The sequence below is a fragment of the Amycolatopsis roodepoortensis genome (assembly GCF_014873915.1).
Classification (GTDB): Bacteria; Actinomycetota; Actinomycetes; order Mycobacteriales; family Pseudonocardiaceae; genus Amycolatopsis; species Amycolatopsis roodepoortensis.
Map to the genome: position 1 here is coordinate 852,776 of NZ_JADBEJ010000005.1, position 230,686 is coordinate 1,083,461.

General features: G+C 68.2%; 208 protein-coding genes, 2 pseudogenes and 1 CRISPR repeat array (2 of these 211 cut by a window edge). Of the genes and pseudogenes, 72 read left to right on the plus strand and 138 right to left on the minus strand.

The window, feature by feature from the left end:
• Positions 1-373: the final stretch of a DUF2637 domain-containing protein gene (locus tag H4W30_RS23355; protein WP_192744814.1), read on the plus strand. Its footprint begins 374 nt before the window's first position; only the last 373 of its 747 coding nucleotides appear in the window; its start codon lies beyond the left edge, outside the window; it ends in the stop codon at positions 371-373.
• 1,300 nt (positions 374-1,673) lie between these two features.
• Here the strand turns inward: H4W30_RS23355 and cas6e are convergent.
• The 13 genes and pseudogenes from cas6e to H4W30_RS23420 form a co-directional block, all read right to left on the minus strand.
• Complete coding sequence (cas6e, locus tag H4W30_RS23360) at positions 1,674-2,324, minus strand: type I-E CRISPR-associated protein Cas6/Cse3/CasE (protein ID WP_192744815.1); 651 nt, start codon at positions 2,322-2,324, stop codon at positions 1,674-1,676.
• Entirely contained in the window at positions 2,315-3,013 is a 699-nt protein-coding gene (cas5e, locus tag H4W30_RS23365) for a type I-E CRISPR-associated protein Cas5/CasD (RefSeq protein WP_192744816.1), read from the minus strand. The genes cas6e and cas5e overlap by 10 nt, the downstream gene beginning before the upstream one ends.
• Positions 3,010-4,140 carry a type I-E CRISPR-associated protein Cas7/Cse4/CasC gene (gene cas7e, locus H4W30_RS23370; RefSeq protein WP_192744817.1) on the minus strand — a complete coding sequence of 377 codons (1,131 nt, stop codon included), beginning with the start codon at positions 4,138-4,140 and terminating at the stop codon, positions 3,010-3,012. Before cas7e ends, cas5e begins: the two co-directional genes overlap by 4 nt.
• Before the next feature lie 17 nt (positions 4,141-4,157).
• A complete protein-coding gene (casB, locus tag H4W30_RS23375) occupies positions 4,158-4,748 on the minus strand; it encodes a type I-E CRISPR-associated protein Cse2/CasB (protein WP_192744818.1) in 591 nt (196 codons plus the stop codon).
• A complete protein-coding gene (casA, locus tag H4W30_RS23380; RefSeq protein WP_192744819.1) occupies positions 4,745-6,331 on the minus strand; it encodes a type I-E CRISPR-associated protein Cse1/CasA in 1,587 nt (528 codons plus the stop codon). Before casA ends, casB begins: the two co-directional genes overlap by 4 nt.
• Entirely contained in the window at positions 6,328-6,648 is a 321-nt protein-coding gene (locus H4W30_RS23385; RefSeq protein ID WP_192744820.1) for a hypothetical protein, read from the minus strand. The genes casA and H4W30_RS23385 overlap by 4 nt, the downstream gene beginning before the upstream one ends.
• A complete protein-coding gene (gene cas3 / locus H4W30_RS23390; RefSeq protein WP_318780653.1) occupies positions 6,645-9,008 on the minus strand; it encodes a CRISPR-associated helicase Cas3' in 2,364 nt (787 codons plus the stop codon). Before cas3 ends, H4W30_RS23385 begins: the two co-directional genes overlap by 4 nt.
• Positions 9,009-11,509: 2,501 nt before the next feature.
• Positions 11,510-11,698: a hypothetical protein gene (locus H4W30_RS23395; protein ID WP_192744821.1), complete on the minus strand. Its 189-nt coding sequence runs from the start codon at positions 11,696-11,698 to the stop codon at positions 11,510-11,512.
• Positions 11,699-12,006: 308 nt separating this feature from the next.
• Positions 12,007-12,624, minus strand: a complete 618-nt coding sequence (locus tag H4W30_RS23400; protein WP_192744822.1) for a GNAT family N-acetyltransferase — start codon at positions 12,622-12,624, stop codon at positions 12,007-12,009.
• Positions 12,621-15,943, minus strand: a pseudogene (locus H4W30_RS23405) (error-prone DNA polymerase). The gene H4W30_RS23400 and the pseudogene H4W30_RS23405 overlap by 4 nt, the downstream one beginning before the upstream one ends.
• A gap of 336 nt (positions 15,944-16,279) precedes the next feature.
• Positions 16,280-17,398: an alpha/beta hydrolase gene (locus tag H4W30_RS23410; protein WP_192744823.1), complete on the minus strand. Its 1,119-nt coding sequence runs from the start codon at positions 17,396-17,398 to the stop codon at positions 16,280-16,282.
• 436 nt (positions 17,399-17,834) lie between these two features.
• Positions 17,835-18,878 (minus strand): zinc-binding dehydrogenase, encoded by a 1,044-nt coding sequence (locus H4W30_RS23415; protein ID WP_192744824.1) that lies wholly within the window; start codon positions 18,876-18,878, stop codon positions 17,835-17,837.
• A 45-nt stretch (positions 18,879-18,923) separates the two neighbouring features.
• Positions 18,924-20,075, minus strand: a complete 1,152-nt coding sequence (locus tag H4W30_RS23420; RefSeq protein WP_318780654.1) for an MFS transporter — start codon at positions 20,073-20,075, stop codon at positions 18,924-18,926.
• 221 nt (positions 20,076-20,296) lie between these two features.
• Here H4W30_RS23420 and H4W30_RS23425 point away from each other — a divergent pair, with 221 nt between their 5' ends.
• The 3 genes from H4W30_RS23425 to H4W30_RS23435 all read left to right on the plus strand — a co-directional run bounded on the left by H4W30_RS23425 (position 20,297) and on the right by H4W30_RS23435 (position 22,614).
• A complete protein-coding gene (locus H4W30_RS23425) occupies positions 20,297-21,205 on the plus strand; it encodes a helix-turn-helix transcriptional regulator (protein ID WP_192744825.1) in 909 nt (302 codons plus the stop codon).
• A 234-nt stretch (positions 21,206-21,439) separates the two neighbouring features.
• Positions 21,440-21,652: a hypothetical protein gene (locus H4W30_RS23430; protein WP_192744826.1), complete on the plus strand. Its 213-nt coding sequence runs from the start codon at positions 21,440-21,442 to the stop codon at positions 21,650-21,652.
• A gap of 491 nt (positions 21,653-22,143) precedes the next feature.
• Positions 22,144-22,614 carry a hypothetical protein gene (locus H4W30_RS23435; RefSeq protein WP_192744827.1) on the plus strand — a complete coding sequence of 157 codons (471 nt, stop codon included), beginning with the start codon at positions 22,144-22,146 and terminating at the stop codon, positions 22,612-22,614.
• A gap of 102 nt (positions 22,615-22,716) precedes the next feature.
• Here H4W30_RS23435 and H4W30_RS23440 read toward each other — a convergent pair whose 3' ends face one another.
• From H4W30_RS23440 to H4W30_RS23460, 6 genes are all read right to left on the minus strand, one after another.
• The gene (locus H4W30_RS23440; protein ID WP_192744828.1) at positions 22,717-23,016 is read right to left on the minus strand and encodes a contact-dependent growth inhibition system immunity protein; all 300 of its coding nucleotides are present in this window, start codon (positions 23,014-23,016) and stop codon (positions 22,717-22,719) included.
• Positions 23,017-23,022: 6 nt separating this feature from the next.
• Positions 23,023-23,946 carry an RNase A-like domain-containing protein gene (locus H4W30_RS44565; RefSeq protein ID WP_192744829.1) on the minus strand — a complete coding sequence of 308 codons (924 nt, stop codon included), beginning with the start codon at positions 23,944-23,946 and terminating at the stop codon, positions 23,023-23,025.
• Positions 23,943-26,387, minus strand: a complete 2,445-nt coding sequence (locus H4W30_RS23450; protein ID WP_378233556.1) for an RHS repeat domain-containing protein — start codon at positions 26,385-26,387, stop codon at positions 23,943-23,945. The genes H4W30_RS44565 and H4W30_RS23450 overlap by 4 nt, the downstream gene beginning before the upstream one ends.
• 671 nt (positions 26,388-27,058) lie before the next feature.
• Positions 27,059-30,391 carry an RHS repeat domain-containing protein gene (locus H4W30_RS43800; RefSeq protein ID WP_225949839.1) on the minus strand — a complete coding sequence of 1,111 codons (3,333 nt, stop codon included), beginning with the start codon at positions 30,389-30,391 and terminating at the stop codon, positions 27,059-27,061.
• A 415-nt stretch (positions 30,392-30,806) separates the two neighbouring features.
• A complete protein-coding gene (locus H4W30_RS23455) occupies positions 30,807-31,304 on the minus strand; it encodes a hypothetical protein (RefSeq protein ID WP_192744831.1) in 498 nt (165 codons plus the stop codon).
• Positions 31,305-31,370: 66 nt separating this feature from the next.
• Positions 31,371-31,652 (minus strand): hypothetical protein, encoded by a 282-nt coding sequence (locus tag H4W30_RS23460; protein ID WP_192744832.1) that lies wholly within the window; start codon positions 31,650-31,652, stop codon positions 31,371-31,373.
• Between the two features lie 529 nt (positions 31,653-32,181).
• Here H4W30_RS23460 and H4W30_RS23465 point away from each other — a divergent pair.
• From H4W30_RS23465 to H4W30_RS23485, 5 genes are all read left to right on the plus strand, one after another.
• Positions 32,182-32,598: a hypothetical protein gene (locus H4W30_RS23465; RefSeq protein ID WP_192744833.1), complete on the plus strand. Its 417-nt coding sequence runs from the start codon at positions 32,182-32,184 to the stop codon at positions 32,596-32,598.
• 25 nt (positions 32,599-32,623) lie between these two features.
• Positions 32,624-33,250 (plus strand): superoxide dismutase, encoded by a 627-nt coding sequence (locus H4W30_RS23470; RefSeq protein ID WP_192744834.1) that lies wholly within the window; start codon positions 32,624-32,626, stop codon positions 33,248-33,250.
• A 498-nt stretch (positions 33,251-33,748) separates the two neighbouring features.
• Complete coding sequence (locus H4W30_RS23475; protein ID WP_192744835.1) at positions 33,749-37,228, plus strand: SdrD B-like domain-containing protein; 3,480 nt, start codon at positions 33,749-33,751, stop codon at positions 37,226-37,228.
• A 180-nt stretch (positions 37,229-37,408) separates the two neighbouring features.
• On the plus strand, positions 37,409-37,780 hold the full coding sequence (locus tag H4W30_RS23480; RefSeq protein WP_192744836.1) for a histone-like nucleoid-structuring protein Lsr2: 372 nt from the start codon (positions 37,409-37,411) through the stop codon (positions 37,778-37,780).
• Positions 37,781-37,818: 38 nt separating this feature from the next.
• On the plus strand, positions 37,819-41,967 hold the full coding sequence (locus tag H4W30_RS23485; protein WP_192744837.1) for a DUF7507 domain-containing protein: 4,149 nt from the start codon (positions 37,819-37,821) through the stop codon (positions 41,965-41,967).
• 125 nt (positions 41,968-42,092) lie between these two features.
• Positions 42,093-42,486: direct repeats of the CRISPR family, unit length 29 nt; unit sequence GTTCTCCCCGCACGAGCGGGGCTGGTCCC.
• Between the two features lie 595 nt (positions 42,487-43,081).
• On the opposite strand, the gene H4W30_RS23490 is transcribed toward H4W30_RS23485, so the two are convergent.
• Genes H4W30_RS23490 through dnaK form a run of 14 tightly spaced genes read right to left on the minus strand, consistent with a single transcriptional unit; the run spans position 43,082 to position 56,050 of the window.
• Positions 43,082-43,483: a hypothetical protein gene (locus tag H4W30_RS23490; RefSeq protein ID WP_192744838.1), complete on the minus strand. Its 402-nt coding sequence runs from the start codon at positions 43,481-43,483 to the stop codon at positions 43,082-43,084.
• Positions 43,480-44,415: an alpha/beta fold hydrolase gene (locus H4W30_RS23495; RefSeq protein WP_192744839.1), complete on the minus strand. Its 936-nt coding sequence runs from the start codon at positions 44,413-44,415 to the stop codon at positions 43,480-43,482. Before H4W30_RS23495 ends, H4W30_RS23490 begins: the two co-directional genes overlap by 4 nt.
• 20 nt (positions 44,416-44,435) lie before the next feature.
• A complete protein-coding gene (locus H4W30_RS23500) occupies positions 44,436-45,242 on the minus strand; it encodes an MDR/zinc-dependent alcohol dehydrogenase-like family protein (protein ID WP_192744840.1) in 807 nt (268 codons plus the stop codon).
• Entirely contained in the window at positions 45,199-45,648 is a 450-nt protein-coding gene (locus tag H4W30_RS23505; protein ID WP_192744841.1) for a hypothetical protein, read from the minus strand. Before H4W30_RS23505 ends, H4W30_RS23500 begins: the two co-directional genes overlap by 44 nt.
• A complete protein-coding gene (locus H4W30_RS23510) occupies positions 45,645-45,857 on the minus strand; it encodes a hypothetical protein (protein ID WP_192744842.1) in 213 nt (70 codons plus the stop codon). The genes H4W30_RS23505 and H4W30_RS23510 overlap by 4 nt, the downstream gene beginning before the upstream one ends.
• Positions 45,858-45,875: 18 nt before the next feature.
• Complete coding sequence (locus tag H4W30_RS23515) at positions 45,876-47,264, minus strand: glucose-6-phosphate dehydrogenase (protein ID WP_192744843.1); 1,389 nt, start codon at positions 47,262-47,264, stop codon at positions 45,876-45,878.
• Positions 47,265-47,268: 4 nt separating this feature from the next.
• Complete coding sequence (locus tag H4W30_RS23520; RefSeq protein ID WP_192744844.1) at positions 47,269-48,213, minus strand: Dyp-type peroxidase; 945 nt, start codon at positions 48,211-48,213, stop codon at positions 47,269-47,271.
• Positions 48,210-48,557 (minus strand): hypothetical protein, encoded by a 348-nt coding sequence (locus tag H4W30_RS23525; RefSeq protein WP_192744845.1) that lies wholly within the window; start codon positions 48,555-48,557, stop codon positions 48,210-48,212. The genes H4W30_RS23520 and H4W30_RS23525 overlap by 4 nt, the downstream gene beginning before the upstream one ends.
• Before the next feature lie 37 nt (positions 48,558-48,594).
• The gene (locus tag H4W30_RS23530; protein WP_192744846.1) at positions 48,595-49,845 is read right to left on the minus strand and encodes a PucR family transcriptional regulator; all 1,251 of its coding nucleotides are present in this window, start codon (positions 49,843-49,845) and stop codon (positions 48,595-48,597) included.
• Positions 49,842-52,472: an ATP-dependent chaperone ClpB gene (gene clpB, locus H4W30_RS23535; RefSeq protein ID WP_192744847.1), complete on the minus strand. Its 2,631-nt coding sequence runs from the start codon at positions 52,470-52,472 to the stop codon at positions 49,842-49,844. The genes H4W30_RS23530 and clpB overlap by 4 nt, the downstream gene beginning before the upstream one ends.
• A 2-nt stretch (positions 52,473-52,474) precedes the next feature.
• Positions 52,475-52,786, minus strand: coding sequence for a chaperone modulator CbpM (locus H4W30_RS23540; protein ID WP_192744848.1), 312 nt, complete (start codon positions 52,784-52,786; stop codon positions 52,475-52,477).
• A complete protein-coding gene (locus H4W30_RS23545) occupies positions 52,783-53,697 on the minus strand; it encodes a DnaJ C-terminal domain-containing protein (RefSeq protein ID WP_192744849.1) in 915 nt (304 codons plus the stop codon). The genes H4W30_RS23540 and H4W30_RS23545 overlap by 4 nt, the downstream gene beginning before the upstream one ends.
• On the minus strand, positions 53,697-54,179 hold the full coding sequence (locus tag H4W30_RS23550) for a nucleotide exchange factor GrpE (protein ID WP_192744850.1): 483 nt from the start codon (positions 54,177-54,179) through the stop codon (positions 53,697-53,699). Before H4W30_RS23550 ends, H4W30_RS23545 begins: the two co-directional genes overlap by 1 nt.
• 5 nt (positions 54,180-54,184) lie before the next feature.
• Complete coding sequence (gene dnaK / locus H4W30_RS23555) at positions 54,185-56,050, minus strand: molecular chaperone DnaK (protein ID WP_192744851.1); 1,866 nt, start codon at positions 56,048-56,050, stop codon at positions 54,185-54,187.
• Positions 56,051-56,322: 272 nt separating this feature from the next.
• Between dnaK and H4W30_RS23560 the strand changes: the two genes are divergently transcribed.
• From H4W30_RS23560 to H4W30_RS23575, 4 genes are all read left to right on the plus strand, one after another.
• Positions 56,323-58,608 (plus strand): FdhF/YdeP family oxidoreductase, encoded by a 2,286-nt coding sequence (locus H4W30_RS23560; RefSeq protein ID WP_318780655.1) that lies wholly within the window; start codon positions 56,323-56,325, stop codon positions 58,606-58,608.
• The gene (locus H4W30_RS23565) at positions 58,605-59,033 is read left to right on the plus strand and encodes a hypothetical protein (RefSeq protein WP_192744853.1); all 429 of its coding nucleotides are present in this window, start codon (positions 58,605-58,607) and stop codon (positions 59,031-59,033) included. The genes H4W30_RS23560 and H4W30_RS23565 overlap by 4 nt, the downstream gene beginning before the upstream one ends.
• A gap of 25 nt (positions 59,034-59,058) precedes the next feature.
• Complete coding sequence (locus H4W30_RS23570; RefSeq protein WP_192744854.1) at positions 59,059-59,646, plus strand: hypothetical protein; 588 nt, start codon at positions 59,059-59,061, stop codon at positions 59,644-59,646.
• Positions 59,647-59,880: 234 nt separating this feature from the next.
• Positions 59,881-60,945, plus strand: coding sequence for an FUSC family protein (locus H4W30_RS23575; RefSeq protein WP_192744855.1), 1,065 nt, complete (start codon positions 59,881-59,883; stop codon positions 60,943-60,945).
• On the opposite strand, the gene H4W30_RS23580 is transcribed toward H4W30_RS23575, so the two are convergent.
• The 5 genes from H4W30_RS23580 to H4W30_RS23600 form a co-directional block, all read right to left on the minus strand.
• Complete coding sequence (locus H4W30_RS23580; RefSeq protein ID WP_192744856.1) at positions 60,907-62,133, minus strand: PucR family transcriptional regulator; 1,227 nt, start codon at positions 62,131-62,133, stop codon at positions 60,907-60,909. The genes H4W30_RS23575 and H4W30_RS23580 overlap by 39 nt on opposite strands.
• Before the next feature lie 107 nt (positions 62,134-62,240).
• The gene (locus tag H4W30_RS23585) at positions 62,241-62,480 is read right to left on the minus strand and encodes a hypothetical protein (RefSeq protein ID WP_192744857.1); all 240 of its coding nucleotides are present in this window, start codon (positions 62,478-62,480) and stop codon (positions 62,241-62,243) included.
• A 607-nt stretch (positions 62,481-63,087) separates the two neighbouring features.
• The gene (locus H4W30_RS23590; protein WP_192744858.1) at positions 63,088-63,441 is read right to left on the minus strand and encodes a hypothetical protein; all 354 of its coding nucleotides are present in this window, start codon (positions 63,439-63,441) and stop codon (positions 63,088-63,090) included.
• A gap of 823 nt (positions 63,442-64,264) precedes the next feature.
• Positions 64,265-65,797 carry a hypothetical protein gene (locus tag H4W30_RS23595; protein WP_192744859.1) on the minus strand — a complete coding sequence of 511 codons (1,533 nt, stop codon included), beginning with the start codon at positions 65,795-65,797 and terminating at the stop codon, positions 64,265-64,267.
• 2 nt (positions 65,798-65,799) lie between these two features.
• On the minus strand, positions 65,800-66,387 hold the full coding sequence (locus tag H4W30_RS23600; protein ID WP_192744860.1) for a hypothetical protein: 588 nt from the start codon (positions 66,385-66,387) through the stop codon (positions 65,800-65,802).
• Positions 66,388-67,185: 798 nt separating this feature from the next.
• On the opposite strand from H4W30_RS23600, the gene H4W30_RS23605 reads away from it, so the two are divergent.
• The 4 genes from H4W30_RS23605 (at position 67,186) to H4W30_RS23620 (ending at position 69,551) form a co-directional block, all read left to right on the plus strand.
• Positions 67,186-67,494, plus strand: coding sequence for a hypothetical protein (locus H4W30_RS23605; RefSeq protein WP_192744861.1), 309 nt, complete (start codon positions 67,186-67,188; stop codon positions 67,492-67,494).
• 75 nt (positions 67,495-67,569) lie between these two features.
• A complete protein-coding gene (locus H4W30_RS23610) occupies positions 67,570-68,220 on the plus strand; it encodes a hypothetical protein (RefSeq protein ID WP_192744862.1) in 651 nt (216 codons plus the stop codon).
• 26 nt (positions 68,221-68,246) lie between these two features.
• A complete protein-coding gene (locus H4W30_RS44280; protein ID WP_192744863.1) occupies positions 68,247-68,564 on the plus strand; it encodes a hypothetical protein in 318 nt (105 codons plus the stop codon).
• 183 nt (positions 68,565-68,747) lie between these two features.
• Complete coding sequence (locus H4W30_RS23620) at positions 68,748-69,551, plus strand: hypothetical protein (protein ID WP_192744864.1); 804 nt, start codon at positions 68,748-68,750, stop codon at positions 69,549-69,551.
• 25 nt (positions 69,552-69,576) lie between these two features.
• Here the strand turns inward: H4W30_RS23620 and H4W30_RS23625 are convergent, their stop codons facing one another.
• The gene (locus H4W30_RS23625; RefSeq protein WP_192744865.1) at positions 69,577-70,713 is read right to left on the minus strand and encodes a pentapeptide repeat-containing protein; all 1,137 of its coding nucleotides are present in this window, start codon (positions 70,711-70,713) and stop codon (positions 69,577-69,579) included.
• Positions 70,714-72,086: 1,373 nt separating this feature from the next.
• Between H4W30_RS23625 and H4W30_RS23630 the strand changes: the two genes are divergently transcribed.
• Positions 72,087-72,512 (plus strand): DUF6210 family protein, encoded by a 426-nt coding sequence (locus H4W30_RS23630; RefSeq protein ID WP_192744866.1) that lies wholly within the window; start codon positions 72,087-72,089, stop codon positions 72,510-72,512.
• A 146-nt stretch (positions 72,513-72,658) separates the two neighbouring features.
• Here H4W30_RS23630 and H4W30_RS23635 read toward each other — a convergent pair whose 3' ends face one another.
• The 3 genes from H4W30_RS23635 to H4W30_RS23645 all read right to left on the minus strand — a co-directional run bounded on the left by H4W30_RS23635 (position 72,659) and on the right by H4W30_RS23645 (position 80,724).
• The gene (locus H4W30_RS23635; protein ID WP_318780656.1) at positions 72,659-73,258 is read right to left on the minus strand and encodes a DUF3558 domain-containing protein; all 600 of its coding nucleotides are present in this window, start codon (positions 73,256-73,258) and stop codon (positions 72,659-72,661) included.
• A gap of 627 nt (positions 73,259-73,885) precedes the next feature.
• Entirely contained in the window at positions 73,886-74,353 is a 468-nt protein-coding gene (locus H4W30_RS23640; RefSeq protein WP_192744867.1) for a hypothetical protein, read from the minus strand.
• Entirely contained in the window at positions 74,350-80,724 is a 6,375-nt protein-coding gene (locus H4W30_RS23645; protein WP_225949840.1) for a PA14 domain-containing protein, read from the minus strand. The genes H4W30_RS23640 and H4W30_RS23645 overlap by 4 nt, the downstream gene beginning before the upstream one ends.
• Before the next feature lie 220 nt (positions 80,725-80,944).
• Between H4W30_RS23645 and H4W30_RS23650 the strand changes: the two genes are divergently transcribed.
• Positions 80,945-82,546 carry a DUF2079 domain-containing protein gene (locus H4W30_RS23650; protein ID WP_225949841.1) on the plus strand — a complete coding sequence of 534 codons (1,602 nt, stop codon included), beginning with the start codon at positions 80,945-80,947 and terminating at the stop codon, positions 82,544-82,546.
• Positions 82,547-83,034: 488 nt separating this feature from the next.
• Here H4W30_RS23650 and H4W30_RS44745 read toward each other — a convergent pair whose 3' ends face one another.
• Entirely contained in the window at positions 83,035-83,391 is a 357-nt protein-coding gene (locus tag H4W30_RS44745) for a hypothetical protein (protein WP_378233558.1), read from the minus strand.
• Between the two features lie 148 nt (positions 83,392-83,539).
• On the opposite strand from H4W30_RS44745, the gene H4W30_RS23660 reads away from it, so the two are divergent.
• Positions 83,540-84,016 (plus strand): hypothetical protein, encoded by a 477-nt coding sequence (locus H4W30_RS23660; RefSeq protein WP_192744870.1) that lies wholly within the window; start codon positions 83,540-83,542, stop codon positions 84,014-84,016.
• A gap of 112 nt (positions 84,017-84,128) precedes the next feature.
• Here the strand turns inward: H4W30_RS23660 and H4W30_RS23665 are convergent, their stop codons facing one another.
• The 4 genes from H4W30_RS23665 to H4W30_RS23680 form a co-directional block, all read right to left on the minus strand.
• Positions 84,129-84,494 carry a VOC family protein gene (locus H4W30_RS23665; protein WP_192744871.1) on the minus strand — a complete coding sequence of 122 codons (366 nt, stop codon included), beginning with the start codon at positions 84,492-84,494 and terminating at the stop codon, positions 84,129-84,131.
• Positions 84,495-84,521: 27 nt separating this feature from the next.
• A complete protein-coding gene (locus H4W30_RS23670; RefSeq protein ID WP_192744872.1) occupies positions 84,522-85,175 on the minus strand; it encodes a response regulator in 654 nt (217 codons plus the stop codon).
• On the minus strand, positions 85,172-86,365 hold the full coding sequence (locus tag H4W30_RS23675) for a sensor histidine kinase (RefSeq protein WP_192744873.1): 1,194 nt from the start codon (positions 86,363-86,365) through the stop codon (positions 85,172-85,174). The genes H4W30_RS23670 and H4W30_RS23675 overlap by 4 nt, the downstream gene beginning before the upstream one ends.
• A gap of 87 nt (positions 86,366-86,452) precedes the next feature.
• On the minus strand, positions 86,453-87,904 hold the full coding sequence (locus H4W30_RS23680) for an alpha/beta hydrolase (RefSeq protein ID WP_192744874.1): 1,452 nt from the start codon (positions 87,902-87,904) through the stop codon (positions 86,453-86,455).
• Positions 87,905-88,109: 205 nt separating this feature from the next.
• Here H4W30_RS23680 and H4W30_RS44750 point away from each other — a divergent pair.
• From H4W30_RS44750 to H4W30_RS44755, 3 genes and pseudogenes are all read left to right on the plus strand, one after another.
• A pseudogene (locus tag H4W30_RS44750) lies at positions 88,110-88,172 on the plus strand (hypothetical protein); the annotation flags it as partial.
• 9 nt (positions 88,173-88,181) lie between these two features.
• Positions 88,182-88,310, plus strand: a complete 129-nt coding sequence (locus H4W30_RS44285; RefSeq protein WP_264082868.1) for a hypothetical protein — start codon at positions 88,182-88,184, stop codon at positions 88,308-88,310.
• Positions 88,311-88,347: 37 nt separating this feature from the next.
• Positions 88,348-88,815 carry a peptidase inhibitor family I36 protein gene (locus H4W30_RS44755; RefSeq protein WP_192744875.1) on the plus strand — a complete coding sequence of 156 codons (468 nt, stop codon included), beginning with the start codon at positions 88,348-88,350 and terminating at the stop codon, positions 88,813-88,815.
• 254 nt (positions 88,816-89,069) lie between these two features.
• Here H4W30_RS44755 and H4W30_RS23695 read toward each other — a convergent pair whose 3' ends face one another.
• Positions 89,070-89,483, minus strand: coding sequence for a hypothetical protein (locus H4W30_RS23695; RefSeq protein ID WP_192744876.1), 414 nt, complete (start codon positions 89,481-89,483; stop codon positions 89,070-89,072).
• A 152-nt stretch (positions 89,484-89,635) separates the two neighbouring features.
• Complete coding sequence (locus tag H4W30_RS23700) at positions 89,636-90,148, minus strand: hypothetical protein (protein WP_192744877.1); 513 nt, start codon at positions 90,146-90,148, stop codon at positions 89,636-89,638.
• A gap of 617 nt (positions 90,149-90,765) precedes the next feature.
• Between H4W30_RS23700 and H4W30_RS23705 the strand changes: the two genes are divergently transcribed.
• Positions 90,766-91,065 carry a hypothetical protein gene (locus H4W30_RS23705; RefSeq protein WP_192744878.1) on the plus strand — a complete coding sequence of 100 codons (300 nt, stop codon included), beginning with the start codon at positions 90,766-90,768 and terminating at the stop codon, positions 91,063-91,065.
• 81 nt (positions 91,066-91,146) lie between these two features.
• Here the strand turns inward: H4W30_RS23705 and H4W30_RS23710 are convergent, their stop codons facing one another.
• The 8 genes from H4W30_RS23710 to H4W30_RS23745 all read right to left on the minus strand — a co-directional run bounded on the left by H4W30_RS23710 (position 91,147) and on the right by H4W30_RS23745 (position 98,081).
• A complete protein-coding gene (locus tag H4W30_RS23710) occupies positions 91,147-91,542 on the minus strand; it encodes an NAD(P)/FAD-dependent oxidoreductase (protein ID WP_192744879.1) in 396 nt (131 codons plus the stop codon).
• A gap of 222 nt (positions 91,543-91,764) precedes the next feature.
• Entirely contained in the window at positions 91,765-92,142 is a 378-nt protein-coding gene (locus tag H4W30_RS23715) for a hypothetical protein (RefSeq protein ID WP_192744880.1), read from the minus strand.
• Positions 92,143-92,296: 154 nt separating this feature from the next.
• On the minus strand, positions 92,297-93,100 hold the full coding sequence (locus tag H4W30_RS23720; RefSeq protein WP_192744881.1) for a poly(ethylene terephthalate) hydrolase family protein: 804 nt from the start codon (positions 93,098-93,100) through the stop codon (positions 92,297-92,299).
• A gap of 250 nt (positions 93,101-93,350) precedes the next feature.
• On the minus strand, positions 93,351-94,238 hold the full coding sequence (locus H4W30_RS23725) for an XRE family transcriptional regulator (RefSeq protein ID WP_192744882.1): 888 nt from the start codon (positions 94,236-94,238) through the stop codon (positions 93,351-93,353).
• 95 nt (positions 94,239-94,333) lie between these two features.
• Positions 94,334-94,471 (minus strand): hypothetical protein, encoded by a 138-nt coding sequence (locus H4W30_RS23730; protein WP_192746945.1) that lies wholly within the window; start codon positions 94,469-94,471, stop codon positions 94,334-94,336.
• 67 nt (positions 94,472-94,538) lie between these two features.
• Positions 94,539-95,132: an HD domain-containing protein gene (locus tag H4W30_RS23735; RefSeq protein ID WP_318780657.1), complete on the minus strand. Its 594-nt coding sequence runs from the start codon at positions 95,130-95,132 to the stop codon at positions 94,539-94,541.
• Between the two features lie 910 nt (positions 95,133-96,042).
• On the minus strand, positions 96,043-97,377 hold the full coding sequence (locus tag H4W30_RS23740) for an NAD(P)/FAD-dependent oxidoreductase (protein ID WP_192744883.1): 1,335 nt from the start codon (positions 97,375-97,377) through the stop codon (positions 96,043-96,045).
• Positions 97,374-98,081, minus strand: a complete 708-nt coding sequence (locus H4W30_RS23745) for a transporter (RefSeq protein WP_192744884.1) — start codon at positions 98,079-98,081, stop codon at positions 97,374-97,376. The genes H4W30_RS23740 and H4W30_RS23745 overlap by 4 nt, the downstream gene beginning before the upstream one ends.
• 213 nt (positions 98,082-98,294) lie before the next feature.
• Between H4W30_RS23745 and H4W30_RS23750 the strand changes: the two genes are divergently transcribed.
• Complete coding sequence (locus H4W30_RS23750) at positions 98,295-98,903, plus strand: TetR/AcrR family transcriptional regulator (protein WP_192744885.1); 609 nt, start codon at positions 98,295-98,297, stop codon at positions 98,901-98,903.
• Positions 98,904-98,905: 2 nt separating this feature from the next.
• On the opposite strand, the gene H4W30_RS23755 is transcribed toward H4W30_RS23750, so the two are convergent.
• From H4W30_RS23755 to H4W30_RS23780, 6 genes are read right to left on the minus strand one after another with little or no spacing between them, the layout of a single operon-like run.
• On the minus strand, positions 98,906-100,360 hold the full coding sequence (locus H4W30_RS23755; RefSeq protein ID WP_192744886.1) for an aldehyde dehydrogenase family protein: 1,455 nt from the start codon (positions 100,358-100,360) through the stop codon (positions 98,906-98,908).
• An 18-nt stretch (positions 100,361-100,378) separates the two neighbouring features.
• A complete protein-coding gene (locus tag H4W30_RS23760; protein ID WP_192744887.1) occupies positions 100,379-101,476 on the minus strand; it encodes a Zn-dependent alcohol dehydrogenase in 1,098 nt (365 codons plus the stop codon).
• Positions 101,473-103,800: an AMP-binding protein gene (locus H4W30_RS23765; protein ID WP_192744888.1), complete on the minus strand. Its 2,328-nt coding sequence runs from the start codon at positions 103,798-103,800 to the stop codon at positions 101,473-101,475. Before H4W30_RS23765 ends, H4W30_RS23760 begins: the two co-directional genes overlap by 4 nt.
• Positions 103,797-104,558 (minus strand): gamma-glutamyl-gamma-aminobutyrate hydrolase family protein, encoded by a 762-nt coding sequence (locus tag H4W30_RS23770; protein ID WP_192744889.1) that lies wholly within the window; start codon positions 104,556-104,558, stop codon positions 103,797-103,799. Before H4W30_RS23770 ends, H4W30_RS23765 begins: the two co-directional genes overlap by 4 nt.
• Positions 104,555-105,892, minus strand: a complete 1,338-nt coding sequence (locus H4W30_RS23775) for a glutamine synthetase family protein (protein WP_192744890.1) — start codon at positions 105,890-105,892, stop codon at positions 104,555-104,557. The genes H4W30_RS23770 and H4W30_RS23775 overlap by 4 nt, the downstream gene beginning before the upstream one ends.
• Positions 105,885-106,544: a hypothetical protein gene (locus tag H4W30_RS23780; protein ID WP_192744891.1), complete on the minus strand. Its 660-nt coding sequence runs from the start codon at positions 106,542-106,544 to the stop codon at positions 105,885-105,887. Before H4W30_RS23780 ends, H4W30_RS23775 begins: the two co-directional genes overlap by 8 nt.
• Positions 106,545-106,744: 200 nt before the next feature.
• On the opposite strand from H4W30_RS23780, the gene H4W30_RS23785 reads away from it, so the two are divergent.
• Genes H4W30_RS23785 through H4W30_RS23800 form a run of 4 tightly spaced genes read left to right on the plus strand, consistent with a single transcriptional unit; the run spans position 106,745 to position 111,040 of the window.
• Positions 106,745-107,125: a hotdog domain-containing protein gene (locus H4W30_RS23785; protein ID WP_192744892.1), complete on the plus strand. Its 381-nt coding sequence runs from the start codon at positions 106,745-106,747 to the stop codon at positions 107,123-107,125.
• Positions 107,122-108,642: a flavin-containing monooxygenase gene (locus H4W30_RS23790; protein WP_192744893.1), complete on the plus strand. Its 1,521-nt coding sequence runs from the start codon at positions 107,122-107,124 to the stop codon at positions 108,640-108,642. The genes H4W30_RS23785 and H4W30_RS23790 overlap by 4 nt, the downstream gene beginning before the upstream one ends.
• Positions 108,639-109,682: an alpha/beta hydrolase gene (locus H4W30_RS23795; RefSeq protein WP_192744894.1), complete on the plus strand. Its 1,044-nt coding sequence runs from the start codon at positions 108,639-108,641 to the stop codon at positions 109,680-109,682. The genes H4W30_RS23790 and H4W30_RS23795 overlap by 4 nt, the downstream gene beginning before the upstream one ends.
• Positions 109,679-111,040: a flavin monoamine oxidase family protein gene (locus H4W30_RS23800; RefSeq protein ID WP_192744895.1), complete on the plus strand. Its 1,362-nt coding sequence runs from the start codon at positions 109,679-109,681 to the stop codon at positions 111,038-111,040. The genes H4W30_RS23795 and H4W30_RS23800 overlap by 4 nt, the downstream gene beginning before the upstream one ends.
• 152 nt (positions 111,041-111,192) lie before the next feature.
• Here the strand turns inward: H4W30_RS23800 and H4W30_RS23805 are convergent, their stop codons facing one another.
• The 6 genes from H4W30_RS23805 to H4W30_RS23830 all read right to left on the minus strand — a co-directional run bounded on the left by H4W30_RS23805 (position 111,193) and on the right by H4W30_RS23830 (position 118,850).
• A complete protein-coding gene (locus H4W30_RS23805) occupies positions 111,193-113,955 on the minus strand; it encodes an AfsR/SARP family transcriptional regulator (protein WP_318780658.1) in 2,763 nt (920 codons plus the stop codon).
• A gap of 114 nt (positions 113,956-114,069) precedes the next feature.
• Positions 114,070-114,438 (minus strand): YciI family protein, encoded by a 369-nt coding sequence (locus H4W30_RS23810; RefSeq protein ID WP_192744896.1) that lies wholly within the window; start codon positions 114,436-114,438, stop codon positions 114,070-114,072.
• A gap of 154 nt (positions 114,439-114,592) precedes the next feature.
• Positions 114,593-114,748, minus strand: a complete 156-nt coding sequence (locus H4W30_RS23815) for a hypothetical protein (RefSeq protein WP_192744897.1) — start codon at positions 114,746-114,748, stop codon at positions 114,593-114,595.
• A 275-nt stretch (positions 114,749-115,023) separates the two neighbouring features.
• A complete protein-coding gene (locus H4W30_RS23820) occupies positions 115,024-117,069 on the minus strand; it encodes an MDR family MFS transporter (protein ID WP_192744898.1) in 2,046 nt (681 codons plus the stop codon).
• Between the two features lie 117 nt (positions 117,070-117,186).
• Positions 117,187-117,942: a 5'/3'-nucleotidase SurE gene (gene surE, locus H4W30_RS23825; protein WP_318780659.1), complete on the minus strand. Its 756-nt coding sequence runs from the start codon at positions 117,940-117,942 to the stop codon at positions 117,187-117,189.
• Positions 117,927-118,850 carry a 1-phosphofructokinase family hexose kinase gene (locus H4W30_RS23830; RefSeq protein WP_225949844.1) on the minus strand — a complete coding sequence of 308 codons (924 nt, stop codon included), beginning with the start codon at positions 118,848-118,850 and terminating at the stop codon, positions 117,927-117,929. Before H4W30_RS23830 ends, surE begins: the two co-directional genes overlap by 16 nt.
• Before the next feature lie 326 nt (positions 118,851-119,176).
• Here H4W30_RS23830 and H4W30_RS23835 point away from each other — a divergent pair, with 326 nt between their 5' ends.
• Positions 119,177-119,413, plus strand: coding sequence for a hypothetical protein (locus H4W30_RS23835; RefSeq protein ID WP_192744899.1), 237 nt, complete (start codon positions 119,177-119,179; stop codon positions 119,411-119,413).
• A 73-nt stretch (positions 119,414-119,486) separates the two neighbouring features.
• On the opposite strand, the gene H4W30_RS23840 is transcribed toward H4W30_RS23835, so the two are convergent.
• The 3 genes from H4W30_RS23840 to H4W30_RS23850 all read right to left on the minus strand — a co-directional run bounded on the left by H4W30_RS23840 (position 119,487) and on the right by H4W30_RS23850 (position 121,947).
• The gene (locus H4W30_RS23840; protein ID WP_192744900.1) at positions 119,487-120,311 is read right to left on the minus strand and encodes an alpha/beta fold hydrolase; all 825 of its coding nucleotides are present in this window, start codon (positions 120,309-120,311) and stop codon (positions 119,487-119,489) included.
• 170 nt (positions 120,312-120,481) lie between these two features.
• On the minus strand, positions 120,482-120,778 hold the full coding sequence (locus H4W30_RS23845; RefSeq protein ID WP_192744901.1) for a DUF1330 domain-containing protein: 297 nt from the start codon (positions 120,776-120,778) through the stop codon (positions 120,482-120,484).
• A 173-nt stretch (positions 120,779-120,951) separates the two neighbouring features.
• Positions 120,952-121,947, minus strand: a complete 996-nt coding sequence (locus tag H4W30_RS23850; protein WP_192744902.1) for a hypothetical protein — start codon at positions 121,945-121,947, stop codon at positions 120,952-120,954.
• Positions 121,948-122,103: 156 nt separating this feature from the next.
• Here H4W30_RS23850 and H4W30_RS23855 point away from each other — a divergent pair, with 156 nt between their 5' ends.
• Positions 122,104-122,655, plus strand: coding sequence for a YciI family protein (locus tag H4W30_RS23855; protein WP_192744903.1), 552 nt, complete (start codon positions 122,104-122,106; stop codon positions 122,653-122,655).
• A 34-nt stretch (positions 122,656-122,689) separates the two neighbouring features.
• On the opposite strand, the gene H4W30_RS23860 is transcribed toward H4W30_RS23855, so the two are convergent.
• The 3 genes from H4W30_RS23860 to H4W30_RS23870 are packed head-to-tail and all read right to left on the minus strand — an operon-like array spanning position 122,690 to position 124,736.
• A complete protein-coding gene (locus H4W30_RS23860) occupies positions 122,690-123,727 on the minus strand; it encodes a sigma-70 family RNA polymerase sigma factor (protein WP_192744904.1) in 1,038 nt (345 codons plus the stop codon).
• A 25-nt stretch (positions 123,728-123,752) separates the two neighbouring features.
• Positions 123,753-124,307: a dihydrofolate reductase family protein gene (locus H4W30_RS23865; RefSeq protein ID WP_192744905.1), complete on the minus strand. Its 555-nt coding sequence runs from the start codon at positions 124,305-124,307 to the stop codon at positions 123,753-123,755.
• A gap of 18 nt (positions 124,308-124,325) precedes the next feature.
• A complete protein-coding gene (locus tag H4W30_RS23870; RefSeq protein ID WP_318780660.1) occupies positions 124,326-124,736 on the minus strand; it encodes a PPOX class F420-dependent oxidoreductase in 411 nt (136 codons plus the stop codon).
• Between the two features lie 173 nt (positions 124,737-124,909).
• Here H4W30_RS23870 and H4W30_RS23875 point away from each other — a divergent pair, with 173 nt between their 5' ends.
• On the plus strand, positions 124,910-125,266 hold the full coding sequence (locus H4W30_RS23875) for a hypothetical protein (RefSeq protein WP_192744906.1): 357 nt from the start codon (positions 124,910-124,912) through the stop codon (positions 125,264-125,266).
• 50 nt (positions 125,267-125,316) lie between these two features.
• On the opposite strand, the gene H4W30_RS23880 is transcribed toward H4W30_RS23875, so the two are convergent.
• Entirely contained in the window at positions 125,317-125,895 is a 579-nt protein-coding gene (locus H4W30_RS23880; RefSeq protein ID WP_192744907.1) for a TetR/AcrR family transcriptional regulator, read from the minus strand.
• A gap of 83 nt (positions 125,896-125,978) precedes the next feature.
• On the opposite strand from H4W30_RS23880, the gene H4W30_RS23885 reads away from it, so the two are divergent.
• Entirely contained in the window at positions 125,979-126,980 is a 1,002-nt protein-coding gene (locus H4W30_RS23885) for a saccharopine dehydrogenase family protein (RefSeq protein ID WP_192744908.1), read from the plus strand.
• A 51-nt stretch (positions 126,981-127,031) separates the two neighbouring features.
• Here H4W30_RS23885 and H4W30_RS23890 read toward each other — a convergent pair whose 3' ends face one another.
• From H4W30_RS23890 to H4W30_RS23900, 3 genes are all read right to left on the minus strand, one after another.
• The gene (locus H4W30_RS23890) at positions 127,032-127,601 is read right to left on the minus strand and encodes an SMI1/KNR4 family protein (RefSeq protein ID WP_192744909.1); all 570 of its coding nucleotides are present in this window, start codon (positions 127,599-127,601) and stop codon (positions 127,032-127,034) included.
• Between the two features lie 24 nt (positions 127,602-127,625).
• A complete protein-coding gene (locus tag H4W30_RS23895; RefSeq protein ID WP_225949845.1) occupies positions 127,626-131,996 on the minus strand; it encodes a DNA/RNA non-specific endonuclease in 4,371 nt (1,456 codons plus the stop codon).
• A 228-nt stretch (positions 131,997-132,224) separates the two neighbouring features.
• On the minus strand, positions 132,225-133,292 hold the full coding sequence (locus H4W30_RS23900) for a hypothetical protein (RefSeq protein ID WP_225949846.1): 1,068 nt from the start codon (positions 133,290-133,292) through the stop codon (positions 132,225-132,227).
• Between the two features lie 259 nt (positions 133,293-133,551).
• Between H4W30_RS23900 and H4W30_RS23905 the strand changes: the two genes are divergently transcribed.
• Positions 133,552-136,548 (plus strand): RICIN domain-containing protein, encoded by a 2,997-nt coding sequence (locus tag H4W30_RS23905; protein ID WP_192744910.1) that lies wholly within the window; start codon positions 133,552-133,554, stop codon positions 136,546-136,548.
• An 83-nt stretch (positions 136,549-136,631) separates the two neighbouring features.
• On the opposite strand, the gene H4W30_RS23910 is transcribed toward H4W30_RS23905, so the two are convergent.
• From H4W30_RS23910 to H4W30_RS23925, 4 genes are read right to left on the minus strand one after another with little or no spacing between them, the layout of a single operon-like run.
• Positions 136,632-137,285 (minus strand): SRPBCC family protein, encoded by a 654-nt coding sequence (locus H4W30_RS23910; protein WP_225949847.1) that lies wholly within the window; start codon positions 137,283-137,285, stop codon positions 136,632-136,634.
• 30 nt (positions 137,286-137,315) lie between these two features.
• Entirely contained in the window at positions 137,316-138,185 is an 870-nt protein-coding gene (locus H4W30_RS23915) for a sucrase ferredoxin (RefSeq protein WP_192744911.1), read from the minus strand.
• Positions 138,182-139,465, minus strand: a complete 1,284-nt coding sequence (locus H4W30_RS23920) for a cupin domain-containing protein (protein ID WP_318780661.1) — start codon at positions 139,463-139,465, stop codon at positions 138,182-138,184. Before H4W30_RS23920 ends, H4W30_RS23915 begins: the two co-directional genes overlap by 4 nt.
• Complete coding sequence (locus H4W30_RS23925; protein WP_126731016.1) at positions 139,452-139,661, minus strand: hypothetical protein; 210 nt, start codon at positions 139,659-139,661, stop codon at positions 139,452-139,454. The genes H4W30_RS23920 and H4W30_RS23925 overlap by 14 nt, the downstream gene beginning before the upstream one ends.
• Before the next feature lie 335 nt (positions 139,662-139,996).
• Between H4W30_RS23925 and H4W30_RS23930 the strand changes: the two genes are divergently transcribed.
• Positions 139,997-140,365 carry an STAS domain-containing protein gene (locus H4W30_RS23930; RefSeq protein ID WP_192744912.1) on the plus strand — a complete coding sequence of 123 codons (369 nt, stop codon included), beginning with the start codon at positions 139,997-139,999 and terminating at the stop codon, positions 140,363-140,365.
• Here the strand turns inward: H4W30_RS23930 and H4W30_RS23935 are convergent.
• The 3 genes from H4W30_RS23935 to H4W30_RS23945 form a co-directional block, all read right to left on the minus strand.
• Positions 140,351-141,574, minus strand: a complete 1,224-nt coding sequence (locus tag H4W30_RS23935) for an NAD(P)/FAD-dependent oxidoreductase (protein WP_192744913.1) — start codon at positions 141,572-141,574, stop codon at positions 140,351-140,353. The two genes, H4W30_RS23930 and H4W30_RS23935, sit on opposite strands and share 15 nt — an antisense overlap.
• A gap of 35 nt (positions 141,575-141,609) precedes the next feature.
• Complete coding sequence (locus H4W30_RS23940; RefSeq protein ID WP_192746789.1) at positions 141,610-142,623, minus strand: DUF5914 domain-containing protein; 1,014 nt, start codon at positions 142,621-142,623, stop codon at positions 141,610-141,612.
• Between the two features lie 69 nt (positions 142,624-142,692).
• Entirely contained in the window at positions 142,693-143,574 is an 882-nt protein-coding gene (locus H4W30_RS23945) for a MerR family transcriptional regulator (RefSeq protein WP_192744914.1), read from the minus strand.
• A gap of 416 nt (positions 143,575-143,990) precedes the next feature.
• Here H4W30_RS23945 and H4W30_RS23950 point away from each other — a divergent pair, with 416 nt between their 5' ends.
• The 7 genes from H4W30_RS23950 to H4W30_RS23980 are packed head-to-tail and all read left to right on the plus strand — an operon-like array spanning position 143,991 to position 150,462.
• Positions 143,991-145,073 (plus strand): polyprenyl synthetase family protein, encoded by a 1,083-nt coding sequence (locus tag H4W30_RS23950; protein WP_192744915.1) that lies wholly within the window; start codon positions 143,991-143,993, stop codon positions 145,071-145,073.
• Entirely contained in the window at positions 145,070-146,566 is a 1,497-nt protein-coding gene (crtI, locus tag H4W30_RS23955) for a phytoene desaturase family protein (RefSeq protein ID WP_192744916.1), read from the plus strand. Before H4W30_RS23950 ends, crtI begins: the two co-directional genes overlap by 4 nt.
• Entirely contained in the window at positions 146,563-147,525 is a 963-nt protein-coding gene (locus H4W30_RS23960; protein ID WP_192744917.1) for a phytoene/squalene synthase family protein, read from the plus strand. The genes crtI and H4W30_RS23960 overlap by 4 nt, the downstream gene beginning before the upstream one ends.
• On the plus strand, positions 147,526-147,867 hold the full coding sequence (locus H4W30_RS23965) for a lycopene cyclase domain-containing protein (RefSeq protein ID WP_192744918.1): 342 nt from the start codon (positions 147,526-147,528) through the stop codon (positions 147,865-147,867).
• A complete protein-coding gene (locus tag H4W30_RS23970; RefSeq protein ID WP_192744919.1) occupies positions 147,864-148,184 on the plus strand; it encodes a lycopene cyclase domain-containing protein in 321 nt (106 codons plus the stop codon). Before H4W30_RS23965 ends, H4W30_RS23970 begins: the two co-directional genes overlap by 4 nt.
• Positions 148,181-148,912: a class I SAM-dependent methyltransferase gene (locus H4W30_RS23975; RefSeq protein WP_192744920.1), complete on the plus strand. Its 732-nt coding sequence runs from the start codon at positions 148,181-148,183 to the stop codon at positions 148,910-148,912. The genes H4W30_RS23970 and H4W30_RS23975 overlap by 4 nt, the downstream gene beginning before the upstream one ends.
• On the plus strand, positions 148,909-150,462 hold the full coding sequence (locus tag H4W30_RS23980; RefSeq protein WP_192744921.1) for an FAD-dependent oxidoreductase: 1,554 nt from the start codon (positions 148,909-148,911) through the stop codon (positions 150,460-150,462). Before H4W30_RS23975 ends, H4W30_RS23980 begins: the two co-directional genes overlap by 4 nt.
• A 64-nt stretch (positions 150,463-150,526) precedes the next feature.
• On the opposite strand, the gene H4W30_RS23985 is transcribed toward H4W30_RS23980, so the two are convergent.
• From H4W30_RS23985 to H4W30_RS24035, 11 genes are all read right to left on the minus strand, one after another.
• On the minus strand, positions 150,527-151,000 hold the full coding sequence (locus tag H4W30_RS23985) for an SRPBCC family protein (RefSeq protein WP_192744922.1): 474 nt from the start codon (positions 150,998-151,000) through the stop codon (positions 150,527-150,529).
• Between the two features lie 127 nt (positions 151,001-151,127).
• Positions 151,128-151,427, minus strand: coding sequence for a hypothetical protein (locus H4W30_RS23990; protein WP_192744923.1), 300 nt, complete (start codon positions 151,425-151,427; stop codon positions 151,128-151,130).
• The gene (locus H4W30_RS23995) at positions 151,420-151,773 is read right to left on the minus strand and encodes a DUF3253 domain-containing protein (RefSeq protein ID WP_225949848.1); all 354 of its coding nucleotides are present in this window, start codon (positions 151,771-151,773) and stop codon (positions 151,420-151,422) included. The genes H4W30_RS23990 and H4W30_RS23995 overlap by 8 nt, the downstream gene beginning before the upstream one ends.
• Before the next feature lie 37 nt (positions 151,774-151,810).
• The gene (locus H4W30_RS24000) at positions 151,811-152,038 is read right to left on the minus strand and encodes a hypothetical protein (protein ID WP_192744924.1); all 228 of its coding nucleotides are present in this window, start codon (positions 152,036-152,038) and stop codon (positions 151,811-151,813) included.
• Positions 152,039-152,198: 160 nt separating this feature from the next.
• Entirely contained in the window at positions 152,199-152,945 is a 747-nt protein-coding gene (locus H4W30_RS24005) for an SDR family NAD(P)-dependent oxidoreductase (RefSeq protein WP_192744925.1), read from the minus strand.
• Between the two features lie 47 nt (positions 152,946-152,992).
• The gene (locus H4W30_RS24010; protein WP_192744926.1) at positions 152,993-153,976 is read right to left on the minus strand and encodes a sigma-70 family RNA polymerase sigma factor; all 984 of its coding nucleotides are present in this window, start codon (positions 153,974-153,976) and stop codon (positions 152,993-152,995) included.
• Between the two features lie 212 nt (positions 153,977-154,188).
• On the minus strand, positions 154,189-154,761 hold the full coding sequence (locus H4W30_RS24015) for a hypothetical protein (RefSeq protein WP_192744927.1): 573 nt from the start codon (positions 154,759-154,761) through the stop codon (positions 154,189-154,191).
• Positions 154,762-154,812: 51 nt separating this feature from the next.
• Complete coding sequence (locus H4W30_RS24020) at positions 154,813-155,742, minus strand: ribokinase (protein WP_225949849.1); 930 nt, start codon at positions 155,740-155,742, stop codon at positions 154,813-154,815.
• A complete protein-coding gene (locus H4W30_RS24025; RefSeq protein ID WP_192744929.1) occupies positions 155,739-156,773 on the minus strand; it encodes a phosphotriesterase family protein in 1,035 nt (344 codons plus the stop codon). The genes H4W30_RS24020 and H4W30_RS24025 overlap by 4 nt, the downstream gene beginning before the upstream one ends.
• Positions 156,766-157,761, minus strand: coding sequence for a DMT family transporter (locus H4W30_RS24030; protein ID WP_192744930.1), 996 nt, complete (start codon positions 157,759-157,761; stop codon positions 156,766-156,768). Before H4W30_RS24030 ends, H4W30_RS24025 begins: the two co-directional genes overlap by 8 nt.
• A gap of 31 nt (positions 157,762-157,792) precedes the next feature.
• On the minus strand, positions 157,793-158,545 hold the full coding sequence (locus tag H4W30_RS24035) for a glutamine amidotransferase (protein ID WP_192744931.1): 753 nt from the start codon (positions 158,543-158,545) through the stop codon (positions 157,793-157,795).
• Between the two features lie 109 nt (positions 158,546-158,654).
• On the opposite strand from H4W30_RS24035, the gene H4W30_RS24040 reads away from it, so the two are divergent.
• Positions 158,655-159,644, plus strand: a complete 990-nt coding sequence (locus H4W30_RS24040) for a LacI family DNA-binding transcriptional regulator (RefSeq protein WP_192744932.1) — start codon at positions 158,655-158,657, stop codon at positions 159,642-159,644.
• Entirely contained in the window at positions 159,641-160,699 is a 1,059-nt protein-coding gene (locus H4W30_RS24045; protein WP_192744933.1) for a M20 family metallopeptidase, read from the plus strand. The genes H4W30_RS24040 and H4W30_RS24045 overlap by 4 nt, the downstream gene beginning before the upstream one ends.
• Before the next feature lie 13 nt (positions 160,700-160,712).
• Here H4W30_RS24045 and H4W30_RS24050 read toward each other — a convergent pair whose 3' ends face one another.
• The gene (locus H4W30_RS24050) at positions 160,713-161,288 is read right to left on the minus strand and encodes a TetR/AcrR family transcriptional regulator (RefSeq protein WP_225949850.1); all 576 of its coding nucleotides are present in this window, start codon (positions 161,286-161,288) and stop codon (positions 160,713-160,715) included.
• A 41-nt stretch (positions 161,289-161,329) separates the two neighbouring features.
• On the opposite strand from H4W30_RS24050, the gene H4W30_RS24055 reads away from it, so the two are divergent.
• From H4W30_RS24055 to H4W30_RS24080, 6 genes are all read left to right on the plus strand, one after another.
• Positions 161,330-162,265 (plus strand): SDR family NAD(P)-dependent oxidoreductase, encoded by a 936-nt coding sequence (locus H4W30_RS24055; RefSeq protein WP_192744935.1) that lies wholly within the window; start codon positions 161,330-161,332, stop codon positions 162,263-162,265.
• 546 nt (positions 162,266-162,811) lie between these two features.
• Positions 162,812-163,927 carry a FecCD family ABC transporter permease gene (locus H4W30_RS24060; RefSeq protein WP_192744936.1) on the plus strand — a complete coding sequence of 372 codons (1,116 nt, stop codon included), beginning with the start codon at positions 162,812-162,814 and terminating at the stop codon, positions 163,925-163,927.
• Positions 163,924-164,724 (plus strand): ABC transporter ATP-binding protein, encoded by an 801-nt coding sequence (locus tag H4W30_RS24065; RefSeq protein ID WP_192744937.1) that lies wholly within the window; start codon positions 163,924-163,926, stop codon positions 164,722-164,724. The genes H4W30_RS24060 and H4W30_RS24065 overlap by 4 nt, the downstream gene beginning before the upstream one ends.
• Positions 164,717-165,715, plus strand: a complete 999-nt coding sequence (locus tag H4W30_RS24070) for an ABC transporter substrate-binding protein (RefSeq protein WP_192744938.1) — start codon at positions 164,717-164,719, stop codon at positions 165,713-165,715. The genes H4W30_RS24065 and H4W30_RS24070 overlap by 8 nt, the downstream gene beginning before the upstream one ends.
• Positions 165,712-167,370 carry an ABC transporter ATP-binding protein/permease gene (locus tag H4W30_RS24075; protein ID WP_192744939.1) on the plus strand — a complete coding sequence of 553 codons (1,659 nt, stop codon included), beginning with the start codon at positions 165,712-165,714 and terminating at the stop codon, positions 167,368-167,370. Before H4W30_RS24070 ends, H4W30_RS24075 begins: the two co-directional genes overlap by 4 nt.
• Positions 167,367-169,031 carry an ABC transporter ATP-binding protein gene (locus H4W30_RS24080; RefSeq protein ID WP_192744940.1) on the plus strand — a complete coding sequence of 555 codons (1,665 nt, stop codon included), beginning with the start codon at positions 167,367-167,369 and terminating at the stop codon, positions 169,029-169,031. The genes H4W30_RS24075 and H4W30_RS24080 overlap by 4 nt, the downstream gene beginning before the upstream one ends.
• 342 nt (positions 169,032-169,373) lie before the next feature.
• On the opposite strand, the gene H4W30_RS24085 is transcribed toward H4W30_RS24080, so the two are convergent.
• Both H4W30_RS24085 and H4W30_RS24090 read right to left on the minus strand, forming a co-directional pair.
• Positions 169,374-169,589, minus strand: coding sequence for a hypothetical protein (locus H4W30_RS24085; protein ID WP_126730977.1), 216 nt, complete (start codon positions 169,587-169,589; stop codon positions 169,374-169,376).
• Positions 169,590-169,669: 80 nt separating this feature from the next.
• Positions 169,670-170,791 (minus strand): NAD(P)/FAD-dependent oxidoreductase, encoded by a 1,122-nt coding sequence (locus H4W30_RS24090; RefSeq protein WP_225949851.1) that lies wholly within the window; start codon positions 170,789-170,791, stop codon positions 169,670-169,672.
• A 162-nt stretch (positions 170,792-170,953) separates the two neighbouring features.
• Here H4W30_RS24090 and H4W30_RS24095 point away from each other — a divergent pair, with 162 nt between their 5' ends.
• The 3 genes from H4W30_RS24095 (at position 170,954) to H4W30_RS24105 (ending at position 173,009) form a co-directional block, all read left to right on the plus strand.
• Positions 170,954-171,631, plus strand: a complete 678-nt coding sequence (locus H4W30_RS24095; protein WP_192744941.1) for a sensor histidine kinase — start codon at positions 170,954-170,956, stop codon at positions 171,629-171,631.
• A gap of 3 nt (positions 171,632-171,634) precedes the next feature.
• Positions 171,635-172,285 carry a response regulator gene (locus H4W30_RS24100; RefSeq protein ID WP_192744942.1) on the plus strand — a complete coding sequence of 217 codons (651 nt, stop codon included), beginning with the start codon at positions 171,635-171,637 and terminating at the stop codon, positions 172,283-172,285.
• A 100-nt stretch (positions 172,286-172,385) separates the two neighbouring features.
• The gene (locus H4W30_RS24105; RefSeq protein ID WP_192744943.1) at positions 172,386-173,009 is read left to right on the plus strand and encodes a response regulator transcription factor; all 624 of its coding nucleotides are present in this window, start codon (positions 172,386-172,388) and stop codon (positions 173,007-173,009) included.
• 6 nt (positions 173,010-173,015) lie between these two features.
• On the opposite strand, the gene H4W30_RS24110 is transcribed toward H4W30_RS24105, so the two are convergent.
• The 15 genes from H4W30_RS24110 to H4W30_RS24180 all read right to left on the minus strand — a co-directional run bounded on the left by H4W30_RS24110 (position 173,016) and on the right by H4W30_RS24180 (position 191,365).
• A complete protein-coding gene (locus tag H4W30_RS24110; RefSeq protein WP_192744944.1) occupies positions 173,016-174,335 on the minus strand; it encodes a COG1470 family protein in 1,320 nt (439 codons plus the stop codon).
• A gap of 251 nt (positions 174,336-174,586) precedes the next feature.
• Positions 174,587-178,597, minus strand: coding sequence for a VWA domain-containing protein (locus H4W30_RS24115; protein ID WP_225949852.1), 4,011 nt, complete (start codon positions 178,595-178,597; stop codon positions 174,587-174,589).
• A gap of 326 nt (positions 178,598-178,923) precedes the next feature.
• Complete coding sequence (locus H4W30_RS24120; RefSeq protein WP_192744945.1) at positions 178,924-179,898, minus strand: zinc ribbon domain-containing protein; 975 nt, start codon at positions 179,896-179,898, stop codon at positions 178,924-178,926.
• Between the two features lie 2 nt (positions 179,899-179,900).
• Positions 179,901-180,440, minus strand: a complete 540-nt coding sequence (locus tag H4W30_RS24125; protein ID WP_192744946.1) for a phage tail protein — start codon at positions 180,438-180,440, stop codon at positions 179,901-179,903.
• Complete coding sequence (locus H4W30_RS24130) at positions 180,437-182,398, minus strand: putative baseplate assembly protein (RefSeq protein ID WP_192744947.1); 1,962 nt, start codon at positions 182,396-182,398, stop codon at positions 180,437-180,439. Before H4W30_RS24130 ends, H4W30_RS24125 begins: the two co-directional genes overlap by 4 nt.
• Positions 182,398-182,808 (minus strand): GPW/gp25 family protein, encoded by a 411-nt coding sequence (locus tag H4W30_RS24135; protein ID WP_192744948.1) that lies wholly within the window; start codon positions 182,806-182,808, stop codon positions 182,398-182,400. Before H4W30_RS24135 ends, H4W30_RS24130 begins: the two co-directional genes overlap by 1 nt.
• 1 nt (position 182,809) lies before the next feature.
• Positions 182,810-183,091, minus strand: coding sequence for a PAAR domain-containing protein (locus tag H4W30_RS24140; protein WP_126730963.1), 282 nt, complete (start codon positions 183,089-183,091; stop codon positions 182,810-182,812).
• A 171-nt stretch (positions 183,092-183,262) separates the two neighbouring features.
• Entirely contained in the window at positions 183,263-185,083 is a 1,821-nt protein-coding gene (locus H4W30_RS24145) for a VgrG-related protein (RefSeq protein ID WP_192744949.1), read from the minus strand.
• Positions 185,076-185,840, minus strand: coding sequence for a CIS tube protein (locus H4W30_RS24150; RefSeq protein WP_126730959.1), 765 nt, complete (start codon positions 185,838-185,840; stop codon positions 185,076-185,078). Before H4W30_RS24150 ends, H4W30_RS24145 begins: the two co-directional genes overlap by 8 nt.
• A gap of 2 nt (positions 185,841-185,842) precedes the next feature.
• Positions 185,843-186,289, minus strand: coding sequence for a phage tail protein (locus H4W30_RS24155; RefSeq protein ID WP_126730957.1), 447 nt, complete (start codon positions 186,287-186,289; stop codon positions 185,843-185,845).
• 11 nt (positions 186,290-186,300) lie between these two features.
• Positions 186,301-188,763, minus strand: coding sequence for a hypothetical protein (locus H4W30_RS24160; RefSeq protein ID WP_192744950.1), 2,463 nt, complete (start codon positions 188,761-188,763; stop codon positions 186,301-186,303).
• 1 nt (position 188,764) lies between these two features.
• Positions 188,765-188,923, minus strand: coding sequence for a DUF6760 family protein (locus H4W30_RS24165; RefSeq protein WP_016333592.1), 159 nt, complete (start codon positions 188,921-188,923; stop codon positions 188,765-188,767).
• Positions 188,920-189,360 (minus strand): hypothetical protein, encoded by a 441-nt coding sequence (locus H4W30_RS24170; RefSeq protein WP_192744951.1) that lies wholly within the window; start codon positions 189,358-189,360, stop codon positions 188,920-188,922. Before H4W30_RS24170 ends, H4W30_RS24165 begins: the two co-directional genes overlap by 4 nt.
• Positions 189,361-189,364: 4 nt before the next feature.
• Positions 189,365-189,808 carry a phage tail protein gene (locus tag H4W30_RS24175; RefSeq protein WP_191250584.1) on the minus strand — a complete coding sequence of 148 codons (444 nt, stop codon included), beginning with the start codon at positions 189,806-189,808 and terminating at the stop codon, positions 189,365-189,367.
• A gap of 15 nt (positions 189,809-189,823) precedes the next feature.
• On the minus strand, positions 189,824-191,365 hold the full coding sequence (locus tag H4W30_RS24180) for a phage tail sheath family protein (RefSeq protein WP_192744952.1): 1,542 nt from the start codon (positions 191,363-191,365) through the stop codon (positions 189,824-189,826).
• 188 nt (positions 191,366-191,553) lie between these two features.
• Between H4W30_RS24180 and H4W30_RS24185 the strand changes: the two genes are divergently transcribed.
• Entirely contained in the window at positions 191,554-194,913 is a 3,360-nt protein-coding gene (locus H4W30_RS24185) for a hypothetical protein (RefSeq protein WP_225949853.1), read from the plus strand.
• Between the two features lie 349 nt (positions 194,914-195,262).
• On the opposite strand, the gene H4W30_RS24190 is transcribed toward H4W30_RS24185, so the two are convergent.
• The 4 genes from H4W30_RS24190 to H4W30_RS24205 form a co-directional block, all read right to left on the minus strand.
• Positions 195,263-195,991, minus strand: coding sequence for an eCIS core domain-containing protein (locus H4W30_RS24190; protein WP_192744953.1), 729 nt, complete (start codon positions 195,989-195,991; stop codon positions 195,263-195,265).
• A gap of 113 nt (positions 195,992-196,104) precedes the next feature.
• The gene (locus tag H4W30_RS24195) at positions 196,105-198,078 is read right to left on the minus strand and encodes an ATP-binding protein (RefSeq protein WP_192744954.1); all 1,974 of its coding nucleotides are present in this window, start codon (positions 198,076-198,078) and stop codon (positions 196,105-196,107) included.
• The gene (locus H4W30_RS24200; protein ID WP_192744955.1) at positions 198,075-198,734 is read right to left on the minus strand and encodes a DUF4255 domain-containing protein; all 660 of its coding nucleotides are present in this window, start codon (positions 198,732-198,734) and stop codon (positions 198,075-198,077) included. Before H4W30_RS24200 ends, H4W30_RS24195 begins: the two co-directional genes overlap by 4 nt.
• Positions 198,735-198,911: 177 nt before the next feature.
• The gene (locus H4W30_RS24205) at positions 198,912-199,697 is read right to left on the minus strand and encodes a S1 family peptidase (protein ID WP_192744956.1); all 786 of its coding nucleotides are present in this window, start codon (positions 199,695-199,697) and stop codon (positions 198,912-198,914) included.
• Positions 199,698-200,156: 459 nt separating this feature from the next.
• On the opposite strand from H4W30_RS24205, the gene H4W30_RS24210 reads away from it, so the two are divergent.
• Positions 200,157-200,927: a hypothetical protein gene (locus tag H4W30_RS24210; RefSeq protein WP_192744957.1), complete on the plus strand. Its 771-nt coding sequence runs from the start codon at positions 200,157-200,159 to the stop codon at positions 200,925-200,927.
• On the opposite strand, the gene H4W30_RS24215 is transcribed toward H4W30_RS24210, so the two are convergent.
• Positions 200,924-201,454 (minus strand): CGNR zinc finger domain-containing protein, encoded by a 531-nt coding sequence (locus tag H4W30_RS24215; protein WP_192744958.1) that lies wholly within the window; start codon positions 201,452-201,454, stop codon positions 200,924-200,926. The genes H4W30_RS24210 and H4W30_RS24215 overlap by 4 nt on opposite strands.
• Positions 201,455-201,558: 104 nt before the next feature.
• On the opposite strand from H4W30_RS24215, the gene H4W30_RS24220 reads away from it, so the two are divergent.
• Positions 201,559-202,437, plus strand: coding sequence for an alpha/beta fold hydrolase (locus H4W30_RS24220; protein ID WP_192744959.1), 879 nt, complete (start codon positions 201,559-201,561; stop codon positions 202,435-202,437).
• A 37-nt stretch (positions 202,438-202,474) separates the two neighbouring features.
• Positions 202,475-202,705 (plus strand): hypothetical protein, encoded by a 231-nt coding sequence (locus H4W30_RS24225; RefSeq protein ID WP_192744960.1) that lies wholly within the window; start codon positions 202,475-202,477, stop codon positions 202,703-202,705.
• A gap of 9 nt (positions 202,706-202,714) precedes the next feature.
• Here H4W30_RS24225 and H4W30_RS24230 read toward each other — a convergent pair whose 3' ends face one another.
• Positions 202,715-203,476: an ABC transporter permease gene (locus H4W30_RS24230; protein ID WP_192744961.1), complete on the minus strand. Its 762-nt coding sequence runs from the start codon at positions 203,474-203,476 to the stop codon at positions 202,715-202,717.
• Positions 203,473-204,252 carry an ABC transporter ATP-binding protein gene (locus H4W30_RS24235; protein WP_192746794.1) on the minus strand — a complete coding sequence of 260 codons (780 nt, stop codon included), beginning with the start codon at positions 204,250-204,252 and terminating at the stop codon, positions 203,473-203,475. The genes H4W30_RS24230 and H4W30_RS24235 overlap by 4 nt, the downstream gene beginning before the upstream one ends.
• Before the next feature lie 193 nt (positions 204,253-204,445).
• Here H4W30_RS24235 and H4W30_RS24240 point away from each other — a divergent pair, with 193 nt between their 5' ends.
• Positions 204,446-206,263, plus strand: a complete 1,818-nt coding sequence (locus tag H4W30_RS24240) for an APC family permease (RefSeq protein WP_192744962.1) — start codon at positions 204,446-204,448, stop codon at positions 206,261-206,263.
• Here the strand turns inward: H4W30_RS24240 and H4W30_RS24245 are convergent.
• The 4 genes from H4W30_RS24245 to H4W30_RS24260 are packed head-to-tail and all read right to left on the minus strand — an operon-like array spanning position 206,242 to position 208,239.
• Positions 206,242-206,547 (minus strand): DUF1048 domain-containing protein, encoded by a 306-nt coding sequence (locus H4W30_RS24245; protein WP_192744963.1) that lies wholly within the window; start codon positions 206,545-206,547, stop codon positions 206,242-206,244. The two genes, H4W30_RS24240 and H4W30_RS24245, sit on opposite strands and share 22 nt — an antisense overlap.
• A 1-nt stretch (position 206,548) precedes the next feature.
• Complete coding sequence (locus H4W30_RS24250) at positions 206,549-206,905, minus strand: DUF1048 domain-containing protein (RefSeq protein WP_192744964.1); 357 nt, start codon at positions 206,903-206,905, stop codon at positions 206,549-206,551.
• Positions 206,902-207,228 (minus strand): PadR family transcriptional regulator, encoded by a 327-nt coding sequence (locus tag H4W30_RS24255; protein ID WP_192744965.1) that lies wholly within the window; start codon positions 207,226-207,228, stop codon positions 206,902-206,904. The genes H4W30_RS24250 and H4W30_RS24255 overlap by 4 nt, the downstream gene beginning before the upstream one ends.
• 51 nt (positions 207,229-207,279) lie before the next feature.
• On the minus strand, positions 207,280-208,239 hold the full coding sequence (locus H4W30_RS24260) for a GlxA family transcriptional regulator (RefSeq protein ID WP_192744966.1): 960 nt from the start codon (positions 208,237-208,239) through the stop codon (positions 207,280-207,282).
• A gap of 72 nt (positions 208,240-208,311) precedes the next feature.
• On the opposite strand from H4W30_RS24260, the gene H4W30_RS24265 reads away from it, so the two are divergent.
• Both H4W30_RS24265 and H4W30_RS24270 read left to right on the plus strand, forming a co-directional pair.
• Entirely contained in the window at positions 208,312-209,124 is an 813-nt protein-coding gene (locus H4W30_RS24265; protein ID WP_192744967.1) for a dienelactone hydrolase family protein, read from the plus strand.
• Between the two features lie 38 nt (positions 209,125-209,162).
• Entirely contained in the window at positions 209,163-209,657 is a 495-nt protein-coding gene (locus H4W30_RS24270; RefSeq protein WP_192744968.1) for a GNAT family N-acetyltransferase, read from the plus strand.
• Here the strand turns inward: H4W30_RS24270 and H4W30_RS24275 are convergent.
• Positions 209,654-210,430: an endonuclease I family protein gene (locus H4W30_RS24275; protein WP_192744969.1), complete on the minus strand. Its 777-nt coding sequence runs from the start codon at positions 210,428-210,430 to the stop codon at positions 209,654-209,656. The genes H4W30_RS24270 and H4W30_RS24275 overlap by 4 nt on opposite strands.
• Before the next feature lie 160 nt (positions 210,431-210,590).
• On the opposite strand from H4W30_RS24275, the gene H4W30_RS24280 reads away from it, so the two are divergent.
• Both H4W30_RS24280 and H4W30_RS24285 read left to right on the plus strand, forming a co-directional pair.
• Entirely contained in the window at positions 210,591-211,022 is a 432-nt protein-coding gene (locus tag H4W30_RS24280) for a PPOX class F420-dependent oxidoreductase (protein ID WP_192744970.1), read from the plus strand.
• 150 nt (positions 211,023-211,172) lie between these two features.
• On the plus strand, positions 211,173-211,604 hold the full coding sequence (locus tag H4W30_RS24285; protein WP_225949854.1) for a hypothetical protein: 432 nt from the start codon (positions 211,173-211,175) through the stop codon (positions 211,602-211,604).
• Here the strand turns inward: H4W30_RS24285 and H4W30_RS24290 are convergent.
• Both H4W30_RS24290 and H4W30_RS24295 read right to left on the minus strand, forming a co-directional pair.
• The gene (locus tag H4W30_RS24290; protein WP_318780662.1) at positions 211,601-212,782 is read right to left on the minus strand and encodes an FAD-dependent monooxygenase; all 1,182 of its coding nucleotides are present in this window, start codon (positions 212,780-212,782) and stop codon (positions 211,601-211,603) included. The genes H4W30_RS24285 and H4W30_RS24290 overlap by 4 nt on opposite strands.
• 27 nt (positions 212,783-212,809) lie before the next feature.
• The gene (locus H4W30_RS24295) at positions 212,810-214,252 is read right to left on the minus strand and encodes an MFS transporter (RefSeq protein ID WP_192744971.1); all 1,443 of its coding nucleotides are present in this window, start codon (positions 214,250-214,252) and stop codon (positions 212,810-212,812) included.
• Between the two features lie 99 nt (positions 214,253-214,351).
• Between H4W30_RS24295 and H4W30_RS24300 the strand changes: the two genes are divergently transcribed.
• Both H4W30_RS24300 and H4W30_RS24305 read left to right on the plus strand, forming a co-directional pair.
• Positions 214,352-214,981, plus strand: a complete 630-nt coding sequence (locus H4W30_RS24300; protein ID WP_192744972.1) for a TetR/AcrR family transcriptional regulator — start codon at positions 214,352-214,354, stop codon at positions 214,979-214,981.
• Between the two features lie 112 nt (positions 214,982-215,093).
• Positions 215,094-215,996, plus strand: a complete 903-nt coding sequence (locus tag H4W30_RS24305) for an alpha/beta fold hydrolase (RefSeq protein ID WP_192744973.1) — start codon at positions 215,094-215,096, stop codon at positions 215,994-215,996.
• Positions 215,997-216,002: 6 nt separating this feature from the next.
• Here the strand turns inward: H4W30_RS24305 and H4W30_RS24310 are convergent, their stop codons facing one another.
• On the minus strand, positions 216,003-216,665 hold the full coding sequence (locus H4W30_RS24310) for a response regulator (protein WP_192744974.1): 663 nt from the start codon (positions 216,663-216,665) through the stop codon (positions 216,003-216,005).
• Entirely contained in the window at positions 216,662-217,780 is a 1,119-nt protein-coding gene (locus H4W30_RS24315; protein ID WP_192744975.1) for a sensor histidine kinase, read from the minus strand. Before H4W30_RS24315 ends, H4W30_RS24310 begins: the two co-directional genes overlap by 4 nt.
• 71 nt (positions 217,781-217,851) lie before the next feature.
• Between H4W30_RS24315 and H4W30_RS24320 the strand changes: the two genes are divergently transcribed.
• The 4 genes from H4W30_RS24320 to H4W30_RS24335 all read left to right on the plus strand — a co-directional run bounded on the left by H4W30_RS24320 (position 217,852) and on the right by H4W30_RS24335 (position 222,173).
• The gene (locus H4W30_RS24320) at positions 217,852-218,409 is read left to right on the plus strand and encodes a Chromate resistance protein ChrB (protein WP_192744976.1); all 558 of its coding nucleotides are present in this window, start codon (positions 217,852-217,854) and stop codon (positions 218,407-218,409) included.
• A complete protein-coding gene (locus tag H4W30_RS24325) occupies positions 218,406-218,828 on the plus strand; it encodes a YkvA family protein (protein ID WP_192744977.1) in 423 nt (140 codons plus the stop codon). Before H4W30_RS24320 ends, H4W30_RS24325 begins: the two co-directional genes overlap by 4 nt.
• A gap of 350 nt (positions 218,829-219,178) precedes the next feature.
• On the plus strand, positions 219,179-221,428 hold the full coding sequence (locus H4W30_RS24330; protein ID WP_192746797.1) for a PQQ-dependent sugar dehydrogenase: 2,250 nt from the start codon (positions 219,179-219,181) through the stop codon (positions 221,426-221,428).
• A gap of 166 nt (positions 221,429-221,594) precedes the next feature.
• Positions 221,595-222,173: a hypothetical protein gene (locus H4W30_RS24335; protein ID WP_192744978.1), complete on the plus strand. Its 579-nt coding sequence runs from the start codon at positions 221,595-221,597 to the stop codon at positions 222,171-222,173.
• Between the two features lie 2 nt (positions 222,174-222,175).
• Here the strand turns inward: H4W30_RS24335 and H4W30_RS24340 are convergent, their stop codons facing one another.
• From H4W30_RS24340 to H4W30_RS24350, 3 genes are all read right to left on the minus strand, one after another.
• Positions 222,176-222,610: a VOC family protein gene (locus tag H4W30_RS24340; RefSeq protein ID WP_192744979.1), complete on the minus strand. Its 435-nt coding sequence runs from the start codon at positions 222,608-222,610 to the stop codon at positions 222,176-222,178.
• Positions 222,610-223,596, minus strand: coding sequence for an aldo/keto reductase (locus tag H4W30_RS24345; RefSeq protein WP_192744980.1), 987 nt, complete (start codon positions 223,594-223,596; stop codon positions 222,610-222,612). Before H4W30_RS24345 ends, H4W30_RS24340 begins: the two co-directional genes overlap by 1 nt.
• A 62-nt stretch (positions 223,597-223,658) precedes the next feature.
• Complete coding sequence (locus H4W30_RS24350) at positions 223,659-224,213, minus strand: cysteine hydrolase family protein (protein WP_192744981.1); 555 nt, start codon at positions 224,211-224,213, stop codon at positions 223,659-223,661.
• 94 nt (positions 224,214-224,307) lie between these two features.
• Here H4W30_RS24350 and H4W30_RS24355 point away from each other — a divergent pair, with 94 nt between their 5' ends.
• Complete coding sequence (locus H4W30_RS24355) at positions 224,308-226,116, plus strand: glycoside hydrolase family 5 protein (RefSeq protein ID WP_192746798.1); 1,809 nt, start codon at positions 224,308-224,310, stop codon at positions 226,114-226,116.
• Positions 226,117-226,123: 7 nt separating this feature from the next.
• On the opposite strand, the gene H4W30_RS24360 is transcribed toward H4W30_RS24355, so the two are convergent.
• A complete protein-coding gene (locus H4W30_RS24360; protein WP_192744982.1) occupies positions 226,124-226,546 on the minus strand; it encodes a VOC family protein in 423 nt (140 codons plus the stop codon).
• A 5-nt stretch (positions 226,547-226,551) separates the two neighbouring features.
• Positions 226,552-227,109, minus strand: coding sequence for a PadR family transcriptional regulator (locus H4W30_RS24365; protein WP_192744983.1), 558 nt, complete (start codon positions 227,107-227,109; stop codon positions 226,552-226,554).
• A gap of 124 nt (positions 227,110-227,233) precedes the next feature.
• Here H4W30_RS24365 and H4W30_RS24370 point away from each other — a divergent pair, with 124 nt between their 5' ends.
• Positions 227,234-227,617: a nuclear transport factor 2 family protein gene (locus H4W30_RS24370; RefSeq protein WP_192744984.1), complete on the plus strand. Its 384-nt coding sequence runs from the start codon at positions 227,234-227,236 to the stop codon at positions 227,615-227,617.
• A gap of 292 nt (positions 227,618-227,909) precedes the next feature.
• On the opposite strand, the gene H4W30_RS24375 is transcribed toward H4W30_RS24370, so the two are convergent.
• The gene (locus H4W30_RS24375) at positions 227,910-228,566 is read right to left on the minus strand and encodes a DNA alkylation repair protein (protein WP_192744985.1); all 657 of its coding nucleotides are present in this window, start codon (positions 228,564-228,566) and stop codon (positions 227,910-227,912) included.
• A 193-nt stretch (positions 228,567-228,759) separates the two neighbouring features.
• Here H4W30_RS24375 and H4W30_RS24380 point away from each other — a divergent pair, with 193 nt between their 5' ends.
• Positions 228,760-229,161 carry an STAS domain-containing protein gene (locus H4W30_RS24380; protein WP_192744986.1) on the plus strand — a complete coding sequence of 134 codons (402 nt, stop codon included), beginning with the start codon at positions 228,760-228,762 and terminating at the stop codon, positions 229,159-229,161.
• 22 nt (positions 229,162-229,183) lie between these two features.
• A complete protein-coding gene (locus H4W30_RS24385) occupies positions 229,184-230,422 on the plus strand; it encodes a PucR family transcriptional regulator (RefSeq protein ID WP_192744987.1) in 1,239 nt (412 codons plus the stop codon).
• Between the two features lie 26 nt (positions 230,423-230,448).
• On the opposite strand, the gene H4W30_RS24390 is transcribed toward H4W30_RS24385, so the two are convergent.
• A protein-coding gene (locus H4W30_RS24390; RefSeq protein WP_225949855.1) for an STAS domain-containing protein crosses the window boundary here: on the minus strand, positions 230,449-230,686 show its 3' portion. It continues 143 nt past the right edge of the window; 238 of the gene's 381 nt are visible here — the last part of the coding sequence; its start codon lies off the right edge, out of view; the stop codon is at positions 230,449-230,451.

Consider the following 230,686-nt stretch of genomic DNA (forward strand, 5'->3'; position numbering starts at 1 on the left):
CACCGAACCCGCCGACCCCATTCACACGAAACCCGGTCTCCTCACGCCAACCCTGGTCATCCCTCCGCTGACACCAGATCAGTCGGACCAGTCATCCAGGCCCACCGCCGAACAACTGATGTGGAACCACTACCAGCACGAACACGCCCAAGGCCGAACACCATCCGGTGCCGAACTCGACCGCGTCGCTGGAACCCACAACTCCGGCCGCCGCAACCTCCGAAAATGGCGCAGCGAAGGCTGCCTTTCGCACACAGCCCTCGAGCCTCATCGAACACGCGAAACACCGTCGAGGCCTCAGACGACGGCACCGCCGAACCCACGTCCGCACACCGACACGACAGAACGAGAACTCGCCGAATCAACATCCTAAGGTTCGATCCGACTCCATGATCAGCGTGAGGACTACCAAACTGAACAAAAACCAGCAGTATGATCTTCAAAGGACCAGGTCAGTTAGTGTCGTCCCCGCGCGAGCGGGGTTGGTCCCGGATTGGGCAACTCACGATGCACCCGCACCTGCGTCGTCCCCGCGCGAGCGGGATTGGTCCGGCGCCCGGCTCGCGGGACTCCGATTCCCGGCGGTCGTCCCCGCGCGAGCGGGGTTGGTCCCAGCTTGAACAACACGAGAGGAACCCAGACGGAGTCGTCCCCGCGCAGGCGGTTGGTCCCGACGCCAAGAGCGACGTGAAGCTGCTCGAATAGTCGTCCCCGCGCAGGCGGGATTGGTCCCATGTACCGCCACAAGAACCGCGCCGTACTTCGGTCCTCCCCGCGCAGGCGGGGTTGGTCCCGCGCCGGACAGATTCGCGTTATCCAGGCGGGCGTCGTCACCCGCACAGGCGGGGTTGGACCGCGGGTCTCCGAACTAGCGGAGCATCTGCGAGCGTCGTCCCCGCACAAGCGGGGCTGGTCCCGGGGTCAAAGCCCTCGCGACCGGAAACCCGCTGTCGTCCCCGCGCAGGCGGGCTGGTCCGTACGTCGAGTGCTGTTCGACACCTGAACGTCGTCGTCCCCGCGCGAGCGGGGCTGCTCTCCTGGACAAGATGTACGCCCGTATGCTTCCAGCATCGTCCCCGCACATACGGGACTGGTCCGGCTTACCGCTAGCTCGAGCACGAACTCGCCATGTCGTCCCCGTGCGGGCGGGGTTTGTCCGCGGTCGTTGCCGATCCGCAGTATCAGCTCGCCGTCATACCCACGCAAGCATGGTTGGTCCGAAGCGGCTGTCGCATACCCGGATACCGTGCGGGTCGTCACCTGCGCAGGCGGGATTGGTCCGTCTCACACATCGATGACCGCGACAGCGGGCGCGACGTCCCCACGCGAGTGGGGTTGGCCCAGACGCGTGGACGATCATGACCACCGCGCACTGCCGGTTACGCCGAAAGAGCTAGTTCACGGCTCCTTCAGACCACGACGCGAAGGGGTGTCCTGCGCATGCAGGGTTGATCCGCTGAGGTGGTCATGGGAATCTCTCACGAGTTCCCCGCGCCGAAGCATTCGGTCGAACGGGAGTGCAAACCGTCGGCGACCGTTCAACTTTCACGCAAGCGGGGTTGGCCCTGCCCAACCGGTGTCCTTGATCGTCCATTTGTAGCTGTCCCCGCATAGGCAGGGTTGACCGCCTTACCAGGAAGCGGTCGAGGACTCCTCGTTGAAGCGCTTCTGCTCTAGCTCCGGGCGGGTGCGAGGCTGAGGAGTCCGCATCCGTAGGCCTTGGCGCGCCCGATTCCGGTGACAAGTGCGTCGCTGAAGGCGGCTGGGTCGGTGATGACGAGGTGGCCGTCGTACCGGACAGGTTCGACGGTGATCTTCCCGGTCTCTGCCTTCCGTCCGGCGATAGTCGCCATCGGTGTTGTCGCGAGGTCGGGGTGGCCGTCGGCCGCGGAGGGGATGACGAAGCCGTGCTGCGCGCCTTTTCGGATGAGCCAGTTGAGCTGGTCGGCGGGTTGGCGCAGTGGGAAGCGTTTGCGGGTTTTGCCGTCGCATTTGGTGGGGTTGGCGACGAGCCGGAAGGCGAGTGTGCGGCCTGGTGTGAGGGCGTCGAGGACGGGCTTGAGCGGACGGACCTCGGGTTGGGCGGTGAGGTGTCCGGCGGGGAGTTTGGTCCAGTCGGGTTCGGTGTGGCTTTGGACGTATTGGGTGAATCCGCCGTGGTTGCTGTCGAGTCGCCAGAGGACGCCGTGGCCTTGGCGTTTGTCGTTGGTGGAGGGGATGTCGGGGTAGACGGACATGAGGGTGCGGTGCATGTCGTGGACGTTGGCGTAGTCGCGGCGGAAGGTGCGTGAGCGGATGTCGACGGTCAGTTTGCTCAGGAACACGAGGGCACTCCTGTGGTGATCATGTCGGGGGTGAGTGGTGTGTCTCCGGTGACGACGGTGCGTGTGGCGAAGCGGCGGTCGTCGTGGGCGAAGGAGATCGGGATGTCGTGCCGAAGTTCGGCGCCGGCGGCGTCTGCCGGGCCGTCGAGGATGGTCCGCAGGCCTACGTCGAAGTCCGGCTCGTGCACGCGTTCGGGGTGCTCGAGCCAGGGGTGAGTCCGGATGACGTGGTCGAGGGGCTCGCTGCGGAGGCAGCAGACGAGTGGCCGAGCCGGGACGAAGGCACGCCGGCCGAAGCACAACGGCCACCTCGGTGTGTTGATGGCGTCCCGCAGCGGCGCGAGCCGAGACTCGGGCCCCTCCAGAAGCACAAGGAAGAGCGCGTCGGCGAGGTAGTAGCGCTCGCTGACGACGGTGCGGTGCCCGGATCCGTGGGTGGTGGGGACGTTCTGCGCGGTCTGGTAGTCCCGTTCGAGGAGTCCTTCGCGGTCGACGCGGACACCGAGGCGCAGGGCGGTCAGTTCCGCGATCTCTTCCTTCTTGTCGCGCTCCACTCCGCTGGCGGCGGCCAGGAGCCCGACGACCCCTGACTTCGTGGGTTCGCGTGCGGTGTCGCGAATGATGCCCCGGGAGCGGGTGCCCCAGGACTGCATGGGGGCGTCGAAGCACAACGCCAGGGTGGCGGTCATGCGGTCGCCGCACCGGCCGCGGTCAGGACGCCGCTGGTGAACTGGTCGATGCTGGCGGCGGTGTCGATGTCGTCGGTCTGGAGGATGTCGCCGGTCACGGAGGCGGCGATCGCGGCGCGGATGCCGCTGTCGCCGTAGAAACCGCGCAGCTGCTGGAAGTGTGTGGTGAGCCTGGTGGTGGACCCGGCCATGAGGTCGGCATCGGTGACGGGCTTGAGGAAGGCGTTGGCGAGGTTCCAGGCGCCGGTGTCGCGGACGACGCCGAGGAGGGTGCTGGGCATGGTGCGCGCGGCCATCGAGTTCTGTTTGCCGCTGGGGACGGCGTGGATGAACGCGCCCAGCCACGCGGCTGCAGCACGGTTGGCCAGCTGGTCGTCGCCGGCGAGGTTGGTGCGGAGCCGGTCGAGGTCGAGGTTGGCGTAGCGGTAGTAGCAGGCGGAGTTGAAGTCAACGGTGCCGATCATGTCGGCACCGGATTCCGCCTCCGGCTTGAGGTCGTCGACCGCGGTGTAGAAGTCGAACTCCGTGGCCACCGAGTGAGTGGACAGGGCGTGTGCGACCTGGGAGGCAGCGTCGACGTTGAAGTCCTTGTTGTCGGCGATCATCCGTCCGAACAACGCCACATCGGCGACCCGGGTGGCGTCGAGCATGCGCTTGGCCTCGGCCGCGGCTTCCTTGCTGGGCTTGGCCTTCGCCGGCTTCTTCCCGTTCTTCCCAGCGGATGCGGCCAGGAGCGTGTCCCAGTTCGCGTCGCAGTAGTCGGCGAGGTGGGTGATCGCGGTCCGGCCGACGAACAGCAGGTACTCGGTCAGTCCCTTGGCCTGGTCCACGCCGAAGCCGAGTTGCTCGAGCCCAGCGGTGGCGACGCCGGGCGCGGTCTCCGCGTCCCGGCCACGTTTGACAAGGAGATCGGCCGCGTCGTTGCGGAGACGTTTGGTGCGGACACCGGTCTCTGCTTCGTCGAGACCGTGCTCGGTGAACAGTTGACGCGCGGACCGCTTCAAGCACTGGCTGGAAATACGGCCACGGGTGCTTCCGCCGAAGGTCGCGGTCTTGGGCTGGCCGACGTCGTCGCGGTTGAGGTTGCTCACCGGGAAGGACTGCAGCAGGTGAAGCTCGATGATCACGAAGGTCTCCGAAAGGGTCAGGCCGATGCAGGCGAAGAGGTTGTTGTGTCGTCGGTCGAAGCCGTGGTGGCTGTGTAGTCAGGGCTGTGGAAGTCGCGGGCCCAGCGCAGCCGGATCCGGTGGGCCGAGTTGTCGCGGTAGCCGTCTCCCATCAGGACGACGAGGTCGTCGAGGAGCGAGGAGTAGTTGACGGGGATGTCGTCACTGGCCAGCAGACGGACGATCTGGCGCAGATGATGCGGCAGGACGTCGCGTTCCCGGCCGAGTAGCTGCTCGAAGCGGCGGGCCGCGGCGTCACCGCGCTTCTCCCGCAGTGCCCGCATCGAGGCACCCAGCGAGCGATGACCGCGCCTCGCAGGCTGCGGATGGGTAGCGAACAGGCCTGCGACCAGGAGCCAGACTTCCTGCTCGGACTCGGGTGGATCATGTCGGAACACGATCTCGTAGGCGGCGGTCTGCTGCCGCGGGCCTGTCAAGCTGCGGCGCAGCCGGGCGAGCGCCTGGCGGCACTCGGATTGCCGTTTCGGGATGCCGGAACTGGCTCCGGCATGCAGCGAGTAGAGGGCTTTGACGAAGGTGTCTCGTCGTTCAGCGACGGATGTGGTCACTCGGTCTCATCTTTCGTAAGGTACTTGGCGGCTCGGGCGTCGAAGACGCGGGCGATCTTGGACAGCCGGTTACGGAACACCGCGTGCTGTTTGCCGAGCATGCTGAGGTTTCGATCAGACGCCGCGACACCGGCTGTCCACGTCCCCGCGGCGTCCTCGGCGATCCGCAGAACCGCTCGACGCCAGGCCGCGACCGCGTTCCGTTCTGACGTACCTCGTACCCGGGCGGTGTTGACCGCACGCAGGAACACCTCGAACGGCCGGGCCAGTACCGGCCAGTAGGCAAGGTCGAGGGTGACGTCCGGCTCGGCCCGCATGGCCTTGTGGTACTCGCGTTGCATCCCGCGCAGCGCGGCTCCGGCTTCGTCGGCGAGTTCGATCGTGGTACCGATCAGCCCGGCCAGTTCCTTGTCGGTCGCTCGGATCAACGCGACCGGCGCGGGAACCTCTTCCTCGAGATATCCCTCCACAACGGACGCGTTCTTATCGAGCTTCTGCCCGAACACGCGTAACGTGTAAACGGTGTCGTCCGGGATGTATCCGGCTTCGGTGAGAGCGGCGATCTGCTTCAGGGCACGGGGCCGCTGGCGTGTCCGCTCCTCCTCCCACGGATCGTGCAGCAGCAGCTCGACACTGTGCCTCCAGACCCCGCGAACCGGATGTAGCCGGATCGGGAGCATCGGAGTGCCCAGATTGATCTTCCCATTCGCCGCCCTAGGCGTGCGGAATGCGCTCATGAACTCCAGGTCGGGCAGGCTTCCCTTCAGGCGCATGCCAGGGGTGAGGACCACCTTGGTGACGACCTGCTCGCCACCAACGATTTCTGGAATCAACCTGATGCGCCGGGACGGCCACGTCAGCAAATCGGTCCACCCCAGCGGATCACGACTGCCCGGTGTGGGGAGAGGAGCTCCACGCTCCCAGGCAGGAGCATCTTCCACGGTGGTCATCGGCGGCTTCTCAACCTGAGGATCGTAGGAGATCGCGTTCAGCAAAAGGGTTTCCTTCAGCGTCCGCCCCTCGACGAGAACGACTCCAAGGCTGCTGCACGGTGCGCGTTCCGACGACTTGTCCTTCTCGTATGGGGTTTTCATCCCGCCTGGGTCGAACGCCTGGGCGGTCACCAGCCACCGCGCGGCCGTGGCCGGTGGCACCTCCACGCGATCTGACACGACGGTGTGGTCGAACAACGTCGCGTTGTTCCCAACGGACTTGTGTGGGATCAGCTTCGCGACGGTACTGCCCTTCTCCTCCGGAAGTGCCGAGCATTGCAGGAACGGCGCCTCAGGATGGAACAGATCGAACTCATACATCTGGAGATAGCGATCAAGCGGGACCTCGTCGAACGCCTTGGCCGACCACAACTCACCCCAATCGTCGCGGCGAGCCGGCCCGTAAACCCTGTGCAACAGCGCCAAGACCAGCCTGTACAGCGCGGCGGTCATCGGCGGTGTCTCTCCCACGATCCTGCGAATCTCGTGTGCCTGCAGCAGCACATCGCGCAAGCCCACGTCCTCGCGCGCGCCATCGAGGCAAACCACGGAGATCCAAGGTTCGACGCTCAGGTCGAATGGGGTCGTCATGTCTCCTCGATCGCGTAGACGCCGAACTGGTCGTGGTAAGCCAGCGTGTAGCCGCCGACCTCGCATCTGTTGTCGTCGAAGACCAGTGCGCGGTGCTTGTTGAGCCACGGATCAGCCGCGAACTCAGATGGCACCTCACACTCCAGTAGGGCGTGCACCACCTGTCGAGGCACGTTCTCCGGTGCGACCAGGACAGCAGCGGAATCCAACAGCTCCTCCGATCCATCACCCCACATCGGACTTATCGCACCTGCTGAGTCGCGGCGGAACAGCACAACTCGGACCGACCGTTCGACGTCACCTTCGTCGTCTGTCATCGCCGTTTCCCCGACTGCTTTCGAGTCTGCTTGGTACTTTTCGGCCGTTCAGTGAGCTCGGCGAGATCCTCGACCTCGTGCGGCATGGCCAGATACAGCGTTCTGGCGGCCGCGTTGTCTCGGCTGCGCAGGGCACGAAGATGCTCGTCTTCCTTTCGCCACGCGTCGGCCCACCCTCGCGGGCATTCGACCTCGCCTCCGTAGACCTGATCGACAAGGTGTGACACCTCGAAGGGTGAGTCGATGTGCGGCCGGCCACGAAGCAGGGCCCACGTGCGCATCAACACGATCGGCGCGTACACGTTCCGCAGATAGGGCGGAAACCGCGGCCCCTCCTGCCTGTCAATGACCCCAGCGATGACCAGGCGGACCTGTCCGCGTGACTGGTCACGTCGATGCCGGTGGATCCGGCCGGCCCGCTGAATCAGCGAATCGATCGGAGCAAGATCCGTGAGCATGGTGTCGAAGTCGAGGTCGAGACTCTGCTCCAGCACCTGCGTACCGACCACGATCGCCCGCCGAGGCCGGACACCGCCCTCGCCGAAACACTCCCTTAGTTGCTGCTCGACATCGCGGCGCTGCCCCGCGGCGAGCGTGCCATTGATCGCGATAAGCAGCGGCCTCTCGACTTCCGGAAGTTCATCGATCCGCTTCTTCAAGGAGTCGTAGGTTTCGAGCGCCCGCCGCACGAGATTGTGGATCACCGCGACACAACGGTCTTGGCTCGCCTCCGCGAGAAGCCAGCCCACGATCTCCTCGTCGTCGATACGGCTCAAGTGAATCCGGCGGTCCTTGTTCAGGTCTGAGACCTCCGCAGGATGCTCGGTAGCACGGGTTGCCGTGGCGACTGTGACGCGCGGGTAGGACACCGTCGAGGGCACCGCGGGGATCTGCTGCGGTGGGCATCCGCGGCGGCCAGCCTGCCAAGCCGCGATCAGTGCCTGCCTTCGCCCGGCCGGGAGCGTCGCCGACAGCAGGATGACAGGCGTGCCGAGCGCGCCCAGCCACATCAGCAGCCGCTCCAGCAACGTCGACATGTAGACGTCATAAGCGTGCACCTCATCGCAGACGACCACCTTGTTCGACAACGCGGCAAGACGAACGAACACGTGACCGGACCGGATCGCGGCCTTCAGCGCTTGATCGATCGTCCCGCAACCAACCGGTGCCAACAGACTCCTCTTCCGCGTAAACCACGATTGCGCCGCAACGTCATCGTCGCCCTCATCCCTGCCGACGTCCGTCGGCTTCGCGCCGGCATGCACCAGATTCACCGCCGTCTCGTCGCCCAGCTCGTGCAGCATGGACTGGATCTCCAGCAGCATCTGATTGCTGGTCGCCTGAGTTGGCATCGCGTCGTAGAAGCCCGCCATCCCAAGTTGGCGCACCATCGACGTCGCAGCCTGTAGGGCCGCCTTCGACTTCCCCTCGCCCGTCGGCGCCTCGACCACCAGCAGAACCGGCTCCGTCAAATCCGAAGTCACCAGCTCGACAACCTGTTGAACAGGCCGAGGGGCACGCCGGAACAACGTCTCGAAGTTCGCCTGCACCGGCGGAGACCATGGCGACACCCCCAACCGTGCGATCGCCTCGTCAGCCTTCGCGTCGCACGTCTCCGCATATGCGTCCAAGTCGACGCCCGGCTCCAGCGCCGGGAAGTTGCTGGTATCCGAGGCCACCCAGTCGCTCACGGTCGTCAGTGCCGCCAACCCGATCGCCGCAGGCAGCGACAGCCGCAGATCCCGCCATTCAACAAGACCGGGCTCCGGCACGCCTCGGAGCCTGACCACGTCAAGAACCAGCGCCGTACGCCAAGCCGCCCATCTCTCTCCGCCATGAGCGTTGCGCTCACTGCGCGCCTGGCGAATTGCTTCACCGGCAGGGAAATGACCGTGATGTCCGCCCATGGCCTCCGAGACACGCAGCGCCGTGCCCTTGGCCGCGCCCCAAGACTCCAGCATGTCCCTGACGTGCAGTGCAGTCAGGATCCCGTGCGGCGCGTTTACCCTTCGCCCCATCTCAGCCGGTTTACGGACCATGTCGAGATCTTCGATCGCCAGTTCCCCGAAAAGCTTCACCGCAAGCTCGTAGACCAACGCCTGGAAGTCGGGCGCGTACTTCCCGATGTCATGCAGTCCGCAGAAAAGCGGCACCCAGGAACGCGACAGAGCAGGGTCGGGAAAAATCTCGGCGAGATGTGCTCGCACGACCCCGCCCAGCATGACGTCCACCAACCGCTGGGCAACCGCGGCAGTATCCAACGAATGACAAATCAGCGGATGGCAACCAGCACGCCCCGAAGACTTCCCCCATGGCACAACCGAATCAGGAAAGATCGCACCCAAATCCCCACCTCGCACACCACTCTCTGCGTTACTGCCCCCGACAGGCTGGCCACCTTATCCACACACAAAGAACCCGCGCGAATCCGCCCCAACCTGCGTGAAATACGTGAAAAACCCGATCGCGAACTACGCTTTCAGCTCTTTCGGCCACACCTTACTGAAGATCAAGTGGAGGATCGCGAACGAATCAATACCACCCGATGGCTCGACAGACATACCACAAACCTGAAACAAATTCACATCGCTCCCGGTTTGAGATTGCACCCGCGGCGCCACTGGTGAACAGCGGCCCGGACTTGGAGGCGTCGCTCCTGCACGTTTAGGGTTGGTCTGTTCTCTCGGGTGAACGGCACACGATGTCCGACGTCGCCCTGCACGAGCGGGGCTGGCCCCCCCGACACGATCGGCCGCTCCGGGTTATCGGCTATGTCGCCCCACGCAAGCGGGATCGGTCCAGTCACGACGACCGACGCGGTGTCGCCACCGCTGTCGCTCCCGCGCGACCGGAGTTGATCCCAGCGGGCTGCAGCTCAGCGGCGCCAGCGCGATACGTCGTCCTCACACAGGCGGGATTGGTCCCATAGTCGCCTACGCTGAACTGATCGGCCGGGGCATCCCTATACGAGCAGGGCTGGTCCACTGCCAGCTGTTCACTCATCGTGTCGTACGAGCGGTACTAAGGCAAGGACCGGCTAATCTAAGTCGCCAGTATGATCTTCTAACGACCAGATCAATTGATACCGCCCCCGCGCAGGCGGGATTGACCCCGTCGCAGACCAGCCGATCAGCAGGTCGTAGCCGCCGTCCCCGCGTAAGCGGGGTTATTCCCCCCGTCGCTGAGTGCTGCTTCGACGCCGTCGAGCCCTTCCCCGCGCGAGCGAGGTTGGCCATACGGTCACCCGCTCTCCGACCCCGAGAGCCAGTTGTCCATGCGAGAGCGGGGTTGGTCCCAGCACCCGTGTGTCCTGGTTGGCGGGAATGGCGTCGTCCCCGCGCGAGGGGGGCTGGTCCAGGCGGTGGCGCGTCGCAAGCCGGTTCAGCTCGCTTCTCCCCGCGCGAGCGGGGCTGGCCCGGTCCTCGCGATGGTGAGGCGTTGACATGGCGTTTTCTCCCGCGCGAGCGGAGATGGCCCCATCCCGATCCCGCGCGACGGCCGCGACGCGCCTGTTCTCCTCGCGCGAGCGGGGCTGTCCCTGCGGGAGCAAGTGTGTCGTCCCCGCGCAGGCGGGGTTGGTCCGTTCAGCCGGCCATCACGCAGCGCCACGATTTCGTCGTCCCCGCGCAGGCGGGGTTGGTCCCCGGGTCCGGTATTGGGTCGAGCTGATTAACGATGTCGTCCCCGCGCAGGCGGGGTTGGTCCCGGGCCGTTCGGGAAGGTCCCCATCGAGTACAGGTCGTCCCCGCGCGAGCGGGGCTGGCCCCGAGACCGCCGCACTGGATGACCTTGTCGAGTAGTTCTCCCCCGCGAGCGGGGCTGGTCCGCTGACGGCAAGCCGTGGCCTGCCGGGATCTGGGTCGTCCCCGCGCAAGCGGGGCTGGTCCGTCGCCGGCGGCCGCGCTCGGCGAACTCGTCGTCGTCCCCGCGCAGGCGAGGTTGGTCCCTCGGTGAAGATGCGCCTGACGGCGCGCAACTGGGCGTCCCCGCGCCGGGTTGGTCCGTCGGCGGGTTTGTGAACGATCACGATCTGGATGTCCTCCCTATGCGAGCGGGGTTGGCACCACCTGGTTGATCGCGCCGTCCAGCGGCAGCAGTTCGTCCCGGCGAGAGCAAGGCTTGTTCGCTCTGGCGCATCGACCACGACATCCACGTCCAGCCGTCCCCATGCGAGCGGGCTGGCCCTCAGCACAACTGGATCCGGGTACCCTCGTTAAGTCCTCCCTATGCGAGCGAGGTTGGTCTCGAGACTGCGGCCGCAGGAGATCTCGTCGTGTAGCCAACCCGCACAAGCGGGGCTGGTCCGTATTCCGGAGCACCACGGGGATCCCAACCCCGGTCGTCCCCGCGCGAACGGGGCAGGTCCGTGGTTGATCGCCTTCCAGCCGATCCCGTAGAGAGTCGTCTCCGCGTGAGCGGGGTTGGTCCGACGTCGGCTACCCGGTCGACGGCAGGGTCGAGGTCGTCTCCGCACAAGCGGGGTTGGTCCGTTCAGCTTGACCCCGAGTGATCGGGCACAGCTGTCGACCCCGCGCATGCGGAGTTGATCCGCAGACGATGCAGCAGGGACCTTGTCCGACAAGGAGCCGCTCCCCGGCCCAAAACCCCAGTTGTATCCTCTCCCGTCCGAGTGCGGCGGCGATGATGGAACCGTGGTCGGCGAGCCGGACGACAGAATCGTCCTTTCGCGCGCTTCCCTGGGAAGTGCACGAGGCGGGCCGCACACTCCCGTACCGGTGAGGAGTGGGCGGCCCTTCGAAATCAAGGCAACACCTGGGCCGACGCGAGCTTAGCCAAGCCCGACGTGACCAGGGTCGTCGAACGCTATACGCCCATCGGTTGCCGGGCCACCAGATGCCTTTCAGCGACCGGAGTGGTCGATCACGTTCCCGTTCGAACAGTTGTTGACGTGATTTCCAACCCAGTCGCCCAGGACCGGCACGACCGCGACCTCTTGCAGACATACCGCCGCAGCGGTGAAGTTCCAGTTGTTGACGGCGTTAACTCCGTCACCGAAGACATTGTCGACTGCGTCGAGCGTGGCATCCACAGGCCCCTCGGCCACGGCAGGTGCCGCAGCGCTCAGGGAGACTCCGAAAGCAATGAACAAAGGCGTGACGAACTTGGCGGTTTTACGTATGGATTTCTTCCGAGACGTGCCGACTACCCTCGAGACATCGGCGAAGCGGGCACGGAAGTGGAGCGCTCTCCGCCTCTAACGCCTGATCGTGTTCCTACGAGCCGTTCTGGCTCATCTCGAGCGACGACGCCCCTCATGATTGGACCAGGCCGATGCGCACGCGTCTGGCTTGCGGGAATCGGATACGGACCACGTTCAGATGCGGCCCCGGGGGCAGCTCACCACCATTTCGTCCATCGCGACTCAGCGGGAACGACCTTCGCATCGACCTGATGCGTGCAGGGATGCGGGCTCGCCGGCCCGACCGCTCCGACCCGGGCCCAGAACGCGACAGCGACCGGGTCACGCCCGATGGGCAGCATCGACCATTGGAACTTGGCGCCCCGCTTCATGGCGGCGTTCACCAGCACACGACCCGCCCCACGTCGGCGATGTTTCTCTTCGACCTCGACATGGCAGAGGATCGCGCGCCGGTCGACCGGGCACAGCGACAAGCGCACTTCACCGAAGACCGTGTGCCCCAAGCGAAGCTGGATGACGCCGATCCCGGCGGAAACCGGCGGCGGCAGGACAACCAGACGCAGGCCGTACTCGTCCACGCCGGTTTCCATGACCTGCCGCTCCACGGCGGTGTCGATCATCGCCCAGACCCCGCCGACACCGGTCAACGCGTGGCAGGCCTCGCAGAGCCATTCCGGCGCCCGGTAGTCCTGCGACCAGCTCTGCCGCACGCCGCCGACCGCGAGGTCGTGCCCCCACGGACAGTGCCTCGAAGCGCCCGAGCCTGGCCGGATCGGCACTTCCAGCGTCCGCCATTCCCGGTTTGCTCCGGTCACCGGAAATCACGCGACTTCGACACCAACCCCTGCAAATCCAACGGCTGCACTTGATCCGCGACCAACGTGCACGTCCCCTCGGTAACCTGCGCGATACCGCGGATCAGCAAGGCGTTGCTCGCCAGCAAGACCCTCCTACTCCGGTGAAACAGTCCCGGGGAGACGAGGACGTTGGCCATGCCGGTCTCGTCCTCGAGGTTGAAGAAGGTGATCCCGCCGGCGGTGGCGGGGCGTTGCCGGTGGGTGACCGCTCCCCCAATCCACACCCGTGCCCCGTCTTCGGCCTGGCCGAGCTGGGCGGCGCTGATGGCGCCGCGCTCGGTGAGCCAGGTCCGGAAGTATTCGACGGGGTGGGTGCCGGGTGAGATGCCGGTGGCCCACAGGTCTGCGGCGGTGACCTCGAACCGCGTCATCCCCGGCAGCGCCGGTGCGTCCAGGCCGGGCACAAGACCTGGCAGGTGCTCGGGCCGAGTGGCGGCCGCGGCGCCCGCCGCCCAGAGGGCCTGGCGTCGTTCCGGGCCGAGGCTGGTGAACGCCCCGGCGGTGGCCAGCGCCTCGATCGCAGGTTTCTTCAGCCGGACGCGTTCGGTCAGCTCCCCGATGCTGATGTACGGGCCGTTGGCTTGGCGTTCGGCGACGATCGCGTCGGCGGCGTTGTCGCCGACGTTCCTGATCGCGGCGAGGCCGAGCCGGATCGCCTGCCCGCCGGTGCTTTCGGGCTCAGGTTCGAGGGTGGCGTGGATGAGACTGGCGTTGATGTCCGGCTCACGCACGATGACGCCGTGGCGGCGGGCGTCGGCGACCAGCGATTGCGGGGAGTAGAACCCCATCGGCTGCGCACGCAACAGGCCCGCGCAGAACGCCGCCGGCCAGTAGTACTTGAGATGCGCCGAGGCATAGACGAGCAGCGCGAAGGACATCGAGTGGGCTTCGGGGAAGCCGTAGCCGGAGAACGCGTGGATCTGCTCGAACACCGACACGGCGGTGTCGCGGTCGACACCGTTCGCCGCGGCACCGTCGAAGAACCTCTTGGCGAGTTTCCGCATTTTGGCACTGGAGCGTTTCGCGCCCATCGCCCGCCGCAACAGATCCGCCTCGGCCGGGGTGAAGGACGCGACGTCGACCGCCATCTGCATGACCTGCTCCTGAAACAACGGCACCCCGAGTGTCCTATCGAGACTCCGCGCCAAGAACGGATGCTTGTGCCGCCAGGTTTCCTCGCCGCGGCGGCGCGCGATGTAGGGATGGACGGAGCCGCCCTGGATCGGGCCGGGCCGGATGAGCGCGACTTCGACGACGAGGTCGTAGAACTTCCGCGGCCGCAACCGCGGCAGCGTCGCCAGCTGCGCCCGGGACTCGACCTGGAACACACCGATCGCGTCGGCGGCGCACAGCATGTCGTACACAGCTGGGTCGGCGAGGTCGAGCTTGCCGATGTCGACCGTCTCGCCGTGGTATTCGGCGATGAGGTCGATCATGTAGTGCAGCGCCGACAGCATGCCGAGGCCGAGCAGGTCGAACTTCACCAGCCCGACGGCGGCACAGTCGTCCTTGTCCCACTGCAACACCGACCGGCCGGGCATGCGGACCCACTCGACCGGCACCACCTCCGACACCGGCTCCCTGGAGATCACCATCCCACCGGAGTGAATCCCCAAATGCCGGGGAAAGTCTTCAAGGGCGTCGGCGAGTTCGAGGATCTCGGCCGGGATCTCCCCCGCCGCTTCCTCGCTGGTTGTCTTCACGCCGGCCCAGCGGTTGACGATCTTGCTGTAGGCGTCCTGCTGGCCCGGGCTGAAACCTAAGGCTTTGGCGGCGTCCCGGATCGCCGACGGCGCCCGGTAGGTGATCACGTTCGCCACCTGCGCCGCATGGAAACGACCGTGTTTGTCGTAGACGTACTGGATCGCCTCTTCGCGGCGGTCGGACTCGATATCGATGTCGATGTCCGGCGGCCCATCGCGTTCCGGCGCCAGGAACCGCTCGAACAACAGCCCCCACTTCACCGGGTCCGCGTGGCAGATCTCCAACGCGTAGCAAACCGCGGAGTTCGCCGTCGATCCCCGGCCCTGGCACAGAATGTTGGCGTCGCGGCAGAACCGGACGATGTCCCACACCACCAGGAAATACCCCGGAAACCCCAGCTTCTCGATCGCATCCAGCTCGTGGTCAAGCTGGGCGTAGGCCTTCGGGTAGTCCTCGCGGTGCCCGTAGCGTGTCGCCGCCCCAGCCCACGTCAGCTCCCGCAGGAACGACATCTCGTCATGCCCGGCCGGGACCGGGAACGGCGGCAAATCCGGCGCGACGAGGTTCAGGTCGAAGGCGCATTCGACGCCGAGCAGGGCGGCGCGGGTGACCGCGCCGGGATACCGCGCGAAGACCTCGGCCTGCTCAGCGCCGGAACGCACGAACGCCATGTGCGCCGCCGACAACCAGCCCTCCATGTCATCCAGCGACCGGCGGGCACGAACCGCGGCCACCGCGTCACCCAGGGGCCCCGGCCGGGGTGGGCGTAGTGGACATTGTTCGTCGCCACCGTCACCACCCCCGCCGCCTCCGCCATCGCGACCAGGGTGTCGTTGAAGGTCGAATCGAGCGGCAGGCTGTGATCGATCAGCTCCACCGCCACGTTGTCCCGCCCGAACTTGTCCACCAGGGACATCAGCTCCGACATCGCCGCGACCTTGTCGTCCGCGGCGAGGGCGCGGCGGATCCGGCCCTTGCGGCAGCCGGTCAGCACCAGCACATGCCCCGCCAGATCATCGACCAGCGCGTCCTCGTCGTAGACCGGGCGGCCCTTCTCCCCACCGGCCAGCTGCGCCCGCGAGATCACCCGACACAACCGGCGGTAGCCCTCCAGGCCGCGGGCCAGCACCAGCATGTGTGCGCCGCCCGGGTCCGCGACCCCGTTCTGCGGCGCGGGCAGATCCAGCGACAACTCCGCACCGAAACCGACCCGGACACCGAGCTCGCGGGCGGCCTCGTTGAACCGCACCGCCCCGTACATGCCGTCGTGATCGGTCAGGAAAATCGCGTCCAAACCCTGGCGGGCGGCCTCCTCGACCAGCTCTTCAGGGTGGCTGGCGCCGTCGAGGAAGCTGAAGTTCGAATGCGCGTGCAACTCCGCGTACGGAACCCGCGGCACCGCGCCACCGTCATCGTCGCCCTCGCGGACCCGCAGATCCACCGGCGGGCCCGCGTAGCCCTCGCGCTTACGCGACCACGCCGGCGAATCGCTCCCATCACCCTCCACACGAGGACGACCGGACGCGACCCGCTGGATCTCACGCCACGGGACAGCAGGATTGTTGAACGCCACACCAGCTCCACACCACACGCTCTGCCGTGGGGGAAGCCAGCGACAAACATTCGAACATACGCACGAACTCTGTCGACGATCCTGAACGTCCAACGCGCTCCCGTCAAGACGAGAACGAGCCGAGTCGCATCTATCACAACAGGGCCTCGATGCCGGGTTTTTGCAGATCACAAGCTTGCCGACTGGCCCGAGGGGCATGTGAAGTCGGGGTGGCGGTCGACCTAACGAAGAGCAGATATCCGCCGGGATCCGCGCGACTTCATATCTCGAGGGACCGCTTCCGCCGTGGAGCTCCCTGACAGGCCGGTGGACTACCGGCCTGTCAGGGCACCCCTGTCAGGCGAGGTTCGTGGTGAAGAACTTGTCGAGCCTGTCGAAGGGGATGAGGTCCTTGCGGTCGTAGAGGTCGACGTGGTCCGCGCCCGGGACGATGACGAGGTCGACGCTGTCGGGTGCGGTCGCCTGGACGTCTTCGGCGTAGTAGCGGGAGTGCGCGTCGGCGCCGGCCACCAGGAGGGCTTTGCGGGGCGCCAACAGGTCGATGTTCGTCATCTGCGGGAAGGCGAAGAACGACATCGGCGTGGTGCCGGTCCACGCGGTGGTTGAGTTGATCGAGCGTGGGTGGTAGCCGCGGTCGGTGCGGTAGTAGTCGAAGAAACTCTTCGTGATCGGGTCGGCGTCCGGCGGGAGGGTCTTGGGCAGGACGGTGGTTGAAGGGGCGACGTTGCCGTTCTTGTCGAAGGGGACCTCGTGGGAGAGCCGGGCGTAGGTGCCGTTCTCGGCGTCGATCCAGCGCTGCCGGCTGAGGTGGTCCACGACCTTCTGGCGCTGCTGGCGCGTGTAGTAGTCCTGGTGGCCGCGGGACATGCTGCGCGACATGTCGTACATCGAGACCGTGGCCACCGCCTTGATCCGGCTGTCCGCGGCCGTCGCGGTGAGCGCCATGCCGCTCAGGCCGCAGATGGCCTGCACGCCGATCCGCTCACGGTCGACGATTTTGTGCATGCCGAGGAAGTCGACGGCGGCGCTGAAGTCCTCGGTGTAGATGTCGGGCGAGCCCACATCGCGCACCGTGCCGCCGCTTTCCCCGGTGAAGGAGGGATCGAAGGCGAGGGTGACGTAGCCGCGGCGGGCGAATTCGTTGGCGTAGAGACCCGAGGACTGTTCCTTGACCGCGCCGAACGGTCCGCTAACCGCGAGGGCGGGCAGCTTGCCACTGGCGTTCTTCGGCACGTAGAGGTCCGCGGCGACCTCGATGCCGTAGCGGTTCTTGAACCGCACCGAGGTCCGCTTGACGTTCTGGTCAAGCGGGAAGGTGTAGCGGCCCTTGGCCGCGGTGTTGCCCTGTCCGGTGGCGCCCGCGGCGCGGGCGGTCTCCGCGCTGAACGCGGGCAGGGCTGTGAAGGCGGCGGCGCCGGTGGCGGCGATCAGTCCGAGCGCTTGGCGACGTTCCATGGCGTGGGGCCTCATATTCGGTCGGTGGAGGAAATGCGTGACGGTCGGTGGTGTCGTGACCGAGGCGCGATTCCAGAAAACCGCTTCTGCGCCAGGCGTGGCAGGTCGGGTTTATTGGGGGTACAAGCTCAACCCCTCACCCTGCGGGGGCGCGCGTCATGGCATGAAAGGCACTGCACACCAACACTTCCCAGACCGGCGCCCTGGTCCTTGACGTCGCCGTACGTGGAGCCGGCGGGGATCTCCTGGTGCTACTGGGAAGTGTCGAGTCCTTGGACAGATACAGGTCGCCGGTGATGGTGATCCTGTATCTGTTGCTGGACGCCGCACGAGCGCGCGGGCGACGTTGTTGTGTAGGTCGACGATGCAGTTGTCGGCGCCGGACGGGTCGTCCTTCTTTCCTTGTGGTGCCGTGCTGTATCGGCGTGCGGTGGTGTCAGGGGTTGATGAGGACTTTGAGGCTCGTTCGGTCGGCCATGTCCTGATATCCCGCGGCGACACCGTCGAGGTTCGTGGTGACGTCGAAGACCTTGCCGGGCTCGATGGTGCCGTCGAGGATGGCGGGCATCAGTTCCTCGATGTAGGCGCGCACCGGGGCCGGTCCACCGGCGAGCCGGAGGTTGTGGCGGAAGAGGCTGCCGAAACCGATCGGTGCCTCCTCGTACTGCGGGACGCCGACGCGGCTGATGACGCCACCTGGGCGAAGAATGCCGACAGCCTGCTGGTAGGCGGGCATGTTGCCGACGGCCTCCAGGACCACGTGTGTGCCGTGCCCGGCGGTGAGCTCGCGAACCTGGGCGATGCCCTCGTCGCCGCGGGCGGAGACGACGTCGGTGGCGCCGAACTCACGGCCCAGGTCGGTGCGCGCCTGGTGGCGTCCCATGAGGATGATCTGTTCGGCGCCCAGCCGCTTGGCCGACAGGACCGCCAGCAGCCCGACCGCGCCGTCACCGATCACGGTGACGCGGGTGCGCTCGTCGACACCGCCCGCCACTGCGGCGTGGTAGCCCGTGCCCAGCACGTCGGAAAGCGTCAGCAGGGACGGGATAAGGGCCGAGTCCGCGGCGACGGGGAGCTTGACGAGGGTGCCATCGGCCAGCGGGACCCGGATCGCCTCGGCCTGGCCGCCCTCGTCCGGCTCGCCGTCCCAGAAGCCGGCCTGCGGGTGTGAGCAGGAGGTGTGCAGGCCCGCGCGGCAGAACTCGCAGGTGTTGTCGGAAATGGCGAAAGGCGCGACGACCAGGTCTCCTTTGTGGACGGTCGTCACCTCCGAGCCGGTGTCCTCGACGACGCCGATGAACTCGTGGCCCATCCGGGCGGGCCCGTCTCCGGGGTTCATCGAGCCGTAGGGCCACACGTCGCTGCCGCAGACGCACGAGGCGGTGATGCGGACCAGGGCGTCGGTGGAGTGCTTGAGGACGGGGTCGGGGACGTTCTCGACGCGGACGTCGCCGGCGCCGTACAGGAGTGTTGCCCGCATCAGTGATGCTCCCTTTCGGATGGTGGGTGATGGTCGTGGCGTGGATCAGTGTGCGGTCGAGCGCGGGATCCTGCCGACCGTCCGGCCGGCGAGGACGATGACGGGGATCAGGGTGAGGGCGGCGATCGCGGTGCCGACCACGGCGGGGCCGGTGGTCCCGAGCGGCGAACCGAGGGTGAGGCCTGCGATCCAGGAGCCGATAGCGGTGCCGAGGTTGAAGGCCGACACGGTCAGCGCGGAGGCCAGCACCGGTGCCTGGCGTGCGAAGCGGACGGCCAGCGACATCAGCACCGGGTTGCCGCCGAGCCCGAAGAACCCCAGCAGGTTCACCAGAATGATGGTGGGCATGGCGTAGCCGGCCAGCAGGGAGATCGCGAGGAGCAGGAACGTGGCTCCCGCGGCGGCCACGACGGTCACCGTGTGCGGGCGGCGATCGCCCAGACGGCCACCGACGAGCGAGCCGGCCAGCGCGCCGAGGCCGAAGCCGACCAGAACCAGCGGCACGATCCCGGACGAGATCTGCGCCCGGTCGGTCAACAGCGGCGAGATGTAGGAGTACGCCGCAAGGACACCGCCGGTCGTGGTGGCGCAGGCCGCCAGCACCAGCCACAGGCGGCCGGAGCGCAGAGCGGCCAGTTCGGACCGGATCGACACAGTCTGCTGGTCGCCGCCGTCGTGGGGCACGGTGCGGGCGATCAGCGCGATGGCCGCCGCGGCGAGGGCCGCTAGTGCCCAGAACGGTCCGCGCCAGCCCATGAGCTGCCCGGCGAACGCGCCCAGCGGCACCCCGACGACGTTCGCGAGCATGGCACCGGCGCCGACCAGCCCCAGGGCGCGGGAGCTGGAGGCAGGGCCGGCGGCGCGCGCGGCGGCGACGTTGGCCACCGCCCAGAAGGCGCCGGTGGCGATCGCGGTCAGGAACCGTGCCGCCAATATCAGGGTGAAGTCCGAGCTGAGGGCGACGATGACGTGCCCGGCGGCGAAGGCACCGAGGGCGAGCATCAGCGTCAGCCGCTGGGGCAACCGCAGCGTGAGCATCGCCATCAACGGCGCACCGACGATCATCCCGATCGCGAAGACGGTGATCATCAGGCCGGTCTGGGCGACGCTGACTCGCAGGTCGCCCGCGATTTCCGGCAGCAGGCCGGCGACCACGAACTCGGTGGTGCCCATCAGGAACGTACCCAGCGCCAGCACGTGGACAACGAGCGGTAGCCGAGCGGCCGGCGGCCGCGCACGGCGATCGGCAGGGGGTTGCAGGACTGCTCCTCGCGTACTCAAGGGTTCATCTCCGTGCGAGTTGGTGATCGGGGTACGTCTCCCAGGAAACGGGCCGCCGCACCCTCGAGGAAGGTCGCGTTTATGGGGGGTACAAGCTCGACCTGCCTGTTCGCGAGCCGCTGGCTACCGTGGATGGCATGGACCCGCGCCCCGACGATCACCGCACCGAGATCCGCGACTTCCTCGCCAGCCGCCGCGCCAAGATCACCCCGCAGCAGGCCGGGCTGCCCACCAGCGGCCGGCGCCGGGTCCCGGGACTGCGGCGTGAGGAGGTCGCCGTCCTCGCGGGTGTGAGCACCGAGTGGTACACGCGGTTGGAGAAGGGGCACATCAGCGGCGTCTCCGAAGACGTGCTGGCCGCGGTCTCCGAGGCCCTGCAGCTGGACGAGGACGAACGCACCTACCTGTTCGATCTGGCCCGTGCCGCCCGACCGGCCCGCCGCACGCCGTCGCGGCGCAAGGACGTCGCCGTCCCGCCCCCGATCCAGTGGCTGCTCGACTCCGTGACGCTCTCCTCGGCCTTCGTGCGCAACGGCCGCCAGGACATCATCGCCGGCAACCCGCTCGGCAGAGCCCTGCACTCCCCCCTGTTCGACAGCACCACCACCGACAAGCACGGCCGCCCCAACGTGGCCCGCTACATCTTCCTCGACCCCGGCGCACAGGACTTCTTCGTCGACTGGGACGCCGCCGCCGTCGCCACCGCCGCCCTGGTGCGCGCGGAAGCCGGCCGGGAACCCCACGACCGGGCACTGCGGGACCTCATCGGCGAGTTGTCCACACTCAGCCCCGACTTCCGCACCCTGTGGGCCGCCCACGACGTCCGTATCCGCCACGACGGCGTCAAACGACTGCGGCACCCCGAAGTCGGCGAACTGGAGCTCACCTACCGCTCCCTGGACCTGCCCGTGTCCCAGCGCGCGGTCCACGACCTGACCCTCTACACCGCCGAACCGGGCAGCACCTCCGAAGACCGCCTCAAACTCCTCGCCAGTCTGGCGGCGACCCACACCCCGGCGGCCGAGCCCACCGACCGGCTCGGCTGAGCGCCCCCACCGCGCACCCTCAGCCCACCGCTCAGCACCAGGCGGTCAGGCGGGCAGTGATGAGCTACGACGAAGCTTCACGAACCTGTCGATCACACGGTCGAGCGGCGAGCCAAGGCCGGGAGAATATTGCACGCTCGAATATGTGCTCTCCACCGGTAGTGGCTGACATAACACCAGGTAGTGAACCCAACACCACCCCGGCCAGCGAACCATGCGCGACGACTGGCATGGTTGACTCGACTTGGTAACACGCTAGGCCGTAAGAGTGACCTGACCGGCGCGACCGTGTACGAAGCCGCCGACAAGCCATCCCTGGGCGGCGGCCGCTGGTACGTCCTGCCCGACGACACCACCTACTACCAGCCCTTCGACGGTGTTCCCCGGCCAGCTCTCGTCGCCTCCACGCTGCGCGACATGCCGACCTGGACCGAAGTGGCGGGCTAGCAGCCCTTACGACCACGACTTCGTCCCGGCTACCGGGCCGCCATCTTCGACGCCGAGGGCTCAGTCCTCACCGCACCACTCTCTTCCTTGCCCATCCACCTAGTGATCGAGTAGGCCAAAGGCATGATCACGTCGCTGCGGAGCCGCGACGCTGGATCCGCACAACGTGCGCCCCACCCAGCACCCGCCCTTGCCTGCTCAGACCGCAGCCACCCCCGAGTCGTGCGATCTCCTTTGGCATCAGGACAAATGAGCTTCCAGCAGACTCGGGCAATCCGAGTACTTCAGCGACTCGATGCATCACAGGCACCGAGTTCCCACCACGTCCTGACGCGCCGGGAAATCCGCCCTCTCACCCTCCCACGACGGACAGGCTGCCCCTCGGCCACGGGCACTATCGTCGGGCATCGCAACACCGGCGACCTTCCGCGCGGCCGCCACCACCGACTACGAGCACGACGGCTCACCCCGGCGGCACGGCCCGGCAGATCGTGGCCGTCGCGCAGGGTTCCACCTGTGCAACCGGAACAACTGGCCAGCTACGCACCGTCTGGCCGCTCGAACAAGCCAACATGCCTGACCCCGCCAGCGGCGGGCGAATCAACCCACACCCCCTGACTCTCGTGCAAACACTGCGCGCCAACGGAATGACCGACCGGGAACGGTCTCGACTGCTTCGCACACCGGCCAGCCAACCCGAACTTGACCATCCACAAGGACGGGCCTGCGACATCATGTTCAATCCCCACAGCCACCCGTCGGCGGCCGAAGGATCGCAAAGCCGCGCCTGGCTCATCACCCACCAGGCGAATCTCGGCATCCACTACCTCATCTGGCAGGGTCGATGCTGGTCAGCCGACAACCCCACCTGGGTCAGCTATCGATCCAGCGCATACGACTGCCCGAACCCCAACAACCTCACAGGCTGCCACTACGACCACATTCACGTCTCAATGTATTAAGAAATTGACATATCGCATCTGATGCGAAATTTCGCATCTTTGAGCAGGACGCTCGAAACAGCCAAGAAGATGAAGCATGACTTCCTCACGAGAACAATCTTCTCAAGCCCGTTGCTCGCGATCCAGTCGACTCTTCACTTCTGCTCGAATTTGATCGAACCATTCCAGATAGCTTATCCCGCCATCGATGTCGGGTTCATACATTGCATTATAGTCGTCTCGCCAGAGTTTTCGAGCTTGCCCTTCGGTCAACCCTGCAGCCTTAAGTGTTTCAAGTTCGACCAGCAGCTCTCTTGAATATTCGACCAGTTCGTCGTCAGTGAACTTCTTCACCACCCCAATAGGAGAGCCAGCTTCCAGGTCATAGTCCTGATGGAAATAAGTCGCTAGATATCCGAGCATTTCTCCTCATGGGGTCGCATAGTTCGTCACGATAAGGAATCCTCCCGGCATGTTCGGGTCGCGCTTGAGGAAAGTTTCCACTCCCGTCGCCGGGACGAACTTCCCACTGTCGCGAATGTACACCCGGCCCGATGTACGTGGCGGCAGGTTTGCTCCGACTAATATCGTGTTGCTGGTCGAGTTCTTGAGCCACCATTGTATCGCAGACCAGTTCTGGTTGAGGTTGTGCGTCGCAGCGCGCTTCGCACTGTCAAGGTCGGGGAACGTCGATGCCTCACGTTTACCGCGATTAATCAAGTATTGGTCGCTTTTGCCGACGTGTCTCTCGATGGCGTGGCCGCCGTTGACTTCGTCGATGTCGAGGTTGCAGTTGGTCCAGGTTTGCGCAGATCTGGTCCCGTCGCTGCGTGCTTGGCCTCCGTTCGCGCACGAGTTTTCGAGCGCTGTGTTGAGCTGCGGTACAGGTGTTGGCCCCTGATGGGTGGAACGTTGTTCTTTTCCTCCTTGGTTCGCCTGCGGGTTGGGTGTGTCCGGATAGCACGCGTTGATGGTGTCGAGCAGGGTGAAGCAGCCGCCCATCGTGGGGGCGAGGGCTTCGCCGAGGCAGTCGACTTCGGTACCTTGGAGGCCACAGCCGCCGAGATGTTCTTGCGGTCGCTGGCTTTCGGTGTGACCGAGGATGTCGTCGGCGGTGGTGCCGACCTGGACTTGTTCGGCTCTGCCGGGGTCGCTGGTGGGCATGGCTTCCCACCAGCTCACCGTCATCCATTCCGAGAGGAAGGGAGGTAGTTGCACGACAGCGCCGTTGGACCAGTAGATGGTGGTGTGCTGGTAGGTGTCGATGTGCTGGGTGTAGCTGGTGATGCGGTAGCCGGGAACGTAGGTGGTCTTCTCCGGTTCCATCCAGGTGACCGGGACCCGTTTGGTCACCGTCTTGACGATGGTCGGTGGCGGTGGCGGCGGTACCGGTGGCGACGCGGGTGCCACGATCGGGACGACGTACGGCTTCGCGATGGCGGGGATCTCGACCGGCCGTGCCCCGGTGAACTCGGCCGTGTCGAGCATGTCGATGACGTCGAGTCCGAGCAGCGCCCATCCGACGTACGGGATGGCTCTTTGGCGGGAATCTTCACCCAGGGCGGCAGCTTCGACGCCCATTCGCCTGCGGCTTTGACTCCGCCCCAGATCCAGTTTCCCAGTGCCGCTGCGTCGTCGCCCCAGCTTCCGATAGCGCGGCCGATGTCGTCCAGGACGCCGCCCAGTCCGAGATCCCATGGCCAGGCGGTGTGACCTGTCGGGTCGATCGTGCTGGTGGGGTCGCCGGCGCCGTAACTGAACCGGTTGGTGCCTGCCGCGGTGTCCTGGCTGAGCGGGACGGTGTCGCGGCTGGTGAATCGGCCGGTGTCAGTGTCGAGCCACCGGGCTCCCATCGACACCCGCCCGGTGCCGGGGTCGGTCCAGTCGCCCTGGAATCCCAGCGTGCTCGGTGGCCCACTGACCTCACCAGTGCGGCCGAACGGGGTGAAGGTTTTGCGAGCGCGGATTTCGCCGTTCGCGGGATCGACGAGCGCGCGGATGTCGCCGTGTGCGTCCGCCCAGGGGATCATGAGTCCTTGAGCGGTCTTGACGCTCGTGGCTTTGCCTTTGAGGTCGCGGCCGATGGTCTCCGTCTGAGCTGGGTCAACGGCGGGAACGACCATGGGATCGTCATTGCCGTCGGCGTAGGCGAAGGACACTCCATTGCGGCTCGCCACGCGATTGAGCGCGTCGTACTCGTACTGTGCGCCGCGGTCGCTGGTCACTCGGTCCAGGGCGTCGAAGACCGTGTCGGTCGCCGAGCTCGTGCCGGAGGCCAGTGTGGTGTTTTCGCGGGAGAGGGTTCCGCGCGCCGTATAGGTGTACCCGGTGGTCGCCTTCCCTGGGATCTCGCGTGTCGTCTGCTGGTTGCGGGCGTCGAACGTCGACCGTTCGGCCACGGACGGGGTTCCGCCGGCCAGGGTGACGGTGGTGGACAGGCGGTTGCCCACCTGATCGAGTTCGTAGGTCTCGGCGGGCGCGCCGTTTCGCGGGTTCCATCCGGTGAGCCGTCCGGCGCGGTCGTAGTCGTAGGTGCCGCCGTAGGCGGCGTCGGCGGCGCTGGACTTCCCGGTGATCTTGTTGTCGCGGTCCAGTGTGTAGGTGAGTGTGTCGACGGTGCCGCTGGGCTTGGTGAGGTTGTCTTTCGACAGCCTGCCAAAGACGTCGTACTCGATCTTGCGGCTGGCTGCCGCACCGAGTTGCTGGGTGTCGAGTTGCCCGTCCGCGGCGTAGAGATAGGTCAGGGTGCCGCCGGTGTCCGGGTTCGACTGCGTGCGGACGGCGCCGGTGTCGTAGTAGGTGAAGGCGGTCTTGCCGGAGGCGTCGGTGCGCTCGCTGGTCTGCCCCGCGGCGGTGTAGCGGAATGCCGTCTTTCCTGCGGGTCCCTCGGAGTCGAGCAACAGTCCGCGGTCGTCGTAGCTGAACGTTTGCCGTCCCGTGGGGTGGCCTGCGGAGATGACGCGCCCGGCGAGATCGTAGGCGACGCTGGTGGTGGCGGTGGGGGTGTTCGGCCCCGTGCCGGTCTCGTCTGTGAGGTTGCCGGCCGGGTCGAACGTGCGCTGGATGACGATGCCGCCGGGCCGTTGCTCGGTGACGGGCAGGCCGGATGAGTCGTAGGTGATCGTCCGGGTGCGGTCAGCCTCGGCCGGATAGGTCGGCGTCGCGGGGTCGATCTCCCGTTCAGGCAGGTGCCAGGGGGTGTAGGTCTGCCAGGTGCTGTTGCCGCGGGCGTCGGTGACACGGGTGCGGTTCCCGGCGAGGTCGTAGCCGAACGTGGTGGTCAACGTGGTGCCGGCGGCGGGGCGTTCGACGATCGACCGGACGGCGTTGGCCGCGTCATACGTTCGTTCGGTGCGGCGTCCCTCTGCCGAGGTGACGGCGATGGGGTTGCCCACGGGGTCGTATTCTGTGGTGGTGCCGGGCAGTCGTTCACCTTTGGCACCGATGACCGTGGTCGTGGCCGGGCGACCTGCTTGGTCATAGACCTTGGTGAGGGTGCGGCCCAGGGCGTCGGTTTGGCGGACGACATTGCCGGCGAAGTCGTATTCGAAGGTCATGTCGCCGTGGCTGCCGGGGTCGACGCCAGTGACTTCACCGACGGCGTTGTGGGTGTAACGGGTGGTCCTGTTCGCCGGATCGGTCTGGGAGGTCATCCGCCCGGCGTCGTCGAAGACGGATGTGGTGCTGTAGCGCACCGGCGGGCCGTCCGGTACGCGCACCACGTTGGTCTTCGTGGTGACGTGCCCGAACACGTCGTACTCGAATTCGACGACCGCGCCCGTCGGCCCGGTCATGCGGCTGACGAGACCGCCCGGGGCGTAGGTGAACGCGGTGACCGGTACGACGTCTCCGACCTTCGGGCCAGACTGGGTGATGAGATTGCCGTAGGGGTCGTAGGCATAGGTGATCTCACCGCCCACGGCATCGATCTTCTTGGTGATCTGGTTGAGCTGGTTGTATTCGTAACGGACGACCCCATCGGTCGGCGGCCCGCCCGCGGGCTGATAGACCGGGCTGCGCAAGGCGACGGTCTGGCCGAGTTTGTCGAGTTCAGCGGTGGTGACACCGCCACGAGCGTCGCGCAGATGCTCTTGCTCGCCGAAAGCGTTGTAGCCCCGCGTCGTGGTCGGGGTGAGGATCGCCGCGGGCTGCCCATGATTCTCGACTTCGCGTGGTGGCCCTCGTTCCTCCACGACTCGGCCCACCTCGTCATAGCGGACAGCCGAGGTGTAAGCCTCCGGCGGGGCACCGGCGGTACCGCGGGGGTCGGTGATGGTGAGTACGCGGCCGTACTCGTCGTAGGTCTTCTTCGTGACGAGTTCGCCCCCGCTGGTGACCACCCGGGTTTCGGTGACGCGACCACCGGCGTCGTAGGTCAGCTTTATAGTCTGGGTGCGGTTCTTGTCCGATACGGCGATCTGGGTGGGCCTCCCCCACAGATCGTTGGTGTAGGTGGTTTTGCGGTTCACGCCGGAGGGGTCGACGATCTGTTCGAGAATCTTCCCTGCCAGGGAGTATTTGCCGGTGGTGGTGCGGGTTCCCGCAGCTGAGGTTTCCGAGATGACGTTGCCCAGCGCGTCATAGGAGCGCCTCCACAGCTCGATTTCCCGCTCGGCTGACTTCGCGGTGGCCGGGACGACCCGGGCGGCGCGGACGGGCATTCCATCCCAGCTGTAGGTGTAACGCGTGACCCGTCCGGCCGGGTCCATTCGGAGGTCTTGTACCCGGCGGGGTCGTAGCCGTATTTCGCCATGGGCCGGACCACGCCGTCGGTGCTGCGACGTTCGACAGTCGTCAGACGTCCCTTCGGGTCGTACAGGTGGACATCGACATTGCCGTCAGGCCGCCACACGTTCTCCAGGAGACCCCGGTGATACTCATAGCTGAACTTCGCGTTGTGCGGACCGACGCGTTCGGCGAGTTTTCCGTCAGGGTGATAACGGAAGGTCGTCGTCCGCGTGTAGGGGTCGGCTGTTGCCTGGCCGGGATGCGCGGCCCGCCAGCGAGCCGAAGCCGGTGCGTCGACGTTGTTCTCCGACTGCAGCAACCCGTCCGCGTCGAACTCTCGCGTCACGACGCGCTGATGCTTCTCGCCGGTCACGGCGTCAGTGGTCTCCGGGTAGACCTCGCCCACGATATTGTCGGCCGCGTCGTAGCGGTACGTAGTCCGTACCCCGTGCGGGAACGCGGCGGAATACTCGGCCTTGGCGGTCATCCGGCCGAGGTTGTCCCGCTCGAATCCGGTACGCGCCCCCGTCACGGTGTTACGGATCCCGACCACGTCACCCGCGCGGTTGCGGTCGTAGATCACTGTGCCCGACGCGTTGGTCACACTGAAAAGGAGGTCTTCCGGCGCTTCCGTTCCCTGCGTGTAGCTGTACCGCTCCACTCCTGCCGGAGCACCCGTCTCGTGCGCCATGGTCTTCGCAAGAAGGAGGCCGTTATGTGCTGCGTACTGATACGTCTCCGGTTCATATGGCTTGGTGGACTGATCATACGGATAGCTCTCGAGCATGGTCCCGTATCGCGGATCGTCCAGCGGAACGGTGTAGTTGTACTTGTAATTGGTGCCGACGACGTCATCGACTTTCCGGTTCGTCCAGCGCGTGGCCACATCCCCGTTCGGGTTGGGGATGATGTGCGTGGTGTGGAAGTTCTCGTCGAAGAAGGTCTCCAGCCGCCCGGTGTACGGGCTGTAGGACCAGTACCGATACACCACCGTCTGCGGGTTCGCGCGAATGGGCGCGTGATCCAGTTCGACGAGCCGGTTGAGTTTGTCGAACAGATAGGTCTCGTCCTTGCCGTCGAAGGTCTGGACCGTTCTCCCGCCCCAGCGGTTCACGTGGTCGAGGTAGTCCGACTGAGCCGGTTCCGAGACCGGCAGGCTGTAGTAGGTGAAAGTGGTGCTCTGGTCGGAATCCGCCGCGGTGTCGACACGGGAGACCTCTGGCGATCCCGCGGCGCGGTAGGTCACCCGGTCCAACGGGCGCCCGGCCCGGGTGGCACCGCCGATCAGCCTGGCCTGGTCGTCATAGGCGTACTTCTCGCACCCGATGCCCACCCGGCAGACCTCAGCCAGGCGGTCACATGAGGTGTAGCGGTACTCGACGCGGATGGGTGCCTCACCCGGTGCGGGTGCCTCGCTGGTGATCGACTTGATCAGCTCACGGCTGCGGCAGTTTCCTTCTCCGCCTGGTGGATACCATTCGACGGACACCTGGCGTCCGGAGTTGAACTGTCCGAGACCGACGATCCGTCCCTGGTCGTCACGGGTGATGCTGATCGTCTTGTTGTAGAGCGCGGGACGGACAACGATCTCCCGCAGCTGACCGTAAGTCGCATCGAAACGCAGTACTTCGCCATCGCCGGCCTTGACCTCGTAGACCCCGCTCACCTGCTTCACGGTGTTGCTGGATCCGGTGTCGCCTCGAGCCGCGAAAGTCCCGTCGGAATTCTTTCCGAATACTTGCTGTCGTCCATCCGGAAATGTGATTGTCAGCGCTTGTTTCGCGTTGTCCCAGCTGGCTTGGGAATCGAAGAAACTCATCCAGCCGCGCCCCATCGCCCCCACGAGGCCGGCGGTCGTCGCCGCACTCGAGTAGCCCCGGCTCACCCGGAGCTTCGGCGTCGGCTCGGTCCGCACCTCCAGATCCACGGCCTGCCGCGTGTACATGCCGAACGGCAGCACTGTGCCGCGCACCGTGCTGAGGTTCATGCCGCTGCCCACGGTGCGCCACTGATCCGGTGCGGGCGGCACCACCGTGACCGCCATCGCCGGGGTGACGGTGTTCAATGCACCGTCGGTGACCTCGACTTTCCACCAAATCGTCTGGTTCCAGCTGGCGTATCCATCGGGAACCTGGTACGCCCAGTGGTCCTGCCAGCCGCTCGTCTCACAGTCCGTTTTCATCGCCTGGTCGGTACACACCGTGAACAGGTAGCGAGGATTGGCGAACGGATAGCCGTCCGGATCGTTCGCGACCGCGGCCAACGACGGTGAACGGGTCAGGGCGGTCCCACCGTTCGGCGGGCCGAGTACGCTGATATTCGGAGCGCGGTTCGCGACGTTGTAGAAGACGCTGAGCGAACAGACACCTTTCTCACTCAACCAGCCATACCCCTTGACGAACACATCCCAGGCGACGAAGTGGCTTCCCGGCTTCAAACCAGCCAGCGGCGCCTCGAGTTCGAGCGCTTGCCCCTGCTTGAACGGAACCGTGATGTCTTGCGAGGGGTTCCCGTCGTACTTCACCCACGGCAACCCGGACGCGCCCCCGAGGTGGTAGCTGACGAAAGCCGACCCCGCCGGCAGATCTCCCACCCCAACCATCGTCAGCCGCAGCTTCACCCGACCGCCCGTCGGCAAGAACGGCTGCACGGTAACGCCCAGGTTCTCCCACTTCAGGTCATAGGGCGGGCCGCCATCACCGCACGACGGCGCGGCCGCCTGACGCTGGGCCAACTTCACCTCGACGGGCTGAGCTGCCGCACCCTCCACCCGCACCGGCGTCAGTTCCTGCTTGACGCGCGCCGCAGCCGCATCTCCCGCCGCCAGCGCATCATCCACCGACTTCCGCGCCGCAGACCCCGCCGGTGGCAGCTTCGGCGTTTCCTCCGAAGGAACCGAGACTTTCACTGGATCTACGTCGGGTTGGTCAGGGACGCTATTGAGCGGCTTGTCCACACCTCCGGCGGCCACAGCCGACGCGGTCGCGGCGGGCAATGCCACCACGACGCCCACGGTCAGCGACAACACCAGGAGAAACCGCAGCAAACACACCACCGCGCGACGAACCATCGTGCCCTCCCCCATGATCAACCGTTCTGATCATCGGAGGAACACCGGCCGCGCTACACGCTCAACCAGGCGTTCATCACTCAGCCGTCGGGCGTTCACCAGGACACACGGTTGATTACGCGGGGCCCCCTTCGCTCACCGGCTGAGGAATGAGTCACCGGCACCTGGCCCCGTCGGCTAGCCTGCGAGCGGGCGGGCCAGCCGTTGGGGAGTGTCGTCGACAGGTTCGAACGGTCGAAGCCGGGCTTTCCGGATCCTGAGAGGACATTTCGCGGCCCTGTCGGACCGGACCTGCCCACCACCGGTAACGCCGCGCTCCGCTTCGGTGACCGTGAACCTAGATCCCAGGTCGTCCGGGCGATCGGCGAAGAGCGCTAGCCACCCCACCAGGGACACTGACAACCTAAGTCTTGGATCAGGCTGATTCAAAGGTCATCCAGATCATTCCTGGCCGGCCTGGCGTGACAGCGAACCAGAAGAGCGCGAGAGCCAGTTCGTCGATCTGGTCTACGGGCGCGGAGCCCTCGAGCACGAGCTTGCCAAACCGGCCCTTGCGTGCAAGGGCGACGACACGGCCGTCAAGCGAAAGTGTCGAGCGCCAGCGCCGCGTGTGTTTGACTTCGTACTCGCGGCCCTGCAACCCAATCGATCCGTTGTGGTCTCGCCGTCGCGATGGCTGCGGTCTACCGTTGTCGATAGAGGCCTCTCCGGCCAGGCCTGCGCCGTCAAAGAGCTGCACCGTGTGCTGTCGGTTCGGCCAGAGACGGATGGTCTGCAGGCGGGCATTCCGCTCATGCTGCGTCCAACTCGCGTGGCGGTGACCCTGCGAATCATGCAGAGACACCGTTGTGCCCTCGGCGTCGCTCGTGGCGGTCCACCCGAACGGGGAGGCCTGTGTCTTGGGTTCGCGCATCGCGCCTCCTTAATCTCCGCGTCCCGACTCAGCTCGAACCGGACGATCCTGACGTTCACGCTGTGGTCAGAGCGGCCCGTACGAGGCGTTGCCGACAGGGTCGCGCCAAGTCAGAAGATCCTCTTCAACGAGCGCCCGGAACTGGGCGTCGCTCTGCAGCTTCCTACGGAAAGTAGCCCGTGACCGGCCCATGATCGTGGAGGGCACCAGGAGGCAGGCTACGAGCAACAGCATGATCAGGATGTACGCGCCGATCAACGCGGCCACCGTGGAGTCTCCTCGTGCATCGCTGTTGAATGCGCCGTAGCCGAACACCGCACCAAGGACGACGCCGAAGAAGACGATCATGCTGATGCCACCTCGTGCCGAGCCCGGGCCACGTGTGATCAGCGTGCGCCTCGTCTTGGGCAACCTGGAACGAACGCGCCGGCATCCAAGGATCCCCGCAACCAGGAGCCCGGCTCCGAGGAGTCCGAGAGCGACGACAGGACCAAGGCCGCCGCCCAGGACCATGACAAAGATCGCGGCGAGAACGAAAACCACGCCACCTCCGACGCCTGCTCCCCAGGCTGCTGTGGCCTTCTCTCTGCAGTACATGCGCATTAGGAAGGTATCGGCATCCAGTCACCTACCCTGGAGCATCCCCGACCTGCCCGCGATCCCGACTAGAGGGACGGTTCGCCGATCCCCGGCGCACGAGAGCGGTGGCCGCCTTGGTCAGCACGGCAGGCAATCCCCGGAGTTGTCGCCGACTACAAGAACTGTTGTTCCACCCGAGCATTACCTATCAGATCGGCGAAGCCGTGCCATCCTCGTCTGAGCCGATGAATGACAATAATTCGCAATACGGACACCGGGGATTTTCGGAAGGCGGACTGTGGAGCTAGCCATCTTTGACCATGAGCGCTCGGCTGCCAGGGACGGACGTCACTTCTTGTATGGCTTGCGCCAGGTGGCGGTTCTGGTCAAGGCACTCGGAGGCGGCGCCGTCCGTTTCTCGCACTTACGCCTCAGCAGTTTCGAGGCGGCGTTCCGGCCCGTGATGGACAAGCGGGCGACCGACATCGCCTTCCAGAGGATTCTCGCATGCCTCCACTCCGTGAGGAGCACGAGTGCGGTTCCCGAGGACTGGAGCGACGAAGCCATCCGTGCCGTCCATGATTTTGTCACCCACATCACGAGCACGACCTCTACCGGAACGAACGTCACCCTCAGTGTCGACGGAGAAGTGATCGACCGGATTCTCGTACCCCCGGGCCTTCATGAGCATCTCGGCAAGACCGTCACCAGCTGACACCACCGCGAAAGGAATCGAACGCGTGCCCGTGTACACCCTGCCGGACCTTCCTTACGATTACCCAGCCCTTGAGCCTTACATCTCCGGCCGAATCATGGAACTCCATCACGACAAGCACCATGCGGCCTATGTGGCCGGCGCGAACGCCGCGCTCGAACAGCTCGCATCGGCTCGTGAGGCCGGCGACTTCGCAGCGGTGAACCTTCACGAGAAGAACCTTGCGTTCAACCTCGGCGGGCACACCAACCACTCGGTGTTCTGGGAGAACCTCTCACCGGACGGCGGCGGCGAGCCCGAGGGCGAGCTACTCGAGGCGTTCAAGGAGCAATTCGGCTCCTTCACCTCGTTTCAGGAGCACTTCTCGGCGACCGCGGCCGGCATTCAAGGCTCCGGCTGGGCCGTACTCGGCTGGGACTCCATCGGGCAACGGATGTCCGTCTTCCAGCTGTTCGATCAGCAGTCGAACGTGCCCGCCGGGATCATCCCCCTGTTCATGCTCGACATGTGGGAGCACGCGTACTACCTCGACTACCTCAACGTCAAAGCAGACTACATCGAGGCTGCCTGGAACATCGCTGACTGGACGAACGTTGCGATCCGCTGGGACCGTGCTCGCGTTGCCGCCACCGGATTGATCATCAAAGAGTGATCGTATGACCCTTCGTTCAAAAAGCAGACTACCGGACACACTTCTGCCGCCCCACCCCTTCCGTCAATTGATGTGGTAACCAACAACGTTCATTGTCGCACCCCACAGTCCGAGCAAATACGTTCTCCCTCATTCGGGTCAACCGTGCAAGGTCGCCGGAATTTTAATCGATCCGATCAGCACGATCGGAAAAGGTGACCAGTCCCGCCGACCTATCGCCAGAGTGTTTCAAGCCTGACAAGACGACACTGGGGAGCAGTAGCCAAAGCAAATTCTCCCCCGTGCGAGGGATGAACGTTCTACTGTCCGTATCTTTGCCCAAGGTTTTCGCACCTGCCCCTCCCAATCGAGTCGGTTTTCTCTTTCAACGCAACGTCTGATACGAACTCCGTGAATTCGTCCATCAGCATCTTGCGTCCCCATGACGTCACGCCAAAAGCAGAACCGGACCATCGGCCGACGTCAGCGCATTGCCAAACCCCGAAAGGGAAAAAGAGAATGGCTCGTAGATCAAGGACACGGCTGGCGTCGTTGACGTCGGTCATGCTGGTGATGGCAGGGGTCGCTGCGGTACAAACCGCGGCCGCCCCGGCAGCGTCGGCCACGACACAGAACGGGTACGTCTTCAACGACGCGTGGCAACTCCAAAATCCTGGTTCGGCGGCGTCGCAGTACTCGGACGACTCCTTCGCGTCTTCCGCAGCGACGACGGCGACCACGTCCATTCCGCTGTCCAGTGGCGCGGTCACGGTGACGGCCGGCTTCAAGGCAGGCGCCGATCAGCTTCCCGGTACGAATGTGCTGACCAACGGCACGAACCAGGCCGCCTATGGGGCGACGGCGGCGATGTTCACCGGTGCGCCGACCCCGTCCCAGTTGCCCGCCCTGGGCGTCTTGACCGCGGCTTCATCCTGCGATGGTGCCCTCGGCACCGCGGCGCACCAGAACTTCTCAGGTGTCTGCCGAACGACTGGAGAACTCACGCTGACGTTCTCCAAGGCCGTCACCAACCCGGTCCTCGACATCTCCGGCCTCGGCGGCTTGGCAATGAACGCGGAGCAGAACAACGACGGCACCGCGGCATACGCGCGCGGCTCCTTCGACAACACGCACTGGACGATCACGTCGCCGGGCGTGCGGTTCGCGAACCCCTCCACGGGCAAGACGAACTTGACCGTCGACGGCACGACCTTGAACGTCACCAGCAACAACACGAGCGCGTACTGCGACCATCCCCAGCCTGACCCGAACAGCAATATTCCTCTGGCGCAGCGGAAGATTCCGCCGCAGTCGATGGCGGGCTGCGGTTCGGCGACGTTGCAGGGCACGTTCACCTCGGTGACGTTCCGGCTGGACACGGAGGTCAGCCCGTTCTCGAAACACCCCGGTGGAGGCACCCTCTACACCAAGAGCGGTGACCAGTACGCGGACGGCATCAACGGGCTGAACGTCGTCAACTCCGAGAAGGCGTTGCTGCCGCGTGGCGTCACTGATCTCTACACCGGCGATCTGCATCGGATCTCACTGCGGTTGCAGGAACTGAACTCGCTCGGGGACCGCGTCTGGCGCGACACCAATGCCAACGGCCTGCAAGACCAGGGCGAGCCGGGCGTCGCCGGAGTGAAGGCCGAACTGCTCGACTGCCTGGGCAGCCCGGTCGACGGGAACGGTGACGGAACTCCGGACTCCACTACGACCGGCGCCGACGGCGAATACCTCTTCGAGGGGCTCAAAGACGGCTGCTACGAAGTCCGGTTCACCGCACCGGACGGTACGGCGTTCACCGCGAAAGACGCCGGAGACGACGCGAAGGACTCCGACGCGGACACCACGACGGGGATCAGCGGCCAGACCACGCTCGGCCCCGACAAACGGCAAGACCTCACCATCGACGCCAGTCTGGTCGACAAGCCCTCGAACAAGCTGGGCGACTACGTCTGGCAGGACACCGATCGGGACGGCGTGCAGGACTCCGGTGAGCCCGGCGTGCCGGGCGTGACCGTGAACCTGCTGGACTGCCAGGGACAACCTGTCGACGGCAACGGCGACGGAACACCGGACACCACCACGACCGACGCCGACGGCAAATACCTCTTCGAGGGGCTGAAGGACGGCTGCTACGAGGTCGAGTTCGTCAAGCCCGCCGGGAAGAACTTCACCACCAAGGACACCGGCGACGACGCGAAGGATTCCGACGCGGACACCACGACGGGAATCAGCGGCCAGACCACGCTCGGCCCCGACAAACGGGAGGACCTGACCATCGACGCCGGTCTGGTGAACCCGACGTACGAGCTGGGCGATCTCGTGTGGCGCGACACCGACCGCGACGGAGTCCAGCACGACGGCGAACCCGGCGTGCCCAACGTGCCCGTCGCCTTGCTCGACTGCTCGGACCAGCCGGTCGCGGGTCCCAGCGGCGGGCCGTTGACCACCGTCACCGACGCGAACGGCCGCTACCGATTCACCGGCCTTGAAGCAGGGTGCTATCACGTCAAGTTCACCGCCCCGGACGGCGAGAGCTTCACCAAGCAGCTCTCCGGACCGGACAAGGCGAAGGACTCCAACGCCGACGTCGCAACAGGTATCTCCGACGACATCGTCCTCGGGCCGGACAATCCGAAGGACGAGACCATCGACGCCGGGCTCGTCACTCCGACGAACCGGCTCGGTGACACCGTCTGGCAGGACACCGACCGCGACGGACTCCAGGACGACGGCGAACCCGGCGTGCCCAACGTGCCCGTCGCCTTGCTCGACTGCTCCGGCCGCCCGATCACCGGGCCCGACGGCAACCCGGTCACCGCGACCACCGACGCCAACGGTAAATACCTGTTCGACGGGCTCGTGGACGGCTGCTACGCGGTGAAGTTCACGCCGCCTGCAGGCACCACCTTTACCCGGCAGCACGCCGGTACCGACACGGCGGAGGATTCCGACGCCGACCCCACGACGGGGACGACGCAGCAGGTCACCCTCGGCGCGGGCAACCGCGAGGACCTGACCCTCGACGCGGGTCTTGTCTTGCCGAACCCCATCACCTACGAGGTGGGCGACACCGTCTGGCAGGACACCAACGGCAACGGGGTGCAGGACGAGGGCGAACGAGGCGTCCCGAACGTTCCGGTCGCGCTGCTCGACTGCTCCGGCAAGCCGGTCCAGGGTCCGGATGGCAAGCCCTTGACCACGAAGACCGACGCGAACGGGCACTACCGCTTCACCGGCCTCGGCGAGGGTTGCTACCAGGTGAAGTTCACTGCCCCGGACGGACAGGAATTCACCACCGCGCACACGGGCCCCGACGGAGCGAAAGACTCCGACGCCGACCCGGCCACTGGTCTCTCCCGTCCCGTCAAGCTCGGGCCGGACAACCCGAAGGACGAGACCATCGACGCCGGCCTCGTCACGCCGTCGAACTCACTCGGCGACCGCGTGTGGGCCGATGCCGACGGCAACGGCCTCCAGGACGCCGGGGAACTCGGCATCGAGGGTGTGACCGCGCACCTGCTGGACTGCTCGGGCAAGCCGGTGAAGGGGCCGGACGGGCAACCCTATGTGGCCGTGACCGACATGAACGGGCACTACCTGTTCACCGGCCTTCGCGATGGTGGCTACCGCGTCAGGTTCGACCGGGCCACGGCCAAGGGTGACTACCCGGCCTGGGCATTCACCAAGTGGCACGCGAGGGATCCCGCCAAGGATTCCAATGCAGCGGCCGGCGGCGAAACCGGCTGTGTCCAGCTCGGCAAGGGCAACCGTACGAACCTCACCGTCGACGCGGGCCTCCGCCCGTCGGGCCCGGAGGGCGCGCCGGGGAATCCAGGGCCCGGAACGCCCGGCAACACCAGCGACAGTGGGCCGCTGGCCTACACCGGTTTCGAACTGGCCGGCATCCTCGGCTTGGCGGTGCTGCTCTTGGGCGGCGGCGGCGCGGCGCTGCTGATCGCCCGTCGGCGCAAGCCACAGGAGGAGAGCTGATCCGCTACTGAACAACCCGATCGCGGGGCGTCTCCGGCTGGTTTCCGGAGGCGCCCCGTTTTCTTATCTGTGCGACAAGACAAAGAATTTTATCGAGACCCCCGATCCTCCCTTTCCCGGGTTACCTCCGAACGGTGAATCGCGACACGAACGCAGATCAAAAGTGATCTGATCGAACACATGAATCCCACCCGGCTCACCTCTGGAAACCTTGCGCCATCTGACAGGGAATCGACGACGGAGATCGACGACCTGGACGGCTCGATCGCCCGCGAAACGGTTCATTTCAGCCTGGACGGCGTTCCCTACCAGATCGACCTGTCGGCCGAGAACGCCGCGACGTTGAGACGAACGCTCGCGCCTTATATCGCCCATGGCCGCGAAAAGGAAGAATTCCTCAACCGCAGACCACCTCCGATACCTTCCCCCACGCCGGCGACTGCTCAGAAAATTCGATATTGGGCCATGGCCAATGGATACCGGATTCTGCCGAGCGGGCCGATACCGGGTCGGATCAGATCAGCGTACAAGCGGACACACGACATCATCTAGCGCCGCATCGTGCTTCACGCGAATTTCCTGGAGAGAACATGGTGGATCAACACCTTCCCGCGATCGCCCGAAGAAGAAGTACCTCGGTCCGCGCGGCACTCGCCCTGCTGACCGTCGTATTCACGATCGTGGGGTCGGCGACGTTGCCCGCGGTACTCGGGCTGTCCGCGAACACCGCCGCCGCCGCGACCGACGCACAGTGCCACTTCGCCAGCCCTGGCACCGGCAAGTACGCCGGCACGCTGTGCTGGCTCGACTTCTCACGACTCGACGCGGCTCAGTCGGCGAGCGGCCAGGACTTCACCTTCGCGATCGGCGGCGGCAACACCGTCCACCTCAAGGCGAAACAGGTCGGCGGCAGGGTCGAACCCGCAGCCTTTCCGACCTGGTGGGGAGCCTACCTGGGGAATTCCGGTCATTACTCAGGCGTGGCGGGAAAACCCGCGCTGTACCAGACCGCGGACCACACCACCTCGACCTTGACCGTCAGCGACATCCGGGTGACCGATCCGCACGGAAACCCGGTGTCGGAATTCGCCCTCGTCGGCGCGGATGCCGAATCGACCGACGAGAAGGAGTCGATCACCTGGCAGGCAACGACACCCATCGAGTCGCTGACCGCCCAGGGGACGGATCCGGGGATCGGTAACGCGTGTGCCGGTGGATACACCGGCCTGGGAACCACCACGGTGAAATGCACAGGCGCGGGCACCGCGACGAAAACAGGCACACCGATCGTGGCGGCCCGCCACCCACAGAGCTTCACCCAGACCATGGTCGGCGGCGGCCGCGAAGCCGTCGCCTTCGGTGTACTGGTCTCCGCGCTGCAACTGACGAAAGAGGTCGCATCCCGCTTCCCCGGGGACGATTTCCAGGTCGAAACCAGCAGCCAGAGCGGCCCGCTGAAGGACGCCCAGACCGGACCGGACGGCAAGACCGCCACCACGGGCCGGCAACCAGTCATCACCGATGTGAAGGGAAACTCGTTCACCCTCACCGAGCGCGCGATCCACGGGGACTTGCGCAACTATTCGTCATCGTGGTCCTGCACCCGCTTCGGCAAGCCCGACCCCGCGCTGCCACAGGGCACCACGGTCGGAGCGTCCGCTCAGGTCCAGGTCGGAGTCGGCGATGACATCGCCTGCACCATCACGAACACGGCCCGCAAACCCGCGATCTCACTGCACAAGAACGCAGCCGCCCCGGTCGACGCGAACCACGACGGCATCAACGACCCGGGCGACACCATCGCCTACACCTTCGACGTCGCCAATACCGGAGACACGGTTCTAGCGACCGTGGCGGTCAGCGATCCTCTGGTCGGGCCCGTGACCTGCCCGCAGACCGAACTCGCTCCCGGCGCATCCGTAACCTGCACCAGCCGCCCCTACACCATCACAGGTGACGACGCGGACGCCGGCGTCGTGCACAACACCGCCACCGCTTCCGGCACTCCCCCTGGCACCGACAGCACAGTCACGTCCGCACCGAGCGAAACCCGCACACCTGTCCAGAAGCCCGCACCGAAGCTGACCTTGACGAAATCCGCGTCTCCGTCGGACGCGTCCGCGTATCGCGCCGGCCAGAACATCACGTATTCCTTCACGGTGACCAACACCGGCAACATCCCGGTCAGTGCGGTCGAGGTCGACGAAGGTGACTTCAGTGGCAGCGGCACACTGTCCGCCTTGCGCTGTCCTGACCAGCGAACCCTCGCACCGGACACGTCTTTGGTCTGTACTGCGACCTACCAGTTGACCCAAACCGACATCGACGCCGGTCAGGTCACGAACTCCGCGACCGCCCACGGCACCGCACCGGACGGCAGCGACGTGTCCACGGCGCCGGCGCGGGCCGTCGTGCCGGTCGCCGCCGCTCCGGCCGTGTCGCTGACCAAGTCGACAGACCCGCAGTCGGCAGCCCGGCCTGGTGACGAGATCACCTACAAGTTCGTGATCACCAACACCGGCAACGTCTCTCTCGCCGACCCCGTCGTGAACGAAACCCGGTTCACCGGTACCGGACGCCTTTCCGGAATCCACTGCCCGGACGGCACCCTCGCACCAGGAGCAGCAGTCACCTGCACGGCCACCTACCGTGTGACACCACAGGACGCCGACGCCGGAATGCTGGACAACACGGCCACGGCCACCGCCGCATCACCCTCCGGTTCGTCGCCGGTGTCAGAACCTTCGAGCGCACATCTGGTGATCCCGCCCGCACCCGCGATCGCGGTGGAAAAATCGGCCACCCCCGAGATGGTCGCCGCGCCCGGCGACACGATCACCTACCGCTTCACCGTCACCAATACCGGGAACATCACGCTTCACGACGTCGCCGTGCAAGACGAGAACTTCAGCGGCAGCGGCGACCTCGGTGACATCTCATGCCCAGAGACCGCGCTCGCCGCCGATCGCTCGATGACCTGCACGGCGATCTACCGCGTTACCCAGGAAGATCTGGACGCCGGGCAGATTTCCAACACCGCGACCGCGAGCGGCACACCGCCCACCGGAGACCCTGTGGCGTCGAGCCCCTCAGCCGCGACAGTCAAAACCGACCCTCGCCCAGCGCTGTCGTTGACGAAGACCGCCTCTCCCGCGGAAGCCGCGTCCGGGCAGACCGTGACCTACACGTTCCTCGTGACCAACACCGGCAACGTGTCGGTGAGCAACCCGGCCATCGAGGAAGGCTCGTTCAGCGGTTCCGGGGAGATGAGCGACGTCCTGTGCCCGCGCGACGTACTCGCCCCCGGCGACTCGGTCACCTGCACCGCTACCTACACCATCACCGATCACGACGCCGGAACCGGCTCAGTCACGAACACGGCGGCGGCGACCGCCGACCCGCCACGAGGGATGCCTCGACCGCGGTCCGCGGACGCCTCGGCGAAGGTGACGGTGACTCCCCTGCCCGCGCCCGAACTCACCCTCCGCAAGAGCGCGGACGTCGCGTCGATCTCCGCGGCCGGGCAGACGGTGACCTACACCTTCGAGATCACGAACACCGGCAAAGTACCTGTCCACGACGTCACCGTGCAGGAACGCGACTTCACCGGCACCGGCACGGCGCCCGCTCTCACGTGCCCGCCGAACAGGACACTCGATCCCGGAGCGCGCCTCACCTGCACCGCTGCCTACACCGTGACACAGCAGGACATCGATTCCGGCGAACTCACCAACACCGCGACCGCGACCGGCCGCCAACCCCGCGGCGGCTCTCCCGTGGTTTCCGCTCCGTCCACCGTCGCCTTGCCGTCGACGCGGCTGCCGTCGATCGCCCTGAAGAAGTCGGCGAACCGAACCCGGCTCAACCTCGGCGAGACGATCACGTATTCGTTCGTGGTGACCAACACCGGCAACGTCACCGTGCACGACGTCTCCATCGACGAGAACGCCTTCACCGGCTCCGGCCCGCTGATCGCGACCTGCCCGGCAGGCCCGCTCGCGCCCGGCGCCCAGGTCGTGTGCACCGCCGACTACCGAGTCAGCCAATCAGACGTCGACCGAGGAGAACTGACCAACACCGCCACCGCACAGGCGACTCCACCAGGCGGCAAACCGATCGACAGCACGGCCTCGACCGTCAAGCTTCCGGCCGAAGCTCGGCCCGCTCTCGCGCTGTCGAAAACGGCGGACGCCCGGAAACCGGTATCGGCGGGACAGGTGATCACATACACCTTCACGCTGACCAACACCGGCGACACCACCCTGACCGATCCGATGGTCCGCGAGGATCAGTTCAACGGCCACGGACGTATGTCCCCGCTCAACTGCCCCGCCAAGACGGCACTGGCCCCGGGTGAACATCGCGTGTGCACTGCGGCCTACACGGTGGTCCAAGAGGATCTCGGCGAGGACGCGATCCGCAACACCGCCACAGCCACGGCGCTAAGCCCGCGTGGCGATGTGCGGTCGGCACCGTCGACCGCGACCGTGCCAACCCCGGAGCCTCCTGGCTCCGAGCCACGGAACCCCGCCCCCGGCCCAGGGCAGGACTCCGCCCCACCCGTGGCGATCGACAGGCCGGCCAAGAGCACGGCACACACCGGCCGCGGCAAGAATGAATCCCTCGCGTCCACAGGTCTTGACGCTTTGCCGATGGCGCTGGCGGCAACGCTCCTGCTTGTGCTGGGCTCCGTCCTCGCGGTGCTCGGACGTCGACGGCGCCGGACGAGCTCGGCGTAACGTGGTTCGAGGGCCACCCTCCGCGGGGTGGCCCTCGAACCACCATGTACAACGGAAGCCGTGAGCGCAGCATTAAAGTGAACCGAAAACACCGTTTCGGCGCCTAACCCTGCAGGTCATGAAGTGTTCTCCCCGCACGAGCGGGGCTGGTCCCGCCGACCACCTTCGGTCCGGCCACCTTCGCAGGTTCTCCCCGCACGAGCGGGGCTGGTCCCCGGGCCGGATCGAGTGGGGCGAGCGGATCCGCGTTCTCCCCGCACGAGCGGGGCTGGTCCCCCTCGGATCGAGTGGGGCGAGCGGATCCGCGTTCTCCCCGCACGAGCGGGGCTGGTCCGACGAGGAGGCCGCCGATGCCACCGTCGTCGACGTTCTCCCCGCACGAGCGGGGCTGGTCCCCCGAGGTCATCGTCCACATAAGCGGTGAACGCGTTCTCCCCGCGCGAGCGGGGCTGGTCCCTCCGGGCTCGGCGTGATCGGCGGTCTGGTCGCGTTCTCCCCGCGAGAGCGGGGCTGGTCCCGCCGTGTCCCCCTCGGTCGGCCAGTGGGCCGGGTTCTCTCCCCGTGAGAGCGGGGCTGGTCCGGCATGGGCGAGGTCTGGAGCGATCAGACCAAGGTTCTCCCCGCGCGAGCGGGGCTAGTCCGTCCAATGCGACAACTGAGGTGCGGTCGTCGCTGTTCTCCCTGCGCGAGCGGGGCTGGTCCCGGTCTGACGCTGAGCGAGGTCTGGCGGTGGCTGTCCTCCCGCGCGAGACGGGTTGGTCTCCCCGCTGTGCGAGCGGTGGTCGAGGAGTCTCGCCTGTCAGGTGGCAGTTTCAAAACCTTCGTGGGGGCTGTGGCGCGACAAGCGCCTCACGGGCTCGTTCGACATCCTCCGTGGAGACCCAACCCCCGGAAGGGCGACAGAACACCTCACGCCTGCCTTGGACTGTCACCGTCAGCTCTTCGCCGGATTCCACAACGAAATCCGCGAGGTCGTTCCACAACGCGACAAAGGCAGTCCACTCGAGGTCGCGTGTGACGGGCTGCGCGAAGATCGCTTCGTAAGTCCTGCAAACTTGTGTTTCGCAGGCGTGCCGTTCCACGGTCCTTCTCTCTGATGCCGGGTTCGAAGCAGCTACATCCGGCGGCCGTTGATGCGGTAGATCCGCCCGGTCGTCCTCAAGGCACCGATATCCCAGGCTCCCCCGACACCGTCGATCATCCAGGCCACGAAGGCCCACAGGTCGCTCAGCGCTTGCTCCTCGTCCATCGGTTCGAGGCCCGGTACCAGGGCCGCGATCCGCACGCCGGCGGGAAACGGCTGCCCTGAATAGCCAACGAACACGAGTTCGTAGTGACGCCCACCCACCCTGATCACACCGGGGGCCCGGAAAGGGTCGGCATCGAGGCCGAACACGGACGAAAAGAAGGCACGGAACTCGGGATAGTGGCCGATCTGATGCTCCGCGAGCAGCGGCACGGACCGAACTCGGGCAGGCCGGCCGTTCACGACGACGACGTCGTGGTTCCTGGTCATCGGCGCTGTCCGGTCACGCGACGAACGAAGCTGGCCAGGATCTCGCCGATCTCCGCACCGGAGTCCTCCTGGAGGAAATGCCGCCCAGTCACCAAATACGGCCCTTCCGCGTGCGGCCACAACCGGGTCCAGTGGCGGGTGAACACGTCCGTGGTGAACACGTCGTCATCGCGGCCCCAGATCACCGCGGCGGGGAGCCGCATCCGGCGGACCTGTGCTTCGAGCCAGGTGAATCGCTCACGCGCGAGGTCGGCATCGTGCCCCAAAGGGATCGACCGGGGCCAGATCCAGGTCAACGCCCGCTCGTCGGCGTCGGCGAGAACCTCGACGTAAGCCGCCATCGCCTCGCGCGCGAACTTCTCGCGGTCCACCACCGACAAGTACATGCCCCGTCCGGGCATCGCGGCCCGCGCGCCCAGCAGGTAGGGACCGACGACCGGAGCGTGCATGAGTTTCCACGGCATGACACGGTGGTGGAATTCGGCCGAAGGTTCGGCCCAGGCCCACGTCGACATTACGACGACCGCCGAGGCGGCGTGCGGCCGGACGGCGATCGCCGCCAAACCCGTCGGCCCTCCCCAGTCATGGCAGACGAACGTCGCGTCCTTCAGCACCAGCGCGTCGATGAGCGCGACCAGGTTCGCGGCGTGGTTGTCGAGGGTGTGCACCGCGTGATCATGGGGTTTCTCGGACAGGCCGAACCCGATCTGGTCGGGAACGACCACGCGCAGACCGGCGCCGAGCAGTGGCCGCATGACGTCGCGCCACAGGAAGCCCCACGCCGGATTTCCGCCCAGCAGCAGGACCGTCGCCGCGTCTCGTGGGCCCGCGTCGACGTAGTGCATGCGCCTGCCGTTCACCCGCAGGAAGTTCGACTCGTAGGGGAACGAGGCCCGGACGTGGTCCGGGAGATCTGCGATCGTGCGCGCCATGAGCCGCCTTTCCACCGTCGCTAAGGAACGAGGACCGTGATGCCGATCTCCGGAATGCCATGGACGGCGTCCTTGAGCGGGAACGTCCGCACGGTGGGCACCACACGACCGAAGGCGGCTTCCGTCAGTGCCGCGTCCTCCAGATGACGCAACCCGCCCGAGAGGTTCGCGAGGGCCGAGTCCGCAGCCGATCTCGCGGACAAGTCCCGCTCCCGCAGCTGCTCCGGAGTGAACAGTGCCGGATCGGCGGCCCAGTGGACCATGCGCCCTCCGGGGGCGAGCAGGTCGAACGCGGCACGGCCCGCCTTCCCACCGACGCCGTCGAGGACCACCGTGACCGGGCCGCCCACGATGCTCGCCCCGTCGGTCAGGGCCACGGTGGCACGGACGTTGTGGGCCGATTGCGCGAGCAAAGGCCCGATCCCGTCCCCGGACGCCAGCACCAGGACCACGTCGCCAGGAACCAGGCCGGCGACCTCGACGATGCCCATCGCCCTGCGCCCGATCCCCACCATCGCCGCCGCCGACGCGTCGTCCAATGCACCCGGCAGCTTGTGCAGGGCCTCGACCGAGGCGACCACGTGGTCGGCGTAACCGCCACCGTCCGGTCCCAAGTGGACGGCGACGCGCTTGCCGCGCCATCGACGCGGTACTCCTTCGCCGAGCTTGTCGACGACTCCGGCCACCGCGTGCCCGGGAATCGGTGCGTCCCCGCGGTCCACGACGCACGCGTTCACGGCGATCCGGACCTGCCCCCGGCCCGGGCTGGGCTCGGGAACCCGCTCATAGACCAGTTTTCCCGGCTTGTACTGCCGTATCGCGTGCATGTTTCTCCTGAGAACGGGCCCGTGCCGCCACATCGGCGTCGGAGCAGAAGCCAAGACCGGTGCGTTTGAGGCACAGCAGGCCGAGCAGCCCGCCCTCTCCGTCCGCCACGGCCAGCCGACGACGGTGCCCGCGCATCGCCAGCCACGTTTCGAGCAGATCGGCGTCGGGGCGGACCACCCGGCCGGTCAGTCGTCCCGCGCGCCACGCGGGCATCCCGCCGGGCAAGCCGTCGAGGTCCGGCCGTTCGACGACGCTCACCAGTACCGCGCCCGCGACGACCAACGCCACGTGCACGTGGTCGTCGCGGAACAGTTCGCGTACCTGGGTGACGGTCGCCGTGTGATCGAGCAGCTTCGGCGCGCGGAGCATCGCCTCGGCCACGGTCGCGCCACCGAAACGGGTCACTCGGGGTCGTTCCATTCGGTGTCGGCGCGATCGGCCGCGGCGGTGCGTTCCCGGGCGATCTCCAGCGCCCGGCGAGCGGTTTCCTCGTCGGGGTACGGGCCGAGCAGGTCCACCCCACGCGACCGGCGGCCCCGTTCGACCTCACCGGTCCTCGTGTTGAAGTACCAGTCCTGCTCCGGCCCGGTGCCGGTTTCCTGGATCCAGTTCATCGATGCCTCCCGGCTGATTCAGGTGCCCGGCAGCCACGGCGGCTGCCAGGCGGGATAACCCTCCACCAACGTGTCCGCCGCGGCCGGGCCCCACGTGCCGATCGCGTACGGTCGCGCGGGCGGCGGATAAGCGAGGAGGGGTTGGAGGATGCGCCAGCTCTCGTCGACCGCGTCCTGCCAGGAGAACAGCCGGTCGTCGCCGTCCAGCGCGTCGGCGAGCAGGCGCTCGTAGGGCGAGCGAGGACTGCCGAGGTCCCGTTCGAAGGTCGTGTCGAGCCGGATCGGCCGCCAGCGCCCTCGACTGTCCAAACCGGACAGAGTCAGCCGGAGCGCGGGGGTCGGCGAGACGCGGAGCACGATCTGGTTGGCCTCGACCTGCGCCGCGTCGGGCAGGAACCGCAACCGGGGCGTGTGCCGCAGGAACAGCCGCACCTCCGTGGCACTGTCCGGCAGGCATTTGCCCGCTCGCAGGAAGACCGGCACGCCGGCCCAAGGCCAGCTGTCGATCCCCAGCTTCAGCGCGACGTAGGTTTCGGTGTCCGAACCCGGCGCCACGCCGGGCACGGCGTGGTATCCCTCGTACTGCCCGCGCACGGCGGTGTGGACGTCCACCGGCTGGATCGCCTTGAGCACCTCGAGTTTCTTCGCCCGCAGCTCCGCCACGCCGGATCCGATGGGGGCGTCCATCGCGATCAGCGCGAGCAGTTGCAGCAGATGGTTCTGAACGACGTCCCGCAGTGCTCCGACCGAGTCGTAGAACCGGCCGCGTCCGGCGACGTCCAGCCGCTGCGCCATGGTGATGTGCACGGCCTCCACGCTCTCGCGATCCCACAACCGTGCCATAGCGTGATTCGCGAACCGCAGGTATTCGATCTCGATGACCGGTTCCTTGCCGAGGAAATGGTCCACCAGCAGGATCTGCCGGTCGTCGAGCACCTGACGAAGCCGTGCGCGCAGTTCCCGCGCCGAGGCCAGGTCGTCGCCGAACGGCTTCTCCAGTGCCACGCGCGCGTCGGCGAGGAGACTCCTGGCGAAAAGCCGTTCCACGACCGGCGCGAACAACGACGGCGGCAGCGCGAGGTAGTACAGCGGCCGCCGGACGTTCGCCAGCTCCTCGGCAAGCACCTCGTACAGGTCCGGGTCGTTCGCGTCACCGCCCACGTAGGTCAGGCGGCGCACCAGGCGCGTGAAGACCGCTTCGTCGAAGTATTCTCCGGATTTCTCGATCGCCCGCCGCGCAAGCTCCCTCAGGTCCGAAGTGGACAACCCGCCGGAAGCGACGCCTACCACGGGGCAGCGCAGCACTCCCCGCCGTTCCAGCCGGTACAGCGCGGGCAACGTCATCTTCGCCGCGAGGTCACCGGTGATCCCGAAGATCACGAGCGCTCCGGCGGTCCAGTCCCCCATCGCCTCAGCCCCGGACGGCCGGAAGCGCGGGAGGGCCAGCCAGGAAACCGGCCGGTGGAACGAAGTACAGGCCGCCCGTGACCGCGGTGGACACGTCGAGGAGCCGGTCCGGTTGCTCGGCGAGGAACATCCGGGTGAGCATCCGCTCCGTCACTCCCGGGTCGGCGGCGTATCCGCAGAAGTAGGTGCCGTACTCGTCGCGGGCGATGGACCCGAACGGCATGTTGTCCCGCAGAATCTTGCGTTCGGTCCCGTCGGGGCCTTCGATCGTGGTGAGCGCGACATGGGAATCGACGGCCTTCTCCGCGTCCGGGATCTCGACGTCGTCGGCCAGATGCCTGCCCACCGCCCGGTCGCGGTCCTCGACCGGCTTGGCGGTCCACTTCGCCAGGTCGTGCAGGTACTTCTGCACGATCAGATAGGAGCCTCCGGTGAAGCCGGGGTCCTCGTCGGTGACGAGCGCGGCCACACTGGCGGCGTGGCCGACCGGGTTCTCCGTGCCGTCGACGTAGCCGAGCAGATCCCGGCGGTCGAAATAGCGGAAACCGACCGTTTCGTCCTCGACCGAGACCGCGGTGTCGAGCCGGGCCACCACCCGGCGCGCCAGTTCGAAACACGGGTACAGCCGTGTCGCCCTGATGTGCAGGAAGAGGTCACCGGGGGTGGACGGCGCCTGATGCCTGGCTCCGGACAGCGCGCGGAACGGGTGCAGCGACACCGGGCGTTCACCGGTGAAGAGCCGGTCCCACGCCGCCGAGCCGATACCCACGACACAGGTCAGATGCTCATCCGGCAACGGGAACCCGACCGACCGGACCATCCCCGCCAGATCCGGCAACAGGTCGTGTACGGCCGTCTCTCCCCCGGCTCCGATCGTCAAGGTCAGGAACAGCGCGCTTTCGGTCAGTGGCGCGAGAACGGGCTGGGCAAGGTCGTCCGGCGTGCTCACAGCAGACCCGCGTCTTCGGGAGTCACTTCGCAGGTGCGCTCGCGCCGCGTCGAATCGGAGACCTGGACCACCGTGCCGGTCCCGCAGCCGCGCCACGCGACCGCGATCCCTTGCGGCAGTTCGTGATCAGTGCCGATCGCGCCACGGGACGCGGTTTCGGCCGGGCCGACGTGGAAGGTCTGAATGGTCCCGGTGGTGTTTTCCCCGTCGACCTTCGTCACCTCGTAGACGAAGATCGCGACCCGCTGGCCGACGGCCGGGAAATCCGGTGGCCACGGATTGTCGAACAGCCCGCCCTGCGGGGTGCCGATGGTCTTGGCGGTGATCGTGCGCGGCTCGCTCATGAGACTTCCCTGGTTTCGGTGAAAGGGATTGCGGTACTCAGCGCTCGTCGAGCAGAACTGCGTCGGAGTGGCGCGGCGAGCTCAGGCTCAGCGCTTGCAGGGCGGCCACCAGTTCGGCAACCTGCCGGGGCTCGGTCAGCGACCGATCGGTCAGTTCGCGGATCCGGCGCAGCCGGTACCGGACGGTGTTGGCGTGGCAGTGCAGAACCTGCGCCGCCCGTTCGGACGAGCCACCGACGGAGAAGTAGGCATCCAACGTCTCCAGCAGCACATCGCGTTCCTCCGCGGACAGATCGAGTACCGCCCCGAAGACCTCGTCCGCGAGCCGTCGCCCTTCGTCCGGGTCGTAGGCGACGAACGCGGCGAGCGGGCTGGCGCTGAACGCGCGGGCCTCGCGCCGTTCCGGCTGGATGCCGGCGAGGGCCGCGCGGGCGAGATGGAGTGCGCGAGGGGTGTCGGTCAGCGACCGGTACAGCGGGCTGATACCGGTCCGGGCCCTGGCCAGGTCCTGCAGTAGTGCCAGCAGCGCGTCGTACTGCTCCTCGCGCAGCGACACGACACCGGCCTGCTGCGTGGGCGTGAGGTGCCACGCCGAGACGATGCCGAGCCGCGCCAGTTGCCGCTCGACGCCGACCAGGCTCTCCTGGGCCAGGCTCAGTGTTTCCGCGGTGACCACCGCGAGTTTGCCGTCGAGCGAAAATCCCAGTAGCCGTCCAGCTTCCCACGGGCCGGCGTCGAAGACCCGCTGGCCGGTGAACAACGCTTCGGCCAGCGCTGAACGCCGCCGTTGCTGGGACGCGAGCAACTCCGCACTCGTCGCCCGATAGGCCTCGGTGACCCGGACCGCATGGCCGTCGGTGACCTGCCACAGCAGGCTGGCGATGTCGGCCAGCTCGTCCATGGCGTCTTCTGACTCGGACGCGCGGGCGTGCCGTACCAGCAAGTCCCACAGCATCCCGCAGGCGACCCGGTACACCCGCAGTACTTCGGGCAGTGGGGCGCCCTGGTGTGCCCGGCGGGCGCCCGTGTCCTCCGGGGCGTTCTGGTCCGGAACTCCGGTGCCGGCCAGCGCGTCGACCATGAACCGCAGGTTCACCGCGATCGACCGGCGCAGGTCGGCACGCGGCACGATCTTCTCGTCGCGGTAGAGCTCGATGCGCCCGCACACGGCGGCGCATACGTCGTCCACGAGTCGCGGCAGCCGGGCTTCGATCCAGTCGACGAGCGCGGCTGCAACGACGGGCGATCCTTCTCGTACGGGATCGACCGGTGAATCGGGGTCGGTCACGCCTCTTCCTCGGTGTCGGGGTTTCTGCAGGTGACGGTGAGCTTGCCGTCGGTGAGGCCGAGCTGGATCACGGTGCCGTCCCCGGCATCGCCGCCGAGCAGTGCCCGGCCGATCCGGGTCTCCACTTCTCTGGCGAGGAAACGGCGCAACGGGCGCGCGCCGTACACCGGGTCGAAACCCTGCTCGGCGATGTAGCGCAGGGTGTCCATCGGCGCGGCCAAGGTCATCCGCCGTTCCGCCAGCCGACCGCGCAGGTCGGCGAGCATCAGCTCCACGATCCGCTCGATCTCCGGCTCGCTGAGCGGGGTGAACAGCACGATGTCGTCGATCCGGTTCAGGAACTCCGGGCGGAAGTGCCCGCGCAGCGCGGCCAGGACGGCGTCGCGCGCGTCGGCCTTGATTTCCCCGCCGGCGTCGACACCGTCCACGAGGAACTGGGCGCCGATGTTGGAGGTCATGATGACGACCGTGTTGCGGAAGTCGACCGTGCGTCCCTGCGAGTCGGTGAGCCGTCCGTCGTCGAGGACCTGCAGCAGCGTGTTGAACACGTCCGCGTGCGCCTTCTCGATCTCGTCGAGCAGGACGACCGAGTACGGCTTGCGGCGGACGGCTTCGGTGAGCTGGCCACCCTCGTCGTGACCGACGTATCCGGGCGGCGCGCCGATGAGCCGGGAGACCGTGTGCCGCTCCTGGTACTCGCTCATGTCGACGCGGACGATGTTGTCGTCGGTGTCGAACAGGCTCGCCGCGAGCGCCTTGGCCAGCTCGGTCTTCCCGACCCCGGTCGGACCGAGGAACAGGAACGAACCGATCGGGCGGCGTGGATCCTTGATTCCCGAGCGGGCGCGGATGATGGCGTCCGCGACCGCCCGCACCGCCTCGTCCTGCCCGATGACGCGTTCGTGGAGGAGGTCGTCCAGCCGCAGCAGTTTCTCCCGTTCACCCTCCTGAAGCCTGCTGACCGGGATGCCGGTCCACCGTGACACCACGGCGGCGATCTCCTCCTCGGTCACGACCTCGCGCAGCAGCCGCGTACCCGCCTGCCGGGCCGCCAGCAGCTCTTCCTCCCCTACGAGCCGTCGTTCGAGCTCGGGCAGCTTGCCGTGCCGCAGTTGCGCGGCCAGGTCGAGGTCGTAGGCGCGTTCGGCGGCTTCGGCGTCGTGGCGGACTCGTTCGATCTCCTCACGCAAGGCCTGGACCTTGTTCAGGGCGGCGCGTTCGGCCTCCCATTGCGTGCGCATCCCGCCGGCTTCGGCACGCAGATCGACCAGTTCGCGGCGCAGTTCCTCCAGCCGCGCACCGCTCGCCGCGTCGTTTTCCTTGGCCAGCGCGGCTTCCTCGATCTCGCCGCGGGTCAGGCGGCGGCTCAGCTCGTCGAGTTCCGCGGGCATCGAATCGATTTCCGTGCGCAGCATCGCGCACGCCTCGTCCACCAGATCGATCGCCTTGTCCGGCAGGAACCGGTCCGAGATGTACCGGTGGGACAGCACGACGGCGGCGACCAGAGCGCTGTCCTGGATCTTGACGCCGTGGAACACCTCGAGACGTTCCCTGAGCCCCCGGAGGATGGAGATGGCGTCCTCGACCGACGGCTCGTCCACCAGCACGGGCTGGAATCGGCGTTCGAGCGCGGCGTCCTTTTCGATGTACTTGCGGTATTCGTCGGCCGTCGTGGCCCCGATGAGGTGCAGTTCACCGCGGGCGAGCATCGGCTTGAGCATGTTTCCCGCGTCCATCGCGCCTTCGGTGGCCCCTGCGCCGACGACCGTGTGCAGTTCGTCGACGAACAGCAGGATCCGGCCCTCGGCGGCCTTCACCTCGTTGAGCACCGCCTTGAAGCGCTCTTCGAACTCGCCCCGGTACTTCGCCCCGGCCACCAGCGCGCCGAGGTCGAGGGAGAAGACCGTCTTGCCCTTCAGCCCCTCCGGCACGTCGCCACGGTCGATCCGCTGCGCCAGCCCTTCGGCGATCGCGGTCTTGCCGACCCCCGGTTCACCGGTGAGGACGGGATTGTTCTTCGTCTTGCGCGAGAGGATCTGGATCACGCGGCGGATCTCGGCGTCACGGCCGATGACCGGGTCGAGTTTTCCCGCAGCGGCGTCGGCCACGAGGTCGCGGCCGTACTTTTCCAAGGCCTCGTAAGCGGATTCCGGCGTCGCGGAGGTGACGCGCTGATTCCCGCGCACCTTCCGCAGCACCTCCAGGAACTTGTCCCGGGTCAAGCCGGCGGATCGCAACAGCCGTCCGGCGGCGCTCGTGGCGCCCTCCTCAAGCAGAGCCGCGACCAGGTGCTCGACCGAGACGTAGTCGTCCTTGAGCCGTCCGGCCTCACGGTCGGCGGCGTCGAGCGCACGAGCGAGCCGGGCGGTCACGCGCGTTTCGCCGGACGCGGAGCCCGGGCCGGTGACCTTGGGACGCCGCGCGAGCTCGGCCTCGATCTCGCCGCGCAGCGAGGCCGGGTCCGCACCTGCCTCGGTCAGCAACCGCGGGACGAGACCGTCGGGCTGATCGAGCAGGGCCAGCAGCAGATGCTCGCCGTCGACATCGGGGTGGCCGAGCCGCAGCGCGGCGGTCTGGGCGTCGTGCAGCGCTTCCTGGGATTTCTGGGTGAGCCTGTTCGGGTCCATGGTCAGTCTCCGCTGCGTCGAGATCCGGTACGAAGGGCCGCCTCGAGTTCCGCGATGCGGTCGAGCAGGTCGGCGACGAGGCCGACGGCGGCGTAGTTGAGCGGCAATCCGGCACGCAGACGCCGGATCCGGGCCGCGGCCACGAGTTCTCCGGCGGGGAACCACAGTTCTCCGCCGGCGCCGATGGTGGGGTCGAACAGGCCGAGCGCGGTCAAGCGGCGGACCAGTTCCTCGGACAGTCCGGTCGCGTGCGCGAAGGTCCTCAGGTCGAGGTAGGCGGCGCCGGGGTGGCGCACCAGCGCGTAGGTGGTCATCGCCGGTCGGAGCTCCTCGGGTCGAATGCGGACACCGCGGCCAGTCGTTCGAACTGTTCCCGTTCCTCGTCGGTCAGCTCGGACGGGACGACCACGCAGGCCTTGGCGTAGAGATCGCCCGCCGCGCCGCGGGGATGGGGAAGCCCTCGGCCGCGCAGCCGGAGCCTCCGCCCGGTCGACGTGCCCGGCGGCACCTTCAGCTTCGCTTCCCCGCCGGGGATTTCGAGCGTCACAGTGGTTCCCAGCGCCGCTTCCCACGGCGACAGCGGAAGATCGACCGTCAGGTCCCGGCCGTCGACGCGGTACCGCCGATGCGGCGCGAGGTGCACGATCAGGTACAGGTCGCCCGGCGGCGCGCCGTCCGTGCCGCGCCCACCTTGACCGGCGAGCCGGATCCGCTGGCCGTCGGTGACGCCTGCCGGGATGTCGACGTCGATCGTGCGCGGGCCCAGTGTGATCGACCGCTTGCCGCCGCGGTGCGCGTCTTCGACGGTGAGTTCGATCGAGGCTTCCTGGTCCGCGCCGGGCATCGGGCCGTGCCGCCGGGCACGGCCGCCGAAGATCCCGCCGAGCAGGTCTTCGAGGTCGATGTCCTCGGCGCTCCCGAACGGGTTCCCCGATGCGTACGGGCCGCCGCCGGGGGCACCTGATCTGGCCCGTGCCCACGTTTCCGGGTCCATCCCGTCGGGGACCTGCCGGAAATCCGGGCCGAACGCGTCGTAGCGGCGGCGGGTCTCCGGCTCCGACAGCACGTCGTAAGCCTCGGAGATCTCCTTGAACCGGTCTTCGGCGCCGGGGTCCTTGTTGATGTCCGGGTGGTACTGCCGGGCCAGTTTCCGGTATGCACGCTGGATTTCCGCCTGGTCCGCGGTGCGGCTCACCCCCAGGACGGTGTAGAAGTCCTGCGCCATCAGTCCTGCCTCGCCACCACGACCGCGGCCGGGCGCAGCTGGGTCGGTCCCTCACCGTAACCCGGCCGCACCACCTCGACGATCGTGCCCGGAGAGACCTCTCCCGCCTGGACGGTGCTCACGGCCTCGTGAGCGACGGGGTCGAACGGCGTCCCGGCCTCCTCGGCACGCCGGGCGAAGCCCAGCCGCGCCATGACGGCGTCGGCCAGCTCCCGGACGGCCTTGACCCCTTCGACGATCGAGGCGGGGTCGGCGTCCGCGTGGTCCAGCGCGACGTCCAGGTTGTCAAGCACCACAAGCCACGCGGCCGCGGTCCGGATCCGCTCGATGTCGGCGAGCTGTTCGGCCTCGCGCGCCGTGCGTTTGCGGTAGTTGTCGAAATCCGCCGAGACACGCCGCACGTGGTCTTCCAGGTTCTTGATCTGTTCGCGCAGCGCCTTCGCATCGACGTGGTCGTCGTGCGCGGTGTCCTCTGTCGTCATCGTGATCAGGACGTGGTGAACTCGGCGTCGACGACGTCGTCGTCGCCGTCGGCGGGCGGCTTGGCTTCCCCGGGGGTGACCGCGGCGAGACCGTGATAGAGCTGCTGCAGCTCGGCGGTCAGTGATCGGAGCCGGTCGAGGCCGGGTTCCTGGTCGTCCTTCAGCAGCTCTCGCGCGTCCCTGACCAGCATCTCGGCCCGTGCCTTGTCGTGCACGGCCACGCTCTCGCCGAGTTCGGTCAGTCGTCGTTCGACCTGATAGGCGGCCTGGTCGAGCGTGTTGCGCGCGTCGACCAGCTCGCGGAGCCGTGCGTCTTCGGCCCGGTGCTCCTCGGCGTCGGCTACCATCCGCTCGACTTCGGAACCGTCCAGATTGGAGCTCTCGCTGATGGTGATGCGCTGTTCGGCGCCGGTTTCCTTGTCCTGCGCGGAAACGTTGAGGATGCCGTTGGCATCGATGTCGTAGACGACCTCGATCTGCGGGACGCCGCGCGGGGCGGGACGGATGTTCTCCAGCCGGAACCGGCCCAGCACCCGGTTGTCCGCGGCCTTCTCGCGTTCGCCCTGGAGCACCACGACGTCGACGGCGGACTGGTCGTCCTCGGCGGTGCTGAATGTTTCCTTGCGCCGGGCGGGGATCGTGGTGTTGCGCTCGATGACCTTGGTCATCATGCCGCCGAGGGTCTCGATGCCGAGCGACAGCGGCGTGACGTCGAGCAGCAGGACGTCCTTGGCCTCGCCCTTGATGATCGCCGCCTGGACCGCCGCGCCCAGCGCGACCACCTCGTCCGGGTTCACCGTCATGTTCGGGTCCTTGCCGCCGGCCAGGCGGCGCACCAGTTCCTGCACCGCCGGGATCCGCGTGGATCCACCGACCAGGATGACCTCGTCGATGTCGTTCGGCGAGAGTTTCGCGTCGGAGATCGCCTGCTCGACCGGGCCGCGGCACCGTTCGACGAGGTCCGCGGTGATCTGGTCGAACGTCGACCGCATGAGCGTGGTGTTGAGGTGTTTCGGTCCGGAGGCGTCCGCGGTGATGAACGGCAGGTTGATCGTCGTGCGGGTGACCGACGACAGCTCCTCCTTGGCCTTCGCCGCTGCTTCGAACAACCGCTGCAGGGCCTGGGGGTCCTTGCGCAGGTCGATCCCGTGGTCCCGCTCGAACTCGTCCGCGAGGTGGTCCACGACGCGCCGGTCGAAGTCGTCACCGCCCAGATGGGTGTCCCCCGCGGTGGACCGCACCTCGACGACACCGTCGCCGATGTCGAGCACGCTCACGTCGAACGTGCCGCCGCCGAGGTCGAAGACCAGCACGGTTTCCTGCTGTTTCTTGTCCAGGCCGTAGGCCAGTGCCGCCGCGGTCGGCTCATTGATGATCCGCAGCACTTCGAGCCCGGCGATCCGGCCGGCGTCCTTGGTCGCCTGACGCTGGGCGTCGTTGAAGTACGCGGGAACCGTGATGACGGCCTCGGTCACCTTCTCACCGAGGAACTTCGACGCCTCGTCGACGAGCTTGCGCAGGACCAGCGCCGACACCTCTTCCGGGGCGTACTGCTTGCCGTGCACGTCGAAGCGGACGGCCCCGTCCGAGCCGGGGACGACGTCGAAGGCGACGGCGTCCAGTTCGCTCGAGACCTCGTCGTGGCGGCGCCCGACGAACCGCTTCGCCGAGGAGATCGTGCCCTTGGGGTTCAGGATCGCCTGACGGCGCGCCAGTTGGCCGACCAGCCGTTCACCCGAGTCGGTGTAGGCGACGACCGACGGCGTCGTCCGCGCGCCGTCGGCGTTGGCGATCACCACCGGCTGCCCGCCCTCCAGCACCGCGATCACCGAGTTGGTCGTCCCCAGGTCGATGCCTACCGCTTTCGCCACGGCGTGTTCCTTCCAGCGCAGTCGCTCACACGAATTCCCTTGTCGGGAGCAGTGAATTCGTGAACCGGTCTACTTGAGGCCGTTAAGGGCGTCAAGACGGAAAGAAGTGCACCGAAATTGCGACCAGGCACTTTCCGCGAGCGTTGTGGGGTGCCACTAAAAAGTTTGTCATCCGGTCACAACCAGTCGTTCACAATTGTGCTCGATGCTGCCCGAATGCGTCTCTCGTGCTTGAATCGGAACCGGAACGAAGGCATGCCGAGAGGATGACGGTGACAGAGCGACACGGGGACGGGCCGGACGGACGCAAGCCGGAGTTCAAGCCCTACCACCATCCGGCCGCGGGCTGGGGCGCGGCGAAGAGCGTGACGAAGTTCCTCGTGCAGGAAAAGGAGCTGGTGGCGGGTCCGCAGGCGATCCTGCGGATGAATCACGAGAACGGCGGCTTCGACTGCCCCGGCTGCGCGTGGCCCGACGACACCAAGGGCCTCCATCTGGACATCTGCGAGAACGGGATCAAGCACGTCGCCTGGGAGATGACCCGGAAACGAGTCGGCCCGGAATTGTTCGCCGAGCACACGGTGTCCGAACTCCGGAAATGGAGTGACACCGAACTCGAGGCACACGGCCGGCTGACCGAACCGATGCGCTACGACGCCGGAATCGATCGATATGTCCCAATTTCCTGGCAGGAGGCGTTCGATCTCGTCGGCAGCACACTGCGCGGACTGGATTCACCGGATCAGGCGGCGTTCTACACCTCCGGCAGGCTCGGCAACGAAGCCACGTTCCTATACCAGCTGTGGGTGCGGGAGTACGGCACGAACAACCTCCCCGACTGCTCGAACATGTGTCACGAGGCGAGCGGGCGGGCGCTGCAGGCCGCGATCGGCACCGGCAAGGGGACGGTCGACATCCACGACTGGGAGGAGGCCGACGCACTCTTCATCCTCGGGGTCAACGCCGCCTCGAACGCGCCGCGCATGCTCACCGCGCTGGCCGAGGCCTACCGCCGGGGCGCCCAGATCGTGCACGTCAATCCCCTGGTCGAGGCGGGAGCGACCCGCACGATCATCCCGCACGACTTCGCGAGGATGGCCACCTTCCGCGCCACCCCGACCTCGACCCTGAACCTGCAACCGCGGATCGGCGGCGACATGGCCCTCCTGCGCGGGATGGCGAAGGCCCTGCTGGAGATGGCCGAGACCGACCCGGAGGCACTCGACACCGAGTTCCTCGCGGCTTACACGTCCGGATTCGAGGAGTACCGCGCCGTCTGCCAGGAGATCCCGTGGGCCGAGCTGGAGCGGCAGTCGGGCCTGACCGAGTCCCAGATCCGCGCCGCGGCCGGGGTCTACCGCTCGGCCGAGCGCACGATCATCAGCTGGTGCCTCGGCGTGACCCAGCACGAACACGGCGTGGACACCGTGCGCGAGATCGTGAACCTGCTGCTGTTGCGCGGCAACCTCGGCCGCCCTGGCGCCGGGCCCTCGCCGGTACGCGGGCACAGCAACGTCCAGGGCAACCGGACGTGCGGCATCGACCATCGACCGTCCGCCGACTTCCTCGACCGGCTCGCCGAGGTCTGCGGGATCACGCCGCCACGGCACCACGGGCTCGACACCGTGAACACGATCGAGGCGATGCACCGCGGTGACGTGAAGGTGTTCGTCGGCATGGGCGGCAACTTCGTGCTCGCCGCCCCGGACACGCCCTACACCGCGGCCGGGCTGGCCAAATGCGAGCTGACCGTGCAGGTCAGCACGAAGCTCAACCGCAGCCACCTCGAACACGGGAAGCAGGCCCTCATCCTCCCCTGCCTCGGCCGCACGGAACGGGACCTCCAGGCGGCGGGGCCGCAGGCCACGTCGGTCGAGGACGCGATGAGCATGGTGCACCTCTCGGTCGGCAAGCGGACGCCGGCGTCGCCGTATCTGCTGTCCGAGCCCGCGATCATCGCCGGGATGGCCCGCGCGACCCTGCCGGACAGCGCGACGCCGTGGGAGGACTACGTCGGCGACTACGACCGCATCCGCGACACGATGTCTCGAGCACTGGACGGGTTCGAAGACTTCAACGAACGGGTGCGGCAGCCGCTCGGGTTCCGGCTCCACCAGGCGGCACGCGAACGGGTCTTCCATACCCCGTCAGGCAGGGCGGAGTTCTCCACCGCGGACGTTCCCGACGTGGTCCCCGCCCCGGGGACGCTCGCACTCGGCACGATGCGGTCACACGATCAGTGGAACACCACGATCTATTCCGACAACGACCGCTACCGCGGCATCAAGAACCTGCGCACGCTGATCTTCCTGAACGCCGCGGACATGCGCGACCGTGGTCTGTCCGAGTTCGATCCGGTCGACATCACGAGCACCGCCAAGGACGGCACGACCCGCTCGCTGAAGGGCTACCTCGCGGTGCCGTACGACATCCCGCCCGGCTGCGCCGCCGGGTACATGCCGGAGATGAATGTTTTGTGCGCCATCGGCGACTACAGCATCCAGAGCGATCAGCCGCTGATGAAGCATCTGAAGGTGACGGTCGAGCGTTCCCGATGAGACCCGATCCGCTCCGCCTCGACGACATCCGCCAGTACGAGGTCAGCGCGCGAGCCCACTCGGGATTCCCGTTGAGCAGCAGGGAGTTCGCGGGCGAGGCGAACGAGCAGGAGTGGAAGTTCTACGTCCACAGCACCGAAACCACGGTCGCGCTACGGGCGCGGCTGGCGATGGAAACCCCGGACGCGAGCTACGTCGTGGACGCCGTCGTGCGCTACCGCTCCGCGACACCGTTCACCGCTGAACCATCCGTCCTGCAGGACTTCCTGAACGGCGAAGCGATGCCGACGCTGTACCCGTTCATCCGCGAGGCACTGCACGAAGCGGGGCGAAAGATCCGTGCCGAAGCGATTCTGCTGGGCACCTACGACCCTCGCGCCTCGCCGATCATCGTGGGCGCCGATGAACTCGACCCAGCCCCTTAGCCGACGAATCGAGGTTTCCCAGGACATGAACGACGACGAACCATCGCAGAGACAAATCGAAATACTGTCCACCTGGACCAGGTCTCTGCGCAGCGAGCTGGACCGGATGCGAGAAATCAACTTGCGCTTGCGCCGGCAACTCTCCACCAGTAATACGGGATTGCAAGCCGACGAGGAAGAGAACAGGCACAAGCATCTGTCTCTTCGGTTCGCGAACCTCTTGCAACAGTCCTGCCGTCGGCTGGTCGCGATCTCGCTCGCCGGCACAGGCGAACCTGCCGACGCCGAGCGGATCGCCATCGAACTGAGCCGGGTGGCCAGGATCCTGCTCTCCGAATCGGCATCACCTGCCGGATTGTGCCGTCACCTGGGCCTGGACCCCGGCACCTATGGGCCCGACATCGGTGAACTCCTCCTTCAGATCGCCGCCGTCGCCGGCAGCCTGCCGAACGCACAGTGGGACTTCCAAGCGACCATCGGCGCACCACTCGACGCCCGACGGCAAGCACCCTGGGAAACCTGCGACCCCGGAGCACCGGTGAAGTTCGTCGTGACCCCTTCCTGGCGATCCGGCCACCGCGTTCACATCAGGCAGACCGTATACACCGACTGACCCTGTCATCGGAAACAAACATTTTTGTAGACGATATTCATCCCTGTGGATTTTCCTATACTGACACCATGTCCAACAAAACACCGCACGAAGAAGAAATCGAAAAAGAGGAAGAGCGAAGCGAGGAAGAGAAGCAACGGCTCGAAGAGGACGAGGAACGACGGCTCCGCTGACAGTCCTTCCCGGCATTACGGAAGGAGAAGCACGATATCGTCTCAGTCGGTTCTCGCACGCATGTCGGCGCGCCTGGGTCCCGAACCCGACGACTGGTCGCACGCGTGCCGGGTCGCGATCGGCTTGCTCATCCCCGGACTGGCCCTGGTGGTCCTCGGATATCCGGAGCTGATCATCTATGCCGTGTTCGGCTCCTTCACCGGGATGTACGGCCGGACCGGCACTCGCCGTTCCCGCCTGCGTCACCAGGCGCAAGCCGGAGCGGTCCTGTCGACCGCGGTGGGGATCGGGTCGTTCCTGTCCGGGAACCAGGCACAGCCATGGATCCTGGTCTCCACCGTGACCGCTTTCGCCTTCGCCGGTGCCCTCGTGACGACCCGCCTCGGCCTCACCCCGCGCGGTCCCTTCTTCGGCATCTTCGCGCTCGGCGCCACGGCCACGGTTCCGGCGCGGGTCCCACCCTTGGCCGCGCTGTCGATCTGCGCGGGCACCGTGGTGTTCTCCGTCCTCATCGGACTCACCGTGGCCGGAAGTGCCCAGGGACCGATCGCCGCGCGCTGCCTCCGCGGCTGGTGCGGCCGGGGACGGCAACTGTCGTGCTCGTTCGTCCACGCCGTCCGGTACGCCCTCGCCGTCCTGACCGCAGGCGCCGCCGGCCTGCTGCTGGGTGTCGACCATGCCAACTGGGCCATGGCTTCCGCCGCGGTGCCGCTGGCGGTGGCGGACACCCGCAGCCTTCTTCACCCCGGCATCGGCAGCGTCGTCCACCGAAGCCTCCATCGCGTCGGAGGGACACTGGCCGGACTGGTCGTCACCGCCGGGCTGCTCCAACTGCATCTCGGCACCACGTCACTCGCCGTCGTCGTGATGGTGCTGCTGTTCCCGACCGAGCTGTTCATGGCGCGGCACTACGGCCTGGCGTTGGGGTTCTTCACCCCGCTGATCATGGTGATGACCGAATTGGCCTCCCCCGCCGAGCCGGCGACGCTGCTCACCGCACGGCTCGTGGACACCTTGATCGGCGTCACCGCCGGGATCGCGGCCTCGGTCGTCGTCCGCGGGCCATGCCGATCGGGCGACGACGAGCTAAGGCTCACCGGTTTCCGCCGACGCCCCGTCGGCTGAGCCACCACGGGCGGGATCGAGGCTCAGAGCCTGCACCGCGGTCACCAGTTCCGCCACGTCACGAGGGTCGGTCAGCGACTTGCCGGTCAGCTCCCGGATCCGGCGCAACCGATACCGGACGGTGTTGGCGTGACAGTGCAGGACACGCCCGGCCCCGTCCGTCGAGCCGCCCTGATCGAAGTAGGCACGCAACGTCTCGAGCAGGACGTCTCGCTCCTCCGATGGCAGGTCGAGCACGGCGCCGAAGACCTCGGCGGCCAGGCGGCGTCCCTCGTCGGGGTCGTAAGCGACGAACGCGGCGAGAGGACTGGAGCCAAAGGCTCGCACAGCGGGCTGTCCAGGCGGCAGACCGGCGAGCGCGGTCCGGGCGAGATGCAGCGCCCGCGGGGTTTCGGTCAACGACCGGTACAGCGGACTCACCCCGGTGCGAGCCACCGCGACGTCCTTCACGATCGACATCATCGTGTCGCGTTGCTCATCACGGAGCGAGATCACTCCTGCCTGCATCGTGGGAGTGAGCTGCCAGGCCGAGACCATCCCGGCCTCGGCGAGCCGCTGCTCGACACCGAGCAGGCTCTCCTCGGCCAGGCCCCGGGTCTCCGCGGCCACCACGGCCAGCTGCCCGTCCACAGCCAGGCCGAGTAACCGCCCGGCCTCCCACGCGCCGGCGTCGAACACCCGCTGACCGGTGAACAGCGCCGCGGCCAAAGCAGACCGACGCCGATGCTGCGCGATCAGCAACTCCGCGCTGGCCGCCCGATACGCCTCGGTCAGCCGCACGGCGTGCTCGTCTGCGACCCGCCACAAGAGGCTCGCCACGTCGACGAGACCGTCGGCCGCGTCCGGCCGGGTCATGTCCCTGACATGCTCGACCAGCAGGTCCCAGAGCATCGCGCAGCCGATCCGGTACACCTGCAGCACCTCCGGCAACGGCGCCCCCTGGCGCGCGCGACGGCGGCCCGTCTCGCCCGGCGCCGCCTCCTCGATCGACCTGGCGGAGTCGCCCAGCGCGCCGACCATGAACCGCAGGTTCACCGCGATCGACCGATGCAGGTCGGCACGCGGCACGATTTTCTCGTCCCCATACAGGTCGATGCGCTCGCACACCGCGGCGAACACCTCGTCGATCAGCCGGGACAACCGGCTCTCGGCCCAGGCGACGAGTTCAGCGAACGCCGGGTCACTCATCGAAGCTTCCCGTCACCATCGCCAACCCCTCATCACCGAGCCTGTCATCACCGCGAGGGCAACCGTATTGCGCAATCCGAACGCGCGCCTCCCGACATTCTGCCAACTCACCCACGTCGAGACGGAAGGCGGAGCCCGAGTTCGAGACCCGCGAGATGGTCCGTCACCCCGGTCGCCAGACGTACGGCAGCGTAGTTGAGCGAGAACCCGGCGCGCAGCCGCTCGAAGCGAGCAACCGCGTACGACCTCGGCGACAGGAACCAGCGCCGCGCCAAGGCATCGTCAGCGAACGAATCCAGCCCCAGCAAGGGTGGGTCCGTCGGCCGTCGAACGAGATAGCGCGTCATGCCGACCTCCTCACTCACATTTGGCCACACACGGTTCTCGAAGGTCAAGACCGATCTTGGTCAGGCCGCGAAATGCCTCCCTGTTTGTGGCACAGCAACAAACTTTCTGTTCCCCGCAACATCAGAGAACAGCGTTCGATCTCGGAACCTCAGAAAATACACCTCCCGATCGATTAGCACATGCCCCCGAACCGAGGCATACGCTAGAAGAATTCCGGTCCGGGGGTTCTCAATCTGACCGACAGTTCTGGCGTGCTGCCGCTGCATTCCTGGCGGACTTGGTGCCCTTGTGGCAGGAATCCGGTGTAGTCGGAACAAGCACGTGACCCGGCTCGCCGAATGCGCAACCACGTAGTCCCGTAGATGCCCAGCGCAGCAACGGCTGCAGCCCCTCCGACGAAATCACCCCAAAGTGCTCAGTCAACGCCCCACCGTTGTTCCGTTCATGCCATGCCGCCAGTCCTGGCTCGTACTCCCAAGTCAGCGCCCTACGGCTCCGACCGCGTGAACCTGACGACGATCGGTTCACGCGCCAGGCTCAGCCCAATCGCCGTATTGACCACTACGACGATGACCTACCCAACCTCACACCAAGTTCCCTCGTGGACTAGAACATCGCGCTCTCCGTGCCCGCGAGCCCGAGGGAACGAAAGGAGGCATCCAACGCGCGGGACACATCGTCCTGAGCGCCGGCCTCGCTGATGGTTGCGTAGAGGAACGCACCTGGTTTTCGTTCGGGGTCGGCGGGCATCACCATCAATACCCCAGGGTTATTCCCGGCACTGAAGGATAACCCTGCTTTCTCTACGCCAGCGAGAAACTCTTCGGTTGACAGTGCACCCCAGTTTGAAGAGGCGCTAACTTGCCGAATGAGCTGCGACGATTTGCCGAGAATCCCATCGGCCGCGAGCTTGTGGAGATGTGTGCCGGTCGTGGCCCTAGCGTTCACCTCCGTGTACACGACCGCGCCTTGCGCGGTAACCACCGCGTCGACGCGTGGCGGGCGGGACAAGAAGTACTGGAGCTTGCGCGGGTCATTGAGGTACGCCGGGAGTGGGTCCTCCTCGCGCGAGCGGGGCTGATCCGCACTTGGACGGGCACTGGCGGTGCACGTGCCAGTTCTCCCCGCGCGAGCGGGGCTGGTCCCACCTTCACGTCCCTCTACCGCCGCTACACGACGTTCTCCCCGCGCATGCGGGGTTGACCCCTTCGATGCGCTGGGAACAGTGGTCGTGTCCGAAATGTTCCCACGCGAGCGGGGCTGATCCGGTCTTCGACGTCGCCGCCAGCATGGTCAAGCTGCTCTCCCCGCGCGAGCGAGGCTGGTTCACTCATTCCGCTAACCTCGGCCAAGTACAAGCAGTTCCCCCTGCGCGAACGGGCTGGTCCGTCGACGAGGTTAACGTCGCCTGCGGTGCCGACGTTCTCCCCGCGCGAGCGGGCTGGTCCCTCCGGACTCTTCACCCGCCACCTGACGGCCTTCTCTCCGCGCGAGCGGGACTGATCCGGCCCGGCGCGTCCGGTACGGGCGCGTCACCGAGTTCTCCCCGCGCGAGCAGGGCTGTTCCCCGGTCTGACGCTGCGCGAGGCCTGGCGCTGGCTGTCCTCCCCACGCAAACAGGGTTGGTCTCCCCGCCGGGTGGGCGGTGGTCGACGAGTTCTGCTCCTCGCCCGTCAGGTGGCAGTTTCAAGCCCCTTTGTGACGCTGCGGCGCGACAAGTGCCTGGTGAGCTGGCGGCACCATACCGCCAACTCACCACCGGCTCACCATCCATCGAGATGGCTTAGTCCTCGTCATCCTCGCTCGCGTCCGGCCCTTCCAGCTCGAGAGCCTCAGCCGCTGGGCGGTCCTCTATTAACAGCCGCGGTGTGATGAACTTATCTTGCTGACGTTGCAACGCCGAGCGGCCCAGAATCTGGGTGCGCTCATCGGTTGACAGGGGATACCGCCAGCCCAGGACATCGAACGCCGCTGAAGCCAGGTCACCCAGAAGCACCTTTCTGCCCTCGACCGTCATCGTTTTGAAGTCGAGTTCAAGATCCGACGACTCGTCATCGGACGGACGCAGCGCTACGGACCGGACGCGAAAATCGTCCTCGATGGTCGAGCTGATCGTGTCGACATCCGCAAACACGTTCGAACCATCTTCAGCTGATACCCGCACGCGTCGTGTGATGCCCTGCATGTCCACCGAGGACACCGGGGAGGTGGACAGGTGCGGCCATATGTCTTCCCATCGCACCAGCGGGGAATCGTCGCGACTTCCACCTTTGCGTTTGTCGGTTGTGAAGTGCACACGCCACGCGCCGGCTGTCGCAGCCAGCAACTTCGCGTGCACCGTCCACGACGGATCCGGGCGTTCCTCTTCCACAGCCTCGGGGGAGAACGACATGATCGCCCGGGTGGCCCGCCATGTTCCCAGGTTCGCCACAACCAAGTGGTTGAGGTCCTCCAGCGGGATGGTCTCCGCGAGCTGTTCCAGTTGCTTGAGCGAGATCATGCCGCCCACGTATTGCCAGAACGCGTCACTGTCGAGGGCGTTGGCGCGTTCCAACATGTAGGGCAGCAAGATCCGCAGTTCATCCAGCTCGAGCTTGCCACCTATCACGCGCAGGCGTTCGTCAGCATCGTCGGGCTGCTCGAATAGCGAGGTGTTGCCTGTCCGGGCCGCGCGAACGATGTCCACCGCCCGCTGCAACCGCGTCGCGGCCTCGGGCCGGAAGATTTGCGTGATCGTCTCTTCAAACGTGGTCAGGTACGAGATGTCTTCGTCGACATCTCCTGCGGTCGGGGTGTGCTGCAAGCGCTGCGCGGTACCACTGATCAACAAGCCTCGACCACCGCGAACCACGTTGCGGCGAAACAGGTTCAGCAACGGTTCAGACACCGAGCCGGTGTCTCTGGTCTGCTCCGCGGAGGTGAACCCGTCGATCGCTGGTGCGTTAGTCACCAACGCTCCCGATTCATCCTCGAGGTCTCCGCGAAGATCCTCGGCGACGGCATCATCGTCGTGCCGGGAGTCCAACGAGAAGAACACCGGGGCGGACCCGCCCAGCAGGTCCACATCGCGGCCTGCCTGCGTTGAGCGCAGGTTGTAACGCAAGTACACCTCGCGCTCTTGCTTCCCGCCCGGCCATGACAACACCAAATCGGGGGCGTAACTGTGGTTGAAGTAGTCGGTGTCGACGATGGCAACGCCGGGGTCCAGGCGCTCGATCTCACTGATCACCGCGCCTTTGATGCCCTCGATCACGTCCGTCTGATCGCTGGAGTTCAACGCCGCAGCCACGGCGTCCTGCAACGTGTTGCCTGGCATGGCTACGCGCCCTCCCTCTTCAAGTGCATCATCGCTACCTTCAGTTCCTCTGGGCTCAAGACCAGGTCTTGCTGGCGGTCCGAGAGCACCAGCAGCCACAGCCGCTTCGACACAAGCCGGCACAGGTCGTCATCGATGTCGAACCCGTCATCGGTGGCGGGCAGTTTCAGCCGCTCTCCGTGCTCGGCTACGGCGTCGCGCACATAGTCGTGGCGGGTCAGCTTCGACCAGTGGGTGAGGTTGAACGGATGCCAGGTGACCCACATGAACTCCGCTTCGTCGTCCATCTCGTCCTGGCACGCGCGCGCGGTGACGCTGTAGATGTCAGCCAGGTACTCGATGTACATACTCGCCTGGCTGCCCACCACTGAGTACTTCTTCGCCTCGACGAACAACGGATGCCGACGCTGCCCCAGAAAGTGACCACGAAGGTCATAGACCTTCCTGCTGCCGTCAAGCCGCTGGCGGGTACACATCTTCTCGTGGTCATACGCCGTCCACGACAGTCGAAGATAGGTCGTGCTCTCCAAGTACTGCTTCGCGCGGAACACGCCCTCCCGACCAGTCTCTTGCGACTTTTCAGCAGGCATAACCGCGAAGCCTAGTAGCCGATCTTCATCACGTCAGCCACTCAACCCGAACCGAGATCGCCAGGTCATAACCCCACTATCCGCTACCGCCAAGCGGGTGAACCCCAAGCGCGCAGCAAAGGAAGGTGCCCCCTGGCACCGCTGCATTTGCTGTGAGCAACCGCCCTGCAGCCCGGCAGGATGACATCTCGAACGCACGATCAATCGTGGAAGGCCTCGGGGGAGTATGCATCTACACGACGTGGCTCAGCGCGGCATCGGTGGTGATCGCTCTCGGATCGCTGCTTTACAGCCGACGCAACACCCGCACCGGGAAGCAATCACTCGACGTCGCCAGCATCCTGGGGCAAGTCAACTACGAAAACGCCCGCGCCAACTACACCCCGGCAGCCACATTGACTCTGACCGAGGTTGAATTCCGCCCGCCTACGGCACTCAAAGGTGGTCTACTGCAGAGCGAAGCCGAGCTCTGGGCCACCACCTACAACCTGAGAGCGCCGAAATCGTCGCCCGCGGTCGCTTGGTCAACAACACCGACAACGAACTGCTGCTCACGCTGCGCGATCACCCCCGCTCACGCCGCACCACGTGGTACAGCTACCGCAACCAGTCGCTGTTCCTGCTCGACGGCGTCGAGATCCAACTCAGCTATGCCATACTGTCCGCGGGCGGCGAAGTCACTTCGAATGGATCGACCGCCGCAGCTCGGCCGAATGGATCACCATCTACAACCTCGGCACCCGATATCGGTCCTGGACCAGCAGCCCTGTGCCGCCGAGACCAGCGTGGCGACGCTACGTGCGAGCACTCATCACCCTCGATATCGAGGCGTTCACCAGTCGCGCCATCGCTCGTTCCGGGTTCCACATTGTCTGCGATTCTCGCGCGGACGAACGAGTAGCGACCATCTGGCACGCGGAGGTCGTCGCCACACCCGTCACACTCGCAGGACGCAACTTCGACACCAACGAGCTCGAGTACGAAACCAACCCTCGTACGGTTGCCGGCCCCATCGACGATGACACCATCCGCTACCGCGTCACCTACGACTCGACACTCGCCCTGCTGAAAACTCCGAAGAGGCGATACCTGCACGGACGTTTCTAACCGACGCCCTTCATCGCCACAAACACCCCATGACCTGCAGGTCGTGTACCGGCACCGTTCGGGCAAGATGCTCCGATGGAGTGGCCACCCGTCATCACCGCAGCAGCAACCCTCACAGGCGTCTACCTCGGTTACCGAGGGGCACTGCGCGTACAGCAACGCACCATCCTGCTCGAGCGGAAACGGCACATCGCCACGGTGGCTGGCGAAGCCCTCGCGGCTGTCGGCGAGCTGCAAGCAACACTCACGACCTATCGGTTGCAGTGGGGCCGCCGCACGAAGGCGTTGCCGACCATTGCAGTTGCGGCAACCGAACTTATCGTCGTCGGCCGAGACTGGATGAAGGCTACCCCCACCGCTCTCCGTGCAGTCGACAGTTATCACCGCGACCGCGAGCATGCTGCACAAACCGCGCTCGCCGCGCCAACCAGTCGCCTGCTGAGCGCGTTAATAGCGGTCTCGCTGCTCGGGGATCGTCCCTTGCAGCGTGCCGCCGATCAGCTTCGTGAGGGCGTTGCCGACCTGCTCGCGTCTGCCAGGAACACCAAGGAATGGAAGCATCACATCACTACCTTTGTGAGTCGCATCCACGATTTCCGCAGCACGGTCGACGACACACTCGAGCAGCTCCACCGGCCAGGCTGGTTACGACGCCAGTGGCAGACGCTACTTCGCCGTGCAGAGGAGGCGCGTCAAGCCCCGCACCGCCTCGAAAGGCGTCGTTAGCCAGCCACAGATCCAGCATCACGTAGATGCGTGTCAACGATGCGCAGCTACGAACCGTCGATCAGCTCCCACACGGCTCGTGGGTCCTGTGGTGGCCTATCTACGCGCCGAACCAAACCGAACTTCTGCAACGCCTTCAGCCGCGTCATCGTTGCGGGGCGACTCAAACCCAACGCATCCACGACATCACCGGTCAAAGCGGTATTCGCCACTCTCACTCAGCCCCCGACGCACGCAAGGAAGCACGCCGCGACACCCGCCATGAGCTACTCGACGGGCGACACCTCGTGCTCTTGCTGAACCAGCACTGCGGCACCAACTGGCCGCTGGGCACGAGTGTCTAACCACCTTTCATATACCCAAGCAACGCCTCGACCAGCACATAGCCGTAGAGTGCGGGTACCGTCCCGGCGCATCGACCTCCGGCGCAGCTTCGAGCCCGTCCAGACAGGAACCGGCGCAGAGACCCATGCGCCAACTAAGCCGGATCGACCACGTGCGCATGTGGCTTCGGGCATCATGTCCCTGTGGGCATCAGCGACAAGACCAGGAAGATCCTCTGGGGTCGTTCCGGCAACCGATGTGCCGACTGTCGACGAGAACTCATCACCCGCCGCACTCCGGACGGTGACGAAGAAGCCATCGTCGGAGACGAGGCGCACATCGCGGCACAGTCACCAGGTGGCCCACGGTACGGCGAGGGTCCCCCCTCCGGCCTCCACCACTACGACAACCTGATCTTGCTGTGCCGGGTCGACCACAAAAAGATCGACGACCAACCCCACCACTACACCGTTGACCGTCTCACTAAACTCAAGGCCGAACATGAGGCGTGGGTGAACCATGCGCTCAACGAGCGGGCAACGTTTCCTGGCGGCGCACTCGTCGAAACAAGCCGTCGACACGTGCCCGTCCTCTCCGCGTACCGCAGCTTCCGCCTCGCTCTGGACAGCTGGGAGGCACGTATCGACGCTGTCATTCACGCGAACGTCATCATGCCTGACCCCACCGAGCTAGAGCAGCTTCATGCTCAATGTACTCAGGCGTGGAGAAACAGCTACGTGGCCTGCGGACACCTCGCGGCCGCCACCACAGAGAAGTGTGCGGACGCCGCCGAACAAGTACTCGATCGTTGGAAGAGCCTGGCCGATGATGCCGTAGACAAGCTACTCCCCAGCACCCATCCTGGTGCCGACCCGCATGACGACATCTTTGACGCCGAGGACGAGCTGCTCAAGCTCATCGGCGCCGATCTGGGCATGACATCGTCTGCTGTGTGGGGCAGCGCGCGGTTAACAGGAAAACTCGGCGGCACGGGAAAACGCTATTGACGTGACCCGAGTTCCAACCACGGCGTCACGCCGGTACCGGCCGCTCCGCGACGAAGCCGGGCATCCGCACGGCAGCGAGCGCGCCTTTGCTCGTCAAATCGATCTCGGGTGGGGTATCCCATGAGGTTGGATCCGCGAAATTGAGAACGCCACCACTGTAGCTAGCACGGTGAATTCCGACGTATCCGCCGGCGAACTCGGCTTGGCCGAACTCGACGCTGCTGCCGCTGGAGAACTGGCAGTCGCCGAGGGCGAGGCTTCCTGCACGGAACTTGGCCTCCCGGAAGCTCATATGGGCACCGTCGAATTTCGTGCAACTGAAGGTGACGCGCGCGCCTATGAACGTCGCGTTGTGGAAGTCTATTCGTCCACTGGAAAGGATCATATCGTCCAGGTTGAGAGCGCCTGCTGACAGGCGTGTGTAACTGAAGTCGAGACCACCGTCGTGCACTTCTGTCTCAAAGAAGTGCACGACCGACCCGGCGAACTTCACGCAGCCGAAGTTGACAGTTCCTCCCGACACGCTTGCGTTGCTGAAGTCAATGACTCCGCCAGAAAATATTGCGCCGTCGAAGTCGACCTTGCCTCGCGGAAACACTGCTTCCTGAAAGGTGATGTTCCCGCCGGTAACTCTGATCTCGTGGAAGTCCGCACCGTCGATGAGCGCGCCGGTGAAGTCGAAATCATGCCCTTGCCAGGACGTGGGCGCGTCTTCGCGGAGATGGTCCGCGATCACACGGAAAATGGTGTGGCGAACCTGACGTTCGCCACGCCACTGCGCAAGGTCGACCGGATCGACTGGCGGCTCCGAGGAGCAGTGCATCCGCAGGTGGCCGCAGAGCACGTTGATACACGTCTGGCGGCGCTCGATTGATTCGTCAGCTAGGTCAGCCATCGCATATACGCCCGCCAATCGCACGGTGGCCGTGGCGTTGCCGAGTTGTTCCGCGGCTTTCATGAACCGCTCGGTGAACAGTTTGATCTCTTCCCGCCTGCTTGCGGCCACCTCCCGCCGCTCCGCGGCTTCTCCCAAGCGCTGCTTGCGGTAGGCGACCACCAGGACAATGACACCGCCAACACCACCGGTCAGCGTCAACGCGATCTTAATCAGATCCAGCGCCGGCTGCCGCTGACCCCCAGCCGAACCAGCGAGCCCGGACACGCTCAGAAGCCACCACAACAAGACGGCTATACCAACAAAGACTAGTGTGCCCAGAGTAAGCCAACACGTGATGTGCAGCCCCAGGGAAGCCTTCAACAGAGACGACCGCGGCCCTGCTTGATCGTCAGGCGAACCCACGCGAGCACGCTGAGGCATATCGAGATCTTCCTGTTGCGGGAGTATGCGGCAGTCGATCATTCCACTGCCCAGGCACACCGGATCATAGACGGGGCTCCTGTGCAGCATGCTGCTTGTCATCAGTCCGTCGAGCATGCCGCAGTCAACGTGGCCAGTTCGCGTTCCAACCGTGCCATACGACGTGCGACGGTGTCGGTCTTCTTCTGCGCCCGGTCACGCTCGGCCTGTCCTATCTCCTGTGACAGGCGTGTGAACGAAAACCAGCAGTATGGTCTTAAAAGGTCCAGGTCCGTTAGTGCCGTCCCCGCACGAGCGGGGCTGGTCCAGGGTGTCCTGCAGTCGTTCGGCGACGTGGCAGCAGTGCACGATCGAGGTGCCCGGCACGGGGTCGAGCTCGAACACCAGCCGATCCGGCGGGCAGCACCCCCCGGTCGCCGTCGATGGTCCATTGTGGAACGTGGAGCTCGAGCGTGGTCAGGTTCGCCGCCCACACCACGACGGCGAGCTCATCCAGCAATAGAGCACAGTATTCGACCGGCATCACCAGGTGCAGCACCGGCCCGATCCCCTCGGCGCGCTGCATGCCACGGCAGAACGGGGCCGAGCGGCCGTACTTCGGGTACATCGGCGCCGGCGGCCTCAACCCCTACCGCGGCCTGCCCGGCAACCACCCCGGCCCGGCGGGATGGACTTCTTCTAGGCAGCCAACGGCCAGTACCACGCGGTCTACCACTGGTGGAACGGCAGCAGCCGGTGCCCATCGTCGCGGTGGTCCTGCGCAACGACGGCGGCTTCTACCTCAGTTAGGAGCCCATTCCTGCTTGTAAGGACCCCGCCGCGGCGCGCGGCGGGGTCGCTGGAGTGTCACAGTCCTGAAAGTCGCGCTCGATGACATCACCTGCCTTTCGCTCAGCCGTGCCGGACTCACGAACCGGTACCTTGCGAGCACACCTGACTCGTCCAGCAGGCTTGATAGAGATAAGAAGGCTATAGACCTATCGAGCCTGGCTTAGTCACCGGATTCGGTCTCGCGGCCGGTGCCCGACTCACCGATCGGACACTCGGGTCCAAGGCCTGAAGTGATGCCAAGGCAGGCACGTGACTAGACCAGTGATCCACCCAGACGAAACGGAATGCCGCAGACCGCACGAAGGCGCGAGCTACACGAAAGAAGGGGACGTTGATGCTGATCGTAGTCATTGGACGCGGGGATAGCGGTTCGGAAGACTGCCGTCATGAGCTCCCGGCGATTCGTGGTCCTCGATCCTGACGGGACGGCCCCCGGGTGGCTGTATGTGATCGTGGAGGCTCAGACGGGGGTCTTCTACCAGCAGCAGTACGGGGGAACGGCCTGTCGGCAGGGGCAGCTCGAAGGTTTCCTCGTCCCCGTGGCCGGCGCCGATGCCTTGGACGCGCTTCGTGACCTGTTCGAGAAGGACTTCCGTGGCGCAGGCACCTGGAACTACTCGTGGCCGGACGATGAGCGGGACCGGCTGGGCCGGATCGTCGTCGGCATCTCGTACTGGGCATGCAACGGGCAGACCGAGGAGCCGCACGATCTTCGGCTCGACGACAGCCGAATGCGTGAGGTAGACGAGGCATGGGTACCAGTACTCACTCCGGACGGCCCTGGGGTGCTGGTCTGGTTCAACTCCGACTGAGAGCCGACACATCCGCTCTTCGGCAGAAGCGGATGTTCGGTGACCGCCGCGGCGGTACCTCGTCCTCCATAACTCGTGCGTCCGGTCGGAAGGCCGCACGTGTCTGACGGTGCGGGTGAATGCTTCTCTGAATTAGTCCACCGTGCTTAGCTGCGGAGGTTGTCGATGACGAACTCGGCGATCTTCTTGACCGCGCCGCAGGGATCGGCTTGCCATGGGCCGGCTTCCGGCTTGCTCCATGTGTTGGCTTTGATGTGTACCAGCGTGTTCTGGTCGACACCTAGAGCGAGTCTGCATGCCAGCGGCCCCTGGTCCCGCTTGCTCGGGATGTTCTCTTTGGTTTCCACGATCACGGCGGGGTAGCCGTTGATCGTGACCTCTTCCCAGTGGTTGCCGGTATCGCGGCCTAGCGCACGATCGCTGTACAACGTGCGGATGCTCTCCCGCACCGGCGGAAACCACGATGTCGTCACGTCGACCGACGGACCGAGCACGATCAGGCATTGGCCTTCCCGGGTCTGCTCATGCCTGCCCTCACCGAAGCCGATGCTCTGCAGCTGCTCCACCGTGATCGCCGAGCACGGATCGGCGATGAACTTGGCGCCGTTCAACGGCGCCGGGATCGACGGGACCGACACCGACGGTTCTGGGGGCGAAGGTGGCGGGCTCGTGCCGCAGCCGGCCAGCACCACCACCATGCCGCCGGCCATCAGTGTGGCGAGCCCACGGGCCAGACGTCGTGTCACGAAGGATCGGCTCCCGGTTTGATCCGCCAGCGACGGGGTTCCCCGACCACCTCGACACTCGTGCCGACATAGGTGAGCATCGGCATGCCCGTCATCAGAACCACGCAGTAGCTCTCCGAACTGCTGGGCAACGCGGTCGTGGAGAAACCGAGGAACCGGGCCTCCCCGACGATTCCGGTGAGGCGTTGAAGGTCAGCTTCAACCGGCTGCGCACGACGATCGCGTGCGACAGACGAGGCAGCGCGGCGGTCACCTCCCCTCGGCCGCGCGCAGCAACAGATCCCTGTGCTGTTCACCAACTACCCCCGCGACGATCCGACCACAGTGGACTGGGCACAAGAGATCGCCGCCTCGGCTATCGCCGGCGCCGTAGTAGCCTCGCTGGCCGCGCATCGGCGTCGGCTCGCCACCCACGGCGAGCGGATCAGCGAGCCAAGCAGCTCGACGGCGCGGCGCCTAGGCCCAGCGAAAGAGGCTGGACACGGTGCCGCGACCACGAGCACCGTCCGAGACCGGCCGCGCCTGACGTTCATCATTTCTGGACTGCCTTCATTACGGCAACTGTGTGATCACCGCTCGGGCGGCTTTGTGCCTCGTCGCCTGCGGAGGTCGGCCGGTCCGGATCGGTCACTGCACTGTGAGCTGCCAGTCGAGGACGATGGCGATCTCATGGATTGCCGGGATGACGGTGAAGTCGAGCAGGCTCGCTGCCGCCCCGATATGCAGAAACGCGCCGTCACTGCCGGGAAACCAGATCATCTCGGTCGAGACCCCTGCGTCGAATTTGATGGCCACGTCCCCGAGCCACCACGAATCGCCATCGACCGCCCTTAAGAACGACGCCATCCCGTCAGCTTCGCCGTCCGCATCGAGCTTCCCCAGGCTCCTGGCCACCCGCGATCGGCCTTCGCCGGTCGCGGTGGCCACGAACCTCAGCAGCCTTCGCTTCTCCTCGGTACCAGCAGCTTCCGGCCACTGCACCGTCAGCGACTCGAAAGTCGGAGGCACACCGACCCGGGCGACGAAATCTGGTGCCATGTCAGCGAACTCGCCGGGCTCGTCGCGGAAGACGATCACCTCAACCGGGTCACTCAAATTTTCCTCCAGACCCGGAACACACGCCTGGCCGTCCGCTTCTTACCCGTGTGGATGTGCCATCGTCCCACATGCGGCTTTGTGCGCTTGGAATACCGCCTGTTCACGGCGTGAGGAGCGTGCAGAGCGATCCGGTGTCTCTTGTACCCGATGCCTTGCCCCCCGATCTTGACCTTGCGGAGGATCTTGTTCGCTCGGCTTGCCGCGCTCGCTGACCGAGTCGTCGCGGTGAACCACCGGCCTGCCTTCGAAGCCACCCGGCCGACGGCCTTCACTGCTCCGACGGCGGCGCCGATCCACTTGGACGCGCCACCGGTGAGGGCGCCGAACGCGTACTGGGCGGCTGCTCCCCAGTTGCCCTGGATCGCGTTGCCCACTGCGGCGACACCGCTCGCGATCGAGCCGATCGGCCCCGGCACCCACGAGACCACCTGGGCTACCCGCGTCACCGCCCCGACGAGCGAACTGAACCAGCCGTGACCGTCGAGGTCGAGGCTGTTGATGGGATCACCGGCGACGTAATCGTAGTCGTTCGCGGATCCGCCCTCTTCGGGATCCACCGAAAGGAACCGTCCGAGCAGCGGGCTGTATGGCCGCGCGCCCATCTGAACCAGCGCGATCCCGCCCGCATGTTCGTAGGCCCGCTGGTGTTCGCCCAGCCAGCCGTAGTCCATCGAACCGGGCGAGTTGTCGGGCACGGCCTGAGGGTCGACGGCTCCCGTACTGCTCAACGGCTGGCCATACGGATCGAAGGCGCGCAGCGTGCCGACCTGGTGGCCGGCCACGTCGGTCGTCAGCACCAGATCGCCACGCACCGACGGATGGTCGTACGCCGGGGTGAACGCGCCGTCGCTGCCGACCTTCGTGGTGTAAAGGACTCCACCGGGCAGAGACAACGACAGCGAGGTCAGCCGGCCAGCGGCGTCCAGGGTGAGGTCCGGAGCGTCCCCGTCGCCGGTGAATCCGTAGCGGATCACGGCGTTGTTGTCGCAGTTCCGCGGGTCTCGCCGGACGATGCGATCGGTGGCGTCCCGGGTGTAGGCGACCTCTGCGTTGGCCGCGGCGACCGGACCGCTGGTCTTTACCCCGGTATTGCGGTCGGATCCGTCCCAGGTGAGCGTGGTGACGGTGCCGTCGGCGGCCGTCCACCCGGTCGTGTTGCCCGCCCGGTCGTAGGTGAAGCCGGACAGGCCGGTGCCGCCCTGTGTCGCGAGCAGACGGTCGGCGACGTCGTAGCAGTACCGGGTTTCGGCAGTTCCTGCCGCGGACTCGTCGACCAAACGCACGCGGTTCGTGTTGACGCCCGCGTTGGCCTGCGTTCCCGCCGGGCAGGTCGTGGACGCCGGGGAGGTGTAGTCGTAGGTGTAGTGGTGTCCGGTCACGAACGCTTCGGTAAGGCGGCCCGCACCGTCGTAGACGTAGTTCGGCGCGTTCGGGCGGGCGTCGACGCCTGCCAGGGACTCGTCGACGATCGTCCCCGCCGCCGTGCGACCGACCTGGGACGTCACGTCCTTGTTGTCGCTGGTCTTCCAACCCAGTGAAAGCGTGCGGGCAGCGGCGTCCTTGGTCACCCCGGCGAGCGAGGTTCCGTTGGCGTACGCGACGGTGGCGAGTTCTCCGGCGGAGTCGTAGGTCACCGTGGCCAGCACGACGGCGTCGAGCTTCTGCGACAGCGCCCGCCCGGCGTCGTCATACGTGAAGGTGAGCACCCGCGGAGCGTCTACGGCGTCGGGAGGGGTGACAGTGCTCGACACGGTCCGGCCGACCTGGTCGTACGCGGTGCTGGTCCGGACACCGTTGACGTCGGTGTACGCGACGACCCGGCCCAACAGGTCGGCAGTGGTGGTGATCGTGCCGTTCTCATCGGAAACTGCGCTGGTGAGCGGATCGCCGCCGACGGAGTACTGGTGCTTCACCGTTCGCGCCGGCGAGCTTGCCGATGCCGGGACGCGTTCCTCCAGCGGCCTGTCCCTGTCGTCGTAGGTGGTACATGTCCACTCACCACCATTGGACTCGGCTACGGCTCGGCCGGAGGCGTCGTACACCCGCTCGTCCACTCTGGCAGGCCCGGTCGCCGGCGCCGCCGAAGTGATCACCTTGGCCAGGCCGCCCTGGTTGACCGGAGCGCTGCCTGCCACGCACGGGTTCGCGCGGGTCTCGGTGTCCCCGTAGTAGGCGTAGACGGTCTTCGCGCCCGTAGCCATCGTTTTGCTCGTCTTACGCAGGTAGCCGCTACCGGGCGTTTCATAGCCGACCGAGCCCGTGATCTTCAACCCTCCCGGATTGCCTTGCCCAGAGGTGGCGAGACCGTAGACCGGATCGAGCCCGTTCTCGTCGAACCGGGTGACACCAGACTTGTCGGGAACACCGTCGGACTCCGTCGCGGTCGTCGACGTCGTCAGCCCGTACCGCGGCTTGAGCTGAGCGCCGGGCACCGGCTCCTGCGTCCCGGCCGGTGTGGTCCAGTGCAGTTCGAGCTGGGCGGTGAGATCGAATTCGTAGTAGTCGATCCGGATTCGCCGGGCGGCGCCGGGTGTGGAGTTGCGGACGACTCCCGAGCGCCACGCGGGCGTGGTGTTGCGCCAGTCGTCGATCACGATCTGGTCGTCGACCCACACCCGGACACCGTCGTCGGCGAGGACGCGGAAGGTGTAATCACCCGCGGCGGGGAAGACGATGTCCCCGGTCGCGCGCAGCGAGAAATGGTCAGCGGGGATCCCGGTGGTCGGCGCGTCACTGTTCCAGTTCTTGACGAACTGGCCGGCGGGACCACCGATACCGGTCGCGTACGCCTTGGGCGCTCCGGAGAGGCTGTCGTTGTCGTAGTACGCGACCGCAAGGCCGTTGATGCCTTCGTCGTATCCGGTGTGGCCGTGGGACATCGCGCAGCTGCCGTTCGGCACCTGGCCGATGAAGCACGACCCTGGCGCTGGGCCGTAGGCATCCGTCGGGCGGTCGGCGTAGTCGTAGACCGTCGTACTGCGGCGCCCTGCCGGGTCGGTTGTGGACAACGGCAGGTCCTTCGGGCTCCACTCCTGGGTGGACGTCTTCCCAGTCGCGTCTGTCGTCGACAGCGTCCGATCGGCTTCGTCGTAGGTCACCTTGCTCGAGAACCCGGTCGCCGGCGTGAGACCGGCCGTGTCGGTGTACGTCGTGCGGTTCGCCGGGTCGTACCGGTAGCCGGTCGAAGGCCGCGGTTGTCCCGGAGCGGGCGCAGGCTCGGTCACGGAAGCGACCTGCGTCTTCCCGTTCTGGACCGCGTAGGCGATGGCCGTGTACGTCTCCGTGGTGTTGCGGTGGGCCGCGTCCACAGCCACCCAATCGACCGCGAGCGGACTTCGGACACCCGTCACGAGACCGTTCGCGTCGTATAGGTAGTCGTTGTTCTCCGCGCCGGGGTCTTCGATCCGGGCCAGCCGTCCCTGTGCGTACCAAAGACGCGTTTCGGTCCCGTCCCAGTAGCTGATGCGGCACAACATCTGTGACGGCGGCAGCGCGTCGGTGCCCGCGGGCGCGGCGACTGAGCCGTAACAATCGTCGCCGGGCCGGTTGTAGTGCAACGTATGTACCCGCCCGGAGACCGGGTCCTTGATCTGCGTCAACCGCGACGGCGTGCCGCTGTAGATGTTCAGCAACGCGGCGGGCTTGCGCGAATCGGCCGCGGTTCCTTGTGTGTCGAGCTTGCCGTCGGCGCGGAACGTGAACACGTCGCCGCCTTCGTGAAGCGTGACCCGGCCTGAGGTGTCCAGGGCAAGGACACCGTCTTCGTTCTGGGGCGGGGTGTAGCCACCGGTGCTCTTCTTGGTCCAGGTGTGCTTGGCGCCCGTGGCGTCGGTCAGGACGATGTTCTGGTCGGTGACCTTGGCTTCGGTGTAGCTCGAGCCGTCTCCGTCCAAGTCCGCCGAAAGCGTCCAGCCCTGCGGCAGGACCGGCAGGTCGGAGGTGTAGAGCCAGTCGGCGGGCACGATCTGCGGAGCGACGGTGGTGTTGTCGGTGGTCCGCACGAACAACCGCATCTTCGCCGCGCCAGTGGCCTCGGCGTTCTCGACCTTGATGGGAACGCGCTGGCCCGCTGTCAGAACGACGTTGGTCGCCTGCGTCCAGTTGAGATCGCTGGGCGTGCCGACGTCGTAGACCTTGGCGCCGTTGATCCACACCACGGCACCGTCATCGTGCACGCCGGCGAACTGGTAGGTCCCTGCCACTGGCGCTTGGAAGAAACCCTCCCAGCGAGCGACGAACCAGTCCCCCGGCAACGCCGGGGCGAACGGCGAATCCACGCCCCAATCGACGTTGACCTGCGGCTCGGTCCGCACCAGCACAGGCTGCTGGGCGTCGCTGATCAGGCCGTTGTGCGACAGGTCTACGAAGTAGGAGGCCTTGAGGCCCTTGTTCTCCCGCTGCTGGGAGTTGTAACCGAAGGTCAGGCCGGCGTTCCCACCGACGGTTTCGAATGTCGGTGTCTGCTGCGACAACGAGGCGTTGCCGTTGGCCAGGTTGACCGTGACAGGGCCGGCGTCATCCGCCGGAGAGGGACCGTGGTCGCCGATCCGCTGGTCGATCTTGAAATGACCGACCCACGTCGGCGTGATCGTCGTGGTACCGCTGTAGGTCATCGCCTGCCAGGTGTAGGCGACACCGTCCTGCAGAATCCCCGCGGGGACCGTCCAGGTCGGAGTCGTCAGGCAGCCGGACTCGACCACGACACCGGACTTGGCGTCGGCACCGGTCGCGATGCGGAAGCAGTACTTGACCGGCTCACCGTCGGGATCGGTGACCGGCTTGACCGACAAAGTCGGGCTGAGCGAGGTCGACACGGTACCGTCGGCCGGTCCCACCAGGCTCGTTGCCGGTGCAGGGGAGCCGGTGTCGACGATGAGGGTGGCGTTGAGGTTCTTGTAGGTCCAGGTGCCGGGGTTCTCGGCGCCGATCATCATGAAGAAGACCGAGCCGTCACGCGCGTTCACTCGGTCGCGGATGAATCCGGTCAGGCCTTCGCCGACGAAGCTGCCGACGTCACCGACCAGGGCGCTGGTCATGTAGCCGCCGACACCGTTGAAGTTGAACGCCGAGGCGTGGTGAAGGTTCGCGTTCCAGGTCTTGAGCGACCCAACGACGCTGGTGTTGCGGGTCAGGTCCATGCGGGCGCCGACGACGGTCTTGCCGAACAGCGGCGTGTAGTCGACGTTGAAGACACTGCGGTTGTAGGTGTCGCCCTTGGCCTGGCTGTTGCCGATCCGCAGGCCACAGGCGTCGCAGTTCGTGCCGTCAGAACGGTACGAATGGGACTCCTTGACCCCATAGGTGAAGGTCGGGTCCACATAGACGGGATAGACGCGCTTCGGGTCGCGGAGCCAGTTCGCGTCGACGGCGACGGTCAGCCACCAGTCCGCACCGGCCTGCTCGAGAGAGTAGGTTCCGCCGGTCATCGCGGGCGCGGTCTCACCGTTGCCCGCGGAGTCCCAGGTCTCGATCGGCGGCATCACGATCTTCGCCGCCCCGGCCTGATCGGCGAGGACGACGGTGCCGTTCTCCAGCTTCGGGGTCAGGCCACCGGTGTTGAGCTTGAACTTCCACGACGAACGGCCATCAGCGGGCAGGCGCTTGAGCTTGATGGTCTCCTTCACCGCGCCCGGCGTGACCTCGTACTCCAGATCCGTTCCGGCCGCGACCTCCGCATACGTGACGGAATCACCCTTCACCGCGGCGGTCGAGCCCGCGGCCTTGTCCATCGCGAGGCTCGCGGTGTGCCCACCGGACTCCACCTGCAGCACCGCGGTGTCGTCGGCCTTCGTCGCCAAAGACGGGCTCAGCGGGTGCTGATCCGCGTCTGCGCGCTTGGTAGCGGGGTCGGTCGACAGAGTGGTTTGGACCGGCTGCCAGTTCCCGGCCGCGTCCTGCACGTTCAGCGGTTGGTTCGACTGCCGCACCGACCGGGTGCCGTCCGGATTCTCGTACTCGGTGACGAACATCGACCGCGACACCGGCTTCGAGCGCTGCGGATCGAAATGACTACCCGCACCACCGTCAAGCCGCGTGCTGGATCCGAAATCCGCCGTGGACGGTGCCTGCGGCGTGGCCGTGGCGGCGGGTTCGGACGGCAGGACACCGACCTCACGCGGATCGATCCGCTCAGCGGCGGCCGCGGCCTTCGGCGGAGCCGAGACCGCCTCGGTGCTCCCGATCACCAGGACGGCGATCAGTACGAAGACCAAAGCTCTGATCCACTGGGTTCTTTCGACCTCACGGCGCAACAGGAACACGAACGCCCCCTCCATCGCGACGGCGAACGCCGTCGACGCAGTCTCGCCTCGGCCTGTCGGGGACCGGGGCGTGATCGAGGGGATGACCCGCCCGACCGAGCCGTTCATCGTCGCGACCACACGTAGTCGTTACATCACTTCTTGAGGTGAACCTCACTCTTGCCAAGCACCGGCCGGCCCAGTAAAGACACTGGTCACAGCGGTTCTGGAGCAGAATCGGGCAAACCGCTCAACTTTTCGGACACTGTGCTCATTCCACCCAGATAGGAAATCTGTGAATCAGTACGCCCCCGCTCGTCCCGCGGATACGGATGAACTTCCGCGCCCCATGCCGGATCGCTTGTGGCGGCGAGCCGGGCCGGTCGCGCTGTGGCTTTTCGCGGCCGTCCCGTTCGGGCTTGCTCTGTTCACCGCCGTGCGGGCTCCCAAAATGCACGTGCTGCTCGATTACTGGCATGTACTGGCGAAAATCACCGACGACGATGGCGGTCTACTGTTCGGCCAGCTGTTCACGTATCACCTCGACCAGCCCTTCGTCCTGCCATCCCTACTGTTCTGGGCAGATGCGGCGTGGTTCGGCGGAGACAACCGGATCCTCACCATCCTCACGGTGCTGCTCGTGGCCGGGATCGTAGCGGCGCTGCACTCGATGCTCCCGGTTTCCCTTTCCACTACAAAGAAATCCGTCGTCGTGGCAGGTTTCTCGTGGCTGCTGTTCACCTCCCACGCGGCGGAATTGTGGCTGCAGGGCACCAACGGGATCAGCTGGATCCCCGCAGTCTTCTTCTGCGTACTCGCGATCGCGTGCGCGCACCGGGGCCTCACGTGGGTAGCGGGGATCGCCGCGGTGCTGGGTTGTCTCAGTTTCGGTGCGGCATTGCCGATCTGGTTCGTGCTCGCTTTGATCGCCTGGCTGCGCAAAGACTGCCGCCTTCGCGTCGCGCTCCCTGGCATGATCGGGATTGTCGTTGTCGTGACATGGTTCCTGACCAAGCCATCCGGCCAGCAATCCCTGGCCACCTCGGCGTTCGACCCCGACGGCAGGCTTTCCGTCCTGGCAGCCGCGCTCGGTGGGCTGTGGTCGGCCGACATCGCCGTCGTCGCGGTGATCGCGGGCGGGATCACGGTCGCCGCGCTCGTTTACCTCGCCCGCGAAGTGACCCCGCGCGTCTCCGGTTGGATCGCGCTCGCCACCTACGCCATCGTGCTCGCCGGCATGCTCGCGATGGGCCGCACGACCGACCAACTACCCGGCGGCAACGTCGGCCTGGTCAGCCGCTACGTCGTCATCGGCGCACTCGTCACCAGCGCCCTGCTGGCACTGATGGCCATCAACCGTCCACAGTGGCCACTCCGGCACCTGCTCATCGCCACCATGACCGTCGCACTCCTCACCCACGCCATCGGCGGCGCCAAAGCCGACCGCGTCCGAAACGACTACGGTCCCCTGAACCTCGCAGCCGTCGCCCTGCGCGTCGACGCGCCCACCGTCCTCGACGCGCTGCGCATCCAGCGCGCCGCCGCCCCCGCCGCCCGCTCACTCGGCGCCTACCCGTTCAACGACACATTCACCCTCGGCTGCGGCGGCCCCGAACTCGGCAGCCAGATCTCGACGCCGGCCCCGCTCCCCCGCGGCACCGAACCCGGGAACACCCGCGGCGAAACCGGCACTCCCTTGACCGGGGACACGCTGCTCAGCGGCTGGGCCACCATCGGCGGCACGCGGGCCGACTGCGTCCTCGTCGTCGACCATAACGACGTCGTCATCGGCAGTGGCCTCATCGGCCTACCGAGTTCGGCCGCCAAGACGAAGGAACCCGCGCCGGAAGGCATGGCCTGGCAGGCGGTCGCACCGCCCGGAACCGCGATCGGCGGGGTGATCGCCGTCAAAGAGGGCAAGCTGTACAAGATCCACGCATCCGCGAGTTAGCCCTTGGATCTCGCCGACTCGAATGCCCCGCAGGCCGAAGACATACCTGGGAACGATCACCCCCCTCGCATTATGCGTCCAGTCAGGTGGTAGCACGCCCCCGCTACCGCGCCTTGAGCAATGGCCCCCTCAGTCGTCCCGCGCATGCCGGGGCTGGTCTTTTCTCCCGGCCTCGATCAGCCACCGTGATCCCTGCGGGCCGGGAGATCACCCGTGCAGAGGTTATAAGCCTGTGCGATTCAAACATGTTCCCTTATCGCCTTGGGAGCATGCCCTCGTCGTTGACCGTGGGCCGCTTTTCGCCGTAGGAAAGTTCGACCTGGCGGGCGTAGGCGCCCAGTCGCCGGCGATCTCGGTGAGCATCTCGGTCACGCTTCCCCAGTAGGTCGCACTGAAGCCGTCTCCGGGCGCCTCGATACGCGATGGGCGCAGGGACATGCGTAGCAAACGGAGCAGCGCGCCCGACCATCTCCTTGAGCTCCACCACCTCAAGCAACTCCCTTGAGGAGTGCGCGGTGAGCAAGTACGTCCCTCCGTCCAGCTTTCTGATCGAGGCTTACGCGGCGATGGCCGGCGTGCCGTTCAGGGCGGATCTGGCGGTGCTCGGAGGCGCGGTCGCGCGCTTGTACGACGACCTGCTCGACGAGTACGGATCCGAGGATCTCGCCGGAAGGTTGTCCGCCGGCCACCGCCACCATGGCCCCGCGGGAGTGCAAGGCGAGGGCTCGGACCGTTCCGCCGTGTGGGATTGCCCTGGGCAGCGCCCTCGGGTGGGCAGGGTCTGTGAGCGTCCACAGCCGGACGGCTTTGTCCACGCTGCCGGTGGCGAACAGGTCGGACTTCATTGCGGTCGCCAAGATCGGTCCGGTGTGGCCGGTGAGGGTGGCCCGTGTGGCCTCGACGGTGACAGCGTATTCGTCGAGGCCTACAAGTAGGTCTGTTCGCGTGGTGGTGGATATTCTCACTATCACCCAACGCGCAGCGAGGACCACGATGACCGACGTTGCTCTCCTGCTCCGCGAGACCGGAAGCCCCTGGGTCGACTATCACCAGTTCATGTTGTTCGACGTCGAGTCCACCGAGGCCGGGCCAGCGAACCTTGCCCAGGCGAGGGATGGGGCTATCGCTGTCAGCGGGCACGGAGGAGGCATGTTCTTCACCTTGGGTGAGATGACGGATGTCGTGGTGGACTTCGAGCTCTGGACAGCAGAACCCGCGCCGCCCACGTCACCGTTCGAAGATCGGTTCGACGGGGCTTTCACTGTGGACACGGGTCGCGTCGTTCTGGGCTCCGTTACCGGTTCGCCGGCGGATGTCGTCATCGATCTTCCGGTCTCCGGCCCTTTCCAGCTACGCGCGTTCCGCAGCAGCACCCCCACCGCGCACGCCGACTTCCCGGATCTCGACTATCGACACGAGCGATGGCTGCTCCAGGCCTGGCCATCCAGCGCACAGACGTCACCGACGTGAACCTGCGCGGCAGGACCCTCCCTCTCGCCGGGCCACGTGCGGCGCGCGTTCTCCGCCATGAACGACAGCTTGCTGCTACGCGCCTGAAATCGAGCCGCTGATCAGCCCGCGGTCATCGCGGTCCGTAGAGCACGACGGTGTTGCCCCAGGGGTCGCGGGCCACGGCCCGGACCTCGTGCGGGCCGCGCTCCGGTTGCCGGACCACGGATCCGCCGCGTTCCACGATCGCGGCCACCGCCGCGCCCACATCGGGGACCTTGAACGACGCCGCGGGCACGCCGCCGGTGACGTCCTCGGCGGGACCGGCGAGGGCCAGCGTGGTGCCACCCGCGTCGAGGGCCGCGTAGCGGTCTCCGTCCACGAATTTCGTCTCCAGGCCAAGGGCGGTGGAGTAGAACCGCACGGCGGCGTCGACGTCTGGCACCGGGTGCAGCACGTTCCCGATCCTGGCCGGGGCGGCCTTCGCGTTTTCGCTCATGCGGCGACCGTAGCGGTTCTCCCCCGCTCAGCGCACGAGGCCGGATTCCCAGGCCCACACGGCGATTTCCGTGCGGTTGCGCGCGGCGATCTTGCGCTGGATCGAGGCGAGGTGGGTCTTCACCGTCGACAGGGAGATTGTCAGCTCGTCGGTGATCTCGGCGTTCGTCCGGCCGCGCGCGATGGCCTTGGCCACGTCGAGTTCGCGCTGGGTCAGCGCGGGATCGGCACGGCGGGCGCGGCGCCGGGCCGAGGTGTCGGTGAAATGGGCCAGCAGCCGCGTGGTGATCGACGGCGAGACCAGCGCTTCACCGTTCGCTGCCGCGTGCACCGCCTCCACCAGCAGCCCGGGACCGGCGTCCTTCAAGAGAAACCCGCAGGCGCCGGCGCACAACGCCTCGTGGACCAGCTCGTCGAGGTCGAAGGTGGTGACGACAAGGACGCGCAACGGGTCTTCGACGTCGGGGCCCGCCAGCCGCCGAGTGGCGGCGAGGCCGTCGACGAGCGGCATGCGGATGTCCATCAGCGTGACGTCCGGCCGCAACCGCTGGGCCAGCCGGATCGCTTGCTCGCCGTTCTCCGCCTCGCCGACCACTTCCAGCCCGGGCACCCGTTCCAGGATCAACCGAAAACCCGTGCGTACCAAGGCCTGGTCGTCGGCCAGCAGAATTCGCACCGTCACCGCGCGGCTCCTCCTTCCGGTGCCGCGGCGGCCGAAACGCCACCCGGCAAAGGCAATTCGGCGAGCACTCGCCAGCCGCGCTCGCCATCCGCCCCGGCGGTCAGCGTGCCGTCGAGCGCCCCGATCCGCTCGGCCATCCCGATCAGGCCGTAGCCGCCGGGCGACCGGCGCACCCGGCCTGGCCGGAGTCCGTCGTTGGCGACCTCGACCCGGAGGTACCGGCGGCTGTCCACCGGCTCGACCAGCACGGTGACACTGCGGGCGTCGGGCGCGTGCCTGCGCGCGTTGTTCAGCGACTCGAGGACGACGCGGTGGACGGTGGACACCGTTTCCGGCGCGACCGCGAGTTCGGCGAGCCCGTCCGCCAGCCGCACCGTGACGCCCTCGTCGTCGCCGACCGCCGCTTCGATGGTCTCCACCAACCCGCCGGCGGTGACCTGCGACGCGAGTTCGGGGCTGCGCAGCATCATGACGAGCCGCCGCACCGCGCCGAGGGCTTCCGCGCCCGCTTGCTCGATCTCCTTGATCAGCTCCTGTTCCGGCCCGTCCGCGAGGATGACGCTGGCGGCTTGCGTACGGACCACGACCCCGGTGATGTGGTGCGCCACCAGATCGTGCAGTTCCCTGGCGAGAGCGAGCCGCTCCCGGTCCCGGGCCGCGGCCAGCGCCGCCTCACGACGGGCTTCGCCGTCCCGCAGCATCAGCCCGACGATGACACTGCACCCCCACAGCAACGCCCAGACCACCGCGATGGACAACGTCGTGAACGTGTCGGTGAAGCGCAGGACCGGCGCCGCCGCCATGGTCAGCCCCCCGAGCACCGCGAGCACGGCGGCGTGACCGCGCGGCAGCCGGTGGCACGCCGCCCCGACCAGGACAGCCAGCGCCAGCGCCTCGGCGTCACCGCTCGGCGCCGCGGCCGGTTCGAACAGGAAACCGGCCGCGCTGCAAGCCAGCGAGAGGACGATCCCCGACGCGGTCAGCGTCGCCGTCCGCGCCGGGAAACGGCGCCGCAGCAACGCCAACGCCCCGAGCACCAGACCGGCCGCGAAGTAGAGGATTTCGCCTGCCGGGGCCGGGCCGTCCAGGATCAGGCGGCGCACCAGCTGTTCGATGTTGAGCCCGGCCAGCACCACGATCTCGGCGATCACCAGACCGCGGACCGGACGCGGGGTGGCGGTCGGAAGCACGCGGCCGTCCTTCCTCGTTCGCTGGTCCGGTGATCATCATGCCTCAGCGGTGCCGGGGACGCCGGATGCGCCGGCGTCCCCGGTGTTTCATCGTGGTTCGGCCGCGCACGCCAGGTCGTGCTTCGGGCGCTGACCCGTCAGCAGGAACGTGGTCGCCGCCGTGTCGGCGCATTTGTTGCCGACGTAGGGATAGACGCCGTGCCCGCCCGCGTCGACGGTGACCATGCGGGCCCGGTCGCCGAACGCGCGCCGCAGTTTCTCGGCACCCGCCAACGGGGTCGCCGGGTCACGCTGGTTCTGCAGCATCAGCACGGTGGACGGGCCCCGGTCACCGACGCGCACGGGCGGATCGGCGGGCGCGGACCAGAACGCGCACGGCTGGACGTTGGCCCCGGCGGCGCCGAACATCGGATGCCGGAGCCGATCGATCGCGACGGTGCGCTGATAGGTGCCCACCAAGCCGGGCCAGCGGGAGTCGTTGCAGATCATGTAATAGCGGCCGGAAACCAGATTCTCCACGCCGGGCACTTCGCCGGGGCCCAGCGGAGGGAGCGGCTGGTCCTTGTCGAGCGCCTGCCAGATCTTGCCCACGAGCGGCATTCCCGCGTCACTGAAAAGGAAGCCGTACGTCAGCATCCGGAACGTCGGGCCGTCGATGTCCCGCACGGGCGCCTTGTCCAGCCGCGCGGCGAGGTCGAAGTACTTCGCGGTGACCTGCTCGGGCGTGTTGCCCAGACCGTAGGTGGCCGAGCCGGCCGCGGCGAACTTGGCGAAGTCCGGGAAACGGTCGTCGAAGCCCTGGGCGTACAGCCGGTCGTTCGCGTAGTCCCAGCCGTCCGGGCCCACGTTGCTGTCGAGCATGATCCGGTCGCTGCGCTGCGGATACAGCGTCGTGTACACGGCGCCGAGGTGGGTGCCCCACGAGTAGCCCGCGAAGGAGATCTTCTTCTCTCCCAGCGCGGCCCGGATGCTGTCCATGTCCCGCGCGGTGTTCGCCGTGCTGACGTGCGGCAGCATCCACGCCGACTTCGAGGTGGCGCATTGCCGGGCGATGGCCTTCGACTGCTCGGCCCGCTTCGCCACATCGGCGGCGTCGCGCGCATACGGCGGGACGTTGCCCACCGCGCTCTGCTCGGGTGTCAGGTCGCAGGTCACCGGCGTGCTGTGCGCCATCCCGCGCGGGTCGAACCCGATCAAGTCGTAACTGTCGAGGACGGACTGCGGCATCTTCGCCGTCCTCAGGTCGGCGGGGAACTTCAACCCCGCCGACGGGCCACCCGGATTGGTGAGCAGCACGCCGCGACGCTGTCCCGGGTTTTTGCTGGCCAGCCGGGAGATCGCGATGTCGATCCGCTTGCCGCCAGGGTCGTCGTAATCGAGCGGAACCTTGATCGTCGAACATTCCAGGCCGGGTGCCGCGGCGTCGGCCGGACACGGCCCCCACTTCACTGTCTCCGGTGCCGCCCCGGCCGGTGCCGCCGCCGCGGCGGCCGCCGCCAGGATGGCGATCGCGAGCGCGATGGACCACGTCTTTCTCATCCGAGACCCCTCTTCCGATCTGTTGGCGAATCCCCATCCTGTTCACCGGACGGTGAACGCACATCGAGCGCGCGAATGGTTCCTTCATCGCCTTTGGTCGGCCAAAAGGACTAGCCGGAAGGACGAGGAGACGCGGATGTAGGCGCCCCTTCGCCAGCGGGACCGGGATGGGGAGCGGCAGTCGCGGAGCGCGCGTCGGCAGCCAGTGCTATTCCTTGTCGACGGCGGGACTTCAAACCTCAACGACCAGGTTTCCTCCGCCTGGAACCGTACGGGCGTGGTCTGGTGCACCTACCTCGACATCAACTACACCGGCGGCAGGTGGGCGGTCGGCAACTGGCAGGGCAACACGGGCGACTACAGCCGCAAAGACAACATCAGTTCGCTGCGCCGGGGCGCCTGCTGAGATCGGAGGTCAAGGCGATGCGCATCCGGAACGCACTGTGTGCAGCCGTCAGCATCGTGGCCGTGGCCGGGGTCGTACCGGTCGCCACGGCCACGCAGACAACGGGTCGGCGGGTTCGTATGACGGCTGTCCAGCCGGCTCGTTCTGCGCCTGGGACGGGCGCGGCGGCACGGGCAGGATTCTTGTGACCGAGGTCAGTATCCCCGACCTCGGCGCCGTTGGCATGGACAATCAGATCTCGTCGATCTGGAACAGAACCGGCGTGGTGTGGTGCGCCTACGATGTACCATCGCCTCTCAACCCCGTGTTGCGCATAGGGAACAAACGTCGCCGACATCGCTCCCCTTGCATCGACGCAAGCCAAAACGTTGCGCGAGGCAGGGCTGGTCGTAACACACCGCGACGGCAAGGCCGTCTGGGATCAGTGCACCGCCCTCGGCCTGGACCTGCTCACCACCAACGACACAGCCAAGTGAGTGATGCCGTCGTGTGGTGGGCCATGTAGGGTCCGACCGCTCGTGACATGTCGATCTTGCGCGACCTGGGCGTTCTCGTTTGTCTCACGGTGACACCACCATGATCAGTCTCAAACTCATGGCAATTCCTCGGCCATGAATGAGCCCGAGGGCTGCGGCGACCGCGGCAGCTGGGCCAGCCGCCTGCCCGAAGGTCCTGCTCGCGGTAGAAGCGGACGTTGGTCAGGGATCGACGGTGTGGTGTCCATGGATGCTCATGGTGTGCGCTGGTGCCGTGGTTGACTTAGGCGAGGTCTTCGAAGGAGTCCTCGCCAGGGCGCCAGCACATCCATTGGCCGTCGGTGAAGCCGGTCAGGTTTGCGATCTCGGGTCCGGTGAGTTCGGCCGGTGTCGGGTGCAGGGCGAGCCTGCCCGTGTCGAGCTCGATGCTCAGTCCCGTACCGGTCGCTTCCTTGGTGGAGACGACCGTTGCGGTGATCAGGGATCGCAGCGCATCGGCATATCCGGGGCCGCCGTCGGCGTACGTGCCGTTGACAACGGTGACCGTCGGCATGGCGTCGCAAGTGAGAACGGGCAAGTCGCCGCAGGGCCGATCGAAGTGCAGCTGGACGTAGTCGTACATAAAGTTCACGGAGTACAGCCGAGACCCGACCAGCCTGCCCAACAACTCGTTCGGCACATACCTGCGCGCTGCCATGTCGCCATAATGCAGGAGCTCCCTCTCGCGTTCTCGCGCATGGCCCACCTCGACGACGTGTTGGCGACCAGTCAAGAAGCAGCAGTTGACAACCTCTGCTCCTGGGTCGAGCGCATGGCCGCACGTCGATATGCTGTCAGTGTCGTCTCCGACTATCTGATGAACTCGACTTCGGTCAATGGCCCCGTGAAAGGCCCATAAAAATCGTGGTCAAGCACTCCAGTAAATGACTGGAGCAGAAATTTCGAGAAACCGCCATCATATTCCCAGCAGTAATCTATTTCGTCGCCGACGACGACCTTCCACCCGTCCGGGTCACCTTGAGTCAACCAGTAGCACTGCTCCCCGTTAACGTTATTTCCCCAGCACAGCAGCCCACCCACCTCTGGATACACTGGGTGCGGATACAGCGAAGGGAACTCGAACGCAAGTTCACTAAGGGATTTGGTTCGCGTTTGCGCATCCAACAGGAGATTGTGGTCGGGATCAACACACGATGGATGGGCAACCCTCAGGTACTGATTCACGAACAATGCGGGATATCTGTCGGAGAACATTTTGTAGTCTGCGGGAAGTCCAGTGCCGAGCTTGGCCTCGACGTCGTCCCAGTCCACCGCCGTCGGCTGAATGGACGGCACCCCCAGCAACGAGAAAAGTTCGTCCACAGTTACCCCAGTCGTCGTATGCCCCTGTGGCACCTCGATGTCGATTACAGCATGCGCGCCGGCAGTTCCATGCGACACGCCGGGGTGCCGGGAGGCCCAGCGCGCGGGCGAGGGCTGAGATGACCGCGACAGCGTGGCGGGGCAGGCTCTGGTCGGCCAGACGGCTGCCAGCGCGAGGAAGCCGACAAGATCGTGCTCGGCTCCGGCGAGGAGACGCCGTAAATCAGCGCCAGGTAACTCGATCGCCGGACTGTCGTTCAGCTCGGCGTCGACGGCGCGTCGCGGACTCCCACTCGAACCTCAGAATTGCAGGTTCTCACTGCTCGTGACATGGCGAGCTTATGCGACCTGGGCGTTCTCGGATTGTCTCACGGTAGCGTCACCATGATCAGTCTCAAACTCTTGGCAATCCTCGGCTGGGTGAGCCTGCGGCCGCAGAGACTGGGCAGTGTGGGCTGGTCCAGCCGCTCGTCCGAAGGTCCTCATCGCGGCATGGCGGGACGCTCGTGGCGTTGACATTTCGTTCTGACCGACAACTACTGGCGGGCCGATACTCCATCAGTGTGGTGGTGGATTCGCGCGTCACCTCTTGAGCGGGATCAGGTCAGACTGGATGGGTGGGTGATCAGCGCGGCGTGGGCAACACAAACAGCGAGTCGGGGGCCGGATTGGCAGGGCAAGCGGGCCGTATCGGGCAGGCCGTCATATCCGGGCTTGGTCAGGGCAGTGCGCTGGTGCCGCGGCAGTTGCCTGCACCGGTGCGAGACTTCACCGGCCGCGAGAACCAGGTGGCCGCGCTGAACGATGTGCGGCCGAACGACACCGTCGTCTTGAGCACAGTGGCTGTCGTAGACGGCACCGGCGGAGTGGGCAAAACCAGCCTGGTCACCCACTGGGCCGGGCACAGACGTACCTAGTCAGTCGGCCAGTGCACGCAGTTTCGGCACCGGAATGCGATTGCCGTAGGAAACGACAGTGCGCTGCCCGTTTTCGCCGAGTCAGGTCAGCAGCGCCGATCCGCCTGGCACGCTTCCTTCGATGAGGTCTGGCTCGCCGGGTGGCGGCAACGGGCTTACGACCTTGATGGACAGGCCGAGGATTTCGGTCCAGAAGTAGTCGTCGAGCGGCGGCCCGGCGGGGTCGAGGGTCAGTGCCGACGCGGCGGCTGCTTTGCCCTTCGCGACGGCGGTGGACCAGAAGGGGGTGCGCGTCCCGGGCAAGCCGCTGTCGGTGCGGAGGCATGTGAGGTCGCCGGCGGCGAATATGCCCGGCACCGCGGTGGCGCAGGCCTGGTCGATGCCGATGCCGTGGGGGGTCTGCCCGGTTCCCGTTCCGGAAGCAGTGGCCGGAGACAGCCCACGACGGGTGACAGCCTCGCGGCCGATGCGGCCCACTCGACGGTAGCTGCCTTCAGTGCCTCGAGTACCGACCCGAGCGGGACGGGATCGGCCAGTCGCGCGCAACGCGCCTCGATCACAATGGAGTCCTGGCGTTCGCGACTGGCGAGCCTGCCGAGCAAGGTCGTCTGCCCGGCGCCGGTTCACCGTCGACCACGACGAAGGCGGCAGGCCGGTCGACCTCCTTGACCACCTCGGGCCACTCCGGACGGCCCGTCATCAGTGAGGCCGTGCCAGGTCGACAAGACAGTCGAACAGGACCTCCGCCGCGTCGCGCACCGCTTGCGAGGTGGCGTCGAACGTTGCGATGGCTCCGGAGAGCTGCTCCCAGGCAGGCCTGCCTACCGCCCGGGCGATCACGGCCCTGACCGCGGCCGGTTCGCCGGGCAGCGAGCGCAACGCGTCCTGTCCCGCGCTGAGCCCGCTACCCGGCGCGAGTGCGTCGAGGCAACGCGCGAGGACCTCGCCGATGAGCCGGATCGCCACCGGACGCGAGGAACCCCTTAGGTACGGGGCGACGTCCGGCATGGTGGCCATCCGGTGCGCCACACCCGCCACCATGCGCTCCCTGACCAGGCGCAACTCGAGAGCGGACACCACAGGCTCCTGGACTCGCTTCGGCACGGTCTTCCCTTCGGCAGGCAGTCTCTACACCTTCTACCTGGGCGATGGGCACTGACCAGCACAGAGGCGATAAGTAAGTACCCTGAGCAATTCGGCTCACCCGTTGCTGACCAGCGTTCACACGTTCCTATATGGCGTTCGCAGCGTTGTTGCGCTTGAACTCGGACCAGCCGCCGTCGTCCTGGGCGAGGCCAGGGTTCGCACCGAAGAAAACGCTCTTGGCGGTCTGGTCGCCGGCGAGGTGATAGTGCAACCAAGCGGTCACGGCGCCCACCAGCCGGTAGCGAGTCTCCCCTTGAAGGAAGTGGGTGGCATCCTTTAGCTGGCCGTACACCGCAGGCACTTGATCGCAGGCCAAGAACCTGCTGTGGACATAGAACGCGGGGACGACGGTGTCAGCCTGGCCGGACACGAAAAGTGCCGGGCCGTGCAGCTTGTTCACGTTGCCCTGCGGTCCCGGCATGATCGGGATGACGGTTTTGACCAACGGGTCCGCGCCCGCGGCGATCGCGCCGCCCCCGCCCTGGGAATGCCCGGCGGCCGCGATGCGGCGGGCATCGATCCTGCCGTGGAAAACGCTGCCCTCACGCGAGTTCTCCGCGATCAGGTACTTCGCTCCGTCGAGCATTTCCTTCCCCGAGCCAGACTGACCGGTGTTCGCCGCCGCGACGACATAGCCCCAGCTCGCGAGATGGGTGAACAGGAGTTCGTACTGTTCGACCGTCGCACCGGTGCCGTTTCCCCAAATCAACACCGGGTGAGTGGAAGCATCACCCCTGAGGTCCGCCGGGTAGTAAAGCGTGTGCGCGGTGCCGCCCGCGGCCTTGACGGACCCGTGTGGACCCTTTTTTTCGAAGTCACGGGCGCCGATCGAGTAATTCTGCGGCGCGGCAATGGACACCGCGGGAGTCAGAGCGACCGCGGCGGTCACGGCCGTCGCGGTCAGGAAAGCCCGGCGGGTGAATGAACGCATGTTTCCTCCGGTGAGAACAATGGAGTCGTCGAGGCACCGACAAATCCCGAAATGACCTATCAACGCAGGGGCGTTGTCTTCCGCGCGATGGAATCAGGATGACGTCGTGAACCTAGCGCCGAGTGTTTCGCCGGACCAGGTTTCTGTGAACGTCCGCGTCGACCGGGCAGAGAAGCCCAGGTCGGCGTCCACTGTTCACAGAATTACCTCACCAGTCCCAGCACGCGCCCTGGATGCCGGGGCCCAGATCACGCATTGCCAACGTGAGCATGCGAGTGGACCCGATACTCAGTGGGGTTCCCTTACGCTGGGGGCCCGAGAGCGCCCGCTGTTCGTACGCGCGCACCCGTTTCGGTACCCGCGGACCGAACTGGACCTGGCAGAGGTATTCCGCGGCCGGTCTCGTGAAGCGCCGGTGGTAATGGTCGAGACGGGCGCCGGGCGGGAATCGGATCTCGTAGTCCAGGGCCGTCACCTCGCCCACCGCGAGCGTGCGGTCCAGCAGCATCTCGCCCGCGACCATCCCGCTGCCGGTGTCCACATGGACCCGGCCCAGCCGCGCACACCGGACGTCGCGGTAAACCGGCTCCTCGCCGAGCGGATTGTCGGCCTGGTAGTAGGTCATCAGCCGGTCGACCCCGTCGGTCTGGGCTTCGGCGACGAGCCGGACGTGCAGTGACTGTTCGCGTCCGAACTCGTCGAGCACCATGCGATCGTGGACCGACCAGAAGGACAGCTGCCCGTCCGGCGGCGGACGCAGGTCTTCCGGCAGCGTCCGGAGATCGGGCCATAGCCGCCGTCGCTCGATGCGGCTCGCGGGCGGCCCGAGCCAGCGGCCGCGTGGTGCCCGGGGGCCGAGCTGGGAGATCAGCGCGCCTGGCGGGAGCCCCAATACGAGTTCCAGCTGGGTCACCGCGTGCAGTGATGTCTCGCGTTCCGGCTGTGAACGGCCGCGCCGCCAGTAGGACAAAGCCGAGCGCGACAGTCGCACTCCACGGGTGGCGAGATGGTGTTGAAGTCGTTCCAAGGACAGCCCGGACTCGTCGATCGCAGCGTCCAGCGTGATCGCGAACGGTCCGGGAAACGGCGGCGTCACCCCTTCATCATGATCACCGGACCACCCAGCCGGAACCGACGAAAGTCGGTGGGCCACCGGCCTGCGTCCAGTGGCCCACCGAGGAGGGTCGTCGGTCAAGAACCGAGGAACGACACGTTCAGCAGCTTGTTCGGCGAACCGCTGCCCGCGTTCGTGATGACCCCGGCCGAGGGCATGGCCTGGCAGGCCATCGCCCCACCCGGTGCGACGATCGACGGAGTGATCGCCGTCAAGAACGGGTCCCTCTACCGACTCCAACCACAGAAATAAGCGCAGCCGGGCAACCGTGGCGAAAGCGAGTCACGCCGCGACCGGATAGCTCGCTTGAAAGGCCAGTCGACCGTCCGCGTCAGCAGCAATCCGGTCAAGCACGTCATCCAGCGCCATGAATGTTTCCCACGGCTGCTGACCGCTAGAAGCTGCCAAGCGCACCGTGATCAACTCCTCCAGGTCCGGCACGCGCTTGGCCTTCCACACCTTGTCGGCAAGGCTGACCAGCAGGTCTTCCACACTGACCCCGACCGCGGTCCACGATGCGTGCGTGCGGGCGAAACGTGCCAAATCCTCCTCGACCCCCAGTTTCAGCAATAGCTGATATCCGGCCTGCTCATGAGCGGAGCCAGGCCCGCACAACTCGTCGGGGTGTTCGGCTTTCCCGATGTCGTGAATGGCCGCGCCGAACGCCACCGCGTCCCCATCGAACCGCACGTCGGGATAATGCTGATGGACCCACTCCTTCAACTGACAGGCAACGTCGTGAACCGCGCGGAGGTGCGCGACCAACCGAGGTGGGGCCTGCAGCTTCTCAAGCAGAAGCGCGGCACGGACCGGCAGGGAACGCAAAGCAAGATCACCGGGATCAGTCATGGCACGGTGCAGCAGCTCAGCGGTCACCCCAACCACACTAGCCCGGAGGCCACCGACCAGGTCACCGCACGCACGCCCTTCTGGCCGCATCCGCAGGCTCTGGGCAGGAACCGTCGGCGCGGCTGGGGCCAGTACCACAAACCGCCGATCGCGACGAGGGCCCCCTTTCCCAAGCCGGAGCTGCCTCCACCATGGTCGGCTTCCGATGGAGCAGCCAGGACCCATCGGCGGAAGCTGATCACGAACGCCTGCCGTTGGTCACTGCAACTCTCCGGTGTTCGCAGCCGCCTCGGGCTGCTCCGCGACCACCGGGGAGCTGAACGAGACACCGTAACGGCTTCACTTGGCGGCCGTACCAACGACGAGACCAGAGACGGTCGACAGGCCAAGCCAGCTCCCCGCCCGCGAACAACATCAAGTGCCCCTGCCCTTCATCCTCGCCATGATCACGTCGCGCGGAAATCGGCGATCGAAACGACCGGCTGGCAGACACCCACCGGTACCAGCTATGGCGGCCCATGAACACGCATCCCGCGCAGGGATGCTGCGAACAGGTGTTAGGGCCCGCCTCGGACACATCACTACCCCACGCCTCGCTCAAGATCACTTGAGCGAGGCTTTGTCTTTGGCCCTGGTCCACCACCCAGCGAGAGGTCGCACTCTCTGACAACACGAGCGCGTGCGTGACCCCGGCATCGTGATCCTCCGAGTCACCGAAGTTCGCGGCGCTGCGGTCAATCAGCCGATCTTCACAAAGGTGGATCGTCTTCGGACGTCCAGTGGGGTCCCCGGAGGTATCGGACAGACGGCGAACTCTGCGAGAGCCTGTCGCTCTTCCGGCTTGAGGGGCCACGTGTCATCGCCGATCACCCGGCAGTTCCACAGTCCGGCTGTCACGGGCGAACGCGTCGAGGTAGAACCTCGGCACGTGTGGTGCCTACAGGCGCTGGGCGCTCTTGCGTTTGCTTCCGTTCACGAGGTCGTTGAAGCGGTCGACAGCCCAGATCGCCCGAAGTCCCAAGGAGCCCATCATCAGCGGACGTGGGAACTTGGGCTTCTTCACCCACAGTGCCTCCAGGTCCACGTGGCGCTCTCCGTCGACGATCAGGTCAGCGATGAGGGAGCCGACATAGGGTGCTTGGGCAAGGCCGTGACCGTTGCACGCGATCGAGTAGTAGGTGGCGTCGTCCAGTTGCCCGGCGATGGGCAGCCAGGACGAAGTGATCGCGATCCATCCTCCCCAGGCGCGCTCGATCGCGACGTCCGACAGAGCCGGGAACCGTGCCGTGAAGGCTTCGGCGAGTTCTTCGACGAGCGCCGGGTCCGGCAGCTTTCGAGGGAGTGGATACGTCCTGCCGCGCTCGAGCCGCCGGACACCGAAGACGATGGTGCCGCGCGGTGTCAGCCGGTAGTTCTCCATGATGTTGTGCTGGGTGACCAGCCCCGATCGGCTGGACCATCCCAGTGCCTCCAGCCGGGCCGGGTCGATGGGTTCGGTTTCCACTTCGACTACCCAGATGGGCACGGAGAGCCGAGGAGGCGTGATGTCCCACTCCCCCGCGTACGCGTTCGTTGCCAGAACCACTTTGTTCGCCCGCACTCGAGCCCGGGGAGTGGTGATGACCGCCTGGCCGCGGTCGCGCCCGACGTCGGTGACCTTCGTCTGTTCGAAGACTCGCGCGGAGGTGCGGAGCAGCGCTCGACGCATCCCCGCGGTGAACTGACCGGGGTTCATGATCCCGCCGACGTTTTCCCGCATCCCGCCGAGGAAGCCGCGGGGAATGCCGAGTTCTTCGCTCGTTCCCAGTGTCACGTCGGCGCCGGCGCGCCGCAGGATCCTGGTCACGCGGCGCACCCGGCCCATCTGTCCTCGGGAGACCGCCGCGAAGACATTGCCCGTCCGTTCGTAACCGCAGTCGATGCCGTACTTTTCGATGAGGCTCTCGACGTGGTGCGCGGCATGTTCGGCGAGGCGGATCATGCCGGGCATCTTCTTGCGGTACAACAGGTCGAGGAGCTGAAGGTCTCCACCTGGGGCTCCCGCCAGCTGCCCGGCGTTGCGCGAACTGGCACCGTGCCCACAGAACTCGGCCTCCAGCAGCACGACGTCCTGTCCTCGTTCGGCCAGCCGCAGCGCCGTCGACATGCCGCCGATACCGCCGCCGACGACCGCGACCTCACAGGTGAGGTCCCCGGCCAGTGAAGGCCGGACGTCGGCGGGCGGATCGACCCAGCCGCAGAAGGCTGTGTACTCGACGTTGTCGGTCTTCATCGATCTTTCCTCGCGTACGCGGCAGACCGTTGTCCCGAAACGCGTTCGGCAGGCGCTGCCGCATTGTGGTCGTGCAGTGCGCGATAGGCGAAGTAGTAGACGAACATCTGGAATCCCCACGTGGCCAGCGCGGCGCTGTAGAACAGCGTCCGGTGCGCGTCGTCACCCGCGAGCGGGAAGAAGTCGTAGGTGATCGCGATGACGGATCCCGCGATGGTGACCAGCGCGGCGCTCACGGCCTGCTTTTTGGCGCCGATGCGCCAGAGCCGCCAAACGAAGTAGGCGAGGAATGCCGTCGTGAGCACGTTGACCACGACATAGAACGTCGCCGGGCCGAGGTGCAGCTGATCGGCGCGGAACTGTTGCAGGTAGAGCCCGGCGGCCGCGGCGAGCGCGAAGACTCCGACGTCGACCGCGACCGAGGGCTTGTAGCGGTGCGTCACGCGCATCAGGCCCATGACGAGAATGAGCGTGATGCCGACTGATCTGGAGAAGGCGTCGAAGAAGTACGCGATGCTGTACAGCGGGCTGCTTTCGTCGCCGCCGAGAAGTGCCCAGAGAAGAAAGTTCGACCCCGAGGTGGCGACGATCATCCATTCCAGGCCGAGCAGGTAGTTGCCGTAGCGCCGGATGAACTTCCAGCCGAAATAGAAGCCGGCGAAGATCATCCAGAGATCCGCCAGCATGAAGAGCAGGTCCTTCATGTCCATGTTTCCTTCGGGTCGTGCCTTCGCCTCTGAGCAGAAGGCGGAGTTCGGGCCGGCGGCCGAAGCCCTGGGGAGCTGCGCGGACTTGTGATCCAGCCCATAGGCTACGCCGAACTTAGTCATCCGATCAAGTCGTTTGCCTAAGTAGTCTCGCTGCTAAGCTGGCCTTGACTTAATCAAGCGTCCAACTACGTGCACCGGGAGGACTGCGTGCCACGGATCTCCGCCGCCCAACGGCGCAGCGACTTCATCAAGGCCGCGGTGGAGGTCATCGCGACCTACGGCATCGAGGGTGCGACGACCCGGCGGATCGCCGAGCAGGCGCAGGCGAATCTGGCGATGCTGCACTACTGCTATGACTCCAAAGAGGATCTCTTCGCCGACGTCTACGAGTTCGTGGCTGGCCGGTACCGCGACGCGCTCGAGGGCAACGACTCCCCCGGTGACCTGCGAGAGACGGCTCGGCGGCTCCTGCGCGGGGTCATGGAGTGCTACCTCGAGTCGGCCAGTTTCACGGCGGCGACGGTGGAACTCATCAGCTGGGCACGGCGCCAGCACGGAGACCGCGGTATCGCGGTGTACGACAAGGCTCTCGACACGGTGCGCGCCGCACTTCGCGACGCCGATCCGGACCATCCGATCGATCCGGAGGTCATCGACGAGATCGCCTTCGTCCTCGCCACCTTGGCCGACGGCTTCGCCGCGAACTGGTTGACCTACGGAGACCGGGCCGCCGCGCTGGGGCAGATGGAGATCGCCACGTCGGTGCTCGACAGCTGGCTCGCGGCCCGGCTCGGCTCCACCCCGGTCGGGCGATGACGTCACAGCGGTAAGTCGGGCGAATCGACACCGACGACCCGATCGCCGCAGAAGACGCGCACCGATTCGGCAGGCCCGTGGCCGCCGATACCGGCCGGACCCCAGAAGCTCTGCGCCGAGTCGTCACCCAGATCGGCGACTTTGGCGCCGTTGACGCGCACTTCGCCGGCCAGGATGTGGGAGCCGACGTCTATGGCGCGATCGGTGTCGGTGCCGAACACGTAGGCGTCGAGCCCTGAGGGGCTGGCATTGGCGATCCGAAGCGCCTGTTCGTCGGAGTCCACGGCGTGCAGGGAGACGACCGGGCCGAACAGCTCGGCCGTCGCCTGAGCCGGGTCCGCGCCGACCGCGATGGTCGGTGACAGGAAGAAGCCGTCGAGTTCGGGCAGCCGAGCGGGCCGGTGGATGGTCGCCCCCATGTCGCGCAGCCCCTCGATCCGGCTTTGCAGGGTCCCGAAATGCGGGGCGTTGGAGATCGGGCCGATCTGGACGTCCTCGTCGAGGGAGTGGCCGACGACGAGCTTGGAGATCCGCTCGGTCAGTGCTTCGAGGAGAGGGGCGATCAGGCTGCGGTGCGCGAGGATCTTGCCCGGTCCCTCACACCATTGACCGTTGAGTTTGGTCATCCCGTCGAGGATGCCGTCCGCGGTGACGTCGAGGTCGGCGTCGTCGAGCACGAGCACCGGATTGTTCCCGCCGAGCTCCAGCTGCAGGACCTTGAAGTCTTCCGCGGCCGCCCGCGCGATGGCGCGCCCGGCGGCGGGCCCGCCGGTGAACGAGACGATCTTGACGCGGGGGTCGGTGGTCAGCCGGGCGCCGACGTCGCCGGCGCCGTGCACGAGCTGCAGCGTGCCACTGGGCAGGCCCGCCTCGACGAAGCACTCGACGATGAGCTGTGCGCTGCCGGGCGCGTGCTCCGAAGGTTTGAGGATGACCGGGCAGCCCGCGGCCACGGCGCTGGCGAGCTTGGCCGCCGGGATGAAACTCGGGCCGTTCCACGGCGTGAGGATCGCGGCGGGACCCCACGGCACCTTGTGGAGGCGGACGTCGCGGCCGCCTGCCGCGAGCGCGGTGACGCGCGGGATGTTCACCAGGTCCGCCGCCGACGCCCGGATCCTCATGGGCAGGAAGGCCGCGACCTTGCGCGTGACGCTGATCGGCGTGCCGCTGGTCAGCGAGTCCGTGCGGGCGATGTCCTCGGCCCGGGTCTTGACGATGTCCGCCACGCGTTCGAGCATCGCGGCGCGCTCACGGCGAGCGTCCTCGTCCCAGCGGCCGACGTCGTACACGCGCTCCGCGTGCCGCAGCGCCCGCTCGACGTCGTCGGGTGGCGTCGTGACGGAGCGGTGGACGGGTTCGCGCGTGTTGGGGTCGACGTTCCACGTGTCGGGGATCGTCTCGGCTTCGTACCAGGCATCGGCGATGTAGTTCACCGGCCGGGGGATCTCGTTGCTCATCTTCACGTTCCTTCGCGGTCAGGACTGGAGGTCGACGACGATCCGGGTGACATCGCCGGACTTCATCGCCTCGAAGCCTTCGTTGATCTCGCCGAAGGGGACGACGCGCGTGACCATCTCGTCGAGCAGCAGGCGTCCCTGCTGGTAGAGGCGAGCGAGCTGGAGGATGTCCTGCCGCGCTTGACCCGAGCCCATGTAGGAGCCGATGAGCCGCTTCTCCTCGAAGAAGAAGTCCGATGCCGGAACGCTGAGTTCGGTGCCTCCGGGTGCGATCCCGACGAGGCACGCGGTCCCCGTCGGGCGCACCAGGGCGAGAGCCGTCGCGGCGGTGCGGGCCGAGCCGACCGCCTCGAAGGCGTAGTCCACTCCGTCGCCCAACTGGCGGTGGAGTTCCACGACCAGGTCTTCGTCCCCGCCGTTGATGACGTGGGTGGCGCCGTAGCCGCGCGCGGCCTTGAGCCGGTCGTCGTCGAGGTCGATCGCGACGATGGCCGACGCTCCGGCGAGCCGGGCGCCTTGGATGATGGCCGATCCGACGCCGCCGCACCCGATGACCGCGACCGTGCTGCCCGGTCGCACCCGGGCGCCCCGGAAGACCGCGCCGACACCGGTGATCACGCAGCAGGCCAGAAGACAGCCGACGTGCAGTGGAACGTCGTCGGGAAGCTTCACCAGCGAGTTCTCGCGCATGAGGACATGCCGGGAGAACGCCCCGATGTCGCCGAGGCGCTCGATCGGCTCTCCTGCCGTGGTCTGGAACGCGGGCCGGGGACGGTGGCGGATCTCCCCCAGCCGCCGGCACTGGGTCGACCGCCCCGCCTCACAGTTCGCGCACCGGCCGCAGGACGGGGTCAGCGCGCCGACCACGCGGTCCCCGGGACGCAGCCCGGACACCTGTGAGCCGACCGCCTCGACCACACCGGCCACCTCGTGGCCGACCACGACCGGCAGCCCGGTCGGGACCGTTCCGGTCATGTAGTGCAGGTCGCTGTGGCACAGCCCGACGTTGGTGACCGCGACCCGCACCTCGTGCGGTTCCGGGTCGTCCACCCGGATGACGGTCAATGCGAGCGGTTCGCCGACGGCGGTCAGCACCGCGGCCTGGGTGTCGATCATGTCGAGGTCTCCTTTTCGGTGTCCTTTGTGGACAGAAAGGCCTGGATGCCCGCGGCCAGAGCCCCGCTCTCCCATGCCTGGGCCGCGGCGAGATCTTCCCGGGCGAAGGCCGCTTCGACGTCCTCTGCCGGTGGGCGCAGGAGCGCGAGATGCAGGGCCGTCGTATTGCCCTCCGGCGTCCACGCGACGACGGTGTCGACGGCGCGGTCGATCAGGGCGCCGGGCTCGACGATCTCGTCGAGCAGACCGATCCGAAGCGCTTCGTCGGCCCCGATCCGAGGGGATCCGAGCACCACTCGCATCGCGTGGTTGCCGATGAGCCGCCTCAGCAGCACGCTGGACGCGTTCGAGATCGTGATGCCCCGGCCGTTTTCCGGTTGGTAGTACACGGTTTCCGGGGTTCCGATGCGGGTGTCGCAGCACAGGGTTATCTCCGAGGCGCCCCCGACCGCGATGCCGTTGACGGCCGCGACCACGGGTATCCGTGTCTCGAGGATCGCCCTGGTGATGTCGTGGAAACTCGCGAACGCCTCACGCATCCCGGCTTCCGTCGACGGTGCGCTGTGGAGATCCTCGCCCGCGGAGAAGGCCCGGCCCTCGCCGGTGAGCACGATCCCCCGCACGGTCTCACCGGTGCCGAATTCGCGGATGACGCTCGCCAGACGACGCCGGGTGGCGACGTCCATGGCATTGAGCTTCTCGGGGCGCCGGAGAGTCAGCACCGCAACGCCTCGGACGACGTCGATGCCGAGGAATCCCCGTCGCGCGCCGAGGTCGTAGGTCACGCCGGGCTCGGCCGCGGCTCGGGCCTTGAGCGCCGATTTGGCGATGCGTTCGGACGGCGTGCGCGGGAAATCGCTGACGAACTCGAGGTAGCGCGGCACTTTGAACCGCGCGAGTTCGTCGCCCGCCCGCTCGACGATCCGCTCGGCCGTCGCCAGTCCGGCGGGAACGCCGGCCGCCAGCTGGACGAACGCCTTGACCTCCTCGCCGAGCGTCTCGTCGGGTTCGGCGACGACGGCGGCCGAGACCACCAGGTCGTCACGCTCCAGGGCGGCTTCGACTTCGACGCTCGCGACGTTCTCGCCACCACGCCGCACCATGTCCTTGATCCGGCCGACCAGCCGGATTCCGTCACCCGGACGGCGGACGACGACATCTCCGGTGTGGAGCCAGCCGTCCCGCAGCACCCGGGCGGTGTCTTCGGGGCGGTTCCAGTAGCCGTTCATCATCGGTGTGCCGGCGATGATCAGCTCACCGGCCTCGCCGTCGGGCACCTCGGAGCCGTCGGGATCGACGACGAGGATCTGTTTCGTCGGTACGGGCCGCCCCAGGCTCCCGCTTCCCACCGCGCCGACGTCGTCGAAGGGGCTGAACAGGTCGATCCCGGATTCGGTCATTCCGTAGACCTCGCGCCACGGGGCGCCCCATCGTTCCTCCAGCCGGGCGTGGAGTCCGGTCGGAATTCCCGAGCAAAAGGCGAGGCGGAGGTCGTTGTCGCGGTCTTCGGGAGAAGACGGCTGTTTGAACAGCAACGTCGGCATGGACCCGAGAACGTAGAAGAAGGTCGCACGATGCCGTCGGACGTCCGCCATGAAGGTCGACGCCGAGAATCGGGGCAGTACGACCAGTGGCGCGCCGACGGTGAGTGCCAGTGCGGTGTTCCACTGTGGATCCATGTAGGAAAACGGTTGCGCCGTCAGGAGAACGTCCTCGGGCCCGAGTCCGGTCGCCGACGCGCAGATCCAGGCCAGCCGGACCCAGTAGTCGTGGGTGAGCATGCACGCCTTGGGGAAACCGGTGGTGCCCGACGTGTACTGCAGGTTCGCCAGCGCCGCGCCGTCGATCGGCACGGGCGGGAGTATCGCCGGGAACGCCTCCGAGCCGTCGTCGGCGACGTCGACGACGCGGACGTCCTCACCGGTGACGACCTCCGCGATCAGAGCCGAGCGGTCGGCGTCGGTGAACACGACGCGTGCCCCGGAGTCCCGCAGCACGAAGTCGAGGTCGGCACGCCGGTAAGAACTGTTGATCGGTACGGCGATCGCGCCCGCTTTCAGCGTGGCCAGCCAGACGACGGGCCAGTGCACGACGTTCGGCAGCATGATCGCGACACGCTCGCCCGGCCGGACACCGTCGACCTCGATCAGCCGGTGCGCCAGCCGGGAGGTCCAGTCGTCGATCTCGGCGAAGCTCCACGCCCACTCCCCGAAGCGCAGGAACTCCCGATCCGGTGAGTCCTTCGCGCGTTGCGACAGCAGTTCCGTCAGGGTCGGGGTGGCGGGGTCGTCGCCCGCCTGTCCGGGCGCCACTTTCGCGCTCATGGCAAGCTCCTTCGCCTCTTCGCCGCGGCCTCGACGATCCACGTCATCGCCGGGTCCTCGCTCTTCATCCACTCCGGGTGCCACTGGACGCCGAGCACCGGTGCGCCCGGGAGCTCGACCGCTTCGATCACGCCATCGCTCGTCCGTCCGGTCACGACCAGGCCGGTGCCGCAGTGGTCGACGGCCTGGTGGTGCCACGAGTTGGTCATCGCGTGCTCGCCGAACAGGCCGGCGGCGATCGAGCCTTTTTCGAAGGACACGAGATGATCGGCGGTGCCGTCGGTCGGCGCGGTCTCCGCCGACAGATGGCTCACGGGTCCGGCAGGCAGGTCGGCGACGAGGGTGCCGCCGAGGGCGACGTTGAGCACCTGCATCCCCCGGCAGACGCCGAGCACCGGAATCCCTTCCTCCAGCGCGGCACGGACGAGCCCGAGTTCGTATTCGTCCCGCTCGCTGTCGTGGACCATCGGGTCCAGCCGCGGATCGACGTCGCGGACCACACCCGGGTCGCCACCCCAGAACGCCGGGTGGACGTCCTGCCCACCGGTGACGACCACCCCGGAGAGCTGCCGGCAGATCTCCGCCGCGTCGGTGTCGTAGGAGAGATGCACCGGCAGCCCGCCGGCCTGCGCGATCCGGCTCGCGAAGTCCGACATGTAGCTGTCGAGGCAACGGTCTCCGTATCGCTCGTCGGCTCCCTCGATCAGCTCCAGCCGGAACCGCCTGCCGGTGATGCCGATCAGCGGACGCGCGCTCACGGGAACTCGAAGTAGCGGGTGGACTCCCACTGGGAGAGTTCGGCGAACGGGTCGCCGCCTTTGGTGTGGAACTCCATCCACTCCCAGCGCCGTGACGCGACCCAGAAGTCCACGAACTCGTCACCGAGGTACTCGCGCAGAAGCGGGTCGGCGCCCAGGGCCGCGGCCGCCTTCGACATCGTGTCCGGGATCCGGGGCACGCCGGCGCTGTCGGGCAGGCACCAGGCCATGTCCGTGACCTGCCCCGGTGGTTCGATCTCCCGCTCCACACCGGCCAGCACCCCGGCGAGCACGCCCGCCAGCGCGAGATAGGGGTTCACGTCGGCACCGGGAAGCCGATACTCGAGGCGCGAGTACTTCGGGTGGCCGGTGATGGCGCGCACCGCGGCCGTCTTGTTGTTTTCGCCCCAGCTGACGACGGTGGGCGGTCCGGTGAAGTCGACCAGCCGCCGGTAGGACGTGATCTGCGGCAACGCGAGCGAGGTGTTGCCCGCCATCGTGGCCAGTAGTCCCCCGACCGCGTGCCGCATCAGCGGAGACGGGCCGTCTTCGGCGAAGAACCGGTTCACTCCGTCGCTCTGGAGCGACAGGTTGAGGTGGGCGCCCTGGCCGTAACCCGCCGTCGGTTTGGCCATGAAGGTCACCGTGTGGTCCTGCTCGAACGCGACCTCACGCATGACCTGCCGGGTCCGTGCCCAGGAGTCGGCCAGCGTGATCGGGTCCGTCGGCGGCAGGTTCAGCTCCGTCTGCCCGGCGGCGGCCTCGTCGGTCCAGGCCTCCCAAGCGATGCCGAGCCGATCGAGGCGGCCGACGACCGCTTCCATGTAGTCGACCCAGTCCTTGGACCTCGCCAAGTGATAGGTGGCTCCCGTGCCGCCGCCCAAGGGCGTGAGGTCCCGGTACCCGAGCTTTCGCGCCTCCTGAACGGATTCCTCGAACAGGGTCGCTTCGATCTCCACGGCGACGGTCGCGGTGTACCCGAGAACGGCGAGCCGGGCCACCAGCTTCCGCACGAGGTTCCGCGGGCAGATCGGCACGGGCGTGCCGTCCTTCAGCCAGTAGTCGCCGATGACCGAGTCCAGGCCCGGCTTCCATTCGACGAAGGTCGACAGGTCGGGGATCATCTGGATGTCGTAAAGGTTGCCGCGCCAGTCCGGGAAGGCGTCACCGAGGACGATCTCGTTGCCGAGGTCGATCGCGAACAGGATGTCGGCGAAGGCGAAGCCGCTGTTCTTGCCTGACGCGAACTTCGTGCTCGACACGGTCTTGCCGAGAAGGCTTCCGTCATGATTCGTCGCTTCGAGGCGCACGGCGCGGTTCTTGAGATCAGACATCGAAACGAACCCTCCAGGAAGCGGCCGTCATGACCGACAGTTGCGACAGCGTGCCCTTCACCCGCAGGCCGGCCGCCAAGGAGGCGGCGAAGTCGTCCGCTCCACTGAGGACACCGGCGAGCACGTCGGATGGCCCCGCGATCAGGTACTCGGTCGGGCCGTCGCCGAACCGGTGCCGCTCCGGGCCGCCGGGGCCATCCGCGTCGACGATCAACACATCGGGAATGCCGGGGATTTTCCTTGTCACCGACCAGAAATTCTGGGCGGCCGCACGCCAGTGCGGCAATGGCGGCGCCAACGCCCGCAGGATGCCGGCGGCCAGGACGACATCACCGGACGGCTCCCCCACAGCGGCGAAGCGCGCCAGCAGATCGACGACGACCACCGCGCCGGGGTCGATCACGGCTCCACCGGACACCGTGATCGCCTTGCTGTCAAAGGAGATCGTCGCGGTCTGCGGCGTGTCGTGGGAACGGACCACCACGGTGCCGGCGGACCGGTCCAAGACCTCCTGTGCGTGACCGATCCGCGACGAGTCACGCAAAGTACGCCCGATCAGCCGGACGACCGGACTCGCGTCGTCGTCGATGGTGACGGGAAGGGCCGAGCCCTCCCTCACGGGCGCCTCGGGAAACGTCATGATCTCGGCCATCAGCGGCCCTTTCGATCTTGGCGACGATCGCGCCAGAGTTAGTCAAATGACTCGATCAATTGACGAAGATGATGGGCACCCTCCTGCGGCTTTGTCAACAGCCCCTTTCGGGCGAGCTCCCGAACCACCCCTTGACGAGGGGTCGAAGTTGTCACACACTAGATCACCTGACTTAATCAGATGACCTACTAGGAGTTCTGATGCACGTCATCCACCAGCGCTACGTCGCCTACTCCGAGGCTCATTACGCCGGAAATCTCGTCGACGGCGCGTACGGCCTGGCGCTGTTCGGCGACGCCGGAACTCATCTCGCGATCGTCACGGACGGCCACGAGGGCCTCTTCGCGGGCTACTCGTCCGTGGAATTCCTGGCGCCGGTGCGCGGCGGCGACGTCATCGAGGTCGAGGCACGGCTCGCGGCGAAAGGCACCAGGAGCCGGACGATCGACTTCGAGCTGCGCGTCATCGCCCGGTCCGTCGACGGCACGGGCGCAGCGGAAATCCTCGCCGAACCCATCGTCGCCACCCGCGCCCGCGGGACCGGCGTCGTCCCCGCCAACCGAGAAGGAAGTGCAGCATGAACGACGCAGACGCGACGGAGGCCGCCGACATCGTCGTCATCGGCGCCGGCATCTCCGGTATCGGCGCTACCCAGCACCTGAGGAACGATTTTCCCGACAAGAAGATCATCCTGCTGGAGTCCCGCGACTCGATCGGCGGTACCTGGGACCTGTTCCGCTATCCGGGTGTCCGGTCCGACTCCGATCTGCACACCTACGCCTACGAGTTCAAGCCGTGGCGGCATCGGAGCGCGATCGCCGAAGCGCCGCTGATCCGCGAATACCTCGACGAGACGGTGAGCGAGTTCGGCCTCGACACCGTGCTGCGGCTCCGGCACCGGGTGACCTCCGCGGACTGGTCGAGCGCCGAAGCGCGCTGGACGCTTCAAGTGACCGCGACCGACGACGCCGGCACCGAACGCACGAAGACGATCAAGACCCGCTTCGTCTTCAGCGCCACCGGCTACTACCGATACGACGAGGGGTACACGCCCCACTTCGAGGGTCGTGACGACTTCCGGGGCGACATCCTGCATCCCCAGCACTGGCCCGAGGACTACGACCACCGCGGCAAACGTGTCGTGATCATCGGAAGTGGCGCGACGGCCGTGACCATGCTCCCGGCCATGCTGACCGGCGACGGCGCCGCTGCGCACGTGACGATGCTCCAGCGCACCCCCAGCTACATCGCCTCCCAGCCGCGGTTCGACAACATCGCCGTCAAGCTCACCAAATTGCTCGGAGCCAAGCGCGGCTACGCGGCCACACGGCTGAAGAACATCTGGATCGACTTCCTGCTCGTCTCCACCCTGCGCAAATTCCCCGACTTCGGCCGGAAGGCGCTTCGCAAGTGGACGCTCAAGGAGCTTCCGCCGCACATCGACGTGGACACCCATTTCAATCCGCCGTACGCGCCGTGGGACGAGCGTCTCTGCGTCACCCCGGACGGAGAGTTCTTCAAGGCACTCCGTGCGGGCAACGCCGACGTGGTCACCGACCGGATCGACCGCTTCACCGAGGACGGCATCCTGCTGAAATCGGGGAAGACGCTGGAGGCCGACGTCATCGTCACCGCGACCGGCCTCGTCATGCAGATGCTGGGCGGCATCCAGCCCACAGTGGACGGTCACCCGGTGAAGATGTCCGACGCCCTCCTTTATCGCGGCGCCCTCATCTCCGGAATCCCGAACTGGGCCATGATGCTCGGTTACACGAAGGCGTCCTGGACCCTCCGCCTGAGCAACGTGTGCCGCCTGGTCGGCGACGTGCTCCGCCGCATGGACGCCAACGGCTACGACATCGCGGTCCCGGTCGTCCCGGACGGACTCCCCACCGCGGACCTCCTCGACCTCACCGCGGGCTACATGCAACGGGCCAAACCCGAACTTCCCCGCCAGGGCACCGAATTGCCGTGGCGGATGCACACGACCTTCGTCAAGGACAACCGGCTCTTCAAAGGGCGGCTCGTCGACGAGAACATCCAGTTCTCCGTCCGGGCACCCGCCGCCGACCTCACGGGCGCGGCGGCCGACTCATGACCGCGGCTCGCCGGCGTCTTCAGCGGGCCCTCGTCATCGCCCTGAGCCGCACTCCTCCCCCGCTCCTCAAACTGCTGGCACACCCTCCGGTCAACAACGCCGGCGATCGGATGGCGCCCGACGTCGCCCTCCTGATGAAACTCACGGAAGCCGGTGGCGACTACAGCGACCTGCCGGTGGCCGCCGCCCGGGAGGTCACCGAACGCGACGCGGCACTGTTCGCCGACCGGATCGCGCCTTGCCCCGTCGAGCAGGACGTGGATCTCGGCGAGGGACTATGGGCGACCCGCTACAGCTGCGGAACCCCGAACCGAGGTTTGCTCCTTTTCTTCCACGGCGGCGGATTCGTACTGGGGAGCCGCGCGAGTTACGCCGCGCCGGCGCGGATGCTCGCCCAGGGAACGGGCGCCGACGTCCTGTCCGTCGAGTACCGGCTCGCACCCGAGCACTCGTTCCCGGCGGCGCACGAAGACGCACTCGCCGCGTGGCGGTACGCCGTCGACCACGCCGCCGACTGGGGAATCGACCCGCACCGGATCGTCGTCGCCGGTGAAAGCGCCGGAGGCAACATCGCCGCCGTGCTCTGCCGGCAACTTCGTGGTCAGGCCGTCCAGCCGATGATGCAGGTGCTCATCCAGCCGGTCACCGACATCTCGGAACGACGGCCCTCCCAGCACGAGTTCGCGGGGTCCCCCGCGTTGTCGGCGAAGCAGATCGCGTGGTTCATGGACCACTACCTCCCCGATGGGACCGACCATCTCGACCCTCGGGTTTCCCCTTTGCTCGCCGGAGACCTCGCAGGTCTCCCCCGGGCCATTGTCGCCGTCGCCGGATTCGACCCGCTCCGCGACGACGGACTCGCTTACGCGGCCGCGTTGGCGGAAAGCGGCGTACCGGCGGAGGTGCTCCACGAACGTGAACTCGTGCACGGCTACATCGCCTTCACCGCGATCAGCCCGAGCAGCAGGAGGGCCACGCGACGGCTGGTACGGGCCATTTCCTCGGCGCTGACGTCGACACCTGCACGGAGCGCATCATGACCGAATCCCTCCACGAGCACACGACGGACGTCGTCGTGGTCGGCGCCGGTATCGCCGGGTTGATGGCGGCGACCACACTGTCCGATCGGGACGTCGTCGTACTCGAAGCCGGCAGCCGAGCCGGAGGACGCGTGGAGTCGGTCCGCCGAGGTGACTACTGGATCAACCTCGGCACCCAGTTCACCGAAGGCACCGGCCCGCTGATCGAAGCCCTCGAACGCCACCGGATCGGCATGGGGACGTTGGCGGGCAAGAAGGTGGCCCTCGCGCTCCACGGAAAACAGGTCGACACCTCGAATCCGTTCGCCCTGATGTTCCGGTCCCGGATGACCTTGCGGGACCGGGTCGCGCTCGCGGCCGTCGGCGCCCGCATCCTCGCGGCGGCACCGTTCCTGCAACTGAACCCGGGCAACCGCCTGGCGAAGCGAGTGCGTGCGAAGCTCGACGCCCTCTCCGCGTCATACGTGCTCCGAGGGATCAAGTCCGACGTCGCGCGGGACATGGTCCGGTCGTGGTCCGGGCAATGGATGGGCTGCGAACCCGAGGAAACCGCCGCGACCCAGTTCGTCGTCTCGATGGGCATTCTCCTGACCGACCCGGCGAAGGTGCCCAATTTCTCCCTGCCGGAAGGAGGAAACCAGACCCTCACCGACATCCTGGCCGCCGACCTCGGCGATCGGCTGCGGCTGAACTCCCCGGTGCGATCGGTGGAACGAACCGAAGACGGCGTCGTCGTGGACTACCACGACGAAAACGGACCCGCGCGTATCCGAGCCCGCCGCGCGATCGTGGCCGTTCCCAGCGATGTCGCGATCAAGATCCTGCCAGGCCTCCCGGCCGGGTACCGGACTGCGTTCGACGACATCCACTACGGCCGGTACGTGGTGGTGGGCTTCTTCACCAGCGAGGAGGGCCCGCAACAGTGGGACGACTACATCGCCGTGTCGACGCCCCAGCTGTCGTTCCAGGCGATGTTCAACCACGCCGCGGCCCTGCGCGGTCCCGGTCCACGCAAGCCGGGCGGCGCGCTCGCGTGCTTCGCCGGCGGCGCCGTGGCCGACGACCTCTTCAAGCTCACCGATGAGGAGATCGTCACCCGGTTCACCGCGGACCTCCTCTCGCTCTATCCCGAACTCGAGGGGAAGCTCGGCGAGGGGATCGTCCGGCGCCACCACCGGGTCGTGCCGTTCTGGGCGCCCGGCGGACGCGCTTCACTGCCGACGCTGCGCGAACACCTCGGCCCCATCTATCTGGCCGGTGACTACCAGCTCGACATGCCCTCACTCGCCGACGCCGCCTCATCAGGCGAACGGGCCGCCAAGCAGGTTCTCGCGAGCCTGTCGCGCCCAGCACACTGACCTTGCCGGTCGAACCGGACGGCGGCCGCCGAGGCCGACGCCTCGTCCGGCAGCGCGGCCGTGTGCTCCCGCCGGCGTGGCGGGCCGCGTCGCACGAACAGGACCTAGGGCGAAAACGCGATGACCGCTGTCGTCGCGCTTGCGCGGCATTGTCAGCCGTGCGGCGCGGTCAGAAGTGCCCGAATCTCGTCGGCGGCGATTTGATCGCCCTCGCGCAGGCATCGGTCATAGGCCTCCCGCCACACCCGGTGCGCCTGGTCGACGTCGCCGAGCGCGAGCAGCGCGTGTCCCAGTTTCACCCGCAGCGGCACCGCCGACCTCGTCACGTGGACCTCCTCGACGAGGTCGACGGCTTCCCGGTACGTCGCGGCGGCGGCGTGGTGATCGCCCGAGCCCGCCTGGACGGCCGCGATGGTCTCCAGGCCGGCGACGATCCGCGCGGGCTCCTTCCCCTTGCGGAACGTGTCCAGCGCTTGCCGGGCGGGTCCCCGCGCCTCCTCGAAGCGGTCGAGGCCGACGAAGGTGTCCGCGAGGTTGTTGAGTGCCATCGCGGCGGAAAGGTGGTCACCGGCGGACTCGTAGAGCCGGACGGCCTCACGCAGAGGCTCGACCGCCTCGGCGAACCGGCGCTGCCAATTGAGGGCCGACCCCAGGTTGAGCAGCGACGTGCCCTGTTCGGCGCGATCCCCCAACTCGCGGAAAACCGCCAGCGCCGCGTAACAGTAGTCGATCTGCTTGTCGCGCTCGAAGACCCGGCCATAGCCGGTGCTCACCCCGTTGAAGCACTTCGCCTGCAGGAACCGGTCCCCCACACTGGCCGCGCCGCGGATGGCGGTCTCTCCCATCGCGACCATCCGCCGCCAATGCCCGCGCAGGTAGAGATACTGCCAAGACAGCTGGAAAAGCACTGCGGCTTGAACGTGTAGGCCGTGCTCGTCCACACCGAGAACGAGCCTGGCGATCGTGTCGATTTCCCGGTCGAACCAGGCGACGGCGGCGTGGTGGTCGGTGAACTCGACCACGGGCACCTCGGGAACGGCCGGGGCGACCGGCATCCGGTGCGGAGTGCCGCTGAGGTGCTCGCGCGCCCGCTCCGCGGTGAGCACGTAATGCGCCACCAGCCGTTCGATCGCGGCCTGGCCGCCGGGCAACCGCACCGCCTTGTCGCGCGCGTACTGCCGCAGCAGGTCGTGTAGTTCGAACCGATCGGGCAACCGCTGCTGGAGCATGCTGACCTCCGCCAACCGCCTGAGCGCGGCACCCGCCTCCGCCGGCGGGATCGCGGCCAGCGCGGCGACCGCGTGCTCGCCGATGGTGTCGCCGGGAAACAGGCCCAGCACATCGAACACCGCCGTCGCCTGCGAATCGAGCACGTCATACGACCAGTCGAACAGCGAACGCAGGTCGGTGTCGCGATCGTCGTCGACCGACAGCACATCCAGCCCGTGCTGGCCTGCCAGCTCGTCCCGCAGCGCCGACAACGGCCACTCCGGGTGCCGGGCGGCGTGGTCCGCGGCCAGCCGTAACGCCAGTGGCAGCCGCGCGCACAACTCCACGATCGCCGCCGCCGCGTCCGGCTCGGCCGCCACCCGTTCTTGGCCGACCTGGTCGGTGAACAACTCCAGCCCCTCGACGGGCGAGAGCAAGCCCAAGGTGACGTGCCGCGCTCCCTCCCGGGCGGTCAGGCCACGGAGTTTGCGACGGCTGGTCACCACGACCGAGCCCCCGCCGGGCAGCAACGGCCGCACCTGGGCGCTGTCACGAACGTTGTCCAGCACGACCAGCACCCGGCGCACCGCGGACTCGGTACGCCAGAGCGCGGCCCGTTCTTCGAGATCCGCCGGGACACGCTCCGGCGGCACCCCCAGCGACCGCAACAGCACGTCCAACGCGTCCGCCGGATCGACCGGGGCACTGGGGCCGTACCCACGAAGGTTCAGATACAGCTGCCCGTCCGGGAACCGTGTCGCGACCTGGTGCGCCCAGTGCACGGCCAAGGTCGTCTTTCCGATACCGGCGGCACCGTCGACGGCGGAGATCACGACCGGTTGCCCGTCGGCTCCGCTCACCAGGCGATCCAAACCCGCCAGCTCGTCCCCACGCCCCACGAACCCGCGCACGTCACCCGGCAACTGGCGAGGCACCTGCGCCGCGGCCGGCTGCTCGGCCACGAGCGCCTCGTCGTCGCGGAGGATCGCTTGGTGCAGATCGGCCACGGCACGCCCCACGTCGAGCCCGAGTTGCTCCCGTACCAGTTCGGAGACCCGACGGTAGGCGTCCAGCGCGTCGGCCCGCCGTCCTGCCCGGTGCAGTGCCAGCATCAACCTGGCCCACAGCGACTCTCGCAGCGGATGCCGGGCCGTCAGATCCAGCAGGTCGGCGATCACCTCCTGCCCGTCACCGCGTTCCAGGTCAACGTCCAGCATCCGTTCGCGGGCGGCGAACCAGAGCTCGGCGACCTTCGGCCCGGCCTCCGCCCGCAGGCCCGGCGACGCGACATCTTCCAACGGATCCCCGCGCCACAGCCGGACCGCCGCTTCGAGCAACGCGTACTCCCGCCCGGTGTCCCCTGCCCGTGCCGCGGCGGCCGCCGAGTCGACCAGCTCACGCAGCGCGAGCAGGTCCAGCTCGGCGGCATCGGCGCGCAGCAGGTACCCACCCTCGGTCGTCTCGACGGCGTCCGCACCGAGGCTCCGCCGCAACCTGCTCACCAGCGTCTGAAGACCATTGCGCACGTCCAGCGGCGACTCCTCGCCCCACACGTGGTCGATCAGCTTCCACTGCGGGACGACCTGATTCGCCGAAAACGCCAGCGACGCCAACAATGCCCGCTGCCGGCCACCCACATCGACCGGCCCCTCTGCCGTCTCGACCTCGAACGGCCCCAGCACCCGGATCCGCAAAACTCGAGCCACCGCTTCCCCCCGCAACCGGCCTGGCCTCTTCAGTTTCTGTGCACGTCGTAGAAGATGTTCGCCTGAGTCTGTTTCACCGGCTCCATCAAGGGGCCCAGGCCGTCGGCCGGACGGTCACGCGCCGGGTTCTTCCTGGAGGGCACGCACCTCGACCTTGCTGCGCAGCGCACGCGAGGCCTGCTTGGCCCACTCGATCGCGACGTCGTCGTTCTCGGCCTCGATGATCCAAAACCCGCCGAGGTACTCCTTGGCCTCGACGAACGGGCCGGGGGTCAGCACGGGGCTGTCACCGGAGTAGTCCACCGTCGTCGCGGTCGACGGCGGCTGCAGACCACCGGCGGTCACGAACGCGCCCGCCTCCTCGACGGCGGTGTTGAACGCACCGACGGCGGCGATGATCTCCTGAAGCTCCGCCGGGTCCATGTTCTCCATCGTCGGCTCCTCGGCGGAGTCGTGGGGGAGGCTCAGAAAGTACTTCGTCATTGTCGTCTCCTAGTCGTCTGTGCTGCCGGAAACGCTATGGGGAAGCACCGCGGGGACGCATCAGTCATCGTGACCGATGTCCGGCGACCGATGACCGGCGCCGGACATCGGGCCAGGCCGATCTGCCCCCTTCACGCTCCCTTGTGGATTGGCTTCAGGTACCGGTGGAAAGGATTCCGCCGTCGCGGACGCTGGTGAGCGGTGGGCAGAACACGTAGGAAGCCTCACCGATCGCCGTCCACGATCCCGGTTCGCCGACGACGTCCGGACTCTCGATCTGGCCGGTGAACTCGGCCAGGCGTTGTCGCACGCTCTCCGCACTTGCCAGACCTACGAGGACCTGGAGGCCCCGGCGGAGCAGGCCCAGCGCCTCAACTCACTCGGCTGGTGCCATGCGCGAACACGCAGGCAAGCACCGCGAGGCCACACGACACTATGAGACCGCAGCACGCGTGCTCTGCACGCGAACGGGGACACAACAGAAGCCTCCCGTGTCCGCGCCCGAGCTGTCGAACTCTTCCACGCACAACACCGCATCGAGGAAGCGAACCGAGCGGAAAACCGCCAAGGACCGTGAACCACGGCTCAGACGGTCGCGGCGTGCTTCCCGCTGGGCTGGTCTTCGGCGGCCTGATCCAGGATGCGGTTCGCGACCCGGCCGAGCGCCGCGTCCAGTTCGTCGTGTCCTTCCGGGTTCCAGTCCCGCAGCCGTTCGGCCAGCCAGGCTTTCCAAGCCCGGATGAGCTTCTCGAGTTCGGCGCGTCCCGCCTCCGTGGTGGCCCATTTCCCGGATTTGTAAGTCAGATGCCCGGTGAATTCGAGGCGCGCGAACGCGGGTTCGAAAACCTCCGGCGGGATGCCGTGACGATCGCCGATCACCGACAGGGATGTCGGCTTGTTCCGGCGTTCCCGCAACCGGACCTGCCCCAGGCACCACAATCCGCCGGTGTCGAGTTCGCAGCCCGACCTCATGAGGACACCCGAGGAAGCCGCCTTCCCGTCGCGCGCCAGCAAACGGCCGACGGCACGCTCGAGATCCTGGTCGCCGTTGCCCGACTCCGGCATCGCGAAACCCTCGCCGAGGTCCGGTGCGGCCGCCCGCGCGGTGTCCCGCAGCGGGACCTCCTTGAGGAAGAACGCCAAGACCAGCGCGACGAGCCCAACCGGCGCGGCGTAGAGGAAAACCGTGTGCAGGGAATCGCTGTACGCCTGGATGTAGGGCGCCGACACCGGATCCGGCAAGGCGTGAAGCGCGTTCGGGACCTGGACCGCCTTCGGGTCGATACCGGGCGGCAACGGATGTTCCGCGCCCGCCGCGGCCATGTTCGACGCCAGCTGGTTGGCGTAGATCGTGCCGAAGATGGCCGCACCGAAGGAAGAACCCAAGGACCTGAGGAAAGTCACACCGGACGTGGCGACGCCGAGGTCGCGGTAGTCGGCGGTGTTCTGCACGACGATGACCAGTACCTGCATGCTCAGCCCGATCCCCAGACCGAGGACGGCGAAGTAGAGGGACATCTCCCAGAATCCACTCGTCGGGGTCAGGCGCGAAAGCAGGTACAAGCCGAGCGTCAGGCCGACCCCGCCGGCGATCGGGAAGATCTTGTACCGCCCCGTCCGGCCGACGACGTTGCCGGCGAATACGCCGGCCACCAGCAACGCGATCACCATCGGCAGCATCCGCACACCCGAACTGGTCGCCGAGATCCCGTGGACGTATTGCAGATACGTCGGCAGGTACGACAGCGCGCCGAGCATCGCGAAGCCCACGACGAAGCTCAGGATCGCCGAAACGGTGAACACGGGATTCCGGAACAGCCGCATCGGCAACGTCGGTTCCTTCGCGCGCTTCTCCGCGAAGACGAACAGCACCAGCAAGATCACCGAACCGATCGACATCCCGATGATCGTCGGCGAATCCCACGCGTACTGCGTACCGCCCCAGCTGGTGACCAGGGTCAGGCCGGTCGCGGCCAGTCCGATCAGCAGGATGCCGAGGTAGTCGATCACCGGCCTCGCCGCGGATTTGACGCTCGGCATCGCGCTCGCCGCCACGATCAGCACGAGGACCGCGATCGGGACGTTGACATAGAAGGCCCATCGCCACGAAAGGTGGTCCACGAACAGCCCGCCCAGCATCGGGCCGAGCACCGTGACGACGCCGAAGACCGAGCCGAGTATGCCCTGGTACTTGCCTCGTTCGCGCAGAGGCACGACGTCGGCCACGAGCGCGGTCGCGGTGACCATCAGGCCGCCCGCGCCCAGGCCCTGCACCGCGCGGGCCACGATGAGCCAGATCATGTCGTCGGCGAAACCGCAGAAGAACGAGCCCACCGTGAACACGATCACCGACAGCTGGAACATCAGCTTGCGGCCGAACAGATCGCCGAGCTTCCCGACGACGACGGTCATGATCGTCTCGGCGAGCAGGTAAGAGGTGATCACCCACGACAGATGCCCCGCCCCGCCGAGATCTCCGACGATCGTCGGCAACGCGGTCCCCACGATGGTCTGGTCGAGCGCCGCGAGCAACATCCCGAGCATGACCGCCGCGAACACCGCGTTCCTGCGCTTGCGGCTCAGGACCGGCGGGGCGGCGTCCGGCCTGCCGACCTCGGCGGTCCTGGTCATCGATTCCCCCTCACGTCGGGCATCCAACGTAAGACAGGCCAGGGATACGGCGCACTTCGATGATCACTCGATCCGGTGGCGCTCGCGAGGTCCGAAAAGGACCGTCCGGGTACGCGATCACCAGTCCAGGGCACTGTCTTCGGTGACCGATTTCAGCGGGGTCACCGTCGCGTGGCCTTGACCGAGCAGATGGGCGTCGCTGCCCGGCGACAGCTCACCCTCGCCCGTGACGGCGGTGAGGGTGAACGCGCCGTCCTCGCCGTTCTGGACGTGACTGCGCACCGCACCGAATTCGGCCAGACCGGCGCGCTTCACCGGTCCCGTCTCGGCACGATCGGGCACGTTGAGGTTCAAGACGGTGCCGGCGGGCAGTCCCGCGAGCTTGTCGAACAACGTCGCGGCGACCGAGACGGCGGTGTCCCAGTGGGGTCGCGGACCGGGATCCAGTCCCACATCCAGGGAAACCGCGAGAGCCCTGGCGCCGTTGATCGAGGCGGTCAGCGCCGCGCCGACCGTGCCCGAATGCAGGATCGCGCGCCCGACGTTCGCCCCGTGGTTCACCCCGGACAGGACGATCTCCGGTGGGTCGCCGAACGATCCCTGCGCGGCCGCCAAGGCGATCAGCCCGGGGTGCGCGGTGACGGCGAACACCGGGACATCGGGCAGGCCGGGCAATTCACGCCGCTCGACCGCGACGCGGCCCTCGCCGCCGGCGCCGGTCAGGCCCGCGCTGGTTCCGCTGGCCTCCGCCGAGGGCGCGGCCACCACCACGTCCCAGCCGTGGTCCACCGCACCGCGGGCCAGCGCCGCCAGGCCCGGCGAGTCGATACCGTCGTCATTGGTGATCAGGGCGCGCATCAGGACGCCTCCCACGGTTTCAACCGTACTCGTCCGGTCAGTTCACGCACGGCCTCATCGCTCCCCGAACCGAGACCGTGCCGGGTCACGTTGATCGCGCCGGCCGCGGCCCCGAGCTTCACCGCGTCCTCCAGTGACCGGCCTTGTGCCAGGCCGACCGCGAGCCCCGCGGTCAACGAGTCTCCGCCGCCGCGGGTGTCGACCGGGGTCAGGTCGGGTGACTCGACCAGGACCAGCCGTCCTTCGAGGTAAGCGAGCGTCTCCTCGGCCGCGCGGGACACGACGACCGCGCGCGCGTTGCCCGACGCCAGCTCTCGGCAACCGTCCGCGAGATCGGTCAGCGAATCAGATTTGGCCAGCCCGTCCTCGACCATCTCCTCGTGGCTGACCTTGATCACCGCCGGCTCACCCGCGAGCGCACGGGCGAGCCGCTCCCCGGACAGGTCCACCACGACCGGAGTGCCGTGGGTGCCCAGATCTCGGGCGAGTCGCTCGTACACCGAATGCGGCACGGGCACGTCGTCCTCGTCCGGCCCGCTGAGGATCGCCACGTCCGCCCGCAAAGCCTGAACCAGGGTCAGCTCGTACAGATCGTCGAGTTCGTGCCGGGTCAACGCGTCGGCGGGCATCCTCACCACCTCGTCGCGACGGCCGTCACGCCGATCGTGCACGTAGGCGCCGTTGCGCGCCGCGACTTCACGAACCTCGGCGGCTACACCGATCAGATGCCGCAGCACCCGTCCCGTCTCCCCGCCGAGCGCGCAGCACAACACCGCCTGCCCGCCGAGTGCGTCGATCATCCGTGATTGCCATACCCCCTGTCCGCCCGCGTGCACGTGGACGTCCGGCGCCCCGTCCAGTTCCTCCACCGTCACCGTCAGCTGCGGAGACGGCGCGAACACCGCCACTCGACCTTCAGTCATACCGGTCTCTTTACCCATTTCGCCGGGTTCCACTCGTGGGGGCGGTGCGCTCCTGGCGGGGTGGTGAGCAGCGTGACGACCGCGACGGAGCTCGACCAGCCAGCCGCCCAGGCCGGTCACGAGTACGGATTGACCGGTCCACAAGAGACGGTAGCCGCTCACGCCATGCCGGGCGGATGCCACGTCGGGAGCGAGCGGGCCGGGTTGACGGCCAACCCGATCGGATAACCGCCGTACGCACCGCCCTCGCTTCGCCATCCAGAAAGGCGGCGTTGTCTGCGGAAATTACCCACAGAGCCTCGCCGGCGATGTGCTTGGCTGCTCCCGTGCTGAAGAAACTCTGCGCCGCCGCGGCGATCACCCTCCTGCCCGTCGTCATCACCACGCCCGCACGAGCAGCCACGTACTATCAGCAGACGGTCACCGGATCCACCCTGGCCCAGTGCAACGCGACCGGCTCTCAACTCGCCCAGCAGAAACGCGCCGAAGGCTACCTCGTGACCTGGACCGGCTGCGGCCACCAGAACTTCGGCTACATCGGCGTGGTCGCCTGGTCGAACTGATCCCGAGAGCAGCCGTCGTCGCCGCGAACAGCCGACGTCGGCGGAACCTCCCTGGTGCGCTTCCGTCCGGCCTCTACGCCGTAAAGAACTCCACGAGGGCGCGGCCGATCCTGCCGGGGGCGTTCTCCGTGGGGATGTGGTCCGCTTCCGGAATACGGATGAGCGTGGTTCGCGGGATCTCCGAGGCGAACTTCTCGGCGTATTCCACCGTCTCGAAGGCATCGTCCTCGCCCCAGATCAGCAACTTGGGCGTGGTGGACCGTTTCAGCGCGGGAACGAGATCCAGGGTGTAGCGGCTATCGGCCGCGCCGGCCAAGGCGAGCCAGGAGCGGCGGACCCGCGGATCGTGCCACGGATCCAGATATTCGGCGACGAGTCGCTCGGTGGCGGCACCGGCCAATGCCGAGGTCACCGCTTGGCGGCGGGCATCGAGAAGGGTGCCGGCGATCTCCGGATTCCCGAAGCGGGCTACGTGCGGCGCGGGCCAGGAGTCGTAGGTGACCGAATTGACCAACGCCAGCCGGGACACCTCCAGACGACCGTGGACCAGGAGATGCTGTCCGATGGCGCCGCCGATGTCGTGCGCTCCCACGGCGATCGGCCCGGAAATCCTCGACGCGGACAAGAATCGCGTCACCCAGCCCGCGAGGGCCGGGACGGTGGCCGTTTCCAGGGTCAACTCGCCTCCCGAGCGTCCCAGGCCAGGGAGATCAACCGCGATGGGTCGTAGTCCCGCCTCCGCGAGGCGGCTCAGCACCGGAAGCCACACCCGGCTCCAATACGTACCGTGCAGCAGCAACACGACCGGGCCGTCCTGCTCCACGGTCAGGTAGCTGGCGGCTTCGCCATCGACCTCGACCGTGGTCCTCGACACGCCCGGTTCCGCGGTTTCACTCATGGGACCAGCATGCGCGAAGGGCGCCTTCTCTCCGAGAGTCCGAAAAGACATCCATGGGTACATTTCTGCCATCGCCCGGCCCACAACCCGGAATCGGCCGACCCCGGCGGCGCCGCGACAGGACCGGACTCGGGCGCGTCGACCACCGTGCCATCCGGCCGCGACATCGGTCAGCCGAGGCCTTCGACGATGCGGAAATCGCGCTCGAAGCCGTCGGGAAGTTCGGCCAGCGCCTTCTGATAGGCCGCGCTCGCGCGTGCGGCGACCGCCTGTTCGAAGCTGTCGAATTCGATCAGGACGACGCGTTCGGCGATTCCGGCTTCGTGTGCCTCGACCCGGCCACCGATACCGGCGAGCAGCCGCCCGCCCGCGCCCGCAACGGCGAGACCTGCCAGCTTGTTGTAGGCATCAAGCCTCTCGGGATCCTCGATGGTGGGGTAGACGCTGACCCAGTAGCCCTTGGGCATGGAACCTCCAGTGTGGGGATGAGTGCATCCGGCTTACGACCAAGGCGGATGGGCGGGCGAGCCGCCCTGCCAAACCGCATGTGTTCGCGCGAGCGTCCGGCGGTGCCAGATGCGCCGATCGCGCTACGGCAATCCCAGTTGACGCTTCCTCGGCGCCGGCCACGAACCCATGGTCAGACCGGCGGGCGGGCGTAGGTGACCGAGTACGGGTTGCCGTGGATGACGAACGGCAACGTGCCGCCGTTGTCCTGCACGAAGGCGTTGATCCGCCAGGTCCCGCAACCGCTGGCCGGCTGCGTCACCGTCAGCTGCCCGAGTAGCCGCAGGTGGTGCAGATTCCCGCTGACCGCCGCGGTTTCCGAGGACGTGGCCTGGGCGACGCAGCCGGGTGCGGTCGAGGACGGCGTCGCGACCGTCCGGAACCGCACCATCGCGGTATTGGCCTTGCCGGGGTAGGTGGTGCCGTCGGGGCAGGCATTGCCACCGTCGCCGTAACAGCTCGTGGCGAAGAGATCTGTGGTGGCAAGAAAACTGGTGGCTCCCGGCAAGGGGGTGTAGTCCACCGGGTTCACCTGCTTGCCGGGCGCGTCCATCCCGAGGAAGGTGTTCTGCGAGGACCCGAATGTCTGCGCGACGCCCTCGGGGCCGATGGCTCCGTCGATGTCCCCGATGAAGCCGCTGTACAGCCTGGCGGTCTCGCGACCGGGCTGGCCGGGTTGCCCGGCCGCGTACCCGTTGAGGACGTACGCCCGCAGCAGGCACTCGTAGTTGCCCGTAGTGGCCGGCTTGAACAGCATGCGCACGACGAGCGTGACCCTGCCGCCGCCGTGCAGCAGGTTCTGGCCGCTCCAGATCTGCCCGTGCTGGGTCGCCGTATTCGGCAACGTCGTGCCACCCACCGGCTGACAAGTGATCTTGTGCCCGATCGCGATGGCGGACACCGCACCGTCCACTCGGCCGTCGCCGACCTGGATCTCGCTACGCAGGTTGTGCGAAGTGCCCGCGGTGACCGTGCCGAGCACGAGCCGGGCGCGGACTTCGCCTTCGCCGCCGGGTGACTCCACCATCGTCACCGGCGCGGCCTCGGCGATCTTGTCGTAGGCATGGGCGGTTCCGGCGAGCACCGGCATCAGGAACAGGGCGCTGAGTATGGCCAGAAGGGTTCGCACGTCTCCACCATGCCGCAGGCGACTACACTTCGCACCCGGTTCGGCACGAATCGGGTCGGGCCAGGGGCGTTCGGCGGCCATGTTCCCGCCGGAACACTCGATCTCGATCGGCCAGCGACGGGTATCCAGTCCTCGTGGTGAGTGGACACTGTGGGCATGGAGTTCTTCTGCTACCACCGCGATCGGCCCGACTCCCTGGCTTTGCGCGAAGAGCTGTTGGAAGAGCACTGGTCCTACATGGACCGGTACGCGACAAGGATGATCGCCCGCGGTCCGACCTTCGCAAGCGACGGCGAAACCCCCACCGGCAGTGTGCACATCGTCGACCTGCCCGATCCCGCGGCCGCACGGGCGTTCGCCTTCGACGAGCCGAACTATCAGGAGGGGGTGTATCGGGACGTGATGCTGCGCCGGTGGGGCAACATGCTCGGGCGCACCATGTGGGACTTCCCCGGTGGTCGTACCGGTGACAACCGGTACCTGGTGCTCGGTCTCGGCACGGGGCGGGCCGCCGACATCGACGTGCCGTCCGATCAGGACGATCTGATCGCGTACGGGCCGCTGCTGTCCGACGACAGCACCAGTTGGCTTGGCAAGGCGGTGCTGGTCCAGGCAGCGGACCCGGAGGCGGCACGCACCGTCCTGATCCCGGACCGGTTCGCCCATATCGAGGTCCACGAATGGAGGTTCGGCGGGCGGCCGTCATGAATCGAGTCGTCGCGGGGTGAACCCGGTCGGGTCCTCAGGCTTCGGCGGACCGACCGGCTTCGGCTGGATAGGGCAAGGTCAGGGGCAGCCGGAAGCTTCGCAACACCTCCTTTTCGAAGCGGGTCATGGCGCGGATCCGGCTGCCGGCGAGGGTGAGCACCATCAGCCCGTTCGCGTGGCAGACGCCCGCCTCGGGATCCGGTACGTACATGCCGAACGCGGGCTGGCCGTTGGCCCTGGTCGCCGCCAACCGGTAGGTACGGCCCCGGCGGAAGGTCACCGCGGCGTGGAATCGGGCCGCCAGATCGCGGCCCTGGTATTCCAGCGGCAGTGGCGGCATGGTCAGCCACACGTCGTCGGTCAGCAGGGCGACCAAGCCGTCCACATCACCGACCTCGAAGGCGCGGGTGAAGCGGATGACGAGTTCCCGCTCGGCGGCGGAGTTCGACGGCGGCGGCTCAGGCACGGCTGACGGTGACGGGCGCTGCCGGAGCGTGGTGCGTGCGCGCTTGAGCGCGCCGGCGACCGACTGCTCGGTGGTGTCCATGATGTGCGCAACCTCGCGAGTGGGGAATTCGAGGACGTCACGCAGGATGAGGACGGCGCGCTGCCGGGGCGGCAGCAGCTGCACCGCCGTCACGAACGCCAGAGAGATGGATTCCTTGGCCTCATAACGCTGTCCGGGGCCGGGCGCGGTGTCCACCCGGTTTGCCAGCAGGATGTCCGGATAGGGCTCAAGCCATTCCACCTTGCCGAGGCGAGTGGGTTCCGGCGGGTCGAACCCGGGCACCGGCCCGCCCGTTTGCGGACGACGGCCCGCCGATCGCAACGCCTTGAGGCACCGGTTGGTCGCGATCCGATAGAGCCAGGTCCTCACCGAGGAGCGCTCCTGGAAGCCGTCCAGTCCCTGCCAGGCCGACACCAGGGTCTCCTGCAGAGCGTCCTCGGCATCCTGCATCGAACCCAGGATCCGGTAGCAGTGCACGTGCAACTCACGCCGATAGGGATCGGTGAGCTCACGGAACGCCTCCCCATCCCCGTTCCGCACTCGCGTGATCAGGTCCCCGGTCATTCCCGCGCTCCCACGAAATTCGCCGTCAGCCGGCGCCGACGGAGTCGTTTCCGACAAGATAGTTCAGTACGACGACGCCCGACTGGCGAGAATGCGTGCCGACCAAAGTCAGCGGCGTTTTGGGATTCTCGCGGAACGGACCCAAAGCCCGGCCCACGACGACCGGGTGCACCGCGAAACGAAGCCGATCCAGGAGGCCGTGTTCCAGCAGGGTGTGCGACAGCTGCCCATGGCCGAAGACGACCAGGTCGCCACCGCCCTCCTCCTTCAGCTTCCGGACCTCGGCGACCACGTCACCGCGTACGACCACCGAGTTGTTCCAATCGGCCCGCTCGAGCGTCGAGGAGAACACGTACTTACGGATCCCGTTGATCGCATCGGCGAAGTCCCCCGTCTGCCCCGGCCAGCGCCAGGACAGGTCCTCGTAGGTGCCGCGGCCCATCAGCATGGCGTCGCATCCCCGCAGAAGCTCGAACGCCTCCTTGAGGAACTCGTGGTCGAAGTAGTCCAGTGCCCACGATCCGGGGTCGTCGACCACTCCGTCGAGGCTGCTCAGCGTCGACTCGACGATCTTGCGCATGCGTAGTCCTTTCGGTTGTCAGCTCTGCTCGGAGGCGGGCACGGGCGGCCAGAGGTAGACCTTGTCCGCGGCGACGCGCACGGCCACCCGCGCCGCTTCGGGCTCCGGCGGCGGTTCCGCGCCGTCCAGGTACCGGTCGTACATCTCGCGCAGGAGCACCTTGCCGGGGTCGTCGGTGATCGTCACCGTCCCGCGGATCTCCACGTACGCGGCCGTATTCGCCGCCACGAGCAGGCTCACGCGGGGATCGCGCTCCATGTTGCGGGTCTTGAGCCGCCCCCTGATCGTGCTGAACACGATCTCGTCCCCATCGCGCTTCACGAAGATCACCGAGGACTGCGGCCGTCCGTCGGCGTTCGTGGTCGCGAGGATCGCGGTATGCGGCCCATCGAGCATTTCCCGGGCCACTGCGGGCAGCGTGACGGTCAAGGGGTCCCCTCCAAGGTCGGGCGTTCTTTTTCCGGCAGACCCCGCGCACGGCCAGGATGGGGCGCTCGCCAGGAGGTTCGTGACCTGGATCACATGATGCGAGGCTGTCGATCGACGGCGCGGGCCCGCGGCATGGAGGAACCGCCGGAAGGCCGCGCGAGTATCGTGGCGCGGTGTTCCTTCCAGTTCCCCACGAACGAGTCGAACTCGTCGAGGTGCTCGGTCCCGACGGCACCGGGGACGATCAGCTGGTGGCCATCTGGGAAGCGGACGAGGCCCAAGCCGCGCTGACGCTCGTCGCCGGCCTGCCCGAGGGTGAGCTCAAACGGTGCTTCATCCCCGTCTGGAAGATCCGGGCGCACAGCGGCACGCGGTTCCTTTTCGAGATCAGCTTCTGCTTCCGGTGCCATGGCGCACGGCTGCGCGGGCCCGCCGTTCCGCCCGAGCAGGACACGATTCACGCCTTCGACTCCGAGGACTCGACCAGCCGAGAACTGCTGGCGAGACTGAAAGCGGCAGGGCAGAGCTGAACTCACCCGGTGGATCCGGGCGCCGGGCATCGAGCGACACGCGCCGACGGCTATCCGGCGGTTCGCTCGATGCGGCCGAGGATGACGCCGGTCAAGGCCGCGACCGCGTCGGCGGCGGTCGTGGTGCCCCGGTTCAGTTCGCCGGCGATCGCCTCGGCGGCTCCGAGCGCCCCGACGCAGTGCAGTCGCAGCGCCGCCCGGTCCAGGCCGGAGTACGGCGTCAGGGCACCGGCCATCAGCTCGGTGTAGCCCTCGTGCATCTCGTGCTGGATCGCCTCCATTTCCGGATTTCCTTTCAACGCCGAGGAAACGGCGTTGAACTCCGGCATGTCGGTGGCGCAGGCGAAATAGGCGACGCTGATGGCTTCCGCGACCTCCACCGCGGTCGGCGGGGTTTGTTCCAGTGCCCGCGAGATGGCGGCCCGGTGCCGTTCGTCGAGTCGCCGATAGAGCGCCAGCAGCAGTCCGGGGCGGGTACCGAAGTGGTCGTACACGATGGGCCTGCTGACCTCGGCCGCCTCGGCGAGAGTGGGCAGCGTCAACCCGTCGGCGCCGTCGGCACGCACGATCTCCAAGGCCACGTCGAGCAACTGCTCGCGCCGGGCCTGTTTGGACAGACGGGTCACCATCGCCCTCCTCTCACGATCCACCCCCATGCTAGCTACATCGTGTAAGTTACAAAATGTAGGTTACTGGGATCGAAGGGGAAGACATGGGACAGCGAGGATCGGTTCTGCTGCTGGGCGGGGCAGGACAGGCGGGCTCGGATACCGCCACTCTCCTACGGCGGCGGTACCCGGAGCTGCCGTTGACCATCGCGGGCCGGAATCCGGAACGCGCGAGAAGGGTGGCCGGCGAACTGGGCGGCGCCACCGCGGTGACCGTCGATCTCGCCCGCGGTGATCTCGGCCTGCCCGCCGGCGAGCAGTACGCGGCAGTGGTCGCGACGCTGTGGGACAGCAGGCTGAACGGCCTGCGTTTCGCCCAGGACCACGGTGTGCCCTACGTCAGCCTGTCCAGCGGCATGATCGACATCGCGCCGGAGGTCACCGCCGCCGCGCAGCGCCCGGCGGCCGCGCCCGTGCTGATGGCCAGCCACTGGGCCGCGGGCGTCATCACCCTCACGGCATTGGCGTGGGCCGGGGAATTCGACCGGGTCGACACGATCCGGATCGGCGCGATCCTCGACGAGAACGACGCGGGCGGCCCCGCGGGACTCGCGGACCTGGCGCGCTGGGCGGAGGTCACCTCGGCCGGGTACGCGCGGCGCGACGGCGGGTTCGCCTGGTCCGGCGCGGCCGACGCCCGGGTGGAGTTGCGCGGCCTCGACGGCACCACGGTCACCGGCCAGACCATCCCGATCCTCGACGTGACCAGCCTGGCGTTCGCGACGGGCGCGCCGGACGTCGAATTCGCTTTCGCGGTCGGTGAATCCGCGGGGACGCGCCGGGGCGACGGCCCGTCCGTCGAGGTCCGGGTCGATCTCGAAGGGGCGGGCCCGGCGGGCGCCCCGCTGAGCGTCAGCCGGTACCTGGTCCACCCGCGCGGCCAGCGTCCGCTGACCTCGCTCGGCCTCGCCATGGGGATCGAACGGCTGCTCGGCCTGCGCGGGGATGCAGTCCCACCCGGCTTCTACACCCCGGAGACCTTGCTCGAACCGGCCCACGTGGTCGAACGACTCGCCGACGCGGGCACGCTTTTCGTCGACGCATGAACTCGGCTCCGGGCGGCGACGTGCGAGTGCGCACGCCGCCGCCCGGCCCGCTCAGCCGGGATAGGAGACGTACCGGTCCGCCCAGTAGCCGTCGAAGCCGACCGGTTTACCCGCCATGTCCCAGCCGAGGATGTTGTCCTCGCCGGTACTCACCAGCAGCTCCAAGAGGACCTTCGTCATCGGCCCGGAATGCTCGTCGTGCCAGGAGTCCCGGTCGTTGTAGGCGACCGCCCACTCGTCCGGATCCGCCGAGCCCCGGACCCACCAGAACGATCCCCCCGCGCCGTTGGTCCCCCACGGGTAGATCCCGCCCGGCTCCGGGAAAAGCCGGTACGGGACACCCCGCAGGTATTCGAGATCCTCGTCGCCGAAGATCTCGAGCAGTTCGGCGTTCTCGTTCTTGACGTTCCCGCACGCCTCGACGCTTTCGGCGGGATTCGAGAAGGAGATGACGCCGCGGAATCCTCCGGAGGGGAAGCGGGTCAGCAGCTCCTTGTAGTCGCCGGGAAGCGGTGTCCCCAGTTCGCGTTCGACGGTGGTCCAGTCCGTCCCTGGCACGAAGTCCCCGGCCCGCCATCCGACGAGCTCGCAGATTTCGTCGACGTACGACCGTTTCGGCACGTCCGTCCTCCGTTCTCTCGATCGTCAGGCCGTCCGGAAGGCGGGACAGGTTTCCTTGACGAGGTTACCGGTGGGGATGTTCTCGATCTTCGCGAAGCACTTCGCGCCGTTCGAAGCGATCGCCTCGATGAAGATCCATCTCGGCATCGCGGCGGTCTTGGTCGCGTACTGGACGTGGACCTCGTAGATGACCGAGACGTCCCGGCTGGGATAGCGGTCCAGCATGTCCCCCACCGCGTTCTCCACCTTCTTGACGTCGGAGAGGTTGACCTTCGACCACTGGGTGACGATGTTGTCCACCAGCATGGAACCGTGGAGCCTGGCGGGCACCAGGTGTCCCTTGTGGACGGCCGTCCCGTTCAGCTTCGGCGGCGAGGTGTCGGGATGCCCGACGGGCGCCGCCGGCTCTCCCGATCGTTTCGCGGTCTGGTTGACGCAGACGATGCCGCCGGTGGCGCGTTTGGCGTCGTTGCCGAGCCAGGTGAAGTCCTCCATGGGGTAGTTGAAGGAGATGTTCGCCGGGATCACGCTCTTGAAGCAGCCCTCCACCTCCCGCTGCCGGGCGATGGTGCTGAGCCGCTGTCCCGGTTGAGGACTGACCGCGGGCTGCTTCTTGTGTTCGTCCTCCACCTTCTTGCGCAGTGCTTCCCGGTCCACGACCTGGCAGGCGGGCGGTGCCGCCGCCGACGTCACCGCGGCGGGGTTCTTGCATCCCTTGAGCTGCCTGATCAGGTCACGCAGGTTGTCGGTGATGCGGCGGCCGAGCATCTTCACGTCCTTGAAGGTGCGGATGCCCTTCACGATGCGCACGGTCGCCTCGACCGCGTCCGGGATCTTCCGCAGCACCGAAGCGATCTTGAGGATCGGCAGCGCGTTGATCACGGTCATCACGCAGGAGATGAAGTCGCCTTCCATGAAGCACCGCTTCGCGTCGGTGTAGCCGATCAGGTCGAGGATGACCTGGCCGCCTTCGTCGACGATGAGGCCCATGAGGTCCTTGTTCGCGTCGGCGCGGGCGCGGTTGTACTCGTCGACACCCGCCTGCCCCTTCTCCGCGCGCAGCAGTTCCTCTTCCTCCGGCGTCAGCGCGGGGACCTCGCTGTCGTCGGTGATGGCCTGTTCGGCCTCGGCGCGTTCGCGTGCTTCTTCCTCCTGGCGAAGCAATTCCTGCATCTCGGCCAGCTGGTCCTGGATCGCCTTGGCGTCCGCCGCCGCGTTCGCCGCCCGGTCCTCCACGTTCTTCGCGTACTTCTCCGCGTTGGTGGCCGCGGAATCGGCGTCACGGGCGTAATCCGCGGCCCGGTTCGCGGACTCGCGGGCGGCGTCCGCGTCACGCTGGGCCTGCTCCGCCGCTCGCTGGGCGGCGACCGCGTCCTGCTGGGCCCGGGTGGCGGCGGCGGTGGCTTCGTTCGCCGCGCGGGTCGCGTCGTCGGCGGCCTTCCTCGCCGCGACGGCGTCGGCCGCCGCCTGGTCGGCCGCCCGTCCCGCCAGGGCGGCATCGGCCGCCGCCTGGTCGGCCGCCGCACGTGAGGCCTTGGCGTCCGCCTGTGCCTCGGCGTCGACGGCGTCCGCCTCGGCCGATGCCGCCCTGGCCGCAGCCGCGGCCACCGCCGCGGCGGCCGCGGACTGCTGGGCCGCCGCCGCCGAATTCGCCGCGTTGGCCGCCGAAGTGGCGGCCGCCGCCGCGGCCTCGAACGCCGGCTTCACCTCGAGCCCGGCGTTCCTGGCCGCCTCGGCGGCCCGGCTCGCCTGCGCGGCGGCATCGGCCGCGGCGGCCTGCGCGGCCCGGACCTGGGTGTCGCCGACGTCCTTCGCCCGGTTCGCCACCATGAGCACGAAGTCCGCGTCGAGGTCGTCGCCGGTGAACGGGCTGACCAGGTTGATCGCCTGGTCGGCCGGGGCGGCGATCCCGGACCCCGACAGTCCCGCCGCGACCGCCGCACGGGTCGCGATCCCCGCCTGGGTGGCCGCGGTGGCGGCCTCCGCCGCGGCCGCGTTGGCCTCCTCCTGGGTGCGATGCGCGGCGGTGAGCGCCTGCTCAGAGTGCACCGCGGCTTCCTGCGCCAGGTTCGCCGCGTTGCGGGCGTTCTCGGCGGCACGCGATTCCGCGGCCGTCGCCTCCTCCGCCGACGCACGGGCCTTCATCGCCTCCGCGTGGACGGCGGAGGCTTCCCGCTCGGCGCGCGCCGCCGCCTCGTTGGCGCGCGCTGCCGCGGCCTCCGCTTCGTTCGCCGCCGTCCGGGATTTCTCCGCCGCGACTTCGGCTTCCCTGGCCGCCGCCCGCGCCTGCGACGCCGCCGCCTGCGCTCGATCCGCGTGCGCCCGCGACCGGCCCGCGGCGGCCTGTGACTCCGTCGCCGCCGCACGAGCCGACGCCGCCGCTTGCCCGGCCTGCGTGGCGAGGCCGTCGGCCGCCTGCGCGGCGTCCCTCGCCGTGTTCGCCTCGGCCCGGGCCTGAGTCGCCGCGGCCCGCACCTTTTCCTTTTCCTCCTGGAGGATCTCCGACGACGCTTCCGCCCGCGCGGCGAGTTGTTCGAGCGCCTGGGCCTTCTTCGCGGTCGTCTCGGCCGACTGCCGCACCCGTGCGGCGTCCTCGCGGGCCTGATGGGCCTTGCTCTCCTCGACACCGGCGTTCTGGTCGATGCCCGCCGCGATCTGTTCTTGACGCCGGGCCTCCTTGGCGGCGTCGGCGGCGATCTGTTCCTGTCCTTGGGCGGCGACGCGCTTCTCGGAGGCGATCCGCTGCTGTGACTCGGCCTCCTGCCGCTTCTGCTGGGCGATACCCGCCTCGTGTTTGGCCTTGTCCCGCTCGCTCGCGGCTTCCCGCTGTTTGGCCTCGGCCTCCTGCCTCTTGAGGGCGGCCTGACCACGCCACTGTTCGGCTTCACGCCGTTTGGCGTCGGCGATATCGCGTTCCCGCTCGGCGTCCGCACGTGCCTGCTTGACCTTGGCGGCGTGTGCCTTCGCGTTCCGCAGCGCGGTTTCCGCGTCGGTTTTCGCCTGCTGTGCCTGTGCCGCCGCTTGAGCAGCCGCCGCGGCCTGTTCACCGGCGGCCGTGGCCAGGCGCTCCGCCGCGTCGGCGTGGGACTGCGCGTTGGCCCGCCAGCGGCGGGCGTTCTCTTCCCGCGCCCTGGCCTTCTCCGCGGCGTCGGTGGCCGCGGCGTCGGCGGCGATCGCGTCGATCGCGTGCACCGCGGTTTCGGCGGCCTGCTTCGCGGCGTTCGCGGCGGCCGCCATGCCCTGGACGACCTTCGCCCACTGGGTGCCGTGCGGCATCTGGTTCTGCACGAGGATGTCCACCTGGGCGCTCGCCAGCGCGGCCGCCGACTGGGCCTGCTGGGCGTCGGTCCGCGCGTCCCGGACGAACCGGGCGGCGTCGTCCTTCGCCCGCTGGTACAGCTCGGGGTGATAGCTGTTCCCCGCCTGATCGGCGGCCAGCGCCCGCGCGGCCTCCCGCGACGCGTTCGCCGCCAGTGTCATGTCGTTGGCGGTCCGCTCCAGCGCCTGGACGCCGCTCGCGTGCGCGGAAAGCAGGTTCTGCCGCGCCCGCATGACCCGCGCGATCCGTTGCGCCAGTTCCGAATTCGCTTCGGCTTCCTTGCGCTGTCGTTCGAGTTCGGCGAGCCGGGTCTCACGGGCGTCCGCGTCGCGTTTGGCGGCGGCCAGGTACCCCGTCTTGAGGTATTCCTCGATCGCGGCGTCGCCCTGGGCCAGCGCCGCCTTCGCGGCGGCGGAGACCTCGGGTGTCCCCCGGTCCGCGGCGATCTGCACATGGGCGCGCCGCCGGTCCCGGATCTCCTTCTCGTAGGCGCCGGAACGGCGGTCCTGTTCCGTGGCGATGTCCCGCCCGAAGGCCAGGAAGTTCTCGCGGTCGTAGGCGTTGCCCCGCAGCGCGCGGTCGACGGCGGCGTTGAACGCCGGGCCGCCGGTGCCCGCGAGGGACTGGATCACCGCGCGGTTGCGGTCGTCGGCTTCCTGCTTACGGCGTTCCGCCCGCGCCTTGGCTTCCTGATGCCCACGCTCGAAGAACGTCGTGATGGCCGCGTCGTCGCCGGCTTCGGCCTTCTTCAAGGCTTCCCGCGCCGCCACACGGACTTCCTCGTGCTCGTCCAGCGCCGCGATGTCGGCGAGCAGGTCCAGCTGCAACTGCCGGAGCAGTGCCTCCTCTTCCGGATCACTCGTCGCCGTCGCCGGGACGGGCGGCGTCGCCGGAGCCGGTGACGTGGCGGGCGCGTGCTGCGCGGCCCCCACCACCGGGACGGCGGGCGCGGCGGCGGCGAGTTCCAGCCCCGCACCCGAGATGACCAAGGCCGTGGTCACGGTCAGCACGACCGCGCCGCGGCACCATCCGGAGGCGAGCGGCCCCCGTCTGGCGCGTCGCGTCTTCCTTTTCATGGCACACCACTCCCCAGTAGCAGAAAGATTTCGTGAATCAGGCACGAGAAGAATCCCGGGATGGTTTCCGGGCACCGGAGAAAACGGGACGGGTGCAGCTGTCCGCCACCCCGCCCCGTCGGCCGTCGATTAACCGTCTCGGCGTTGAATCGAGCACACCGGAGCCCTTTTCGAAATTAATCGAAAGAAGAAGGTCTTCAGTGCTTGAAAAGAGTTGCCCGGCCGAGCTCAGCCCGCGGGCGACATTTGGTCTAGATGCTCTTTCGCATGCTTTTCGACACTCGCCCAATACTGGGTCTGCCCGTCGGCGAACGTTCCGTCGGCGGCCCAGCCGGCCCGATTCTTGTCCGCCCTGGTGGCGATCATCCCCCAGACCGGGTCGACACTGGCGTTGGCCCGGTCGATCACCGTCCGCCAGTACCGGGCCTGCTCGGCGCAGGCCAGCGCTTCGTTCTCCCAGACCGCTCGGGCTTCGTCGGCCTTTTCCCTGGTCGTGGCCCATGCCCGGGCGGCGACCGCGCGGGCTTGCTCCGCCGCGGCACCCTCGGCCGCGAGCGCCTCCCGCTCGGCTTCCTCCGCGTCCGCGATCAGCTGCGGAATCAGGGCATAGAAGCGGACACCCGCCTCCTGCGTGCGGATCCGGTAGATCTCGACATCCGTCGCGGCCGCGGCCATCCACTCGGAGGCGAAGAAGGCCCGAAGGTGACTGTCCGTACCTCCGGCCCGCAAAGCGTGCTGGGCGGCCAGGCGCACCTGCTCACCCGGATCGAATTCCGCCAGCAACCGCACGAAGGCGCGGTCTTCCTCGAGAATCTGCTGTTTGTGCTGCTCATCGGCCTCGCGAGCGGCATCGTCGAGCGCCTTCGCCGCCGCGAAACCGGTCCGGAAGAACTGTTCCTGCTGCGCGGCACTGCCCTTGTACGCCGCCGTGGCCTCGGCGTGCACGTTCGGCGAATACTGCGCGCTGTAGTTGGTCATGACCCGCCGCGCGAACTCCTTGTTCCGCGCGTGGTACCCCTCGGCCCGCTTCCTGGCCTCGAAGAACCCCGTCCGGACGAACGCCCGCAGCGCCGGCTCGCCCTCGTCCGATCGCAGCGCCTGCCACGCCGCCACCCTGACCAGATCCTCCGAGTGGTACAGCGCGTTCTGGCGGACGATCGGATAGTAAATCGAATTCTCGATACCGGGAACACTGGAACCAATGGCCGTTTCCGTTACTCCATTCGCCGTAGCGACATTTGCGCCGATCCCGATGATCGACACCACGAGGGCGCCGAACAGTGCACGAAGTCTCATCCCCAGAACCCCAGACCCCAGAATTGCGTGCTCGCGCACGCCTGAGGACGACTATGGCACAAGGACACAACGCCCGTAAAGGACGTGATCCACATCACAGTCGCGGTCTTTTTTTCGCCATTAACTGGTCTCCTATTCGAACTCGCGATGGAGACCGAATGACGGTCTCGCGCGTTACATCCAAGGAGAGGATGTCTTGAACGGATACTGGGGTCCCTCCGGCGTGCCATCGGCACGGCGAAGAGGGGTTTTCAAGAGATTGATCATCGCCACCGCGATCGTCGCGACGACGGCGGGCGTCGCGGCACCCGTCACGGCCTTCGCCGCCCCGCCGTCCGCGCCGGCGGCCGCCGCGCAGTCCACGGACATCGACAAGGGCAATGCCGCCGCCGTCCTGAAGATCGTGGCCGGGCCCGATCTCCTGGTCCTCAGCGACCGGGGCTTCGTCGCCGCGATGTACTACGCGGCCGACGACATCGACAAGCAGCATCCGCTCGAACCCGAGCACCAGAAGCTCAAGGAGACGGCCATCGCCGCGCTCGCCGCCGACGGCGAGGCGGCGTCCACGCAGTGGATCAAGGTCGGGATCCACGACGCGCACCGGGAAGACGAGAAGATCGTCACCGACCGCCGTCAGCAGCAGGAACAGGAACGCGCCGCCAAGGCGCTGGCCGCCTCGACCCTCAGCATCCCGGTGGACAACACCGTCCTGGCGAAGTCGATCTTCGACTTCATCGTCCACTTGGAACTCAACGCCGACGGCTACAAGGACATGGCCGTCAAGGAGGCCGCCCGCACGGCGCTGCGGGGTACCGCGGACGATCAGTGGCGCTTCCTGACCGTCGTGCTCTTCGCCGAGCACAAGAAGGACGTGGACCGCGTCATCCAGGACGACGCCACCAAGGACGAAGCGGCGAAGGCCGCTGAACGGGCGAAGGCCGCCAAGGCGAACGCCGTGTCGCACACGCTGGGATCGGTGCCCCCGGCGCGGCTGGAGTACCTGATCAACCTGAAGGACCGGGATTTCGTCGTCGAAATCTGGAAGTCGGTGCCCCGCGACACCGAGGTCCACGGCGCCGCCGAAGACGCCGTTGGCAGCCTCGACCCCGCCGACTGGGCCTTCTTCATCAACCAGGGCGCCGAAGAAGCGCACCTGCGGGACATCGTCAACGAGCTCGCCAAGCGCGACCAGGAGTACATCCGCCTGATCACCGAACTGCGCACGCGCGCGGCGAACCAGCTGATCCGGCCGGCGCTGGTCGCCGCCGCGGACGCTGCACTCGCCGCCAAGCGCAGCGACCGCGAGAAGTTCCTTCGCACCGGACAGTACGAGAACCTGGTCCAGACCTTGCGGGTCGACGCGTACAGCGGTGTCGACGTCTACCTCACCGATCGCAACGGCGACGTGGTGCTCGAACAGTGGCAGCCGGGCGACCGTCCGGAGGCGCGGTGGAGGATCGAGCCGGGGCTGAGCAATCCCGAGTGCTTCTCGTTCCAGTCGGTCAGCCGCCCCAACCACTACCTGCGCTGGCGTTCGGGAGCGTCTTCCGCGGCGAACACGGCGATGATCCCCCCGCAGTCGCAACGTGTGCGGGCCTACGTCGACCCGACCGACGGCTCCAACGCCTTCAAGGGTGACGCGACCTGGTGCGTGCGGGGCGATGCCTCCAGCGTCTCCATCCGCCCTTCGCGCAGTTCCGCCAAGTACCTGTTCGTCACCGGCGCGATCGATGACGACAACTACGCGATCGCGACGAAGTGGCACGCCGAGGCTCCGCTGGCCCCGCACCCGATCGACCGGCGCTACGCCGCCGAGCAGCCGCTGCGCGACAAGCTCGGCAAGCCCGTCGGCGACTTCGTTCCCGAAGGGACTTCCAACGGGGTCGGCCTCGGCCACCGGTTGTACGAACGGGGCAGGCTCTACCTCACCGCCGGCAACGACGGGACCACTCAGCGCTTCGCGGTGCAGGCGGTCTACAACGGCCCGGTCCTCGACAAACTCCTGGCGCTCGGCGGGCCCGCCGGCGTCGGCGGCGCGATGACCGACCAGGTGCCCACCAAGGACGGCAACGGCCAGGTCCTGCGGGTCGTCAAACCCACGATGGGCGGGCCGAACCTCCACATCATGTGGAGCGCGTCGACGGGAGTCCACATCGTCTTCGGCCTGATCGGGGAGATCTGGGCGAATTCGGGCGGGGAAACGGGTCCCTACGGCTACCCGCTCTCCGACGAGGGCACCGTCAGTGGCACGAACGTCCGCTACAACCGGTTCGTCGCGGGCACCATCTACTACGTGCCCGGTAGCGCGATCCGGCAGGTCAAGGGTGAGCTCCACCGGAAGTTCGCCGCCATGGGCTTCGAGGCGGGCATGGGTTATCCCCTGGCGGACGCCGGCACCTACGGCCCCGACGCCAGCCCCATGCAGCGCTTCACGTCGGGCTCGGTCTACATCACCCGCAACGGAACCGTCGCGATCAACGGTGACATCCACCGCAAGTTCGCCGAGCACGGTTACGAGACCGGGCCCCTCGGGCATCCGACGGGCGATATCCGGTCCACTTCGGACGGTGTGGGCAAGGTCGCCGACTTCGCCACCGGCTCGGGCTCGATCTACTGGCACCCCAGCACCGGCGCACGCCTGGTCTACGGGAGCATCAGCGCGAAGTACAAGTCGATGGGGGCCGAGCGGTCGTACCTGGGCTACCCGAAGTCCGACGAGACCGGCCTCCCGATGGGCAGGCGCAACGTCTTCCAGAACGGCCGGATCGACTGGAGCAGTGAGACCGGCTCGACCATCGCCTACCGGGTCGCGGCGGTCCCCCACAAGACGGTCGACCTCAGGGGAGCCAAGTCGGGCCGCTGCATCCAGACGGCCGGTCTCATCGGGGAAGGCGCGTTGAACGACCTCGCCGGCATGGAGCTCTGGGACTGCGTCGGTGGCGTCAAGCAGCTTTGGGACGTGACCCATCTCGGCAACAACGTCTACGTCCTGAAGAACCGCCACTCGGGGAAGTGCCTCGACCTGCGGTACGGCGAACTGCACAACGGCAACTCGATCGTCCAGTACCAGTGCCACAACGGGTCGACGCAGCAGTGGGAGTTCACCACCACCGCGGACGGCTCGGTCGCCCTGCGCAGCGTGCATTCGGCGAAGATCGTCGAAGCCGCGGGTGGCGCGGACCCCAACGCCACCGCCGTCGTCCAGCAGGTGGACAGCGGTCAGGCGCACCAGCGGTGGACCGTCCGACCCTACTGATCGAAGACAACGCTTCGTGAGGAGCAAGCGCGATGACGGCCGCGACCCGGATCAGGGTCGCGGCCGTTCCGCACCGGAGGCCGTCACGAATCCCGGTTTCCCGCCCAGCCTCCCTCTTTTTCGGCGGCGTCCACATCGGAATCCGCGGTCACGGTGTGCGCCAGCGCGGCGACGGTCTCCTCGAGCCCGCGCTGTACCGCCTCGTCATCCGCGTCCCGGACGCTGTGCAGTGTCACCGTGAGGCGAGACGCCGCGGGACCGGAGTCTTCGATCGACAATTCCCCCTGATAGTCATGCGGCCCTTGGGCTCCCCAGCGCAGCGAACGGTTGGCCTCGTCGACCTTCAGCCACGCCTCGCCTTCCACGTGCTCGCCGTCGACGTCGGCTTCGACGTGCACGGCCTCGCCGCCTTCAGGCTCGGCCCGAGTCATCTGAGGGAAGTAGCGGGGCAGGTTCCGCGGCTCTCGCAGGTAGGCGAACAGGTCCGCGGCGGGCATCTCGATGGTCGCGGTGTGCCGGTATTCGGTCATGCGGCCGGATACCCCGCGGCTCCCGCGCGAAACGGCGCTGAGCCGGACGATCAGCGGAACCGCGAGGACACCCAGTACGGTCACGATCAGGATCGTGATCCCGAGAACGTTCGCCGGGACCAGCGGCCTGATCACGAACAGGGCGACCAGCATCCACCCTGCCGACGTGACGATCCCGACGGCGAACGATCGCCACTGCTCCCCCATGGGTTCCCCCACCTTCCTGGCGGCACCCGGTCAGTACCGGAGATCCACCAATTCGAACACCCTCAACGTCCGCACGGGCTCGGACGCGCACGTGAGCCGCCTGCCCGCCGGGATCCGGTCTTCGCGCAGATACACGGTGCAGTCTGGTTCGGCGAAGACCACCTTCCAGGTATCACCGGCACGCGTGGTCTTCGTCAGCCGGAGATCGTCGATCCCGGGAGCGCCCGTGGCGGCGCGGGCGTGGTGGTGAGCCGCTTGGACGATCGGCGGGTACGAGGAACGGCCGCGCAGGAACCTGGGGTCGAGGATGCCGTCCAGGTACTGGCGGAAGAGACCGATCGCGTCGTCCGGATGCAGGCCGCCGAAGGTGAAACCGTGTGGCAGCACCACCATCGAGGGAGCGAAGCGGCAGCCGCCGAGGTGGCTGCATTCCCAGGTGGCCCCGGGGAACTCCGCCGCCAGCGCGGTCGCGAGCGAACGGCCGCGTACCGCGCAGCAGGTGTCGTGTCTGCCGTGGACGCACACCAGCGCGAGAGGTTCGGGCCACACGCTCCCCGCCGCGGAGGTGACGCGGGAGAGTTCCGCGGCGTCGGTGAATTCCCCGGTCCGGATCTGCTCGTGGCCGGGGCGGGCGTCGACCCGGAACCAGCGGAAGGGGCGGTCGCGAGTGGACGGACGCCGGGCGACCCGGCGGATCAGAGCGATCCGGCCGCCGGCCCGCGCCGCCCACGAACCGAGCTGGGCGACCGCCGCCGGATCGATCCCGGACTCCTTGAGCGCGAACCGGCCCCACGGGCCCGGATGCTCGATCAGGAGCCAGTGCTCCGCGGGCGGGGCCGTTCCTTCTCCGGGATCGCCCGCGGCTTCGGCCAGTTCCGCGCACCGCCGCGCCGCGGTCATGCGGTCGAGGCCATCAGCACGCCTTCCCGGAGCAGGCGGCGCACGAGTACGAGCTGATCGGCCCGGTCCATTCCCGGGATCTCTCCCAGCCGCCACGTCCTTCCGTCCAGCAGCGCCGTCAAGGCGGTCGAGGTGGAGGCAGGCAACGAGAGGCGGCGATCGGGGAGTTCGAGAACGATCCGGCCGTCCGCTGGGTCACCGATACGGAAGCGCAAGCCGTCGCGACGCCGCACCGAATCCCCGTCGCCGAGGCCCAGTACGAACCTGGCCGTGGCGACCGGCGCCAGCGGTTCCGGACGATTTCCGTGCCATGTCCTGTCCCGGACGTGCCGGGCGATGGCGTCGCCGGGCACCGCCCGCAGGGCGGCGATCAGGTCTTCCCGGACGGACTCGACATGGGCTTCCAGCCGACTCGGGTCCGCGACGTCGATCCCCAGCGGGAGCGACGTGCGCAGCCGTTCCTCGGAACCGGCGAGTGCGGTGAGCGCTTCCACCAAGGCGAAGGCGGTGATCACGTGGACGCCGACGGTCAAATGCGCGGAGACGTCACCCAGCGCCGTGGCCGAATGCAGCCAGCCGCGGGGCAGATACAGCACGTCTCCGGGCTCGAGGACTTCGTCGATGACCGGAGCATCGTCACGGGCCCGCCTGGCGACGGCGCCGGCGTGCTCACCCCACGGCTGGTCACGCAGGGGCGCCGGGTGGACGGGCGCGTGCACCTTCCATCGCTTGCGGCCCGCCAGCTGAAGCACGAAGACGTCGTGCACGTCGTAGTGCGCCGAGAAGCCCTGCGACGACGGCGGGGTGATGTAGGCGTTGACCTGCGCGGGATGGCCGAGCTCGCCGGTCAGGCGCGTGGTGAAGCCGATGATGGCAGGCCAGATGCGGTGCAGCCCCTGGAGCACGATGGTGCTGCCTTCGGCGAACAGGGCGGCGACCTGGTCGTCACGGACCTGATCGCCGATTTCCGCGCCGACACCGGCTCCACCGGTGAACGAACGGGAATCGACCACCGCCCCGTCGCGGGCCAGCCGCAGGAACGGCGTCCGCAACCCACGGCGGGACAGCATTTCGTCGACGCCGTCCAGATCGAGCAGATCACCGAAGTCGCCGCCGGTTCGCCGCAGCAACGGTTCCCTGCCCCAGTGCCGGGTGGCGAACTCCTCCACGGCGGAACCGACCAGACGCGACAGGACACTTGGCGGCGCGTGGCCGTCCACTGGTACCGGGACGCTTTCCCCGGTACCGGTGGACGGCTCGCTCAGCTCAGCTCGCGCCACTGTCCGCGCCGCCGTCGGCTCCGCCGTCGTGCTGGCCCGCGGTGCCTTCGCCGGCGCCGGAATCGGCAGGCCCCTCGGCGCCACCGTCGGCCCCGCCGTCGTGCTCGCCGGGAGTCCCCTGGCCGGCACCGGCGTCGGCCGGTCCTTCCCGGTCCTCGCCCGAGGTGGTGGAGATGTCGTCGTCGTTCAGGCTCATGTCGATTCCCTTTCCCATGATCCGGATGAATCAGTGGCCGGTTACCCCGGATCTTCCCGGAGCACACGTGCGCGGCCATCACGATCGGCTTACCCGCCACCACCCGTCGCAAACCGATTCGAGACCGATTCATCGCGTCGGATTTCCTTATCCCGCAGACTGCGGAGGCGGCTCCGGCGACGTACGGTGATACCACGTGAGGTTCAACTCGCAGCTTCGCGTGTTCGGTGACCTTGCCCGGCCTCGCACCGTCTGGCCGAAGCCCGGGTGCGCCCGGCGACGTGCTGCCGCGGGCACTCGGAGCGCGCGTCATACCGCTTTCCGAGGAGACCTCCATGTCATCACCACACCGAAAAACGCCTGCCCCCGTACTGAGGCACGAGCACACCACCGGCCTGCTGATCCTCACCGTGACCGGCGAACTGGACGCGACCACGACCCCACTGCTGCACCGGCAGCTGGACGGGAACCTCCCCGATCGCACGGTGATCGATCTGTCCAGGGTGACCTTCCTCGGCGTGGCGGGGCTAGAGGTGCTGGAGGCCGCCGTCACCCGTGCCGGTCGCGAGCGCCGACGGCTGGCGTTGGTCACTTCGTCGCCGACGGACCTCAGGATCTTGCGGCTCTTCGGCCTCGACGTGCGGGTGCCGGTGTATCCGCGGCTGTCGGACGCGATCCGGGAAGTCGCCTCACAGGTCCCGTAGCACCGCGCGAGCGGTCCGACCACCGGAGGCGAGCGCGCCCTGCAGCGAACTGGTGTCGCGGTGATCCCCGCAGACGTAAAGCCTTTCGCCGAACCGGATCTCGCCGCGAACGTCGTGCGGCGGCGACATGGCAGGGAGCGCGCGGGGGATCTCGTAGCGCCCCACCAACGGCCAGCGCGAAGCGTCCACACGGTACATCCGGCTCAGTTCCCGCCGCACTTCCGATTCCCCGAGCGGCGTGAGCGCCGAGACGCTGACGAGTGCCGCGCCTTTCGGGGCGTAGGCCGGGCAGACTTCGCTGACGACCGAGGTGTTGATGATCGGGCCGCCGCGGGCGTCGACCACGATGACCGGCTCTCGCAACGGTGACCGTGGTGGCGCGAAATACCAAGTCGTGACGCTGTTCCACCGCGGTTCGGGGACGCCGTCGACCAGGCTCGCGGCGGTGGTGCCGTCCGTGGCGACGACGACGGCGCGCGCGGTCCAGACGTCTCCGCCGGCGGTGCGTACCTCACCGTCTCCGACTCGCTCGACACGTGTACCGGTCCGCACCGCGGAAACGGGCAGCAGCCGGGCGAGTTGCCGGGGCAGCTCCCCCATGCCCAGCGACGGCAACGACGGCGCGGACCGCAGGAAGCTGCGCCAGACGAGCCGGAAGAACCGCGAGGAGGTGCTCAAACCGGCCTCCAGGAAGACGCCGGACAGGAACGGGCGGAGCACCGTTTCCACCGCGCGGTCCGACAATCCCGCGTCACGCAGTTCGTCGGCGGTCGTGCCGTCGCGTCCCTGGACGATCGACCGCGCCGGACCGCCCGCCGCCCGCGCGGTGAAGGTACCGAGCGCGGCGAGGTCCTTCGCCGACAGATAGCGCCTTGCCGCGACGTCCCGCAGCGCCTTGGGTGTGTCGAGCGGGTTCCCGAGGAGGCTGAGCCGGTCGTCGTCGGCCACCCGGACCGCGCGCCAGAACCTGCCCAGCCGCAACGCGTCGACGTCCACCAAACGCTGGATCGCGGGGTACGCGGGATTGAGGATCTGGAAGCCGCGGTCCAGCCGGAAGCCGTCGACGACATCGGTCCGCACGCGGCCACCGACCTCGTCCCCTGCCTCCAGGACGGTACAGACGACGCCGGCGCGGTGGAGGTGCAGCGCGGCCGAGAGACCGGCGAGTCCGGCACCGATGACCACGACTTCGGTTTCGTGCACAGGCATCGGAAACGCTCCTCGGTGTCACGGTGGACGCGAGCTCAGACGTGTCCTGCTCGCAAGGCATAGCGGCGTTCCGCGTAGGCGAGATCGTCCCGCCACAGACGCGCGGACGCCCGCCGCATCAAGGGCCGCAGTGCCGGGGCGATCCGGGCGGCCTTCGCGAACCCAGGACGATCGGAAGTCGCGATCGTCGCCTCGATCACGGCGGTGCGCGGACGGCCGTCCGGGCCGGTTCCGAGCGGGGTGGCATGCGTCTCCACCACACTTCCGGTGCCCTCGCCTTCGACGATGGTCATCAGGACGGTCCGGGGCTCGGGACAGGTGAATTCGGCGATCACCGGCACGCCCAGCTTCCCGGCGAGCCGGAAGGTCACTTCGACCACGAACTTGTCGTCCGCGTCGGAGACCTCGTTGCCTTGCGGCGCCGAGACAACCCGCAGCCGCGTGAACGAATACGGGTGGAACCAGGCGCCGTGCCAGGGGTCGAGCCGGTTCGCGACGACGTCCATCGGTTCACAGATCCCCGTCAGCGTCGCGACCGCGTCGACCGCGAGGTCGCCTTGTGGACGCTCCGGCACGACAGGCCGATCCGTCGGCGCCTCACCGCCGAAGCGATCGAGACGGACCCAGGCGAGCACGCCGTCGTCATAGGACGGCAATGGCGTCCAGCCCGGCCTATCCGACCCGACCCGCAGGCCGTGCCATCGGCAGACCAACTCTCCACAATGGACACGCGCCTCCGCCAGCGGAGCGCCCAGATGAGGACAGGCACCGGGTCCGATGGTCAGGGCACCGTCCGGACCGCGCCAGGCGACCAGTTCCCTGCCGCCCGCCCGCAGGCCGAGTGGCTTGTCCGCACGGATCTCACGGCTCGCCGCGACGACGAACCAGTTGCCCGCCACCCGGGCGTCGGCGCGTTTGACCGCGGCGTCGATCAGCGCGGGAGCGCATTCCCGGTACGTCGGTTCCTGCCGCGCCCAGGCCGGTTCCCGGAAGGGCTGGACCGGCCAGTTCGCCGGCCACCGCTCGAGCACCTGCCGCCTGAGATCCACCACAGACTCTCCCGTCCCGCGATATCCGACGGAACCATCCTCTGGCACTTGGAGCGATCTCGCAACGGTTCAGGACTTCAGCCGCTCAGCGGCGACCTCCAGCGCGCCGGCGAGATCGTTGACCCACGGGGTGCCCTGCACATCGAGTCCTTCCCAGCCGGGACCCGCGACGACGACCTCGAAACCCTGCTGCCGGAGACGACGACGGAGCAGGTCGTCGACCGTGGTGACGGACATCGACCAGAGCACGATCAGCACCGGATCCAGTTTCGAGGCCATGCCGGCGACGGTCTCCGCGGGGACCATCTGACCGAGGTAGACCGCGGGGATACCGATCTCGACCATCGACGCGCGAAGGATCTCGACCGGCAGGCTGTGCCGTTCGTCCGGACAGCAGGAGAGGAGCGCGCCGCGTTCCGAAGGTGCCGTGGCGAATCGGGCGACGTAGCGCTGCAGCGCCAGGGAGACCTCGGTGGTGAGCGCCCATTCCGATTCGAAGCAGACGTCGCCTCGCTGCCAGCGGCCGCCGAGGTTCCGCAGGATGGGAAGGAGCACGTCGGTCCACGTCGCCGCCGCGCCGAGCGAGTCCAGCGTTTCGTCGAGCAACGCCGCGATGGAGGCGAACTCCAGTTCTTCCGCGGCCCGTTCCAGTTCGTCCACCCGCCGGTCGGCCGGGACTTCGGGGAGCGCGCCGGCGGCGCCGGAGAACGCGGCCGCGGCGGCCTCACGGGCACGGATCCCGCGGTCGATCAGCCGCTGCATGTGCTGGAGCCTGCGGACGTCCGCGTCCGAGTACCGGCGATGACGCCCGTCGGCCCTCAGGGAAGGCCCCACGCCGTACCGCGTCGCCCACGTCCGGAGCGTGACCGGCGAGATGCCCAGCACTTCGGCGACCTTGCCGGGCGTCCACGAACCCGTGGGCCGAAGGCCGTTCTCCTCGTCGACTTCCATTCAGTACCACGTTTCGCACGAAGACATCCGGTGCCCGAGCTTACGTGCTCACCGTCGGTCGAACCTCGAACACGGTACGTATGGCGTCCACTGAGGAACGAACGCCCGGCGGTACCGAGGGCGGCCGGGAGGGGACCGAGCCGCCAGGCACCGCCGGGCGTCCGGAACCCGGCTCTGGGGAGGGGCGCCGGATTCCCGGAGGGTGGCGAGGTCCCGGCCACCTCCGTTGCTGGGCGGTCATCTTCGATTCGTGAGCGGTCCGGGTTTGAGCCTTCGACTCGGGGGAACCCCGGCTTCTGGCGCCTACCGAAGGATTCCGCCCGAGTTGCGAGGGTGTCACCCGATCCAGTAGACAAGGTACACCCGCAATGAAACGGTTGCGAATCGAATCATCGGATGGCGGAAGGGACGGTCGGATGGCGTCGATCATGGCGGAAGAGGCGCCTGCCGCCTGGCTGGACTCCCTGGGCCGACGTTGCCTCGCCGAGGCGTACGGTTTCGTCGAGGCACGGGCCGCCGAATATTTCGCCGGCCACGGCGAGGGGGAACTCGCCGAGACCGCCATCCCGGAGTTCCTCGCGGGCGGGAAATTCCTTCGCCCGATGTTCGCCTATGTGGGCTGGCGATGCGGCGGACCGGAATCGGACGCGGCCTTGCGGGCCGCGGCGAGTTTGGAACTGCTCCACTGTTTCGCGCTGGCGCAGGACGACGTCATGGACGGCTCACCGCTGCGCCGCGGCCGCCCCGCGCTGCACGTCCGGTTCGCGCGCTGGCACACCGAACAGGGCTGGAGCGGATCCGCCGACCGCTTCGGGGAATCCGCGGCGACCCTGTCCGGTGATCTCTTCCTGGTCTGGTCGGAGCGGATGCTCCGGGAATCCGGCCTCGACGCGGCGGCACTGGCCCGCGGCTGGCCGCGATACGACCTCATGCGCGCGGAACTGGCCGTCGGGCAGCTCGCCGATCTAGTGAACGATGCCAGGACGCTCCCGGACTGGGAGACACTGCTCGACGTCCTGCGCCGGAAGTCCGGCAACTACACCGTCCGCAGGCCGCTCGAATTCGGTGCCGCGCTGGCGGGGTGCGGGCCGGACGTCCTGGCCGCCCTCGCTGAATACGGCGGCCTGGTCGGCGAGGCGTTCCAGTTCCGGGACGATCTGCTCGGCGTCTTCGGCGATCCGGCGGTCACCGGCAAGCCCGCGGGCCAGGACCTCCGTGATCGCAAGGCGTCCAGTGTCGTGGTGCTCGCCGCCGAGATGGCCGACCGGCGGCAGCGCGCGGAACTCGGCGAACTGCTCGCGAGGTCGACGGTGGACGACGAAGCCGTGGCCCGCTGCCGCGCCCTGATCACCGCGACCGGGGCGCGGGACCGCCTCGGCGAACTCATCCGTGAACGGGCCGAGAAGGCCCAGGCCGTGATCGACCCGGCCGTGTTCCCCCGGCACGCCGCGGATTCACTGGCCGTCCTGGCCACCAAATGCACGGAGCGCGACCAATGAAAACGGTCCCTGGTCCCACGAACCGGGTCGTCGTGGTGGGAGCGGGGCTCTCGGGACTCGCGGCGGCGCTGCACTTGGCGGGCCGGGGCCGCGCGGTCACCGTGCTCGAACGCGACCCCGGGCCGGGTGGCCGCGCGGGACGCGTCGAGCGGAAAGGCTATCTGCTCGACACCGGGCCCACGGTGCTCACCATGCCTTCGATCCTGCGGGACACCTTCGGCGCCGTCGGTGCCGAACTGAGCGAGGAATTGCCGCTGACCCGGCTCGACCCGGCGTACGTGGCGCAGTTCGCCGACGGCAGCACGCTGCCCGTGCACACGGACGCCGCGGCGATGACGGACGCGGTCCGCGAGTTCGCGGGCCCGGCGGAGGCCGCGGGTTACGTCCGGCTCCGCGAATGGCTGACTCGCCTGTATCGCACCGAGTTCTCCCGGTTCATCGACTCGAACATCGACTCGCCGCTGGGGATGCTCCGTCCGGAGCTGGCGCGGCTGGTGGCGCTCGGCGGTTTCCGGCGGCTGGATCCCAAGATCGGCTCGTTCCTGTCGGACGAGCGGCTGAAGCGGGTGTTCACCTTCCAGGCCCTCTACGCGGGCGAGTCGCCGATGCGGGCACTGGCGCTCTACGCGGTCATCTCCTACATGGACACCGTCGGTGGCGTGTATTTCCCGCCCGGAGGTGTCGCGGCGCTTCCCCAGGCCCTCGCCCGCGTCGCGGCGGCGAACGGGGTCGCCTTCCACTACGGCGACCCCGTGAACGCGCTCGAACGGGACGGCGACCGGATCCGCGCGGTCCGCACCGCCGGCGGCGAACGCCACCCGTGTGACGCCGTCGTGCTGACGACCGAGCCGCCCGAGAGCTATCGGCTCCTCGGCCGGCACCCGAAGCGGCCCGTCCCGCTGCGGCCCGCGCCGTCCGCGCTGATCCTGCACACCGGAGGCCCGGGTGAGCACTCCGGCATCGGTCACCACACGATTTCCTTCGGAGAGGGCTGGGCTTCCACCTTCGACGAGCTCATCTCCACCGGGCGCCGCATGACCGATCCGTCCCTGCTGATCACCCGGCCCACCGCGACCGATCCGGGGCTCGCCCCGCCGGGGCGGCAGCTCTTCTCGATTCTCGCGCCGGTACCGAATCTCGATCGTGGCCCGGCGGACTGGACCGCCGATGCGGGCCCGTACGCCGAGGAGATCCTTTCCGTGGCCCGTGAACGCTTGCTGCCGGATTTCGAACCCGAATTCACCGAGGTGATCAGTCCCGCCGATTGGGCGGACCGCGGCCTGGTGGCCGGGACACCCTTCGGATACGCGCACTCGTTCGGCCAAACCGGACCGTTCCGCCCTCGGAACTTCCCGCGCGGTACCGAAAACGTCGTCCTCGCCGGCGGCGGGACGGTGCCCGGCGTCGGAGTCCCGACCGTGCTGATCTCCGGCAGGCTGGCCGCCGACCGGATCACCGGGACACCGATGCGCGGCGCGGAGGCGAATCGATGACCAAGCGCGAACTCGACGCCGCCGGCATCCGCGATCCGCACCTTCGTGCCGCCTATACCTGGTGCCGCGGCCTCAACGCCCGGCACGGGCGCACGTATTTCCTGGCGACCCGCATGCTGACCGCGCCGCAGCGGCCCGCGGTCCACGCGCTCTACGGTTTCGCCCGATGGCTGGACGACATCGTCGACGAACCGGATCCCGGTGCCACGCCGCGGTCACTGGCCGCGCGACTGTCCGAAGTGGAGGGTCGCTTCCTCGCCGATCTGGCCTCGGGCACGAGCGAGGATCCCTTGCTCACGGCGGTGATCGACACGGCGGCCAGATACGAGCTCGAAGAACACCTCTTCCGCGCCTTCTTCACGTCGATGCGGATGGATCTGAGCGTCACCGACTACGCCACGCGAGACGACCTCGACGTCTACGTGCACGGCTCGGCCGAGGTGATCGGCCTGCAGGTGCTGCCGATCCTCGGCGCGGTGACCCACCGCGAGGTGGCCGCCCCGCGAGCGGCCGCGCTGGGCAAGGCGTTTCAGCTGACCAACTTCCTCCGCGACGTCGCCGAGGATTTCGCGCGAGGACGGGTCTACCTGCCCGCGGACGAGCTCAAGGCCCACGACGTCGACCGGGAACGGCTGGCCTGGTGCGCCGAGCACGGCCGGGCCGACGCACCGGTACGGGCGGCGATCAGGGACCAGATCGCGGTCACCCGGCGGATCTACGCCGAGGCACGGCCGGGAATCGCGATGCTGCATCCGGTCTCGCGTCCTTGTGTCGCCACCGCCGCGACCCTCTACGGGGAGATCCTCGACCGGATCGAGGACGCGGGCCACGACGTGTTCGCCCGCCGGGCGAAGGTGACGCGCCGACGCCGGCTCGGGGTCGCCTGCGGCGCACTCGCTCGTTCCCAGTGGGCCCGCAGACGGCATCCGGCGCCCGCTCCCCCCGCGGCGGTGAGCTGAGTGGGCAAATTCGAGTACCTGATCGTCCTCGCGGCCTGTGTCCTGGTGACCCTGCCGCTGGAAATGGCGGGCGCCCGTGTCTACCGGCAACCGAAACGGCTCGCCCGCGCCCTGCTCCCGGTGGCGCTGGTCTTCCTGGTCTGGGACGCGCTGGCGATCGCCGCCGGGGTCTGGGGCTACGCACCGGAATTCATGACCGGCGTCCACGCCCCGTTCGCCATCCCGCTGGAGGAGATCCTGTTCTTCGTCGTCATCCCGATCTGCGGCCTGCTCACCTACGAGATGGTCCAGCTTTCGCTCACCGCGGTCCGGCGCCGCGGCGAACGGGCGGTCCGCCGGTGATCCCCTGGGGTTACACCGTTCCGGCCGTCGTCGCGGTGGTCGTGGTCGTGCTCACCGAGGTCGTCGTGCTGAAGACCGGGCTGTTCCGGAAACCCGCCTACTGGATCACGATGGCCATCGTCTTCGGCTTCCAGATCCCCGTCGACGGCTGGCTGACGAAGTTGTCCGCGCCGATCGTCCTCTACGCGCCCGAGCACGTCACCGGCTGGCGCTTCCCCTGGGACATCCCGGTCGAGGACTTCTTCTTCGGCTATGCGCTGGTGACCGCCGTGTTGCTGCTGTGGGAACGGTCCCGGCCACGGGAGGAGGCGCGGTGAACGCTCTGGCACGAGACGGCCTGCCGCGCGGCACCGTGCCGTCGGCCTTCGACACCGAAGCCCGCTTCTACGACCGTCTGGTGAGGGCGAATCCCGGCTATCACCGGCATCTGTTGCTGTCCGCCCAGCGGCTCGACCTGCCGTACGACGGAAAACACCTGCGCTTGCTCGACGCGGGCTGCGGCACCGGCGCGTCCACCGCCGCGCTCGTCGCGACGGCGCCCGGAGCGAGGATCACGGCGTTCGACGCCTCCCGCGAAATGCTGGCGCGAGCCCGGGACAAGACCTGGCCCGAAGGGGTCGAGTTCGTCCACACACCGGCGGAAGAGCTGGCGGGGGTGGAGGGTCCGTTCGACGCGATCCTGGCGGCCTATCTCGTGCGCAACCTCGCCGACCCCACGAGCGGGTTGCGCCGCCTGCGTGGCCTGCTGCGCCCGGGCGGCCGGATCGCCGTGCACGAATACTCGGTCCGGGACTCCCGGCGAGCCCGCTGGGTCTGGAACGCGGTCTGCGCGGCCGTGATCATCCCTCTCGGGAAGATCGTCACCGGCGACGCGACGCTCTACCGCCATCTTCGCCGCAGCGTCGCCGAGTTCGACGGAATCGGTGCTCTCGCCCAGCGCCTCACCGACGCCGGCTTCACCGACGTCCACACCGCCACCGTTCCCGGCTGGCAACGCGACATCGTGCACACCGTCGTCGGCACCGCTCCCCAGGAGACTCCGTGACCTCTCCCCTGGACCGCCGCCTGGTCACCCATCCGGCACCGCGCGGCCTCGCCGACGCCGGGCAGCTCGGCGCGCGCCCCACGGTGGCAGTCGTGGGCGGCGGCATCGCCGGGCTCACCGCGGCGACCGGACTGGCCGAACGCGGCGTCACCGTCACCGTCTTCGAAGGAGAAGATCATCTCGGGGGGCGGGTCGGCGGCTGGCGGGAGCGGCTGCCGGACGGCACTCCGGTGACGATGAGCCGGGGCTTCCACGCCTTCTTCCGCCAGTACTACAACCTGCGCACCTTGCTGACCCGCACGGATCCGCATTTGGAGCGGCTCACCCCGCTCTCCGACTATCCACTGCTGGACGCGCACGGCCGCATCGACACCTTCGCCGGGCTCCCCCGCACACCGATCTGGAACGCGGTGGTCTTCGCCTTGCGGAGTCCGACTTTCACCCCCAGGGACCTCTTGCGGCTCAGCGGGCGCGAGGCGTTGCCGCTCGCCACGGTCAGCGTGCCCGAGACCTATCACCGGCTCGATCACACCGACGCCGCGACCTTCCTCGAAGCGATCAACTTCCCAGCGGCCGCACGGCATCTCGCGTTCGAGGTGTTCTCACGCAGCTTCTTCGCCGACCCGCGGGACCTGTCCGCCGCGGAATTGGCGGCCATGTTCCATCTCTATTTCCTCGGCTCCAGCGAAGGACTCGTCTTCGACGTGCCGACCGAGCCGTTCCCGCAGGCACTCTGGGATCCGCTCGCGAGCTATCTCGCCGCGCGCCGCGTCGACATCCGTACCGGCACGGCGGTCACCGCCCTCGGCCGGACGCCGGACGGTTTCGAACTCGAGACCGGTGGCCGCACCGAGGGTTTCGACGGGGTGGTGCTCGCCTGCGACATCACCGGGCTGCGCGACCTCGTCACCACATCCCCGGACCTAGCGACGGAGTCCTGGCGGCGCGCGATCGGTGAACTGCGCACCGCCCCGCCCTTCCTCGTCCGGCGGCTCTGGCTCGACCGTCCGGTCGACGGAGGACGCCCGCCTTTCCTCGGCACCGCCAGCGTCCCGCCGCTGGACAACATCAGCCTGCTCGACCGATACGAAAGCGAGGCACGGCGCTGGGCGGCGCGCACCGGCGGCTCGGTCGTCGAACTGCACGCCTACGCGGCCGGCACCGCGGATCAAAGCGGCTTGGAGAAAGCCCTCGAACAACGGCTTCACGAGATCTATCCGGAGACCCGGGACGCGCGGGTGGTCGGGGAAAGCACGTTGTGGCGCGAGGATTGCCCGTTGTTCGGCGTCGGCGACTTCGCCCGGCGGCCGGCCGTGCGAACTCCCGACCCGCTCCTCGCGCTCGCGGGCGACGGCATCCGGATCGATCTGCCGGTCGCCCTCATGGAGCGCGCGGCCGCCACCGGATGGGCCGCGGCCAACGCCCTTCTCGGGCATTGGGGTCTCGCCGGTCACCCGATTCGTTCGGTCCCCAACCGAGGACGGATCGGCTTGTTGAACCGGCTGGCCGCTTCGAAGTACGTCGGCGGGGGCCGGGTCACGACAGGCTGAACGGCCGGTGCGCTGGGGTTCGGCTCTCGCCCCAGCGCACCGGCCGTCGCCGCTTGCTCGGAATCTAGCCGCCGTTCTGCGCCGGGCGCTCGACGTCGCCGCGCCATGCCCCGGTCTCGTTGCCGTCCCGGTTTTCCAGGAAGGTCTTGAACCGGTCGAGGTCCCCCTGCACGCGGCGATCCAGAACGCCGAGCTTGTCGGCGACGTTCTCGGCGAAACCCTCGGGGTCGATGTCCATCTGGACCGTGACGCGGCTGTGGGCGTCGTCGATCCGATGCACGGTCACGACACCCGCGTGGTTCGGGCCCGTGTCGGACTGCCACGCGACCCGTTCGTCGGGATGCTGTTCGGTGATGGTGGCGTCGAACTCCTTCGTCACACCGGCGATGGTGACGGTCCAATGGGTATGGGTGTCGTCGCGCTGTTCGACGCGCTCGACACCCTCCATGAACCGCGGAAAATCGGCGAACTGGGTCCACTGGTTGTACACAGTGGTCACATCGGCCGCTACGTCGACGGTCTTGGTGATCGTGCCCATGGCGAAGCGTCAGCTCCTTCATGTGGTCGGTTGGTGGAGCTCGCCGGATACCCGTCGCCCCGCGACCGCAAACCGATTCGCGTCCGATTCATCGGCGAGGGTGGCGCACGAAGCCGTGGACGGCGCTTCAGCTCAAGAGGTCGAGGCCGCGCTGCCACCGCTGCCGACGCTCCGCGTCATCCTGCTCCCACCACGGAGTCCCGCGCTCCCCCAAGGCGACCTTGGCGATGTGCACCCGCGCCCGGGCCTCCCGCTCGGCTTCGGGATCCTGAGCTCGCAAGGCCGCGCCGACGTCCCGGCGAGCCCGCATCAGCAGGCCGCGCAACCGGGCCGCCGTCTCCTCCGGTATCTCCGGATCGGTCGCGCGCCAGCGCCGGCCGCCGATCACGACGAAACGCCCGTCAGGAATGCGGTCCGGCTCAGTCATTCGCGTCCCCGGCCGGCCGGATCCTGATGGGCCCCTGCCATTCCGCGTCCGGGTCGAGCGACCGGGCGCCCTGGGTCAACCGCACCTCGCCCGCCCGCGCGAGCTCGCGCGCCAGTTCCCGAGCCCGCGGCAGCAACGGACGCCACTCGCCCGCGAGCGCCCGGGCCGCGTCGGAAGGACAGCAGCTGCCGCCTTCGCCTCGCGCGAAGGCCAAGGCGAGGATCGCCGCCCGCAACCGATCGGGCACCGGCCCGGTACCCAGCGCCGTCCGGGCATGAACCGCACCCGGCCCGGCGCTCTCCAGGATCCGTTCCAGTTCTCGTCGAGGCCCTGACCTGCTTGTCATACCGCCAGGATCGCACCGCCGCGCCGCGTCAGCCCGGTCAAGACCGGTCCGTGGGGCTGCGTTCGACGACCTCGGTGGCGCCTCGTTTGCTGAACGCCGCCCACAGATTGAACCCCACCACCCCGACGCAGAGGGCCGCCCATAGCCAGACGAAGCCGTTCCCGCGGCCGATTCCGCTGACCAGAACGAACACCAGCACCGCGATCCCACCGACCGCTCCGAACACGGCGACCGGTTTGGAGGGTTTCACCTTGAACGACGCCACCCGGAGACTCCTCGCGTAGAACGAATTGCGGCGAGACCCTGATGCCCCTGCCCGGCACTGTCCAAACGCAACCGTCTTCGTGGGCGTTGATGTTGATCCGTTCGCCCCAAGGCGGTGCGGCGAACGGACGCGACGGGCGGGTTGTTCCGAAATGGACAATTCAGGTTCGAGCGACCTCGGTGGCCCCGTTCGCCACCACGGCCGCCGCGATCGCCGCATACTCGCGCTCGAGTGCCTTCGCCGCACCACCGCGCCAACCTTCGGCCATGGCGCCCGACATGGGATCGGGGAAGATGTCCTCCTCTTCCTTCTCCACTCCGTCCAGGATGGCGCGGGCGACGGACTCCGGAGAGGACTTCGGAATCTCGACGCCCCGGCTCATGTCGGTGTCCACGGGCCCGGTCAGGACGGCATGGACCCGCACACCCTGTCCGGCCAGCAGGGTTCGCAGCGATTGGGTCAGTGAGAACGCGGCCGCCTTCGAGATCGAGTAGGCCGGAACGAGCGGCAAAGGAGCGAAGGCGTTCACCGACAGGTTGTTGACGACGGCGCCGCCGCCGCGAGTGAGCAGCGGCAGGAAGGCCTGTGTCACCCGATAGGTGCCGAAGAAGTTGACGGCGAGGTGTTGGTCGAGCACGCTCTCGTCGCTGAGGTCGTCGTAGAGCGCGATGCCGGCGTTGTTGACGAGGACATCGAGGGATTCGACCTGTTCGACAGCGCGCCGGGTCTGCGCCTCGTCGGTCACGTCCAGGGTCAGGGGCGTGACGCGGGGATCCGACTGAGCCACTGGTGTGCGCGTGCCGACGTAGACGTGCTTGGCGCCCATCTTCAGGGCTTCCTCGACCAGCGCACGGCCGATACCGCGGTTGCCACCGGTGATCAGGACGGCTTTGTCTTCGATTCTCATGGTGGTGATCTCCTTGCTTGTTTTCGAGCAGACTGGATGAGAGGGGTTCAGCTCGTCAGAGCGGGCGTGAGACCGAACGTCGGCACCAGGCTCGCGTCGTTGAACGCCGTGATACGCGCGATCCGGGCGCCGATCAGGGTCAACACGTGGACGCCGTGTGCCTCGTACCGGTCGTCGCTCGCGCGCTCGTACTCGACGAAGGCGGGCTGGCCGTTGGCGTGGACGGGCACCAGCCGCCACCGGCCCGGACCGAGCACCCGGGCGGCCAGGAACCCGACGACGGCTCGGCTGCCGGTGAACCAGGTCGCGACCGGCGGCATCTCCAGCTCGACGTCGGCGCGCAGCAGGTTCACCAGCGCGTCGGCGTCCGCCCGGGTGAACGCGTCGACATAGCCGTCGAGCAGGGTTCGCCGGGCCTGTTCGTCGGGCTCGGCCAGGTCTTCCTCGACCGGCCCGGCCTCGGCCAGCTTGGCGCGGGCCCGGCGCAGAATGCCGTCGACGGCCGCGACCGTCGTGTCCAGCATTTCGGCGACCTCCGCCGTCCGGAACGCGAGTACGTCCCGCAACGTCAGCACGGCGCGTTGCCGGGCAGGCAGAAACTGGAGCGCGGCGATGAACGCCAGCCGCACACCGCTCCTCCCGGCCACGATCACGGCCGGATCGTTGGCGTCCTTGTCGCCGGGTGCGGGACCGAGTAGCGCGTCAGGTGCCGGCTGGAGCCACGCCACCGACGGTTCACCAGCGGCCACGGCCACCCGGTGATCGTCCGATGGCGCGCCCAGCCCCGACGGAAGCGGCCGCCGCGACCGGGTCTCCAACGCCGTCAGGCAGGCCATCGTGGCGATCTTGTACAGCCATCGCCGCACCGAGGATCGGCCCTCGAACCGGTCGATCGCGCGCCACGCGCGCAGGTAGGTCTCCTGTACCAGATCTTCTGCGTCGTGGATCGAGCCGAGGAGCCGGTAACAGTGCGCGAGCAGCTCGCGCCGGAACGGCTCGGTCAGGGCGGCGAACTCGGCGTCCGAGGGCATGACGGCTCTCCTGGCGTTCGGCGAAATCGACGGTAGGCGGCGGTTCAGTCCGGTGGTCTGGTTCGGTACACATCAAGACCAGGCACCCGAAGAAAACCCGTCGCGAGAGCCGCCACCGCGTGAGTGATTTGGGTCACACGCACTGATGGAAGCGCGCCGCACCTGACGAGGCCGCGCACGCTGTCGATCGCGCCCTTGAGAACCGGCCTGGGTCAGGCCCTGGTCCAGAGGGTGACGTCGCTGCTGGTCGCCACGACCAGCGTCGCCCCGGACGGGGAGAACCCGGCCGCCCGCAGTTCTGAGTGGCGCGAATGGAAGATGTGCCACCAGGTCTCGCCGTGCGCCCCACCGGTGTACGGATTCCCGGTCGACAACAGCACCCGCTCGTGCGGCCAGTCCGGGCCCACGACATACACCGACCATCCCGTGGTGCCGGTGTGCAGGCCGCCGCCGTCCAGCCCGGCCATCGGCACGCGACGCCCCGCGATCGGCCCGATCCCCTGGCACGTCAAGTCGTTGCCCTCCGGCTGAGCCGGATCGGGGTCGCGGGCCAGCCGCTCACCGGTGACGGTGTCGAACAGCCCGAGCCCGTTCGTGGATTCCACCAACAGCAAGTCGCGACCACTGTCGGGGTCAGCGGCGAAACCGACACCGAGCAACCCGCCGACAGCGGCCACGTGGCGGTCGGCTGGACGCCACGGCGGAGGCGCCGCCACCGTCGGCGCGGCCAGAATCCTTGCCCGCAGGCCCCGTTGATAGTCGGTGAGCGAAAGCTGTTCCGCCATCCCGCGAGTATGCCGGAGACCGGGCGCCGGATCAGCGCATATTCACCCGGCTCACCGCTGGAATGCCTGCACCTCGGCCAAAAACGGCAAAGAAGGGTGCGCTCCATGCCGCGTCACGACGACGGCGGCCACCCTCGCCGCGAAACGGCAAGCCGCCACCACGTCCGCGGTCACCGGCTCACCGGGGATTTCCGCGAGCCGGGCGGCGAGCGCTCCGACGAACGAATCGCCCGCGGCGGTGGTGTCCACGGCCCGTACCGCGACGGCCGGGACGCGCGTGGACGACGAGGCGTCGAGGACGGCGCATCCTTCGGCGCCCAGTGTCACGATCACCCACCGACATCCCGCCGCGACCAGATCGGCACCGCCGCGCCGCAAACCGTCGTCGTCGAACGGATCCTGACCGGTGAGCTGACGGAACTCGATTTCGTTCGACACCACGACATCGCTCAGCGGCACCAGTTTCCCGGCGACGTCGTCGGCGGGCGCGGTGTTGAGCACGGTCAGCACGCCTCGTGAGCGAGCGGCCGCGAAGGCGCGTTCCGTCGCTTCGGGTGCCGCCTCCAACTGGCCCGCGACGACCCGAAGCCCCGGCAGTTCGCTGATCGCCGCTTCGGCCGCCTTCGCTGGGATGTCGGCATTCGCCCCGGACACGACGACGATCGAGTTGACGCCGTCCGCGTCGACGGTGATCGCCGCCCGGCCGGTGGGCGACGCGGACCTGCGCACGTGGGTCACGTCCGCACCTTCGGCGCGCAGGGCCGCCAGGTACTCGTCGCCGTCCTCGTCCTGGCCGACGCAGCCGATCACGGCCACTTCCGCGCCGAGCCGGGCGGCGGCGACCGCTTGGTTGCCGCCTTTACCGCCCAGCTCCCGGCTCGCCGAAAATCCCATCAGGGTCTCCCCTGGCTCCGGGATGCGCGGCGCCTGGACGATGTGATCGACGTTGAGCGACGCGACCACCGCTATCGCGCGGCTCATGCGGTCAGCCATCGGGCGGGGACGTCTCGCATCAGCCGGGCGACGGCTTCGGCCGCGACGCCTTCGGCTTCGAGCAGATCCGCGAAGATCGTCGGCACGAAGACGAGCCCGTTCCCGCCATTGCGCGTCCACATCTGCTTCAGGAACAGGTCGTGCGACAGCATGATCTGGTCACCGAAGCCCTCGTTCACCCACCGGGCCACGGCGCGAGCGGTCTGGGAGACCGTCGGGGCGACGCCTTCGCCGGGAAACGAGATGTCGAGGCCGATCATGTCGAACTCCAGCAGCACACCGCGTTCGAGAAGCTCCCGCTGATATCCCGGGTCGTCGCCGGACGGATCACTGTGCGCCAGCGCCACTTTCGCCGGAAGCGCACCGCATTCGTCCAGCACGACGTCGAGCACTTCGTGCCCGCGGCGCTGCCAGCCCGGCATGTGGATGTTCAGCCCCACGGTCGGCCGCGCCGCCTGCGCGAGCGCGGCGGCCCGCAAGGAGGCCCGCTCCCCGTCGGTGAAAAGCGGCGAAACACCGACCTCGCCGATGACCCCGGCCCGGATCCCCGTCTCGCCGACGCCTTCGTCCAGTTCGGCGAGAATGCGCTCGGTCTGCGCGTCGACGGCGACCGCGGTGATGCGCTCACCCTCGAACTTCTCCAGGTACGCACCGGTGCCCATGACGATGGTGACCCCGGTGGCCTCGGCGACCGCCGCCAAGGCGAGCGGATCCCGGCCGATCGCCGCGCTTCCGGTCGCGTCGACCACCGTTCCACCGCCCGCCGCGGCGAACGCGGTCACCTCGCGCACGACGCTGGCACGGTCCTTCGCCGCCACGTTGTCGGCGCAGCAGTAGGGATCCTGACGGAGGAGGAACTGCCAGCCCGGCCCCACTTCCGCCTCGGCGAGCCGCCGCGTGGAGGCATAGGAGGGTTCGGCGACCGCGGAGGACAGATCGTTGAAGAGGTGCTCGTGCGGCAGCACCAGCCCGAGATCCGCCGCGTCGACCGCGCCGAGGACGCCGCGCACCTCAGCCACGGCGCACCTCGGCAGGCTGGGCGAGGACCACCGGTTCGGCCGTGTGCCGGGACGGGATCATCGCGATCGCCGCGGCCGCCAGGGCCACGACCGCGCCGATGACGGTGACCAGGTGCAGGCTGGAACCCGCCGCGGGAGCGACGACTTCGAGCAGCAGCGATCCGATGAGCTGGCCGGCCGTGGAGGCCAGCCCCAGCAACAGAAGTCCCAGGCCCCGCACCAGCAAGGCCATCAACGCGATCGACATCAGGCCGAGCGGCCCGCCGAAGTACATCCACCAGGTGCCCGGCAACGTGAAATGCGCGCCCGCGACCACCATGCGCACCACGTACACGAGGCCGAGCGCCACGAAGCCGATGAGGAAGTTCCACGTGATGGAAACGAACATCGAGCCGGACAGCAGGCCGACCTCGGAGTTGCCCGCGGGCTGCCAGCCGGCGAGCAGGCCGCCGACGAACGGCATGATCGCCAGCGCGATCATGTGCGGAGCCGACCAGTTCGGGGACACCACCAGCACCGTGGCGCAGATGGCGAGGATCGCCCCGGCCACGCGCGGCGCGCTCATCGCCTGCTTGAACGGGACGCCGATGCCCAGGCGGTCGCACACCACGCCGGAGATGACCATGCCGGAGATCAGCGAAGTCTGGAAGATCGCGACTCCGAGGAAACCCACCGTGACACCTTCGGAAAGCACGATCACCGCACCGCACAGGCCGGCGAAGAAGTTCCACCGCGGGATCTCGCCGCGCAGCAGCTGACCGGGCAGCCGGAAGAACGCGTCGCGCGTCCTGGCGCGCGCCAGCACGATGATCAGCATCAGCACCAGGCCGGTGCCGAAGGACACCAGCGCGGCGGCGTGGCCGTCGGCGAGCGCGGTGCCGAGATGTCCGTTGACGAGTGACTGCAACGGACCGAGCATTCCGGCGAAGACGGTCGCCATCGTCAGGACGACGACCGAAGCCGCGCGGCCGGTGGGTGACGTACTCATCGAATCCTCCTTGATCCCGAGTGCGCGCGGCTCAGAGTTCGCGACCGGCGAGCCAGGTCATCGCCTGCGCGAAGAGTTTGCGGTAGCCGTCCCAGCCCATGAACTCCTCCGGAGCCCAGTGCGGGGAGATGTCCGAGGTGAACGCGAGCGTGCGGCCGCGGCCGACCTGACGCGCGGCCAGCATGACGTCGCCTTCGACGGTGGCGAGCAGCTCCGCGTCCGGCTTCAGCGTGGTGTGCTGGTAGCCCAGGAGTATCGGCCACTCCTGGTCGAGGCCGGTGACCACGGGGTGGTCGGACCGCACGACGCGGGCACGGACGCCCTCCGGCGTCTCGACGCGGTCGTCGTACGGGTCGATGTCGACCGGCAGGATCTCCTCGATCGGGGTCCGGTGGTAGTTGGCCTTGCCCTCGAAGCCCTGGAAGCTCAGGTAGCCGCCGGCCATCATCAGGCCGCCGCCGTCCGTGACCCACTCGCGCAGCAGCTTGAGCCGGTTGGGTGTCGGACGGCCGCGGGTGAAGGTGTCCGGATGCAGCAGCAGCGTGTTGGAGCCGACGTCGGAGAGCAGGACGACGTCGTAGGCGCCGAGTTCCTCCAGCGTCTGCGGGAACTTCTCGGCCACGTCGTGCGAACGCAGGTGAGTCACCTCGACCCCTTCCGCCGCCAGCGCCGCCAGCAGCCGCTCGCACCCGATCTCCACCTGCGTGTGCGCGAACGGGTCGTATCCCTTGTGGTCGATCGTCGCACTGACCCACGACTCCCCGGCTAGCAGGACCTTGACCATCGACGACTCCTTCGGGCGAAAGCGTTAGCGTTTGTTGCGCAACATAGCGCAACGCCGCCAATATAGGATGCGCTGCAGTCGCCGTCAACGCTCAACGGGGAGGAGCCGGATGTCGCTGGCGAAGGTGGCCCGAGAGGCCGGAGTGGCCGTGTCGACCGTGTCGAGGTACGTCAAGGGAGAGCTCAACGTCGCCTCCGAGACGGCCCGGCGCATCGACGCCGCGCTGTCGGCCCAAGGGCATCCGCCCGTGCAGAAACAGGTGACCGGCCTCAGCCTCGGCCTGGTGGTCCCGTCGCTGGACAACCCGTACTTCTCCACGCTGGCGGACGCGGTGGTCGACGCCGCCGCGGCCGACGGCATCGACGTGCTCACCACGCTCACCGGCTCGTCGCCGTTGCGGGAACGCGCCGCCGTCGAGCGCCTGATGCGGGTGCCGGACGTGGGCGGGCTGGTCTACCTGGGGATGCACAACACCAACGAAGCCTTCGCGAGCCGGCTGGCAGGCGACTTCCCGGTCGTCTTCCTCGACGAGTACGTCGAGGCCACCGGGCCGCGGATCGCGCACGTCACGGCGAACGGTTTCGGCGGCGCCTACCAGGCGACCACCCACCTGATCTCCCTTGGCCACCGGCGGATCGCCCATGTCGGCGGTCCGGCCGGGCTACGCACGGCCGACCAGCGCGAGGCAGGCTACCGGGCGGCCATGAAGACCCACGGGGTCGAGGTGGACGAGTCGATGATCGTGCGCGGCGCCTTCAGCTCGGCGTTCGGCATGAACTTCTTCGCGCATATGGCACGGGCCGGCGCGGCGCCGACAGCCGTGTTCACCGCCAGCGACATCGCCGCGGTCGGCCTGCTCGAAGCCGCCCGCCGCGCCGGAGTGACGGTGCCGGGCGACCTTTCGGTGATCGGCTGCGACGGGATCACCCTCGGCGAATGGACGTCGCCGCGGCTGACCACCGTCGCGCAGCCGACGGAGCAGATGGCCCGCAAGGCGGTCGACGAGATCACCCGGCTCGCGGCCGGCCGCGTCCCCGCCGACCACGTGCTCTCCATGCGGCTCGTCGTCCGCGAATCGACCCAGGAGCACCCCGAATGACCGACGAAGCCCTCGCGTTCCTGCGCGACCTGGTGCGTCACGACACCACCTCCGGCGACAGCGCGGCGCAGGCCGCCGCGCAGGAGCTGGCCGTCTCCTACGCCACCGCCACCGCGGGCGTCCGCGTGCTGCGACGCTCCACCACCGGGCGACCGTGGGTGTTGCTCGGCAGCCATTCCGGCCACGGAGCGCTGTTCGTGTGCCATATCGACACGGTTCCCGTCGGCTCCCCCGCGCTGTGGGCACGCGCGCCGTTCTCCGCGGACGTCGACGAGGAGTTCCTGCACGGCCGCGGCAGCGTCGACATGAAGGGCGGGCTGGTCGCCGCCTTGGCGGCGTTGCGCAACGCCTCGGAAGCCGGGGCCGGTGCACAGGTCCTCATCACCAGCGACGAAGAGATCGGGTGCCTCGGCGCGACCGAGGCTTCGGCCTCGCTGGACTTGACGCCGCGGATCGTCGTGGTGCCTGAAGCGACCCGGAACCGCGTCTCACTCGGACACCGCGGCGCCACCTGGCTGCGGCTTACCGCGACTGGGAAAGCAGCCCACGGCTCCACACCCCGGCTCGGCCGCAACGCGATCCGGTTGCTCGCCGACCGGGCTCTCGGCGCGCTCGATTCCCTCCCGCTGGCCGCCGACGACTATCTGGGCGAGGAAACCGTCAACGTCGGCACCTTCGAGGGCGGGACCGCGACGAACATCGTGCCCGCGTCGGCTGTTCTGACGCTCGATGTGCGCACTGTGGACGGTGGGGCGCCGGCGACCGCCTGGGCTTCGTCGCTCGATCCGGCCATCACCGCGGAGGTGGATCTCGACCTGCCCGCCGTCCGGACCGCGCGCCTGCCCGAGCTGCTCGCCGGCCAGACCACCGCACCCGCCGCCACCTATTTCACCGACGCCTCGGCCTTGGCCGGCTCGGTGGCCGGAGCCCCGATCGTGATCTGGGGCCCGGGCGATCCCCGGCAGATGCACGCGGCCGACGAAAAGCTGGAGCTGGAATCCTGGCGGCAGGCTTCGCGCGACTATCTGCGGCTGGCGTTGTCGGCCGCGGGCTGACCGGTTCGGCCGGTCATCCGCGCCGGATCCCGTCGATCAGCATGCGCACGAGTTGTTCCACGGTGACCTGCCACGTGTCCTTCGCCAGGTGACCACTGAGTTCCAGTCCCGCGATGCCGTGCGCACTCGACATCAGCAGCGCGCCGTACCGAGGCGCGTCGGATTCGCCGACCATGTCCGCCACCAGTGCCAGGAACACACCCTCTAGACGGCCCGCGGCCTCCCGGGCGGCGGGGGTGTCGGCCGGAGTGCTGAACATCAGCGCGTACCGGTGCGGCCACCGGCGGGCGACGCCGATCAACGCCAGGATGGCTCGCTCCAGCCGTATGTCCGAAGTGGACTCGACGGTCGCGCGAAGGTGCTCGACGTCGTCCGCCAGGGAATTCCACGCGTTGATGGCGAGCTGAGCCAGCAGATGCTCTTTGTTCTCGAAGTGCCCGTAGGGCGCGCCTCGTGAGACGCCGGCCCGAGCTCCGACCGCCCGCAGGGTGACGGCGTCAGGACCACCCTGATCGAGTAGTTCGGAAGCCGCGCGGACGAGGGCTTGCCGCGTGGCCTCGGCGGTCTCGGTTCGTGTCACGACGGCCATTCTAGTTGACAGTGTCATCCGAACTGGGCAGGCTGTTTCATATGACACTGTCACACGAGTTGCCCGACCTATCGGGACGCACCATCGTCGTCACCGGGACGACCTCGGGCCTCGGCCTCGCCCTCTCCGGCGCGTTGGCGGCGGCCGGCGCCCGGGTCCTGATGACCGTTCGCGACACCGCCCGCGGAGCGGCGGCCCTCGACCAGGTGCGAGCCGGGATCGACGGCACCGGTTCGGCCGAACTCGTTCTGCTCGACCTGGCGGATCTTTCCTCGGTACGGGCCGCCGCCGCGGAGCTCCGGGAACGCACCGGCGACCGGATCGACGTGCTGATCAACAACGCCGCGGTATCGCTGGGGCCGCACAGCCGGACCCGGGACGGGTTCGAGCTGCAGATCGGGACCAACCATCTCGGTCCGGCCGTGCTGACCTGGCTGCTGATGCCCGCGCTGCGGGCGGCCGGAGACCGCGGGCGACCCGCCAGGGTCGTGACGACGTCCAGCCTCGGCCACCGCACCGGCGGACTCGACCTCACCGACCTGCATTGGGAACGCCGGCGCTACTCGCCGACCCGCGCCTACGGAGCCTCCAAGCTCGCGAACCTCCTGTTCGCCGCGGAGCTCGACCGGCGGCTTCGCGCCTCCGGCGACCCGGTGCTGTCGATCGCCGCCCACCCGGGACTGACGACGTCGCAGCTGCTGAGCAACGCCCTGGCCCGCGGGAGCACGTGGAGGTCCCGCCTTCTCGTACTGCCGGACCGATACCTCTCGCAACCGGTCGCCACCGGTATCGCGCCCCAGCTCCTCGCCGCCACCGGACCGGTCGAGGGCGGCGCCTACCTGGGCCCGGCCGGACCGTTGGAGATCCGTGGACCGGCCGGTCCGGCACGCCGCTCGGCGGCCGCCGAAGACCGGAAGCTCGCGGCCAAGCTCTGGCAGATCACGAGCGCCGCCACCGGAGTCACTCCCGACCCGTGATTCCGTTCCGTTGCCAGGATTCGGCAACGCCCGGCACTCCAAGCATCGGCACAACGCGGAAAGTGCGGCAGCTTGCCGTTGCCGAAATTCGGCCACGGCCTGCCAGGCGACCGAGGCGTGGAGACGGCCCGGCGCATGCGGCCATGTCTGCTGTCCAAAAAGGACGATCCTCGGGGACAACGTCGCGAAAGCGGCTTTCGCGACACCTCCACCACCAGCGGCCCACCCCACGTCCCGAAAGCCACTTTCGGGACACCAGCCGTCGCGAAAGTGGCTTTCGCGACACCGCCACTAGCGCCTTGCTCGGCGCGTTCGACGACGACCCCGACGATGCCGCGCGCGAAGCCCAGCCGCGACCGCTCCGCACAACTCGGTCTTGACGTGCTCGACCGTTGCCGCCGCACGGCCTCCTTCGAGGACTGAGAACGGAAGCGACCGCGCGCCGTCAAGCTGTGATGATAATCATTGCCGATTATCTGTTGATAACGATTATCGGGTGCAGTTAGGCTCCGGTGTCCTCCCACCACAGACCGATCGGCGTCCCCCATGGTTGTTCGTTCGCGGCCGTCCGCGTCGCCCTCGGGCGTTCGCGATCGGCAGGCGGCACTCGCTCGCTCCCGCCTCCTGCACCGCGGGACGGTCACGGTCCTCGCCGTCGCGATCCTGGTGCTGCTGGTCGTCTCCGGCTCGGTGGGGACGGTCGAGGTCGGGCTCGCGGACGCGGCCCGGATCGTGGTCGGTCATCTGGTGCCGAACGTGCCGTGGATGTCGGACGGCAGCCTGACCGTCTTGCAGGACCAGGCGGTCTGGCAGTTCCGGCTCCCTCGCGCGCTGCTGGCGGGGCTCGCCGGTGCCGGGCTGGCGCTCGCGGGGGCGATCATGCAGGTGATCGTGCGCAACCCGCTCGCGGAGCCGTATCTGCTCGGGGTGTCGTCCGGTGCGGGGGTCGGCGCGGTCCTCGTGATCACCCTCGGTTCGGCCGCCGTGGGCGGGCTTCCCCTGGGCGCGGCGGCCTTCGCCGGGGCTCTGGTGGCCAGTGTGTGCGTCGCGCTGGTCGCCCGGCATCGCGGCATCCTGTCGCCGACCAGGATGATCCTGTCCGGTGTCGCGCTGGGTTCCCTGTTCAGCGCGATCACGAGCTATCTGACGTTGACCACCGAGGCACAGAACGTGTTCAGCGTCCTGTTCTTCTTGCTCGGCAGCGTTTCCGCCGCCTCGATGAGTTCCTTGGCCGTGCCGGCGGTGGCGTTCGCGGCCGCCTGTGTCGTCGTGGGACTGAGGACCAGGGCCATGAACGCGCTGCTGAGCGGCGACGAGTCCGCGACCGCGCTGGGAGTCGACGTGAACCGCCTCCGCGCCGTGCTTCTCGTGACCGCCGCCCTCCTGACGGGGTCGATCGTGTCGGTCAGCGGCGGCATCGGTTTCGTCGGGCTCGTGATCCCGCACGTGGCGCGGATCCTCGTCGGTTCGGACCATCGCCGGATGCTGCCGGTCGCGGTACTCGGCGGCGCCCTGTTCCTCATGGTCGCCGACCTGCTCTCGCGCACGGTCGCGGCGCCCGGCGAGATACCGATCGGGATCCTCACCGCGGTCGTGGGCGCGCCGTTCTTCCTGTGGCTGATGCGCCGGGACACGGCCACGCGGGCGGGGTTCGGCCGGTGAAGGTCCATTTCCACGACGTCAGCGCCACGCTGGGCGGTAACGAGGTGCTGCGAAAGGTGGACATCGAGATCCCGTCCGGCCGTTTCCTCGGGCTCGTCGGCCCGAACGGCAGCGGCAAGTCGACCTTGCTGCGCACGCTCTACCGCGCCATCGCGCCGTCGTCGGGCCGGGTCCTGCTGGGCGAGCACGACGTGTGGCGCACCGACCGGCGGACCGTCGCCAGGGCGGTGGCGGTGATGACTCAGGAGACGTCATCCGAGTTCGACCTGACGGTCCTCGATGTCGTGCTGCTGGGCCGCGTGCCGTTCCAGCGCGGATTCGGCCGTGACACCGAGGCCGACCTCGATCTCGCGTGGACCGCCCTCGACCGGGTCGGTGCCACCGACATCGCCGACCGGCCCATCGGACGGCTCTCGGGCGGACAGCGGCAGCGCGTGATGCTGGCCCGCGCGCTGGCGGCGGACTCCCCCGTGCTCGTCCTCGACGAACCGACCAACCACCTCGACATCGCGTTTCAGCTGGAACTCATGCGGATCGCGGCCGGGCTCGACCGCACCATCGTCGCCGCCCTGCACGACCTCAACCTCGCGGCCACCTACTGCGACGACATCGCGGTGCTCGACGCCGGCCGTGTCGTCGCCACCGGAACGCCGGACGAGGCGCTCACCCCACGCGTCGTGGAAGACGTGTTCGGCGTCGCCGCCGACCAGCTCACCCATCCACGCGACGGCAGGCCGGTACTGGTCTTCGGCAGTCGTTCACCACTCAGCACACCCGGAAAAGAGAACCATGCGTAAAACCCTGTCCTTTACCGCGTTCGGTGTCGGCCTGTCGCTGATCGCGGGTTGCGGCACTTCCGTCACTCCGGCCACGCCGTCGAACAACGCGAGCACGGCGGTCACCGTCTCGAACTGCGGCCGGGACGTCACCGTCGGCTCCGCACCCCGCGCCGCGGTCGGGCTCAGCCCGTCGCAGACGGAACTGTTGCTGCGGCTGGGTCTCGCGGGCTCGCTCGTCGGACAGGCACAGACCGCCACCGCGCCGCTCCCGGAAGACGTGGCCGGACAGGCCGCCGCCATCCCGGTGCTGAGCGAGTCGGGACCGCCGAGCAGGGAGAAGCTCCTGTCCGTGAAGCCGGACTTCGTCTTCTCCCCCACCACCTACGAATTCACCGCGGAGAAAGGCTTCGCCAGCCTGGAACAACTGCGGCAGAGCAACGTCGCCGCCTATGTCGCCGCGGGCGGCTGCGCCGAACGCCGGATGAACGGCACGGTCGAAGACCTCTTCACCGATCTGGAGAACCTCGGCAGGATCTTCGCCGTGCCGGACAAGGCGAAGGCACTGGTCGACCAGGGCAGGGCGGATCTGTCCACAGTGGACAAGGCCATCGCGGACCGCCCCAAGCCCACCGTCGCCCAGGTGTTCCTGGAAGGCACCACCGTCACCGCGATCGGTGCCGGCATCGAGTACGACATCATCCGCAGGGCGGGCGGGAACAACGTGTTCTCGCCGAAGGACCCGCAGTTCGCCAAGTTCTTCGCCGCGCAGATCACCCCCGAGGCGCTCGCCGCGAAGAATCCCGACGCGATCGTGTTCGCGGTCAACGGGCCCGCGCAGAAACAGGCGAGCATCGACTACCTCACCCGCACCTTCCCCGCCATGACCGCCGTCCGCGAACAGCGCTTGATCGCGATCGACGCCGCCGACACCTATCCCGGCACCCTCGGGAACATCTCGGTGGTGCGGGAGATCGCGCAACGACTCCACGCGGACGCGTTCACCCGGTGATCCATCGCAGGCTCCTGCGCCTGGCAGGTGTCGTCCTCACACCCGTCCTGCTGCTCGCGCTGCTCTCGATACTCGTATCGGCCTGTTATGTCGGCGGAGCCGTTCTGACGGCGTCCGTCCTCGCCGATCTCACCCGAGGCGGGGACTTCGCGACGGTGGCACCCGCGATCGCGGCCTTGACCGGAGTCGTCGGGGCGCGCGCGGTCCTGCTGTGGACGCGGGAGGTCGCCGCGGCCAGGTTCGGCATCGCCATCCGCACCAGGCTGCGCGGGGAGCTACTGCGCCGCATCGCCGCACTGGGACCGGCCTGGACGCGGGGAGAGCGCGCGGGCGCGATCACGCACACGGTCGTCGACGGGGTCGAAGCCCTCGATGCCTACTACAGCCGCTATCTGCCGCAGCTGCTCGTGACCTGTCTGGTTCCCGCCGCCGTCGCCGGATGGCTGTTCACCGTGTCGGTCCCCGCCGCCGCGATCCTCGCGACGGCGGTCCTGTGCGCCGTGGCCGTCCCCCGTTTCTGGGACGCCCGGCTGCTCCGGACGGGCCGAACCCGGTGGAGCGCCTACGAAAGACTGGCCGCCGACTATCTGGAGGCGACCCAGTCGATCGGCGTCCTCCGGCTCTTCGGCGCGGGACGCCGGGCGGGCGAGGCACTCGCCCACCGCGGCGACCACCTGCACCGGGTCACGATGACCCAGCTGCGCGTCTCGCTGGTGGAAGCGGGAGTCAGCGCCCTGGCGCTGCACCTCGGCCTCGCGGCCACGATCGTCGTCGCGTGCGCCGGGGTCGTCGGCGGTCAGGCGCCCGCCGCGTCGGTGTTCCTGTTCTTGTTGTGTGCCAGGGAATGCTTCCGCCCGGTACTCGACCTGTCCGCCCACTGGCACGTCGGTTACCAAGGGCTGGGCGCGGTCGAGGGCATCGACGAGATCATGACGGCGCGGCCGCGGGTCGCCGACACCGGCACCCGCACCGAACCCGCTCGGCACGGGGCTCGGCTGCTGCTGCGGGACGTCGGATACCGGTACCCGAACGGCGCGGGCGTTTCCGGCATCGGCTTCGAATGCGCGCCGGGGAGCACGACCGGGATCGTGGGCCCGTCGGGTGCCGGGAAGAGCACGATCGCCCGGCTGCTCGTCCGCGAGGCCGACCCGCAGCAGGGGACGATCGAACTCGACGGAACCCCGATCACCGGGTACACCCTCGCCGCGCTGCGCGCGAGTATCGGCGTCGTCGGCCAGCACACCTATCTTTTCCATGGCACCGTGGAAGAAAACCTCCAGCTCGCCCGGCCCGGCGCTACGCACGACGAGGTCCGCGCCGCCGCCCACGTCGCGGACGCGATCGAGTTCGTCGAAGCGCTCCCCCAAGGATTCGCGACGGTCCTCACCGAGAACGGGACCCAGCTGTCCGGCGGCCAGCGGCAACGCCTCGCCATCGCCAGGGCGGTGCTCGCCGCGCCTCCGGTGCTGCTGCTCGACGAAGCGACCTCGGCCCTGGACGTCGACACCGAGAAACGCGTCCTCACCCGGCTTGCGGAGCATTGCGAAGGCACCACCCGGATCGTGATCGCCCACCGCGAGACCGCCCTGCGTGACGCCGGCGCGATCGTCACGATCGAGTCCGGCCGCGTCACCGGGCAGGCGGTCCACTCGTGAGCGGGCCGCTCCGGCGGCTTCTGCCGGTCATCGGCGAGCAGCGGGCCACCTTCGTCTGGACGGTCGTGAGCAACGCGGCCGTCCAGCTCGGCGCGCTGACGACGACCGTGCTCGGCACGTGGCTGGCCGGGCGGGCCGCGGCGACCGGCACCGCGCCACTGGCCGTCGTCGCGACCGTCCTGTGCGGCCTGGCCGTGGTGACCGCGGCGATGACCTGGCGCGAGTCCTGGGTCTCCCACGATCTGGCCTACCGGCTGATCGGCACCTTGCGAGCCCGGGTGTTCGACCGGCTCCGCGTGAGCCTGCCCGACCGCCGGAAACCCCGCCGGAGCGGCGATCTCGTATCCGTCGCGTTCGCCGACATCGACCGTCTCGAATGGCTCTACGCGCACACCGCGGCCCAAGCACTCACCTCGGCCATGATGCTCGCCGCCACCGCGACCTTGTCGCTCATGGTCACGCCGTGGCTGCTGCTGGCGTGGGTACCGTTCGTCGCCGTGACCGCGGCGCTGCCGTGGCTTTCCGGCCGGGCGGGGACGCGACAGGGCACCGAACTCACCGAGGCCGCCGCGACCCTCAACGCCGAACTCGTCGACACCGTCCGCGGACTCGGCGAACTCAGCAGTGCGGGCGCCCTGGACCGTCGCATCGCCGCCCTGGAGGAACAGACGCGTGCGCTGACCGCCGTGCAAACCAGGATCGGCTCCCGGATCGGCGGGGAACGCGCCGTCACGGACGCGGCTCTGGCGCTCAGCGCGATCGGCGCGCTCGCGGTCTGCGCGGCGAATCTCGACACGATCGACCGCGCGCTCGCCCCGGTCGCCATGGTGCTGGCCACCGCGGCGCTCGGCCCGATCGCGCAGATTTCGGATCTGCTGCGCAACATCGGCACGTTGCGCGCCGCCGGTACCAGGATCACCGGAATCCTCGACCGCGCACCGGCGGTCCACGAGCCCCGCGTGCCCCGGCCCCTCCCACCCCGCGACCGCGCGACCGGACTCGTCTTCGATCGCGTGTCCTTCGGTTACCGCGATGACGCTCCACCGGTCCTGCGCGACGTGTCGTTCACCGTCCGCCCCGGCGAACGGGTCGCCCTCACCGGGCCGTCCGGCGCGGGCAAGACCACGTGCGCGCTGCTCGCGACCCGGATGTGGGATCCCGACGCCGGCCACATCACCCTGGACGGCGTCGACCTCACCGAGCTGGCCGACGACGACCTCCGCCGCGCGATCAGCGCCGTTCCCCAGGAACCCGGCCTGCTCACCGGGACGATCGCCACCAACATCCGGCTCGGAAAGCCCGAAGCGGACGACGCCGAAGTCGAACGGGCCGCGCGGCGGGCGGGGATCCTCGACCCGGGAGCCGGATTCCCCGCCGGACTCGCCACCGCCGTCGGCGAATCCGGTGACGGACTGTCCGGTGGCCAGCGAGCACGAGTCGCCGTCGCCAGGGCGCTGCTGATGAATCCCCGCATCCTCATCCTCGACGAGGCCACCGCCAACCTCGATCCCGAAGCCGACGAAGCCATCACCGCGGCACTCGCCTCGGCCGGGGACGACATCGGTGTCCTCGTCATCGCCCACCGCCCCGCCACCTTGGCCGGCTGTCACCGGGTGGTCGCCTTGCCGCACCAACCGGCCCGAAAGGCGAACGTGTCGTGAGCGCGGGCGGGGTGAAGGCTGACCACTGACGACCACCCGCACCGACCACCTCGCCGCCGGCGCCCATGTCGCGAAAGCCACTTTCGCGACGCCTGATGTCCCGAAAGTGGCTTTCGCGGCACGTTCGACTGGCGGAAGACCGTGAAAGGACGCGGTGGCCCCCTACGCCAGGTTCGCCTTACCCCTCGATAATCTCGCTCGTGCTCGGTCGAGGCGGAACTGCGGGCGCACTTGTCCGAGCTGAGCCGTGCCAGCAAAGGAACCCGCGTGGCGACCGCACCACCTGCCGCGCCCGCGAGGCTCTGGCAGCTCCTTCCGGCGCTGATCGGCTCGCGCCCCGCGTCAACCCGTCGTCAGGGCCCGCTGCGACACACTGCCGGAATGCACCGGCGCGACGAACACGCTGCGAGGCGGCGCCGGTCTCTCGTCGTCGGGCAGGTCGAGGGCCGCCAAGCCGTCCTGCCATCGCACCCAGTCCTGGACGCACAAACCCAGCCAGAACTCCACACCGTCACAGTCGCGGCGGCGGCAACGGTTTCTGCCGCTGTCGATCGTCATGAACTCAAGGCACCCTCCTCCCCCCATTCGTGCCCACACAGTACTGCGACGACCTGGCCATCCGTTTCGCGACTCGCGCCTCACCGCGACGGGTCGTATGGCTTCAGGTCGATCCCCGGATCGGCCTGACGGGCCAAGCGGGCCGCGATCGAACCGACGTACGGGCCCATCGTCAGCCCCGACGCGCCCAGACCGTTGGCCACGACCAGTCCGGCCACCTGCGGGACGGTGCCGAGGAGCGGGCGGATGTCGGGCCCGGCGGGGCGGAACCCGACCCGGGTCTCGACGTACGTCGCGTCGGCCAGCCCCGGCGCCACCGACAGCGCTTCGGCCAGTACTTCCGCCATACCGGCGGCGGTGACCCGGTGATCGAAGCCGGTGCCGTCCTCGCGGGTCGCGCCGACCACGATCCGGGAATCGTCGAAGGCCAGGAGGTAGTGCCGCGACCGCGGCAGGATCACCGGCCAGTGCGCGGTTTCCACGCCCGGCAGCCGGAGATGGACGATCTGGCCGCGCTGCGGCTCGACCCGGACCTCGACACCGATCGGTTCGAGCAGCCGCGGCGACCAGGCACCGGCCGCCGCGATCACCGCGTCCGCGCCGACGACCTCCCCGTCCACCCGCACTCCCCGGACCGCGCTGTCGGCGACCAGGGACGCCGTGCCGTCGACGATCCGTGCGCCGTGCCGCACCGCCGCCCGGCGCATCGCGTCGCGGACCGACCGGCCGTCCAGCCGCGCCGCGCCCGGGATGTGGATCGCCGGACCGTCGTGCGCGAGGGGCGGGAAGAACTCCCGTGCCCGGCGAGCGTCGATCAGCTCGACTTCACCGGCCAGCGGCGACTCCTCCGCGCGCCCCGTCACGCGCCGCAGCGCTTCCTCGGATTCGGCTTCGGTGACCAGGCTCAGCGAGCCGACCCGCCGGTAGCCGAGCTCGGTTTCGCCGTCCTCGGCCAGCGCCGGCCGCAGCTGTTCGTAGTACTCCGCGCCCGCAACGGCGATCCGGTACCAGTCCGGATCGTCCACTTGGGACGACCAGGGACAGATGATGCCCGCACCCGCCGACGTCGCGCGGCCCGGCGCCGGCGAGTCCACCATGACCACGTCCACCCCGGCCCTGGCCAGTTCGTATCCGGCCGCGGCACCGACGATCCCGCCACCGACGACGACCACCCGCATCTTCTTCACTCCTTCTCGCCGCATCGACCAAGGCGAGGTAAGTATCGGGCCCAAACCGTTACCCGCCCCGGCGGCGGGCGGGGAAACGCCGGGGCGACGTCCCGCGACTAGTACAGCGAGTGACCAGAACGCTACGCATGATCGAGACGCCGAGGCATCCAGGTCCTGCTGCCGGACGGGGAGGAAATGCGCCGGACATTCGTCGTCACCGACGTAGTCCGTCCTGCCGGGTACGAAGACCGGCTCAGGACGGTGCTCAACGATCTCCACGACGGCCTCGGGCCGACCCTCGCCGTCGCGGTGCTCGGGCTGCGGGCGGCCCGTGATCTGCTCGTCCGCGACCGGGCCGGGGCCGAGCGCCTCCTGGCCCGGCTCGAGGAGGAACTCCACGGCGCCATCACCGAGTTGCGCCGCATAGTGACCGACGCGCGCCCGCCCGCGCTCGACGAGGCGGGCCTCGTCACGGCCGTGCGCCGGTATGCCGGGCTGCTCGCCGACCGGGTACCCGCCGAGCACGGCCCGCTGGCGGTGGCGGTCGAGGTCCGCGGTGAGCTGCCTCCGCTGTCGGCCGAGGTGGAGGTCACCGCGTATCGGATCATCCGCGAGGCGCTCGTGAACATCGCCCGCCACTCCGGTGCCCGGCAGTGCGCGGTGCGCCTCTGGCCGCTGGACGGCGACCTGCGCGTGGAGATCGTCGACGACGGTGTCGGCCTCGGCGGCGAGGCGCTGCCCGCGGTCGGCGGGACCGGGCTGCGGTCGATGCGGGAACGCGCCGGCGACCTCGGCGGCGGCTGTGTGGTCGAGCCGGTGTCCTCGGGCGGTACCCGGATCGCCGCCTGGCTGCCGTTCGCCACCAAGGAGTGAGCGATGGTCCCGGAACTCCGTGTCCTCGTGGTGGACGACCATCCCGCCTTCCGGGCGGCCATCTGCGCGATCCTCGACGGTACCGACGGCATCGAGGTCGTCGGCCAGGCACCGGACGGCCTCACCGCGGTCGAGGAAGCGAGCAAGGCGGCGCCCGACGTCGTCCTGATGGACCTGAACCTCCCGGACCTCGACGGCGTCGAGGCGACCCGCCGGATCGTGGCCGCCGCCCCGCACACCGGCGTGCTCATGCTGACCATGTTCGAGAACGAAGCCGCGGTGTTCGCCGCCATGCGCGCGGGGGCGCGAGGTTATCTGCTCAAGGGGGCGCGCAACGAACAGGTCGTCCGCGCGGTTCGGGTGATCGGCGACGGCGAGGCGATCTTCAGCCCGGCGATCGCGACCCGGGTGCTTTCGCTGCTGGGCACGGAATCCCCGCGCGACGAGTCCTTTCCGCAGCTGACCGCGCGCGAACGGGAGATCGTGCGGCTCATCGCGCAGGGCATGGGGAACGCCTCCATCGCCGACCGCCTCGTGCTCAGCCCGAAAACGGTGCGCAATCACGTGTCCCACATCTTCCGCAAGCTCCAGGTGACCGACCGGGCCCAGGCCATCGCCAAGATCCGGAAGGCGGGCGTCGCCCGATCGGAGTAGCGAAACGGGACATATCGGGACTCCGGGTCCCTGTTCGCGGAACCCTCCCCGAACGATCCTTGAAGAGGACGAAAAGCCGTTCGCGGGGAGGGGTTCAGCCATGCTCGTCGACCAGATCCCGGTGCTGCTTCACGCCACCGACACCATCACGCACGCGGGTGTCACCGCCGCGCTGCGCTCACGCCCTGAGATCCGCTTCGCCGAAGACTCCGACGAGCCGGCCGTCGTCCTGGTCATCGTCGAGCGGCTGAACGAGGAGGCACGGCAGTTGCTGCGCAGCCTCCACTGCGCCGGACGCGCGGGAATCGTGCTGGTCGCCGGCGAGGTGGACGACTCGGAGTTGCTGGACGTCGTGGGCAACGGCGTCTCCGCCATCATCCGCCGGGGTGACGCCACCCCCGACACGCTGGTGCGGCTGGTGAAGGCGGCGGCCGCCGGGGAAGGCGCGCTGCCGCCGGATCTGCTGGGCCGTCTGCTTTCCCGGGTGTCGCGGTTGCAGCGGGACGTGCTGCAACCGAACGGCTGGGATCTGGCGGGGATGTCGCAGCGCGAGACCAAGGTGCTGCGGATGATCGCCGACGGGCTCGAAACGAAGGAGATCGCCGACCGGCTGAGCTATTCCGAGCGGACGGTGAAGTCGATCCTGCACGACATCACCAACCGTTTCCAGCTCCGCAACCGCGCTCACGCCGTCGCGTTCGCCTTGCGGGAGGGGCTGATCTGATCCGGTCTATTCGACCCGGCCGGAGAAGGAGACCGACGGCGTGCACCGGGCACCGCCTCCCGGTGCCTGGCAGCTGACGGCGAGCACGATCTTCTCCCCCGGGGCGAACCGCCAGGCCTGCAACCAGTGGTGGTCGAGGTCGCGGAAGTTCGCGAGGCCGACCTCCAGCAGGACGGTCTTGGTGCCGCCGGCGTCGCGCAACAGCCGCAAGGTTCCGTTGTCGCCACGCGGGTTCTGCAGGATCAGGTCCGTGACGACCAACGTTTTCGCGGCGTCCGGCAAGGTGTAGGGGAATTCGGCGAAGCGGTTGACGTTCGAGTCGACGGCCGCGTCCGCCGCCACCCGGAAGTCGGTCGGTGTCCCGGCGGCGCTGCCCGCCGGATTGGGGACGCCGTTCGACGGCCGGGGGCCGGGAGCCGCGCCGTCCACGGGCGGCGTCAGCCCGACGGCCTTCATCGCGTCTTCGGAGTTCTGCTTGGCCTGGCCGGCGTCCTTCTTCGCCTCGCCCGCGGCGCCACCCGCGTCCTGCGCCGCCTTGATCACCTCCTGGTTCTGTTCCTGAGCGGCTTCACGAGCGGCCGATTTCACCGCGGGCCTCAGCACGGTGAACCACAGCGCCACCAACGCCAGCAACAACAGCAGCAACGCGGCCAGCGCCGGCAGCAGCCATTTCGGCAGCAGCTGCCGTTGCACCATGGTGCCTTCGGTCTTGAGCGGTTCGGCGTCGTCGGCGATGACGAACACCTGGAAACGATGCCGTACCGGCTGACCGCGCAGGAACCGTTTCCGCGGCCTGGCCCGGAGACGGACGAACGCGGCCGTGCCCGGTGCGAGGTCGGCCCGGTTCCGTTCGAGCTCGAAGTCGAGTTCGTCCTCGGGGTCGAGCGCGCTCAGTTCGATGGCGACCGGATGGTTCCCGCGGTTGTCGACGGCCACTTCGAAGTCGGCCTTGGAACCGGCCTCCACCTTCGCCGGAACGACTTCGGCGGTCACCTCGGTGAAGGCACCGAGCCGGAGGGTGCCCTCTTCGACCACCGACCCTGCCGGGTCCTCGCTCGAGAAAACCCTGACACCGAACGGAATCACGCCGGCCGGGACGTCGGAAGACCGCGGCGGCGCGAACCGGACGACGACCGTGCCCGCCTCCCCCGGCATCAGGTTCACCGTCGCCGGTTCCGCGGTGGCCCAGGCACCCGGGTCGCCGACCACCTCGATCGCGAACTGATCGACCACCCGTCCGGCGTTGCGAACGGTCACCGAGCAGCTGATCTCCTGGCCCGGTTCCGCGACCAGGCCGGCCTCCGACAGCGTCGCCGTTGCTCCCATACCCGGAAGTCTGCGCGTCCGGCGCTCCCACCGGCACCAGCGGACGGGTGTGCGGCCGTGCGCCGGTCGTTGCCCATAGGGGCAGTGCCCTCATCAGCCTGTCGGCGGGATCTCCGTCGCCGGTCTGGCCGGTGTGCGGAGTGGCTGACATGTCGCGAAAGCCACTTTCGCGACGTCAGACGTCTCGAAAGTGGCTTTCGCGACACGGCGGGAAACCGTGACTTCCCCGGCCCGAATCCACCGACGGACACTCAGCCCCGGGTGATGAACGGCGGTTGCAGGGTGCGGAGCACCACCAGGATCGGCTCCGACCGCGCCTGCCCGAATTTCGGGCCGGCCACCGAGGTCACGTTCACGGTGCGCGGCCCGATCAGGTCGTGGTGGAAGATCAAGAAGCGCGCCTCGAACCGTCCGTCCGCGCCGACCGTGACCAGCCCCGGCGCGGAAATACCCGCCGACCAGGCCAGGCGGACCATCGCGCCCGGCGGGAAACCCGTTCCCCGCACCCGTGGGACGAAGCCGAGCGTGCCGACCTTCGGATCCAGTTCGACCACCGGCTGCCGGACCACCACTCGCGCGTTCGCCGTGTTGTCCCCAGCGTTGTTGTCCGGTCCCGTCGTGCTCACCGTTCCGGACACCTGGCCCTCGAAAGCGGCCCTCGCAGCCAACGAGATCCGGACCGTCACGGTCTGCCCCGGCCCCAGCGTCCCGAGCGCGCAACTTCCGCCGCCCGGCACACATCCGGGCGCGGCCGAGGTCGCCGGGAGCTGCGGTGGCAGCTGGGTCACGAGCCGGACAGCCGGCATCGGAGCCTGGGAACCGTTGTGCACCAAGTAGGTCAGCACCACGTCGTCGCCGCCGGTGAACAGCGGGACCGCCGAGACCGACATGCCGACCGACAAGGAGCCGGGAATCACCGGCGGCGCCGGTTTCCCGCCGACCGTCACGACCGCCGTCACGGAGTTGTCCCGCGGGTCGGCGTCCTGGCCGGTGGTGGTGATCGTGCCGGTCGCCGCCTGCGTTCCCGCCGCCAGGCCCGTCGCGCCGAACCGCACCCGTACTTCCTCACCCGGCACCAGCGTGCCGAACGCGCACACAAGATCGGGGGTGCAGGTGCCCTTGGTGGGAAGGACCGCGGACGGCCGCAGCCCGGCGGTCAGCCGGACGAACAGCCCCACCACGGGTGACGCGGTGACCCCGCGATTGGTGACCACGAACTCGAACGTGGTGAGCCCCTCGAACGGGATCGCGGCGGGTACCGCGGCCGCGCTCACGGCGAGGTCGGGAATCCGTTGGAAGGTGGGCTGTTCGGCCCCGCCGGGGCTGTCGATGAGGATCCGGCCGTCGCCGCCGGTGAACGGCACGACCGCGACCCGTGGCGGGGACTCGCCCGGGGAGCTCGTGTAGGCGACGAGCCCGCCGTCCGGCGACCACGCCGGATCGTCGACGTATCCCGTGCGCTGCACCAGGACCCGACCCGGCCCGCCGTCCGCGGGAGCGACACAGACCAGCGTGTTGCCGCTCTGGAACGCCAGGGTGGCCCCGTCCGGCGAGACGTCCGCCGCTCCTTCCGCGCCCGCGCCGCAACCCGGCCCGAACTGCGACGAAAGATCCCGCTGGTCTCCCGGCACGACGACGTCGGGCGAAGGCTGAGTCAGGGAGACCTGCCACACCAGCTTCCGCCGGTCCTCTCCCGGCGGGACGACGGCCATGACCGCGGTCTCGACCGCCGTGCCGTTCCTTCCGGTCGCCCGGCACGTCACCGTGGTGGCACCGACTGGGAAAAGGCTGCCGGACAAGGGAGTACAGCTCGGGTTGAGCCGGCTCCCGTCCGCGTCCACCGCGCTCACGGGATACTCGATCACCGTGGGGCCGGTCCCGGCCACCGTCCGGTCGTGCAGCGTGATCAGTGGCAGCGCGGAATCTTTGACGCGCACGGTGACGTTCTCGGTGTAGCCCGGCCGCACGGTGGTTTCCCCGTTCAACCGGAACTCCACGCGGCAGCGCAGGAAAGAACCCGGCGCCGCCGTCGGAGACACCGTCACCGTTTCGGTGAACCGCGCGTCCGTACCGCCCGGAACACGTTGCGGGCCCGCGGGATCGAACGTCATCGTGAGGCCGGGATCGCAGAAGCTCACCGGCTGGACGCTGACCGGGAGGTCGCCGATACCCGCGATGATCGCCTCCGAGATCTGGCCGGCGTCGGTGCCGGGCGTGAGGACACCCTCGGTCGCCTTGGTGATCGCGGTCGCCTGTCCCCGGGCGTCGAGACCGCGGTCGGGGTCCTCGCTCGACCCGCCGGTGACCGCGGGCACGGCCACCACGCTGATCTTCGCCGCGTTCAGTGCGGCGATCACCTCCGCCCTCGGTGGGGTCTCGTGGCTCGCCGCGTCCCCGACCAGGACGACGACCCGGCTGCTGCCCGGACGGAAGGTGATGGCTCCGGTCGCGACCTTTTGCAGAGCGAGCAGCCAGTCCTCGGCGGTGTCTCCACCGCCCGTCGCCTCGATCCGGGCGAACGCTTCGGACAGCAGTTTCCGCTCGGCTTCGGTGCCCGCCGGGGTCAGCGGCTGCTGAACGAAGAACGGCCGTGGGGCGGGGTCGCCCACGTCCCCGAACGCCGCGACCGCGAACCACGCGTCCTTCTCCCGGTCCCGCACGCTGTCGACGACCTTGCCGAGGTTCGTCTTGACCTCCTCGATCACCCCGCCCATGGAACCGGTCTGGTCCATCAGCAGGACGACGTCGGGCAGCGACCGGATCCGGTCGGTCTGCACCGTCTTGCCGATCCGCGTGGAACCGCCGCGCCCGACCGGGACGTCCACCACCGGTGGGTCCACTCTGGACGGTCCCGGTGGCCCGATCCGGGTGGCGGCCCGGGTGAACGTGATCTTCGTTCCGTCCGGCGACCACACCGGCTGCGAGTCGTCACCGCGCAGATGCGCCGGGATCGGGATGTCGGCGAGAAGACGGCCGTCCGCGACACGCACGATCCGCACGAAGCTGTCGGAACCATCCCCGACCGACACGGTCCGGGTGAACGCGATCTTCGCCGCGTCCGGCGACCATGCCGGGTGGCGCTCCCGCTTACCCTCCTCGGCCCCGGTCAGCGGCCTCGGCGCGCCGCCGTCGGCGTTCGCCACGACGATCCGGCTGGTTCGGAACTCACCGGTGCCGAATTCCGTGTAGGCCAGCGAAGCCCCGTCCGGGGAGAAAGCGGGGTCGGCTTCGTCGGCGTCCGGCCGGTTCGTCAGGTCGCGGCGATCGCCGCCGCGTGCGTCCGCGCTCCAGATGTCGGTGGTGTCCCCGCCGCGGAGCTGGGTGAACACCGGCTGGCCACCGGCGCGGAACGTCGGTTCGGTCTCGCCGGTCCCGGGCTGCGCGGAGATCACCGAGACCTGACCGCCCACGACCTGTTTGACGTCACCGAGCGGATCCGGCTGACGCGTGGTGAAGGCCAGCCGCGCACCGTCCGGCGACCACGCGGGCTCGGACGAATCGCCGGGCTCCGGGACGGCCCGGGTGAGCCCGCCCCCGGTGTCGGCCATGACGACGACGTCCCCGGCCGGGTCGAATCTGGTGGTGGTGAACGCGATCCGCGAACCGGTGGGAGCCCAGGCGGGCTGGGTGTCCGCGCCGGGGTCGTTGGTCAGGCGCGTCGGCGGGCCGCCGCCCGCCGGCACGGTGTAGAGGTCGCCGGCCGGATCCTCACCCGTACCGCTGAACACGAGACGGCCGCCGTCGGGCGACCAGCTCGGCGAATCCTCCGCCGCCGGTCCGGAGGTCACCTGGCGCAGACCGCGGCCGTCGACGCCGATGACGAAGATGTCCTTGCTACCCGTGCGTTCCGAGACGAACGCGACCGACGAACCGTCGGGAGACAACGCCGGACGCGTGTCGGCGGTCGCGTCGTCGGTCAGGCGGGCCGGAACCCGGGTGCCGTCCCGCAGATACCAGATCTCACCGTCGCGCTCGGCACCGTCGCGGACGGCGCGTTTGCTCACCCACACCAGGCCGCCGTTGCCCGCGGACGCGTCGGAATCGACGCTCCCGGCCCCCGGGGGCAGCGCCGCCTCCACGCCCTCGCCGGTCGCCTGGACCAGGCCTGTGGTCGCGGCGCTGACGTAGCCGACGCGGTAGGGCGCGGCGGGCGGCGCGGGCTGCTGCGCCGCGGTCGGCGCGAACACCCCGGTGATCGCCGCTCCGCCCAGCACCGCGACCAACGCGATCGCGGCCGCCGCTCGGTTCGGGCGCATGGTCATCCAGTCCTTCCTCAGGTTTCGAGGGCCTCGATCAGCCCGTGAAAGGGCGAGGTGGCGTGTTGCGAAAGCCACTTTCGCAACGTTGAAGGTTGGGAAAGTGGCTTTCGCAACGTCGACGGCCTCAGCGGCCTGCCCACATGACTTGAACGCGTGTCGCGAAAGCCACTTTCGAGACGTGTGGTGTCCCGAAAGTGGCTTTCGCGACACGCGCGCCGACGGAGCCACGAGCCGACTGCCCACCCCACCAGCAACATTTCCCTTACCCCTCACTACAACGGCCATTCCCACCCACGACCCCCACGCAAAGCGCGGTCTGGTGTGGACGGTCAATCCGCCTCGAACAGCTCGATCTCGGAGATCGCGACGTCCATGCCGTCCAGCGAGCGATGCAGCCCGACCACGTGCAGCTCGACACCGGTCGCGCCCGCGCTGTTCTCGATCGGGACCTCCTGGGCGTCCGGCGTGTCGGCCAGCACCATGTCGTAGGTCTTGCCGGTGGAGAACACGAGATGCAGGGTCTTCGGCCGGTGCGCGGCCTGGAAGTTCGCGCCGTTGCCGGAATGCACGATCGCCTTCCGCAGATCGACGGGGCGGTCGAAGGTGAACACCAGTACGGGTTCGCTCTGGGCGGGCGCCGCCCAGAAGGTGTTCGTGGCGTTGTCGCCCGCCAGGTTTCCCGGATGCCCTGGCGCCTGCGCGGTCGCCGTCACCTTGCTCGGGCGTACCGGGTTCAGCTTCGTTTCGAAGATCCCCGTCGTCTGATTCCACAGTCCGACGGCGGCGGTGTTGATCGCGCCCCGGAACGGCTGGTACAGCGCGTAGATCAGCGCCGCGAGCAGCAGCATCACCGCGATCATCCAGCGGACGGCCTTGCCGGCGCGGCGTCGCGCGGCACCGGCGCGGCCGGCGCGACGGCGGACGCCGTCCTTACCGGGCCGCTCCCCCGCCTTGTGTTCCTTGGCACGGCGGCCGAACAGCCGTCGCCACCACGAGGTCTTCACGACCTCCGACTCGGCGAGTGAAGCGCCGCACCGGCCGCAGAAGTTGCGGGTGGGCACGTTGCCTTTGCCGCATCTGCCGCAGATCAGGTCGCCCGGGTTGAGCACCTGGTCTTCGACCGTCCGCTGCTGCGGCTGCCGGACCGGGGCGAGCTGCTCGCCGGGCTGCACGACGTGCTGCTGGGCGGCCGGTTGCCGCGCCGCGACGGGTTCCTCGTCGTCCCATTTCAGGTATTGCCCGCATTCGCCGCAGAACTCGACGTCGGCGGGACCCTGGTGCCCGCACTCCCGGTAAATGACCATCGCTACCCCTCCACCACTTCCACCGTGACGCGCACGTGTGCGGGCACCGAGTCCACGACCGTCGCCGTCAGCCGTCGTTCGTCGATCCGCTCCCGCTCGGGCACCCGGACCCGCACGTGGACCCACGGCGGTCCCGGATCCGGGAGCGGCGCCCCGGGCTCCGGCGACGCCACGACACCGCCGCTGTCGGTCACCTCGACCGCGCCGCCGGTCAGCAGCCGCACGTGCTCGGCGAGCCCGCGCTGCGTTCCGCGCCACCGATGCAGCTCGACCGACCTGAGCACGAGTTCGCGCAACCGAGCGGGGCTCCAGCCCTCGTCCACGCGCAGTGCCACCCAATGCGCCAGCCAGCCGACGAAGTCCTCCGGCGCCAGTTCCGGGTCGAGGTATCCCGGGAAGTTGTCCAGCGTGGCGAAGACCGGTGCGAGCACTTCGTCGAGCGCACCGGTGAAGCCCTGGACGAACCGGTCCTCGGCGTAGACCGAGGGCAGTTGCTCGCCGATCGGATGCGGGCTCGGCAGCCCGGGCACGGCCGCTCTCATCCGTCACTCTCCCGGACCCGGACCTGATGCCCGAACGAGAACGCGAGCGCGTGCGGCGGCAGGTCTAGCCGGTCGACCTGCTCTCCGCGTTCCCGCGTGATCGGATTGGCCGCGAACAAGCGGACGTCCTCGACCATCTCGACCCCGGGCAGCCGTTGCAGCACCGCGAAGACCTCGCCGGACCGCACCGGCCGCCCGAACGGCCAGCCCTCGCCGTCCGGGCCGCCGGTGAGCGGGTTGAAATAGTCGTAGAGCGCCTGCGTCGCCCGCGGGCCGAGGGCGCCGGGACTGGTCCGGCGGCGTGCCTTCAACCGGGCGACGACCGTGACCCCGTGGTAGAACGGCGCTTCCACGGACACGAGCGCACCGACGCAGCGGCGTTCGTCCAGATACCGCTCGATCCGCGTCCGCATCCCGGATTCGAGCATCAGCGTCGCGAAGTTCAGCTCGCCGGTGTCGGGAACCGCTGGCACGACGAGGACGCGGACCGCACCGGTCTCGCGACCGTCGGGGCCGTGCGCGGGTACGCAGCGCACCCTCGCCGCCTCGGGCGCCGCTTCGCGCGCGAGCTGTTCGTAGTCCTCGGCGGTGACGGCGCGGTCGCGGGTGCGCAGCAGCAGGGGGCCGCGGACCGCCGCGTCCCGTACCGACTCGCCGTCCACCCCACCCGTCGCCGGGCGGCGGTTCACCACGGTGCTGACGAACGGGATCGGATCCCGTTGCACCTCGAGCACTTCGCGGGCGACGTTCCCGCGCCGGCCGCCACCGGCCCGGTACGCGGGCACCCGGATCGCGGCGGCCTTGGCCGGAACGGCACCGTAATACCTCAGGCCGCCCTCGGGCTGGCGCACGGCCGGGCCGAACGCGATCTCACCGTTCACCCGGTCGAGCTGGACGTGCCGGTCGTCCGGACCCGACTCGGCGAACGAGGACACCTCGGTCCACTCCTGCCAGCCGTCGGGACCGGACACCTCCACGACCAGCTCGTCCCCGCCGGCGACCACCGGCCGCCTGCCGAGCGGGAACCGCTGGCCGGGCAGGCCGTCCGAGGTGCCGACGACCTCGCCGCGCACGACCTCGGCGTGCACCGCGCCGACCGTGCCGCCGATGGTCGACGCCGCGACGGAACGCAGCCGCGGTGGCCGCTGGAAGAACGGCTGATACTGCTTCGGTTCCGTCAACCGGCACCGGACCCAGCCCGCGTGCCTGCCGGCGAGCACCGACACCGCGTGCCCGTGCGGCACGTGCAGGACGACGTCACCCGGCCGGTTGAACGCGCCGGTGCTGTCCCGGTCGATCTCACCGGCCGCCCAGCCGTGCCCGTCCCATGCCTCCCACACCCACGGTGGGTCGTGCGGGTCGACGCCCTGTCCCTCGACCTCGCAGTCCATCCGCAGCAGCACCGCGCAGCCGGGCACGGCGTCCGACAGTCCGAAGTAGACGGAATCGCCGGGCGCGGGGCTTTCGGCGAAACACGCGGGTTCGCCGCCGACCAGCAGCTCGTCGGTGCGGTCGACCGGTGGCGCACCGGTGTCGGAACCGCCGGTCGCCAGGCCCGCGAGCGAACACGGCACGATCGTCAGCGTCCGCTCCACGGTGAACACGACCGGTTCCTCGACCTCGTCGCGCACACTCGCGACCTGGTTCCCCGCGGGGACGACCACCGGGACGTCGCGCGCCGCCGAGAGCCAGAACGTCACGTCGGCCCGCGCGGCGGCCGGTGGGAACAGCCGCACGCCGATGAGGTCGAGGAACCGCAGATAGTGCAGGTCCGGCACGCGGTTGAGCCGATAGAGCAGCTGGTCGACCATCTGCGCGAAGGTTTCGATCAGTGTCACGCCGGGATCGGAGACGTTGTGGTCCGTCCATTCCGGACAGTTGCGCTGGACGAGGTACTTGGCTTCGTCGACCAGGTCCTGGAACCGCCGGTCATCGAGGTTGGGCAGGGGCAGCGACATCACACACCGTCCTGAATGGACTCGTGCGGCGGGATGACGTAGAACGGGAAGACCAGGTTGCGCGGATCGTTGGTCCCGCGCAGCCGGTACTTGATGTCGATCAACAGCGTGCCGCGCTCGGCCTCGGAGAACCCGACCACGACGTCGGTGAGCGTGATCCGCGGCTCCCACCGTTCCAGCGCGGTGCGCACCTCGTAGGCGATCTGCCCGGCGGTGGCCGAATCGGCGGGCGCGAACACGAGATCGTGCACCGCGCAGCCGAACTCCGGCCGCATCGGCCGTTCACCGGGGGCGGTGGCCAGTATCAGCCGGATGCTCTCGACGACCTCGCGTTCACCGCCGACCAAGGCGATCGAACCCGTCGCGTCGGTGCGCACCGGGAACGCCAGTCCCCTGCCGAGGAAATCCACGTCAGCCTCCGATCAGGACGGTCGGGCAGCCCAGGACGATCGGCGCGCCGCAGGCGGCCAAATCGCCCATTCGCGCCGCGGGCAGGCCGCCGATCAGCACCGTGGGGCAGCCCGGCGGCGCGATCGGCGTCGGCGGATGCACCGCGGGCGGCGGGAACGAGCAGGTGTGCACCGTGCCGACGGTGGCGGCGGGCATCCCGCCGATGAGCACGGTCGGCACCCCGGGCCCGGCGATGACGCCCGGATGCCCGGTCGGGTCGCCGACCCTCGCTGCTGGTGGCATGCCCACTCCCCTCAGTTGCTCAAGACCCGGTGGGTCTCGGTCGCCGGTCCGCCTGGTGCACGGAGTCGCCGGCGTGTCGCGAAAGCCACTTTCGGGACGTCAGGTGTCGCGAAAGTGGCTTTCGCGACACGCCGCGAGCGTCTGTCGCATACATCCCGGCTCCGCCTCCCCTCAGTTGATCTTGACCACGCTGCCGCGCACGGTCACCATGCCGCTCGCGGACAGCTCCGCCTGGCCCTGTCCCTTGACCGCGACCGTCGCGCCTTCGACCTGCACACCCGCCGTGCCCGACAGCTTCAGGCTGCTGCTCGCCTCGACGGTCGCTTCGGTCATCGACTTCACGGAAACCTTCTGGCCCTTGAGCTCCAGCGGGCCGCTGCCGGCGTCGATGCTCACCCCGTTCCGCGCCTTCACCGTGACGCCCTTGCCGCTGGTCACCTCGATCATCTGGTTCTTCTGGTCGAGTTTGACCACCAGCTTCCCGTCACCGGAGGCGACGACGATGCCGTCCTGTTCGGCGAATTCGAGCTTGTGCCCCTTGCGCGAAACGAAGCCCCGGACGGCGATCTCGCCGCTGTTGCCGTCGATCGGCGACGCGGTGAACTTCGGGACCGCGTCTACGCCGTTATACAACCCGCCCAGGACGTACGGCGCCTCGAAGTCGCCTTGCTCGAAGCCGACGAGCACTTCGTCGCCGACCTCGGACAGGACCACCGCGCCCCGCCCGTTCCCGGCGCCGGGCTGCACCGTGCGCGCCCAGTTGCTGGTGAAGTTCTGGTCCAGCCAGGGAAAAGTCAGCTTGACCCGGCCGAGCCCGGCGGGATCCCTCGCGTCGCTGACCACCGCCGGCACCACTCCAGGCCACGCCGAGGCCCCCTGGCCACCGGCGACCAGCCCGTAGAGCGAGCGTTCCTGCCTGCCGGAGACGGCGAACTCGGTGGTGTAGCCGACTTCCGCGTTGAACAGGTGCCGGGTGCTGGTGAGCGTGTACTTGCCGGCGAACGGTTTGCCGACGCCGGTCAGCGTCACCGCCGCGCCCGCCCGGAGCTTCGGATTGCCCTTGGCCACCCCGTCGAGTTCGGTGCAGGCGCCGCCGAGCCGTTCGGACAGCGCGACCGCCGCGGCCTTCGCTTCGGCCTGGGTCCGCCGCGGTGTGTCCGCCGAGACGTATTTGGGGCTGGCGAACTTCTTCGCGAGCGCGACCGGGTCGACGCCCTCGACCTCGGTTCCCGCGTTCGTCGGCTTTTCGACGGCCACCAGTGGCTGCTTCCGCTCGATGTCCCAGCCGCGGGCCTCGACCTCGGGCACCTGCTCGGCCGCGGTGACGCTGGCGCGCAGGCTCACCAGCGTCCGATGTGCTTCGAGCACCAGCGGGTCGGTGTTGGCCTTCGCGGTGACGGCGGGAGCGGCCGAAGGCTTCTCGGCGAGACTGAAGTCCAGGGCGCCGCCGCGTACCGCGATCTGGGCGCCGACCGATTCGGCCAGCCGGGACAGGAACTCCCAGTCGCTCACGTTGTCCTGGCTGAACTGCGTATGCGGGCGGCCGCCGACCCCGCGGACCGCGTCGATCTTGCCGACCTTCAGCCCGGCCCGCTGGGTCACCTTCCTGACGACGTCGGCGAGGCTCATGCCCGGGTAGACCGCGACCCGGCGGCCGCGGAACAGCCGGTGCGCGTGGTCGTAGCCGCGTACCTCGGTGAAGGTGCCGATCCGATCGAGGTCGATCGCGACCGCGGTGACCTCGCCGGAAAGCAGCTCTTGCGGCCCTTCGGGGTCGGAGGTCTGCACTTTCAGTTTGACGGGCACCCCGACGGTGAACTTCCCCTTGTCCAGCACCACGTGCCCGGAGTCGCGGAAGCGCAGGACGAACATGTCCGGCAGGTTCCGGCTGTCGTCGACGTAGGCGTAGGAGAGCAGCGTCTTCACGTCGTCGGGCAGCGGTCCTCCGGCGACCTCGACGATGAGGTTGTTCGCGAAGCTCTCGTTAGCCATCGAGTTCCTCCAGTGCGGGCACGAGCAACCGGGTGCCGGGCCGCATGCGCATCGGGTCGTCGATGTCGTTGGCGTCGGCGATCTCGCGCCACTTCCCCGCGTCGCCGTAGGCCCGGAACGCCACCGCCTGCAGGGAATCACCGGCGACGAACACATGCGTGTCCCGCGCGGCCAGCGCGCCCGAGGTCGGGTTCTGCCCGCTCAGCTCGCCGGCGATCTCCTCCAGGTTCACCGTGCACACCGCGCGCACCGGAGTACCCGACGGGGTGAACAGCGTGTACTTCGCGGTGACGTTGGCGACGTACGCGGGGAACCCGGTCATCCCGCCCCATTTGAAGATCACCCACGGCGGCGAACCCTTGCCGTGCTGCCGGCTTTCCTCGGTGGCGACACAGCAGGTGAAGAGCTGCTCGACCTTCTTGACGACGGCGTCGTCCATCTTGTCGGTGGCGTCGAGGAACATCTCCAGCGCGAGCTTGCACGGATCCGAACCCTTGAACTCGGGTGGCCCGCTCTTCTTCGCGTTGCGCTGCGGGTCACGGCCCCATTTGGCGTTCTTGGTGAGCGAGAGTTCCTTGGGGTTGAACTGGAACTTGATCTCGAACAGCTTGGCGCCTGGCTGCCCGGTGCCGCCGGACTGCGGGGGTTTGCGGACTTCGAGCAGCGCGCGCTGAAGGTTGTTCGGCGCCGGTTCGCCGGAGCCGTACGCCGCGGGCGGCTGGGATCCGGCGGAAGTGAACGTGACGGGCGAGGACATGGCTAGCCCTTCTTCGCCGGGCTGAGAAAGCCGTGGTGGGCCAGTTCGAGGGTCTCGGTGGCGACCTTCGGCGAGTCGGGCGAAAGCTGGGGCCCGCTCCAGCGCACGGGGACGACACCCTCCAGCGACCAGCTGGCGATCACGGTGCCTTCGAGGGTGCGCGCTTCGATGGTCGCGGTCTTGCGCTGGATGCCGCCCGCCATGTCGGCGAACCACTTCGTGATCTGCGAGCTGGCCTCGGTGACCGGACGGGAGAGCTTGACGTTGGAGTACTTGATCCGCGTCGGGAGCTGCCACACCATCCCGTTGTTGCCGCCCTCTTCCCGTTGCTCCATGACGAACTCGCAGCCCAGCCCGTCGCAACTGCTGAAGGCACCGAGGTTGCCGAGGTTCTTGTCGTCGAGCTTGACGACGTAACAGACGGCGACGGCTTCTTCCGCGTCCGGCATCGGTTTCTCCTTCAGTGCGGGCGATCGGTGAGCGCGCCGCGGCGCTCACGGTCGAGGCGGAGTTCGGTCTTCAGCCGCCGGAGCAGCGGGTCGAAAAGCTTCTTGACGAGTTCCTCGGTCTCCGGCTGCGCGGCCGGTGCCGCCGCCGCGGCCGACGTCGTGACCGGCGGTGCGACAGGCTCCGGCGGTGGTACTTCCGGCTCGCGCTGGAGGACCGGAGCCTCGGACTGTCGCGACACGACGACGGGCGGCACGTTGAGTACAAGGCCCGTGCCGTGATCGACTGCCTCACCCTGTGCGGTGCGTTGCACGGTCCGCAGGGTGTCCATTGTGGATCGTCGACCGGTCTGTAGGGGTGGCGCGGCTTCGGCGATCCTCGCCACCGGCAACGGCCCGGTTCCCTCGGCGCTCACCGGGTTGCCGTTGCGCGGCAACAGCGGCCGCGGAGCCGGGTCGGGACGGTCGGCGATTCTCGAGACCGGAAGTGCCGCCATCGGCTGGGCCACTGCCCCGTCCTCCCGGGGAGCGGCGGGTGTCAGAAGAACCGTACTGGTCGTTCGCGGCTCCGGGCTCGGTTCGATCTTCGACGGCGCCGGGCCGTCCAGGCCCCGGACCGACGGCAGCGGGTTCGTGTTTCGGCGAGACTCGACCTTCCGGGACACGGTGAGTGTGGGCAGCTGCGCGCGCTCGTCGGCCGGGGCGGCGAGCGTCGGCCGGCTCGCCGGTACGGGTGATGTGACGGCCGCACCTTCGATGGCCCGTGCCACCGGCAGCGGTGCCGTTTGCTCCGTTGGGGATGAAGCACTCACTGAGCCGGGCGGCTCCGCGGCTTCGAGGGAATCGAAGGTAGTGATCGGCGAAGATCGCGAGAAGACCGTGATCGCCGCGTCTTTTTCGGGCGTCCCCGGCGGTCCGGCACCGGCAGGTCCCGGTAGCGGTGTTTCGTCGCGGAGACGTTGCACCGGCTTGAAGACCGTCGGCATGTCCTGTCGCTTCGGTGACGGCGTCTCCAGCGCCGACTCGACAACCGAACGATGAACAGCCTCCGCCGCCGATGACCGCATGTCCTGCCGCTTCGGCGACGACACCTCCAGCGCCGATTCGACAACCGAACGCTGGACAGCCTCCGCCGCCAATGTCCGCATAGCCTGCCGCTTCGGTGACGGCGTCTCCAGCGCCGACTCGACAACCGAACGCTGGACGCCCTCCGCCGCCGATGTCCGCAAGGCCTGCCGCTTCGGCGACGACACCTCCAGCGCCGACTCGACAACCGAACGCTGGACAGCCTCCGCCGCGGACGTCCGCGACACCGTTGCCGAGGTGCCCAGCGTCGGCGTCTCGACCGGCCCCGCCGGTGGAATCCGTTCCGCTCCCTCCGCGATCCGTGCGACCGGCCGCGGAACGTCGTCCAGGACCGGCGCGGTCTCTTCGGCAGGCAACGCGGGAAGCACCGGGGTTTCGACGGCACCCGTCAGCGGCGCGTCCGTCTCCGCGACACTGTCTTCGGCTGCCGGTACGGGCGCCTCGGGTTCGGCGGCGATCGGCTCGGCGGCAGGCGACTCGACGGCAGGCGGCGAAACCGGCGTTCGCGTCGCACCCGCGTCCGGCACGATCGGTGCGCCGAGCCCGAGCCGCCGCGGCGATGGCGCGGCCTGCTCGGTCCGTTGGACGACCGGAAGCGGCGGCCGCACCGGAGCCTTTTCCGAGGCAGCCGGCTCGCTGACGGAGGGCTGCGCGGAATCGGGCACTGGCTGGACAGGCACCGTCTCGAACGTCCGGGTATCCGCCGGTTCGGGCTCCGAGTCCACCGAGCCGTGGTCCGGTGTCAGCTCGGACGGCGCTGGACTGTCCACAAAAGACTGTTCGACCGCCGAGTTCTGCGAGCGAGCCGGAGGCATCGGGGCTTCCTGCCGGACGGCCTGGACGGTCCTCACCGGCGGATCGGTGAACGTCGACGGCATCGAAGGCCGGCCGGCTTCACGCGACGCGGCCGCGACGACCGGTAGCACGAACGCGGGCGTCGGCTCGAAAACCGGCCCGTCCGGCGACGGCTCCTCGTGCGGCCGCTCGGTCGTGGATTCCGCTTCCGGGGCAGGACTTTCGGCCACAGGCGAATCCGGCTCGGCCTCGCGTTGCACCGACATTCCCCACAGGCGTGACAACACGCCACGTTTGCGGGCCGAACGCTGCACTACGGGCATGTCCGGCGCCGGCATCGGTGCCCGCGCGAGACCACCGATGACCCCCGCGGGCTCCGCCGGACCGACGCGATGGCCCAGCGGTTCCAGATAAGCCGGGCTCCGCCAGGACGTCAGCGACGAACTGAACCGCTGCACCGGGTTGATCAGCGGATGCTCGGCGACGACGCGCTGGATCGGCGGCAGGCTTCGCCAGTCGCCACGGGTCACCGCCAGCGTGGCCGGCGTTTCCGGGGGCGAGCCCGGCTCCTTCCTGCGCCACCTCCACATCGCCACGTCACCGTCCCTCGCTCATCCGGGTGTTGATCCGGGCGATCTCGGCGACGTAGGTCAACCGGTCGTGGTGTTCGAGGTCGAGGATGTCGTCGAGCGACCAGTGCAGGTGATAGGCGACGTACGCGACTTCCTCGTGCAGCCGTCCGGCCGCGTACGTCACGATTCCCCCAGGCGGCCACCGGCGACGTCGACGACGAACTCGTGGCCGCACTCCGGGCAGGCGACACCCGCCCGCGTATGGCCTTCGCTGTTGATCCGGCGGTACATGTCCTGCAGGAACGCCAGATCGGAAGCGAACAGGTTCTCGATGACCCCGGCGTGCACGTCGGTGACGTCGCCGATCCGGGTGATCACCCTCGCCAGCAGCACCACCGTGAGGAAGGCCGAGTTCTCGCGGACCCGGTCGTCCCGCAGCGGGACGAGCTCGTCCCGCGCGGTCGCCAGCCGCATCACCCCGGAGTGGTGCACCTTCCCCGCGTCGTCGACGTACCCGCGCGGGAGCTCGAAGGCGAACTCGGTCCGCAGTTTCGGCCGAGACTGCTCCTCCGGCACGACCGGGGCTTCTTCGGCCGGCGCCGACGCCATCACCCTGCGCATGGGCTCACTCGACTTCCATCTGCTCGTAGGTGACCACGAGCTTTTCGGTAAGCACACTGGTGTCGCCCGCCTTCAGCGCACCTATCTCCAGGCTCTTCGGCCACGCGTTGGTGAGCTTGTAGCGTTTGAGCGGGGTGCCTTCGTAGTCGTAGACGATGATCGCGCCGCCCTTACGCGCGGAACCCATCTTGCCGAAGTGCGCGTCCTTGACCCACTTCTCGAAGCTGCTGTCTTCGGTCAGGCCGCGGGTCAGCGTCACCTCGCCCGCCTTCGGGCGGCCGGGGAGCTTCTTGATGACGTACTTGCCGTCCACGGTGTTCTGCTTGAGCTCGATGACGTCCTGCTCCATCTTCAGTCCGGAGACCTCGGAGATCTGCTTGATCTGAACGCCGTCGATCTCCAGCCCGAAGGAGCAGCCGACGGCCTTGTCAAGATCGGGAAGTGCCATTTCGGAGCCCTTTCACTATTCGTTGACCAGGCTGGTGCCGCCGGACATCTGGGCCAGCCGGAAGATCACGAACTCCGCCGGTTTGACCGGCGCGATGCCCACTTCGCAGATCACCTGGCCGAGATCGATCCCCTCGGCCGGGTTGGTCTCCCGGTCGCACTTCACGAAGAAGGCCTCGTCGGGAGTGAGGCCGAACAACGCGCCCTTGCGCCACTCCATCACCAGGAAAGCGCTGATCGTGCGCCGGATCCTGGCCCACAGCGCGTCGTCGTTCGGCTCGAACACGACCCACTGGGTACCGTTGAGGATCGACTCTTCGAGGTAGTTGAACAGCCGCCGCACGTTGAGGTAGCGCCACGCCGGGTCGCTCGACAACGTGCGCGCGCCCCAGATCCGGATCCCCTTGCCCGCGAAGGAGCGCACGCAGTTCACGCCGATCGGGTTGAGCAGCTCCTGCTCCGCCTTGGTCAGGTGGGTTTCGAGCGCCAGCACACCGCGAACGACCTCGTTGGCCGGTGCCTTGTGGACACCGCGGGTCGCGTCGGTGCGCGCCCAGACCCCCGCCATGTATCCGCTCGGCGGCACGAACGTGTTGGTCCCGCTGGCGGCGTCGAGCACCTGCACCCACGGGTAGTACAGCGCCGCGTACTTCGAGTCGTATCCGGCCTGGTCCATCCGCCAGGAGCGGATCTCCTGCGGGTTGAGCCCGGGCGGCGGGTCGACGATCGCCATCCGGTCGCCCATCAGCTCGCAGTGCGCGATCATCGCGAGCTGGACGGCCTTGACGCCGTCGAGGTCGATCAGGTCGCGCTGGTGGGCGGCCATCAGGTCCGGCACCGCGACCATGGTGATCTCGTCGATCGCCTCCAGGCCACCGAAACCGGTGCGATCGGCGACGTCGCCGACGTAGTCGTCCGCCGCGATGCGACGCGGGACGGGCGGTGGCTGCGGCGGCTCGGTGAGCACGGCGGTGCCCCGGTCCGGTTTCGCCACCGCGCCACCGGTCGCGAGCTCTTCGATGGTGATGAAGCTGGACATCTCGCGCACCAGCGTGACGACGTTCTCCTTGGTGCGCTTGGTGGTCACGTTGTGGGTCTCGACGACCTTGCCGTCCTTCTTGACGAGCACGGTGAACCGGTCGTCGCCGGGATTCTCCCCGGTCGGTTCCGTGACCTCGACGGTGAGTTCACCGGGCTGGCCGCCACCCGAGAGTTCCTTCGCGACGAATCGGTAGCCGCCGAGCACGGCCTGCCGCGTCGCGGCCTTCGGCGCCGCACCGTTTTCCTGGCCCCGAGGGCCGCCGATGCGGACGATGTAGCAGTTGGCCCCACCGTTGAGGAAATAGCCGTAGACCGACTGGGCCAGATAGCAGCCTTCGACGAAGTCGCCGAAGGTCTGGGTGAACTGGGTCCAGTTGGACACCAGGGTGGGCGTGTTGAAGGGGCCGTCCGCCGCGAAACCGACGAAGGCGGCGACGGCGGTGCCCACACCCTCGATCGGCCGGGCGCCCGCCTCGATCTCCTCGACGTACACACCCGGGGTGAGATAGGTGGGCATGCGTGCCTCCCTTGTCGGTGCACTCTCTGTCATCGGCGATGCTCCGGTGTGGGCGCGCACGGCGGAACGACCGAGCGGATAGGTCAGCGGGAACCAATCTCTGCCCGAAAAGGCAGCTGCCCGTTCGGGCAGCGGGGCCCGCCCTTCCGGCTGTTGGCAATTGGGACGGCGAAGCCGAAAGTGAAGGCATGCCGGCGGGCCGGGACAAGGTGGTACAGGCCCCGGCCGCGCGACCCGCGCGGCCGGACAAGCCCGCGCGCCGTGCCACCCCGCCGGCGCTGCTGCGGCTGCAGGCCGCCGCGGGCAACGCGGCGGTGACCCGGCTCGTCGGTTTGCAGCGCAGCACCTGCCCCGCTCCCCCGGTCGCGCCCACCGGGGTGACGCCCGCGTCGGACCCGAAGTTCGGGTCGCTCAAGAAGGACGTCAGCGGACAGGCGAAAGCGGTCAAAGCGCATCCGCCTGCCACTGCGGAGGTCAAGAAGGCCCAGGACGCCGCGGTCGCGCCCGCCGACGACAAAGAGGCTCAGGCCAAGGCCGCGCAGGCGGACAAGATGGCCGCCGCCAAACCGGCCGGGTTCGACAAGGCCGCCTTCGTCGCCGCGGTCAACGCCGCCGTGGCCAAGCAGGCGCCCAAGAATCTCGACGAAGCCGACAAGTTCGCCTCCTCCGGCAAGGCGGACCAGATCAAGTCCGAAGTGATGGGCAAGGTCACCAGCGGGAAGGACGCTTCCGCCAAGGACGTCACCGACCGCACCAAAGAAGCGCCGGACACCGGCAAGGCCGCGGAAAAACCGGTGAAACCACTACCGGAAACCCCGCCGCCGCCCGCGTTGTCCGCGCCGGACCCCCGCAAGGCCACACCGGACAAGGCTCCGCCCGGCCAAACCGATCTGCGCGCCGATCAGTGCGAGACCCACGGCAAAATGGCCGAAGCCGGAGTCACCGACGAGCAGCTCGCACAGTCCAACGAGCCCGAGTTCACCGGTGCGCTCGCCGCGAAACGAGAAGGCGAGCAGCACACGGCGGCGGCGCCCGCGGCGGTTCGCGAGTCGGAAGCGGGCACGCTGGCCGCCGTCACCGGCGCGGCGCAGGCGTCCGGCCAGGCCGCGATGGCGGGGATGACCGGCGCGCGGTCGTCCGCCGGGCAACGCGGGCAGGCGGTGAAGTCCGCCACGAAGGCCAAGGACGAGCAGGATCGGGCCCGGATCACCGCGGAGATCAAGGCGATCTTCGACGAGACCAAGACGAAGGTCGAGGGTGTCCTCGGCGCGCTCGACGACCAGGTGGCCAAACGGTTCGAGACCGGCGAAGCGGCGGCGAAGGCCGCGTTCACCGCCGACCACCAGGCCCGGATGAAGAAGTACAAGGACGAACGCTACGACGGCGTCACCGGCGCGGCCCGCTGGACCTACGACCTGTTCGCCGGCCTGCCCGCCGAGGCGAACAACCTCTTCCTCGAAGCCAAGAAGGTCTACGAGTCGAAGATGCAGGGCGTCATCGGGGAGATCGCCGATTTCGTCGGGCAGCAGCTGACCGAAGCGAAACGGCTGATCGCCGAAGGCCGCGAGCGTGTGAAACAGAAGGTCGACTCGCAGTCCCCCGCCCTGCGCAAGATCGCGGGCGAGGCCGCCAAGGAGTTCGGGAGCCAGTTCGACGAGCTCGAGAGTTCCGTCGACGAGAAACAGCAGTCGCTGGTCGACGATCTGGCACAGAAGTACAGCGAAGCCCGCAACGCCGTCGACGAGGAGATCAAGGCGCTGCAGGCGGAGAACAAAGGCCTGTGGGACAAGGCGAAGGAGGCGGTCGGCGGCGCGATCGACACGATCCTCAAGCTGAAGGACATGCTGCTGGGCGTGCTGTCGCGGGCGGCGAACGCGGTCGGCCTGATCATCGCCAAACCGATCGAGTTCCTCGGCAACCTGGTCAACGCGGTCAAGACCGGTGTCATGAACTTCGGCGCGAACATCGTGCAGCACCTCAAGGACGGGCTGAAGGCCTGGTTGCTCGGGAACCTGGCGAGCGCGGGAATCGAGATCCCGGAGACGCTGGACGCCAAGGGCATCCTGAAGATGATCATGTCGCTCCTCGGGCTCACCTGGGCGAGCGTCCGCGCGCGGATCCTCCGCTTCATCCCGGAACCCGTGCTCGCCAAGCTGGAGCAGACATTCGAGGTGGTCAAGATCCTGATCACCGAGGGCGTACCGGGACTCTGGCGCTGGGTGGTCGAGAAACTGGGCGACCTCAAGGAACTGGTGCTCGGCCAGATCAAGGAATTCGTGATCGAGAAGATCGTCAAGGCGGGGATCACCTGGATCATCTCGATGCTCAACCCGGCGGCCGCGTTCATCAAGGCCTGCAAGGCGATCTACGACATCGTGATGTTCTTCGTCGACAAGGCCGCCCGGGTCAAGGAGTTCGTCTCGTCGGTGCTGGACTCGGTCGAGTCGATCGCCCGGGGCGGGGCGGGCGCCGTGGCGGGCCTGATCGAGCGGACCTTGGCCAAGGCGCTGCCGATGGTGCTCGGGTTCCTGGCGAGCCTGCTCGGGCTGGGCGGGATCTCGGAGAAGATCAAGTCGATCCTGGAGAAGGTCCAGGCCCCCGTCGGCAAGGTGATCGACACGGTGGTCGGGACGATCGTCAAGGCGGGCAAGAAGATCTGGACGAAGCTGAAGGGCACGGGAGCCAAGGTCGTCGAAGGCGCGAAGTCCCTCAAAGACGCGCTGTTCGCCAAACTCAAGAAGAAGACCGCGGTCACCATGAAGGGCAACAGTCACTCCCTCTACATGGAAGTCCGCGGCGGCCGTCCGGTCCTGATGATGGCGAGCGATGCCGATCCCCTGGTGGACAAGATCGACCGAGCACTCGAGCACGACATGATCAAGAGCAGACCCGCCGTGGGAACCCAGATCTCTCAAATGCGCGGCATCGTTGTCGGGCACGAGACGAAACTGAAGGACGCCCTCGCCACGAACGCCAAGGAGGAAATCCAGAACGCCGAGGCCCAGATCTGGCAGGAGCGGCGCCTCATCGCCTCGACTCTGCAGGCGATCGGTCACGAGATCGACCTGGACATGCTCAAAGAGTCCACCTACGTGCTGGGCGGCGAGGTCCGCTCCGAGTTCCGCACCGACGGAAAGTTCCGCCCCACGTTCTACGGAGGCTTCAACGGCCCCGCCAAACTCAAGCGCCAGTCGGAACTCAGCCGCCTGATGAGCCAGAAACTGCGGGAAGCGACTCGCTGGCGGCACGACCCGGTGTTCACGATGAGCACCTCCTACATCTGTCCCGGCAAGGACTACAAGACGCCGCACCTGGTTCCGGGAATAGGAAACACCGCGATAAACCTCGATCACAAGGAACCTTCCGTGATCAAGCACTGGAACGCCACCGGCCGCAAGTCCGATCAGGATGCCCGCACGAAGTTCTTCAACGACCTCGAAAATCTCCACGGCATGTGCGGAACCTGCAACAAATCCAACGGCGCCGCGGAAAGCGGAACAGGTATCTGGACCATCCAGCCTGGTTTCAAGGGGCCGGACGGCACCTGACGGACTCTTTCCAGGGAGTCGTGAGTGGCAATGATGGTTCTAACCGTCATCATCACTCACGAGCTTTCGGCGACTGTCGGTTCCGGGCCCTTGTCCGTCATGGGGAGCGGTGTCGCGAAAGCCACTTTCGGGACACCAGACGTCCCGAAAGTGGCTTTCGCGACATGTTCAGAGGGTGGTGCCGGGCCGGGGCGGCACTCAGCAAGGCTCCGGCGAGCAAGAAACGCCGATACAGACTGGGCAGCGCGTCCAGTCACGTGTGTCGTTTCCTCGGTCACGCGAAACCGCCCGACCGTAGGTAGCCAAGAAACCCTTGGCTCTAACCGGCATCACCACTCACGACCCGGAACTAGGCCTCTTCTTCGGCTTCTTCCTCGCGCTGCACGTACGTCTGCGCCATCTTCTCCTCTTCGCCTTCCTCGGCCTCAGGAGCTTCTTCGCGCTGAACGTGCGCATCGCCGTCGTCCTCGCAACGCTGGACGGCAGGTGAAGGTGCAGGCGCCGGGGCGGACATCAGCCGGTCCGCGTTCGCGACCGCCTCGCGCTCGAACCGATCCGAGGGATCCGAGACCTTCACCCCGCCGCCGGCGTCGGTCCCGTCCACCGGCCCGCTCCGCTGCTGAACGACATGCGTCAGCTCGTGCGCCAGCATGTGCTTGCCCGCGTCCGACCCCGGGTCGTACTTGTCCCGCTGGAACACGATGTTCGAACCGACCGTGTAGGCCTGCGCGTTGACGGCCTTCGCCGAGTCGTGCGCCGCGCCGTCGGTGTGCACCCGGACGTCGCCGAAGTCGTGCCCGAAGCGGCCTTCCATATCCGCCCGGGTCTCGGTGTCCAGCGGCGAACCGCCACCGGAGCCGACGACGTCGTGCACCGGCGAACGTTCCTCTTCGACCAGGGTGCTCGCACCGGCGTTTCCCACCGCACGCTGCAGATCCAGCATGCCGGCGGGGCCGAGGACGTCGGGACGCCCGGCCGCGGCGGCGCGGCCCAGCAGGCCGCCCTCGTCCCGCTCCAGCCGGTCGCCTTTCGGCCGCAGGCTCGCTTCGAAGTCGTTGTCGTGACTGTGCCCGCGCATGGTCCGCTCCCTCGGGTCGCTACGCCGCCTGTCCAGCTTGCGCCGTCGCGGCGCTGCGCACCAGGCTGCCTCGCACGGCCGAAGGGGCGGCATCGGCTGCCCGAACGGGCAGGTCAGCCGTCGGTCACCATCGCCAGGTACGGGCCGAACTCGCGGTCCAGGCACAGCCGGCCCAGCTTGCGATACTCCCGCGCGACCGCGCCGACCAGATCCGGCATCGCCACCGGGCGTCCGGCCTCCGCGGCCAGATACGCGCCGGTCACCGCGGCCGAGCGGATATGTCCTCCGGCGAGCTCGAACGCTTCGGCCAGGAAACCCAGGTCCAGGTCGTCGGCCCGGGGCAGCCGGGCGCCGAGGCAGCGGTCCCACAGCTGACGCCGCAACTCGACGTCCGGCAACGGGAAGTCCACGATCACGTCCAGCCTGCGGGTGAACGCCTCGTCGAGGTTCGCCCGCAGGTTGGTGGCCAGCACCGCGATGCCGTCGAAGGTTTCCATCCGCTGCAACAGATACGCGCTTTCGATGTTCGCGTACCGGTCGTGCGCGTCACGGACCTCGGACCGCTTGCCGAAGATCGCGTCCGCCTCGTCGAACAGCAGCACCCCGTTGACACCGGCGGCCTCGGTGAAGATCCGTTCCAGGTTCTTTTCCGTCTCTCCGACGTATTTGTCGACCACGGTCGCCAGGTTCACGGTGTACAGATCCATCCCCAGCGAGGCGGCGATGACCTCGGCCGACATCGTCTTGCCCGTCCCCGAATCCCCGGCGAACAGCCCCGTCACCCCCCGGCCGCGGCCGCCGCCCGGCCGCATCCGCCACTCGTCGAGCACCTGGTCCCGGTAGCGTGCCCGCGCGGCCAGTTCGTCCAAAAGGGACAGTACGCCCGCGGGCAGCACGAGGTCGCTCCAGCCGACGACGGGTTCGATCCGCCGGGCGAGCCGCTGCAGACCGGCCGCGTTCTGGCTCCGCGCGCCCGCGCGCAGGTGGGACGTCCGCACCGGCCCGCCATCGGCCAGCGCCGTCACCGACGCCGCCTTCGCGGCACGGGCGATCTGCCCCGGCCCCAGCACGAAATGCGCGGTCGCCGCTCCCGGGTCGACATCCGGCGCGAGCACACCGTCGAGATGGCCGCGCCAAAGACCCACCCGGCTCGTCGCGGACAGGGGGAAAGCGTCGAGCTGCAACGGCGGGATGGCGCTCCACCGCGGGTCCCAGGCCCCGGTGCCGTGCACGATCACCGGGACAGCCGGATGAACGAGTTTCTCCAGATGGGGGGAATCGTCGACCGGGCCCAGCACCAGACCCGCCCCACGCAGCAACGCCTCCCGCACGAGCGAACCGGTGAGCTCGCCCTGCCACCGCGCCGCGTCGACCACCAGCGCGGGAAACCCGGCTCCGGTCAGCGCCGCGGCACCGAGTTCTTCGGCACCCCCACCGGGATGCTCCCGCAGATAGACCAACCCGACCTGGCCCCTGATCGCCCGGGCGAGCCGGTCCGCACCGGACACCTCGGTGAGCTCCATGCCGAGGCGCGCGCATCCGGCGAGTTCCGGGGCGAGCCGATCGTCGCCCAGCAGGTGGTTCACCACCCGGTCGGGGACGCGAAGTGTGCGTGACAGGAAGGGGCGGTCCTGCTCCTCGAGGGTGAGCAGGCCACACGTGATCAGCGGAGCGTCGGCGTCGAGCCGGGCCCGGCCGGCGGCGGACGCTTCGGGAATGCCGCACAGGCGCAGGGCCAAGCCCGCTGTCGCCCGGCGGCGGGTCACGTCGTCGTTCAGGTAGCCGTAGAACTGCTCGAACCGGCTGTCGAGGTCGGGCGCGAGCGCCACCAGCAGCAGTTCGACGTCGACACCGGTGAGTCCCGCGCGCTTCGCCAACGGGTTCAGGCGGCCGTCCGGCACGGAGTCCGTGAACGGCGGGAACGGCTCACGGTGGCCTTCCAGCAGCGCGTCGATCGTCTCGTCCGACAGGTACAGCCCGCGGAAGGGGTCGTCGGGGTTCGGGTCGGCGGCCCGGCGGCTCTCGACCGCGTCCCGGATCCGTTGTTCGAGGCCGGCCAGCCGCTCGAACAGGTATTCCAGGCTCATCGGGACTTCCGATGGGTGCGCGCCATCGCGACCCGGCGTTGCCCTTCGACCGCCCCGCTCTCCGCCACCTGGTGCCCGACCACGTCGCCGTCGCCGGTGTCGAGCTTCAGGCCTTCCTTCGGCGGCCGTTCGGCCGGGTACACCCGTCCACTGTGGACAGGCGCGGAGATGACGACGTCCAGTGACGGTTTCAGCTCGCCGCCCAAGGCGGTCCAGACGTCGGCGAACGCGCGGTCTTCGGGCGGCGGCAACGCGACCGTCATCGGCACCGGAAGACCCATCTGCGCCAGCGACCCGGTGAGCACCGACTCCGGGACGGCGTCGTGGGCGAGCAGGCCGAGCAACAGGTCGGACAGCACGCGGTGCTCGTCTTCCGGACGCTGCGTCCAAGCGGTGACCAGATAGGACAGCTTGATGTGCCGGGGCGGCAGGTGCCGCGCCGCGACCTTGCCGAGCGGGTCGTACTCGTTCAGCAGGCCACGCGAGCGGCGGCGCAGGTCCTCACGGACGTCGTAGAGGTAGACGTTCACCGTCGGAGCGTTGCGCCGCGACGCCCACTCCTTGGTCGGCGCGTCGAAGGCGACTTCGATCTCGCTGCCGCGCCTGGCCTCACCCCGGACCAGCCGGCGCAGCGCCTCATCGACCTCATGGATCACTGCGGACCTCCTCGGACGGCGGTCCTCCCACGATGGTCGCGGCGGCGCCGACCGGCCAGCCGCGCGACGGCAGACCTTCGGGTACGCCCGGCTGCCCCTACGGGCAACAGACGCGGCCTCGAGCCGGGTGTGCCGCGAAAGCCAGTTCCGCGGTGGCTTTCGCGGCACGCCCCGAAATCACGCCACGGTCGGCGTCCGGCCCGTCTGCTCGGCGATCCAGTCCCGGTACACCGTCACATCGGTCCAGATGCCAAGGCCGCTGGCGCATTTCGGATCCGCGTCACCATCGCGGCTGGTGGCACCGACCAGTTCCCACTCACCGGGCCTGCCCTTGATCTGCGGCCCGCCCGAGTCGCCGTAGCAGCCCATCGCGTCCGGCGTGTCGGAACCGGTGCAGATCTCCTTGCCCGCGACGAGGCTGCGGCAGTCTTCCGCCGGCCTGACCTTCGTGTCCAGCTCCTGGAGGATCTCCGGCGCGCCGCAGTTCTGCTCGGCGCAGTGCTCGCCCCAGCCGAGGATCCGGGTCCCCGTCCCCGCCTCGCCGACGGCTTCGGCGATCTTGATCGGCCGCTCGGTCACCGGTTTGTCCAGCCGCACCAGCGCGATGTCCTGGCCCAGCGGCTCCTCCCCGGTGAAGTCCGGGTGCACGATGATCCGGCTGACCCCGGTCTCCGTCCCCCCGCTGTTGTGCTGCCGCGCCCCGATCCTGGTCCTGATCTGCCCCGGCTGCGCTCCCCGCACGCAATGCGCCGCGGTCACCACCCAGTCCTCACTGATCAGCGAGCCGCCGCAGAAGTGCTGCCCGCCCTCCTGCAGCGACACCATGAACGAATAGTCCTCGGTGGCGTCGCGCCCGCCGATGACGTAGGGCGTCGGCCCGTCGGCCGCCGCCGCGATCCCCGGTACCAGCACCGCTCCCGCCGCGGCCAGCCCGACTATCAGTACGCCTGTTTTGCGAAGCATTATCGTGAACTCCCCGTAGACGACGAATTGCTGACAGTCGTCACGCTATGGGGTGATGATCACAGCTGGATCGGCTCATCGGCCGGGGGCGCCTCGGCCGAATGGCCGACCCAGCGTGACAGCGGGACCGGCAGATCGGACCCGGTCTGGTGGCGAGCCGGGCGAGGTCGGTGGTCGGGGTGACGGCTCCTTTCGCCGCGTCCAATGCGGTGAGGGCGGCCTTCGCCCCGGCCACTCACCCGCGCCGGCCACCTCGCCGCCGGCGCCAGTGTCGCGAAAGCCACTTTCGCGACGCCTGATGTCCCGAAAGTGGCTTTCGCGACACGTTCGACCGGCACCCCGTTCGTCACTCCCGACCCGGCGGGCGGCCTGGTTCGTCACGACCCGCATTCCGAAACCTGGATGACCTCGATCGGGCCGCCCAGTAGTCTCCAGCGGACAGTATGAGGGGGAATGATCATGTCCAGCCATTTCGACGCGATCGGGATCGGCGTCACCAGCCAGGAGGAGTTCGGCGAGCGAGTGGTCTCCTTGATCAGCGCGGGCACGGCCCGGCAGGTCGGCAAGAAGACCAGCGAACACGTCTGGACGGACCCGTCCGGTGCCCGGCTGGTCGCGCAGGTTCGCAAGGGCGAGATCGACTTCCTTCTGCCCTGCCTGGCTGGCACGGCGCCCGCGGTACCGGTGAGCGACGTTCACCTTGTCGACGACGAGACCGCGATGCTCGACCTCCTCGACGGCGTCCACGGGGAGATGGTCTGCCCCGTCGCGGTCGAACTGGAAGACCGAGCGGTCCTCGCCCACTCCGGCGGGCGGCTCGAGTCCGGCTCCCTGGTGCTGGCGGCCCTGGCCGAAGACATCACCGTGCACGCCGACGCCGATGCCTACTACGCCTCGCAGGACGACGACGGACCGAAGTTCGCCGCCGACCATTTCATCCCGTCCGGCATTTTCTCTCCCGAGGAACCCTCGCCCGGCTGGACGCCTTCCGCCCACGCGCTGTTCGCCGGCGAGGTCCTCAAGGCCGAAACCCCCGTGAACACGGCCACCGGCAAGGCGTTCCATCGGATCCGGGTCCGCACCATCGCCGAGATCGAACTCGACGTCGCCGTCGCGGCCACCGATCTGGAGCGGCCGCCCGCGCCCGGCAACATCGTGACGGGGACCTTCTTCCTGACCGGAAGCTTGGGACTGCAGGAAAGCGCCGTGAAGCGACGCCGCTGGTTCTAGGCCGTCCGTTCGCGGCGATAGTGACGAGCGGCCTTCGCCCGGTTGCCGCAGGTTTCCATGGAGCACCATCGCCTGGTGCCGTTTCGGGTCGTGTCGTCGAAGTACAGCGTGCACACCGGATGCGCCGAGCACCGCTTGATCCGTTCCGGGCGCGCGCGAAGCAGGCTCAAGTAGTCGTACGCCGCGAGCCACGCCGGTCGCCAAGCCGCTTCCTCGACCTCGATCACTTCTTCGGGGCCGTCTTGCCGCAGCTCGGGCCGCAAACGCCCGCGCGCCAGCACTTCGTTGAGGGCGCGTTCGGCGGAGGCGCCCGGGCTTTCGAGCACCTCGCGCAGGACGGAACGCGTGTGCCGCAACGGTTCCTCCGCCCCCGGGGTATCCGGTAGGCCCCACTCGGCCAGCCAGGCAGCGACCCCGCCGGGTTCGTCGAAGACGTCCCGCTGTTCACCACGTTCGGGCCACGTGGTGTTCAGCAGATCCAGGGCGATCGGCTCGCCGATCAAGGGGCGTTGCGACACAGCCGTCATCCTACCCTCCGTCGACCGCTTGACAGGTTAGGTCTCCGCCTGCTTATCTCTAACCGTTCTCAAGTGTTTAGACGGTTAGAACAAGTCGCGAGGAGCACCCACCCATGTCCGAGGCAATCCAGCCCGTGTTGCACCGCACGGCGACCATCGACGGCCGCAGCGTGTTCTACCGGGAAGCCGGCGATCCGGCCGCACCCACCGTGGTGCTGCTACACGGTTTCCCCACGTCGTCGCATATGTTCCGGACGTTGATCCCGGCGCTGGCCGACCGGTACCACGTCATCGCCCCCGACCACGTCGGCTTCGGATATTCGGACGCCCCGCCCGTCGACCGGTTCGACTATTCGTTCGAGAACCTGACCGCGATCACCATGGGCCTGATCGACACGCTCGACCTGGACCGTTTCGCCCTGTACATCCAGGACTACGGGGCACCTATCGGACTCCGCATCGCGAGCCGCCACCCGGACCGGGTCAGCGCGCTGCTGGTCCAGTCCGGCAACGCCTACGTCGACGGCTTCACGCCGTTCTGGGACGTCCTGTTCGCGCACGCCAAGGACCGCGAAACCCACGAAGCAGCCGTGCGTGAGCTCCTGAAGCCCGCCGCGACCCGCTGGCAGTACACCCACGGCGTCCCCGCCGACCGGCTGGACCGGCTCACCCCGGACACCTGGACCCTCGACCAGACCCTGCTCGACCGCCCCGGCAACCAGGAGGTGCAGCTGCAGCTGTTCTGGGACTACCAGTTCAACCTCGACGCCTACCCGGACTTCCAGCGGTACTTCCGCGAGCACCGGCCGCCGACCCTCATCACCTGGGGCGAGCACGACGAGATCTTCGGCGCCGACGGAGCCCGCGCGTTCCTCCGCGACCTGCCCGACGCCGAACTGCACCTGCTCGACGCCGGGCACTTCGCGCTGGAGACCCACGGCGCGGAGATCGCCGCCCTCATCAGGGACTTCCTCGGCCGCGTCCCGCGCTGACCGCGGCCGTATCCTCGAGGTGAGGCGGAGGTGGGAAGTGACGGACGAACAGCTGCTCATCGAGTTCGCGCTGACCCGCATGGACCATCCCGACCTCGACCTCGAGGAAGTGGCGACGCTGACGGTCCGGCGTCTCGGTGAGGACCGGATGCTGGACTTCGCCGGTCGCACCCTCGTCAGCCGCGGCGAACTACGCGGAGCCGCGTTCCCGGCCGCGGTCGAACACGTGCTCCGCGTGGTCCTCACCCTGCGCGGCCCGGACGACTGACCGGCGGCGTCAGGAGATCTTGCGCCGGTAGCTGATCGTCGCGAACGCGTACGCGACGATCAGCAGACCGGCGCACCAGGCAAGGGCGATCCAGATGTCGTCGCCGACCGGTTGCCCGCCGAAGAGGTCCCGGATGGCGTTGACGATCGACGTCACCGGCTGATGCTCCGCGAAGGCCCGCACGGGGCCCGGCATGGTGGCGGTGGGCACGAACGCCGAGCTGAGGAACGGCAGGAAGATCAGTGGGTAGGAGAACGCGCTCGCCCCGTCGACGGATTTCGCCGACAGGCCGGGGATGACGGCAAGCCAGGTCAGCGCCAGGGTGAACAGGAGCAGGATGCCGGCGACCGCGAGCCAGGTCAGCACGCCCGCGGTGGACCGGAAGCCCATGAGCAGGGCCACGCCCACGACGATGACGAGCGAGATGAGATTGGCGGCCAGCGACGTCAGCACGTGCGCCCACAACACGCCCGAGCGCGCGATGGGCAGGGACTGGAATCGTTCGAAGATCCCGCTCTTCATGTCGGTGAAGAGCCGGAGCGCGGTGTAGGCGACTCCTGACGCGACCGTGATCAGCAGGATGCCGGGCAGCATGTAGTTCACATACGAATCCGTCCCCGTTTCGATCGCGCCGCCGAAGACGTAGACGAACATCAGCATCATGGCGACCGGCATCATCGCGGTCGTGACGATGGTGTCCATGCTGCGCGTGACGTGTTTCATCGAGCGGCCCAGCAGGACGGTCGTGTCGCCGAGGAAGTGCTTGGTCATCGTCCGCTCTCTTCCTTGCCCGCGCCGACGATGGCCAGGAAGACGTCTTCGAGTGACGGCTGTTTCTCGACGTATTCGACCTCGGCGGGCGGCAGCAGGCGCTTCAGTTCGGCGAGCGTGCCGTTCACGATGATCCGTCCTTTGTGGAGGATCGCGATCCGGTCGGCGAGCTGTTCGGCCTCCTCCAGGTACTGCGTCGTCAGCAGTACCGTCGTGCCGCGGGCGGCGAGTTCCCGCACCGCGGCCCACACCTCGACACGGGCCTCGGGGTCGAGCCCGGTGGTGGGCTCGTCCAGGAAGATCACCGGCGGATTCCCGATGAGGCTCATGGCGATGTCCAGCCGCCGTCGCATCCCACCCGAATACGTCGACACCTTCCGCGCGCCCGCGTCGGTCAGCGAAAACCGCGCCAGGAGGTCGTCGGCGATCTTGCCCGGCTGTTTCACATGCCGCAGCCGGGCGACCAGCACGAGATTCTCGCGCCCGCTGAGTATCTCGTCGACGGCGGCGAACTGCCCGGTGAGGCTGATGCTTTCCCGCACGTCCGCCGGCCGCGTGGCGACGTCCCAGCCGTCGACGCTCGCCGTCCCCGCGTCCGCCTTGAGCAACGTGGACAGGATCTTCACGACCGTGGTCTTACCCGCCCCGTTGGATCCGAGAAGCGCGAAGATACTGCCCCGCGCCACCTCGAAATCGACGCCCCGTAAGACATGCAGCGCCTTGTACGACTTCTCCAGGCCTCGCACCCGGATCGCCTCGGTTTGCCGCGCGACCATCATCCACCCCTTCTCGGCCCACTACTGAGTATCACTGACTAGTGGTAGATAGTAGCACTGACTAGTGGTAGATAGTAGCACTGACTAGTGGTCACGCAAGGGCGTCAGTTTGCTGTCGGGTTCACCCGGATCGGTGTCAAGAACCTGTCAACGCCCTCGAACCGAAGTACGGCAGAACCCCACGCTGACGGGCGTGACCACGACACTCACCCGCCCCGAGCGCGATACCGACCGCTCCGAACGGCACCGGCTCTCCGTCGTCGGCGGTCTCGCCGCGCTGTCCCTGGACGCCATGGCGTCGGTCGCCTACGGACCCGAGGCCATCGTGATCGTGCTGGCCGTCGCGGGCGGCGCGGGCCTGGGCTTCACGCTGCCGGTCACGATCGCGATCGCGGTTCTGCTGGGCGTGCTGACGTTGTCCTACCGCCAGGTGATCGCCGCGTTCCCCGATGGTGGCGGCGCCTACGGGGTCAGCCGGACCCATCTCGGTCGGCGGGCATCCCTGGTGGCCGCGGCTTCCCTGATCGTGGACTACGTGCTCAACGTCGCGGTGTCCGTGGCGGCCGGGGTCGCCGCGCTGACGTCGGCGTTTCCCGGCCTGCTGCCGTACAAGCTGTGGTTGTGCCTCGGTGTCCTGGCGCTGGTCACCGGCGTGAACCTGCGCGGCATCGCCGAAAGCGCCAGGGTGTTCGTCGCGCCCACGGTGATCTACGTCGGCGCGATCCTGACCGTGGTCGTCGCCGGCCTCGTCCGCGACGAGCCCGCCGCGGTGATCGCCGCGCCGGAACATCCGCAGAACCTGCAGACGGTCGGAATCCTCTTGCTGCTCAAGGCTTTCGCGAACGGCTGCGCGGCGCTGACCGGTGTCGAGGCGATCGCCAACGCCGTGCCGTCGTTCCGCAAACCGCGGGTTCGCCGCGCTCAGCACGCGGAGATCGCACTGGGCGGCCTGCTCGGCGTCATGCTCATCGGGATCGCCGTGCTGATCGGGAAGTTCGGCATCCACCCGGTGGACGGCGTCACCGTGCTCTCGCAGGCGACCACCGCGTCCTTGGGCGACGGCTTCGGCTTCTACCTGGTGCAGTTCTCGACCGTGGTGCTGCTCGCCTTGGCTGCGAACACCTCCTTCGGCGGCCTGCCGGTGCTGGCGCAGTTGCTGGCGAAACACAACAACCTGCCGCATGTGTTCGCCCTGCGCGCCGAACGCCAGGTGTACCGCCATGGCGTCGGTTTTCTCGCCGTCACCGCCGCGCTCCTGCTCGTCGTCACCGACGGCGACATGAACACCCTGGTCCCGCTGTTCGCGATCGGCGTGTTCGTCGGGTTCACGCTCTCCCAGCTCGGCATGGTCCGGCACTGGCGACGCGCCCGCCCGGTCCACTGGCGCGCCAAGGCCACGCTGAACGGCTTCGGCGCGCTGCTCACCGGAGCGGCGGCGATCGTGGTGACGACGACCAAATTCGGCGAGGGCGGCTGGTTGATCGTCGTCGCGCTGCCGCTGCTGGTGGCGGCCATGGAATGGGTCGAGCGCAGCTACCGCCGGATCGGCGACCGGCTCGAACTCGGTGTCACCCCGGCTCCCCCTCGGCCGGACCGTTCGCTCGTGATCGTCCCCGTCCACACCGTTTCCCGCCTGACCCGTGACGCCCTCGCCGCCGCGCTGTCACTCGGCGACCGCGTCCAGGCGGTGCACGTCACCCACCCCGACGACGAACGGTCGGCACGGGATTTCGTGACAGCCTGGGAAAAATGGCATCCCGGAGTGGCTCTGGTTCAGCTACACGACGAACGCCGCCGCCTCGGCGAACCGCTGGTGGAACACCTCCGCACCGTCGGCGGACGGCACGTCTTCGTGCTGATCGCCGAGGTCGAACCGGAGCACTGGTGGCAGCGGATCCTGCAGAACCAGCGCGGAGCCGTGCTCGCCCGTGCGCTGCGCCGCCGCTCGGACGCCGTCGTCTGCCGGATGCGCTTCCGGCTGAGCCGGCGTCACTTGCCGAGAGACTCCTGATAGAGGTCCGCGTGGGTGGGCGTGTCCTTGATCAGCTCGTCACAGAACGCGGCGACGTCTTCGCCGATGAGGGCCAGCACACCCTTTCCGGACGCCACACCCTCCTCGAAGAAATCCACGATCCCGGGCAGCAGCGGCCCGTCGGCCAGGTCGACCGGTCCCACCTTGAAGAGGTACTTCTGCATCTCCTTGTAGACGATCTGATAGTCCGGCGGGAGCGCCTTGACCCGGGCCACGTGCGCACGCCACTGTTTCTTGCCCTCGATGATGTCCTGGATGCCCACGTCAGCCTCCCAGCTGCTTCAATTTCCTGGCGACGTTCCTGTTCAGCTGCTCACGCCAGCGGTCGCGGTAGCCACGGCGGCGCTCCCCTCCGGCCAGCGCCGCGCAGAAGCCCTCGATGTCGTCGCCCAGCACCTCGCGCACGCTCTGCCCGTCCGCGGCCGTTTCCTCCAGCAGCCCGAGGGCACCGTCGAGAATCGGCATCAGGTTCCTGCCGGTGAAGTCCGAATAGGACGAAAGATGCGCGGTGATCTCCTCCCACGCCGCCCGGTGGTCGGCGGGCAAGGCCCCGGCCCGGACCTCGAAGGCCTTCCACTCCCTGGTGAGATCGTTGCCCGTGATGGTGTCCCAGAACTTCATTTCCCGCCCTCCTTGAGTTCGTCGATCCGTGACGTGACGAATTCCCATTTCGCCCAGAACTTCGCGAGCTCTGCGCGCCCGGCGTCGTTCAACGCGTAGAACTTGCGCGGCGGCCCCTGCTCGGACGGCCGCTTCGTCACCTGGACCAGTCCGTTCTTCTCCAGCCGCAGCAGGATGGCGTACACCGTCCCCTCGACCACTTCCGCGAAGCCGAGCTCGTTCAACCGGCGCGTGATGGCGTACCCGTAGGTCTCCTCGCCGCCGACGATCTCCAGCACGCAACCCTCGAGCGTGCCCTTCAGCATCTCGGTCAGACCGTCCATCGTGACCCTCTTCGACCCGGTACTCAGTGACACTGACTACTGGAGAAAGTATCACACGCGCCGGAAGGCGGCCCGATAGTCACCGGGCCGCCGTCCCGTGTGCTTCGCGAACAGAGCCGCGAACGTCCCCGGATCCCGGTAGCCGACGGCGGCGCAGATCGCGGCGACCGTCCGATCCGTCGTTTCGAGGAGGTGGCGGGCGCGCCGGACGCGTGCGAAATGCAGGTATTCGAGCGGCGTCTGCCCGGCCTCCTCCGCGAACCGCCGCAGCAACGTCCGGGTGCTGACGTTGAACCGTCCGGCCAAGGCGGCGAGATCGTAGCGGACGGCCAGGTTCTGGTCCAGCCATCGCATGACCCGGCGGGAGAACGCGTCGCCCGGCCGCGGCAGGAGCCGCGTGTCGACGTACGGCGCCTGCGACGACCGCGCGTCGTCGACCAGCGCCACCCGCGCCGTCGTCCGCGCCACTTCGGCGCCGCTGTGCTCGCGGATCAGTCCGAGCGCGAAGTCGTACATGGCGCTGAACGCCGCCGTCGTCGTGACTCCCCGGTCGGTGACGACGAGCCGCTCGGGCCGGACTTCGGTTTCCGGGCACCGGTGCGCCAGTTCGTCCGCGAAAAGCCACGAGGTGGTGGCGCGGCGATGGTCGAGCAGCCCGGCCGCGGCCAGCAGGAACGCGCCGACACAAAGCGAGACGACGACGTGGCCGGCGGCGGCGTGCGACCGGATCGCTTCGATCTCCGGTGCGAGATTCGCGATCTTCGCGTCGATGTCCTGCCCCGGTACGAGCTCGAACCCCGGCACGACGAGGACGTCGACTTCACGCAGCGGCGCGACGGCCACCCCGGCACCGCCCGACACCGTGACCCGGCGGCGAGGGGAAACGACGGAAACCTCGTATCCGGCGTGGTCCGGCCCCGCGACGTGCGCGGCCATCGTGAGGAGATCGGGGACACCGAACACCTCTGACGCGAAGCAGCCCGGGTAGGCCAGGACCCCCACTCGCAGCATGTGGCGAGATTACCCCGGAATCCGGCGATCTGGCCTATCCCCGCGAAGGCCGCTCCGGTCGAGGCTTTCGCCATGCGTGGACACTCCGACGATGCCCTCACCGACTTCTCCCACCGGCTCGTGGAGGTGGACGGCGTGACGAAGACGGTGCACGTCGCGGGATCCGGTCCCGGCGTGGTGCTGATGCCGGAGATGCCCGGCATCAGTCCCGACGTCCTCCGGTTCGCGCGATGGATACGAGACGCCGGCTTCACCGTCTACGTCCCCTCGCTCTTCGGGCGCGACGGCGCCTATCCCACCGCGGAGGACGGCGAGCAAGTGGTGCGCCGCGCTTGTGTCAGCGCGGAATTCCGGGCTTTCGCCGGAGGCGGGACCAGCCCCGTCACGCGGTGGCTGCGGGGACTCGCGCGGATCGCCCACACCGAATGCGGCGGCCCCGGGGTCGGCGCGATCGGCCTCTGCTTCACCGGCAACTTCGCCCTCACCATGGCGCTCGAACCCGCCGTCGTCGCACCCGTGGTCAACCACCCGTCGCTGCCGCTGGACGACCAGGGCGCGCTCGAACTCTCCGACGACGACGCGACCGCGGTCCGGGATCGGATCGCGCGCGACGGCGTGAAGGTGCTCGCCTACCGCTTCGAGGGCGACCGCTGGTGCACCGGGCAGCGATTCGCCGCCTACCAGGCCCTCCTCGGCGACGCTTTCGACGGACGGGTACTGCCGGACAGTGCGGCGAACACCGATCCGCCGCCGTTCTTCCGGGACCTGGTCGGCACGCCGCACAGCGTCGTCACCGCCCACTTCGTCGACTCCGACGGGCATCCCACGCGGCGCGCGAGGGACGAGATCCTCGCCTTCCTCGCCGACCGGCTGACGGCACGGTAGAACGGGGTGGCGTCAAGATCGTCCGAGAGGGGACCGCCATGCCCGAACCACGCCGAGCCCACGTCTCGGACCACAGCGCGATCGTCGACCGGGTCCAGCGGTGGTGGGGCGACTCGCGCACCCCCGCCGAGGCCCGGGAGCTCTCCCTGTTGCTGCCCAAGCTGTTCCTGCAGTTCTTCTCCGGCACGAGCCTGGTCATGGAGGACGAAACCGGGATCAGGGCGTTCCTCGTCGGCTTCCATTCCCCCGACGACTCCGGGGCGTACATCCATTTCGTGGGCGTGGATCCGGAACTCCGCGGACAGGGGACGGCCCGCCGCCTCTACGAGACCTTCTTCCAGCGCGCCGCGGAGGCGGGCCGCACGGAAGTCCGTGCGATCACCTCGCCGGGGAACGCCGGATCCATCGCCTTCCATCGCGCCATGGGCTTCACCCTCGAACCCGGGGATCGGGAGGTCGACGGTCTCCCCGTGCACAGCGACTACGACGGCCCCGGCCAGGACAGGGTGTGCTTCCTCCGGAAGATCGCCTAGCCGTAGATGGAAGCCGCCCATTCCGGGTGGTCGATGAACGGGTTGCGGTTGTGCTGGAACTGGTCGTGGATGACCTGGTTGCGCCGCTGCTCGGTGGCGTCGGGCGGGTCCTGGGTGTGCCAGCTCAGCAGGACCGAGATCCGGCCGATATTGGGTTTGGACCCGTTGCCGACGGCGTCGTTGGGTTCAAGATCGGGAAAACCGTCGGTGCCGTCGTAGCGGACGCCCATGTACAGGATCATGCGGGCGACATCGCCCTTGACCGCGTCGCGCGGCTCGAACGAGTCGTCATCGGTCAAGCTGCCGGGCGCCTCCTCGACCGGGGAACCGCCGGCGTCGAAGTCCTTGTTACCGCGCGTGCTGTTGACCGACGCGTCCTCCGCGCGCAGGTGGTGCAGGTCGGTACCGGGGCCGACCGCCGTGCCGAAGTCGCCGTGCGACTTGGCCCAGACGTGTTCCCGGTTCCAGTCGTCGACTCCCCCGCCGTTGGCCGTCTTCGCCTGCGAGCGGCCGCTGTAGAGCAGCACGACGTTCGCCTTGTTGGCCGGATCCTCGTCGGTGGCCCGGATCCCGTCCCACACCTGCTCGTACGTCAGTTTGGTGCCGGTGCTGATGATCTTGTGCAACGCCGCCTTGAGCTCGGGCCCGGTCTTGCCCAGCGCGTCCTGGTAGTAGTCGTCACCGGACGGACCCGCGAGGGTCGGCGACGCGAAGGCGATCCCCGCCGTGAGACCGAGCGCGAGTAAGACAGAGATTCGGCGGGCTGGCCGCATGGACTGTTCCTCTCCCCAGAGGCGCCGGCCCGGATCGTCGTCGTCTCGTCTGCCACAACCCCGGCAACGCACAAGTCGTATGGTTGGAAAAATACTTTCACGTGTGTCAAGAGGCAGCCCCAGGTGCGACAATCGTCGTCCCGACCCGCTGGAGGACCACGTGGCTGAGTTGAGCGAACAGATCCGCGAGTGGGTCGCGGCACCGAGGTTCTGGCACCTGGCCACGGTGAACGAGGACGGGTCTCCCCAGGTATCCCCCATGTGGATCGACGTCGAAGGCGACCACATCGTGTTCAACACCGCCGTCGGCCGGGTGAAGGAAGAGAATCTGCGCCGTGAACCCCGGATGTCGTTGTCGTGCCTGGACACGGGGAATCCCTACGACCGGGTCGTCATCCACGGCCGGGTCGTCGAGTTCGTCGAAGGCGACGAGGCGGATCAGTGCATGGACCGGCTGGCGAAGAAGTACGTCGGGACCGACCGGTTCGAATGGCGGATCCCGGGAGAACGGCGGGTCAAGGTCCTCGTGGAGCCGACCCGTTCCCGTCATGTCGTCGGGGTCGAGCCTTTCCGGCGTGGGCGGCAGCCGTAGAGCTCCGTCCTTTTTGGACGTCTGAGTGCTGTCGTGTGCCGGACCCCGTCCCACACACCCCCGACCGACGCCACCTTTGTGCTACCCCTCGATATCGCTTCGAGACCCGAATGGCGCAACCGCGAGCCGGACCCGCTACGTCCACGTCGCATGAGATGGATCGCGATATGCCTCCTCCTGGTCGTGGCGAGCTGTGGCACCGGCGCGGCACAGGCGGAACTGGAGGCCTTCACAAAGCTCGGCTCGGCCGGCGGCCTGGCGGGCTTGGCGCCCGTGGAGCTGGGAACGGCCGGCGCTCCAGGGTTCCTGCGAACCCTGGAGCAGGCCAAGATCGCGAATCCGGCCGAAGCCCGTGCCGCGCTGGCGTACGCACCGCCTGCCGATCGGCGCGGTTTCGCCTTCGTCTTGCCCGGTTGCGCCGAGGACGGCGCCGAACTGACCGTCGAAGGCGACACGCTGACCCCTGAGCTCACCGGCGGCGAGAACGTCAACTGCGCTACGGCGAACTACTTCCTCGCCGTCTTCTCCGTCGAACGCGACTCGATCCCGGCGGCTCCGAAGTTGTCGAAGATGCCGCGCTAGCCCCGCTGCGGTGCCACGATCGCGTCAGGCAGGACGAGCGCGGTGTGCGCGGGCCGCCCGGTCTCCGTCGGCAAGGTGGTCAGTCCGCGGAGCCGGTTGTCCCGTCGCGCGAGGGCTTCGGCCGTGACCGGGAAGAGCGCCGCTTCACCCACGCCGACCTGCGCTTGGTTCAGTTCCACGAATTCCCGTGTCTCCTTTTCGTAGGCGTCGAAGGCCGCGGTGGTGGCGAGCGACCTCGCCAGCATGTAGGCGCCGACGAGGGCGAGGCTGGAACCTTGCCCTGTCAGGAACGACGGCGCGTAGGCGGCATCACCGACCAACCCGACCCGGCCGCTGGACCAGCGCGGCAGGTGGATCTGGCTGACGGTGTCGAAGAACAGGTCGTCCGCTTCGCGCATGGCGCCGATCATGGCCGGGATTTCCCAGCCGTCATGGGCGAACGTCGTGGCGATCAGGTCACGTTGTGCTTGAGGATCGCGAAGGACTTCATACGGCGGTTCGGGGCGGGCGGCGACCAGGAAGCCGTGGACCTTCTCACTTCCCTTGACCGCGTACAGCGCCGCCCCGCGGCCGGGCGAGTTCCAGATGATGCCTTCCCGCGACAGGCCGAGTTCGTTAGGCATGGTGAAGCCGGCGAAGCAATAGCCCAGATAACGGTGGTACTGATGCTCGGGACCGAAAACGAGTTCCCTGGTGCGAGAGTGCAGCCCGTCGGCGCCCACCACCAGGTCGAAACCGCGCCGCGCCCCGCTCCGGAAGGTCACATCGACACCGTTTTCGTGTTCGGTGAGCGCCTCGATCGAGTCGTCGAAGACGTACTCCACGTCGTCGCGCGTGGCGCCGTACAGGATTTCCGCCAGATCGCCACGCCGCACCTCGACGTCGTGCCCGTCGACTCCGCCGGTCACCGCCTGCGGGTTCACCGACGTCACCTCACCGCCGTCGGCGTCGACGAAGGTCAGCGAGCGTGTCTCGATATGCGCTTCTCGAAGCCGCGGAAGGATTCCCATGCGGCGGGCCACTTCCAGGGCGGTGCCGCGGATGTCGATCGGATAGCCGCCACCGCGCAGCGCGCCCGCCTTCTCCACCACCGTCACGGAAAATCCGTGACGGCGCAGCCAGAACGCGACGGCGGGACCGGCGATACTCGCGCCGGAGACCAGAACAGTGCCTTTCACGATGTTCGTTTCCCTTCTCGGATTCCGTCAGAGAGTCGCCAGTGACGGCGTTTTGGTGCCGGAGCGCGACTTTCGCACCAGCAGGACGACGAGGACCGCGGCGATCGCGAAGGCGACGGACGCAATGGTGATGTAGGTGAAGACACCCGTTCCCGAATTCACCGTCTCGCCGCCGGCGGACACGGCGGTCGACTTGAGCACCGCGGCGCCCACGAAGTCCAGCACCACCGAGCCGATCGCGACGACGACCATGACCAGGCTGGAGACGATGCCCTGCCGTTCGGCGGGCGCGAGGCCGCCCGCCAGGTTGAAGCCGGACGTCCCCAGCGCGCCGACCGTGAAACCCAGCAGGAAGGCGAAGAACACCGCGACGGGAAACTGCGAGACGCCAAGGAACATTCCGAGGGTGCCCACGGTTCCGAGCGCGATTCCGCCGGCCAGGGTCATCGCCGGCCCGACGCGGGTGGCGAGCAGTCCGGCCACCGGGCCGCCGATCATGACACCGATCCCGGGTGCCGCGAGAAGCAGCGCCAGCGTTCCCTGCCCCGCCAGGCCGTATCCGAGCCCTTGGTCCGCCGAGACATCGCTGACCAGCGGAATGAGCTGGAGCATGCTCTGGTACGAACCGGTGCCGAGGACGAGCACGAGCAACGTGAGCGCCAAGGGCGCGCCGAGGTGCCGGACGTCGATCAGCGAATCGGGCTTCCGGCTCGAGACGAGGAACCACCTGGCCAAGGCCGCGGCACCACCGGCGAGCAGGACCGCCGGACCGAGGGCGAGCCAGCCGAACTCCGAGCCGAGACTGATGTAGCCGAGTACTCCGGCAAGGCCGCCGCCCAGAAGCAGCGCCCCGCCGACGTCGATCCGGCCCGGCGTCTTGACCACGGATTCGGGAAGGACGCCGCGGACGCAGATCGCCATCGCGATCGCGACGGCGGCAGAGATGAGGAACAGGATCTGGAAACCGAACTCGGCGGCCAGTTTCTCGGTGAGGAAACGGGAGCCGATGTTGAGCACCGCGGATCCCGAGGTCACGATGCCCACCACGATCATCGCGATCCGGGGTGCGCAGATCTCGCGGACGATCGCGACGGACAGGAACAAGGCGGCCACGGCCGCCCCTTGCAACAGGCGCCCCGGCACGAAGACCCAGAGGCTGGGTGCGACCGCGCAGACGAGCGCGCCCGCGCAACTGAGCAGCAAGGTCAGCACGAGCACCTTGCGTTTGCCGTACACGTCGGCGCTCTTGCCGAGCAACGGCGCCCACATCACGCCCGCCAGCATCGCGCTGGCGTTGAGCCAGGCCGTCTGATCGGTGCCGAAGTGGTCGAGCATCTCCGGAAGGACCAGCAGCGGTGCGGTGATGGCCGTGTCGACCATGAAGTTGACGAGCACCAGCACCGCCACGAGGACGACGAGCCGCCCGTTCCAGCTCGCGTGCGGTGCTGCGCCGATCCTGCTCTCCTGCATGAAGGACTCCTTGTGCGGGATTCAGGGAAAGGCGGCTCATCCGCCTCAAAAACTACACTACACGGTGCAGTTTTCTACGGCTGAGAATACGATGAGAACATGGCGACCCCGAGAGCGACCGCGCTGACCCCGGGCCGTCGGCTGCGAGCCGAGGCCAAACGAGCGGCGATCCTTGACGCCGCCGAGGCGTTGTTCGTGTCGGACGGCTACGAACTCACCAGCGTCGACGCGATATCGGCGCGAGCCGGAGTGTCCAAACGCACCGTCTACGACCACTTCGGCGACAAGCAGACCCTCTTCCGCGGCGTTCTCGGCCGCGCCAACGACGCCGTGGTCGCGACCGTGCGCAAGGCGATCGACGAAGAGCTCGCCGACGACCGCGACGTCCGCGACGCCTTGCTCGGATTCGCGCGGCGGGTGACGACGGGGATGTTCCCGACCTCGGACTACGCGACGTTCCGGCGGTTGAGTTCCCAGGCCCCGCTGGCGCCACGGCTGCCGGAAGCGGCACGGGACGAACCCGAACGGATGATGGAGGAACGGTTCGCGAAGTTCGCGGCCGACGGCAAGCTCCGGCTGACCGACCCGCGGCGCGCCATGCAGCACTTCGTCGCCCTGACCATGCGCTTGGTCCTCGACGTGACCGACGAGGACCAAGCGGCGGGCAAGGCGGAGATCCTCGAGATCCTCACCGACGGGGTGGACGTGTTCCTGCGCGCCTACGGCTGACGTCCTGTCCCCCATGCGAGCTACGCGCAGGTGCCCTCCGCATGGTGACGATTCCCGGCCGCCGGAACCGTAGCGTGCCCGGTGAATCGTTCCCCTGTACCAGGAGTTCACCATGTCCCGTAAGGCATCCGCTCTGCTCGCACTGTGCTGCGCCGTGGCAGGCGTGGCACTGTCGGCCTGCGACGAAGCCACGGAAGCGGAACCGGAGGCGCCCGCGAACAGCAGCGCCGCCACTCAGGATCGGGCCGCGTTCACCGGAACGCAGAAGATCAAGGTCGGCGAGCGTTCGGTGAACGTGTCGTGCGCCGGCGAGCCGGTCGAGGGACGGCCGCTCATCGTCCTGCTGCACGGCGGAGGCGACGACGTCACGAAGCTGGCCGGGCTCCAGAACACGCTGGCCGCGCAGGGCCAGGTCTGTTCCTACGACCGGCTCGGCGCGGGCGCCAGCGACCAGCCCGACGGACCGCAGAGTTTCGAAACCACCGGGAAGATCCTGACCGGGGTACTCGACCGGATCGCCGGCGGCAAGCCGGTCGTGCTGGCCGGGCATTCACTCGGCGGGCTGATCGCCGGCAGGTACTCCCCCGACCACCAGGACCGGGTCAAGGGGCTGGTGCTGATGGACGCCACCTCGCCGACCCAGGAAGCCGATCTGCGGCAGCGGATTCCGGATTCGGCCACCGGGATGGCGGCCGAACTGCGGCAGCAGACCTTGGCGGTGTTCGCGGGTCAGGGCCCGGAGAAACTGGTGGTCACCGACGGCGAGGTCCGCTCCGCGGGGAACATCCCCGTCGAGGTGATCCAGCACGGCAAGCCGTACCTCACGGCCGTCCCCGAGTACGGCGAGGGTCTGGAGCGGGCGTGGTCGGAAGGCCAGCGGAAGTGGCTCGCGCTGTCCGGCCGCAGCAATCTGAGCACGGCCGCGAACAGTGAGCACTACATCTACGTCGATCAGCCGGATGTCGCCGTCCGCGCGATCCAGCGCGTCGCCGACGAAGCCGCGAAGTCCAAATAGGACGGTTCAGGTGGCGAGGCCGTGCCGGAAGGCGTAGATGACCGCCTGGACCCGGTCGCGGAGCCCGAGTTTGGCGAGCATGCGCGACACGAACGTCTTGACGGTCTCCTGGCTGATCATGAGGGTCGCGGCGATCTCGCTGTTGGAGAGGCCGTCCGCGATGAGGCGGAGCACCTCCAGTTCCCGGGGAGTCAGCGGACCGCCGTCCGGGTCCTGCTCCTCCGGGGGCCGGATCCGGGCGGCGTATCTGCCCACCAGCTGCCGGGTCACCTCGGGATCCAGCAGGGCCGCGCCGTCGGCCACGGTGCGGATCCCGTGCAGCAGCCGGTCGGGCGGGGTGTCCTTGAGCAGGAACCCGCTCGCACCGGCGCGCAACGCCCGGTAGACGTACTCGTCGAGATTGAACGTGGTCACCACCAGCACCTTGCCGGGCTCGGCCACACCGGCTCCCGCCAGCAGGCGGGTGGCCTCGATACCGTCGAGCACCGGCATGCGGACGTCCATCACGACGACGTCCGGGCGCAACCGGGCGGCGAGGTCGACCGCGGTCCGGCCGTCGCCGCATTCGCCCGCCACCTCGAGATCGGGCTGGGCGCCGATGATGGTCACCAGCCCGGTGCGGACGAGCATCTGGTCGTCGCAGACCAGCACCCGGGTCGGCGCGGTCACGACGGGCTCCCCGCGGGGATGCGGGCGCGGACGGAGAACCCGCCGTCGCCTCGGCGGCCCGCGCTGAATTCGCCGTTCAGACGGTCGATCCGTTCCCGGAGCCCGGCGAGGCCCCGGCCGCCGCCCGTGGATTCCGTGATGGACAAGGACTCCTCCGTGTCCACCGCGACGGTGATCTCCCCATCTCCGTGGTGCACCAGCACCGAGGTGCGGCTGCCGCGCGCGTGTTTCAGCGCGTTGGTCAACGCCTCCTGCACGACGCGGTAGGCCACCGGGCCGGCGTCCCCCGCCGCGGGCTCGCCCTGTTCGGAGAACTCCACCGGCTGCCCCGCCCGGCGGGTGCGCTCCACGAGGGTCGGGATCGCTTCGGCGCCGTGGCCCGGGTCGATCACGTCGAGCAGATGACGCAGGTCGGTGATGGCCCGCCGCCCGGTGTCGGCGACGGCGGTCAGGCTCTGATCGAGTGGCGCGTCGGTCAGGTACCGGGCCGCTTCGGCCTGCACGACCATCGCAGTCACGTGATGGGTCACGACGTCGTGGAGTTCGGCGGCGATACGGGCGCGTTCGGCCGTTCGCGTCTCTTCGGCGACGCGGAGCCGTCGTTCCTCTTCCGCGGCCCGGCTGGACCGCAGCCACGTCCCGATCCCCCACGCCAGCACCAGCGCGAGATAGAAGGTCACGTACCCCGAGACGGGCTCCGTCCCGCCGAGCGAAGCGAACGCGATCGCCGTCGCGAGGTAGACCGCCGAGAACGCGATCGCCACCACGCGGCGGTGCCGGTCCAGCCGGAGGCCCACGGTCAGCAAGGCGATCGGCAGCGCCGTGCCCGCGACCGAGTGGTAACCCCCGAACTGGTCGATGGCGAAACCGAGTGACACCACCGCGAAACAGGCCACCGGCCACCGGGCGCACACCACGAGCGGGACGCACTGAAGGGCGATCCCAGCCACGGCCAAGAGATCGTACGGGCGGTTCGGCATCCCGCCGAACTGCGTGCCGTGGCTCTGCAGCGCCGGGAGCAGCGATCCGGCGAAAAGGGTCAAGGCCACCGGGAGATACCAGACCGGGCCGGACAGCCGACGCCACTGCTCCGAGACCCGCCTAAGGGAGACCACGAAGCGGATCCTATTCCGAACGGGTGAATGGCCCGCACGCCAGCTCGATGTTACGGATGTAACATGCCGATGTGACAGATGATTCGCGCGAGGAGGGCTGGCTGGTGATCAGCGTGTCCACCGCCGGCGGCCCGGACTCGCTACGTGTCCAGGTCTGGCGCAAACTCCGCTCCCTCGGCGCGCTCTACCTGCAGCAATCGGTGTGCCTGCTCCCCGCGCGAGCGGAGGTGGCGCGGGAGGTACGCCGTCTCGCCGACCGGGTCCGCCATCAAGGCGGGACGGCGCGCGTGCTGCCGATGGCGTTCACCGACCCGTCCGAGGAAGAGGCGGTGATCGCCGAACTGAACGAGGCGCGAGACGCCGAGTACGCCGAAGTCCTCGAACGGCTTCCCGAACTGCGACGGGAACTCGCGGACGAACAGGCTCGCGGCAACGCCACCTATGCGGAAGTCGAGGAATCCGAAGCCGACTTGAACCGGTTCCGCGGCTGGCTGGGCAAGATCACCGCCCGCGACTATTTCGCCGCTCCGGGCGGTCAGGAGGCCCGCGCCGCGGTCGAGCAGGCCGCGGTCGAACTCGCCGCCTTCGAGGAAGCCGCTCTGCGCGCCGAAGCCCCCGGGCCACGATGACCGGATCGTTCTGGTGGGATCTGCTGCTCGGCCTCGCCGCTGCGCTGCTCGTGGCCTGGCTCGCGCTCGTCGTGGCACTCGTCATCGCCCGGCCGCGGGGCGGACTGCTCCGCGAGGCGCTGCGGCTGCTGCCCGACGTGCTGCGGCTGATCCGCCGTCTAGCCGCGGACGAGACGCTGCCGCGCGGCGTGCGGATCAGGCTCACGCTGCTGCTGGTCTACCTCGCCCTTCCCCTCGATCTCGTCCCGGATTTCATCCCCGTTCTTGGTTATGCCGACGACGCCATCATCGTCACCGTCGTGCTGCGTGGCGTCGTCCGCCGTGCCGGGCTCGACGCCGTCCGCGCGCACTGGCCCGGCACCGATGACGGCTTCGGCGCGCTCGCCCGGCTGACCGGGTTGCCCGCCGCCACGGGCTGAGGTAGGCACGCCCCCGTCCTCCGCGTAGCGGTGCGACCTGACTGTGTGGATTTTGGTGCGTTGGATGACCGGAAATCCACACGGTCTCCACAGCGGTCCCCGCTGCGCGGGCGAGCAAGGGACCTTTGCTCTCGTTTCTCTCGATGTTGAGACAAGTGGTGGCAAAGGTCCCTTGCTCCCCTCAGCGTCGTGTGCACGTCTTCTGGCAGACGCGTAACAACTTCCGGCCTCCACACGGCATACCCGAGAGCCGTCTTTTTCCGGCCGGTCCCCGCGCAGGAGGAGTTCGTGTGCTGACTTCCCGTCGTTTCCCGTTCCCCCGAAGATCACGGCGCGCGCTGGCGGTGGGCGTGGTCGGCCCGCTGGCCGCCGCGCTCGCGGTCGGTCTCGTCACCGTCGCACCCGCCGAAGCCGCGGTGCCGGCCGGATTCACCGATACGGTGGCGATCGGTGGGCTCAGCTCGCCGACGGCCACCGCGTTCGCGCCGGACGGCCGGGTGTTCGTCGCCGAAAAGAGCGGTCTGGTCAAGGTGTTCGACTCGCTCGCCGACTCGACGGCGACGGTGTTCGCCGATCTCCGTACGCAGACCCAGGACTTCTGGGATCGCGGCCTGCTGGGGCTCGCCGTCGATCCCGCTTTTCCCGCCAGGCCATACGTTTACGTCTCCTACACCCTCGACGCGGAACCCGGCGGGACCGCGCCGCGATGGGGTGACACCTGCCCGACCCCGCCGGGCGCGACGGACAAGGGTTGCGTCGTGACCGGCCGGGTCTCGCAGCTGGCGATGGGTCCGGCGGGCACGGCCGTCAGCGAAAAACCTCTGGTCACGGGCTGGTGCCAGCAGTACCCCAGCCACTCGGTCGGCGCGCTCGCCTTCGGCCCGGACGGTGCCTTGTACGCCGGCGGCGGTGATGGCGCCAGCTTCACTTTCGCCGACTACGGCCAGGCAGGGAACCCGTGCGCCGATCCGCCTTCACCCGCCGGGACGAACCTCGCGCCACCGACGGCGGAGGGCGGCGCGCTGCGTTCGCAGTCGCCGCGGCGACCGGCCGGGCAGCCGGTCCTGCTCAACGGCACGGTGCTGCGCATCGACCCCGACACCGGCGAAGGCGTCCCCGGAAACCCCTTCGCGAACAGCGCCGACGCCAACGCCCGGCGCGTGATCGCCTACGGCTCGCGGAACCAGTTCCGGTTCGGCTTCCGTCCGGGCACCGGCGAGCTCTGGGCGGGCGACGTCGGCTGGGACACCTGGGAGGAGATCAACCGCGTCGCCGACGTCGGCGACGGCGTGGCGGAGAACTTCGGCTGGCCCTGCTTCGAAGGCAACGCCAGGCAGGCCGGGTACGACGGCGCGAACCTCGACCGCTGCGAGTCCCTGTACTCCGCAGGCGGGCACTCCGCCCCGTACTACGCCTACAACCACCGCGCCAAGGTGGTGGCGAGCGATCCCTGCCCCACCGGAGGCTCGTCGATCAGCGGGATCGCGTTCGAATCCGGCAGCAACTACCCCGCCGAGTACGCCGGCGCGCTGTTCTTCTCCGACTCGTCCCGTGGCTGCGTCTGGGCCATGCAGACCGTCGGCGGCCAGCCGAGCCCGAACCGTCTCGTACCGTTCGTGACCGGTGCCAACGTCCCGGTGCAGGTGCTCACCGGGCCGGGCGGTGACCTGTTCTACGTCGCGCTGGGCAGCGGCGAACTCCGTCGCGTGAGCCACCCCGGCGGCACCAACCGGCCGCCTTCCGCGGTGGCGACGGCGAATCCGACGAGCGGGCCCGCTCCGCTGACCGTGCGATTCGACGGCACCTCGTCCACCGATCCGGACGCCGGGGACACCCTGTCCTACGCCTGGGATCTCGACGCGGACGGCGCGTACGACGACTCGTCGGCCGCCGGCCCCACCTGGACCTACACCGCGGCCGCCGCCGTCGACGCCGGATTGCGGGTGACGGACTCCCACGGCGCGAGCGCGACCACGACGGTGCGGGTGACCGTCGGCAACCCGGAGGGCCTCGACCCGGTGCCGGTCATCGACAACCCGGCGGGCACGCTGACCTGGTCCGTCGGCCAGAACGTGTCCTTCTCCGGCCGCGCCGTCGACGCCCAGGACGGGCAACTCCCGGCATCGGCGCTCTCGTGGCGGCTCGCGATCCGGCATTGCGCGACCAACGGCACCTGCCACACGCACAACGTCCAGGACTTCCCGGGCGTCGCGGCGGGCTCGTTCGTCGCGCCGGACCACGACTACCCGTCGTACCTTCAGCTGACGCTCACCGCGACCGACTCGACCGGCCGGACCGGCAGCAAGACGGTCGACCTCCAGCCGAAGACGGTGTCGCTGAACTTCACTTCCAATCCCAGCCAGGCGATGCTGACCGTCGGCGGCACGCAGCAGCGCACACCGTTCTCCCGGACGGTGATCGCCGGATCCACCAATTCGATCAGCGCGGACAGCCCGCAGAACCTGCCGCCGCTCAACCTGAAGTACGCCTACACCGGCTGGGCGCACGGCGGCGCGCGGACGCAGAACATCATCGCGCCGGGTACGTCCACGACCTACCAGGCGAAGTACCGGCTCTGCTGGCTGCTGCAACCCTGCTGAGGCCACGGCGGGTTCGCGCGTCCGTCGCGCGAACCCGCCGGAAGCACGCTTTTCTCTGTCGCGGAACACCTTTCGCGGCGACCGTAAGATCTCCGAAAGGGTCGGAACCCACCCCGGAAACACCTCGTCGGATCGCCGATCCAGATCCGCACGAAAGGTGAATCCGATGACCTATCCAGGACTGCCCGAACCGCGGAACACCCAGCCGCCGACCGTCAAACCCGGTGTCGCCATCGGGATCCTGGTCGCGGTGATCGCGCTGGTCGCCTTCTGCGTCACCGCGTTCGCCGCACCCGGCTTCCTGCTGCGCAAGGGACCAGGGATCTCGCTGCCCGTCCCGCCCACCAATACGACGACCACCACGTCCCCCACGAGCACCACGGAAAGCCCGAGCAGCACGAGGGTCAGCCGTCCGAGGATCACCATCACCAGGCGCCCGGCCCGGCCGCCCGAAAAGGGTGTTCAGGTGATCGCGGACTTCCTCGCCAAGATCGCCGCCGGGGACAAGCCGTCGGCGATCGCGCTGGCCTGCGAGGCACAGAAGAGGTTCATGGACGACAAGATCGATTCCCTGCTCCCGCTGGGTTCACGCGTTCAAGTGACGACCACCAGCGGGACGTCCAAATTCGTCTTGGCCGACGTCGCCGGAGTCGCCAAAGGACGGTCCGCCAGGGGCACCGTGATCGCGGATCGCACGGCGGACGGCGGCTTCTGCGTCACGACGTTCAGTATTCGCGCCGCCTGAGGTCAGTCGAGACAGAACTCGTTGCCCTCGATGTCCTGCATGACGATGCACGACTCGTTCTCCCCGTCGGCGAGCATGACCCGCTCGCAGACCGCGCCGAGCGCCTCCAGACGGGTGCGTTCGGACTGGAGGGCGGCGAGCCGCTCCTCCCCCACGAGCCCGGTGCCCGCCCGCACGCAGAGATGCACGCGGTTCTTGACGACCTTGCCTTCGGGAACACGCTGGAAGTACAGCCGCGGGCCGACGCCCGTCGGGTCACTGCAGGCGAAGCTGGCGTCCTGCTGCTCGGGCGGCAGCGTGCCGTTGTAGTCGTCCCAGGTGGCGAACCCCTCCGGCGGCGACGGCACGACATAGCCGAGCACCTCGCACCAAAAACGGGCGAGACGCTCGGGTTTCGCGCAGTCGAACGTGACCTGGACCTGTTTCACCGACACCATCAGACCACCCTAATCGCTGTCGAACGGATCAAACCCGCGGCCCGCAGATCGGCCCAGACCTGCGCGGGGACCTCCGCGGCGAAGGACTCCACGTTGCGTCTCGCCTCTTCGGCGGACCGCATCCCGACCGCGATGCCGGCGACGGCCGGGTGCTGGAGCGGAAACGCCATGGCCGCTTGGGGAAGCGTCACGCCGTGCGCCTCGCACACGTCGGCGATCCGGTTCGCCCGCTCCACGACTTCCGGTGCGGCGGTCTCGTAGTCGAAGTGCGCTCCCTCGGCCGGCCGGGGCACGGCGAGCAGCCCGGAGTTGAAGACCGACGCCGCGATCACCGAGACACCGCGTTCCTCGCACGCGGGCAGGAAGGTGTCGAGCGCGCTGTGATCGAGCAGCGTGTGGCAGCCGGACTGCATGATCACGTCGACATCGGTCTCCCTGACCAAAGTGGTCAGCATGGCCGTGTCGTACATGCCTGCCCCGATCGCACCGACGATCCCCTCCGACCGCAGCTCCGCGAGGGCCGGATAACCGTCGCGCAGCGCGTCGTCGAAGTACTCCTCGGCGTCGTGCAGGTACAGCACGTCGATCCGGTCGAGGCCCATGCGCATCAAGGAATCCTCGACGCCGCGCCGGATCCCGTCGCGGGTGAAGTCCCGTACGCGACGGTGCGCCGCGGGGACGTGGAAGCCCGCCGGATCCATCTTCCCTGCCGGATCCTGGGGTACCAGCAGACGGCCGACCTTCGTCGACAGGACGAACGAATCACGCGGCCGCGAGCGCAGGAACTCGCCGATACGGCGTTCGGAATGCCCGATCCCGTAATGCGGTGACGTGTCGTAGTACCGGATCCCGCCGTCCCACGCCGCGGCAAGCGCTCCCGCCGCGGTCTCGTCGTCCAGTGGCGCGAACAACCCGCCGAGCGGCCCGCCGCCGAAGCCCAGCCGCGTCACCTCGACATCGGTGCGCCCGAGTCGCTTCGTCTCCATAGCCGCCCACTTGATCATGTCGGCGACCACGGTGCCACATCGGGGCCGTCCGGTCCCGCGATTTATCCGCCGTCGACGAGCCACTCCGCGCACGAGACGACCTCGAAGCCCCGGCTCGGGAACACCTTGTCGACGAAGAAGCCGTGCATCGCCGGATCACCGTCGGCGCAACCGTCACGCAGCACTGTCACGTGATAGCCGCGGTCCGCCGCGTCGTAGGCCGTCGCGGCCACCATGGCGCTGGTCGCGACTCCGGCGATCGCGATCGTGCCGACGCCCCGGGCGCGGAGCACCAGATCGAGATCCGTGCCGGCGAACGCCCCGGCACGGCGTTTCAGCACGACCACGTCCTCGTCGGCGACCGGCAGATCGATCTCCGTCCCCGCCGAACCCTCGTGGAAGGTGTCCCCCGCGTCGTGGAACGACTCGAACAGCGCGTTCCCCGGCGGGAGGTCGGCTCCGTTGCGCCGCAAGGCGAAGTGGACGAACACGACGAGCGCGCCGGCCGCCCGCGCACGCGGCAGCAGGCTCCTGATCGGCGGCAGGACTGTTCCGGTGAACGGGTAGTTGCCGGTGATGCCTCGCTGGAGGTCACCGATGATCAGCGCGGTGGTCATGAGCGGAAGCTACCCGATCGTCCGTATACAACCGGCCGCGTGACTGGCTAGCCTCCGCCGGGTGAGGATCAAGAGTGCGCTGCTCGCCGCCCTGATGATCGCCGGGATCGTGGTCCCCTCGCCCGCCGTGGCCAGTGTGGACCCATCGGGTTGGGTGGCTCCGCTGAGCACGCGCGGCCGCTACATCGTCGACGCGGCGGGCGACCGGTTCAAGCTGAAGGCCGCCAACTGGCACGGCGCGAGCGGCACGTGGACCGGCTCGGGCGACGTGAACGATCCGGCCACGCACCACGCCGGCGAGATCGCCTACCAGACCCCGCTCGGGCTGGACCGGGCCCCGATCGACAAGATCATCGACGGGCTGGCGGAGCTGGGCCTCAACAGCGTCCGGCTGCCCTTCTCCAACGCGATGATCCACGACACCAGGCCGGTCCCCGATCTCCCGGCGAACCCGGAGCTGCGCGGCCTCACCCCGTTGCAGGTCTACGACCGCGTCGTCGCGCGGCTGACCGCACGCGGGTTCGCGGTGATCCTCAACAACCACACCACGACCTCCCGCTGGTGCTGTGGTCTCGACGGCAACGAGCGCTGGAACACCGCGCAGACCGAGCAGCAGTGGCAGGACGACTGGCTGTTCATGGCGCGCCGCTACGCCTCGAACAAACGAGTGGCCGGTGCCGATCTCTACAACGAGGTGCGCCGCGACGTCTTCGACGATCCCAACTGGGGCTGGGGAAACGGCACGGACTGGCAACGCGCGAGCCAGCGGGTGGCCGACCGGATCCTGACCGAGGCCAATCCCGATCTGCTGCTCATCGTCGAGGGCATCAACTGGACCGGCCTGCCCGTGGACGGCCTTCCCCACGGCAGGCCCACGCTGGAGCCCGCCCGCACGCTGTCGCATACGCTCGTGGACTCCGGGAAACTGGTCTACGCCGCACATTTCTACGGGTACACCGGGCCGAACCATTCCGGGGCGACCGGCACCGGCGAGACCCACGATCCGCGCTACCGCGACCTTTCGCCGCAAGAACTGCGTGATGTCCTTTACCGACAGGCGTTCTTCGTCTCGGCGGAGACCGGCAAGCATTACACCGCACCACTCTGGATCAGCGAGTTCGGCGAAGGGCGGCACACCACCGACGCGGCGAGCCGGGCCTGGTTCGAGAATTTCGTCGGCTATCTCGCGGAGACCGACACCGACTTCGCCTACTGGCCCGCTGTCGGGTTCCACGAGGGCGACACGGGCAACGGCTGGTCCTTGCTGTCGTGGGACACCGCGGGCCGACGCGCCGACGTGCTCGACGGCACGGACTGGCGTGGCCCAGCGTGGCGGCGGCTGGTGAGCGCTCCTTCCCGCTCCGGACGAATCCCCGAGGCCGAACGCTGGTCCATGCTGAACCTCGACCACGCGGATTTCCAGGCCTCGCGCAAGGTTCGCGCGATGACGGACTGGAATCCGGGCGCGCGCAAGGGAGTCTGCCCCGACGGCCAGCAGCTCACCGGCCTTTCCCATACCGGGAACCGGGGGTTGTGCACCGGCAGGCTCGCCGTCCCGGCGGGCTACGCCGTGGTCCGCGATGAGACCCATGTGGACACCGACTGGGCATCCGGTTACACCAAGGTGCAATGCCCGCCCGAGCACGCCGCGGTGGGCTACAGCGTCACCGGCGCGGCGTTCTCCGCGCTCCTGTGCGGTAAGTCGGCCACTCCGCTCGGCAGGACCGGCCGGACGGTCTGGTTCGACCGCGGCGACAACCGGCCGTCCGGAAGTCCCGGCGGTGATTTCGCGTCGGGCCGCTACAAAGGCCAATGCGCGCCGGGCGAGTACGTCGCCGGTGTGGCGTACACCGGCCGCGTCGGCTCGAATCGCACTCCTGACGCGCTGCTGTGCCGCGCCTGAGCGCGTTTCAGGCGACGAAGATGCAGAACGGATGCCCCGCCGGGTCCGCGTAGACGCGCAAGGGTTCCACCGGGTCTTCGCTGCGGTCGTACCGGAGCCGTCCGCCGAGTTCGAGGACGCGGGCGTGCTGCGCGTCGAGGTCCTCGACCGAGTCCACGGTCAGGTCCAGATGCAGTTGCTGGGGCACCGGTCCGGCGTCCGGCCAGCTCGCTTCGTCCAGCCGGTCGACCTGCTGGAAGGCGAGTTGCGCCCCGCCGTCCGGGTTGCGCAGGACCAGCCAATCCTTGTCCTCGGTGCCGGGCGGGGGCGCTTCGTCCCCCGGGCGGTAGTTCCACACCAGCAGCCGCCGGTAGAACTCCGCCAGCTCACGGACGTCCGTGCCGTCCAGTACCACCTGACGGAACTTCGGACCCGTTTTCCGGTCACCCAAGCCGATCACCCTCCATCACGCCGGTCGAGCACCGCGAGTACCCGTTCACACCAGCGAATATTCTCCTGTTCGAACGCGATCCCGCGCGCGAGGGTCAGATACGGCCCGACGCGGGGCGCCGTGGCAAGGAAATCGGTTTCCGCGGACTCGCCGAGCAGACGCTCACGAAGACGCTCGAACCGCTTGAGTTTCGTCTCGGCGACGGCCATCCTGTCCGCGACCGCGCGCCGGACGGCCTTGTCGTCGCCTGCCTCCAGCGCCTGGACCTGGACCAGCAGCTCGTCGCGGATCGCGGTCGGCTTCGGCGCCCGCGTGGTGAATTCGGCGAGCTCGGCCGCACCCGCGTCGGTCAAGGAGAAGAGCCGCTTGTTGGGGCGCCGCCGCTGTTCGACGACTCGCGCGGCCACGAGCCCCTGCGACTCCATCTTGTCCAGCTCGCGGTAGAGCTGCTGCGGGGTCGCGGTCCAGAAGTTGGCGACCGACGCGTTGAAGCTCTTCGCCAGGTCGTAGCCCGAGGACTCGCCGTCCAGGAGCGTCGCGAGGATCGCGTTCCGCAGCGCCATGGCGCGATGATAGTGCCGCGCGGATTAGTCGCAAAGTTGATTAGGCACTTTGGTGGACAGTGGCGTGGCGATCACCTACGCTCGGCGACGTCTACTCAACAAGTTGACTATGAGGAGATCGCCCATGCCCACGTTCCGTGAAGCGGTCGAAGCGAAGGACGCCGCCGCGATCGAGGCGCTGCTCGCCGACGACGTGGTCTTCACCAGCCCGGTCGCGTTCAAGCCCTACCAGGGGAAGGCGATCACCGCGGCGATCCTGCGCGGCGTGCTGCGCGTGTTCGAGGACTTCCGCTACGTCCGCGAGATCCAGGACGGCGCGCACCACGTGTACGAGTTCGTAGCGACCGTCGACGGGCTGGAGATCAACGGCTGCGACATCCTGACCTTCGACGGCGAGGGCAAGATCACCGACTTCAAGGTGATGGTCCGGCCGTTGCGGGCGGCCGAGGCGCTCGCGGCGCGGATGGGTGCCCAGTTCGAGGCCATCAAGGCGGACGCGCTCGGCTGAAGCAACCTCAATCGTCCATAAGGGACGCTCTTTGCGATGAAGTCGCCCGATTTCGGGCATCTTGCGCGACTGGCGAACCGGATCATCGACAGGTACGGAAAAGGTGGCGTGTCGCGAAAGCCACTTTCGCAACGTTGAAGGTTGGGAAAGTGGCTTTCGCGACGTCAGCGGGCCTGCCCCGGCGACTTGGAGGCGTGTCCCGAAAGCCACTTTCGCGACGTCCAGTGTCCCGAAAGTGGCTTTCGCGACACGAACGCCGACGAAGCCGCGAGCGGACCACCCGCCCCTGGAATCACGCCTGCCGTCGCACCATCTCGGCGATCCAGACAGGCGCGAACGGCGAAGTGCAGTTCGGCGGGGTCGGATAGTCCTTGAGCACTTCGAGGCGCTCCCCGATGCCGATCGCCCGCGCGCGGTGCTCCGGGTGGTCGATCCCGATCTGCGCCAGGCAGTGGTTCATCGCCCACTGCAGGCGATCCGGCGCGGTCTTCATCTCCGCTTCGATGACGTCGAGCAGCCGGGCGAGATCGAGCCCCTCGGGCTTCTTCGCCACGCGTTCGGTGGTCAGGGCCCAGCCGGCGCTCGCGACCACCGGGTCCGGATCGGCGGACCATGCCAGACGCAGCTCCTCGGCGTGCGGGTTCTTCTTGACCACGTAGTTCACGAGCCAGTCGTGCACCTTCGGGGTCCGCGCCTCGCGCACCATGCGGTCCAGCTCGTCGCGGTCGAACGCCTTCGGGCGGCAGATCAGCAGCGCGAGCAGCTTCGCCGCCGTGTCGTCCGTTTCCCACAGCTCGCGCGCGAGCTCCTGCTGGGTTTTCAGCCGCTTCGCGAGCGCACGGAGCTTGCCGAGGTTCACCCCGTGGTCGTCACCGTGTTTCTCGTTCACCTGCCGTGCGCGCGGGTCTTCGAGCGCGGCCAGTTCGGCCATCACCTCGGCTGTCGTCATTTCGGCCTCCCGTGCCGTCAGCCTACGAGCCGGAGGGTGTGACGACCTGCCGGGCACCGCTCACCCGGCGTGCCGGGCCACAAGGCTGCTACGGTTGACCCGTCGCGGTTCAGACACCAGCCGCCGGGTCCCTCTTCCGGGTCTGGCATGCCCAACGGGCAGCAGCCGGCCCCCAAACCGGCAAGGAGTCAACTTGACCGATTACCGCGCTCCTACTTCTTACCCGGCACGCTCGACGCGGAGGTTCGTGTCCTCGCTCGACATCTCGATCACCGCTTCCGCCGAAGACACGGTGGTCACCGTATGCGGTGAAATCGATCTCGGCGTCTCGGACGACCTGCGCCGTGCGCTGGACGAGGAGCTCCGTTTCCAGCCGTCGGCGCTGATCGCGGATCTGTCCGCGGTCAGCTTCTGTGATTCGTCCGGCTTCACCGTCCTGGTCCAGATCCGGGCGAAGGCCGAAGAAGCGGGCGTTCCGTTCATCCTGGTCACCCAGGAGCGTGCCTTGCTGCGCCCGATGGCGCTGCTCGGTCTCGACGCCGTCTTCACTGTGCACCCGACCCTCGATTCGGCACGGGACATGCTCACTCGCTGATCACCTGTCATGATGGGCGGTTGTGACGAGTGACAAGGGCCTCCGTATCGGCGGACGCCCGCTTGCCGAACGGCTGACCTCAGGCCTGCCGTCGCTCACCAGGACGGTGCTCGCCGAGATCGTCTCCCGGATCCCGGAGTACGGGCTGTTACCCGCCGAGGAACTCAGCGGCGACATCACCCGGGTGATCGAGCAGAATCTGCGCTCGTTCATCGACACTCTGCGCACCGGGTCCACGCCGACGCGGGAGGAGCTCGGCCTCCTCCGCGAGTCGGCGGCCCGGCGCGCGGAGGAGGGCATCCCGATCGACATCGTGCTCACCGCGTACCACATCGGCGTCCAGGTGGTCTGGGCGTCACTGACACCGGACGCCCGCCCCGACGAGGTCGCCGACGTCCTGGCCGTGAACGCGCTGACCCTGCGATACCTCGAAGTGGTCACCCCCGCCGTCGGCGCCGGGTACCTCGACGAGCGGCAGACGATGTTCGATGACGAACGGTCGGCCCGGCATACCGTGCTTTCCGCGCTGCTCGACGGTGAACCCGCGGAGGTCGCGGCGGGACAGGCCGGGCTGCGGCTGCCGCCGTGCTACGTCGTCCTGGCGGCGTCGGTCGGGGCACATCCGGACGAGGTGATCGACGGGGTCGACCCGCTGGTCGCCGGGCGCCGGAAGCTCCGGCGGCTGAGGGTCGAACTGGAGCGCCAGATCCGGGGCACCGTCCTGACCTCGCTCACCCCTGAAGGCGGAATCGCCTTACTGCCGCACGAAACCCCGGCCGGCGAACTGTCCACACGGGACTGGGCGCGGCTGGAACGCGTCCTCGCCGACGTCGCCCGTACCGCGGGCGCGGAGGTCGTCGCCGGGGCCGCCGTGGCGGAACCGGCCGGTGTGCCGGAGGCGGCGAAGCTCGCGCAGGACGTGCTCGCCGTCGCCATCGGATCCGGGCGGCCGCCTGGGCTCTACCGGCTCGACGACGTCCTGCTCGAATACCAGCTCTCCCGTCCCGGGCCGGCACTCGACCGGCTGGCCTCCAGGCTGGCGCCGCTGGACGGCAACGAGGAACTCCTGCAGACGCTGGAGACCTTCCTTCGCCGGGGAGGTCGCCGTCAGACCGCCGCCGCCCTGCACGTCCACCCCAACACGGTCGATTACCGGCTGCGCCGGATCGCCGACCTCACCGGCCTGGATCCGACCCGGCTCGAACACGTCGCACTGGTGAGCGCGGCGCTCGCCGCTCGCAGGACGCCTGGCCGTGCTTGACCTTTGTGACGCGTCACCAACGGCCGCTACAAGATGTTGAGGTCCTGGCCGTCACGGAGGTCGAGCAGCCGACGGGCGGAACGGCATTCACCGGGGAAGACGAAGAGGAGCGTGCTCGATTCCTCGGCGAGCAGCTGCGCTCTTTCGAGCACCCGGATACCCGTCGCGCCGAAGAACTCGACTTCGGACAGGTTGAGGATCACCTTGGTCCCGCTGCCGTGGAGCCGCTGACTCAGCATTTCCCACAGCCTCGGGGCGGTGCCG

Coding starts and splice junctions, on each gene's coding strand:
- H4W30_RS23665 (WP_192744871.1), bottom strand. CDS start 84,494: ATGAGCGAAAACGCGAAGGCCGCCCCGGCCAGGATCGGGAACGTGCTG.
- H4W30_RS24085 (WP_126730977.1), bottom strand. CDS start 169,589: ATGACGATCGACAGCGGCAGAAACCGTTGCCGCCGCCGCGACTGTGAC.
- H4W30_RS24040 (WP_192744932.1), top strand. CDS start 158,655: ATGTCGCTGGCGAAGGTGGCCCGAGAGGCCGGAGTGGCCGTGTCGACC.
- H4W30_RS23585 (WP_192744857.1), bottom strand. CDS start 62,480: ATGACGCGCTATCTCGTTCGACGGCCGACGGACCCACCCTTGCTGGGG.
- H4W30_RS23565 (WP_192744853.1), top strand. CDS start 58,605: ATGAGACCCGATCCGCTCCGCCTCGACGACATCCGCCAGTACGAGGTC.
- clpB (WP_192744847.1), bottom strand. CDS start 52,472: ATGGACCCGAACAGGCTCACCCAGAAATCCCAGGAAGCGCTGCACGAC.
- H4W30_RS23880 (WP_192744907.1), bottom strand. CDS start 125,895: ATGGTGACCCGTCTGTCCAAACAGGCCCGGCGCGAGCAGTTGCTCGAC.
- H4W30_RS23480 (WP_192744836.1), top strand. CDS start 37,409: ATGAATCCCACCCGGCTCACCTCTGGAAACCTTGCGCCATCTGACAGG.
- H4W30_RS23540 (WP_192744848.1), bottom strand. CDS start 52,786: ATGACCACCTACGCGCTGGTGCGCCACCCCGGCGCCGCCTACCTCGAC.
- H4W30_RS24125 (WP_192744946.1), bottom strand. CDS start 180,440: ATGAGAGCGGCCGTGCCCGGGCTGCCGAGCCCGCATCCGATCGGCGAG.
- H4W30_RS24015 (WP_192744927.1), bottom strand. CDS start 154,761: ATGGCGGAACAGCTTTCGCTCACCGACTATCAACGGGGCCTGCGGGCA.
- H4W30_RS24120 (WP_192744945.1), bottom strand. CDS start 179,898: ATGGTCATTTACCGGGAGTGCGGGCACCAGGGTCCCGCCGACGTCGAG.
- H4W30_RS23545 (WP_192744849.1), bottom strand. CDS start 53,697: ATGGCGCAGGACTTCTACACCGTCCTGGGGGTGAGCCGCACCGCGGAC.
- H4W30_RS23415 (WP_192744824.1), bottom strand. CDS start 18,878: ATGCGGGCAACACTCCTGTACGGCGCCGGCGACGTCCGCGTCGAGAAC.
- H4W30_RS24045 (WP_192744933.1), top strand. CDS start 159,641: ATGACCGACGAAGCCCTCGCGTTCCTGCGCGACCTGGTGCGTCACGAC.
- H4W30_RS23755 (WP_192744886.1), bottom strand. CDS start 100,360: ATGAGCAACGAGATCCCCCGGCCGGTGAACTACATCGCCGATGCCTGG.
- H4W30_RS24260 (WP_192744966.1), bottom strand. CDS start 208,239: ATGCTGCGAGTGGGGGTCCTGGCCTACCCGGGCTGCTTCGCGTCAGAG.
- H4W30_RS23475 (WP_192744835.1), top strand. CDS start 33,749: ATGGCTCGTAGATCAAGGACACGGCTGGCGTCGTTGACGTCGGTCATG.
- H4W30_RS23695 (WP_192744876.1), bottom strand. CDS start 89,483: ATGGCAGCGCGCAGGTATGTGCCGAACGAGTTGTTGGGCAGGCTGGTC.
- H4W30_RS23800 (WP_192744895.1), top strand. CDS start 109,679: ATGACCGAATCCCTCCACGAGCACACGACGGACGTCGTCGTGGTCGGC.
- H4W30_RS24325 (WP_192744977.1), top strand. CDS start 218,406: ATGACCGGATCGTTCTGGTGGGATCTGCTGCTCGGCCTCGCCGCTGCG.
- H4W30_RS24150 (WP_126730959.1), bottom strand. CDS start 185,840: ATGTCCTCGCCCGTCACGTTCACTTCCGCCGGATCCCAGCCGCCCGCG.
- H4W30_RS23840 (WP_192744900.1), bottom strand. CDS start 120,311: ATGAGTGAAACCGCGGAACCGGGCGTGTCGAGGACCACGGTCGAGGTC.
- H4W30_RS24265 (WP_192744967.1), top strand. CDS start 208,312: ATGCGTGGACACTCCGACGATGCCCTCACCGACTTCTCCCACCGGCTC.
- H4W30_RS23925 (WP_126731016.1), bottom strand. CDS start 139,661: ATGAGCCTGAACGACGACGACATCTCCACCACCTCGGGCGAGGACCGG.
- H4W30_RS23680 (WP_192744874.1), bottom strand. CDS start 87,904: ATGAGAAAGACGTGGTCCATCGCGCTCGCGATCGCCATCCTGGCGGCG.
- H4W30_RS23860 (WP_192744904.1), bottom strand. CDS start 123,727: ATGACCGGGGACCTGATCACGCGAGTGCGGAACGGGGATGGGGAGGCG.
- H4W30_RS24035 (WP_192744931.1), bottom strand. CDS start 158,545: ATGGTCAAGGTCCTGCTAGCCGGGGAGTCGTGGGTCAGTGCGACGATC.
- H4W30_RS23995 (WP_225949848.1), bottom strand. CDS start 151,773: ATGACAAGCAGGTCAGGGCCTCGACGAGAACTGGAACGGATCCTGGAG.
- H4W30_RS23650 (WP_225949841.1), top strand. CDS start 80,945: ATGCCGGATCGCTTGTGGCGGCGAGCCGGGCCGGTCGCGCTGTGGCTT.
- H4W30_RS24100 (WP_192744942.1), top strand. CDS start 171,635: ATGGTCCCGGAACTCCGTGTCCTCGTGGTGGACGACCATCCCGCCTTC.
- H4W30_RS23930 (WP_192744912.1), top strand. CDS start 139,997: ATGTCATCACCACACCGAAAAACGCCTGCCCCCGTACTGAGGCACGAG.
- H4W30_RS24010 (WP_192744926.1), bottom strand. CDS start 153,976: ATGCCCTCGGACGCCGAGTTCGCCGCCCTGACCGAGCCGTTCCGGCGC.
- H4W30_RS24195 (WP_192744954.1), bottom strand. CDS start 198,078: ATGAGCCTGGAATACCTGTTCGAGCGGCTGGCCGGCCTCGAACAACGG.
- H4W30_RS24230 (WP_192744961.1), bottom strand. CDS start 203,476: ATGACCAAGCACTTCCTCGGCGACACGACCGTCCTGCTGGGCCGCTCG.
- H4W30_RS24370 (WP_192744984.1), top strand. CDS start 227,234: ATGCCCACGTTCCGTGAAGCGGTCGAAGCGAAGGACGCCGCCGCGATC.
- H4W30_RS23485 (WP_192744837.1), top strand. CDS start 37,819: ATGGTGGATCAACACCTTCCCGCGATCGCCCGAAGAAGAAGTACCTCG.
- H4W30_RS24220 (WP_192744959.1), top strand. CDS start 201,559: ATGTCCGAGGCAATCCAGCCCGTGTTGCACCGCACGGCGACCATCGAC.
- H4W30_RS23600 (WP_192744860.1), bottom strand. CDS start 66,387: ATGCCTGCTGAAAAGTCGCAAGAGACTGGTCGGGAGGGCGTGTTCCGC.
- H4W30_RS23945 (WP_192744914.1), bottom strand. CDS start 143,574: ATGGAAGTCGACGAGGAGAACGGCCTTCGGCCCACGGGTTCGTGGACG.
- H4W30_RS23410 (WP_192744823.1), bottom strand. CDS start 17,398: ATGGAACGTCGCCAAGCGCTCGGACTGATCGCCGCCACCGGCGCCGCC.
- H4W30_RS24255 (WP_192744965.1), bottom strand. CDS start 207,228: ATGGACGGTCTGACCGAGATGCTGAAGGGCACGCTCGAGGGTTGCGTG.
- H4W30_RS24275 (WP_192744969.1), bottom strand. CDS start 210,430: ATGCGGCCAGCCCGCCGAATCTCTGTCTTACTCGCGCTCGGTCTCACG.
- H4W30_RS23795 (WP_192744894.1), top strand. CDS start 108,639: ATGACCGCGGCTCGCCGGCGTCTTCAGCGGGCCCTCGTCATCGCCCTG.
- H4W30_RS24090 (WP_225949851.1), bottom strand. CDS start 170,791: ATGCGGCGAGAAGGAGTGAAGAAGATGCGGGTGGTCGTCGTCGGTGGC.
- H4W30_RS23990 (WP_192744923.1), bottom strand. CDS start 151,427: ATGACTGAGCCGGACCGCATTCCTGACGGGCGTTTCGTCGTGATCGGC.
- H4W30_RS24335 (WP_192744978.1), top strand. CDS start 221,595: ATGACCTATCCAGGACTGCCCGAACCGCGGAACACCCAGCCGCCGACC.
- H4W30_RS23630 (WP_192744866.1), top strand. CDS start 72,087: ATGAGCTCCCGGCGATTCGTGGTCCTCGATCCTGACGGGACGGCCCCC.
- H4W30_RS23740 (WP_192744883.1), bottom strand. CDS start 97,377: ATGAAGACCGACAACGTCGAGTACACAGCCTTCTGCGGCTGGGTCGAT.
- H4W30_RS24295 (WP_192744971.1), bottom strand. CDS start 214,252: ATGCAGGAGAGCAGGATCGGCGCAGCACCGCACGCGAGCTGGAACGGG.
- H4W30_RS24185 (WP_225949853.1), top strand. CDS start 191,554: ATGCCGGCGGGCCGGGACAAGGTGGTACAGGCCCCGGCCGCGCGACCC.
- H4W30_RS24190 (WP_192744953.1), bottom strand. CDS start 195,991: ATGCGCGGGCACAGTCACGACAACGACTTCGAAGCGAGCCTGCGGCCG.
- H4W30_RS23785 (WP_192744892.1), top strand. CDS start 106,745: ATGCACGTCATCCACCAGCGCTACGTCGCCTACTCCGAGGCTCATTAC.
- H4W30_RS23580 (WP_192744856.1), bottom strand. CDS start 62,133: ATGAGTGACCCGGCGTTCGCTGAACTCGTCGCCTGGGCCGAGAGCCGG.
- cas5e (WP_192744816.1), bottom strand. CDS start 3,013: ATGACCGCCACCCTGGCGTTGTGCTTCGACGCCCCCATGCAGTCCTGG.
- H4W30_RS23985 (WP_192744922.1), bottom strand. CDS start 151,000: ATGGGCACGATCACCAAGACCGTCGACGTAGCGGCCGATGTGACCACT.
- H4W30_RS23900 (WP_225949846.1), bottom strand. CDS start 133,292: ATGAGACTTCGTGCACTGTTCGGCGCCCTCGTGGTGTCGATCATCGGG.
- H4W30_RS23790 (WP_192744893.1), top strand. CDS start 107,122: ATGAACGACGCAGACGCGACGGAGGCCGCCGACATCGTCGTCATCGGC.
- H4W30_RS23820 (WP_192744898.1), bottom strand. CDS start 117,069: ATGACCAGGACCGCCGAGGTCGGCAGGCCGGACGCCGCCCCGCCGGTC.
- H4W30_RS24095 (WP_192744941.1), top strand. CDS start 170,954: ATGCGCCGGACATTCGTCGTCACCGACGTAGTCCGTCCTGCCGGGTAC.
- H4W30_RS24175 (WP_191250584.1), bottom strand. CDS start 189,808: ATGGCACTTCCCGATCTTGACAAGGCCGTCGGCTGCTCCTTCGGGCTG.
- H4W30_RS24060 (WP_192744936.1), top strand. CDS start 162,812: ATGGTTGTTCGTTCGCGGCCGTCCGCGTCGCCCTCGGGCGTTCGCGAT.
- H4W30_RS23950 (WP_192744915.1), top strand. CDS start 143,991: ATGGCGTCGATCATGGCGGAAGAGGCGCCTGCCGCCTGGCTGGACTCC.
- H4W30_RS23960 (WP_192744917.1), top strand. CDS start 146,563: ATGACCAAGCGCGAACTCGACGCCGCCGGCATCCGCGATCCGCACCTT.
- H4W30_RS23455 (WP_192744831.1), bottom strand. CDS start 31,304: ATGCGCGAACCCAAGACACAGGCCTCCCCGTTCGGGTGGACCGCCACG.
- H4W30_RS23745 (WP_192744884.1), bottom strand. CDS start 98,081: ATGAAGGACCTGCTCTTCATGCTGGCGGATCTCTGGATGATCTTCGCC.
- H4W30_RS44745 (WP_378233558.1), bottom strand. CDS start 83,391: ATGAAGTCCGACCTGTTCGCCACCGGCAGCGTGGACAAAGCCGTCCGG.
- H4W30_RS23450 (WP_378233556.1), bottom strand. CDS start 26,387: ATGACCGGGCCGACGGGCGCGGTCGTCGAATTCGAGTACGACGTGTTC.
- H4W30_RS24210 (WP_192744957.1), top strand. CDS start 200,157: ATGTCCAGCCATTTCGACGCGATCGGGATCGGCGTCACCAGCCAGGAG.
- H4W30_RS24145 (WP_192744949.1), bottom strand. CDS start 185,083: ATGGCTAACGAGAGCTTCGCGAACAACCTCATCGTCGAGGTCGCCGGA.
- H4W30_RS23915 (WP_192744911.1), bottom strand. CDS start 138,185: ATGACCGCGGCGCGGCGGTGCGCGGAACTGGCCGAAGCCGCGGGCGAT.
- H4W30_RS23895 (WP_225949845.1), bottom strand. CDS start 131,996: ATGAAAAGGAAGACGCGACGCGCCAGACGGGGGCCGCTCGCCTCCGGA.
- H4W30_RS24070 (WP_192744938.1), top strand. CDS start 164,717: ATGCGTAAAACCCTGTCCTTTACCGCGTTCGGTGTCGGCCTGTCGCTG.
- H4W30_RS23810 (WP_192744896.1), bottom strand. CDS start 114,438: ATGACGAAGTACTTTCTGAGCCTCCCCCACGACTCCGCCGAGGAGCCG.
- H4W30_RS23610 (WP_192744862.1), top strand. CDS start 67,570: ATGGAGTGGCCACCCGTCATCACCGCAGCAGCAACCCTCACAGGCGTC.
- H4W30_RS24355 (WP_192746798.1), top strand. CDS start 224,308: ATGATCGCCGGGATCGTGGTCCCCTCGCCCGCCGTGGCCAGTGTGGAC.
- H4W30_RS23935 (WP_192744913.1), bottom strand. CDS start 141,574: ATGCCTGTGCACGAAACCGAAGTCGTGGTCATCGGTGCCGGACTCGCC.
- H4W30_RS24205 (WP_192744956.1), bottom strand. CDS start 199,697: ATGCTTCGCAAAACAGGCGTACTGATAGTCGGGCTGGCCGCGGCGGGA.
- crtI (WP_192744916.1), top strand. CDS start 145,070: ATGAAAACGGTCCCTGGTCCCACGAACCGGGTCGTCGTGGTGGGAGCG.
- H4W30_RS23500 (WP_192744840.1), bottom strand. CDS start 45,242: ATGCACGCGATACGGCAGTACAAGCCGGGAAAACTGGTCTATGAGCGG.
- H4W30_RS23595 (WP_192744859.1), bottom strand. CDS start 65,797: ATGCCAGGCAACACGTTGCAGGACGCCGTGGCTGCGGCGTTGAACTCC.
- H4W30_RS24270 (WP_192744968.1), top strand. CDS start 209,163: ATGCCCGAACCACGCCGAGCCCACGTCTCGGACCACAGCGCGATCGTC.
- H4W30_RS24140 (WP_126730963.1), bottom strand. CDS start 183,091: ATGCCACCAGCAGCGAGGGTCGGCGACCCGACCGGGCATCCGGGCGTC.
- H4W30_RS23855 (WP_192744903.1), top strand. CDS start 122,104: ATGGAGTTCTTCTGCTACCACCGCGATCGGCCCGACTCCCTGGCTTTG.
- H4W30_RS23645 (WP_225949840.1), bottom strand. CDS start 80,724: ATGAACGGCTCGGTCGGGCGGGTCATCCCCTCGATCACGCCCCGGTCC.
- H4W30_RS24055 (WP_192744935.1), top strand. CDS start 161,330: ATGACACTGTCACACGAGTTGCCCGACCTATCGGGACGCACCATCGTC.
- casA (WP_192744819.1), bottom strand. CDS start 6,331: ATGACGACCCCATTCGACCTGAGCGTCGAACCTTGGATCTCCGTGGTT.
- H4W30_RS23570 (WP_192744854.1), top strand. CDS start 59,059: ATGAACGACGACGAACCATCGCAGAGACAAATCGAAATACTGTCCACC.
- H4W30_RS24110 (WP_192744944.1), bottom strand. CDS start 174,335: ATGGGAGCAACGGCGACGCTGTCGGAGGCCGGCCTGGTCGCGGAACCG.
- H4W30_RS24005 (WP_192744925.1), bottom strand. CDS start 152,945: ATGAGAATCGAAGACAAAGCCGTCCTGATCACCGGTGGCAACCGCGGT.
- H4W30_RS24155 (WP_126730957.1), bottom strand. CDS start 186,289: ATGCCGGACGCGGAAGAAGCCGTCGCCGTCTGTTACGTCGTCAAGCTC.
- H4W30_RS24180 (WP_192744952.1), bottom strand. CDS start 191,365: ATGCCCACCTATCTCACCCCGGGTGTGTACGTCGAGGAGATCGAGGCG.
- H4W30_RS23550 (WP_192744850.1), bottom strand. CDS start 54,179: ATGACGACAGAGGACACCGCGCACGACGACCACGTCGATGCGAAGGCG.
- H4W30_RS23780 (WP_192744891.1), bottom strand. CDS start 106,544: ATGGCCGAGATCATGACGTTTCCCGAGGCGCCCGTGAGGGAGGGCTCG.
- H4W30_RS24020 (WP_225949849.1), bottom strand. CDS start 155,742: ATGAGCCGCGCGATAGCGGTGGTCGCGTCGCTCAACGTCGATCACATC.
- H4W30_RS23775 (WP_192744890.1), bottom strand. CDS start 105,892: ATGTCTGATCTCAAGAACCGCGCCGTGCGCCTCGAAGCGACGAATCAT.
- H4W30_RS23385 (WP_192744820.1), bottom strand. CDS start 6,648: ATGACAGACGACGAAGGTGACGTCGAACGGTCGGTCCGAGTTGTGCTG.
- H4W30_RS24340 (WP_192744979.1), bottom strand. CDS start 222,610: ATGGTGTCGGTGAAACAGGTCCAGGTCACGTTCGACTGCGCGAAACCC.
- H4W30_RS23660 (WP_192744870.1), top strand. CDS start 83,540: ATGACCGACGTTGCTCTCCTGCTCCGCGAGACCGGAAGCCCCTGGGTC.
- H4W30_RS24305 (WP_192744973.1), top strand. CDS start 215,094: ATGTCCCGTAAGGCATCCGCTCTGCTCGCACTGTGCTGCGCCGTGGCA.
- H4W30_RS23515 (WP_192744843.1), bottom strand. CDS start 47,264: ATGGGGGACTGGACCGCCGGAGCGCTCGTGATCTTCGGGATCACCGGT.
- H4W30_RS44280 (WP_192744863.1), top strand. CDS start 68,247: ATGCGTGTCAACGATGCGCAGCTACGAACCGTCGATCAGCTCCCACAC.
- H4W30_RS24105 (WP_192744943.1), top strand. CDS start 172,386: ATGCTCGTCGACCAGATCCCGGTGCTGCTTCACGCCACCGACACCATC.
- H4W30_RS23440 (WP_192744828.1), bottom strand. CDS start 23,016: ATGCTCGGATATCTAGCGACTTATTTCCATCAGGACTATGACCTGGAA.
- H4W30_RS23765 (WP_192744888.1), bottom strand. CDS start 103,800: ATGAGCGCGAAAGTGGCGCCCGGACAGGCGGGCGACGACCCCGCCACC.
- H4W30_RS23885 (WP_192744908.1), top strand. CDS start 125,979: ATGGGACAGCGAGGATCGGTTCTGCTGCTGGGCGGGGCAGGACAGGCG.
- H4W30_RS24345 (WP_192744980.1), bottom strand. CDS start 223,596: ATGGAGACGAAGCGACTCGGGCGCACCGATGTCGAGGTGACGCGGCTG.
- H4W30_RS24250 (WP_192744964.1), bottom strand. CDS start 206,905: ATGAAGTTCTGGGACACCATCACGGGCAACGATCTCACCAGGGAGTGG.
- H4W30_RS23830 (WP_225949844.1), bottom strand. CDS start 118,850: ATGACTGAAGGTCGAGTGGCGGTGTTCGCGCCGTCTCCGCAGCTGACG.
- H4W30_RS24030 (WP_192744930.1), bottom strand. CDS start 157,761: ATGAGTACGTCACCCACCGGCCGCGCGGCTTCGGTCGTCGTCCTGACG.
- H4W30_RS24130 (WP_192744947.1), bottom strand. CDS start 182,398: ATGTCGCTGCCCCTGCCCAACCTCGATGACCGGCGGTTCCAGGACCTG.
- H4W30_RS24365 (WP_192744983.1), bottom strand. CDS start 227,109: ATGGCGCTGCGGAACGCGATCCTCGCGACGCTCCTGGACGGCGAGTCC.
- H4W30_RS24170 (WP_192744951.1), bottom strand. CDS start 189,360: ATGCGCAGGGTGATGGCGTCGGCGCCGGCCGAAGAAGCCCCGGTCGTG.
- H4W30_RS23525 (WP_192744845.1), bottom strand. CDS start 48,557: ATGAGCGAGCCGCGCACGATCACCGCCAAGACCATCGGCACCCCGCAG.
- H4W30_RS23575 (WP_192744855.1), top strand. CDS start 59,881: ATGTCGGCGCGCCTGGGTCCCGAACCCGACGACTGGTCGCACGCGTGC.
- H4W30_RS23510 (WP_192744842.1), bottom strand. CDS start 45,857: ATGAACTGGATCCAGGAAACCGGCACCGGGCCGGAGCAGGACTGGTAC.
- H4W30_RS43800 (WP_225949839.1), bottom strand. CDS start 30,391: ATGGTTCGTCGCGCGGTGGTGTGTTTGCTGCGGTTTCTCCTGGTGTTG.
- H4W30_RS23425 (WP_192744825.1), top strand. CDS start 20,297: ATGGACCCGCGCCCCGACGATCACCGCACCGAGATCCGCGACTTCCTC.
- H4W30_RS23495 (WP_192744839.1), bottom strand. CDS start 44,415: ATGGCGCGCACGATCGCAGATCTCCCGGACCACGTCCGGGCCTCGTTC.
- H4W30_RS24215 (WP_192744958.1), bottom strand. CDS start 201,454: ATGACGGCTGTGTCGCAACGCCCCTTGATCGGCGAGCCGATCGCCCTG.
- H4W30_RS23845 (WP_192744901.1), bottom strand. CDS start 120,778: ATGCCCAAGGGCTACTGGGTCAGCGTCTACCCCACCATCGAGGATCCC.
- H4W30_RS24115 (WP_225949852.1), bottom strand. CDS start 178,597: ATGACCATGCGCCCGAACCGAGCGGCGGCCGCGATCGCGTTGGTCGCG.
- H4W30_RS24050 (WP_225949850.1), bottom strand. CDS start 161,288: ATGGCCGTCGTGACACGAACCGAGACCGCCGAGGCCACGCGGCAAGCC.
- H4W30_RS23460 (WP_192744832.1), bottom strand. CDS start 31,652: ATGATCGTCTTCTTCGGCGTCGTCCTTGGTGCGGTGTTCGGCTACGGC.
- H4W30_RS23760 (WP_192744887.1), bottom strand. CDS start 101,476: ATGATCGACACCCAGGCCGCGGTGCTGACCGCCGTCGGCGAACCGCTC.
- H4W30_RS24300 (WP_192744972.1), top strand. CDS start 214,352: ATGGCGACCCCGAGAGCGACCGCGCTGACCCCGGGCCGTCGGCTGCGA.
- H4W30_RS24235 (WP_192746794.1), bottom strand. CDS start 204,252: ATGGTCGCGCGGCAAACCGAGGCGATCCGGGTGCGAGGCCTGGAGAAG.
- H4W30_RS23490 (WP_192744838.1), bottom strand. CDS start 43,483: ATGACCAGGAACCACGACGTCGTCGTCGTGAACGGCCGGCCTGCCCGA.
- H4W30_RS24350 (WP_192744981.1), bottom strand. CDS start 224,213: ATGACCACCGCGCTGATCATCGGTGACCTCCAGCGAGGCATCACCGGC.
- H4W30_RS24285 (WP_225949854.1), top strand. CDS start 211,173: ATGAGATGGATCGCGATATGCCTCCTCCTGGTCGTGGCGAGCTGTGGC.
- H4W30_RS23910 (WP_225949847.1), bottom strand. CDS start 137,285: ATGGGGGAGCAGTGGCGATCGTTCGCCGTCGGGATCGTCACGTCGGCA.
- H4W30_RS24375 (WP_192744985.1), bottom strand. CDS start 228,566: ATGACGACAGCCGAGGTGATGGCCGAACTGGCCGCGCTCGAAGACCCG.
- H4W30_RS23865 (WP_192744905.1), bottom strand. CDS start 124,307: ATGCGCAAGATCGTCGAGTCGACGCTGAGCAGCCTCGACGGAGTGGTC.